This is a genomic window from Streptomyces sp. NPDC030021, assembly GCF_055574035.1.
Genome location: NZ_JBVIAH010000003.1, coordinates 1 through 223885, shown reverse-complemented (window position 1 = coordinate 223885; position 223885 = coordinate 1). Strand labels below are relative to the sequence as shown.

The 223885-nt window shown below is 71.6% G+C and carries 207 protein-coding genes, 3 tRNA genes, 3 pseudogenes and 1 riboswitch (1 of these 214 cut by a window edge); of the genes and pseudogenes, 80 read left to right on the top strand and 133 right to left on the bottom strand.

Going from position 1 to position 223885, the window contains the following annotated elements; translation table 11 throughout:
* The 3 genes from ACZ4YL_RS07120 to ACZ4YL_RS07110 all read left to right on the top strand — a co-directional run.
* Positions 1-161, top strand: the end of a protein-coding gene (locus ACZ4YL_RS07120; protein WP_468114828.1) for a sensor histidine kinase. It extends 1036 nt beyond the left edge of the window; 161 of the gene's 1197 nt are visible here — the last part of the coding sequence; the start codon falls outside the window, past its left edge; its stop codon occupies positions 159-161.
* The gene (locus tag ACZ4YL_RS07115; protein WP_314244069.1) at positions 158-811 is read left to right on the top strand and encodes a response regulator transcription factor; all 654 of its coding nucleotides are present in this window, start codon (positions 158-160) and stop codon (positions 809-811) included. The genes ACZ4YL_RS07120 and ACZ4YL_RS07115 overlap by 4 nt, the downstream gene beginning before the upstream one ends.
* Positions 812-985: 174 nt before the next feature.
* Positions 986-2839: a glycosyl hydrolase family 18 protein gene (locus ACZ4YL_RS07110; protein ID WP_468114380.1), complete on the top strand. Its 1854-nt coding sequence runs from the start codon at positions 986-988 to the stop codon at positions 2837-2839.
* A 116-nt stretch (positions 2840-2955) separates the two neighbouring features.
* Here the strand turns inward: ACZ4YL_RS07110 and ACZ4YL_RS07105 are convergent, their stop codons facing one another.
* From ACZ4YL_RS07105 to ACZ4YL_RS06985, 25 genes are all read right to left on the bottom strand, one after another.
* Positions 2956-3402: a DUF2550 domain-containing protein gene (locus ACZ4YL_RS07105; RefSeq protein WP_468114378.1), complete on the bottom strand. Its 447-nt coding sequence runs from the start codon at positions 3400-3402 to the stop codon at positions 2956-2958.
* 164 nt (positions 3403-3566) lie between these two features.
* A complete protein-coding gene (locus tag ACZ4YL_RS07100) occupies positions 3567-3938 on the bottom strand; it encodes a F0F1 ATP synthase subunit epsilon (RefSeq protein WP_030008701.1) in 372 nt (123 codons plus the stop codon).
* A gap of 141 nt (positions 3939-4079) precedes the next feature.
* A complete protein-coding gene (gene atpD, locus ACZ4YL_RS07095; protein ID WP_468114375.1) occupies positions 4080-5522 on the bottom strand; it encodes a F0F1 ATP synthase subunit beta in 1443 nt (480 codons plus the stop codon).
* Positions 5522-6439 carry a F0F1 ATP synthase subunit gamma gene (locus ACZ4YL_RS07090; protein ID WP_314244062.1) on the bottom strand — a complete coding sequence of 306 codons (918 nt, stop codon included), beginning with the start codon at positions 6437-6439 and terminating at the stop codon, positions 5522-5524. The genes atpD and ACZ4YL_RS07090 overlap by 1 nt, the downstream gene beginning before the upstream one ends.
* A 20-nt stretch (positions 6440-6459) precedes the next feature.
* Positions 6460-8055: a F0F1 ATP synthase subunit alpha gene (gene atpA, locus ACZ4YL_RS07085; protein WP_468114373.1), complete on the bottom strand. Its 1596-nt coding sequence runs from the start codon at positions 8053-8055 to the stop codon at positions 6460-6462.
* 130 nt (positions 8056-8185) lie between these two features.
* Entirely contained in the window at positions 8186-9001 is an 816-nt protein-coding gene (locus tag ACZ4YL_RS07080; RefSeq protein WP_373041104.1) for a F0F1 ATP synthase subunit delta, read from the bottom strand.
* Complete coding sequence (locus ACZ4YL_RS07075) at positions 8998-9543, bottom strand: F0F1 ATP synthase subunit B (RefSeq protein ID WP_150259371.1); 546 nt, start codon at positions 9541-9543, stop codon at positions 8998-9000. Before ACZ4YL_RS07075 ends, ACZ4YL_RS07080 begins: the two co-directional genes overlap by 4 nt.
* A gap of 40 nt (positions 9544-9583) precedes the next feature.
* Positions 9584-9832 (bottom strand): ATP synthase subunit c family protein, encoded by a 249-nt coding sequence (locus ACZ4YL_RS07070; RefSeq protein ID WP_030008695.1) that lies wholly within the window; start codon positions 9830-9832, stop codon positions 9584-9586.
* 74 nt (positions 9833-9906) lie between these two features.
* A complete protein-coding gene (gene atpB, locus ACZ4YL_RS07065) occupies positions 9907-10743 on the bottom strand; it encodes a F0F1 ATP synthase subunit A (protein ID WP_189743241.1) in 837 nt (278 codons plus the stop codon).
* Positions 10744-10953: 210 nt separating this feature from the next.
* Positions 10954-11403 (bottom strand): hypothetical protein, encoded by a 450-nt coding sequence (locus ACZ4YL_RS07060; RefSeq protein WP_468114371.1) that lies wholly within the window; start codon positions 11401-11403, stop codon positions 10954-10956.
* A gap of 275 nt (positions 11404-11678) precedes the next feature.
* A complete protein-coding gene (locus tag ACZ4YL_RS07055) occupies positions 11679-13013 on the bottom strand; it encodes an MraY family glycosyltransferase (RefSeq protein WP_468114370.1) in 1335 nt (444 codons plus the stop codon).
* A gap of 116 nt (positions 13014-13129) precedes the next feature.
* Positions 13130-14359, bottom strand: a complete 1230-nt coding sequence (locus ACZ4YL_RS07050; protein ID WP_468114368.1) for a serine hydroxymethyltransferase — start codon at positions 14357-14359, stop codon at positions 13130-13132.
* Between the two features lie 209 nt (positions 14360-14568).
* Entirely contained in the window at positions 14569-15225 is a 657-nt protein-coding gene (locus ACZ4YL_RS07045) for an arsenate reductase/protein-tyrosine-phosphatase family protein (RefSeq protein WP_030720923.1), read from the bottom strand.
* Entirely contained in the window at positions 15222-15869 is a 648-nt protein-coding gene (locus ACZ4YL_RS07040; RefSeq protein ID WP_030720925.1) for an L-threonylcarbamoyladenylate synthase, read from the bottom strand. The genes ACZ4YL_RS07045 and ACZ4YL_RS07040 overlap by 4 nt, the downstream gene beginning before the upstream one ends.
* 49 nt (positions 15870-15918) lie before the next feature.
* Complete coding sequence (gene prmC / locus ACZ4YL_RS07035) at positions 15919-16764, bottom strand: peptide chain release factor N(5)-glutamine methyltransferase (protein WP_030008688.1); 846 nt, start codon at positions 16762-16764, stop codon at positions 15919-15921.
* Positions 16765-16814: 50 nt separating this feature from the next.
* Positions 16815-17894, bottom strand: coding sequence for a peptide chain release factor 1 (gene prfA, locus ACZ4YL_RS07030; RefSeq protein WP_468114366.1), 1080 nt, complete (start codon positions 17892-17894; stop codon positions 16815-16817).
* Positions 17895-18022: 128 nt separating this feature from the next.
* On the bottom strand, positions 18023-18241 hold the full coding sequence (rpmE, locus tag ACZ4YL_RS07025) for a 50S ribosomal protein L31 (RefSeq protein ID WP_030708126.1): 219 nt from the start codon (positions 18239-18241) through the stop codon (positions 18023-18025).
* Between the two features lie 183 nt (positions 18242-18424).
* Positions 18425-19528 (bottom strand): LCP family protein, encoded by a 1104-nt coding sequence (locus ACZ4YL_RS07020; RefSeq protein WP_468114364.1) that lies wholly within the window; start codon positions 19526-19528, stop codon positions 18425-18427.
* 231 nt (positions 19529-19759) lie between these two features.
* Complete coding sequence (gene rho, locus ACZ4YL_RS07015; RefSeq protein WP_468114362.1) at positions 19760-21868, bottom strand: transcription termination factor Rho; 2109 nt, start codon at positions 21866-21868, stop codon at positions 19760-19762.
* A 432-nt stretch (positions 21869-22300) separates the two neighbouring features.
* A complete protein-coding gene (thrB, locus tag ACZ4YL_RS07010) occupies positions 22301-23227 on the bottom strand; it encodes a homoserine kinase (RefSeq protein ID WP_301366449.1) in 927 nt (308 codons plus the stop codon).
* Between the two features lie 398 nt (positions 23228-23625).
* Positions 23626-24696 carry a threonine synthase gene (thrC, locus tag ACZ4YL_RS07005; protein ID WP_390170418.1) on the bottom strand — a complete coding sequence of 357 codons (1071 nt, stop codon included), beginning with the start codon at positions 24694-24696 and terminating at the stop codon, positions 23626-23628.
* 6 nt (positions 24697-24702) lie between these two features.
* Positions 24703-26007, bottom strand: coding sequence for a homoserine dehydrogenase (locus ACZ4YL_RS07000; protein WP_468114360.1), 1305 nt, complete (start codon positions 26005-26007; stop codon positions 24703-24705).
* A gap of 123 nt (positions 26008-26130) precedes the next feature.
* On the bottom strand, positions 26131-27522 hold the full coding sequence (lysA, locus tag ACZ4YL_RS06995; protein ID WP_301366450.1) for a diaminopimelate decarboxylase: 1392 nt from the start codon (positions 27520-27522) through the stop codon (positions 26131-26133).
* 19 nt (positions 27523-27541) lie between these two features.
* The gene (nrtL, locus tag ACZ4YL_RS06990) at positions 27542-28474 is read right to left on the bottom strand and encodes an ArgS-related anticodon-binding protein NrtL (protein WP_468114358.1); all 933 of its coding nucleotides are present in this window, start codon (positions 28472-28474) and stop codon (positions 27542-27544) included.
* Positions 28475-28568: 94 nt separating this feature from the next.
* Entirely contained in the window at positions 28569-29054 is a 486-nt protein-coding gene (locus ACZ4YL_RS06985) for a response regulator (RefSeq protein ID WP_468114827.1), read from the bottom strand.
* A gap of 106 nt (positions 29055-29160) precedes the next feature.
* Here ACZ4YL_RS06985 and ACZ4YL_RS06980 point away from each other — a divergent pair.
* The 3 genes from ACZ4YL_RS06980 to ACZ4YL_RS06970 all read left to right on the top strand — a co-directional run bounded on the left by ACZ4YL_RS06980 (position 29161) and on the right by ACZ4YL_RS06970 (position 31704).
* Positions 29161-29232, top strand: a tRNA-Arg gene (locus ACZ4YL_RS06980).
* A gap of 285 nt (positions 29233-29517) precedes the next feature.
* Positions 29518-30315, top strand: coding sequence for a hypothetical protein (locus ACZ4YL_RS06975; RefSeq protein ID WP_468114356.1), 798 nt, complete (start codon positions 29518-29520; stop codon positions 30313-30315).
* Between the two features lie 630 nt (positions 30316-30945).
* Positions 30946-31704 (top strand): hypothetical protein, encoded by a 759-nt coding sequence (locus ACZ4YL_RS06970; RefSeq protein ID WP_468114354.1) that lies wholly within the window; start codon positions 30946-30948, stop codon positions 31702-31704.
* Positions 31705-32120: 416 nt separating this feature from the next.
* Here the strand turns inward: ACZ4YL_RS06970 and ACZ4YL_RS06965 are convergent, their stop codons facing one another.
* From ACZ4YL_RS06965 to ACZ4YL_RS06955, 3 genes are read right to left on the bottom strand one after another with little or no spacing between them, the layout of a single operon-like run.
* The gene (locus ACZ4YL_RS06965) at positions 32121-32735 is read right to left on the bottom strand and encodes a hypothetical protein (protein WP_468114353.1); all 615 of its coding nucleotides are present in this window, start codon (positions 32733-32735) and stop codon (positions 32121-32123) included.
* Complete coding sequence (locus tag ACZ4YL_RS06960) at positions 32732-34216, bottom strand: hypothetical protein (protein ID WP_468114351.1); 1485 nt, start codon at positions 34214-34216, stop codon at positions 32732-32734. Before ACZ4YL_RS06960 ends, ACZ4YL_RS06965 begins: the two co-directional genes overlap by 4 nt.
* Positions 34213-34623 (bottom strand): hypothetical protein, encoded by a 411-nt coding sequence (locus ACZ4YL_RS06955; RefSeq protein ID WP_468114350.1) that lies wholly within the window; start codon positions 34621-34623, stop codon positions 34213-34215. The genes ACZ4YL_RS06960 and ACZ4YL_RS06955 overlap by 4 nt, the downstream gene beginning before the upstream one ends.
* 305 nt (positions 34624-34928) lie before the next feature.
* Between ACZ4YL_RS06955 and ACZ4YL_RS06950 the strand changes: the two genes are divergently transcribed.
* The gene (locus tag ACZ4YL_RS06950; RefSeq protein ID WP_468114348.1) at positions 34929-35915 is read left to right on the top strand and encodes an XdhC family protein; all 987 of its coding nucleotides are present in this window, start codon (positions 34929-34931) and stop codon (positions 35913-35915) included.
* 15 nt (positions 35916-35930) lie between these two features.
* On the opposite strand, the gene ACZ4YL_RS06945 is transcribed toward ACZ4YL_RS06950, so the two are convergent.
* Entirely contained in the window at positions 35931-36254 is a 324-nt protein-coding gene (locus ACZ4YL_RS06945; RefSeq protein ID WP_390797608.1) for a plasmid stabilization protein, read from the bottom strand.
* A gap of 114 nt (positions 36255-36368) precedes the next feature.
* On the opposite strand from ACZ4YL_RS06945, the gene ACZ4YL_RS06940 reads away from it, so the two are divergent.
* Positions 36369-36764, top strand: a complete 396-nt coding sequence (locus tag ACZ4YL_RS06940) for a DUF6479 family protein (RefSeq protein ID WP_468114346.1) — start codon at positions 36369-36371, stop codon at positions 36762-36764.
* 45 nt (positions 36765-36809) lie between these two features.
* Here ACZ4YL_RS06940 and ACZ4YL_RS06935 read toward each other — a convergent pair whose 3' ends face one another.
* Positions 36810-37655: an ATP-dependent DNA ligase gene (locus ACZ4YL_RS06935; protein ID WP_468114344.1), complete on the bottom strand. Its 846-nt coding sequence runs from the start codon at positions 37653-37655 to the stop codon at positions 36810-36812.
* 266 nt (positions 37656-37921) lie between these two features.
* Between ACZ4YL_RS06935 and ACZ4YL_RS06930 the strand changes: the two genes are divergently transcribed.
* The 3 genes from ACZ4YL_RS06930 (at position 37922) to ACZ4YL_RS06920 (ending at position 44177) form a co-directional block, all read left to right on the top strand.
* The gene (locus ACZ4YL_RS06930) at positions 37922-38539 is read left to right on the top strand and encodes a hypothetical protein (protein ID WP_468114342.1); all 618 of its coding nucleotides are present in this window, start codon (positions 37922-37924) and stop codon (positions 38537-38539) included.
* On the top strand, positions 38536-43092 hold the full coding sequence (locus ACZ4YL_RS06925) for a putative T7SS-secreted protein (protein ID WP_468114340.1): 4557 nt from the start codon (positions 38536-38538) through the stop codon (positions 43090-43092). The genes ACZ4YL_RS06930 and ACZ4YL_RS06925 overlap by 4 nt, the downstream gene beginning before the upstream one ends.
* A gap of 644 nt (positions 43093-43736) precedes the next feature.
* Positions 43737-44177, top strand: a complete 441-nt coding sequence (locus ACZ4YL_RS06920; RefSeq protein ID WP_468114338.1) for a barstar family protein — start codon at positions 43737-43739, stop codon at positions 44175-44177.
* 314 nt (positions 44178-44491) lie between these two features.
* On the opposite strand, the gene ACZ4YL_RS06915 is transcribed toward ACZ4YL_RS06920, so the two are convergent.
* The 5 genes from ACZ4YL_RS06915 to ligD form a co-directional block, all read right to left on the bottom strand.
* Positions 44492-45394 carry an ATP-dependent DNA ligase gene (locus ACZ4YL_RS06915; protein ID WP_468114336.1) on the bottom strand — a complete coding sequence of 301 codons (903 nt, stop codon included), beginning with the start codon at positions 45392-45394 and terminating at the stop codon, positions 44492-44494.
* 96 nt (positions 45395-45490) lie between these two features.
* A complete protein-coding gene (locus ACZ4YL_RS06910) occupies positions 45491-45901 on the bottom strand; it encodes a hypothetical protein (protein WP_468114335.1) in 411 nt (136 codons plus the stop codon).
* Entirely contained in the window at positions 45898-46161 is a 264-nt protein-coding gene (locus tag ACZ4YL_RS06905; RefSeq protein WP_468114334.1) for a hypothetical protein, read from the bottom strand. The genes ACZ4YL_RS06910 and ACZ4YL_RS06905 overlap by 4 nt, the downstream gene beginning before the upstream one ends.
* Before the next feature lie 11 nt (positions 46162-46172).
* Positions 46173-46874, bottom strand: a complete 702-nt coding sequence (locus ACZ4YL_RS06900) for a site-specific integrase (RefSeq protein WP_468114332.1) — start codon at positions 46872-46874, stop codon at positions 46173-46175.
* Between the two features lie 204 nt (positions 46875-47078).
* Positions 47079-48041: a non-homologous end-joining DNA ligase gene (gene ligD / locus ACZ4YL_RS06895; protein ID WP_468114331.1), complete on the bottom strand. Its 963-nt coding sequence runs from the start codon at positions 48039-48041 to the stop codon at positions 47079-47081.
* A 31-nt stretch (positions 48042-48072) separates the two neighbouring features.
* Between ligD and ku the strand changes: the two genes are divergently transcribed.
* Entirely contained in the window at positions 48073-49176 is a 1104-nt protein-coding gene (ku, locus tag ACZ4YL_RS06890) for a non-homologous end joining protein Ku (protein ID WP_468114329.1), read from the top strand.
* A 157-nt stretch (positions 49177-49333) separates the two neighbouring features.
* Here ku and ACZ4YL_RS06885 read toward each other — a convergent pair whose 3' ends face one another.
* Positions 49334-50176, bottom strand: a complete 843-nt coding sequence (locus tag ACZ4YL_RS06885) for a nuclease-related domain-containing protein (protein ID WP_468114327.1) — start codon at positions 50174-50176, stop codon at positions 49334-49336.
* A gap of 186 nt (positions 50177-50362) precedes the next feature.
* Between ACZ4YL_RS06885 and ACZ4YL_RS06880 the strand changes: the two genes are divergently transcribed.
* The 3 genes from ACZ4YL_RS06880 to ACZ4YL_RS06870 all read left to right on the top strand — a co-directional run bounded on the left by ACZ4YL_RS06880 (position 50363) and on the right by ACZ4YL_RS06870 (position 53098).
* Positions 50363-51007, top strand: a complete 645-nt coding sequence (locus ACZ4YL_RS06880; protein WP_468114325.1) for a hypothetical protein — start codon at positions 50363-50365, stop codon at positions 51005-51007.
* 103 nt (positions 51008-51110) lie between these two features.
* A complete protein-coding gene (locus ACZ4YL_RS06875; protein ID WP_468114323.1) occupies positions 51111-51857 on the top strand; it encodes a hypothetical protein in 747 nt (248 codons plus the stop codon).
* Positions 51854-53098: a histidine kinase dimerization/phospho-acceptor domain-containing protein gene (locus ACZ4YL_RS06870; protein WP_468114322.1), complete on the top strand. Its 1245-nt coding sequence runs from the start codon at positions 51854-51856 to the stop codon at positions 53096-53098. The genes ACZ4YL_RS06875 and ACZ4YL_RS06870 overlap by 4 nt, the downstream gene beginning before the upstream one ends.
* An 886-nt stretch (positions 53099-53984) precedes the next feature.
* On the opposite strand, the gene ACZ4YL_RS06865 is transcribed toward ACZ4YL_RS06870, so the two are convergent.
* The 3 genes from ACZ4YL_RS06865 to ACZ4YL_RS06855 all read right to left on the bottom strand — a co-directional run bounded on the left by ACZ4YL_RS06865 (position 53985) and on the right by ACZ4YL_RS06855 (position 55986).
* Positions 53985-54254, bottom strand: coding sequence for a hypothetical protein (locus tag ACZ4YL_RS06865; RefSeq protein ID WP_468114320.1), 270 nt, complete (start codon positions 54252-54254; stop codon positions 53985-53987).
* A 10-nt stretch (positions 54255-54264) separates the two neighbouring features.
* On the bottom strand, positions 54265-54978 hold the full coding sequence (locus ACZ4YL_RS06860) for a TetR/AcrR family transcriptional regulator (protein WP_314244005.1): 714 nt from the start codon (positions 54976-54978) through the stop codon (positions 54265-54267).
* A gap of 78 nt (positions 54979-55056) precedes the next feature.
* The gene (locus ACZ4YL_RS06855; protein ID WP_468114318.1) at positions 55057-55986 is read right to left on the bottom strand and encodes an AurF N-oxygenase family protein; all 930 of its coding nucleotides are present in this window, start codon (positions 55984-55986) and stop codon (positions 55057-55059) included.
* A gap of 168 nt (positions 55987-56154) precedes the next feature.
* Here ACZ4YL_RS06855 and ACZ4YL_RS06850 point away from each other — a divergent pair, with 168 nt between their 5' ends.
* Positions 56155-57264 carry a ferritin-like domain-containing protein gene (locus ACZ4YL_RS06850; protein ID WP_468114316.1) on the top strand — a complete coding sequence of 370 codons (1110 nt, stop codon included), beginning with the start codon at positions 56155-56157 and terminating at the stop codon, positions 57262-57264.
* A 109-nt stretch (positions 57265-57373) separates the two neighbouring features.
* On the opposite strand, the gene ACZ4YL_RS06845 is transcribed toward ACZ4YL_RS06850, so the two are convergent.
* The gene (locus ACZ4YL_RS06845) at positions 57374-58834 is read right to left on the bottom strand and encodes a penicillin-binding transpeptidase domain-containing protein (RefSeq protein WP_468114314.1); all 1461 of its coding nucleotides are present in this window, start codon (positions 58832-58834) and stop codon (positions 57374-57376) included.
* Complete coding sequence (locus ACZ4YL_RS06840) at positions 58831-60201, bottom strand: FtsW/RodA/SpoVE family cell cycle protein (protein WP_468114313.1); 1371 nt, start codon at positions 60199-60201, stop codon at positions 58831-58833. The genes ACZ4YL_RS06845 and ACZ4YL_RS06840 overlap by 4 nt, the downstream gene beginning before the upstream one ends.
* A 106-nt stretch (positions 60202-60307) precedes the next feature.
* Between ACZ4YL_RS06840 and ACZ4YL_RS06835 the strand changes: the two genes are divergently transcribed.
* The 3 genes from ACZ4YL_RS06835 to ACZ4YL_RS06825 all read left to right on the top strand — a co-directional run bounded on the left by ACZ4YL_RS06835 (position 60308) and on the right by ACZ4YL_RS06825 (position 62222).
* On the top strand, positions 60308-60715 hold the full coding sequence (locus tag ACZ4YL_RS06835) for a DUF6325 family protein (RefSeq protein ID WP_468114311.1): 408 nt from the start codon (positions 60308-60310) through the stop codon (positions 60713-60715).
* On the top strand, positions 60715-61083 hold the full coding sequence (locus ACZ4YL_RS06830) for an SHOCT domain-containing protein (RefSeq protein WP_468114309.1): 369 nt from the start codon (positions 60715-60717) through the stop codon (positions 61081-61083). The genes ACZ4YL_RS06835 and ACZ4YL_RS06830 overlap by 1 nt, the downstream gene beginning before the upstream one ends.
* A 122-nt stretch (positions 61084-61205) precedes the next feature.
* Complete coding sequence (locus ACZ4YL_RS06825) at positions 61206-62222, top strand: alpha/beta hydrolase (RefSeq protein ID WP_468114307.1); 1017 nt, start codon at positions 61206-61208, stop codon at positions 62220-62222.
* Between the two features lie 522 nt (positions 62223-62744).
* On the opposite strand, the gene ACZ4YL_RS06820 is transcribed toward ACZ4YL_RS06825, so the two are convergent.
* The 6 genes and pseudogenes from ACZ4YL_RS06820 to ACZ4YL_RS06795 form a co-directional block, all read right to left on the bottom strand.
* Positions 62745-63197, bottom strand: a complete 453-nt coding sequence (locus ACZ4YL_RS06820) for a hypothetical protein (RefSeq protein WP_468114305.1) — start codon at positions 63195-63197, stop codon at positions 62745-62747.
* Complete coding sequence (locus ACZ4YL_RS06815) at positions 63194-63706, bottom strand: RNA polymerase sigma factor (protein WP_468114303.1); 513 nt, start codon at positions 63704-63706, stop codon at positions 63194-63196. Before ACZ4YL_RS06815 ends, ACZ4YL_RS06820 begins: the two co-directional genes overlap by 4 nt.
* On the bottom strand, positions 63699-64142 hold the full coding sequence (locus ACZ4YL_RS06810; RefSeq protein WP_468114301.1) for a DUF3995 domain-containing protein: 444 nt from the start codon (positions 64140-64142) through the stop codon (positions 63699-63701). Before ACZ4YL_RS06810 ends, ACZ4YL_RS06815 begins: the two co-directional genes overlap by 8 nt.
* Before the next feature lie 167 nt (positions 64143-64309).
* Positions 64310-64858, bottom strand: a complete 549-nt coding sequence (locus tag ACZ4YL_RS06805; protein WP_468114299.1) for a DUF1062 domain-containing protein — start codon at positions 64856-64858, stop codon at positions 64310-64312.
* A 214-nt stretch (positions 64859-65072) separates the two neighbouring features.
* Positions 65073-65568: pseudogene (locus ACZ4YL_RS06800) on the bottom strand (transposase).
* Between the two features lie 19 nt (positions 65569-65587).
* Positions 65588-65941 carry a DUF1330 domain-containing protein gene (locus tag ACZ4YL_RS06795; protein ID WP_468114825.1) on the bottom strand — a complete coding sequence of 118 codons (354 nt, stop codon included), beginning with the start codon at positions 65939-65941 and terminating at the stop codon, positions 65588-65590.
* 770 nt (positions 65942-66711) lie between these two features.
* Between ACZ4YL_RS06795 and ACZ4YL_RS06790 the strand changes: the two genes are divergently transcribed.
* The gene (locus ACZ4YL_RS06790; RefSeq protein WP_468114297.1) at positions 66712-67923 is read left to right on the top strand and encodes a C40 family peptidase; all 1212 of its coding nucleotides are present in this window, start codon (positions 66712-66714) and stop codon (positions 67921-67923) included.
* On the opposite strand, the gene ACZ4YL_RS06785 is transcribed toward ACZ4YL_RS06790, so the two are convergent.
* The 5 genes from ACZ4YL_RS06785 to ACZ4YL_RS06765 are packed head-to-tail and all read right to left on the bottom strand — an operon-like array spanning position 67860 to position 73575.
* Positions 67860-69134, bottom strand: a complete 1275-nt coding sequence (locus ACZ4YL_RS06785) for a styrene monooxygenase/indole monooxygenase family protein (protein WP_468114295.1) — start codon at positions 69132-69134, stop codon at positions 67860-67862. The genes ACZ4YL_RS06790 and ACZ4YL_RS06785 overlap by 64 nt on opposite strands.
* 26 nt (positions 69135-69160) lie before the next feature.
* Positions 69161-69793, bottom strand: a complete 633-nt coding sequence (locus ACZ4YL_RS06780) for a GTP-binding protein (RefSeq protein WP_468114293.1) — start codon at positions 69791-69793, stop codon at positions 69161-69163.
* Positions 69774-70163 carry a DUF742 domain-containing protein gene (locus ACZ4YL_RS06775; protein WP_109781348.1) on the bottom strand — a complete coding sequence of 130 codons (390 nt, stop codon included), beginning with the start codon at positions 70161-70163 and terminating at the stop codon, positions 69774-69776. Before ACZ4YL_RS06775 ends, ACZ4YL_RS06780 begins: the two co-directional genes overlap by 20 nt.
* Positions 70160-70645, bottom strand: coding sequence for a roadblock/LC7 domain-containing protein (locus tag ACZ4YL_RS06770; protein ID WP_468114292.1), 486 nt, complete (start codon positions 70643-70645; stop codon positions 70160-70162). Before ACZ4YL_RS06770 ends, ACZ4YL_RS06775 begins: the two co-directional genes overlap by 4 nt.
* The gene (locus ACZ4YL_RS06765; protein WP_468114290.1) at positions 70642-73575 is read right to left on the bottom strand and encodes a sensor histidine kinase; all 2934 of its coding nucleotides are present in this window, start codon (positions 73573-73575) and stop codon (positions 70642-70644) included. The genes ACZ4YL_RS06770 and ACZ4YL_RS06765 overlap by 4 nt, the downstream gene beginning before the upstream one ends.
* Before the next feature lie 397 nt (positions 73576-73972).
* Here ACZ4YL_RS06765 and ACZ4YL_RS06760 point away from each other — a divergent pair, with 397 nt between their 5' ends.
* Positions 73973-74746: a protein phosphatase 2C domain-containing protein gene (locus tag ACZ4YL_RS06760; RefSeq protein WP_468114288.1), complete on the top strand. Its 774-nt coding sequence runs from the start codon at positions 73973-73975 to the stop codon at positions 74744-74746.
* Positions 74747-74767: 21 nt separating this feature from the next.
* On the opposite strand, the gene ACZ4YL_RS06755 is transcribed toward ACZ4YL_RS06760, so the two are convergent.
* The 5 genes from ACZ4YL_RS06755 to ACZ4YL_RS06735 form a co-directional block, all read right to left on the bottom strand.
* Positions 74768-75208 carry a MarR family winged helix-turn-helix transcriptional regulator gene (locus ACZ4YL_RS06755; protein WP_030013696.1) on the bottom strand — a complete coding sequence of 147 codons (441 nt, stop codon included), beginning with the start codon at positions 75206-75208 and terminating at the stop codon, positions 74768-74770.
* A gap of 115 nt (positions 75209-75323) precedes the next feature.
* Complete coding sequence (gene lon, locus ACZ4YL_RS06750) at positions 75324-77729, bottom strand: endopeptidase La (protein WP_468114285.1); 2406 nt, start codon at positions 77727-77729, stop codon at positions 75324-75326.
* A 94-nt stretch (positions 77730-77823) separates the two neighbouring features.
* Positions 77824-78591, bottom strand: coding sequence for a DUF4097 family beta strand repeat-containing protein (locus tag ACZ4YL_RS06745; RefSeq protein WP_468114284.1), 768 nt, complete (start codon positions 78589-78591; stop codon positions 77824-77826).
* An 86-nt stretch (positions 78592-78677) separates the two neighbouring features.
* Positions 78678-79655, bottom strand: a complete 978-nt coding sequence (locus ACZ4YL_RS06740; protein WP_468114282.1) for a sulfurtransferase — start codon at positions 79653-79655, stop codon at positions 78678-78680.
* A gap of 73 nt (positions 79656-79728) precedes the next feature.
* Positions 79729-81105 carry a glycosyltransferase family 39 protein gene (locus ACZ4YL_RS06735; protein ID WP_468114280.1) on the bottom strand — a complete coding sequence of 459 codons (1377 nt, stop codon included), beginning with the start codon at positions 81103-81105 and terminating at the stop codon, positions 79729-79731.
* Between the two features lie 78 nt (positions 81106-81183).
* Here ACZ4YL_RS06735 and ACZ4YL_RS06730 point away from each other — a divergent pair, with 78 nt between their 5' ends.
* Entirely contained in the window at positions 81184-81741 is a 558-nt protein-coding gene (locus ACZ4YL_RS06730) for a hypothetical protein (protein ID WP_468114278.1), read from the top strand.
* A 27-nt stretch (positions 81742-81768) separates the two neighbouring features.
* Here the strand turns inward: ACZ4YL_RS06730 and ACZ4YL_RS06725 are convergent, their stop codons facing one another.
* Positions 81769-82443, bottom strand: coding sequence for a TetR/AcrR family transcriptional regulator (locus ACZ4YL_RS06725; RefSeq protein ID WP_468114277.1), 675 nt, complete (start codon positions 82441-82443; stop codon positions 81769-81771).
* 142 nt (positions 82444-82585) lie between these two features.
* On the opposite strand from ACZ4YL_RS06725, the gene ACZ4YL_RS06720 reads away from it, so the two are divergent.
* The 7 genes from ACZ4YL_RS06720 (at position 82586) to ACZ4YL_RS06690 (ending at position 93057) form a co-directional block, all read left to right on the top strand.
* Positions 82586-84352, top strand: coding sequence for a glycoside hydrolase family 3 protein (locus ACZ4YL_RS06720; protein WP_468114275.1), 1767 nt, complete (start codon positions 82586-82588; stop codon positions 84350-84352).
* 248 nt (positions 84353-84600) lie between these two features.
* The gene (locus tag ACZ4YL_RS06715) at positions 84601-85341 is read left to right on the top strand and encodes a response regulator transcription factor (RefSeq protein ID WP_301366489.1); all 741 of its coding nucleotides are present in this window, start codon (positions 84601-84603) and stop codon (positions 85339-85341) included.
* Positions 85338-86429 carry a HAMP domain-containing sensor histidine kinase gene (locus tag ACZ4YL_RS06710; protein WP_468114273.1) on the top strand — a complete coding sequence of 364 codons (1092 nt, stop codon included), beginning with the start codon at positions 85338-85340 and terminating at the stop codon, positions 86427-86429. The genes ACZ4YL_RS06715 and ACZ4YL_RS06710 overlap by 4 nt, the downstream gene beginning before the upstream one ends.
* Positions 86430-86700: 271 nt before the next feature.
* Positions 86701-90612, top strand: coding sequence for a multifunctional oxoglutarate decarboxylase/oxoglutarate dehydrogenase thiamine pyrophosphate-binding subunit/dihydrolipoyllysine-residue succinyltransferase subunit (locus ACZ4YL_RS06705; RefSeq protein WP_468114271.1), 3912 nt, complete (start codon positions 86701-86703; stop codon positions 90610-90612).
* A gap of 243 nt (positions 90613-90855) precedes the next feature.
* A complete protein-coding gene (locus tag ACZ4YL_RS06700) occupies positions 90856-91572 on the top strand; it encodes a hypothetical protein (protein WP_468114270.1) in 717 nt (238 codons plus the stop codon).
* Between the two features lie 417 nt (positions 91573-91989).
* Positions 91990-92292 (top strand): hypothetical protein, encoded by a 303-nt coding sequence (locus ACZ4YL_RS06695; RefSeq protein ID WP_468114268.1) that lies wholly within the window; start codon positions 91990-91992, stop codon positions 92290-92292.
* Between the two features lie 123 nt (positions 92293-92415).
* Positions 92416-93057: an HAD family hydrolase gene (locus ACZ4YL_RS06690; protein ID WP_468114266.1), complete on the top strand. Its 642-nt coding sequence runs from the start codon at positions 92416-92418 to the stop codon at positions 93055-93057.
* A 43-nt stretch (positions 93058-93100) separates the two neighbouring features.
* On the opposite strand, the pseudogene ACZ4YL_RS06685 reads toward ACZ4YL_RS06690, so the two are convergent.
* The 3 genes and pseudogenes from ACZ4YL_RS06685 to ACZ4YL_RS06675 form a co-directional block, all read right to left on the bottom strand.
* Positions 93101-93547: pseudogene (locus ACZ4YL_RS06685) on the bottom strand (YdcF family protein); the annotation flags it as partial.
* A gap of 237 nt (positions 93548-93784) precedes the next feature.
* Positions 93785-94384, bottom strand: a complete 600-nt coding sequence (gene cyaB / locus ACZ4YL_RS06680; RefSeq protein ID WP_468114264.1) for a class IV adenylate cyclase — start codon at positions 94382-94384, stop codon at positions 93785-93787.
* Positions 94385-94439: 55 nt separating this feature from the next.
* The gene (locus tag ACZ4YL_RS06675) at positions 94440-94907 is read right to left on the bottom strand and encodes an NUDIX hydrolase (RefSeq protein WP_468114262.1); all 468 of its coding nucleotides are present in this window, start codon (positions 94905-94907) and stop codon (positions 94440-94442) included.
* Positions 94908-94925: 18 nt separating this feature from the next.
* On the opposite strand from ACZ4YL_RS06675, the gene ACZ4YL_RS06670 reads away from it, so the two are divergent.
* Both ACZ4YL_RS06670 and ACZ4YL_RS06665 read left to right on the top strand, forming a co-directional pair.
* Positions 94926-95705, top strand: a complete 780-nt coding sequence (locus tag ACZ4YL_RS06670) for a GntR family transcriptional regulator (protein WP_468114260.1) — start codon at positions 94926-94928, stop codon at positions 95703-95705.
* A 302-nt stretch (positions 95706-96007) separates the two neighbouring features.
* Entirely contained in the window at positions 96008-96217 is a 210-nt protein-coding gene (locus ACZ4YL_RS06665; RefSeq protein ID WP_468114258.1) for a hypothetical protein, read from the top strand.
* Positions 96218-96863: 646 nt separating this feature from the next.
* Here ACZ4YL_RS06665 and fxsT read toward each other — a convergent pair.
* The 7 genes from fxsT to ACZ4YL_RS06630 form a co-directional block, all read right to left on the bottom strand.
* Positions 96864-99878 carry an FxSxx-COOH system tetratricopeptide repeat protein gene (gene fxsT, locus ACZ4YL_RS06660; protein ID WP_468114257.1) on the bottom strand — a complete coding sequence of 1005 codons (3015 nt, stop codon included), beginning with the start codon at positions 99876-99878 and terminating at the stop codon, positions 96864-96866.
* Positions 99879-99941: 63 nt separating this feature from the next.
* Positions 99942-101198 carry an HEXXH motif domain-containing protein gene (locus ACZ4YL_RS06655; RefSeq protein ID WP_468114255.1) on the bottom strand — a complete coding sequence of 419 codons (1257 nt, stop codon included), beginning with the start codon at positions 101196-101198 and terminating at the stop codon, positions 99942-99944.
* Complete coding sequence (locus ACZ4YL_RS06650; RefSeq protein ID WP_468114254.1) at positions 101195-102697, bottom strand: FxsB family cyclophane-forming radical SAM/SPASM peptide maturase; 1503 nt, start codon at positions 102695-102697, stop codon at positions 101195-101197. Before ACZ4YL_RS06650 ends, ACZ4YL_RS06655 begins: the two co-directional genes overlap by 4 nt.
* Before the next feature lie 143 nt (positions 102698-102840).
* Positions 102841-103035: an FxSxx-COOH cyclophane-containing RiPP peptide gene (gene fxsA / locus ACZ4YL_RS06645; RefSeq protein ID WP_382541979.1), complete on the bottom strand. Its 195-nt coding sequence runs from the start codon at positions 103033-103035 to the stop codon at positions 102841-102843.
* A 111-nt stretch (positions 103036-103146) separates the two neighbouring features.
* The gene (locus tag ACZ4YL_RS06640; protein ID WP_468114252.1) at positions 103147-106425 is read right to left on the bottom strand and encodes an SAV_2336 N-terminal domain-related protein; all 3279 of its coding nucleotides are present in this window, start codon (positions 106423-106425) and stop codon (positions 103147-103149) included.
* A gap of 6 nt (positions 106426-106431) precedes the next feature.
* Positions 106432-107460 (bottom strand): AAA family ATPase, encoded by a 1029-nt coding sequence (locus ACZ4YL_RS06635; RefSeq protein ID WP_468114250.1) that lies wholly within the window; start codon positions 107458-107460, stop codon positions 106432-106434.
* A 43-nt stretch (positions 107461-107503) separates the two neighbouring features.
* Positions 107504-109687: a VMAP-C domain-containing protein gene (locus ACZ4YL_RS06630; protein ID WP_468114248.1), complete on the bottom strand. Its 2184-nt coding sequence runs from the start codon at positions 109685-109687 to the stop codon at positions 107504-107506.
* A 105-nt stretch (positions 109688-109792) separates the two neighbouring features.
* On the opposite strand from ACZ4YL_RS06630, the gene ACZ4YL_RS06625 reads away from it, so the two are divergent.
* A complete protein-coding gene (locus tag ACZ4YL_RS06625; RefSeq protein ID WP_030009408.1) occupies positions 109793-109981 on the top strand; it encodes a DUF6104 family protein in 189 nt (62 codons plus the stop codon).
* A 121-nt stretch (positions 109982-110102) separates the two neighbouring features.
* Positions 110103-110471, top strand: coding sequence for a hypothetical protein (locus tag ACZ4YL_RS06620; protein ID WP_468114246.1), 369 nt, complete (start codon positions 110103-110105; stop codon positions 110469-110471).
* A gap of 5 nt (positions 110472-110476) precedes the next feature.
* On the opposite strand, the gene ACZ4YL_RS06615 is transcribed toward ACZ4YL_RS06620, so the two are convergent.
* The 3 genes and pseudogenes from ACZ4YL_RS06615 to ACZ4YL_RS06605 form a co-directional block, all read right to left on the bottom strand.
* Positions 110477-110680, bottom strand: a complete 204-nt coding sequence (locus tag ACZ4YL_RS06615) for a hypothetical protein (protein WP_468114244.1) — start codon at positions 110678-110680, stop codon at positions 110477-110479.
* A gap of 92 nt (positions 110681-110772) precedes the next feature.
* Positions 110773-111162 (bottom strand): hypothetical protein, encoded by a 390-nt coding sequence (locus ACZ4YL_RS06610; RefSeq protein WP_468114853.1) that lies wholly within the window; start codon positions 111160-111162, stop codon positions 110773-110775.
* A gap of 239 nt (positions 111163-111401) precedes the next feature.
* Positions 111402-111536, bottom strand: a pseudogene (locus ACZ4YL_RS06605) (helix-turn-helix domain-containing protein); the annotation flags it as partial.
* A gap of 101 nt (positions 111537-111637) precedes the next feature.
* Here ACZ4YL_RS06605 and ACZ4YL_RS06600 point away from each other — a divergent pair.
* On the top strand, positions 111638-112195 hold the full coding sequence (locus ACZ4YL_RS06600) for a flavoprotein (RefSeq protein ID WP_406085051.1): 558 nt from the start codon (positions 111638-111640) through the stop codon (positions 112193-112195).
* Between the two features lie 99 nt (positions 112196-112294).
* Here ACZ4YL_RS06600 and sodN read toward each other — a convergent pair whose 3' ends face one another.
* Positions 112295-112690: a superoxide dismutase, Ni gene (sodN, locus tag ACZ4YL_RS06595; RefSeq protein ID WP_030009413.1), complete on the bottom strand. Its 396-nt coding sequence runs from the start codon at positions 112688-112690 to the stop codon at positions 112295-112297.
* Positions 112691-112861: 171 nt separating this feature from the next.
* Between sodN and sodX the strand changes: the two genes are divergently transcribed.
* Complete coding sequence (gene sodX, locus ACZ4YL_RS06590) at positions 112862-113284, top strand: nickel-type superoxide dismutase maturation protease (protein ID WP_468114242.1); 423 nt, start codon at positions 112862-112864, stop codon at positions 113282-113284.
* On the opposite strand, the gene ACZ4YL_RS06585 is transcribed toward sodX, so the two are convergent.
* A complete protein-coding gene (locus ACZ4YL_RS06585) occupies positions 113188-113817 on the bottom strand; it encodes a CGNR zinc finger domain-containing protein (RefSeq protein WP_314243938.1) in 630 nt (209 codons plus the stop codon). The genes sodX and ACZ4YL_RS06585 overlap by 97 nt on opposite strands.
* 82 nt (positions 113818-113899) lie before the next feature.
* Between ACZ4YL_RS06585 and ACZ4YL_RS06580 the strand changes: the two genes are divergently transcribed.
* Positions 113900-114688: a class I SAM-dependent methyltransferase gene (locus tag ACZ4YL_RS06580; RefSeq protein WP_468114240.1), complete on the top strand. Its 789-nt coding sequence runs from the start codon at positions 113900-113902 to the stop codon at positions 114686-114688.
* Between the two features lie 86 nt (positions 114689-114774).
* On the opposite strand, the gene ACZ4YL_RS06575 is transcribed toward ACZ4YL_RS06580, so the two are convergent.
* Genes ACZ4YL_RS06575 through ACZ4YL_RS06565 form a run of 3 tightly spaced genes read right to left on the bottom strand, consistent with a single transcriptional unit; the run spans position 114775 to position 117482 of the window.
* Complete coding sequence (locus ACZ4YL_RS06575; protein WP_052873797.1) at positions 114775-115539, bottom strand: amino acid ABC transporter ATP-binding protein; 765 nt, start codon at positions 115537-115539, stop codon at positions 114775-114777.
* Positions 115539-116480 (bottom strand): amino acid ABC transporter permease, encoded by a 942-nt coding sequence (locus ACZ4YL_RS06570; RefSeq protein ID WP_468114238.1) that lies wholly within the window; start codon positions 116478-116480, stop codon positions 115539-115541. The genes ACZ4YL_RS06575 and ACZ4YL_RS06570 overlap by 1 nt, the downstream gene beginning before the upstream one ends.
* A 39-nt stretch (positions 116481-116519) precedes the next feature.
* On the bottom strand, positions 116520-117482 hold the full coding sequence (locus tag ACZ4YL_RS06565) for an ABC transporter substrate-binding protein (RefSeq protein ID WP_468114236.1): 963 nt from the start codon (positions 117480-117482) through the stop codon (positions 116520-116522).
* 526 nt (positions 117483-118008) lie between these two features.
* On the opposite strand from ACZ4YL_RS06565, the gene ACZ4YL_RS06560 reads away from it, so the two are divergent.
* The 4 genes from ACZ4YL_RS06560 (at position 118009) to ACZ4YL_RS06545 (ending at position 121323) form a co-directional block, all read left to right on the top strand.
* Positions 118009-119211 carry an NAD(P)-dependent malic enzyme gene (locus ACZ4YL_RS06560; RefSeq protein ID WP_373041019.1) on the top strand — a complete coding sequence of 401 codons (1203 nt, stop codon included), beginning with the start codon at positions 118009-118011 and terminating at the stop codon, positions 119209-119211.
* A 309-nt stretch (positions 119212-119520) separates the two neighbouring features.
* The gene (locus ACZ4YL_RS06555) at positions 119521-120483 is read left to right on the top strand and encodes a zinc-binding dehydrogenase (protein ID WP_468114234.1); all 963 of its coding nucleotides are present in this window, start codon (positions 119521-119523) and stop codon (positions 120481-120483) included.
* Positions 120484-120541: 58 nt separating this feature from the next.
* Positions 120542-120751, top strand: a complete 210-nt coding sequence (locus tag ACZ4YL_RS06550; protein WP_030013034.1) for a helix-turn-helix domain-containing protein — start codon at positions 120542-120544, stop codon at positions 120749-120751.
* Positions 120751-121323, top strand: a complete 573-nt coding sequence (locus ACZ4YL_RS06545; RefSeq protein WP_468114232.1) for a Clp protease N-terminal domain-containing protein — start codon at positions 120751-120753, stop codon at positions 121321-121323. Before ACZ4YL_RS06550 ends, ACZ4YL_RS06545 begins: the two co-directional genes overlap by 1 nt.
* Before the next feature lie 134 nt (positions 121324-121457).
* Here ACZ4YL_RS06545 and ACZ4YL_RS06540 read toward each other — a convergent pair whose 3' ends face one another.
* Both ACZ4YL_RS06540 and ACZ4YL_RS06535 read right to left on the bottom strand, forming a co-directional pair.
* Positions 121458-122384, bottom strand: a complete 927-nt coding sequence (locus ACZ4YL_RS06540; RefSeq protein WP_468114230.1) for a PadR family transcriptional regulator — start codon at positions 122382-122384, stop codon at positions 121458-121460.
* Between the two features lies 1 nt (position 122385).
* Positions 122386-123330: a DUF4097 family beta strand repeat-containing protein gene (locus ACZ4YL_RS06535; protein ID WP_468114228.1), complete on the bottom strand. Its 945-nt coding sequence runs from the start codon at positions 123328-123330 to the stop codon at positions 122386-122388.
* Positions 123331-123483: 153 nt separating this feature from the next.
* On the opposite strand from ACZ4YL_RS06535, the gene ACZ4YL_RS06530 reads away from it, so the two are divergent.
* The gene (locus ACZ4YL_RS06530; RefSeq protein ID WP_468114824.1) at positions 123484-124293 is read left to right on the top strand and encodes a hypothetical protein; all 810 of its coding nucleotides are present in this window, start codon (positions 123484-123486) and stop codon (positions 124291-124293) included.
* Positions 124294-124326: 33 nt separating this feature from the next.
* On the opposite strand, the gene ACZ4YL_RS06525 is transcribed toward ACZ4YL_RS06530, so the two are convergent.
* From ACZ4YL_RS06525 to ACZ4YL_RS06515, 3 genes are all read right to left on the bottom strand, one after another.
* Positions 124327-125478, bottom strand: a complete 1152-nt coding sequence (locus ACZ4YL_RS06525; protein ID WP_468114227.1) for a CU044_5270 family protein — start codon at positions 125476-125478, stop codon at positions 124327-124329.
* Positions 125475-126101, bottom strand: coding sequence for an RNA polymerase sigma factor (locus ACZ4YL_RS06520; protein WP_468114225.1), 627 nt, complete (start codon positions 126099-126101; stop codon positions 125475-125477). Before ACZ4YL_RS06520 ends, ACZ4YL_RS06525 begins: the two co-directional genes overlap by 4 nt.
* A gap of 144 nt (positions 126102-126245) precedes the next feature.
* Positions 126246-127181: a LysR family transcriptional regulator gene (locus ACZ4YL_RS06515; RefSeq protein WP_468114223.1), complete on the bottom strand. Its 936-nt coding sequence runs from the start codon at positions 127179-127181 to the stop codon at positions 126246-126248.
* A gap of 209 nt (positions 127182-127390) precedes the next feature.
* Here ACZ4YL_RS06515 and snpA point away from each other — a divergent pair, with 209 nt between their 5' ends.
* The gene (gene snpA / locus ACZ4YL_RS06510) at positions 127391-128059 is read left to right on the top strand and encodes a snapalysin (protein WP_468114222.1); all 669 of its coding nucleotides are present in this window, start codon (positions 127391-127393) and stop codon (positions 128057-128059) included.
* Between the two features lies 1 nt (position 128060).
* On the opposite strand, the gene ACZ4YL_RS06505 is transcribed toward snpA, so the two are convergent.
* The 5 genes from ACZ4YL_RS06505 to ACZ4YL_RS06485 all read right to left on the bottom strand — a co-directional run bounded on the left by ACZ4YL_RS06505 (position 128061) and on the right by ACZ4YL_RS06485 (position 132205).
* Positions 128061-128264: a hypothetical protein gene (locus ACZ4YL_RS06505; protein WP_468114220.1), complete on the bottom strand. Its 204-nt coding sequence runs from the start codon at positions 128262-128264 to the stop codon at positions 128061-128063.
* 36 nt (positions 128265-128300) lie between these two features.
* Positions 128301-128882, bottom strand: a complete 582-nt coding sequence (locus ACZ4YL_RS06500) for a dihydrofolate reductase family protein (RefSeq protein ID WP_468114218.1) — start codon at positions 128880-128882, stop codon at positions 128301-128303.
* A 111-nt stretch (positions 128883-128993) separates the two neighbouring features.
* Entirely contained in the window at positions 128994-129587 is a 594-nt protein-coding gene (locus tag ACZ4YL_RS06495; RefSeq protein WP_468114216.1) for a GNAT family N-acetyltransferase, read from the bottom strand.
* 162 nt (positions 129588-129749) lie between these two features.
* The gene (locus ACZ4YL_RS06490) at positions 129750-130793 is read right to left on the bottom strand and encodes a family 2 encapsulin nanocompartment cargo protein polyprenyl transferase (RefSeq protein ID WP_468114215.1); all 1044 of its coding nucleotides are present in this window, start codon (positions 130791-130793) and stop codon (positions 129750-129752) included.
* Positions 130794-130798: 5 nt separating this feature from the next.
* Complete coding sequence (locus ACZ4YL_RS06485) at positions 130799-132205, bottom strand: family 2B encapsulin nanocompartment shell protein (protein WP_468114214.1); 1407 nt, start codon at positions 132203-132205, stop codon at positions 130799-130801.
* Between the two features lie 236 nt (positions 132206-132441).
* Here ACZ4YL_RS06485 and ACZ4YL_RS06480 point away from each other — a divergent pair, with 236 nt between their 5' ends.
* The 6 genes from ACZ4YL_RS06480 (at position 132442) to ACZ4YL_RS06455 (ending at position 137381) form a co-directional block, all read left to right on the top strand.
* Positions 132442-132897 (top strand): RrF2 family transcriptional regulator, encoded by a 456-nt coding sequence (locus ACZ4YL_RS06480; RefSeq protein ID WP_468114212.1) that lies wholly within the window; start codon positions 132442-132444, stop codon positions 132895-132897.
* 155 nt (positions 132898-133052) lie between these two features.
* Complete coding sequence (locus ACZ4YL_RS06475; RefSeq protein ID WP_468114210.1) at positions 133053-134249, top strand: globin domain-containing protein; 1197 nt, start codon at positions 133053-133055, stop codon at positions 134247-134249.
* Between the two features lie 128 nt (positions 134250-134377).
* Positions 134378-134968 (top strand): N-acetylmuramoyl-L-alanine amidase, encoded by a 591-nt coding sequence (locus ACZ4YL_RS06470; protein WP_468114208.1) that lies wholly within the window; start codon positions 134378-134380, stop codon positions 134966-134968.
* A 164-nt stretch (positions 134969-135132) separates the two neighbouring features.
* On the top strand, positions 135133-136056 hold the full coding sequence (locus ACZ4YL_RS06465) for a MerR family transcriptional regulator (RefSeq protein ID WP_468114206.1): 924 nt from the start codon (positions 135133-135135) through the stop codon (positions 136054-136056).
* A complete protein-coding gene (locus tag ACZ4YL_RS06460; protein ID WP_468114204.1) occupies positions 136053-136409 on the top strand; it encodes a PH domain-containing protein in 357 nt (118 codons plus the stop codon). Before ACZ4YL_RS06465 ends, ACZ4YL_RS06460 begins: the two co-directional genes overlap by 4 nt.
* A 63-nt stretch (positions 136410-136472) precedes the next feature.
* Complete coding sequence (locus ACZ4YL_RS06455) at positions 136473-137381, top strand: 1-aminocyclopropane-1-carboxylate deaminase/D-cysteine desulfhydrase (RefSeq protein WP_468114203.1); 909 nt, start codon at positions 136473-136475, stop codon at positions 137379-137381.
* Positions 137382-137559: 178 nt separating this feature from the next.
* On the opposite strand, the gene ACZ4YL_RS06450 is transcribed toward ACZ4YL_RS06455, so the two are convergent.
* Complete coding sequence (locus ACZ4YL_RS06450; RefSeq protein WP_468114201.1) at positions 137560-139140, bottom strand: Na+/H+ antiporter; 1581 nt, start codon at positions 139138-139140, stop codon at positions 137560-137562.
* A 212-nt stretch (positions 139141-139352) separates the two neighbouring features.
* On the opposite strand from ACZ4YL_RS06450, the gene ACZ4YL_RS06445 reads away from it, so the two are divergent.
* From ACZ4YL_RS06445 to ACZ4YL_RS06435, 3 genes are all read left to right on the top strand, one after another.
* Positions 139353-139613 (top strand): UBP-type zinc finger domain-containing protein, encoded by a 261-nt coding sequence (locus ACZ4YL_RS06445; protein WP_468114199.1) that lies wholly within the window; start codon positions 139353-139355, stop codon positions 139611-139613.
* 205 nt (positions 139614-139818) lie between these two features.
* Entirely contained in the window at positions 139819-140232 is a 414-nt protein-coding gene (locus ACZ4YL_RS06440) for an ATP-binding protein (protein ID WP_030012703.1), read from the top strand.
* Complete coding sequence (locus tag ACZ4YL_RS06435; protein WP_468114197.1) at positions 140229-141278, top strand: RNA polymerase sigma factor SigF; 1050 nt, start codon at positions 140229-140231, stop codon at positions 141276-141278. The genes ACZ4YL_RS06440 and ACZ4YL_RS06435 overlap by 4 nt, the downstream gene beginning before the upstream one ends.
* A gap of 28 nt (positions 141279-141306) precedes the next feature.
* Here ACZ4YL_RS06435 and ACZ4YL_RS06430 read toward each other — a convergent pair whose 3' ends face one another.
* Positions 141307-141762, bottom strand: a complete 456-nt coding sequence (locus tag ACZ4YL_RS06430; protein ID WP_468114195.1) for a hypothetical protein — start codon at positions 141760-141762, stop codon at positions 141307-141309.
* 84 nt (positions 141763-141846) lie between these two features.
* On the opposite strand from ACZ4YL_RS06430, the gene ACZ4YL_RS06425 reads away from it, so the two are divergent.
* Entirely contained in the window at positions 141847-142812 is a 966-nt protein-coding gene (locus ACZ4YL_RS06425) for a diacylglycerol/lipid kinase family protein (protein WP_030385973.1), read from the top strand.
* A gap of 324 nt (positions 142813-143136) precedes the next feature.
* Positions 143137-143394, top strand: a complete 258-nt coding sequence (locus ACZ4YL_RS06420) for a WhiB family transcriptional regulator (RefSeq protein WP_003953983.1) — start codon at positions 143137-143139, stop codon at positions 143392-143394.
* A gap of 150 nt (positions 143395-143544) precedes the next feature.
* On the opposite strand, the gene ACZ4YL_RS06415 is transcribed toward ACZ4YL_RS06420, so the two are convergent.
* Positions 143545-145014, bottom strand: a complete 1470-nt coding sequence (locus ACZ4YL_RS06415) for a sensor histidine kinase (RefSeq protein WP_468114192.1) — start codon at positions 145012-145014, stop codon at positions 143545-143547.
* Positions 145015-145417: 403 nt separating this feature from the next.
* Entirely contained in the window at positions 145418-146014 is a 597-nt protein-coding gene (locus ACZ4YL_RS06410) for a TetR/AcrR family transcriptional regulator (protein WP_468114190.1), read from the bottom strand.
* 84 nt (positions 146015-146098) lie between these two features.
* Here ACZ4YL_RS06410 and ACZ4YL_RS06405 point away from each other — a divergent pair, with 84 nt between their 5' ends.
* Entirely contained in the window at positions 146099-146860 is a 762-nt protein-coding gene (locus ACZ4YL_RS06405) for an SDR family oxidoreductase (protein WP_468114188.1), read from the top strand.
* A gap of 64 nt (positions 146861-146924) precedes the next feature.
* On the opposite strand, the gene ACZ4YL_RS06400 is transcribed toward ACZ4YL_RS06405, so the two are convergent.
* Positions 146925-147818 (bottom strand): leishmanolysin-related zinc metalloendopeptidase, encoded by an 894-nt coding sequence (locus ACZ4YL_RS06400; protein ID WP_468114186.1) that lies wholly within the window; start codon positions 147816-147818, stop codon positions 146925-146927.
* 238 nt (positions 147819-148056) lie between these two features.
* Between ACZ4YL_RS06400 and nagB the strand changes: the two genes are divergently transcribed.
* Complete coding sequence (gene nagB, locus ACZ4YL_RS06395) at positions 148057-148842, top strand: glucosamine-6-phosphate deaminase (protein WP_468114184.1); 786 nt, start codon at positions 148057-148059, stop codon at positions 148840-148842.
* Positions 148843-148919: 77 nt separating this feature from the next.
* Here the strand turns inward: nagB and ACZ4YL_RS06390 are convergent, their stop codons facing one another.
* The 4 genes from ACZ4YL_RS06390 to ACZ4YL_RS06375 form a co-directional block, all read right to left on the bottom strand.
* A complete protein-coding gene (locus ACZ4YL_RS06390; RefSeq protein WP_468114182.1) occupies positions 148920-150401 on the bottom strand; it encodes a glycoside hydrolase family 3 protein in 1482 nt (493 codons plus the stop codon).
* A 7-nt stretch (positions 150402-150408) separates the two neighbouring features.
* Positions 150409-151227 carry a carbohydrate ABC transporter permease gene (locus ACZ4YL_RS06385; RefSeq protein WP_468114822.1) on the bottom strand — a complete coding sequence of 273 codons (819 nt, stop codon included), beginning with the start codon at positions 151225-151227 and terminating at the stop codon, positions 150409-150411.
* A gap of 68 nt (positions 151228-151295) precedes the next feature.
* Positions 151296-152315, bottom strand: coding sequence for a carbohydrate ABC transporter permease (locus ACZ4YL_RS06380; protein ID WP_468114180.1), 1020 nt, complete (start codon positions 152313-152315; stop codon positions 151296-151298).
* A 127-nt stretch (positions 152316-152442) separates the two neighbouring features.
* The gene (locus tag ACZ4YL_RS06375) at positions 152443-153723 is read right to left on the bottom strand and encodes an extracellular solute-binding protein (RefSeq protein WP_468114178.1); all 1281 of its coding nucleotides are present in this window, start codon (positions 153721-153723) and stop codon (positions 152443-152445) included.
* Positions 153724-154012: 289 nt separating this feature from the next.
* On the opposite strand from ACZ4YL_RS06375, the gene ACZ4YL_RS06370 reads away from it, so the two are divergent.
* The 6 genes from ACZ4YL_RS06370 (at position 154013) to ACZ4YL_RS06345 (ending at position 161623) form a co-directional block, all read left to right on the top strand.
* Positions 154013-154777 (top strand): GntR family transcriptional regulator, encoded by a 765-nt coding sequence (locus tag ACZ4YL_RS06370; protein ID WP_030016685.1) that lies wholly within the window; start codon positions 154013-154015, stop codon positions 154775-154777.
* A gap of 125 nt (positions 154778-154902) precedes the next feature.
* A complete protein-coding gene (locus ACZ4YL_RS06365) occupies positions 154903-157122 on the top strand; it encodes a carbon starvation CstA family protein (RefSeq protein ID WP_468114176.1) in 2220 nt (739 codons plus the stop codon).
* On the top strand, positions 157119-157316 hold the full coding sequence (locus ACZ4YL_RS06360) for a CstA-like transporter-associated (seleno)protein (RefSeq protein ID WP_030016682.1): 198 nt from the start codon (positions 157119-157121) through the stop codon (positions 157314-157316). The genes ACZ4YL_RS06365 and ACZ4YL_RS06360 overlap by 4 nt, the downstream gene beginning before the upstream one ends.
* A 98-nt stretch (positions 157317-157414) precedes the next feature.
* Positions 157415-157912 carry a GNAT family N-acetyltransferase gene (locus ACZ4YL_RS06355; protein ID WP_468114174.1) on the top strand — a complete coding sequence of 166 codons (498 nt, stop codon included), beginning with the start codon at positions 157415-157417 and terminating at the stop codon, positions 157910-157912.
* 51 nt (positions 157913-157963) lie between these two features.
* Positions 157964-158085, top strand: a riboswitch (cobalamin riboswitch).
* Positions 158086-158228: 143 nt separating this feature from the next.
* Complete coding sequence (locus tag ACZ4YL_RS06350; RefSeq protein WP_468114173.1) at positions 158229-160607, top strand: ribonucleoside-diphosphate reductase subunit alpha; 2379 nt, start codon at positions 158229-158231, stop codon at positions 160605-160607.
* Positions 160607-161623, top strand: coding sequence for a ribonucleotide-diphosphate reductase subunit beta (locus ACZ4YL_RS06345; protein ID WP_389115646.1), 1017 nt, complete (start codon positions 160607-160609; stop codon positions 161621-161623). Before ACZ4YL_RS06350 ends, ACZ4YL_RS06345 begins: the two co-directional genes overlap by 1 nt.
* A gap of 138 nt (positions 161624-161761) precedes the next feature.
* On the opposite strand, the gene ACZ4YL_RS06340 is transcribed toward ACZ4YL_RS06345, so the two are convergent.
* Positions 161762-161989: a hypothetical protein gene (locus ACZ4YL_RS06340; RefSeq protein WP_468114172.1), complete on the bottom strand. Its 228-nt coding sequence runs from the start codon at positions 161987-161989 to the stop codon at positions 161762-161764.
* Between the two features lie 81 nt (positions 161990-162070).
* Here ACZ4YL_RS06340 and ACZ4YL_RS06335 point away from each other — a divergent pair, with 81 nt between their 5' ends.
* Complete coding sequence (locus ACZ4YL_RS06335; RefSeq protein ID WP_468114170.1) at positions 162071-163036, top strand: helix-turn-helix domain-containing protein; 966 nt, start codon at positions 162071-162073, stop codon at positions 163034-163036.
* A gap of 11 nt (positions 163037-163047) precedes the next feature.
* On the opposite strand, the gene def is transcribed toward ACZ4YL_RS06335, so the two are convergent.
* The 8 genes from def to ACZ4YL_RS06295 form a co-directional block, all read right to left on the bottom strand.
* Positions 163048-163683: a peptide deformylase gene (gene def, locus ACZ4YL_RS06330; protein WP_468114169.1), complete on the bottom strand. Its 636-nt coding sequence runs from the start codon at positions 163681-163683 to the stop codon at positions 163048-163050.
* An 82-nt stretch (positions 163684-163765) separates the two neighbouring features.
* Complete coding sequence (locus tag ACZ4YL_RS06325; protein WP_030011692.1) at positions 163766-164755, bottom strand: tetratricopeptide repeat protein; 990 nt, start codon at positions 164753-164755, stop codon at positions 163766-163768.
* A gap of 131 nt (positions 164756-164886) precedes the next feature.
* Entirely contained in the window at positions 164887-166146 is a 1260-nt protein-coding gene (locus ACZ4YL_RS06320) for an HD-GYP domain-containing protein (protein ID WP_468114167.1), read from the bottom strand.
* Positions 166143-167651, bottom strand: a complete 1509-nt coding sequence (locus ACZ4YL_RS06315) for an HD-GYP domain-containing protein (protein WP_468114165.1) — start codon at positions 167649-167651, stop codon at positions 166143-166145. The genes ACZ4YL_RS06320 and ACZ4YL_RS06315 overlap by 4 nt, the downstream gene beginning before the upstream one ends.
* A 200-nt stretch (positions 167652-167851) precedes the next feature.
* Positions 167852-168157, bottom strand: a complete 306-nt coding sequence (gene rsrA, locus ACZ4YL_RS06310; RefSeq protein WP_030012982.1) for a mycothiol system anti-sigma-R factor — start codon at positions 168155-168157, stop codon at positions 167852-167854.
* Entirely contained in the window at positions 168154-168798 is a 645-nt protein-coding gene (locus ACZ4YL_RS06305; RefSeq protein WP_327388486.1) for a sigma-70 family RNA polymerase sigma factor, read from the bottom strand. The genes rsrA and ACZ4YL_RS06305 overlap by 4 nt, the downstream gene beginning before the upstream one ends.
* A 288-nt stretch (positions 168799-169086) precedes the next feature.
* The gene (locus tag ACZ4YL_RS06300) at positions 169087-169737 is read right to left on the bottom strand and encodes an alpha/beta hydrolase family protein (RefSeq protein WP_468114163.1); all 651 of its coding nucleotides are present in this window, start codon (positions 169735-169737) and stop codon (positions 169087-169089) included.
* Positions 169738-169756: 19 nt separating this feature from the next.
* Positions 169757-170575: an SOS response-associated peptidase gene (locus tag ACZ4YL_RS06295; RefSeq protein WP_468114162.1), complete on the bottom strand. Its 819-nt coding sequence runs from the start codon at positions 170573-170575 to the stop codon at positions 169757-169759.
* Between the two features lie 53 nt (positions 170576-170628).
* Here ACZ4YL_RS06295 and ACZ4YL_RS06290 point away from each other — a divergent pair, with 53 nt between their 5' ends.
* The 4 genes from ACZ4YL_RS06290 (at position 170629) to ACZ4YL_RS06275 (ending at position 174226) form a co-directional block, all read left to right on the top strand.
* Positions 170629-171342 (top strand): M50 family metallopeptidase, encoded by a 714-nt coding sequence (locus tag ACZ4YL_RS06290; protein ID WP_468114160.1) that lies wholly within the window; start codon positions 170629-170631, stop codon positions 171340-171342.
* A gap of 64 nt (positions 171343-171406) precedes the next feature.
* Entirely contained in the window at positions 171407-172780 is a 1374-nt protein-coding gene (gene aroA / locus ACZ4YL_RS06285; RefSeq protein WP_468114159.1) for a 3-phosphoshikimate 1-carboxyvinyltransferase, read from the top strand.
* Positions 172781-172788: 8 nt separating this feature from the next.
* On the top strand, positions 172789-173799 hold the full coding sequence (gene rsgA, locus ACZ4YL_RS06280; RefSeq protein WP_468114157.1) for a ribosome small subunit-dependent GTPase A: 1011 nt from the start codon (positions 172789-172791) through the stop codon (positions 173797-173799).
* 103 nt (positions 173800-173902) lie between these two features.
* On the top strand, positions 173903-174226 hold the full coding sequence (locus ACZ4YL_RS06275; protein ID WP_030711657.1) for a DMT family transporter: 324 nt from the start codon (positions 173903-173905) through the stop codon (positions 174224-174226).
* Here ACZ4YL_RS06275 and ACZ4YL_RS06270 read toward each other — a convergent pair.
* Entirely contained in the window at positions 174192-174734 is a 543-nt protein-coding gene (locus ACZ4YL_RS06270) for a TetR/AcrR family transcriptional regulator (RefSeq protein ID WP_468114155.1), read from the bottom strand. The genes ACZ4YL_RS06275 and ACZ4YL_RS06270 overlap by 35 nt on opposite strands.
* 125 nt (positions 174735-174859) lie before the next feature.
* Here ACZ4YL_RS06270 and hisN point away from each other — a divergent pair, with 125 nt between their 5' ends.
* Together hisN and ACZ4YL_RS06260 are read left to right on the top strand one after the other, a co-directional pair.
* Positions 174860-175663, top strand: a complete 804-nt coding sequence (gene hisN / locus ACZ4YL_RS06265; protein WP_468114153.1) for a histidinol-phosphatase — start codon at positions 174860-174862, stop codon at positions 175661-175663.
* Positions 175664-175833: 170 nt separating this feature from the next.
* On the top strand, positions 175834-176226 hold the full coding sequence (locus ACZ4YL_RS06260) for a CBS domain-containing protein (RefSeq protein WP_030385946.1): 393 nt from the start codon (positions 175834-175836) through the stop codon (positions 176224-176226).
* 69 nt (positions 176227-176295) lie between these two features.
* Here ACZ4YL_RS06260 and ACZ4YL_RS06255 read toward each other — a convergent pair whose 3' ends face one another.
* Positions 176296-177765 carry a catalase gene (locus tag ACZ4YL_RS06255; RefSeq protein ID WP_468114151.1) on the bottom strand — a complete coding sequence of 490 codons (1470 nt, stop codon included), beginning with the start codon at positions 177763-177765 and terminating at the stop codon, positions 176296-176298.
* A 130-nt stretch (positions 177766-177895) separates the two neighbouring features.
* Between ACZ4YL_RS06255 and ACZ4YL_RS06250 the strand changes: the two genes are divergently transcribed.
* On the top strand, positions 177896-178312 hold the full coding sequence (locus ACZ4YL_RS06250; protein WP_266380203.1) for a Fur family transcriptional regulator: 417 nt from the start codon (positions 177896-177898) through the stop codon (positions 178310-178312).
* Between the two features lie 129 nt (positions 178313-178441).
* Here ACZ4YL_RS06250 and ACZ4YL_RS06245 read toward each other — a convergent pair.
* A tRNA-Met gene (locus ACZ4YL_RS06245) sits at positions 178442-178515 on the bottom strand.
* 47 nt (positions 178516-178562) lie between these two features.
* Entirely contained in the window at positions 178563-179159 is a 597-nt protein-coding gene (locus ACZ4YL_RS06240; RefSeq protein ID WP_468114149.1) for a TetR/AcrR family transcriptional regulator, read from the bottom strand.
* Positions 179160-179266: 107 nt separating this feature from the next.
* On the opposite strand from ACZ4YL_RS06240, the gene ACZ4YL_RS06235 reads away from it, so the two are divergent.
* The gene (locus ACZ4YL_RS06235; protein ID WP_468114147.1) at positions 179267-180343 is read left to right on the top strand and encodes an FAD-dependent oxidoreductase; all 1077 of its coding nucleotides are present in this window, start codon (positions 179267-179269) and stop codon (positions 180341-180343) included.
* A gap of 31 nt (positions 180344-180374) precedes the next feature.
* Here the strand turns inward: ACZ4YL_RS06235 and ACZ4YL_RS06230 are convergent, their stop codons facing one another.
* The 3 genes from ACZ4YL_RS06230 to ACZ4YL_RS06220 all read right to left on the bottom strand — a co-directional run bounded on the left by ACZ4YL_RS06230 (position 180375) and on the right by ACZ4YL_RS06220 (position 185426).
* Positions 180375-182231 (bottom strand): tetratricopeptide repeat protein, encoded by a 1857-nt coding sequence (locus ACZ4YL_RS06230; protein ID WP_468114146.1) that lies wholly within the window; start codon positions 182229-182231, stop codon positions 180375-180377.
* Positions 182232-182423: 192 nt separating this feature from the next.
* Positions 182424-182497 (bottom strand) — tRNA-Met (locus tag ACZ4YL_RS06225).
* 49 nt (positions 182498-182546) lie between these two features.
* Positions 182547-185426 carry a UPF0182 family membrane protein gene (locus ACZ4YL_RS06220; protein ID WP_468114820.1) on the bottom strand — a complete coding sequence of 960 codons (2880 nt, stop codon included), beginning with the start codon at positions 185424-185426 and terminating at the stop codon, positions 182547-182549.
* Positions 185427-185556: 130 nt separating this feature from the next.
* On the opposite strand from ACZ4YL_RS06220, the gene ACZ4YL_RS06215 reads away from it, so the two are divergent.
* Positions 185557-186126, top strand: a complete 570-nt coding sequence (locus ACZ4YL_RS06215; protein ID WP_030764569.1) for a PPA1309 family protein — start codon at positions 185557-185559, stop codon at positions 186124-186126.
* 33 nt (positions 186127-186159) lie between these two features.
* Here the strand turns inward: ACZ4YL_RS06215 and ACZ4YL_RS06210 are convergent, their stop codons facing one another.
* From ACZ4YL_RS06210 to ACZ4YL_RS06195, 4 genes are all read right to left on the bottom strand, one after another.
* Positions 186160-187245 carry a YlbL family protein gene (locus tag ACZ4YL_RS06210; RefSeq protein ID WP_468114144.1) on the bottom strand — a complete coding sequence of 362 codons (1086 nt, stop codon included), beginning with the start codon at positions 187243-187245 and terminating at the stop codon, positions 186160-186162.
* 145 nt (positions 187246-187390) lie between these two features.
* Complete coding sequence (locus ACZ4YL_RS06205) at positions 187391-187606, bottom strand: hypothetical protein (RefSeq protein WP_351153860.1); 216 nt, start codon at positions 187604-187606, stop codon at positions 187391-187393.
* A gap of 290 nt (positions 187607-187896) precedes the next feature.
* Entirely contained in the window at positions 187897-188358 is a 462-nt protein-coding gene (locus ACZ4YL_RS06200; protein ID WP_030010759.1) for a molybdenum cofactor biosynthesis protein MoaE, read from the bottom strand.
* A 190-nt stretch (positions 188359-188548) separates the two neighbouring features.
* A complete protein-coding gene (locus ACZ4YL_RS06195) occupies positions 188549-189715 on the bottom strand; it encodes an SDR family oxidoreductase (RefSeq protein ID WP_301366578.1) in 1167 nt (388 codons plus the stop codon).
* A 192-nt stretch (positions 189716-189907) separates the two neighbouring features.
* On the opposite strand from ACZ4YL_RS06195, the gene ACZ4YL_RS06190 reads away from it, so the two are divergent.
* Both ACZ4YL_RS06190 and ACZ4YL_RS06185 read left to right on the top strand, forming a co-directional pair.
* Complete coding sequence (locus ACZ4YL_RS06190) at positions 189908-191314, top strand: zinc-dependent metalloprotease (protein ID WP_266604695.1); 1407 nt, start codon at positions 189908-189910, stop codon at positions 191312-191314.
* Positions 191311-191841, top strand: coding sequence for an NUDIX hydrolase (locus tag ACZ4YL_RS06185; RefSeq protein ID WP_468114142.1), 531 nt, complete (start codon positions 191311-191313; stop codon positions 191839-191841). The genes ACZ4YL_RS06190 and ACZ4YL_RS06185 overlap by 4 nt, the downstream gene beginning before the upstream one ends.
* Before the next feature lie 75 nt (positions 191842-191916).
* Here ACZ4YL_RS06185 and ACZ4YL_RS06180 read toward each other — a convergent pair whose 3' ends face one another.
* The 4 genes from ACZ4YL_RS06180 to ACZ4YL_RS06165 all read right to left on the bottom strand — a co-directional run bounded on the left by ACZ4YL_RS06180 (position 191917) and on the right by ACZ4YL_RS06165 (position 195804).
* Positions 191917-192672 (bottom strand): AIM24 family protein, encoded by a 756-nt coding sequence (locus ACZ4YL_RS06180; RefSeq protein WP_202199820.1) that lies wholly within the window; start codon positions 192670-192672, stop codon positions 191917-191919.
* Between the two features lie 17 nt (positions 192673-192689).
* Complete coding sequence (locus ACZ4YL_RS06175; RefSeq protein WP_030011152.1) at positions 192690-193370, bottom strand: AIM24 family protein; 681 nt, start codon at positions 193368-193370, stop codon at positions 192690-192692.
* Between the two features lie 20 nt (positions 193371-193390).
* Complete coding sequence (locus ACZ4YL_RS06170; protein ID WP_468114140.1) at positions 193391-195016, bottom strand: TerD family protein; 1626 nt, start codon at positions 195014-195016, stop codon at positions 193391-193393.
* A 149-nt stretch (positions 195017-195165) separates the two neighbouring features.
* Positions 195166-195804 carry a M48 metallopeptidase family protein gene (locus ACZ4YL_RS06165; protein WP_468114138.1) on the bottom strand — a complete coding sequence of 213 codons (639 nt, stop codon included), beginning with the start codon at positions 195802-195804 and terminating at the stop codon, positions 195166-195168.
* 125 nt (positions 195805-195929) lie between these two features.
* Between ACZ4YL_RS06165 and ACZ4YL_RS06160 the strand changes: the two genes are divergently transcribed.
* Together ACZ4YL_RS06160 and ACZ4YL_RS06155 are read left to right on the top strand one after the other, a co-directional pair.
* Positions 195930-197063: a ThiF family adenylyltransferase gene (locus ACZ4YL_RS06160; protein WP_468114136.1), complete on the top strand. Its 1134-nt coding sequence runs from the start codon at positions 195930-195932 to the stop codon at positions 197061-197063.
* A 71-nt stretch (positions 197064-197134) separates the two neighbouring features.
* Positions 197135-198463: an ABC1 kinase family protein gene (locus tag ACZ4YL_RS06155; RefSeq protein ID WP_468114134.1), complete on the top strand. Its 1329-nt coding sequence runs from the start codon at positions 197135-197137 to the stop codon at positions 198461-198463.
* Positions 198464-198476: 13 nt separating this feature from the next.
* On the opposite strand, the gene ACZ4YL_RS06150 is transcribed toward ACZ4YL_RS06155, so the two are convergent.
* The 5 genes from ACZ4YL_RS06150 to ACZ4YL_RS06130 form a co-directional block, all read right to left on the bottom strand.
* Complete coding sequence (locus tag ACZ4YL_RS06150; RefSeq protein WP_468114132.1) at positions 198477-198683, bottom strand: hypothetical protein; 207 nt, start codon at positions 198681-198683, stop codon at positions 198477-198479.
* A gap of 100 nt (positions 198684-198783) precedes the next feature.
* Positions 198784-199113 (bottom strand): hypothetical protein, encoded by a 330-nt coding sequence (locus ACZ4YL_RS06145; RefSeq protein WP_382550554.1) that lies wholly within the window; start codon positions 199111-199113, stop codon positions 198784-198786.
* On the bottom strand, positions 199110-199481 hold the full coding sequence (locus ACZ4YL_RS06140; RefSeq protein WP_202199827.1) for a WhiB family transcriptional regulator: 372 nt from the start codon (positions 199479-199481) through the stop codon (positions 199110-199112). The genes ACZ4YL_RS06145 and ACZ4YL_RS06140 overlap by 4 nt, the downstream gene beginning before the upstream one ends.
* Positions 199482-199661: 180 nt before the next feature.
* Complete coding sequence (locus ACZ4YL_RS06135) at positions 199662-199973, bottom strand: hypothetical protein (RefSeq protein WP_468114818.1); 312 nt, start codon at positions 199971-199973, stop codon at positions 199662-199664.
* Positions 199974-200152: 179 nt separating this feature from the next.
* A complete protein-coding gene (locus ACZ4YL_RS06130; protein WP_468114816.1) occupies positions 200153-202387 on the bottom strand; it encodes an ATP-dependent DNA helicase UvrD2 in 2235 nt (744 codons plus the stop codon).
* Between the two features lie 110 nt (positions 202388-202497).
* Between ACZ4YL_RS06130 and ACZ4YL_RS06125 the strand changes: the two genes are divergently transcribed.
* Complete coding sequence (locus tag ACZ4YL_RS06125) at positions 202498-202758, top strand: mycoredoxin (RefSeq protein ID WP_468114131.1); 261 nt, start codon at positions 202498-202500, stop codon at positions 202756-202758.
* 94 nt (positions 202759-202852) lie between these two features.
* Here the strand turns inward: ACZ4YL_RS06125 and nudC are convergent, their stop codons facing one another.
* The 5 genes from nudC to ACZ4YL_RS06100 all read right to left on the bottom strand — a co-directional run bounded on the left by nudC (position 202853) and on the right by ACZ4YL_RS06100 (position 213490).
* Positions 202853-203809, bottom strand: a complete 957-nt coding sequence (gene nudC, locus ACZ4YL_RS06120; RefSeq protein WP_189732695.1) for an NAD(+) diphosphatase — start codon at positions 203807-203809, stop codon at positions 202853-202855.
* A 54-nt stretch (positions 203810-203863) separates the two neighbouring features.
* A complete protein-coding gene (locus ACZ4YL_RS06115) occupies positions 203864-205270 on the bottom strand; it encodes a dipeptidase (protein ID WP_468114130.1) in 1407 nt (468 codons plus the stop codon).
* A gap of 10 nt (positions 205271-205280) precedes the next feature.
* The gene (locus ACZ4YL_RS06110) at positions 205281-209126 is read right to left on the bottom strand and encodes a UvrD-helicase domain-containing protein (protein WP_468114129.1); all 3846 of its coding nucleotides are present in this window, start codon (positions 209124-209126) and stop codon (positions 205281-205283) included.
* Between the two features lie 233 nt (positions 209127-209359).
* Positions 209360-212935 (bottom strand): ATP-dependent helicase, encoded by a 3576-nt coding sequence (locus ACZ4YL_RS06105; protein WP_468114128.1) that lies wholly within the window; start codon positions 212933-212935, stop codon positions 209360-209362.
* Positions 212936-213127: 192 nt separating this feature from the next.
* On the bottom strand, positions 213128-213490 hold the full coding sequence (locus tag ACZ4YL_RS06100) for an MGMT family protein (RefSeq protein WP_468114126.1): 363 nt from the start codon (positions 213488-213490) through the stop codon (positions 213128-213130).
* Between the two features lie 167 nt (positions 213491-213657).
* On the opposite strand from ACZ4YL_RS06100, the gene ACZ4YL_RS06095 reads away from it, so the two are divergent.
* The 3 genes from ACZ4YL_RS06095 (at position 213658) to ACZ4YL_RS06085 (ending at position 219567) form a co-directional block, all read left to right on the top strand.
* Positions 213658-216516 (top strand): lysylphosphatidylglycerol synthase transmembrane domain-containing protein, encoded by a 2859-nt coding sequence (locus ACZ4YL_RS06095; protein WP_468114124.1) that lies wholly within the window; start codon positions 213658-213660, stop codon positions 216514-216516.
* 121 nt (positions 216517-216637) lie between these two features.
* Positions 216638-217897 carry an SUKH-4 family immunity protein gene (locus tag ACZ4YL_RS06090; protein ID WP_468114122.1) on the top strand — a complete coding sequence of 420 codons (1260 nt, stop codon included), beginning with the start codon at positions 216638-216640 and terminating at the stop codon, positions 217895-217897.
* Between the two features lie 77 nt (positions 217898-217974).
* A complete protein-coding gene (locus ACZ4YL_RS06085; RefSeq protein ID WP_468114120.1) occupies positions 217975-219567 on the top strand; it encodes an alpha/beta hydrolase in 1593 nt (530 codons plus the stop codon).
* Positions 219568-219650: 83 nt separating this feature from the next.
* Here the strand turns inward: ACZ4YL_RS06085 and moeZ are convergent, their stop codons facing one another.
* The 4 genes from moeZ to ACZ4YL_RS06065 all read right to left on the bottom strand — a co-directional run bounded on the left by moeZ (position 219651) and on the right by ACZ4YL_RS06065 (position 223583).
* Positions 219651-220829, bottom strand: coding sequence for an adenylyltransferase/sulfurtransferase MoeZ (gene moeZ / locus ACZ4YL_RS06080; RefSeq protein ID WP_468114119.1), 1179 nt, complete (start codon positions 220827-220829; stop codon positions 219651-219653).
* Positions 220830-220913: 84 nt separating this feature from the next.
* The gene (locus tag ACZ4YL_RS06075) at positions 220914-221669 is read right to left on the bottom strand and encodes a spherulation-specific family 4 protein (protein ID WP_468114117.1); all 756 of its coding nucleotides are present in this window, start codon (positions 221667-221669) and stop codon (positions 220914-220916) included.
* Positions 221657-222667 carry an NAD-dependent epimerase/dehydratase gene (locus tag ACZ4YL_RS06070; RefSeq protein WP_468114116.1) on the bottom strand — a complete coding sequence of 337 codons (1011 nt, stop codon included), beginning with the start codon at positions 222665-222667 and terminating at the stop codon, positions 221657-221659. The genes ACZ4YL_RS06075 and ACZ4YL_RS06070 overlap by 13 nt, the downstream gene beginning before the upstream one ends.
* A gap of 136 nt (positions 222668-222803) precedes the next feature.
* A complete protein-coding gene (locus tag ACZ4YL_RS06065; RefSeq protein WP_468114114.1) occupies positions 222804-223583 on the bottom strand; it encodes a hypothetical protein in 780 nt (259 codons plus the stop codon).
* Here ACZ4YL_RS06065 and ACZ4YL_RS06060 point away from each other — a divergent pair.
* A complete protein-coding gene (locus tag ACZ4YL_RS06060; protein ID WP_468114112.1) occupies positions 223545-223811 on the top strand; it encodes a hypothetical protein in 267 nt (88 codons plus the stop codon). The two genes, ACZ4YL_RS06065 and ACZ4YL_RS06060, sit on opposite strands and share 39 nt — an antisense overlap.
* Positions 223812-223885: the final 74 nt, after the last annotated feature.

The following is a 223885-nucleotide window of genomic DNA, read 5'->3' as shown; positions in this document are numbered from 1 at the left end:
GGGACCGGCCGGGACCCCGCGCCCCGGGCTCGGGGGCCGGGCTGATCGGCATGCGGGAGCGGACGGAGCTGCTGGGCGGGGAGTTCACGGCGGGGCGGTCCGGTGCGGTGTGGCAGGTACGGGCGACACTGCCCGCGGAGGAGAAGGCGGTGGAGGCATGACCATTCGGGTGGTGGTGGCGGAGGATCAGGGCGCGGTCCGGGCCGGGCTGGTGCTCATCCTGCGCAGCGCGGGCGACGTGGAGGTCGTGGGCGAGGCGGGCGACGGGGAGGAAGCGGTGCGCCTGGCCCGGGAGCTACGGCCGGATCTCGTCCTCATGGATGTGCAGATGCCCCGGCTCGACGGGGTGTCCGCGACCCGTCAGGTGGTCTCGGAGGGCTTGGCCGACGTCCTGGTGCTGACCACCTTCGACCTCGACGAGTACGTCTTCGGGGCGCTGCGGGCGGGGGCCGCGGGCTTCCTGCTGAAGAACGCGGACGCCGCGGAGCTGATCGAGGCGGTACGGACCGTCGCGCGCGGGGAGGGCCTGATCGCCCCGGCGGTGACCAGGCGGCTGATCGCGGAGTTCGCGGCGCCCCGCCCGGCGCGGCCCGCCCCGGCGCCGGAGCGGGCCGCCGCGGTCGCCTCCCTCACGCGGCGGGAGCGGGAGGTGCTGAGCGCGCTGGGCGAGGGCCTGTCGAACGCGGAGATCGCCGTGCGCCTGGAGATGGCGGAGGCGACGGCCAAGACGCACGTCAGCAGGCTGCTCGGCAAGCTGGAGCTGCGCAGCAGGCTCCAAGCGGCGGTGCTGGCCCAGGAGTTGGGGATATAGGCGAGCAGGGCGCGCACCGGTCTGGACCTCTTGACGGTTGGTCCAGACCTTTCTACGCTCGCCGCAACACTGTGGTGAGCGTGCCATGACAAAGCGTGCTCACGGGCGGCGCAGGTCCCACCCCCATGTCGCAGTCGGCCCCCACGACCGCGACGGACCTACGGAGGATCACCCTTGAGCACAGCATCCCCACCCCGTACCAGGCGCACCCGGTTCTTCAGCCGAGTCGCGGCGATCGTGGCCGCGCTCGCCCTGCCCGTCAGCGGACTCGTCGCCCTGGCCGGCCCGGCCCAGGCGGCCGCCTCGGCGACGGCGACGTACACCAAGGTCTCCGACTGGGGCTCCGGCTTCGAGGGCAAGTGGGTGGTGAAGAACACCGGCACCACCACCCTCAGCAGCTGGACCGTGGAGTGGGACTACCCGGCGGGCACCTCGGTCACTTCGGCCTGGGACGCCACCGTCACCAGCTCGGGCACCCACTGGACCGCCAAGAACCTCGGCTGGAACGGCACCCTCGCCCCCGGCGCCACCGCCTCCTTCGGCTTCAACGGCGCCGGCGGCGGCGCCCCGAGCGGCTGCAAGATCAACGGCGCCTCCTGCGACGGCGGCACCCAGCCCGGCGACACTCCCCCCACCGCTCCCGGCACCCCCACCGCGAGCAACGTCGCCGACACCTCGCTCACCCTGACCTGGACCCCGGCCACGGACGACAAGGGCGTCAAGAACTACGACGTCTTCCGGGGCTCCGCCAGGATCGCCACGGTCACCGGGACCAGCTACGCCGACTCCGGCCTGACCAAGGGCACGACGTACACGTACAGCGTCACCGCCCGCGACACCATCGACCAGACCGGCCCCTCCTCCGGCTCGGCCACGGCGACGACGACCGGCGGGGTCATCCCCCCGGACCCGGGCGGCAAGGTCAAGCTCGGCTACTTCACCAACTGGGGCGTCTACGGCCGCAACTACCACGTGAAGAACCTGGTCACCTCCGGCACCGCAGGCAAGATCACCCACATCAACTACGCCTTCGGCAACGTCCAGAACGGCCAGTGCACCATCGGTGACGCCTACGCCGACTACGACAAGGCCTACACCGCCGACCAGAGCGTCGACGGCGTCGCCGACACCTGGGACCAGCCGCTGCGCGGCAGCTTCAACCAGCTGCGCAAGCTGAAGAAGGCCTACCCGAACATCAAGATCCTGTGGTCATTCGGCGGCTGGACCTGGTCCGGCGGATTCCCGCAGGCCGCCGCCAACCCGACCGCCTTCGCCCAGTCCTGCTACAACCTGGTCGAGGACCCGCGCTGGGCCGACGTCTTCGACGGCATCGACCTGGACTGGGAGTACCCGAACGCCTGCGGCCTGTCCTGCGACACCAGCGGAGCGGCCGCCTTCAAGAACCTGATGCAGGCGACCCGGGCCAAGTTCGGCGCGAACAACCTGGTCACCGCGGCCATCACCGCCGACGCCTCCAGCGGCGGCAAGATCGACGCGGCCGACTACGGCGGCGCCGCGCAGTACGTCGACTTCTACAACGTCATGACGTACGACTTCTTCGGCGCCTGGGCGGCCCAGGGCCCGACGGCCCCGCACTCCCCGCTCACCTCCTACGCGGGCATCCCGCAGGCGGGCTTCAACTCGGCCGACGCCATCGCCAAGCTCAAGGCCAAGGGCGTCGCGGGCGCCAAGCTCAACCTCGGCATCGGCTTCTACGGCCGCGGCTGGACCGGAGTGACCCAGGCGGCCCCCGGCGGCACCGCCACCGGACCCGCGCCGGGCACGTACGAGCAGGGCATCGAGGACTACAAGGTGCTCAAGACCAGCTGCCCGGCCACCGGCACCGTCGCCGGCACGGCCTACGCCAAGTGCGGCAGCAACTGGTGGAGCTACGACACCCCCGCCACGATCGCCGGGAAGATGACCTGGGCCAAGCAGCAGGGCCTCAGGGGAGCCTTCTTCTGGGAGTTCAGCGGCGACACCACGAACGGTGAGCTCGCGAACGCGGTCCACACCGGGCTGCAGTAAAGACCGAAGCCGGGGAAACGGGTCCGCCCCCGTCTCCCCGGCTTCTCGTTGTCCGAGCCACATTCACCCTCCCCCAGACTTCGTCCGGGGGGACCCCCAGTCAACGGGAAGGGAATTTAGGCCACATTCACCCGTTGGCCGGGAGGCGCCGCCTCCAGCCACGCCAGGAAGCCGGTCAGCGCGTCGTCGCTCATCGCCAGCTCCAGGCGGGTCCCCCGGTGGAGACAGCCGAGCACGACGGCGTCGGAGAGCAGGGCCAGCTCCTCCTCACCCTCCGGGGCACGGCGGGCGACGACCTCGATGGAGGACCGCTCCAGCAGCCGGCGCGGGCGCGGGGAGTACGAGAACACCCGGAACCACTCGATCCGGTCACCGCTGTAGCGCGCGACCCCGTACACCCAGCCCTTGCCGGAGATGTCGGGCTCCTCGGACACACCCCAGCGCATGCTGCAGTCGAAGGTGCCGCCGGACCGCTGGATGAGTCTGCGGCGCAGCCCGAAGACAAACAGCCCGATCACCACCAGGGTTACGACCAGGCCGCTCACAAGCAGAGCGAGGAGCATCTTCACCGACCTCCTCGCTCATCGAATACACATGAGAAAAAAACGGACCTGCATCGCCTCAGCCGCGACCCGGTCTGGAAAATTCCAGCACGGACCGCGGCTGAGGTCTGCCGAGTCCCGGCGGTCGCCCCCCGGGACTCAAACGATCAAACTCCGACGGGCGTTCAGCCCGTTACGGCGCGCAGCCGGACATCAGCGCGACGCTCGGCGGCCGCATCGGCCTCCGCCTTCGCGCGCTCCAGTGCCCGCTCCGCACGCTGGACGTCAATCTCGTCCGCGAGCTCGGCGATCTCGGCCAGCAGGGACAGCTTGTTGTCCGCGAACGAGATGAAACCGCCGTGCACCGCGGCGACGACGGTGTTGCCGTCGCTGGTACGGATGGTCACCGGGCCCGATTCCAGCACACCGAGAAGCGGCTGGTGACCGGGCATGACGCCGATGTCGCCGGACGTGGTGCGGGCGACAACAAGGGTGGCCTCGCCGGACCAGACATTGCGGTCCGCCGCGACCAGCTCGACGTGCAGCTCAGCAGCCAAGGTGGCTCCTCGGGTCACCACCCGGCGGGTCGGCCGGGTGTTGGGTCAAATTCTAATGGGCGTGGGGAGAGGGACGGGACACACCCACCCCTCTCCCGGAAAACCTGCGAACCGGATGCGCTCCGTGAGGAGCGCGCCGGATCAGGAGACGCCCAGCTCCTTGGCGTTGGCCTTCAGGTCCTCGATGCCACCGCACAGGAAGAACGCCTGCTCGGGGAAGTGGTCATAGTCGCCGTCGCAGATCGCGTTGAACGCGACGATCGACTCGTCGAGCGGAACGTCCGAACCGTCCACGCCGGTGAACTGCTTCGCCACGTGGGTGTTCTGCGACAGGAAGCGCTCGACGCGACGGGCACGGTGGACAACGAGCTTGTCCTCCTCGCCCAGCTCGTCGATACCGAGGATCGCGATGATGTCCTGGAGGTCCTTGTACTTCTGCAGGATCCCCTTGACGCGCATCGCCGTGGCGTAGTGGTCCGCCGCGATGTACCGCGGGTCGAGGATGCGGGACGTCGAGTCCAGCGGGTCCACGGCCGGGTAGATGCCCTTCTCGGAGATCGGACGGGAAAGAACCGTCGTCGCGTCGAGGTGGGCGAAGGTGGTCGCCGGCGCCGGGTCGGTCAGGTCGTCCGCGGGGACGTAGATCGCCTGCATCGAGGTGATCGAGTGACCACGGGTCGAGGTGATGCGCTCCTGGAGGAGACCCATCTCGTCGGCCAGGTTCGGCTGGTAACCCACCGCGGAGGGCATACGGCCGAGCAGGGTCGACACCTCGGAACCCGCCTGGGTGTACCGGAAGATGTTGTCGATGAAGAACAGCACGTCCTGCTTCTGCACATCGCGGAAGTACTCCGCCATGGTCAGACCGGCAAGGGCGACGCGCAGACGGGTGCCCGGGGGCTCGTCCATCTGGCCGAAGACAAGCGCCGTCTTGTCGATGACGCCGGAGTCGGCCATTTCCTCGATGAGGTCGTTGCCCTCACGGGTACGCTCACCGACGCCCGCGAACACCGACACACCGTCGTGGTTGTTGGCGACGCGGTAGATCATTTCCTGGATCAGAACGGTCTTGCCGACACCGGCACCACCGAACAGACCGATCTTTCCACCCTTGACGTACGGGGTGAGAAGGTCGATGACCTTGACGCCGGTCTCGAACATCTCGGTCTTCGACTCAAGCTCGTCGAAGCGGGGCGCCTTGCGGTGGATCGGCCAGCGCTCGGTGACGTTGGCGTTCTCCTCCGGGTAGTTCAGCACCTCACCGAGGGTGTTGAACACCTTGCCCTTGGTGAAGTCACCGACGGGGACGGTGATGCCCTCGCCCGTGTCGGTCACCGGGGCCTGGCGGACCAGACCGTCGGTCGGCTGCATCGAGATGGTACGGACGAGGCCGTCACCCAGGTGCTGCGCGACCTCGAGGGTCAGGGTCTTGAGCGCGCCGTCCTCGGCCGGGTCGGCGACCTGGACCTTCAGCGCGTTGTAGATCTCGGGCATGGCGTCGACGGGGAACTCCACGTCGACGACCGGGCCGATGACCCGGGCGACGCGGCCCGTGGCGGCGGCCGTCTCAACAGTGGTCGTCATTACTTGTCACTCCCCGCGGTCGCGTCAGCCATGGCGCTCGCGCCACCGACGATCTCGCTGATTTCCTGGGTGATTTCGGCCTGGCGGGCCGCGTTGGCAAGCCGGGAGAGGCTCTTGATGAGGTCTCCGGCGTTGTCGGTCGCCGCCTTCATCGCGCGGCGGCGGGCGGCGTGCTCGGAAGCGGCCGACTGCAGCAGTGCGTTGTAGATACGGCTCTCGACGTAGCGCGGCAGCAGGGCGTCGAGGACGTCCTCCGCCGACGGCTCGAAGTCGAACAGCGGAAGGATCTCGCCCTTCGCGCCGGTCTCCTCCGGAGCCTGGTCAAGGCTGAGCGGCAGCATCCGGCCGTCGACCGGGTTCTGCGTCATCATCGACACGAATTCCGTGTAGACGATGTGCAGCTCGTCGACGCCGCCCTCGGCCGTCTCCGTCTGGATGGCCTCGATCAGCGGCCCCGCGACGCGCTTGGCGTCGGCGTAGGCCGGACTGTCGGTGAAGCCGGTCCACGAATCCGTGACCTTGCGCTCACGGAAGCCGTAGTAGGCCAGACCCTTGCGGCCGACGATGTAGGTGTCGACGTCCTTGCCCTCGGCGCGCAGCCGCTCGGTGAGCCGCTCCGCCTGCTTGATGGCGTTCGAGGAGTAGCCGCCGGCCAGACCGCGGTCGCTCGTGATGAGCAGGATCGCGGCACGGGTCGGCGTCTCGACCTCGGTGGTCAGGGCGTGCTTGGTGTTCGAGCCGGTCGCCACCGCGGTCACCGCACGGGTGAGCTCGGTCGCGTACGGCATCGATGCCGCCACCTTGCGCTGCGCCTTGACGATGCGCGAGGCGGCGATCATCTCCATCGCCTTGGTGATCTTCTTGGTCGCCGTGATGGCACGGATGCGACGCTTGTAGACCCGGAGCTGCGCTCCCATGAGTCAGGTCCCTTCCGTCGTCACTTGGAGACGTTGACGGCCGGTGCGTCCTCGCCCAGGAGCTTGCCGTCCGAGGTCTCGAACTGGCGCTTGAAGCCGGCGATGGCGTCAGCGATCGACGTCAGCGTGTCGTCCGACATCTTGCCGCCCTCGGCGATGGAGGTGAGGAGGTCCTTGCGCTCGCGGCGCAGGTGCTCCAGCAGCTCCGACTCGAAGCGACGGACGTCGACGACCGGAACGTCGTCCATCTTGCCGGTGGTGCCGGCCCAGACGGAGACGACCTGCTCCTCGACGGGCATCGGCTGGTACTGGCCCTGCTTCAGCAGCTCGACCAGACGCTTGCCGCGCTCCAGCGAAGCCTTCGACGCGGCGTCCAGGTCGGAACCGAAGGCGGCGAACGCCTCCAGCTCGCGGTACTGGGCCAGGTCCAGACGCAGACGGCCGGAAACCTGCTTCATGGCCTTGTGCTGGGCGGAGCCACCGACGCGGGAGACCGAGATACCGACGTTCAGCGCCGGGCGCTGGCCCGCGTTGAACAGGTCGGACTCCAGGAAGCACTGGCCGTCGGTGATGGAGATGACGTTGGTCGGGATGAACGCCGACACGTCGTTCGCCTTGGTCTCGACGATCGGCAGACCGGTCATCGAACCGGCACCCATGTCGTCGGACAGCTTCGCGCAGCGCTCCAGCAGACGGGAGTGCAGGTAGAAGACGTCACCCGGGTAGGCCTCGCGGCCCGGCGGGCGGCGCAGCAGCAGCGACACGGCGCGGTAGGCGTCGGCCTGCTTCGACAGGTCGTCGAAGATGATCAGGACGTGCTTGCCGGCGTACATCCAGTGCTGGCCGATGGCGGAACCGGTGTACGGCGCCAGGTACTTGAAGCCGGCCGGGTCGGACGCCGGGGCGGCGACGATCGTCGTGTACTCGAGCGCACCGGCGTCTTCCAGGGCGCCGCGAACGGACGCGATGGTCGAGCCCTTCTGGCCGATGGCGACGTAGATGCAGCGAACCTGCTTGTTCACGTCGCCGGAGCGCCAGTTGTCGCGCTGGTTGATGATCGTGTCGACGGCCAGAGCGGTCTTACCCGTCTGACGGTCACCGATGATCAGCTGACGCTGGCCACGGCCGACGGGCACCATGGCGTCGATGGCCTTGTAGCCGGTCTGCATCGGCTCGTGGACCGACTTACGGACCATGACGCCCGGAGCCTGCAGCTCCAGGGCGCGACGGCCTTCGGTCGCGATCTCGCCGAGACCGTCGATCGGGTTGCCGAGCGGGTCGACGACGCGGCCGAGGTAACCCTCGCCGACGCCGACCGAGAGCACCTCACCAGTGCGCTGCACCGGCTGGCCCTCCTCGATACCGCTGAACTCGCCGAGGACGACCGCACCGATCTCGCGCTCCTCGAGGTTGAGGGCGAGACCGAGGGTGCCATCCTCGAACTTCAGCAGCTCGTTCGCCATGGCGGAGGGCAGACCCTCCACCTTCGCGATGCCGTCGCCGGCAACGCTGACCGTTCCGACCTCCTCGCGCGAGGCCGCGTCCGGCTGGTACGACTGGACAAAGTTCTCCAGTGCGTCCCGGATCTCCTCCGGCCGGATCGTGAGCTCCGCCATCTGGGTTCCCTGCTCTCCTTGTTGGGCCTGAAGCTTCTTAGGGGTCTGGGGGCGACCCCCAGGAATCTTCTGCAAGTTCTGCACGGCCCAACCGGGCCGCTAGGAATGCTTCTGTTCTATTGGTGGCTGGTCAGCCGGCCATGCGGCGCGACGCCTCGGCGAGGCGGTCCGCGATGGTGCCGTCGATGACCTCGTCGCCGACTCGCACCGAGATCCCGCCGAGGACCTCGGGGTCCACGTCGAGGTTCAGGTGCATCTGTCGGCCGTACAGCTTGGCCAGCACCGCGCCGAGACGCGCCCGCTGCACGTCGCTGAGCGGAACCGCGCTGGTCACGGTGGCGACCATGCGGTTGCGGCGCTCGGCGGCGAGCGTGGAAAGGGACTCCAGTCCCGCTTCCAGGCTACGTCCACGCGGCTGCGTGACAAGACGGATCACCAGGCGCTCGGTGACGGCGTTCGCCTTGCCGCCGAGCAGGCTGCGCAGCAGCTCGCTCTTGGCGGAGGCGGTGGCCGCACGGTCGGTCAGCGCGGAACGCAGCTCGGTGTTCGAGGAGACGATCCGGCCGAAGCGGAAGATCTCGTCCTCGACGTTGTCGAGCGCGCCACCCTGCTGGGCCGCCGTGAGGTCGGCGGTGGCCGCCAGCTCCTCCAGCGCGTCCACCAGGTCGCGGGACTGCGACCAGCGGGACCGGACCATGCCGGACACCAGGTCGAGGGTTTCCCCGCCGACCTGGCCGCCGAGCAGGCGACCGGCCAGCTCGGCCTTGGCCTCGCCGGACTGCGCCGGGTCCGTGACGACCCGACGCAGCGAGACCTCACGGTCGAGCAGCGCGGTGACGGCAGCCAGCTCACCGGCGAGCTTCGCCGCGTCGACGGACGTGTTGTCCGTCAGCGCGTCGAGACGCTCACGCGCGGAGGCCAGCGCCTCGCGGCTCGCTCCGTTCATCGGGCCGCCTCGGCCTTCTCCTCAAGCTCGCTGAGGAAGCGGTCGATGGTGCGGCTCTGCCGGGCGTGGTCCTCAAGGGACTCGCCGACGAGCTTTCCGGCCAGGTCGGTGGCGAGCTTGCCAACGTCCTGACGCAGCGCCTGAGAGGCGGCCTTACGGTCCGCCGCGATCTGGGCGTGGCCGGCAGCGATGATCTCCTCACGCTGCCGCTGGCCCTCTGCGCGCAGTTCTTCCTTGAGCGCAGTGCCCTGCTCCAGCGCTTCCTGGCGCAGGCGCGCGGCCTCGTGCCGGGCTTCGGCGAGCTGGGCCTTGTACTGCTCCAGCACGCTCTGGGCCTCGGTCTGAGCGGCCTCAGCCTTCTCGATACCGCCCTCGATGGCCTCGCGACGCTCTTCCAGAACCTTGTTGATGTTCGGGAGGAGCTTCTTCGCGAGGAAACCGAAGACGATGACGAAGGCGATCAGACCGATGACGAGCTCGGGGATCGGCGGGATGAGGGGGTTTTCCGCCTCTTCGGCCGCGAGCTGAACCAGAGGGTTCACATCAGTGCCTTCCGACTAAAGGGTCTGTTCGCTACCGGGATCAGGAGGTCGGGTAGACGAACGGCATGACCAGACCGATGAGGGCGAGCGCCTCACAGAAGGCGAAGCCGAGGATCTGGTTGGCGCGGATCAGGCCGGCGGCCTCGGGCTGGCGGGCCAGGGCCTGGGTGCCGTTACCGAAGATGATGCCGACGCCGACGCCGGGGCCGATGGCCGCGAGGCCGTAACCGATGGAGCCGAGGTTGCCCTTGATTTCGACGCCAGCAGCGAGGGTCTGGAGAGCGGACATGCCGGTTCTTCCTTCTCTTTCATGGACCGGTGGGGGTTGGCCACCGGACGACTGGTGGTTTGGGGGTGGGGCGGTCAGTGGTGCTCGGCGACGGCGCCCTGGAGGAAGCTGCAGGCCAGCAGCACGAAGACGTAGGCCTGGACAGCCTGGATGAAGAGCTCGAAGGCGGTCATCACGATGACCATCACGAAGGACACGCCCGCGTAGGCGATGCCGATGCCGTTCAGCAGGTACCAGCTGGCGATCGTGAAGAGCAGCAGCAGCGTGTGACCGGCGAACATGTTCGCGAAGAGACGGACCGCGTGGGTGAAGGGGCGGACGATCACGTTCGAGAAGAACTCGATCAGCATGACCAGCGGCAGGATGCCACCGAGCGACTTGTCGTAGCCCGTGAGGTTCTTCAGGCCGCCGACGAAGCCGTGGCGCTTGAAGGTGACCGACATCCACATGAAGTAGATGACCAGGGCCATACCGGCCGGGTATGCGATGACCGCGGTCACCGGGAACTGGGCGACCGGAATGATCGACCAGAGGTTCAGGATCCAGACGAAGAAGAACGTCGCGACCATGAAGGGGACGTACTTCTCGCCCTCCTTCTTGCCCATCGTTTCGTAGACGATGCCCCGGCGCACGAAGTCGTAGCCGGCTTCGGCAACCATCTGGAGCTTCCCCGGAACCAGCTTCGGCTTGGCGAAGGCGGCCCAGAAGAATCCGACGATGATGACGGACCCGAGCAGGGCCAGGAGCATCGTCTTGTTGAAGTAGACGGCTCCGTCCATGTCGCCGAAGATCGGCTCGAACAGGAACGAGTGCAGGCCAGGAGCCGGGAAACCACAGCCGTCGAAGATGTGGCAATCGGTCTCGAAGGCGAGCACCTGCGTCGGGTCAGCACTCACCGCGGGCTCCTTCAGCGTGGCGCATAGGTACGGCAACCTCGTTGTGTCGGCGCGGCGCACAGCCGCGGTTCGGCACGGGACTGGTCTTACGGATGTGGGGGCGGCTTGCAGGCAGTGAGCCTCGCGATTGAGCAGGCGTCAGCTCAGCTGCCTGCGCCCGCGATGCCGCATATGGCACCGGACGATAGCAGCATCTCGAACGCGCACTTATTCCACCCCTACCGTTCACGACGAGGGCCCCGTGTTTTCAGGCTTGTCACCCTTGCCACCACGCTTGGTGGACTCGGGCTCGACGTAAAGGATCTTGGCCTTCATGTGCGCGCGCGTCTGCGCGGCGATCCAAGCAAGGGTCGCCGCGACGATGGTGATCGCGAATGCCCTGGGATTGAACAGCGTCGTGTTCTTGAACACGGCGACGAAGACGAAGAGCAGCAGGATCTGGGTCGTGTAGAGCGCCAGACCCATCATCTGGAACAGATGCGGCAGCGATCGTGCCGTCCGCTGCAGGATGACGAATCCGATACCCATGAACAGAATCACGACGACCGTGGCCGCGATCGCCCCGATCGCCCCCTTACCGCCCGCGACCACGCCACCGACGATGGCGGCAACGACGCCGACGGCAGCGGTGGGTACGGCGGTGTGCAACAGGGTTCGGGCGTCATCGGACAGCATGGCGCATGGCTCCGCGTGATGGTGGGGGTAACGGGACTCGTACGGGACGAGCGTAAGCCCGGTCCGAGAGAGGACCTCGGGCCAAGGGACCGTCGCACTACGGTCCTTCGGCTCTGTCGCCGGGTTTAGTGAACGGTATCACAAACTATTTGATGAGAGCTTTACCTGTCAGGTGTGCCGACTGTCACACATGAGAGTGACCCTGCCCGTGTGTGCGCGACAGGGGTGCGGCTTGTCTGGTAAAGGGCATTCATGTCCGACATGCGAATCGACCGTCAGCGGGTGGATTCAGCCTTACGCCGGTCGGGAAAGCGCGAACGGGGGCCCACGGCGGTCGCTCCGTTGACGCCGGACACACCCGCGGCGATGGGCTTCGCGGGCTCCGGCTCCGCGCCCGAGGCATCGCGTGCGGCCGCCTCCGCGGCGGCTTCGGCCGCACGTTCGGCATGGCGGTAACGCGGCGGAACCAGACCCTCCGCCCAACGCGGGGCGCGCGGGGTGAAGCGCGGCAGAAGCAGCAGGAACAGGCCCACCGCACTCAGCGCGGCGATCGCCAGCACGATCCACATCGTGGCGGAATGCACCGAATACGCCACGGTGCCGAAGGCGATCAGGCCTGACCAGAAGTACATGATCATGACCGCGCGACTGTGGGAATGCCCGAGTTCCAGCAGCCGGTGGTGGAGGTGCCCGCGGTCCGCGGCGAAGGGCGACTGGCCCTTCCAGGTGCGCCGCACGATGGCCAGGATCAGGTCCGCCACCGGGATCGCGATGACCGTCAGCGGCAGGATCAGCGGGATGTAGGCGGGGAGCATCGCGTGCGTCGCGTTGCGCTCGCCGCCCGCGAACAGGGCCAGGGCGTCCGGGTCCACCTGCCCGGTGAGGGAGATGGCGGAGGCGGCCAGCACCAGGCCGATGAGCATCGAGCCGGAGTCGCCCATGAAGATCCGGGCGGGGTGCATGTTGTGCGGCAGGAAGCCCAGGCACATGCCCATCAGGATCGCGGCGAAGAGGGTCGCGGGCGCGGCCGACTCGATGCCGTAGCCGAACCAGATCCGGTACGCGTAGAGGAACAGTGCGGTGGCGGCGATGCAGACCATGCCGGCGGCCAGCCCGTCCAGGCCGTCGACGAAGTTCACGGCGTTGATGGTGATGACGACGAGTGCGACCGTGAGCAGGTTGCCCTGCCACTGGGTGAGCGGGACCGTGCCGATTCCCGGGACGGGGATCCACAGGATGGTCAGACCCTGCATGACCATCACACCGGCGGAAATCATCTGCGCGCCGAGCTTGATCAGGGCGTCGAGCTCGAACTTGTCGTCGAGGACGCCGACCAGCCAGATCAGCGCCGCTCCGGAGAGCAGCGCCCGCGGTTCGTTCGACAGCTCGAAGACGCCGTTGAGGTTCCGCAGGTGGTCCGCGACCAGTAGGCCCGCGCACAGACCGCCGAACATGGCGATGCCGCCCAGTCGCGGTGTGGGCTCGCGGTGCACGTCGCGGGCACGGATCTCCGGCATGGCCCCGGCCGCGATCGCGAACTTCCGCACGGGCCCGGTCAGCAGGTAGGTCACCGCGACCGTGACGCAAAGCGTCAGCAGATATTCACGCACGGGCTGCCCCAGATGTATCGCCGGCCATCTCAGCCCCACACATTAGCTGCGATGTCACCTCCACCGAGGACGCGAGGGGGCTGTATCCCGGTTCCTGTACGCCCTGCTTGTCCTGTTTACTCCCCGTAAGGGGGAAATCCGGTCGTGAGCTCGCCGACCTCCGTACGTGTTTTCACGCCGTCTCCGTCCAGCGCCGCGGCGAACAGCGCCGCGATCCGGACCATCTCGGCCTCCCCCATCCCCTGGGTGGTCACGGCGGCCGTTCCCAGCCGGATGCCGCGCTGGTCCCCGTACGGGAGGGCGCAGGTGTCCAGCACGATCCCGGCGGCGGCCAGCCGGCCGCGGGCGGTCGGGCCGTCCACGCCCAGCGGCGCCGGATCGGCGGTGATCAGATGGGTGTCGGTGCCGCCGGTGGTGAGGGTGAACCCGTGCTCCTGGAGCGCGCCCGCCAGCACCCGGGCATTGGCGACGACCCGGTGCGCGTACGTGGTGAAGGCCGGCCGGGCCGCCTCGCCGAAGGCCACGGCCTTGGCGGCGATGGTGTGCATCTGGGCCCCGCCCTGCGTGAAGGGGAACACCGCCCGGTCGACGCGCTCCGCGTACTCGGCGCCGCACAGCACCATGCCGCCGCGCGGGCCGCGCAGCACCTTGTGCGTCGTCGCGCAGACGATGTCGGCGTACGGGACGGGGCTGGGCGCGGCCCCGCCGGCCACCAGGCCGATCGGATGGGCGGCGTCCACGATGAGGTAGGCCCCGACCTCGTCGGCGATCTCCCGGAAGGCCGAGTACTCCGGATGGCGGGGGTAGGAGATGGAGCCGCACACGATCGCCTTGGGACGGTGCGCGTGGGCGAGGCGCTGGACCTGCCCGTAGTCGATGAGGCCCGTCCCGGCGTCGACGCCGTAGCCGACGAAGTCGAACCACCGCCCCGAGAAGTTGGCGGGCGACCCGTGGGTGAGGTGCCCGCCGTACGGAAGCCCCATCGCCAGCACGGTGTCCCCCGGCCGCAGCAGGGCGGCGTACGCGGCCAGGACGGCGGAGGAGCCGGAGTGCGGCTGCACGTTCGCGTGCTCGGCCCCGAAGAGCGCCTTGGCCCGCTCCACGGCGGTCCGCTCGGCCAGATCGGCGTACTCGCACCCGCCGTGGTGCCGGGCGCCGGGGTACCCCTCGGCGTACTTGTTGGCGAGCGCGGACCCGAGCGCGGCGAGGACGGCGGTCGAGGTGAAGTTCTCCGCGGCGATCAGCTGCAACGTGGCGGCCTGCCGCTGCCGCTCCCCGGCCAGGACGTCGGCCATCTGCGGGTCCTGCGCGCGCAGCAGGTCCGTGGGCTGGGTGATGACGCTCATGGCGGCGCTCCAGGGGTACCGGGTACCAGCCACTGTAGGCCCGCGGACCCCACCATGCCCTGTCAGCGCGCGGCGGTCACACCCGTCAGGGCGGTCACGACCGGATCCAGCGCCTGGTTGAGCCCCTCCTCGACGCGGCACTCGCGCCGCTCGGCCCCGGGGGCCTCCCGGGCTTCATACCGCTGCGCCGGCCTCCGGCCGACGAACACTCAGCGCGCGGCGGTCACACCCGTCAGGGCGGTCACGACCGGATCCAGCGCCTGGTTGATCTCGTCGCCGATCGAGCGGAAGAAGGTGATCGGGGCCCCGTACGGGTCGTACACCTCGTCCGCGTCGGGCGACGGCGCCAGCAGCCAGCCGCGCAGGGCCGCGGCGGCCCGGACGAGCGCTCGCGCCCGCTCCGCCATGCCGTCGTCCAGCGGCGGCAGCGTGGCCGGATCTATCGCCCGCACCAGCCGGGTGAACTCCTTCAGCGTGAAGGTGCGCAGCCCCGCCGAGTGGCCCATCGAGATGACCTGGGCCCGGTGGTCACGGGTGGCGGTCAGCACCAGGTCGGCGCGTATGACGTGCTCGTCCAGCAGCTCCCGCCCGGTGAACCCGGACGCGTCGGCGCCGAAGTCCGCCAGCACGGCGGCCGCGTTCGCCTCCATCGGTGCGCCCTCGTGGCCCCAGGTGCCGGCGCTCTCCACGATGAGGTCGCCGGTGACGAGGCCGCCGAGGCGGTGCGAGAGGGCATGCCGCGTCAGCCGCTCGGTGATGGGCGAGCGGCATACGTTCCCGGTGCTGACGTGGAGTATGCGGAAAGTGTTTCCCCCGGCTACCGCCGGGCGGTACCCCCCTGCTATGCCACGCCCCTCAGGGCTCACGGGGCGACCTCGAGGTCGGGTACGACCTCCCGCAGCTGGTCTGCGGTGAGTGCCCCCTCGCGCAGCAGGACGGGAACCTTCCCGGTGACGTCGACGATCGACGACGGCTGGATGCCGGGCGTCGGGCCGCCGTCCAGGTACACGGACACGGAGTCCCCGAGCATCTCGCGCGCGGCGTCGCAGTCCTCGGGCGCCGGGTGACCGGACAGGTTGGCCGAGGACACCGCCATCGGGCCGACCTCGGTCAGCAGCTCGATCGCCACGGGGTGCAGGGGCATGCGTACGGCGACGGTGCCCTGGGTGTCCCCGAGGTCCCACGCCAGCGAGGGCTGGTGCTTGGCGACGAGCGTCAGCGCGCCCGGCCAGAAGGCGTCGACGAGCTCCCAGGCCTGCTCGGAGAAGTCCGTGACGAGGCCGTGGAGCGTGTTCGGGGAGCCGATGAGCACCGGGGTGGGCATACCGCGGCCCCGGCCCTTGGCGGCGAGCAGGTCGTGGACGGCCTCCGGGCTGAAGGCGTCCGCGCCGATCCCGTACAGGGTGTCGGTGGGCAGCACGACGAGCTCGCCGCGGCGCACGGCGGATGCGGCTTCACGCAGACCCGTCTTACGGTCCGTCGCGTCGTTGCAGTCGTATCGCCGGGCCATCAGCGGGCCTCCTCGTGCAGCAGGGGGGTGGCGGGAATCGTCGCGCCGGTCACGGCAGGGCCTTGCGGGCCGTGGCGAAGCGCGGGCGGTTGTTGAGGTCCGGGTGGTCGGCCGCGTCGGCCCAGCCCCGCTCCTCGGCGAAGATCCACGGAACCTGGCCGCCCTGGGTGTCGGCGTGCTCGATGACGACGATGCCGCCGGGTCGCAGCAGCCGGTGGGCGGTCCGCTCGATGCCGCGGATGGTGTCGAGGCCGTCCTCGCCGGAGAAGAGCGCCATCTCCGGATCGTGGTCACGGGCCTCGGGGGCGACGTACTCCCACTCGGTGAGCGGGATGTACGGCGGGTTGGAGATGACCAGGTCGACCTGGCCGTCGAGCTCGGGCAGCGCGCTCAGGGCGTCGCCCTGGTGGACGGTGACCCGGGAGCCCTCGGCGTTCTTACGGGTCCACCGCAGGGCGTCCTCGGACAGCTCGACCGCGTGCACGCGCGAGCGCGGCACCTCCTGGGCCATGGCCAGGGCGATGGCGCCGGAGCCGGTGCACAGGTCCACGATCAGCGGCTCGACGACGTCCATGGCGCGCACGGCGTGTATGGCCCAGTCCACGACCGACTCGGTCTCGGGCCGGGGCACGAAGACCCCGGGCCCGACCTGGAGCTCCAGGTACCGGAAGAAGGCGCGGCCGGTGATGTGCTGGAGCGGCTCGCGCGCTTCGCGGCGGGCGACGGCCTCCCAGTAGCGGGCGTCGAAGTCCGCGTCCTTGACGTGGTGCAGTTCCCCCCGTTTGACGCCGTGCACGAAGGCGGCGAGCTCCTCCGCGTCGAAGCGCGGTGAGGGCACGCCGGCGGCGGCCAGCCGCTGGGTGGCCTGGGCCACCTCGGCAAGCAGCAAGTTCACGCTGGTCCTCCGGGCTGCTGTCGTACGGGGGGGGTGGTGCGGGGGTCGGGTCAGTGCGCGGCCGCGAGCTTGGCCGCGGAGTCCGTGTCGACACAGGCCTGGATGACCGCGTCGAGGTCACCGTCGAGCACCTGGTCCAAGTTGTACGCCTTGAAACCGGTCCGGTGGTCCGAGATCCGGTTTTCCGGGTAGTTGTACGTACGGATCTTCTCGGAGCGGTCCACGGAGCGCACCTGGCTGCGGCGCACGTCCGAGGCCTCCTGCTCGGCGGCCTCCTGGGCCGCGGCCAGGAGCCGCGAGCGCAGGATGCGCATGGCCTGCTCCTTGTTCTGGAGCTGGCTCTTCTCGTTCTGGCAGGAGGCGACCACACCGGTCGGGATGTGCGTGATGCGCACGGCCGAGTCGGTGGTGTTGACGGACTGGCCGCCGGGGCCGGACGAGCGGTACACGTCGATGCGGAGGTCGTTCATGTTGACCTCGACCTCGACCTCCTCGGCCTCCGGGGTGACGAGCACGCCGGCGGCGGAGGTGTGGATGCGGCCCTGGGACTCGGTGGCCGGAACGCGCTGGACGCGGTGCACGCCGCCCTCGTACTTCAGGCGGGCCCACACGCCCTGGCCGGGCTCGGTGGCGCCGTTGCCGCCCTTGGTGCGGACGGAGACCTGGACGTCCTTGTAACCGCCGAGCTCGGACTCGGTGGCGTCGATGATCTCGGTCTTCCAGCCCACGCGCTCGGCGTAGCGCAGGTACATGCGCAGCAGGTCGCCGGCGAACAGCGCCGACTCGTCGCCTCCCGCGCCCGCCTTGACCTCCAGGAGGACGTCCTTGTCGTCGCTGGGGTCGCGCGGAACGAGCAGCAGGCGGAGCTTCTCGGTGAGCTCTTCGCGCTGTGCGGTCAGTTCCTTGGCCTCGGCGGCGAAGTCCGGGTCGTCGGCCGCGAACTCCTTGGCCGTCGCGATGTCCTCGGCGGACTGCTTCCAGGCACGGAAGGTCGCGACGATCGGGGTCAGTTCCGCGTAGCGCTTGTTCAGCTTGCGCGCGTTGGCCTGATCCGAGTGGACCGAAGGGTCGGCGAGCTTCTTCTCAAGATCGGCGTGTTCGCCGACCAATTCCTCGACCGCTTCGAACATCGGGGGACTCCTGGGGTGAAAAGTGCGAAGGACTGCAGGGGGGGGACGTGCCGGAACGACGACAAAGGCGCCGGTCCGGCCGCCCCCGAGTGGACAGGGGGCGGCCGGAGACCGGCGCCTGGGTCGCGCTACTTCTTGGCCGCACCCTTGCCGAAGCGCGCCTCGAAGCGGGCCACGCGGCCGCCGGTGTCGAGGATCTTCTGCTTGCCCGTGTAGAACGGGTGGCACTCGGAGCAGACCTCGGCTCGGATGGAGCCCTCGGTCAGGGTGCTACGGGTGGTGAACGACGCGCCACAGGTGCAGCTGACCTGGGTCTCGACGTACTCGGGGTGAACATCGCGCTTCAAGGTGTCTCCTAGATTCGGGAGGGCGCCGGGTCGCAGGAGCCGAATTGCGCACTGCGTGAACCGGGGCCGACAGACCAGTCTGCCAGGACCGGGCCGCCTGTCAAAATTCTGAGGACGCCTCCCTCAACGGCATGGGGTCGCCGTCTATTCCGCACCGCCCCGCGGACCCTGCCGGGAAGGGCCCTACTGGACGATCGACCCGGCGGCGCTCTTGTCCCCGGAGGAGTTCACGGTGGCCTCGGCCGGGATCGGCCGGTCCGCCAGCAGGGCGTCCCAGACCATCTTCGTCTCCTTGGTGAGCGGGGCCACGCGGTTCGGGTCGCGGGGGTCCGTGGTCACCGGCAGCGTGATCATCTGCATGTCCTGGGCGTCGATGCCCTGGAGCCCCTGTGCGAAGCCCATGAGGGACTTCACATCACCGAGCGCCTTGTCGGTGGTGATCGCCTTGGTCGCGGAGTCGGCGATGCCGAGCAGCTTCTTGGGGTTGTCGAACACCCCGATGCCCTTCACCTGCTTGATGAGCGCCTTGATGAAGGCCTGCTGGAGCTGTATTCGGCCCAGGTCGCTGCCGTCGCCGACGCTCTTGCGGGTGCGTACGAGGCCGAGGGCCTGCTCCCCGTCGAGCCTGTTGGTGCCGGCGGCGAGGTCGAGGTGGCTGGACCCGTCCTTGATCGGCTTGGTGGTGGTCACCTCGACGCCGCCGAGGTTGTCGATGATCTTCTTGAAGCCGGTGAAGTCGACCTCTATGTAGTGATCCATACGGATCCCCGACATCTTCTCGACGGTCTTGACCGCGCAGGCGGCCCCGCCGACGGTGAACGCCTCGTTGAACTGGGTGCGCTGGCCACCGGGGTCGGTCTTCCCGCCCGCGGTCGGGCAGGAGGGCCGGGAGATCATGGTGTCGCGCGGTATCGACACGACGCTGGCCTTCTCGTGGCCCTCGTACAGGTGGATGATCATCGCCGTGTCGGAGCGGGCGGAGCCGCCGTCGTCCTGGCCGTACTCGCCGTTGGCGCCGCCGCGGGAGTCGGAGCCGAGGACGAGGATGTCCATCGAGCCGTTGTCGACGTTCTGCGGGCGGTCGGTACCGAGGGCCTGGTCGATGTCGACGGTCTTCAGGTTGCCGTTGAACTTGAAGTAGAAGTAGCCGAGGCCCGCTCCCCCCAGCAGGACCACCCCCGCGGCGCTCCAGGCGGCGACGGCGACGGCCTTGCGGCGCTTCGCCGGTTTGCGGCGGGCGCGCCGGGCCGCGGCACGTCCGCCGTGGTCCTTGCTCTCCTCGGTCATGCTCTCCTCAGTCCTGTGTCCGGTCCCCTGGTCGTTCCGGCCCGCCGTCCACCCCGCGGTTCCTCTGACACAGACGGGCGTACGCCGCGCAGGGTTCCATTCCGCCCCGAACCGCCCAGCCGGGGCGCAGCCGCCCCACCGGGGCGCCCGTACCCCGAAAAGCCGCCCGTACGCGCGACAGCCCCCGCCGCGGGTGCGGCGGGGGCTGTCGCGTGATGCGCGTGCCGGACGTCAGTCGTCGTTCTTGCCCGACGGGGTCGTCTTCGCGATCTGCATCAGGAACTCGGCGTTCGACTTCGTCTGCTTCATCTTGTCGAGCAGCAGCTCGATCGCCTGCTGCGAGTCGAGCGCGTGGAGCACCCGACGCAGCTTCCAGACGATGGCGAGCTCCTCCGCGTTGAGGAGGATCTCCTCCTTGCGGGTGCCCGACGGGTCGACGTCGACGGCCGGGAAGATGCGCTTGTCGGCGAGCTTCCGGTCGAGCTTGAGCTCCATGTTGCCGGTGCCCTTGAACTCCTCGAAGATCACCTCGTCCATGCGCGAGCCGGTGTCGACGAGCGCGGTGGCCAGGATGGTCAGCGAGCCGCCGTCCTCGATGTTGCGCGCGGCACCGAAGAAGCGCTTCGGCGGGTACAGCGCGGTCGAGTCGACACCACCGGACAGGATGCGGCCGGAGGCGGGAGCCGAGAGGTTGTACGCGCGGCCCAGACGGGTGATGGAGTCCAGCAGGACGACCACGTCGTGACCCAGCTCGACGAGACGCTTGGCGCGCTCGATGGCCAGCTCGGCGACGGTGGTGTGGTCCTCGGCCGGGCGGTCGAAGGTCGAGGAGATGACCTCGCCCTTGACCGACCGCTGCATGTCGGTGACCTCTTCCGGACGCTCGTCGACCAGGACGACCATCAGGTGGCACTCGGGGTTGTTGACGGTGATCGCGTTGGCGATCGCCTGCATGATCATGGTCTTACCGGTCTTCGGCGGGGCCACGATCAGGCCTCGCTGACCCTTACCGATCGGCGACACGAGGTCGATGATGCGGGTGGTCAGCACGCCCGGGTCGGTCTCCAGGCGGAGCCGGTCCTGCGGGTAGAGCGGGGTGAGCTTCTGGAACTCCGGGCGGCCACGGCCGGATTCGGGCGCCATGCCGTTCACCGAGTCCAGACGCACGAGGGCGTTGAACTTCTCGCGGCGCTCGCCGTCCTTGGGCTGGCGCACGGCACCGGTGGTGTGGTCACCCTTGCGCAGACCGGCCTTGCGGACCTGGGCGAGGGAGACGTACACGTCGTTGGGGCCGGGCAGGTAGCCCGAGGTCCGGATGAACGCGTAGTTGTCGAGGATGTCCAGGATGCCCGCGACGGGGATCAGGACGTCGTCGTCGGCGACCGTCGGCTCGCTCGGACCCGCGAACTCGTCGCGGCCACGCCGGCCACGGCGGTCGCGGTAGCGGCCGCGCCGGCCACGACGGCCGTCCTCACCGTCGAAGTCGTCCTGGGGACCGTTGTCCTGGCGGTCCTGACGGCCCTGCTGACCCTGGCCCTGGCCCTGGCCCTGGCCCTGGCCGCGGCCGCCCTGCTGCTGACGGTCGACGCGCTCCTGACGGCCGCCGCCCTGTCCGCCCTGCGCGCCCTGGCCCTGACCCTGGCCGCCCTGGCCCTGGTCGTCGGCCTTGGCTCCGCGGTCACGGCGGTCACGCTGACGGTCGGTGCGGTCGGTGCGGTCGGTGCGGTCGCCGCGGTCACGGCGGTCGCGACGGCCACGGCCTTCGCCGTCCTGACCCTGCGCCTGGCCGGCGGAGACCGCGGTGGCGGCTTCGGCCTTGGCCTCGGACGGGGCGGTGGCGGCGGGCGCGGTCTCGGTCTTCTGCTCGACCTGTACGGCGACGGGGGCCGAGGCCTCCGGGCTGCCGGAGGGGGCCGTGGCCCGACGCCGGCGGCGCTCGCCGACCGGGGCGTCCTCGCTGGCCGGCTGGCCCGGGATCTCGATCTGCGCCTGCGCGGCGGGCTTCTCGGCGGGCGCCTCGGCGGCGGCCTCACCCGTGCGGGCCTTGCTGGTGGCGCGGCGCTTCGGCTTGGCCTCGGCGGTGTCTGCGGCAGCGGAGGCGGCGGCCTTGGGGGCACCGCTGCCCGCCTGCGCCTCCTTGATGACCTCGATCAGCTGGCTCTTGCGCATCCGCGCGGTGCCCCTGATCCCGAGGCCCGACGCGACCTGCTGCAGCTCGGCCAGGACCATGCCGTCAAGGCCGGTGCCGGTGCGTCGACGCTTGGGTGCGGCGCCCGCGGCGGGGGCACTGGCGTCGACAGAGGTGTCGGCAGCGCCCATCAGATCGGTGGTGTCGCTCACGAAGGGTCCTTCCCTGGAGCGGACGTCGGCCTGTCTGGCTCGGCGACCGGTTGTGCTGTCCGACAGCAGTCCTAGGTGTGGACCGTGCCGGGGCGGTGGTCCGCCGGTAGAAATACGGCGGAAGAAACGTGCATGGCTGGTTCCGGCGAGAAGCCCCCGAGCTGAAAGCGTGGGAATGTCACGCCGATTCCGGAGCGTGCTCGAAACTGCTGGAAGTGATCAAAGCAGTCGGGGAGGCTCCCGGAAGAAATGTGGTCCCGAATGGGGACGCTGAGCACCGAGCCGTGGCGGCTTCCGATGCGCACTTGAGACTAACACTACCGGATCCAATAGATATTCCCCCTCTCAATCACCGGCAATCGCGCCCTTCCGTGCGGGCGGCCTGCCCTGGCCGCCCGCCCCTGACCGGCTGTGCACTCCGGGAAAGCGGGTCTAGCCGCCCTGGGTGCCCAGCGGAAGTACGCTCGCGCCCGCGGCGTCGAGTGCGAGCCGGTTGGCCGCCCACCCGTCGCCCGCGAGCTGCGCGACCTTGTCGGCCGCGCCGTTGTCGACCAGCGCGAGGACCGTGGGGCCCGCGCCGGAGATGACCGCGGGGATCCCGTCCGCCCGCAGCCTGTTGACGAGTGCCACGCTCTCGGGCATCGCCGGGGACCGGTACTCCTGGTGGAGCCGGTCTTCGGTGGCCGGCAGGAGCAGCTCGGGACGCCTGGTCAGGGCTTCCACGAGCAGGCCCGCGCGGCCCGCGTTGACAGCCGCGTCCACGTGCGGGACGGAGCGCGGCAGCAGGCCGCGCGCCGTCTCCGTGAGGACCGGCCTGGAGGGTACGAAGACCACCGGAACGATGGATTCGGCGGGCTCCATCCGGATCGCCTTGGCGCTGCCGCCGTCCATCCAGGCGAGGGTGAATCCGCCGAGCAGACAGGCGGCGACGTTGTCGGGGTGACCCTCGATCTCGGTGGCGAGCTCCAGCAGCGCCGCGTCGTCGAGCTTGGCCTCGCCGCCTATGGTCACGGCGCGGGCGGCGACGATGCCGGCGCAGATCGCGGCGGAGGAGGAGCCGAGGCCGCGGCCGTGCGGGATGCGGTTGGCGCAGACGACCTCCAGGCCGCGCGGCTGGCCGCCCAGCAGGTCGAAGGCGGTGCGCATGGAGCGTACGAGCAGGTGGCTCTCGTCCCGCGGGAGGGTGTCGGCGCCCTCACCCGCGATGTCGATGTTCAGGCCGGAGTCGGCCACCCGGACGACTACGTCGTCGTAGAGCCCCAGGGCCAGGCCCAGGGCGTCGAAGCCCGGGCCGAGGTTGGCACTGCTGGCGGGGACGCGCACCCGTACGGCGGCGGCGCGGAACGCTGGACCGGCCATCGTCCGATGACACTCCTTGTGACTGTGCGAGATCTTCGCTCTTCGCTGGCTCGCTGCGAATGTACTGGAGAACGTACGACACCCGAAGGCCCTCGGGGCAGCACCGCAGTCATATGCGCGGTGGCGGATGTAGGTACAGCGTATCGAAGGAAGGTTCTCTCGCGACATAGGGCGCACAGGAGGCGCACGATGCGTGTCGCGGACTTCGACCGACTTCGACCGACTTCAGCCGCATTTTTGTTGTCGTACGGGGTGAGTTGCCGGGTTCCGAAGGGTCTCGGGAAGGCCTCTGCAGGCCCTCACGCGCCCTCCGGAACCCGGCTCACACTGTGCTGCGTACTGCGTACTGCGGTACTGCTGCGGCGCCGAGGTGGTGCCGCGGTGCTGCGGTGCTGCGGTCAGACCAGGCCGAGGCGCACGGCGGCGGCTTCGGCGTCCACCGGAACGGTGACCGGCTGCGGAGCTCCGGCGACCGCCCAGTCGGGATCCTTCAGGCCGTTGCCGGTGACCGTGCACACGATCTTCTGACCGGGGTCCACCAGGCCCAGCTCGGCGGCCTTGAGCAGACCGGCCACCGAGGCGGCCGAGGCGGGCTCGACGAAGACGCCCTCCTGCGCGGCCAACAGCCGGTAGGCGGCGAGGATCTGGCGGTCCGTCACCTCGTCGATGAAGCCGCCCGACTCGTCACGCGCGGCCAGCGCGTAGTCCCAGGAGGCCGGGTTGCCGATCCGGATCGCGGTGGCGATGGTGTGCGGCTCCTTGACGATCTCGCCGCGCACGATGGGCGCCGAACCGGAGGCCTGGAAACCCCACACACGGGGCGTACGGGTGGACAGGCCGTCGGCCTTGTACTCCTTGAAGCCCTTCCAGTACGCGGTGATGTTGCCCGCGTTGCCGACTGGCAGCACGTGGATGTCGGGCGCGTCACCGAGCGCGTCGACGATCTCGAACGCGGCCGTCTTCTGACCCTCGATGCGCACCGGGTTGACCGAATTGACCAGCGCGACCGGGTAGTTGTCGGAGAGCGCGCGGGCCAGGTTCAGGCAGTCGTCGAAGTTGCCGTCCACCTGCAGGATCTTGGCTCCGTGCACCAGGGCCTGGCCCATCTTGCCGAGCGCGATCTTGCCGCGGGGCACGAGCACCGCGCAGACCATCCCGGCGCGCACCGCGTACGCGGCGGCGGAGGCGGAAGTGTTGCCGGTGGAGGCGCAGATGACCGCCTTCGCACCCTCTTCCTTGGCCTTGGTGATCGCCATGGTCATGCCGCGGTCCTTGAAGGACCCGGTGGGGTTCGCTCCCTCGACCTTCAGGTGCACCTCGCAGCCGGTGCGCTCGGAGAGCACCTGGGCGGGGACGAGGGGAGTGCCGCCCTCGCGGAGCGTCACCACGGGAGTCGTGTCCGTCACCGGCAGGCGGTCCCGGTACTCCTCGATGATGCCGCGCCACTGGTGGGTGCGATTGCTGCTCATGGGTCCTTACTCCCCTTCAACACGCATGATGCTGGCGACACCGCGGACGGTGTCCAGCTTCCGCAGCGCCTCGACGGTCCCGGAGAGGGCGGCGTCGGGTGCGCGGTGAGTGACGACGACGAGGGAGGCCTCTTTGCCGACCCCGTCCGGACGTCCTTGCTGTCGAACCGTGTCGATCGACACGCCGTGCTCCGCGAAGGTGGTCGCCACCTGGGCGAGGACGCCCGGCTTGTCCGCCACATCGAGGCTGATGTGGTAGCGGGTGACGACGTCCCCCATGGGGCTGACCGGCAGCTGGGTGTACGCCGACTCGCCGGGCCCCGTTGCCTCGGCGAGCTTGTTGCGGGCGACGGCGACGAGGTCGCCGAGGACCGCGGACGCGGTGGGCGCGCCGCCCGCGCCGGGCCCGTAGAACATGAGCTGCCCGGCGGCCTCCGCCTCGACGAAGACCGCGTTGTACGCCTCGCGGACGGAGGCGAGCGGGTGGGTGAGCGGGATCATCGCCGGGTGGACGCGGGCGGTGACGGACTCGCCGTCGGCGGCGCGCTCCAGGATGGCGAGGAGCTTGATGGTGCAGCCCATCCGCTTGGCGGAGGCGAAGTCGGCCGCGCTGACCTCGGTCATGCCCTCGCGGTACACGTCGTCCAGGCGGACGCGGGTGTGGAAGGCGATGCCGGCCAGGATCGCGGCCTTGGCGGCGGCGTCGTAGCCCTCGACGTCGGCGGTCGGGTCGGCCTCGGCGTACCCGAGGGCCGTGGCCTCGTCGAGCGCCTCCTGGTAACCGGCGCCGGTGGAGTCCATCTTGTCGAGGATGAAGTTCGTCGTGCCGTTGACGATGCCCATCACGCGGTTGATCTTGTCGCCCGCGAGGGACTCGCGCATCGGGCGGACCAGCGGGATGGCGCCGGCGACGGCGGCCTCGTAGTAGAGGTCCAGACCGTGCCGCTCCGCCGCGGCGTGCAGCGCGGCGCCGTCCTGGGCGAGCAGCGCCTTGTTCGCGGAGACCACGGAGATGCCGTGCTCGAAGGCGGTGGTGATGAGGGTGCGGGCGGGCTCGATGCCGCCGATGACCTCGATGGCGATGTCGATGTCACCGCGTTTGAGGAGGGCGGTCGCATCGGTGGTGACCAGCGCGGGGTCGATGCCCTCGCGGACCTTGGAGGGGCGGCGCACGGCCACGCCGGCGAGCTCGACGGGCGCGCCGATCCTCTGCGTGAGGTCGTCGGCGTGCGTCGTCATGATGCGAGCCACCTCTGAGCCGACCACTCCACAGCCCAGCAGCGCCACCTTCAGCGGACGCGTACGCATCATTCGACCTACGCCTTTCGATCTTCCATCAGTACCCCGCGGGCGGTTTGCCCGCCGGGTGGAACCAGTCTCACTCAATGGACAGCAGTTTCCATCCTCGGTCCATTGAGTGAGACACCTATTTCATCATCCGAGGTCGAGACGCAGGAGATCTTCCTCCGTCTCGCGGCGGACGATCACTCGGGCCTGTCCGTCGCGCACGGCGACGACGGGCGGGCGCAGAGCGTGGTTGTAGTTACTGGCCATGGAGCGGCAGTACGCGCCGGTGGCCGGGACGGCCAGGAGGTCGCCGGGCGCGAGGTCGGCGGGCAGGAACGCGTCCTTCACGACGATGTCGCCGCTCTCGCAGTGCTTGCCGACGACGCGTACGAGCATGGGCTCGGCGTCGGAGGTGCGGGAGACCAGGGAAATGGAGTACTCGGCGTCGTACAGGGCGGTGCGGATGTTGTCGGACATCCCGCCGTCGACGCTCACGTAGGTCCGCAGGCCTTCCAGCGGCTTAATCGTCCCCACCTCGTACAACGTGAAGGCGGTCGGGCCGACGATGGCGCGGCCGGGCTCGACCGAGATCCGGGGGGCGCGCAGTCCGGCGCTCTCGCACTCCCGGGCCACGATCTCGTGCAGGGCCTTGGCGATCTCGTGGGGCTCGCGCGGGTCGTCGTTCGAGGTGTACGCGATACCGAGGCCGCCGCCGAGGTCGATCTCGGGCAGCTCCACCCCGTGCTCGTCCCGTACGGCGGCCAGCAGCCGCACGACGCGCTTGGCGGAGACCTCGAAGCCGGCCATGTCGAAGATCTGCGAACCGATGTGGGAGTGGACGCCGAGCAGCTCCAGCGAGTCGTGCCCGAGCGCCCGGCGCACCGCCTCGGCGGCGGACCCGTCGGCCACCGCGATGCCGAACTTCTGATCCTCGTGCGCGGTGGCGATGAACTCGTGGGTGTGCGCCTCGACGCCGACCGTCACGCGGATCTGGACGGGCTGACGTACGCCCAGCTCACGGGCGATGTGCGCGACGCGGGCGATCTCCTGGAAGGAGTCGAGGACGATGCGCCCGACCCCGGCCTCGACGGCCCGGCGGATCTCGCCCTCGGACTTGTTGTTGCCGTGGAAGGCGATCCGCGAGGCGGGCATCCCGGCGGCGAGCGCGGTGGTCAGCTCCCCGCCGGAACACACGTCGACGTTCAGCCCCTCCTCCTTCAGCCACTTCACGACGGCCTTGGAGAGGAACGCCTTGCCGGCGTAGAACACGTCGGCGTCGGGACCGAAGGCGTGCGCCCAGGCCCGGCACCGGGACCGGAAGTCCTCCTCGTCGAGGAAGTAGGCGGGGGTCCCGAACTCCTCGGCGAGCTTGGTGACTTCGATGCCGCCCACGGCGACGACCCCGTCAGCCGTACGCTCGACGGTCCGGGCCCAGACCTTCTCGTCGAGCGCGTTCAGGTCGGCGGGCGGCGGGGAGTAGTGCCCCTCGGGCAGGACGTCGGCGTGGCGGGGCCCGGCGGGGTGCGCGGAACGGCTCATCGGTATCTCTCTTCGCGGGTCACAAGCGTGTCGGTGCGTCTATGCCGAGCAGGGCCAGGCCGCCGGCCAGCACCGTCCCGGCGGCTTCGGCAAGAGCCAGCCGGGCACGGTGGGCGGCCGAGGGTTTCTCGTCGCCCTTGGGCAGGACGCGGTACTGGAAGTCGAGCAGCGCGTCGGCCAGCTCGACGAGGTGGCGGGCGAGCCGCTCGGGCGCACGGTGGTGCGCGGCGGATTCGAGGACGAGGGGGTGGTCGGCGAGGACGCGCAGCAGGGCGGGCGCGTCGACGTCGTCGCCGGCTTCGGGGCGGAACCCGAGCTGCTCGGCATTGCGTACGAGCGCGTGGGCGCGGGCATGGGCGTACCGCACCCGGAAGAGCTCGTTGCCCTCCCCCTGTACGAGCAGCGCGTCACAGAACTCGGGGGTCTCGCGGGCCGGGGTGGTGAGCACGGCCCAGGCGACGGCGTCGGCCCCGTACCGCGCGAGCACGTCCCCGTCGCGCCGGGCGACGGGCGCGACGGCGAGCTCCGGCCCGGGCCGGACGCCCTGCAGGGCCTCGATCCGTGCGACGGCGGCCCGTACGAGGCGCTCGCGCAGCTCCCGGGACGGCGCGTCCGGGACCTCGATCACCGCTACGGGTCGCACGTCACGCACCAGCCGGGCGGCGGAAACGGTACTCAGCGAGAAATTCAGGAACCCGGCCCCGGTGACCTCGACACGCTCGATCCCGGCCACGCCGCCCAACCGGCGGGCGAGCACCTCGGCGACCTCGGCCGGCCGTGCCCCGGCACCCTTCGCGATCTGGAAGGCGACGGGAGTGGCGTACTCCCCTACCCCTCCGGGCCGGGTCCGCTCGACCACCACCCGCGCAGGCACCGCCCCGCCCAGCTCACCGTCCTCGACGGCGCGGCGCACGGCGCTCACGACGCAACGGGAGAGGTCGGCGGGGATCACGGGACCCAGCCTAGGGGAGACGCACCGTCATCAGTCGAAGGGTTTCGCCATGTGAACAGAGCACTGGACAACCGGCACCGGCGGGGAGGGCGCTCTACTGGAGGGGACCGCCCCTCCCCCTCCCGGCGGGCGCCCCTTTCCTGCCGTCGCTCCGGTCCTTGCGCTCGACCAGCCGGCGCACGACGCGTACCAGCTCGGTGGGCTCGAACGGCTTCGCGAGGAAGGCATCCACCCCGGCCGCGATCCCGGCCTCTACCTCTTGCTGCGTACAGGCGCTGACGATGGCGACGGGCACATCCCGGGTCCGCGGATCGGCCCGCAACTGCGCGGCCGCCCCGAACCCGTCCAGCCGCGGCATGACCACATCAAGGGTGATCGCATCGGGGCACACCCGATGCACGACGTCCAGACACTCGGCACCATCGTTCGCGGTCACGACCTCGAAGCCCTCCAGCTCGAGATTGACCTTGATCAGCTGCCGGATGACCTTGTTGTCGTCGACAACAAGCACCCGGCCCGAGACGCCTGGCACAACTCGAGAGTAGGTCCGCCCGGGCCCCCGCGTCCGGGTTTTCGCCACTTCCACCCCCTGCGGGCGAACCACTCCCTCCTCCCCCGCAAACCCGTTCCTGATCACCCCACGGAAGCTGGTAGTGTTCAACCCGTCGCCGCAACACCAACGACGCGCCCCCGTAGCTCAGGGGATAGAGCAACGGCCTCCGGAGCCGTGTGCGCAGGTTCGAATCCTGCCGGGGGCACTTCGCAAGAAGTGCCCAAAGACCCCGCCATCAGCGCCTTCGCTGAGACGGGGTCTTCGCGTATGCGCAGCCAACTGCCACCGTAGGCAGCCCTGTGTCAGGACCTGCGGACTACGCATGGACAGGGCCTTGCAGCGTTTGCGCAGGTGAACTCCTCAAAGTCGCGTCGGCTGCTCGTCATTCCCGGACCCCGGTCTTGGAAGATGCGCCAAGGGCAGGGCCGTGACGCCATCCCCCGTGACGCGCCGCTCTCGGATGGAACGAACGGATGACCTGGGGGGTCTCGTGGACGTGAACACGCTTGCCGTCGCACTCATAGGCGTCGGAGGAACGCTGGGCGGCACGCTGGGCGGGGCGGTCCTCAGCCAGCGCGCCGGACGAGCCCAAGCGGCGGAACAGGACCGGCGCGCCGACCGTGAACGCGAGGAGGAGCGCGCCGGGCGAGCGCTGCAGGCCAAGCGTGACCTCTATGCCCACTTGAACACCACAGCCCGCGCTTACCGGGTCGCCGCCCGAGACGCCGTCGAAGCTGCCGAACGCGGTGAGAACGTCGACGCGGCCCTACTCGACACTGCCAAGGAAGCCTGGGCCGAGCAGTACTCCCAAGCGCAAATGGCATTGCCGAATGAGGTCCTGCAAGTGGCCTCAGCCGTCAACAGGTCACTCGGAGTCGGGTATTCGGTCGTCAAGCAGCTGCCGAGCAGTCCGCAGCTCGACGAGGCATACCCGCGAGCCAGGGGATGGTTCAGCGGCCCGCTGTCCGACGGCGTGTACCTCCTGCGGGTCACGCTGCGGCATGACCTCGGCGTCGAGGTCGATCCGCACTTCGAGCTGGCCCGGCTGCAGAGCTCGCCGCACTCGGCAGTGCGCGTGACAGCCTCGCGCGCGCACCGGCTGCGGAGCGAGCCCGGTCCGCCTGAGGAGCTATCCGGGCTACCGGACGGGCACGGACAAACGTGTGGGTCGACGGCAGACGGGATGGGAGCCGGAGTGAGTGGTGGATTGAAGGGGGACGTACACCGAGCCGTCGTGCGGATCGAGTCCGGGGACCCTACAGCGAACTGGGCGCCGATCAGCGGCTAGCGAGGCGTTCCCTTTCCGTGCCCGATCGAGCGGGAGAGCGCGGGGAGCGACGGGGAGTGACGGCCCCTCGCAGGCAGAGACCGCAGCAACGGCCCCTGACCGATCTACCTGGTCAGGGGACATTCACCTGTGGTCGATGTGGGATGTGAGCCCACGGTGACTTGTGCCACGACGGTTTTCAAGATCGCCATTGGTCGGCCAGGCCATGGAAGCTTCATCGATTCTCACGCACGGAGCCTCTCACCCCATGTGACAATTCTGTTACAAAGAGCGCGTTGGCTTGAATGAGCGAGGGGGAAGAACCCAGTCCTGCGGTCCTGGGGGCGGGGCTCCGTGTGGACGGAATGGGGGTTCCGTGACCGAACCCGCAGGCAGTACGCCGGAGGCGGGCGGTGGAAGTAGGAGGCGGCAGCATCGATATGACCGTGGCTGACCCATCGGCCGGAGCCACGGATGAGAAGGGCCGGGAGATTCCGTGAGCTTCGAGCACTTCGGTGTAGCCCTGAAGCCTCTCGGATCTTCCTCCGGGTCGTCGGCGGCACACACCTCGACGAGCTCGGCCACGTCCCCTTGGAGAGCCCGAGGGTGTCCGCTACCGCACCATCTCCTTCCGGATTGGAGTAGCCCTGGATGAGCAGCCTCCATGACCTTGCTGTGAATCTGCTCGCCGCAGCCCTCGCCTTCGTCTTCGGTAGGTCCTACGAGCGGGTGCGGGCCCTGTGGCGTTTCCGGAGCATTCGGGCCTTCTGGAAGCCGTTCGTCACGAGCGACCTCAAGGTGATCACCTCAATCTTCATCCAGCAGGAGCACTACATATGGGAACGGTCCGGACTGGTCGGAGTAGGCGATGTGATGGCGCTGAACGAGCTACGGCAACAGCTTCAGCAAGCGGGGGTGAACCAACTACCCCTGACCCCCAGCCACCAGCTCACCGGGCCGGAGCGTCGCGGCAACCTCGTGCTGGTCGGTGGACCGCACTCCAACCAAGTGACGGCCGAAGTCATGCAGCGGCTACCGCTCACCTTCCACTTCGGCTCGCCTGAAGTCCACGACGCAAATATCTATGACACCACTACGGGCGACACCATGCAGTGCGTCGTCGACGACACGGACCAACTCCTCGTCGACCAGGGCATCCTGATTCGAGCAGCCAATCCGTTCAACCCTGCAAGGAACGTCATAATCCTGGCCGGCAGCTTCGGGTTCGGCACCAGTGCGGCCGCTCAACTCCTGGTCGGCCCAGAGCTGCTCGCACACCCCATTGCCGCAGCCGGGCATCCCTTTGAAGCTGTCTTTTCCGTCGAGATAGCCGGCGGCACACCCCAGCGCATCGAGCTGAGAGCTTTACGACTTCTCGACTCCCGAGTACTTCGGACAGGACAGCCGTAGGAGAACCCTCTCCTGTCCCCCGCACGTTCGGTCTCCTGCGAGCCATCTGCGATACAGGAGCGCACCCCACAGCCCTCTCGATCGAAGAACTCGCCGACCAAAGCCCATCTGCAAGCTGAACTCTGATTGTGCTCCGGAGCCGTGTGCACAGGTTCGAATCCTGCCGGGGGCACTTCGCAGGAAGTGCCCAAAGACCCCGCCATCAGCGCCTTCGCTGAGACGGGGTCTTCGCGTATGCGCAGCCAACTGCCGCCAGTGGGCCAGGACAAGAGCTCCAAGGCCAAGGGGCAGGGCCAGCACCCAGACGAGCGTCCAGAACGGGCATCAGAGCCAGAAGGCAACGGAAGCTCCGCCGAAGCTGATCAAAGCAGCATGGGGGCGAAGTCGGGCCGCCGGGGCCGTGTCAGATCCCTCGGTCAGGCCGGCGGCTTTGGGATCGGGGCGTCGCTGCCTGCCCAGAGGTAGATGCGGGTGGTGCCGGGCTGGAACTCGTGTGCGTAGATATCCGTACAGAGCCTGACGGCCTGGCCTTCCGGCGTCTTGGTGTCGCCGTGGCAGAGGCCGCCGATGCGCATGCCCTCGACAAAGGTCTCGGGCTCAGGCAGGCCGAGGTGGGTGAAGCCGTCGCTTCGGGTGTACCCCTGCTCCTTGGGATGGGTGTTGCGGACCAGTTGCGTGCCCTCCGGCTGCAGCGGCCCGAGGAAGCGGTCCGCCTCTGCGGTCGTCACGGTGAAGGCGAGCAGCGCGACGTCGTACTGGGCGTTGGTGTGGAGCCCGGCCCGCCGGTCGGTGGCCGTCTCCGGTACCTGGAAGCCCATCGTCTTCGCCGTCCACTCGGGCGTGGCGTTCTGCTCCCAGCAGCACTTCTTCTGGCCCTCGGTGGGGTTCCCCAACCCGTACATGATCATCAGGAGCGTGCCGAGGACGCCGAGAATGCACAGGCCCGAGAAGACCACGGCGCCGACGGCGAGCCTTCGCCGCCAGGACCCCTTTCGCACACCGGCACCGGCCGGAACCTCAGGGTGGCTCATCGGTCGATGTCCCCTCCGCCGTCCCGGGCATGGCGGCCGGGATCGCTGCGTTCGCCGGCGCGCCCGGGATCGTCCGGGGTGGGCACTGCCGCTCCGCTGCCCAGTTCGTAGTGCTGCACCGAACTGCTTCCCGCCATGTTGAACTCCTGGGCCAGGCCGACCTTGTGCTGTTGGCCCATTTCGCCGTCGGGTATCTCGAACTTCCCGATGTGCACTCCCTTGCCCTCGTCCCAGTTGTACCGGTCCCAGACGTTGACCTGGTAGTCGAGGCCGACCACCGGTTTGCCGTCCGCGCCCGGCACTACGGTCACCACCCCCGTCACGTTCGATCGGGCGCTGCCGACCGCGTAGTACCAGTTGCGGTCCGCCTCGGTGAAGGAGTAGTCCGCGTTGGGTGTCTCGACCGGTATCACGACGGCTCGACCACCGTTCCTCTCGTACTCCGCCAGCGCCTGCTCGCGCCATGCCGCCTCGCGGTTGAGGAGGTGACGACGGTCCACATGGCTCTGGAAGCCGTCATCGTCGGTGAGCATCTTGTCGACCGGGAGCTCCATCGGGGTGCCGGTGTTGTCCAGATAGTGCTTCATGTGGCGTGAGGCGTCGTTCAGGTCACCCCCGTCGGCACCGACGACGAGCGCCTGCATCTTCGTCCTGGTGACCCAGTCGCCCCACTCGATTCCCTCCGCCCCGTGCTTGCCGGATCCCCGGTCGGGCGCCACCTGCTTGACCGACGGGCTGAAGAGTCCGGCGGCGAGCAGGTCGTCCCTGTGGGCGGTCCACAGCTGGGCACGCGCGTCGGGGCTGAGCGACTGCCAGAGCCTTCGCAGTTCGGCCCGCTGAGCGGGCTTGGCGTCCTCGCCCAGGGCGGCCAGCTTCAGGGCCCGCGGCAGCTGGTCCTGGTCGAGCGAGGTGTATTCGGTGTGGCCGGCGTTGTACGGATCGGCGCCGTGGGAGGCGCGCAAGGCCCGGGTGACCGCGGCGTCGACCTCGGCCGCGTGGCTCACGAGGCCGGTGAGCGTCTCGGCGTACCAGCGGATCATGTCCTGGGTGCGCTGGTTGGGGCCCTTCGCATCGCAGATGGATGACTCCACTCGGACCTTGCCACCGCCGCCGTCGGACACCAGCAGTCCCGGGTCCGGCTCCGGGGTGTGGGCCGGGTCACCCTGCCTCGCCTCGTCGGCCAGAGCCTTCGCCTGCTTCTGGATCCGCGTCAGCTCCTCATGGGCGTCGGCGAGGACCGCGTGGATGCTCTTGGCCTCGCGCTGGAGGTCATCCACCTCCTTCGCGGCGCTGCGGACGAATTCCCGGGTGACGGTGGCGTTGACCCCCTCCCAGCGGGCCGCCTCCGACTTCTTCACCAGGCCGTCCCGGACGGTGCCGTGCAGCTTCGCGAGCTCCTCCGCGGCCGTCTTCCATTCCGTGGCGGCTTCGTTCACCTTGCCGAGGTCGAGCGTGATGAGGCCGGTCCAGGTGAGAGTCACTTCACGTACCTCTGGATCTCGGATACGGACATCGCGGAACCGTCGCGGTGGCGCAGGCTCGCCGCGATGGCCTCGTCGTCGTTGGCGTGGGCCTTCTTGGAGTAGTCGAGGTGGTTGGAGATGTGCGCGTACATCTGCAGCACCGTCTTGACCTGCGAGTCCCAGGTGGAGAGGGTCACCGACAGCTCCGACCCCATGGCCAGGTTCTTGGCGGAGCACTCGGCAGCGGCCCGGCCGGTCGCCCCGGTGCCGGCGATGTCCGACTTCTTGCGCAGTTCACCGTGGACGACGAACGCCTCGTGTCCGACGGCACCCAGGTCGTCCTGAGTGACGACCAGATCGTGCGACGAACCGCCTGCCGCGGCAGTGCTCTGCTTGGCGGCCGCCCACTCCTCGTCGAACGTCACCGACGCCTCCCCCTGGCATACGAATCGGACATGATCACAGTAACAACCGACATTCGAGCGGCTGTTCGGTGCCGCAGATCCGAGTGTGGCTTCCCGGCGTCTGCGGGTGGCTCCGGGCGCCGGCTCCGGGATTTGTCTCGGGGCGACCGGTTCCGGTGGTCCGTACGAGGGAGGTGGGGTGGGGTCTGTGGGATCTGGGGGGTGGGTAGGTGTGGGGTGCGTGCGTACGTTGGGGGTGAGGCTGCATGGCGCCGCTGGCCAGGCGCCTTGTGGCGGGCTCTGACGATCGAGAAGGGGCGGCGCGGATGCGTGAGCTGGTGGAGACGGCGCGGCAGTGGGCGGCCGAGGGGCGGGCCGGGTATCTGGCCCGGCCCGTGACCGAGCAGGGGTTCGGGCCACGGGATCCGGCCGGGGCCGTGCTCATCGATACGCGGGGGGAGTGTGTCGGCACGCTCTACCGCGGGGTCTTCGACGCCGAGCTCGCCGCCGAGGTCGCGGCCCTGCCGGCCGGGGTCACGGCCCGGGTGTGCGAGGTGTCCGTACGGGCCGCCGAGGCCGTGGCCGCGAGGCTGACCTGCGGCGGGCAGGCCGAGGTGCTGCTGCAGCCGCTCTCGGCGATCCCGGCCCAGTGGTGGGAGCTGCTCGGCGACGGGGTCGGGGTGGCGTTGGTGACCCGGCTGAACGAGGCCGCGGACCAGGCCGCCAGTGAGGTCGTACGGGCCACGGACGCGCCCGGTGACGATGCCGGGCGGCGGGCGGGCGAGCTGCTGGCGACCCGGCGGGCCGGGCGGGACGCGCTGTACGCGGAGTCGGGGCTGGTGCTGGTCGAGGCGTTCCCGTCGGCCCCGTACGTGGTCATCGGAGGCGGCGGTGAACTCGCCGAGATCATCGAGCGGCAGGCGCTGCTGCTGGGCTGGGAGGCCGTGCTGGTCACCGGCCCGGAGGAGGCCGCCAAGGTGCTGGAGGCGCGCCGGGACGCCGCGTGCCTGGTCATGCTGAGCCACGAGGAGTCGTTCGACGTGCCGACGCTGCGGGTGGCCCTGACCCAGGAGGTGCCGTACGTCGGCGCGCTGGGCTCCCGCAAGACCACGGCCCGGCGGCGGGAGGGGCTCCTCGCGGCCGGGGTCACCGAGGCCCGGCTGGCGCGGGTGCACGGACCGATCGGCCTGGACCTCGGCGCCCGCACCCCGGCGGAGACCGCGCTGGCGATCTGCGCCGAGATCCTGGGGGCGCTCGGGGAGCGCAAGGCCGCCGGGACCCTGCGGGATGCCGACGGCCCCATCAACTCCTAGCGACCGGAAGGACTTTCACTTCCCCAGGGCCCGCTTGAGCTGTGTCTTGTTCATCTCCGAGCGGCCGTGGACGTTGCGGCGCCGGGCCTCGGCGTAGAGCTGTTCGTACGTGGGGCCCTGCGCGCCCGAGTGGGAGTGCAGGCCCCCGCGCCGCGACGAGGAGATGTCCTCGACGGATTCCCTGCTCGCGGTCCGGGATTCGCCGGCCCGGGCGCGTTCCTTGTTCACCGTCCGGGCGGCGATCTCCTGCGCCTTCTCCTCGGGCTCGCCGCGCCGCTCCAGGCCTTCCTTGATGTGCTCGTACTGCCGTTCGCGCTTCGGGGAAGATCCGCGGGGCATGGCCGGCCTCCTTCTCGTTCGGTGTGTACGCACACCGGGCGTGTACCCCGGATGGCCCAAGGCATCCAGGGCATAGCGAAGCATTTCGGACCTGAGTACGGGAACATGGTCGCTATGGACACGACTCTGAGCGTGGACGCGACCCTCGCCGACATCGCATGGTTCCTGGTCGTCGGCATCCTCGTCGCCGGTTTCCTGCTGGGCGGCTTCCTGCTGGGCAAGAAGGTACGGGCCAAGGAGCCACCCCCGCCCACCCCCGAGAGTCAGCCGCATCTGCCCGAGGGCGGCGCGGTCTACGAGGTCCGCGAGGAGCGGGACCAGGTGGAGATCCCGGAGGGTGGCCTGCGGCCGCACGAGATGCAGGGCTACGGGAACTTCGGCTCCACCACCTCCAGCCATCCCGAAGAGGTCCGGGCGGAGCGGGAGTCCGGCTACAAACTCCCGGAGGGGCCGGGACCGCATCCACAGCCGGGGGCTCCGCCGGACGCAGGGCGTGGCGCCCACGCCTGACCCGCCTGCGCCGTCACACCCTCTGACCCGCGCCTCCCGCGCGGGTCAGAGGTCCGTCCGCAGCCGCAGCACCTCCGGCGGCGGGTGCCGGGTCGAGGTGTGCCGCACCTCCGCCGTGAGCGGTGGGTCGAGCGCCCGGAACGGGACCTCCCCGAGCCCGATCGCGGTGACCGTGGCCAGGGACGGCGAGGCCGCCCCGCGGGCGGCCACCTCGGCCGCCACCTCCGAACGCAGCGCCGCGCTCAGCGGGCTCGACACCAGGGGGGTCTCGTCCCCGACCGGCAGGACGAGCACCAGGGCGAGCGGGCGGCGCGGGGTGCCGGTGTAGCCGACCACCGCCGCGTCCCGGACGTCGGTGTGCCGCAGCTTCTGCCAGCCGCGCCGCCCGGCCGGGTAGGCCTGGTCCAGCCGCTTCACGACGAGGCCCTCGATCCCGCTGGCCGGCAGGGTCTCGTACCAGGTTGCGGCCAGTTCCGGATCGGTCGTCATCGGCACCGGCTGCAGCGGTGGCCCGAGCGGCAGCAGCAGGTCGACGAGGAGGGCCCGGCGGCGCTCGTACGGGCGTGCGCGCAGGTCCAGCCCGGCCAGTTCCAGTACGTCGAAGGCGGCGTACGAGGCGGGCAGGCGCTGCGCGAGTACGGCGGCCCGTGCGGCGGTGGCCGCCGCCCGCCGCTGCACCAGGGCGAAGTCCGTACGTCCGGCGTGCCAGACCACCACCTCGCCGTCGAGGACCGTGTCGGCGGGCAGCAGCAGCGCGGCCGCTGCCAGGTCGGGGAAGGCACTGGTCACGATCCGGCCGGAGCGCGCCTGGAGCGTCACGTCGGTCGCCGAGCGCAGCACGACGAGCCGGTGACCGTCGTTCTCCAGACTTCGATGTGTCTCATGAGACACATCGAAGTCTGGCGGCTGCCTCGCCGACAGCCCTACTGGGCCTCTACGCGACCCAGCGCTACACCCAGTCGCTACAAGTAACTCGGCGCGACATGGCCTTCCGTGCAAGCGACGAGGCGCTTGTCGTGGGCGTAGCACTGGGGCCTGCGGCACTGGCCGGGACATACCGCGTTGGTGCGCTGACCTGGCCGAACGTCGACGCTCGGTACCGGAGTTGTCGGTCTTCTCGTGTAGCGTCTCCGGCAGCCTTGGGGGGGGGATGGATCATGAGTGGTGGCAGCCCGGACCTGGATATGGATCCGGTCGCGGTACGGAACATTCAGGACGGTCTGCGTTCCGCGGTCGGGGAGTTGCGTGAGTTCGCGATGGGCACCTCGGCCGTGGCGGGTGGTGGTATGAGCCAGCTGGCACTGACGGGTATGGAGGCCGGTCATCCGGCGGTCGCTGCGGGGTTGGAGGGGTTCTGCGAACGCTGGGACATGGGCGTGGCCAGTCTCTTCGTCGTCACCAGTGGGCTCGCGGAGCGCCTGGGTATCGGGGCCGGTTCGGTGTGGGAGCAGGACCAGTACCTGAAGGGCACGTTCAAGGTTCTGGTCAACGCCGGTATCGGCAACCCCCATGCGTCGAACGACGAGGTCGAGAAGAAGTCCTTGGAAGCGGTCCTCTCCGATCACGCGTTCAAGCGGGAGACGCCGGAGCAGGCGCGTCAGGCCAGGGAGGACTTCGACCGTACGTGGGCGGACACCAAGAAGGGCCTGCTCAACGAGGGGCTCGTCGGCGGCATGTTGGAGGACGTGGCCGAAGCGCAGGGCATGGACCGCGAGACCCTCGATCGTGTCCGCAACCCGCAGGGCCCAGATCAGCAGGGGGGCGGTTCCCGATGAGCGGCGGCAACTGGCTGGAGAAGGGCGCGGCGCTCACGGGCGACGCGGTCGAGTGGCTCGGCGACAAGACGGCCGACACGCTGGAGGAGGTCGGCTGGCAGGGCGGCGCCAACGCGGTCCGGAGCACGGCGAACTCCGCGGCGAACCGTCTGGGCGCCGACGTCGCGGAGGTCGAGCTCGGCCAGAGCGACGATCCCAAGCAACTGGTCCACGGCAGCGCAAGCACCCTGCGGACGACCGCCGGGCACCTGAACGACTTCCACGCGGCCTTCACCCGTACCGGGGAGGGCCTGAAGAAGTTGGGCACGGACGGCATCAAAGGCGCCGCTGCCGACGCCTTTCGGGACTCCGTCCAGGAGAAGGCACCCCGCTGGTTCGCGGCCGCGGCCGCCTTCGAGACGGCGGCCGGCGCCGTCGGCCGGTTCGCCGACACGGTGACCTGGGCGCAGGGGCAGGCCAAGGAGGCGATCGACGAGTACAAGGCCGCCGTCAAGCTGTCGGAGAACGCCCACGCCGCCTATGACAGGTGGGTCAAGGACTACGAGTCGGCTGTCAAAGCTCAGCAGAATCCGCTGCCGGCCCGCCCCACGGGTTTCACCGACCCGGGTACGGACGGCATCAAAGCCGCCCGGCAGAAGCTGGCCGAGGCGCGACGCCAGCGCGACGACGTCGCCCACTCGGTGGCGCAGGCCCTGGAGAAGGCTCGGGACGCGGCGCCGAAGGTGTCGGCCGCCGACGCCGCGCTGGTCGAGATCGTCCGCAAGGGCGCAGAGGTCGAACACTTCGTCGGCGGAATCGCCAAGGGTACGGCCGGCCTGGTCAACTTCGCCCGCGGGCTCGACTCCCACGACCCGTACAACATGAACCACCCGACCGTGGCCCAGATGGGCCTCAACAGCATGAGCGCCGGCTTCCTCACGACGGCCAACGACCCTGCCGCAGCGGCCAAGGCCATGCTGGACAGCGCATTGAAGGATCCCTTCGAGTTCGGCGGCACACTCGTCCCGGAAGCCATCGGCCCCAAGGGGGGTGGCCTGCTATCCGGCGCTAGCCGCAGAGCCGCCGCAGCCGCCCGCCTCGCCGACGACCTGGCACATACGCCCAAGGGGCCGAACGCCCCGAGGGGACCGAAGGAGCCGGACGCGCCCTCCGCCGGTGACGAGCTGCGCCACGACCCGCACGACAGGTCCCGAGAATCCGACTGCAAAACCTGCCGGGAAGATCCGGTCGACGTCGCCACGGGCCGGATGACGCTCCCCCAGACCGACCTGGTCCTCCCCGGCTCCTTGCCGCTGATGTTCAGCCGGACGTTCGAGTCGTCGTACCGTCTGGGCCGCTGGTTCGGCCCCACCTGGGCCTGCACCGTCGACCAGCGGCTGGAGTTCGACGACGAGGGCGTGGTCCTGGTCAGCGAGGACGGCAGCCTGCTCGGCTACCCCCACCCCTCGCCCGACGCCCCCGTACTGCCACGCCTGGGCCGCAGCTGGCCGCTGGAACAGCAGGAAGACGGCGGCTACACGGTCACCGACCCCAACACCGGCCAGGTCCGACACTTCGCCGAGGACGGTCTGCTCACTCAGATCGACGACCGCAACGGCGCCTGGATCACCTACACGTACGACGAAGCAGGCGCCCCTGCCGCCATCTCCCACAGCGGCGGCTACGAGGTCCGTCTTACGACCTCCGATGGCCGAATAACCGGCCTCGCCCTGGCCGACGGCACCCAGGTCCTGCGCTACGTCTACACCGACGGCCACCTCACCCAGGTCACCAATTCCTCCGGTCTTCCACTCCGTTTCGGCTACGACGAGCTCGGCCGGATCACCTCCTGGACCGACACCAACGACCGCCACTTCGACTACGTCTACGACGACCAGCACCGGTGCATCGCCCAGTCCGGCACCAACGGCCACCTCAACGTCCGCTTCACCTACGAGCCGGGCCGCACCACCCTCACCGACTCCCTCGGCCACACCACACAGTTCCTTGTCAACGACCGCGCCCAGATCACCGCGGAGATCGATCCCACCGGCGCGACGAACCGCTTCGAGCACGACCGCCGCAACCGGCTCCTGGTACGCACCGACCCACTGGGCCACACCACCCGCTTCACATACGACGAGGCGGGCCGGGTGACCGGCGTGACCCGCCCAGACGGCCGCGCATCGCGGGCGGAATACAACGCGCTCGGCCTGCCTGTGAAGCTGACCACCCCGGACGGCAGAGTAGTCCGCCACACCTACGACGACCACGGCAACCGCACCTCGGTCACCGACACGTCCGGCGCCACGACCCACTTCGGGTACGACACCCGCGGCCACCTCGCGTCCGTGACCGATGCCCTGGGACACACCACGACGGTCCGAAGCGACCCGACGGGCCAGGTCGCCTCAGCGACCGACCCCCTGGGCGGGACAACGGCGTATGTCCGCGATGCCTTCGGCCGCCCCATCGCCATCACGGACCCGCTGGGCCACACCACGCACCTCACCTGGAGCATCGAGGGCCGCCTCCTGCACCGCGTGAACGCCGACGGCACCAAGGAGTCATGGACCTACGACGGCGAGGGCAACTGCCTGACCCACACGGACGCGATCGGCGGAGACACGGACTTCGAGTACGGCGACTTCGACCTCCTCACCACCCGCACCGGCCCCGACGACACGCGCTACACGTTCACGCACGACATGCAACTCCGCCTGACGGGTGTCACCAACCCGCAAGGGCTCACCTGGAACTATGCCTACGACGAGGCGGGACGGCTGGCTTCGGAGACGGACTTCGACGACCGAACCCTCACCTACGGGTACGACGCTTCGGGGCGCCTGACCTCGCGCACCAACGCCGTAGGCGAGACCACGGCGTACGAGCACAACACACTCGGGCAGGTCGTCCGCAAGGACGCGGCCGACCTGGTCACCACCTACGAGTACGACGTCTTCGACGCCCTTGCGACGGCATCCTCGCAGGAGACCACGGTCACCTGGCTCCGCGACGCCAGGGGCCAGCTCCTGTCGGAGACGGTGAACGGCCGCACCCTCACGTACGACTACGATGCCCTGGGCCGCCGCACCAGCCGCATCACCCCCACGGGCGCCGAGTCCCACTGGACGTACGACGAAGCAGGCCGGCGGACCTCCCTCACCACGGCCGGCCGCACGCTGACGTTCGAGCGGGACGCGGCAGGCCAAGAGCTGACCCGGACACTCGGCCCGTCGCTCACCCTCACCCACGAGTACGACGGGTTGGGCCGCCGCAACGCCCAGTCCGTCGTCGGCCAGGACGGCCGCACCCTCCAGCGGCGCGGTTACAGCTACCGCGCCGACGGCTACCTGACCGGCATCGACGACATCGTCACCGGCCCGCGCAGCTTCACCCTGGACGCGGCGGCCCGCGTGACGGCGGTGGATGCCGCGTCCTGGTCGGAGCGCTACGCCTACGACGAAGCCGGCAACCAGACCAGTACCTCCTGGCCGCCCCAGCACCCGAACGGAGAGGCGCAAGGCGCCCGCACCTACGCAGGCACTCGCATCATCCGGGCGGGATCGATCCGCTACGAGCACGACGCGCTGGGGCGCGTCACCCTCCGTCAGAAGAGCCGTCTCTCCCGTAAGCCGGACAGCTGGCGCTACGAGTGGAACGCGGAAGATCAGCTCACCGGTGTCACGACCCCGGACGGCACCCGCTGGCTCTACCAGTACGACCCCCTCGGCCGCCGCACAGCTAAGCAGCGCCTTGCACAGACCGGTGAGGTCGCCGAGGAAACCCTGTTCACCTGGGACGGAACCACCCTCTGCGAGGAGACCAGCGGCGCGGTCACCCTGACCTGGACCCATCAAGGCCTGCACCCCCTGACCCAGGCAGAGCGCATCGACCAGTCCGAGGTCGACGACCGCTTCTTCGTGATCGTCACCGACTTGATCGGCACCCCCTCCCACCTTCTGGCGGAGGACGGCACCACGGCGTGGCACACCCGCAGCACCTTGTGGGGCAGCACAACCTGGAACCGCGACGCAACGGCCTACACCCCGCTCCGCTTCCCAGGCCAGTATTACGATCCGGAATCCGGACTTCACCACAACTACTTCCGCACCTACGACCCGGAAACCGCCCGCTATCTCACCCCAGACCCCCTGGGCCTCACCCCGTCCCCGAACCCGGCCGCCTATGTCCACAACCCCCTCACCTGGTCCGACCGCCTGGGCCTCGCACCCGACGGTTGCCCGGATCTAGGCGAGGCTTGGAAACCTCTTGATATTAAGGACCCGAAGAACTGGAACGGATGCGAAGATGTCGCAGTAAAGATCCAGGAACAGTTGGGTGGTGGAGTGAGGTATCGCATCAGTAATGCCATTCCTACCCCGCTCGCCGAAGCTTACTCAATGGGTCCCTACCGTGGCACGGATCCCATTTGGTTCCACCACGATGTCGTCGTCTACGGTGATCGGGTCTACGACGGATTCACTGGCCGACACGGACTGCCGAGAGCCGAATACGATGCACTCTGGAGTCCAGACTACCTTGACATACTTCATTGGAGGCCACTCGATTGAGACTCTCAGAAGTCATTCCGCATTTGCGAACCAGGCCTGGAATGTTTGGACTGGGTGAACAGTTCTCCAACTATACCGCCTTTCTGTACGGATTCTCGGCCGCCGATCAACGTGGCGACCTTTCAAGGTATCGCAATTGGCTCGCGGAGCGACTCGCGTTGGATGGCAGCCTTGGATGGGTTGGGCTTGTGTTGCGCGAAGCGTTCCCTCTCGACAGCGGCAGGTGGGACTTTCATGCAGCCCGCTCGACAGAAGAGGAAAGGGTCGCGATCACGACCTTGATTCGCACTCTCGAAGAATTCACGGAAGCAGGGACCTGAAGTAATAGAGCCGTCGGTGTGCCCGACGTCAACTCAACCGGCATCGCCCACAGCTTATTCGACTTCGACTAGGCGCCGTTCTCGTTCTGCCGCCGGACGACATGAACGTGGGCGACGTCACCGGGGAACTGGACCCCCTGGCTGCGGCGCAGGCGCAGGGATGCCGATTCCGCTCACTGGTGGTGGCACCGCAAGCCGAAGGCCGCTCCGTGGTGACGGGCAAATCTGCCGTGGTGGTCGAGTTCTCGGTATGGGGTCGGCGATGACCCGAGCGGTTCGACCTGAGGTACATGGTGTGGGCAGAAGCCCTCGATGGGTAGATTGATGAAGGAAGAGATTTCGGCGATCCATATCGCCCCGTGGATGCATGTCATCACGCCAGGCGGTGGCGTACCTCTCGATGAACTCCTGCCCGCGTCGGGCAGCGTGTACGTGGCGCGTCTCAACGGCCAGGAAATGCCCACCGAGGTGTCGGCGTTCCAACACCTCTCGGAAGTACTCAAGTTCCCTGAGTACTTTGGGTGGAACTGGAAGGCCTTCTACGATTGCGTGCGCGACCTTAATTGGCTTTCGGCGGACAATCGCATCCTGATCATCGAATCCGCCGAGAGGACCCTTTCCCAGGACGGCGATGGCCGCAAGAAATTCTTCGGATGTCTGTGGCGCGCTGGTCAGCGGTGGTCCTACACCAAGCGACCTGAAGGCGTGACGCTCACAAAACTCTCCGTTGTCCTGTCATGCGACAAGCCTCGCGAAACGGCTTGAAGAATGGCAGGAACAGCCGAATTGGTGAGCTGACCCAGTCCGCTGCCTACAGCCAGTAGTCCAGCATCAGCGATGCTGGACAGCAGCTGTCAATTTGGCAGCAGAGCAGTCGGGTCGCCCGCAGGGAATGCATGGGCCGAGTTGAAGCGCAGGGGACTCTTCACCTAAGGAGTGGCTGCGGCGCGGCTGGAACGCGATCTGGGCCAGTCTGCGTTGCAAGCGCGATATGCGCGAGCCCACGGAAACTCTTCTCTCGTCCCCCACAACCCGTAGCGCTCCCCGTGGGCATGGGGTCGGGCCGGGAATCCAGCACCTCACCCCTCGAACCTGACACGCACGAACTTGACTGTCTCGTGGCGACCGGCAGTCTCGCGCACTTCAACCAGGACAGGCTCGATGACCGGGGTCACGAGGCCGTGGTCGGGACGTTCGGTCCGCTCGCCCAGTCGGCCGCGTACCGATTCGCCGACCCGCCGAGCCTGCATTCCCGTCAGGCGCGGCGAGGTCTTCACGGTTCGGCCGTCGGGAAGCTCCACGAGAAGAGCATGCGGTCGCTGTTCCGGACCGAAGACGCCGAGGAGTCTGCCGTCTCGGGTGTCGGAGTGCCTGATCTTCCTCCAGGCCCACGTTTCCCCCGGCTGATAGGTCGAGCTGAGCGACTTCGCCACGATCCCTTCGACACCCACGGCCCTCATCTCCCGAAACCAGAGGTACGCAATCCCCTCGTCCAGCGTGGCCAGCACACGCTGAAGGGGCGGCTCGGCATCACCCAAAGCCGCACCGAGGAGCTCCCACCGCTCCCATAGCGGCAGGCCCCTGACGTCCATGCCTGGGATGGCGAGGATGTCGAAGGCGATGTAGTAGACCGGAATTCCTGACCGCTCACGATCGGCGCGGGATCGAAGCAGATCAGTGAAGTTCAGCCGCCCGTCACGGTAGGCGCAGAGCTCGCCGTCCAGGACGATTCCGGGCGGTAGATTCTCGTGCAGATATTCGGCAACCTGCGGGAACTCCCTGGTGAGGTCCCTCCCGGATCTTGACTGCAAGAACACTCTTCCGCCCTCCAGGATGAAGGCGAGTACGCGGAACCCATCCAGCTTGAGGGAGTACTGAAGACCCCCAGGCATGCTGTCCTGCTCGGGGATCTCATCGGCCGGGCGCGGACGCATGACATCGAGGGGCGGTTGGAGGACCACCTTCGGCGAACTCTCATCCATTCGGCCAGGGTCTGCTGGCCAGGTCTTCGGCACGGTGGGGCTCGCTGGTCCGGCTGGTCTGTCACCGGAACAGCCTCACCCGCGCGGGCTCGAAGGTCATTCACGGATGGTGTGAGCGCGGTCGAGTGGGATGGCGAGGGCTGATCGCTTGGCCAGTTGTTCGCGGAATGCCGCGTTCTCGGCCAGCAGGGCCGCGATGACGGTGGCAGCGGCATCGACCTGCTCCTGGAGCTGTCGGCATTCCTGTCGGCTCTTGCGGAGCTCGCCGCGAACTTCGCTGAGCTCCTCGCGGCGCCGGCGATCCAGGGCGGTAGCCGGACTCTCGTCGACTCGGCTGTCCCATTCGGCGAGGACTGAGGTTGCGCGATTCATGGTGGCTCGGCTGACGCCGGCCTTGCGCCAGAGGTTGTTCTTGGTGAGTGCGCCGTCGGTTCGGTTCGGATTGCCCGACAGGAGGCGTTCCATGGCTTCCTGGAACGCTTGCTCGGCCTTGGGTGACACGGTCACTGGTCCGCCCTCTTGATCATGAGCTCGACATCCTGCAGTTGCGCGTCGAGCAGGGCCCTCCGGTTCTTGGGGATCTTGGGTGTGTCCAGCAAATTGATCAAGGAGGAGCGTTCGGCCTGCCAGATGGGCAGGTGCTCTGGGCCGAGGACGCTGTTGGCGCACCGGGACGGCTGGCAGCGGTCGAGAAGCGGGCCCCGGTGGCCTTGGGGGACGACAGCCTCTTCCAGGCATTTCGCGCCGACGGGGTCGGTGTCGTTCATCGTGCAGTGATTCAACTTGCCGAAACGGATGGAGATCCGGGTACGTGTCTCGAACCGCTGGACCACAAAGAGATCCCGGTGCTGCCGACGCAGACTGGACTGGGCTTTCGCGACGATCTCCGGGCGCTCGATGTGCAGGTAGGGGTCCAGTCCAGTTGCGCGTCCGGTGCCAGCCCACCGAAACCCACGTCCCGGCAGTAGAGATACTGCTCCAGCTCCATGTGCCGAACCCGCAGGTCACGGCTGGTCCCGCTGCGCAGTGCTGCTCTGCGTCCCGTCGCCCGCCAGGGGCGGACCTCGACAAAGCCGTCCTGGAGCAGGAAGTCGTAGAGCCCGCTGATGGCTGCCGAATCACGGTCCCAGGTCGCCTCCCCGACGGTCTCCTCCGCGTCCTGGCGCCGCCACTGCCGGAACTCCTGGATGTCCGACTCGGTGGCCGAGCGCAGATCCAGCCCCCGCGCTGCCAGGAAGTTCAGCAGCATCAGGACGGTGTACGCGTACGACCGCATCGTCTTCGCGTCCAGGCCGCTCAAGGAAATCTTCCGGAACCACGTCGAGACCGGTTCCACCGGGCGCATCGCCTCGTCGAGCAGGATCGGTGTACCTGCGGGTATGCGACGTCGCTCGAAAAGATCCGTGAGCTGGACGTGACTCAGGCCGGCGACCTCACCGACCTTCCAGACCTTCCGCTTGTTGGTGAAGAACAGCTGCACAGAATCCTCCGAGGGACGCTGCCGTTGTTCCGAAGAACCGGACAGTCACCCCAACGGACGATCACGTGACCGGCTACGGGAAGGCTCGGAGAGTCACCCGGATGAGACATTCCAAAGTGTCTGGAGAACCGTCGAACTTCGGCTCGTACGCCAGTCCCGCCCCGCGCGGCAGGGTGCGTACGGCTGCGGCCAGCGCGACGCGGATCACGGCCCGGTCCCGGTCCCGGTCCTGGTCCCGGTCCCGGTCCCGGTTCCGGTTCCGGTTCCGGTTCCGGTTCCGGTCCCGGGGAGCGGGCGGGCCTGCGCGGGGTCGGTCAGCGGGCCGAAGAGGTCCCCGTCGCGGGCGAGCCTCGGTGCGATGTCGTCGGCGAGGAAGACGAGCCCGGCGGCGGTCCGGCAGGCCTCGACCTCCGCCCAGGACACGGGCGCGGAGACGGTGGGCTGGGCCCGCGCCCGCAGGGTGTAGGGGGCCGCGGTGGTCTTGGCTGCGGCGTTCTGGCTGTGGTCGACGAAGACCTTGCCGGGGCGCAGCGCCTTGGCCATGCGGTGGACGACCAGGTCGGGGAGCTCGCGCTCGGCTTCCTGGGCGAGCTGCTTGGCGTACGCGGACACCCGCTCGGACGGGGTCGGCTCCAGCGGCACGGCCAGGTGCATGCCCTTGGAGCCGGAGGTCTTGGCGTAGGCGTGCAGGCCGTCGGCGGCGAGCCGCTCGCGCAGCCAGAGCGCGGCGGCGCAGCACTCGACGACGGTGGCGGGCGGGCCGGGGTCGAGGTCGAGGACCATCCGGTCGGCGAGGGCGGGGTGGCCGGCGGTCCACTGAGGGGTGTGGAACTCCACGACGAGGTTGGCGGACCACATGAGGGTGGCCATGTCGGCGACGACCACTTGGGCGGCGGAGAGGTCCTCGGAGCGCGGCACGGGGGTGGTGCTCACCCAGTCGGGCGTGCCGGGCGGCGGATTCTTGGTGAAGAAGAGCTGCCCGTCCGGTCCGTCGGGGTAGCGCAGGAAGGACACCGGCCGGTCGTGGATGTGGGCGAGCAGCGGTCCCGCGACGGTGGCGTAGTAGTGCAGCACCTCACCCTTGGTGAAGCCGGTCTCCGGGTAGAGGACCTTGTCGAGATTGCTGAGCGCGATGCGACGGCCCTCCACCAATGTGATCGGCGTCATACGATGAGACTGCCACGAAACAGGAGGAACCGTGCGATCCATATGGAACGGGGCGATTTCCTTCGGCCTGGTCAGCATCCCGATCAAGCTCGTGAACGCCACCGAGAGCCACTCGATCTCCTTCCGCCAGATCCATGTGAGTGACGGCGGGCGCGTCCGGTACCGCAAGGTGTGCGAGCTGGACGGGGAGGAGGTGCCGAGCGCCGAGATCGGCAAGGGGTACGAGGAGGCCGACGGGTCGATCGTCCCGATCACGGACGAGGACCTGGCGCAGCTGCCGCTGGCGACCGCGAAGACGATCGAGATCATGTCGTTCGTGCCGGCGGAGGAGATCGATCCGCTGCAGATGGACGCGGCGTACTACCTCGCGGCGAACGGCGCGACGGCGGCGAAGCCGTACACGCTGCTCCGGGAGGCGCTCAAGCGGAGCCGGAAGGTCGCGATCGCCAAGTACGCACTGCGGGGGCGGGAGCGGCTGGGCATGCTTCGGGTCGTGGACGATGTGATCGCGATGCACGGGCTGTTGTGGCCGGACGAGATCCGGGCGCCGGAGGGGGTGGCTCCGGAGGCCACGGTGTCCGTACGGGAAGCCGAACTCGACCTGGCGGACGCGCTGATGGCGACGCTGGGCGAGGTGGAGATGGCCTCGCTGCACGACGACTACCGGGAGGCCGTGGAGGCGCTGATCGTGGCGAAGTCGGGTGGGGCGTTCGAGCCGACGGAGGCCTTGGTGGAGCCGGCCGGCGGGCAGGTGATCGACCTGATGGCCGCGTTGGAGAAGAGCGTGCGGGCCGCGAAGGCTTCCCGGGGGGAGGCGGATGGGGAGAGCGAGGCGGAGGCCGAGGTCACGCCGATTCGCCGGAAGGCCGGTACGGGTACGGGTACGGGTACGGCTGCCCCGAAGGCCGTCGGTGGGAAGAAGTCGACGTCGACGGCGGCTTCGGCCAAGAAGACGGCGGCTTCGGCCGCGACGAAGAAGAAGACGACGACGACCGGCAAGTCGGCTGCGGGCAAGTCGACTTCGGGCGCGGCGGCGGCCAAGAGCACGGCCAAGACGGCCAAGACCGCAGCGGCGAAGAAGACCGGCGCGGCGGCGAAGAAGGCCGCGACGCCGCGGAAGCGGACCTCCGCCTGAGTGGTGGCGGAGGCGGTGGGGCTGGGCGGGGCCTGCGGCGCATTCCCCTGCCCGCCCCTTCCCGAAACTGGGGCTCCGCCCCAGACCCCGCGCCTCAAACGCCGGCGAGGCTGGAGTGTGCGGCAGGGGGACAGGGTGGTGGACAGGGTGGGGCGCCTCAAACGCCGGCGGGACTGGAGTGTGCGGCAGGGGGGCCGGGGTGTGCGCCGAGCCAGGTGGTGGTGTCGCGGGCGCGGGCGAAGAGGGTGTCGACCTCCGGGGGTTTCAGCGTCGTGGGGGATGCCGCGAGGCCCGGGGTCGCCGTCGGGGGCTGGAGGATGCGGATGTCGCGGACCGTGGGGGCCGTCTCGACCCGCGAGGCGTCGACCAGCGCCAGCGCCGGGGTGACCTCGGTGGCCAGGGCCGCCGCGGCGAAGGCCGCCGCGCGGCGGATCCAGCGGGGGTCCGGGCGGGGTTCCGTGCGGCCCACCGTCAGCAGGAGGTCGCCGATCACCGCGCGCTGGCGGCGGCCCGGGATCGTACGCACGCAGAAGATCCCCGCCGGGCCGATGAGCAGGTGGTCGATGCGGCCCAGCCCCGGGAGCGGGACGCAGTGCAGGGTCCGCCAGCCCTCGGGTTCCAGGGCGTCGAAGGCGTCGCCCATCCGCTGCTGCGCGGTCAGGTCCTGGCGCAGGCGGTGCCGGGCTCTGGTGCCCGCTGGGCCGTGTTCCAGTTCGCCCAGCAGGGTCTCCCCCGGACGGTTCGGGGCCAGGTCCGCGTCCGGCGGTAGCGCGAGACGTCGCAGGTCGGAGGCCGTGGGGACCGGGGGCGGGCCGATCGAGACCGTCCCGCTCAGGTAGGGGCGGAGCACCGCCAGGATCGCCTCGCGGTGGTCGTCCGCGAGGACGCTGATCCGGTTGGCCTGCCGGTCGTACCAGGCCACCGCCTGCCCGTCGGGCAGATTGACGTACAGCCGGCCGCGGCCGGGCCGGCCGCTCGGCAGTACCTTGAGTCCGCGCATCGCCCTCACCCCCGCCGTCCATGGGAGCAGCCGGGGCGCCGCAGGGCAATCCCTCGGATGTGTAACGACTCCGACGGAACCTTGCGACTCCGCTGTTACACGAACGGGGCGCTGCCGCAACGGCCCGGCCCTAGGTTTGACCCACCTGGATGGCCCAGGCCCTGACCGGCACCGAAGGATTTCCCCGTGAGCACCGTCAGCCGCCGCACTCTCGTTCGCGCCGCCGCCGTGACCGCATGTGCCGGAAGTCTGCTGGCGCTGCCCACCGCCGCCGCCCTGGCCGAGGGGGTGCCCGCGGCCTCGTCCGCGCACTCCGCGGCCCCGCGGTCGATCCTCGTCAAGAGCCTCTCGCTCGCGGACGGGGTCTCCACGGCGAAGATCTACCGCACGGCCGACGGCGCGTACCAGGCCGAGATCCTGGCGGCCGACGGCACCAAGGCGACCACCCTGACCAGCCGTGACGGGGTCACCGCCGTCGGCGGCTCCGGGGACCTGCACGCGGCGCTGGACCCCGCCGGGCGGCTGACCTCCTGGCTGGGCGGCGTCCCGGCCCAGGGCGGCGACCACACCGTGGCGGGCGACGGACACAAGACCGGGACCCGCAACGAGGCCCGCGGCGGGCAGGTCGTTCCGGCCTCAGTTCCCCGGAAGGCGGCCACCGGGGACACCCACGTCGTCGCCGACGGTTCCGGCAGTGGGCGGCGGCTGCGTACGCTGGCGGACGGTCCGGGCGACGGTGTGCTGCTGCTCGCCGCCGCCGGCGGGATCGCGGCCGTCGGCGCGGCCGGGCTGGGCTTCGCGATGCTGCGCCGAGGACGCACGGACAGCTGAGACCGCAGGGTAAATCGGATGTACCTCCGCATATGGTTGACGTGGTCGACGTTGTCGACGTGATCGGCCGTCGGCGTATCGCGGGCAGAAGGGCACAGGAGCTGTGAACAGGTTGCGCTTGCGTGTGTCCGCGCGCTCGCTGCTCCCCCTCCTCGCACTGGTCCCGCTGCTGGCGGGCTGCGGGGACAGCGGCGGGCTGGTGAGCGCCGGTTCCACGCCGACCGCGAGCGGGCCCGTACACCTGTGGCCCGACCGCCGCGGGGCGTCCGTACCGCCCGCCGACCCGGGTGGGGCCCCGCCCGAGTACGTCAAGGGGATCCCGCCGGTCCGCGACCAGGACGTGCACGCCGTCGACCCGGTGGCCCTCGTCCAGGCCGAGCTGCGCGCCCATCCGGACACCGAGGTCGGCGCGGACGGGATGCCGTCCCGGACGGCGGCCGCGATCCAGGAGTGCGCGAAGGCCGAGGACGCGGACGAACAGGATCCGGAGGCGTGCCCGGTGCTGAAGCCGTACTACCGGGACCTCACGGGCAACGGCGAGGACGAGCTGATCGTCGGCATCGAGTTCCCGGACAAGATGATGTCCGTACGGGTGTACACGGCCGACGCGGACGGGCGGCTCAACCGGATCATGGCGACGACGGAGACCGTCATCACGGTGGAACTGGCCGGGCGTGACGTGATCCTTCGGGTGCCCAGCGGCAACCACGGCTACGAGCTGATCACGGCCTGGTCCTGGGACGAGAAGCAGCTCACCATGCTGCCGACGCGCGAGCAGATCGTACGGGTGCCCGGCAATCCGCAGGCCCCTGGGAGCCGGGAACCCGCTCCCGTACCGGGCCGGCCGTGACGCCCGTGCGGCTGCCCGCCTGGACGGCCACGCTGACCTGGAAGTCGGCGTGCTTCATCGTGGTGATGTGCTGCTCCCTGGCTGCCGTGCTGGGCGCCCTCGTGCACGTGGAGGTGACCCGGCAGACGGTGGCCACGGCACGGGAGAAGGCACTCGGCAGACTGCTGGAGGTCTCGCGCGCGTACGAGGAGGGCGAGCCCCTTCCGCGCGGTTCCTGGCTGGATCCCGTCGGGCTGCCGCCCGAGCTGCGGGCGCTCGCCGTCAGCGGGCGCCGGGGCACTCTGGTGGCGGACCACCGGGGCCGTCCGACCATGTGGGCGGCGGGCCCGGCGGACGGCCGTGCCCTCGCGACGACCGTCGACTACGGGCAGAGCGCCCGCACGATCAGCGGGCTGGACAACGCGATCATCGGGTCCTCGCTGCTGGCGATCGGCGGCACGCTGCTGGTGGGCGCCTTCGCGGTGACCCGCGTGACCCGGCGCCTGCACCTGACGGCGGCCGTGGCCCGGCGGATCACCCAGGGCGACCTCGACGCGCGGGTGGACGACCCGCGGACGAGGACCCCCTCGCGGCACCAGGACGAGGTGGCGACGGTGGCGGCGGCGCTGGACACCATGGCCGGGAGCCTGCAGTCGAAGCTGGAGAGCGAGCGGCGGTTCACGGCGGACGTGGCGCACGAGCTGCGCACACCGCTGACGGGCCTGCAGGCGGCGTCGGAGCTGTTGCCGGAAGGGCGGCCGACGGAGCTGGTGCGCGAGCGGGTACGGACGATGCGGCAGCTGACGGAGGACCTGCTGGAGATCTCCCGGCTGGACTCGGGCAGCGAGGTGGTGGAGAGCGATCTGCACCAGCTGGGGCGGCTGGTACGCCGGGTGGTGCGGGCGTCCGGGACGGACTGCGAGGTGGTGGTCGTCCGGGATGCGCACGTGGAGACGGACCGGCGGAGGCTGGAACGGGTGCTCGGGAACCTGGTGGCCAACGCCCACAAGCACGGGCGGCCGCCGGTGGTGCTGACGGTGGACGGGCCGGTGGTGACCGTACGGGACCACGGGGACGGCTTCCCCGAGTACCTGGCGGCGCACGGCCCGCAGCGCTTCCGCAGCGGGGGCGGCAAGGGGCACGGGCTGGGGCTGACCATCGCCGTGGGGCAGGCGGGGGTGATCGGGGCGCGGCTGGAGTTCCGCGCGGCGGAGGACGGTGAGGGCGGCGGCCTGGCGGTCCTCAGACTCCCGGGGCACTAGCCGGTCTGCCGGCCGGAGGCGCGGGGGCTGCGGTGCGATGCGCTGCGCGGGCCGACGGGCGGGGCCAGCTGGGCGCACGCGTGGCCGCGGGCTCGGCGTTGCCGGCCGGAGACAGCGGGGCGGCGATGCGGGCCGCAGGTTCGGCGTTGCCGTCCGGAGACAGCGGGGCGGCCGTGCGGGGCGCGGGCACGGCGTTGGCGGCCGGAGATGGCGGGGCAGTGGTGTTCTGCGCGGGCCGACGGCCGGGGCTGGGCGCGCGCCGGGGCGTCTCCTCGGGCGCCGAACGTGACGAGGGGTCGGAATGCCGGGCGGCAGTGCGTTCGGCGCCCTGCGGGGAGCGCCCCGACACACACCCAGCCCCGGCCTCCGCACCCTGCCGGTTCCTGGCCGGAGGCTCGACGGGCAGGGCGGCTCCGCCGCAGGTTCCCGGCCGGAAGCCCTGCGGGGCCTGGGCACGTGGCTCGGAGGGATACTGGGCCCGGGGCTCCCCCGTCGCAGGACTGGGCGGAGGGCGGGGCCGGGTGTGTGTCGGGGTGTCCCCGCAGGGCGCCGAACGCCTTGCCGCCGCGCCTTCCGACGCCTCGTCACGTTCGGCGCCCGAGGAGACATCCCGGCGCGCGCCCGGCCCCGGCCGGAGCCCCCGCCCCGGCGTACCCCGACCCGGCCGGAGCCCTGCCACGGCGCACCCGGCCCCGCCCCCGCGGACTCGGACCCCGCCGGAGCCCGACGCGACGCTCGCGGACCCGGAAACGGCCCCGGCGTACCCCGACCCGGCCGGAGCCCTGGCACGGCGCGCCCGGCCCCGCCCCCGCGTACTCGGACCCCGCCGGAGCCCGACGCGACGCTCGCGGACCCGGAAACGGCCCCGGTACGCGGCCCGGCGGGCTCAGGTCCGCGGGGTCTTCGTCCAGGGCCAGCGGATCTTGGGCTTGGTGCCCGGGGGGCGGAAGTCGTACTTCCAGCCCTTCTGCAGGCCGAGCCGCTTGGAGTACCCCGCCGGGACGCGTTCGTACAGCAGTACCGTCGGCGGGCCGCCGTCCGGTGCCGGGACGGGGATCTCGTACCACTTCGGGGGGTGTCCGGTCGGGCCGAGGAGGACGGGGAGGACCCGGCCGTCCATCGGGCCGCCCTCGAACGGGGTCGGTTGGCTTCTCACCCCACCAGTGTCACAGCAGGTGGGCGGCCTCGGACACCACCGGGATCACGCGGCGGGCCAGGACCCCGACCGGGCCGTCCGCCGATTCCAGGGCAAGGGCGGCCCGGGCGGCCGCGGCCGTTTCCGGGTCGGTGGCGGCGGTGGCCGTCAGGAGGGCGATGAACTGGTCCAGCAGCCAGTCCCGGAGGCGCTCGACCTCGGGCTGCTTGCCCTCGTCGATCCATATGAGGGAGGCCGCCTCGACGGCCGTGATCCACGTACGGACCATCATGCGCAGCCGGGGGCCGGGGGCCGGGACGCCCAGGTGGAAGAGGATCTGCTCGGCGGCGGCCCGCCGGATGCCGTCGACCGTCGCCGTCGTGCGGGAGGTCTCCACGACGCTGCCGCCCTGCAGGAGGGCGGCGAAGCCCGCGTCGTGTTCGTCGACGAAGGCGAGGTAGCGGTCCAGGACCCGGGACAGACGCCGGGTCAGGGGCCCCTGCTGCGGTTCGGCGAAGCACAGTTCGAGGAGGTCGGCGGCCGAGCGGAGGGCGGCCTCGTAGAGCTGCTGCTTGCCGCCCGGGAAGTAGCGGTAGACGAGCGGGCGGGACACCCCGGCGGCCTCGGCGACGTCGTCGAGCGAGACCTCTTCCGGTGCCCGGTGCGCGAACAGCGAGAGGGCGGCGTCGAGGAGTTGGGCTCGCCGCTCCTCGACGCTCAGCCTGCGGTACGCGCGTACGGTCATGTCCGCAGGGTAGCCCCGCGGGCGCCGGACGAGTGGGTGTCCTGTGGATCAGGACCAGCGGCTCGCCCCCGTCCTCCCCTACGCCAGCAGCCCCGAGCTCTGCCAGAGCCTGCGGCCGACCCCGCGCAGCACACCGATGTCGTCGAGGAAGTCGGTGAGCCGCTTCGCACCGCTCTGCATGACCTCGCGGCGGTGGCCGCTCGCCTTCACCTGGGCTACGGCCTCGCGGCGGTCCAGGCCGATGTTGTCGTAGACGGCCGGGTTCACGAAGGCCAGCGAGAAGACGCGGGCGGCCTCGCCGCAGCTGATCCGGGTGAGTTCCTGCTCCCAGCGCGGGGCGGTCAGCATCTGGCGGCGCAGTTCCTCGCGGGCGTACCGGACGTGCCGGGCCTCCTCGATGACGTGGATCCGGGTGACGCCGCGGACCAGCGGCTGGACGCGCTCGTCCGGGAAGGTCAGGCGCTGCATCCAGTCGAGGATCTCCTCGCCGAGGAGGGTGCAGGCGAAGGAGCCGGGGGTGGTGGAGACGGTCTTCAGGATCCGCGCGAGGTTGTGGTTGAGGCGGGAGACCGGGTACTCGGGGGCGCCGGCCTTCTGGATCATGCGGGCGAACATCATCGAGTGGCGGCACTCGTCGGCGATCTCGGTGAGCGCGTAGCGGACGTGCTTGCTGGTCAGGGACTTGTCGTAGATGTGCCGGACCATGAGCTGCATGAGGATGATCTCGAACCAGATGCCGAGCGAGCCGAGCGCCGCCGCCTCGTGGCGGGAGAGGTCGATGCGCTGCTCCTCCCCCATCTTCTTCCACAGCGGGGTGTCGTAGAGGGAGAGCAGTTCCGGCGGCCAGTAGTACTTGCCCTCGATCGCCGGGGCGTCCCAGTCGAGTTCCCTGTCGGGGTCGAAGGAGTGCTTGGCCGAGGATTCGAGCAGTCGCTCGGCTATCTGCTCGCGGTCCTTGAGCAGGCCGAGGGCGTCCTGGAGCGCGGCTCGTTCGGTCACGGTCGTCATGGGTTCGGACACCTCGTCGTCGAGTTACCGGCGGTCACTTCTTATGAGACTGCCTGTCAGCAAGGTCGTCAATCCCTCGCGCACGACTTGTTGACCCCGTGTCTACCAACGTGTGACGCTGCCAACTGTCCGGTCCCACAAGGCAGTACGTGAGACGAGGGGGCGTCAGTGTCGACGCACGAGCTCTACACCGAGAACCCGGGCGAGCCGGTCTGGCAGGTTCCCGCCGCCGGCTCCGCCCGCTTCAGCTGGGAGTACGCCGACGGCCGCGAGCGGCTCCTGGCGCTCTACCAGAAGGGCAAGGACAAGCAGTGGGACGGCGGCAAGCGCATCGACTGGGACATCGAGGTGGACCCGTTCAATCCGCTGGGCACTCCCGAAGAGGCCCTGCCGCTGTACGGGACGCGGCACTGGGCCAAGCTCACCGCAAAGGACAAGGGCGAGCTGCGCCGGCACTACGCCTCCTGGAACTTCAGCCAGTTCCTGCACGGCGAACAGGGCGCGATGGTGTGCGCGGCGCGCATCGTGGAGTCGGTGCCGGACCTGGACGCGAAGTTCTACTCCGCCACGCAGACCATGGACGAGGCCCGGCACGCCGAGATCTTCGGGCGCTTCCTGCACGAGAAGGTCGGGATGCTGTACCCGATCAACGACAGCCTCCAGGGGCTGCTGGGCGACACCCTGCGCGACTCCCGCTGGGACATGCCGTACCTGGGCATGCAGGTGCTCATCGAGGGGCTGGCGCTGGCCGCCTTCGGCCTGATCCGCGACACGACGACCAAGCCGCTGCCGAAGCAGCTCCTGGCGTACGTGATGCAGGACGAGGCCCGGCACGTGGCCTTCGGGCGGATGGCGCTGCGCGACTACTACAAGCAGCTCACCGACGCCGAGCTGCGCGAGCGCGAGGAGTTCGTGATCGAGGGCTGCTACCTGATGCGGGACCGGCTGCTCGGGGTGGAGGTGCTGGAGAACTTCGGGATCGCGGCCAAGGAGGCGGCGCTGATCAGTGAGCAGTCGGAGTTCCTGCACCTGTTCCGCAAACTGCTGTTCAGCAGGATCGTGCCGTGCGTGAAGGACATCGGGCTGTGGGGCGAGCGGCTGCAGCGGGCCTACCTGGACCTCGGCGTCTTCGACATGGGCGACTCGAACCTGGACCTGCTGATGAGTCAGGACGAGGAGATCGCCGAGGCCCTCGACCGCGAGCGGTTCGCGGCCGAGGAGTCGGCGCGGGTGGCGGAGGTCGAGGCCGCCATCGCCGACGGGGCGGATGCCCCCTGAGGATTGTCCTGCCGGTCGGGCCCGGCCCGGTCGGCCGGACGCCCCCTGAGGCGCGTCCGGGCGGTCCCCTGCGGTCGGGCCGGGCGGTCCTCTGCGGTCGGGCCGGGCGTCAGCCGGTGGCCAGCGCCGCCTCCATCACCGCCCGCGCGATCGGCGCCGCCGCGCCGTTGCCGCTGATGTCGCCCCGGTCCGCCGACGCGTCCTCGACCACCACCGCGACCGCGACCTGCGGCAGCGCGGTGCCCTCGGCCCTGGCCCAGGAGATGAACCAGGCGTACGGGGTCCCCGCGTTGCCGACCCCGTGCTGCGCGGTGCCCGTCTTGCCGCCGACCACCGCGCCCGGGATCGCGGCGTTGCGGCCCGTCCCGTTCTCCACCACCTTGACCATCAGCTCCTGCAGCCGGACGGCGGTGGCCGGGTTCATCGCCCGTCCCAGGCTGCGCTGGTCGCCGCGCCGGACCTGGGAACCGTCGTCCTGGGTCGTCCGTTCCACCAGGTAGGGGTACCTGAGCTCGCCGCCGTTCGCGACGGCCGCGGCCACCATCGCCATCTGCAGCGGTGTGGCCGTGGTGTTGAACTGCCCGATCGAGGAAAGGGCCAGCTGGTCCTGGCTCATGTCGGTGTCGAAGTTCGACCGGGACACCCATGAGGGCACCCGGAGCCCCTCACCGTTGAAGCCGAAGCGCCGCGCCGCCTCCACCATCCCGCGCAGCCCGACCTGCACCCCGATCTTCGCCATCACCGTGTTGCAGGACCACTGCACCGCGTCCGCCATCGAGGCGTCCTCGCAGCCGGTGCCCGCGTTCGGCAGCAGGGTGCTGGTCCCGGGCAGCGGATAGGGGTCGGGGGTCCGGGTCGGCGCGTCCACATCGGTGACCACGCCCGCGTCGAGGGCGGCCGCAGCCGTCACGATCTTGAAGGTGGAGCCGGGCGGGTACGTCTCGCGCAGCGCCCGGTTGAGCATCGGCCGGGCGGGGTCCGCGTTCAGGGTGGACCAGGCCTCCTTGACCTTCGTACCCGTACCGGAGAGCACGGCCGGGTCGTACGAGGGGCTGCTGACCAGCGCGAGGATCCTCCCGGTGGCCGGCTCGACGGCGGCCACCGCGCCGCGCTTGCCCGCGAGCCCGGCGTACGCGGCGAGCTGCATTCCGGAGCGGACGGTGGTGGCGGCGTTCCCGCCGGCGGGGCGGCCGCGGGCCAGTTCGTACCAGAGCGGGAAGGCCGAAAGCCCCGGGTCGGTGCCCGACAGGATCGCGTCCTCCGCGCGCTCGACGAAGCTGGTCCCGTAGGTCTGGGAGGAGAAGCCGGTGACGGGCGCGTACAGCGGACCGTTCGTGTACGTCCGCTCGTAGCGCAGCAGTTGGCCGCTGTCGCGGGAGCCGGTGACGGGACGCCCGTCGACCAGGACGTCCCCCCGGGGTTCGGCATAGCGCTCGATGGCGGGGCGTTTGTTGGCCGGGTTCGCGCCGTAGGCGGCGGACTCCCAGACCTGCACGCGGGCGATGTTGACCAGCAGGGCGACCAGCAGGAGGGCGCAGAAGTACGCACACCAGCGGATGTAGCGGATCACTCGGCCGGCTCCTTCGCGGGGCGGGGTCTGCGGGCGCTGTCGCTGAGCCGGACCAGCAGGGCGACGATGATCCAGTTGGTGACGACGGAGGAGCCGCCCTGCGCGAGGAAGGGCATGGCCATGCCGGTGAGCGGGATCAGGCCGCTGACACCGCCCGCGATGACGAACACCTGGAGCGCGACGATCGAGGCGAGCCCGGTGGCGAGCAGCCGCCCGAAGGGGTCGCGCAGGGCGAGCGCGGCGCGGAAGCCGCGAGCGACGAGGAGCCCGTAGAGGACCAGGATCGCGGCGAGGCCGGCGAGCCCGAGCTCCTCGCCGGCGGTGGCGAGGATGAAGTCCGACTTGGCGGCGAAGCCGATGAGGAAGGACTGGCCGTGGCCGAGGCCCGCGCCGAGGAGGCCGCCGGCGGCGAAGGCGAAGAGGGACTGGGCGAGCTGGCCGGGGCCCTCGCCGCGCTCGATGGAGGCGAAGGGATTCAGCCAGTCGTCCACCCGGCTGTGCACGTGCGGTTCGAAGGTTCCTACGGCGTACGCGCCGAGGGCGGCGAGGAGCAGTCCGATCGCGATCCAGCCGATCCGCCCGGTGGCGGTGAACAGCATGATCACGAACAGTCCGAAGAACAGCAGCGAGGTCCCCAGATCCCGCTCCAGGACCAGCACACCGACGCTGAGCAGCCAGATCGCGAGGATCGGGCCGAGGACGCGGCCGGGGAGGAGCCGGAGCTTCCAGAAGAGCCGGCGGCCGGTGAGGGCGAGCGCGGTGCGGTTCGCGGCGAGGTAGGCGGCGAAGAAGACCGCGAGCAGGATCTTGGCGAACTCCCCCGGCTGGAAGGAGAGCCCGGCGAACCGGATCCAGATGTGGGCGCCGTTGACCGCCGGGAAGAAGACGGGGATCAGCATCAGGACCAGGGCCACCGCGACGGAGAGGTACGCGTACCGCTGGAGCACCCGGTGGTCGCCGAGCAGCGCGACGGCCAGCACGAAGAGCGCCACGCCCAGCGCGGACCACAGGAGCTGGTCCCCGGCGGTGAGGTGCCCGGGGGTGGTCACGTCGAGGCGCTGGATGAGGACGAGGCCGAGGCCGTTGAGGAGGACGGCGATGGGGAGCAGGAGGGGGTCGGCGTACGGGGCCCGCAGGCGGACGGCGAGGTGGGCGAGCAGGGCGGCGACGCACAGACCGGTGGTGTAGCGGGCGGCGGGGCCGGGGATGTGGCCGGTGGTCGCGAGGCCGACGTAGAGGTGACCGAGGACGGAGATCAGGACGGCTCCGGCGAGGAGCGTCAGCTCGACGCCGCGCCGTCTGGGGGCGCCGGCGCCGGGGGGCGGGGGCGGGGCGGGCTCCGTCACCTTTGCCGTCAGAGCGGTCATGCACCGAAACGTAGCAAGCAGGCGGATGATATGTCCGCTTATGCCATAGTGTGCCGAAGAGTCGTCACAAACGGTCGGAAGTATCGAAGGTGAGGAGCCGAGGCGCATGGGACCTGTGGAATTCATCGTCCTCGCCTTCCCGGAGGAACAGCTGCGTGCTCCGGCGGTCGAGGCCGTGATGGGGCTGCGCAAGACCGGGGTGGTCCGGCTGATCGACGGGATCGTGGCGACGAGGACGGCCTCGGGGGACGTACTGGCGGCCGAGTTCGACGAGTTCGTAGAGCTGCACGGCCTGCTGACGGGCCGGGACGTGGCGCGGCTGATCGGGCCGGAGGACATCGAGGAGGCGGCGGGGCTGCTGGAACGCGGGAGCTGCGCCCTGCTGCTCGTGGTCGAACACCTGTGGGCCGAGGACGCGGCGATCGCCGTACGGACCGCGGGCGGCCGGATCGTCGGCTCGGTCCGCATCCCGCCGGACCGGGTACCGGCGGATCCACGGGCGGGGGTGGCCTGATGTTCATCCGCCCGATGGGAGTAACGGTCCGCCCGGCGAACCGCCCGGCGGGGCACCCGCTGCTGCGGGGCCTGCTGGCGCGGGCGTCGGGAGCGACGGAGCCGACGGCGGGCTCGGTGGCGACCGCGGCACCGGCGGCCACGGACCCGGTGGGCCTGGTCGGCCCGGCCGAACCGCCGCCGGAACCCCCGCAGCCGGCCGATCCGGAGCCGGCGGCGGCGATCCCGCCGGACCACACCGCGGCGGCCGGGCCGACCCCCGCGACCGGCCTGGTGGCGGAGCTCACCCAGCTGGCCGGCCTGGCCCGCGAGGGCCTGCTGACCCCCCAGGAGTTCACGACGGCCAAGGCCCGCCTGCTGCGCGACTGAGGGAGAAGGCGTCGCGGCGCACGGAGAAGGTGCTCGCCCATCCCCGGACGGCATCCCCGGACGGCATCCCCTGCACAAAACCCCAGATCGAACGGATATCCGCCTGTGGTTGACTGCCCCGCATGGACCTCGCACAGGGGGACACACCCCCTTTCGACCCCGAACTGAGTCTCGTACTGGCGGCTTTGGGGGACGCGGTACGCGACCCCCTCACCCCGGAGAACCTCGCGGCCCAGCAGGAACGGGACATCGCGACCCGGCCCCGGCCGACGGTCCGGGAGCTCCGGGCCGACGGACTCTTCGAGGTGGACGAGGTGCGCGTACCGGGACGGGACGTCACGCTCGTGAGCGCCCGCCCCGCCGGGGCCACCGGTCCGCTCCCCCTGCTGTACTACATGCACGGCGGCGGAATGGTCATGGGCAACGCCCCGTCCGTACTCCCGCAGCTGCTGCGCGAATGGGCCCTCCCCCTCGGCCTGGCCGTCATCTCCGTCGAATACGGCCTGGCGCCCCGGGCGCAGTACCCCGAACCGGTGGAGGACTGCTACGCCGGCCTCGTCTGGGCGGCCGGGCACGCGGCCGAACTCGGCATCGACGCCGGCCGCATCGTCATCGGCGGCAAGAGCGCGGGTGGCGGCCTCGCCGCGGCACTCGCCCTGCTCACCCGCGACCGGGGCGGCCCCGCGCCGATCGGCCAGCTGCTCCTGTGCCCGATGCTCGACGACCGCAACACCACCTTCTCCAGCCACCAGATGGCCGGCGTCGACATCTGGGACCGCACCTCCAACACCACCGCGTGGCAGGCACTCCTCGGCGAGCGGTCCGGAGCCGCGGACCTGCCGCCCTACGCCGCCCCCGCCCGCGCCACGGACCTGTCCGGGCTCCCCCCGGCCTACATCGACGTCGGTTCGGCCGAGACCTTCCGGGACGAGGACGTGGCCTACGCCGACGCGATCTGGCGTGCCGGCGGGCAGGCCGAACTGCACGTATGGCCGGGCGCCTTCCACGGCTTCGACAGCCTCGCCCCCGAGGCGGCCCTCAGCCAGGACGCACGCAACGCCCGCACCCGCTGGCTCCGCCGCATCCTCACGCAGCGGACGAACGGGGGCGGGAGCGGGAGCGGGGACGGGGAGGCGTAGGTCACGCGCACCCGTGTCACGGGGAGTCGGGAGCCTCCCGGGCGGTATCAGGGATGTGTATGGGGGTTTCCCGTCAGTCCCATCGTCCCTCCGTGTCGGGCCGGTCCCTCAAGGGCGCTCCTTCGTCGCGTCGCTACACGATGGCCTTCGGCCACCCTTGACCGACCGTCCCGCCCCGGACATACGAAGACTGCCGGGAACCCCCCAAAGGAACGGACCGGGCGTTCAAGGATCAGGACGGGGCGGCCAGGGATGCGCGAGGAGATCCCCGAGAGCGCGACCGAGAGGCGGGGCCCATCACAGACCAGGGCCCGGGTTGGGGGAAGCGCGCCAAATCGCTACGCGCTCCTCATCTCTCAGCGTCTCCACCCCGTCCTGGGCTGGGCATAAGCCGCCCACGACCCCGATCCCACGCTCGCTATGCGTCCGACGGCCGCCTGTGGCAGGTCGCAGGCCGGATCGCTAAGGGGGGCCAGCGAAGTGGGTGTTGGCGGTCGCCTCGCGTGCGGTGCGGCCGGCCAGTCACAGCAAGGCCGTCAGACGCTGAACGCTGCGGCTGCCCTCGCGGCGTACGCCCAGGGGGATCAGAGCGGCGTGGGCCGGCAGGCGCACTCCGCCGGTAAACGCCACCCGAGTTCCTGGGCCTTCCGGCGCCGCCGCCACGCCGAGCAGGAGGAATCGGCTCTGCAACCAGCACCAGCCGGGCTGCTGCACCCCGCGCAGTCGCGCCCGCATTCCGTACCTGCTGCGCGCCAGCGCCTCTACATGCTTGCCTTGCCGACGGACGACCCGCAGCCGCTCCATGTCGGGCACGACCTGCCCGAAGGCGCCTTCCAGGTCGCCCAGCAGGGACCAGACCCGTTCGAAGGGGGCGTCGATGTACGCCTCGGTCACGTAGGCACCGCGAATGCCTCCGGCCAAGGCGTACAGGCGGCGTACGGGGTCAAGGTCCGTGACGGGCCAGGGCTCGTTCATGACGTCCACGCCTTCCGGAAGATGTTGCGGGCGCGGTGCAGCCGCGACTTGAGGGTGCCCGTGCGCAAGCCGAGCAGGGCGGCGGCGGTGCGCTCGTCCAGGCCTTCGATGTCCCGCAGCATCAATACCGCGCGGTGCTCGGGGGAGAGACGGCCCAGTACGTCCTTGATGTCGGCGGAGAGTTGCGGGTCGCCTCGGGCGGGGAGCGCGCTGAGATCGGCCGGCACGGTGCGGGCGGCGCGGTGCGCGATGCGAATCGCCTCCCGTACCGCGATGGCACGGACCCAGCCGTGCAGTGCGGCCGGCTCCTTCAGCGTGCGCAGCGACTTGAAGACCGCCACCAGGGCTTCCTGCGCAGCGTCCGGGCCCTGGCCCAGGGCTATGGGCGCGCAGACGCGGCTCACGTACGGGGCGAGGACGTCCAGGAGTTCGGCCATGGCGAGAGTGTCGCCACGCTGGGCGGCTCGCACGAGCCGGACCGTCCGGTCTTGGGGGCGTTCATCAGACACGGGCCGTTTCCTTCCACCGCGCCACGCGCAGAGCGGCGACGGCCAGGACGGCACACAGTGGGGTGTAGAGAATGAGGTTGAGCCAGTAGAAGGCGGTGCCGGTCTCCTTGGCGAACAACCAGTAGATGCCCGCCAAGGCGCGCAGCGAGAGGCCCGCGGCCACGGCCAGGGTGCCGACCCGGAGTATCAGAAGGCGGGGCCGGCGCAAGCGGGCGAGGACGATGGCGGCGGCGGTGAGGAGCAGGGCGACAAGAGGAAGCAGGACCGGCGGTGTGAACGGCACGTCCGTCCCGAGAACTGCGTGGGACAGGCTCTTGTCGTCGGCCGCGGGCCATGTGGCTCCCGTCGCCCAGTACAGGTGGAGCACGGCGTCCACGGTGAGCACCGAGGCGACCAGCGCGGCAGCGCGGGTCGGGGCGGCGGGCCGGTACGGCATGGGTTCTCCTACGTCGGCGAGAGGATTCCGTCGCCCTGGTGAGGAGCCATCCCAGCAAAACGTTCCCTCGGAGTAAGCAAATTCTTCCGTGAGGGTTCTGCTTACTGCGGCTGCTGGACTAGGGCCCGTCCGGCGGATCTTGCCGGACAGGCCCTAGTCCAGGGGGCTCAGCGCTTGAGCATGAAGGTGAAGTCGCCGGAGAGCTTGCCGCCCAGCCGGACTGCCGACACGAGTTTCCCGTCCGCGATCAGTCTTTCGACCTCGGCCCGGGAAAGACCGCAACCTTCAGCGATCACCCGCACCGGCCGGACGGGGATCTGCGCCGCGAAGCGGACCGAGACGTCGATCACCTCCCGACCCAGGTGATCCGATCCGCCGGTGTCGAGCCGCCAGGCGTCGTCCCAGTCGAGGGCGATGCGATTGCGCCGCCGTATGACCGGATCCTGGAGCACCTCGGCCGCCAGGCCGGGGTCGTTGTCATGCATGCGGTCCAGGAGCTCAGGTCGTACGGAGCGCACGTTCATCCGCTCCAGGACCGTGAGCTTCGCGGTGTCCCCGCAAGCGGTACAGAGCACGAGCAGCCAGGCGTCGAGGAGCTTGTGGTTCGCGTTGACACGAAATTTGCCGTTCGCCCGGAAACGCTCGGACGCGCACGCATGGCAACGGCGGCGAACGAGCGGCAGGCAGGTGGGCACGACCGCCCAGTTATTGAGCACAGAAGTACACCGGTTTCAGTGAGAAGTCCGCAGCAAAAAGCAGCACGGCGCACATGTGCGACGCGCGACCGATCAGCGCTTGGGGGGTCTCACAGGGTGTACAACGGCATGTCCTTGCCTGGACGACTCGGTTCGACGGCACGGTAGTGGCGGACAGCGACACGTTTCCACTGGTTTTCGGGCGCCTCACCGCCAGGGCCGGTCCGGCGGATCATCAGCGGAGCCATAGTCGGATCGCAGCGGTGGTGACGGTGCCGTGGAAGACGTAGGCGCGTTTGTCGTAACGAGTGGCGACGGCCCGGTGGTTCTTGAGCCGGTGGGCCGACCGCCCTTACTACCACGCCGCTTGCAGTTTGCCCGCTGGTCCCTCGGCTCGGGACCGTCCGCGCCCCTCGTCGGGGCGGTGGTTTTTCGGGGCGCCGACCTGTTTTCGGAACGCGTGGCGCCTTCCTGCGTACTCCTGCTGCGTGTTGGTGGGCACGACAGGAGGTGGAGTCGACGCTGACCATGCTCCAGTCAAGCCGGCCAGGTCGGCGTCTGCCTGGACAGTACGCAGGATCCGGTCCTACCGTACGCCGACCAGCGGCGATGGCGTTCGTAGACGGTCTTCCAACTGCCGAAACGCTCGGGAAGAACACGCCAGGTATGCCGGTCCACACCCGGAAGAGGATCCCGTTGCTCCAACGGCCACCGCGTCGCCCGACAGCCACATGATCCGCCGGACGGAACCTAACTGGTCGACCGGCCGGCTTCTTCCTGCAGCTTGCGAGCTCGTTCGGCCGGGTGGTAGTTCGGCCCGACACCTTCGATCAGCAGTAGGTCGCCTTCGATGTGGTCGGTACGCAGGTGAAGGATGCTCCGGTAGGCGGGAGAGTCGTACCAGGCACGGGCTTCGGTCAGACTGGGGAACTCGATCAGCACCATGCTGCCAGGCCAACTGCCCTCTACGACTTCGGCCGGCGGACCGTGGATGACGAAGCGGCCTGCAAAGGGGTCGAGGGTCGCCTGGATGCGCTCCAGGTACTCGATGACGTCGGAGTGATTCCGGCGGCTGCGGAGATGAGCGAAGCCGTAAGCAGGCACCACGGGGCTCCTCGTTCCTTGGGTGAGTGATGACCGAGAACGTAGCCGAGAGCCCTTGGGCGGTGCGATTACCCCGGAGGTAATTGAGCTACTCCTCTTGGGAGGCGTCTGACGGGTGACCTGGGCGAAGAAGCATGAGACAGCGGCTATTTCGTCGTGGATGCGGGTCAGCGCACGTGGGCGGCCAGAAAGGCCGACCGCTTGCCCCAATTACCCCTGTTCGGGCACGAGGTTATGAGGTGATGCTCGCGCTGACCCGGCTCCACGACGGAATAGCGAGCGCTCAGCCCCGGACGGCCGTCGGACGCCGAGAGATGAGAAGCGCGTAGCGATCGGGCGCGCTCCCCCGACATTGGCCCTGGTCTGTGATCGGCCCCGCCTCTCGGTCGTGCTCGCCAGGATCTCCTCGCGCATCTCTGGCCGCCCCGTCCTGATCCTTGAACGCCCGGCCCGTTCCTTTGGGGGTTTCCCGGCAGTCTTTCGTTTCTCCGGGGCGGGACGGTCGGTCAAGGGTGGCCAAAGGCCATCGCGAAGCGACGCGACGAAGGAGCGCCCTTGAGGGACCGGCCCGACACGGAGGGACGATGGGACTGACGGGAAACCCCCATACACATCCCTGATACCGCCCGAGCCGCTCCCGCCCACCGAAGCCCCCGCCCCACCGAAGCCCCACCCCACCCCCAACCGGGTGAGGCTCCGCGACCGGCCGACTCCGCTGGGGGATTTGTCATACCGGGCGTGGCAGCATCGGCCGCCTCGGAGGTGATCCCATGTCACATCGGCTGTCATATCGGCCGCTTCGCGCCGCCTGCATCGCCGCAGTGCTCGTCGTCGCCGCGCCGGCCCCTGGTGCCGGGGCCGAGCCGGGGCTCCCCGAAGGGGAGTCCGTCGGGGTGCTGCTCACCCGCCTGCAGGGCCTGTACCAGAAGGCCGAGGAGGCCGCCGAGGCCTACAACGCCACCGACGTGGCCCTCCGGGCCGGCCAGGCCGAGGAGCGGCTGCGCGCCGCCGAACTCGGCAAGGCCCGTACGGCGCTCGACTCGGAGAGAGCCCTCGCCGGGCGGATCGCCCGGGAGCAGTACCAGGGCGGCCAGGGGCTGTCCGCGTACGCGCGGATGCTGCTCGCCGGGAACCCGCAGGCCGCCCTGGACCAGCGTCGGCTCGCCGCCCGCGAGGGTGCCCGGCGGGCGGGCGTACTGGCCCGGCTCGCCCGGGGCGAGAAGGAGGCCGACACGCTCGCCGCCCGGGCCCACGAGGCCCTGGACGCCCGGCAGGCCCTTGCCGCGCAGCAGAAGCTCCACAAGGACGAGGTCGCGGCGCAGCTCAAGGAGGTCGAGCGGGTACTCGCCGCCCTGACCCCGGACCAGCTCACGCGGCTCGGCGCGCAGGAGGCCGAGAACACCGCCTCCGCGCAGCGGGACCTGGTCGATTCGGGTCGCCTCCCCGCCCGTACGGGCACCCCCACGGCGGCCGGTGGTGCCGCCCTCACCTACGCGGCGGCCCAGATCGGCAAGCCGTACGTCTGGGGCGCGGAGGGGCCGGGGTCCTTCGACTGCTCCGGGCTGACCTCGCAGGCCTGGGCGCACGCCGGGCGCACCATCCCGCGGACGAGTCAGGAGCAGTGGGCCCAGCTGCCGAAGGTGCCGCTGGACCAGCTGCGCCCCGGGGACCTGGTGGTCTATTTCCCCAAGGCCACCCATGTGGGCCTGTACGTCGGCGACGGCAAGGTGATCCAGGCGCCGCGGCCGGGGGCCCTGGTCAAGGTCTCGCCGATCGCCGCGAACCCGCTGCTGGGAGCCGTCCGGCCGGACCCGGACGGCGCCCCGCTGGCGGAGTTCACCCCGCCCGAACTGCCCGAGGCCGCGGCGGCCGCGGCGGGCGAGGCAGGTAAGGCAGCGGAGACGGGTGACGACACCGGCTACTCCGCCGAGGAGGCCCCGGACGCCACGGCCGCCGACGCCGAGGCGACCTCCGCCAGGTAGTCGGCGGTGTCCTCGGGGTCGTAGAAGTACGAGTCGAAGTCGGCCGGGTTGTCGAAGCCGTTGGCGAATCGATTCGCCACCGGCTGGAACTGCCCGGCCGCGCCGATCAGGTTCAGTACGTGCTCCGGCGGGACGCCCAGCATCGCGTTCGTCCACTGGGTGACCGGCTTGCCGGTGGTGAACCAGTACTTGTCGAAGGTGGCCTTCATCCACGCCTCGTCGAACGGCTTGTCCCCGTGCATCAGGATCGACGACAGGTACGAGGCGGCGCACTTCGCGGCGGAGTTCGAGCCCTGCCCGGTGATCGGGTCGTTCGCGACGACCACGTCCGCGACGCCCAGCACCAGGCCGCCGCCCGGGAGGCGCCCGATCGGGTTGCGGACGACCGGCGCGTAGCGCCCGGCGAGCGTGGCGCCCGCGTCCGTCAGCTCCGCCTTCGTCGCCCGGGAGTACTCCCACGGCACGAACTTCTCCATCAGCTCCAGCGTGAGCGCCAGGTGCTCCGCCGGGGCCTTGACGCCGTTGAAGACGTCCAGCGGACCGCCGGGGATGCCCTCCCAGAACAGGATGTCCGCCCGGCCCGAGGTGGTCAGGGTCGGCATGACGAACAGCTCGCCGACGCCCGGGACCAGGTTGCAGCGGACCGCTTCCGTCTCCGGGTGCTCCGGGCGCGGGTCCAGGCCGTGCACGTAGGCGACGGCGAGCGCGCGCTGGGGGGCGTCGTACGGGGAACGCGCCGCGTCCCGCCCGAACATCGAGACCAGTTCGCCCTTGCCGGCGGCGACCAGCACCAGGTCGTACGTACGGGAGAAGAAGTCGAGGTCGGCGACCGAGGCGCCGTGGATGACCAGCTGCCCGCCGCGCTGCACGAAGGTGTCGAGCCAGCCGGCCATCTTCACGCGCTGGTCGACGGACTGGGCGTACCCCTTGAGCCTGCCGAGCCAGTCGATGGCGCGGCCGGCGTCGGGGGTGGCGACGGAGACGCCGAGGCCCTCGATCTTCGGGGCCTGCTGCTCCCAGAAGTTGATCTGGAGATCACGCTCGTGCTGCAGGGCCGTGTCGAACATGCACTGCGTGGACATCACCCGCCCGGTGCGGATCTCGTCCGCCGTCCGGTTGGACATGAGGGTGACCTCGTACCCCTTCGACTGGAGTCCGAGGGCGAGCTGGAGACCGGACTGGCCGGCTCCCACGACAAGTATCTTGCGCATCTCTCACGCTCTCTGTTCGGGGTGCTCTATTCGGGGGTGGTGTCGAGGGCGTGGCCCACCAGGGCGAGCAGTGATTCGACCACCGTGTCGCGGCGCCGCGCGTCCATGATCACGACGGGCACGTGGGGCGGGACGCTGAGCGCCTCGCGCACGTCGTCGGGCTCGTAGGACTGCGAGCCGTCGAAGTGGTTGACGGCGACGGCGTACGGGAGCCCGCAGGTCTCGAAGTAGTCGAGGGCCGGGAAGCAGTCGCGCAGGCGGCGGGTGTCGGCCAGGACGAGACCGCCGATGGCGCCGCGCACCAGGTCGTCCCACATGAACCAGAACCGCTTCTGGCCGGGGGTCCCGTACACGTAGAGGACGAGGTCGTCGTCGAGGGTGACGCGGCCGAAGTCCATGGCGACGGTGGTGGTGTTCTTGTCGGGGGTGCCGGACAGGTCGTCGGTCGGGGCGCTCGCCTGGGTCATCACCGCTTCGGTACGCAGCGGGGTGATCTCGGAGACGGAGGAGACCAATGTGGTCTTGCCGACGCCGAAACCGCCCGCGACCAGCACCTTGACGGCGACGGGTGCGCGGGAGCGGTCGTACTGCCAGGGCTGGGCCGGGTCGTCGTCCGACTGCGGCAGGGACACCGGGTTGTCAGAGACGGCGAAGACCACTGAGCACCCTTTCCAGCAGCGCGCGTTCGGGACGGCCGCTGCCGTGGCCCGTCGCGTAGACGCGGATCCGTCCCTGGTCGGCGAGGTCGCTGACCAGGACCCGGACCACGCCGAGCGGGAGCTTCAGCAGCGCGGCTATCTCGGCGATCGTCCGCATGCGGCGGCAGACCTCGACGATGGCGGGCATCTCGGGCATGCGGTCGGGCTTCTGCGGCTCCGAGACCTTCGTGTCCAGGGCGGCGACGAAGGTCTCGACGTGCAGGACCTGCGTGAAGCGGGTGCGGCCGCCCGTGAGGGAGTACGGGCGGACGCGGGCGGGGCGGCGGTCGGCGCCGCGTATCGGCAGCCGATCGGAGGCCGTACTCCTCACGGGGTGTTCTCCATCGACTGGCGCAGCTCACTGCGGACTTCGGGGGTCAGGACGTGGCCGGCGCGGCCGACGAACAGGGCCATGTGGTAGGCGACGACGCTCATGTCGCAGTCGGGGGTGGCGTGCACGCCCAGCAGTGAGCCGTCACTGATGGCCATGACGAAGACGGAGCCGTGCTCCATCGCCACCATGGTCTGCTTGACCGAGCCGGTCTCCATGAGGGCCGCGGCGCCGGTGGTGAGGCTGCCGAGGCCGGAGACGATGGTGGCGAGGTCGGCGGAGGCGCCGCGCGGGCCCCTGGTCTTGGGCCGTTCGGCCGGTTCGGCCGTGCCCGCTCCCGGGTCGGAGGACAGGAGCAGCAGCCCGTCCGAGGAGACGACGGCGACGGAGTTGACGCCGGGTACCTCCTCGACCAGGTCGGTCAGCAGCCACTGCAGGTTGCGGGCCTGGGTGCTCAGTCCGTACGTACTGGGCGCGGTCATGTGCGTGCCTCCTGTGCGGTGTCCCCCCGGTCGGTCTTGCTCTGGCCCTGCCGCTGCGTCGGTTCTTGGTCGAGGGCCTGGTCGAGCGCCTGGTCAGGGGCTTGGTCGGGCCCCTGCTCCTGGGCGAGTTCGGCGGCGACGACGCGCCGTCCGTCCTGGGCTCCCTGGTAGAAGCCTCCGAGCCGGCGCCGCAACTCCTCGGCGTCGACGCGGCGTGGCGGCTCGGGCCGTACGTCGTCACGGGCCGCGCGCTTGGCGGGGACGGCACGCGGGGTCCGCTTGGGCAGGCCCTTGTCGGTGACGGCGCCTTCGCCCTCGGCCTGGTCGGCCGGGTGGCTGCCCTGGCGGGGGAGCCAGTTGCCCTCGGCCGGGGCGTGGGTGTGCGGCTCCGCCTCCGGTTCGGCTTCCGGTACGTCGGCCACGGGTGGGGTGGTGTCCGCCACGCCTGAGGCGGCCGGCTCCGCGTCGGGGACGACCCGTGCGAGCAGCTGTTCCTCAGGGGTGGGCTCGGCTGCGCGGGGCGCGGCGACGAACACCTGGTCGGCGGGCACCGGCTCCGCCTCGGCGGGCGCGGACTCCGGCTCCGCCGGGGTCTCGGCGACGACGGCGGGGCCGGCCAGCGCCTCGGCCAGGGTGATCGGGACCGCCGCGACGGCGGGCTCCGGGGCCGACTCAGGCTCCGGCTCCGGCTCCGGCTCGACGGCAACCGGGACGGCCGGCTCCTCGGCGACGATCTCGGCAGCAGGCACCGCCTCGGCCTCGGCCTCGGCTTCGACCTCGGCCTCGGCTTCCGCGTCCGGAGCGGCATGCGTCCCCCGCCGCCGCTTCGGCAGCGTGTTCTCGTTCGCCTCCGCTATCACTCCCGGCAGCAGCAGCGCGGGCGCGCCCGGCATGGCCAGGGCGTGCACCGGGGAGACCACCGGGGTGGTGGGCAGCAGCGCCGCCGGGACGACCACCAGGGCCTCGGTCCCGCCGTGCCGCGGGGTGCGCAGCTCGGCGGTGACCCCGTGCCGGGCCGCGAGCCGTCCCGCCACGTACAGGCCGAGGCCGAGGCCGTGTTCCGCCTCGGGTTCCTCGTCGTAGGCCTCGGGCGTGGACAGCCGGGCGTTCAGCGATTCCAGGCGGTCCTCGGTGACGCCGATGCCCTCGTCCACGACGGACAGCACCACGTCACCGGAGCCCTGCAGCCAGCCGGAGACCTTCACCTTGACGTCCGGCGGGGAGAACGTGGTCGCGTTCTCCAGCAGTTCGGCCAGCACGTGCGAGATGTCGTCGGCGGCGTGGCCCGCGATCTGGGTGTACGAGGGGAGCGCGGCGAGGTCGACGCGCTCGTAGCGCTCGATCTCGCTGACGGCGGCCCGCATCACGTCGACGAGCGGCACGGGCAGGCCCTGCCCGTGTCCGTGTTCCTGCCCGGCGAGGACCAGCAGGTTCTCGTTGTGGCGGCGCATCACGGTCGCCAGGTGGTCCAGCTTGAAGAGGGTCGCCAGCCGGTCGGGGTCCTGTTCCCTGGACTCCAGCTCCTCGATGACCGCGAGCTGGCGCTCCACCAGGCCCAGGGTCCGCAGCGACAGCGAGACGGAGGTCGTCGACATGACGCGCCGGTGCTCCTCCAGCCCCGCCCGCAGCTTCGTCAGTTCTTCCTCCAGCACGTCCCGGCCGGCGGCCAGCGCCTCGCTGCGGCCGATGATCCGGCGCCGGTCGGCGTCGAGCCCGGCGATCCGGGTGTGCAGGGAGACCGTCTGGTCGCGCACCGCGTTCAGGTGGCGCACGACCTCGGCGAACTCGTCGTTGCGGCCCGTGAACCGGACCGGTTCCACCGAGCCCTCCGGCGTGGCCAGCCGCTCCGCGCCGCGGCGCAGGACCGACAGCGGCCGGGTCAGCGACCGCGCCACGGCGGTCGAGACGCCGACGGCGAACAGGAACAGCACGCCCAGCAGCGCGATCGCGATTTCGAGCCGGGTCACGTCGTCGTCGCGCAGCGCGGCCAGGGCGGAGGCCCGTTCACTCGCGAGGGTGGCCTCCACGGTGCGCATGCGGTCGATGCGGGCGGTCAGCGCGGTGCCGACGGTGGCGCCGTCGGTCTTGCGGTCGGCGGGCGTGAGGGTGGGCCGGTCGGTGAGCCGCTTGAGGAAGTCGTCGGCCGTCTTGACCTCGGGGCCGGTGACGGTGGCGGCCAGGGTCTGGCGTACGTCGGGCCGCGCGGCCCGCGCGAAGTCGTCGAGGGCGGCCTGTTCGCGTACGCGCGTCCGCTGGGCGGCGGTGGTGAGTTCGTCGACCACGGCCGAGCCCGGGGCCTGGTCGCCGCGGGGGACGGCCAGCGCGGCGAGCAGCAGTCCGCGGGTGGCCGAGGCCTGTTCCACGGCCTGGCCCAGCGTGGCCAGTGGACGGGTGGTGGTGAGGGCGGCTTCGGCGCGCGGCGGGGTCAGCTCGGCGAGCCGGTCGCCCGGGGCGAGGAGTTCCGCGATGACCGAGGCGTAGGCCTGGTGGGCGGCGAGGGCGGTGCCCTTGCCGTCGACGGCCTCGGCGCGGACGGTCCGTACGCGGGCGAGGGCCTGGGCGGTCGCCTCGTCGGCCTCGGCCTGGACCTCGGCGAGCTGCCGGTCGGTCCCGGCGATGCGCTCCTGGACGGGCCCCTTGGCCGCGCCGGGCCGGCCCTTGGCGGCGTACTCGACGACCGCGTCACGCTCGTCACCGAGGAGGTGCGTGAGGGTGAGGGTCTGCCGGGTCTGTTCCGCGAGGGTGACCAGGTGCTGGGAGTCGTTCAGTTCCGTCGAGGCGGAGACGACGGCGGGCGCGCCTGCCGCGAGGACGGTGAGGCCGGCGACGGCCACGCCGACGACCAGCCTGCGGCGCACGCGGACGCGGCGTCCTGCGGGGGCCGGGCCGTCGGCGGCGGTGCCGTTCTTCCGAGACCGCTTCTTCTGCACCGGTGCTCGCAATCCTGTACGTGTGCTCTTGCTCGTCTACTCGTGTGGCCGAGGTAACGGCCGGTCAACAAGTAAACGCCCCCTGCTCCCTCGTACCGCCTCAGACCTTTGCAGCGTGCTGGGGAGAGAGCCGCACATCACCCAACCGGCCACTCGAACGAGTGAACATCACGGATGAGTTGCCGACCAACTCGGGCACCCTGTGCCGGAGCACTTCCGTGGACAGGTGGTTGAAAGATCGATACGGGCTTTGGCAGGATGCCCGCCCACACGACCGCCCCGCCGTCCCGGCCCTCGCGGCCCGTCCCGGACGGCCGGTGTGCGGGGCCGCCCCGGCGCGCCCGATTTGGTACGGACCTACCCGCGCCGGCCGCCTTCCGCGCGGCAGAATGCGGGTATGCGCATCGACCTCGCCTCGGCCCCCGGCCACCAGGAACGCCCCAATGAGGACTGGGTGTCGGCCGCGATCCCCGCTTCGGGCGGCGGCGTCCTGGTGCTCCTGGACGGGGTCACCCCGCCGCGCGGCGACGACGGATGCGTGCACGGAGTGCCCTGGTTCGCGGCGCGCCTCGGCGGCCGATTGACCGAACTGTCCGGATCGCGACGGGACATGCCGCTCGATCAGGTTCTGGCCGAGTCCGTCCGCGCCACGGCCGATGCCCACCGCGACACCTGTGACCTTTCTCACGTGCGGACCCCGCAGGCGACGGTCGTCGTGGTCCGCTGGGACGCGGAGTACGTGGAACACCTCGTCCTCTCGGACTCCGTACTGCTCCTGCAGGCACCCGACGGCGGGGTGACGGCGGTCCTCGACGACCGGCTGGACCGGATCCCGCGGGAGGTGCTGGGCTCGGTGGCCGCGACGGACGCCCTGCGCAACGCGGAGGGCGGCTTCTTCACGGCGGCCGCGGACCCGGCGGTGGCGGCCCGGGCCGTGACGGGGCGCACCCCGCGCGGGCGGGTGCGGGCGGTGGCCGCGCTCACGGACGGGGCGAGCCGGTGGACCGACACCTTCGGGCAGGGCGACTGGGCCGACTGCCTGGCGGTACTGCGGAAGGAGGGTGCGCAGGGCCTGATCGGCCGGGTGCGCGCCATCGAGTCCGACGCGGCCTTCCCGCCGGCCCGGTACAAGCGGCACGATGACGCGTCGGCCGTCTACGCGGAGCTGTGAGCGGCCCCCGGTCCGAGCGGTCTACTCCGCGCCCGCGTTCAACTGGTTCAGCAGCCGGGCCAGTTCCGCCACCTCGCCGCGGTCCCAGTCGGCGAGCTTTCGCATGTACTGCTCGCGCCGCGCTCCGCGGACCCGCAGGAACCGTTCCCGGCCCTCCTCCGTGAGGCCGACCAGGGAGGCCCGGCCGTCGGCGGGGTCCGGCTCGCGGGCCACCAGGCCGAGGACCTCCAGGGCCCGCAGCTGCCGGCTCATGGTGGCCTTGCCGACCCCGAAGTAGGCGGCGAGCTCGGTGGCCCGCTGCCGGCCGGCCGCCTCCAGGCGTACGAGGAGCCCGTACGCGGCGGGCTCCAGCTCGGGGTGGAGCTCGCGGGCCATCTCGCCCGAGGAGGCGCGGGCCCGCCGGAGGAAGACGGACAGCTCCCGCTCCAGGGCAAGGAACTCCTGGTCTTCACTCCCGTGCACGTCCCGCTCCTTCGATGATGTGTGGCACCCGGATGGTGCGGGGCCAGTATTTCGCAGCGGGTGCGCCGACGGCCCGGTACCCCGCCGGAGCGGGACACCGGGCCGTGTGCACGCGTCAGGCCGCTGCGACGACCGAAGCCTCCGCCCGGGCCAGGGCGAGCTCCAGGACCTGGCGCACATCCGTCACCGGGTGCACCTCCAGCCTCTCCAGCACCTCCGCCGGGACGTCGTCCAGGTCGGCCTCGTTGCGCTTGGGGATGATGACGGTGGTCAGTCCGGCCCGGTGCGCGGCGAGCAGCTTCTGCTTCACCCCGCCGATGGGCAGGACGCGCCCGGTCAGCGAGACCTCGCCGGTCATGGCCACGTCCGTGCGCACCTGCCGCCCGGAGAGCAGCGAGGCGAGGGCGGTGGTCATGGTGATGCCCGCGCTCGGGCCGTCCTTGGGCACGGAGCCCGCCGGGAAGTGGATGTGCACGCCCCGGTCCTTCAGGTCGGCGACCGGGAGCTCCAGTTCCGCGCCGTGGGAGCGCAGGAAGCTCAGGGCGATCTGCGCCGACTCCTTCATGACGTCGCCGAGCTGGCCGGTGAGGGTCAGGCCGGCCGCGCCCGTCTCCGGGTCGGCCAGCGAGGCCTCCACGAACAGCACGTCGCCGCCCGCGCCGGTCACCGCGAGGCCGGTGGCCACGCCGGGGACGGCGGTGCGCCGCTCGGCCGGGTCCTGGGCGGACTCCGGTACGTGGTGCGGGCGCCCGATCAGGGCCCGCAGGTCGTCGGCGCCGATGCTCAGGGGCAGCTCGCGCTCCCCCAGTTCGTGCTGCGAGGCGACCTTGCGCAGCAGGCGGGCGAGGGACCGCTCCAGGGTGCGTACGCCCGCCTCGCGTGTGTACTCCCCGGCCAGCTTGCGCAGGGCGTCCTCCCCCAGGACCACCTCGTCGGAGCCGAGTCCGGCGCGCTCCAGCTGGCGCGGCAGCAGGTGGTCGCGGGCGATGACGACCTTCTCGTCCTCGGTGTAGCCGTCGAGCCGGACGAGCTCCATCCGGTCGGCCAGGGCCTCGGGGATGGCTTCCAGGACGTTAGCGGTGGCCAGGAAGACGACATCGCTGAGGTCCAGTTCCACCTCCAGGTAGTGGTCGCGGAAGGTGTGGTTCTGCGCCGGGTCGAGGACCTCCAGCAGGGCGGCCGCCGGGTCGCCCCGGAAGTCGGAGCCCACCTTGTCGATCTCGTCGAGGAGGACCACCGGGTTCATCGACCCGGCCTCCTTGATCGCCCGGACGATCCGGCCGGGCAGGGCGCCGACGTAGGTCCTGCGGTGGCCGCGGATCTCGGCCTCGTCGCGGACGCCGCCGAGGGCGACGCGGACGAACTTGCGGCCCATGGCGTGGGCCACGGACTCGCCCAGCGAGGTCTTGCCGACGCCGGGCGGCCCGACGAGGGCCAGCACGGCGCCGCCGCGGCGGCCGCCGATGACGCCCATGCCGCGCTCGCCGCGCCGCTTGCGGACGGCGAGGTATTCGGTGATGCGGTCCTTCACGTCGCTGAGGCCCGCGTGCTCGGCGTCGAGGACGGCCCTGGCGCCCCGGATGTCGTACTCGTCCTCGGTGCGCTCGTTCCAGGGCAGTTCCAGCACGGTGTCCAGCCAGGTCCGGATCCAGGACCCCTCCGGGCTCTGGTCGCTGGCCCGCTCCAGCTTCTCGACCTCCTTGAGCGCGGCCTCCCGTACCTTTTCGGGGAGGTCGGCGGCCTCGACGCGGGTGCGGTAGTCGTCGGACTCCTCGCCGTCCTTCTCGCCGTTCAGCTCGCGCAGTTCCTTGCGTACGGCCTCCAGCTGCCGCCGGAGCAGGAACTCGCGCTGCTGCTTGTCGACGCCGTCCTGGACGTCCTTGGCGATGGACTCGGCCACGTCCTGCTCGGCGAGGTGGTCGCTGAGCGCCTTGACGGCGAGCTTGAGGCGGGCGACCGGGTCGGCGGTCTCCAGCAGTTCGACCTTCTGCTCGACCGTCAGGAAGGGCGAGTACCCCGAGTTGTCCGCGAGCGCGGAGACGCCTTCGATCTGCTGGACCCGGTCCACGACCTGCCAGGCGCCGCGCTTCTTGAGCCAGCTGGTGGCGAGTGCCTTGTACTCCTTGACGAGCTCGGTGACCGCCCCGGGCAGCGGATCGGGCACCGTCTCGTCGACGGTCTCGCCCTCGACCCAGAGCGCGGCCCCGGGGCCGGTGGTCCCGGCCCCGATGCGGACCCGGCCGAGGCCGCGGATGAGGGCCCCGGGGTCCCCGCCGGAGAGCCGGCCGACCTGCTCGACGGTGCCGAGCACACCGGTCCCGGCGTACGTACCGTCGATGCGTGGCACGAGCAGGACCCGGGGTTTGCCGCTGCCGCTCTTCCCGGCGGCGGCCTGCGCCGCCTCCACTGCGGCGCGCACCTCGGCGTCGGACAGGTCCAGCGGTACGACCATTCCGGGCAGCACGACCTCGTCGTCGAGCGGCAGCACGGGCAGGGTGAGTGTGACGGACGTCGAAGCCATGATCTTCCCTCCGGCAGTGAAGTTGAGCTCTGCCGACTCAATGCATGTGCGCCTCCCGATGTTCCCCAACGCCCGTTCGCCCGGGGCGAACGCGTCAGACGGCGGAGATGCGGATGTCGCCCGAGCTGGTCTCCACCGAGATGCGGGAGGAGGCGGAGGCGTCGTCGGGGAGGGTGATGTCGCGGGCGCCGGAGTCGGTGGAGACCTTGATCCGGTACGGGGCCTGCGGGACCTCCAGGGTGACGTCGCCCGAGCTGGTCTCGGCGAGCACCGAGGACGGGGCCTTCGCGAAGTCCAGGCGGGCGTTGCCCGAGGCCGAGCGGATCTCGGCGCTCGGGCCGGACAGCTCGGTGGCGGTGATCTCGCCCGAGGAGGTACGGACCTTCAGCGGGCCGCCGATCCGGCCGGCCGTGACCGTGCCGGAGTCGGCCTCCACCTCGGCCCCCGCCACACCCGTCACCGAGATGTCGCCGCTGGTGCTCTCCAGCTCGACCGTGGCCGCGGCCGGAACCTCCAGCCGGTAGTCGATGTAGCAGTTCCCGGAGCAGCTGTCGCTGAAGTTCAGTACGCCCGCGGTGACCTTCTGGCCGGTCGCCGGAACGGTGTCCCCGCGGTAGTGGACGGTGCGGTGGACCGTGACTCCGGGGCCGGTCCCGGGGGTGACGTCGATCGAGCCGGACCGGGCCCCCGTCACCTTCACCGCCGTGACCGCCTCGGTGACGGTGGCGTCGGCGGCCGCCGTCTTGTAGGCGTCGTCCGCGAAGGCGCCGCCCGGGAAGGAGCAGCCGGCCAGGAGGAGGCCGGCGCCGAGGGCGGCGATCGCGGTGCGGGCCGTGCGGGCGGCGGCGGTGTGAGAGGTCATGACCCGATTCTGGAGCGGGAGCGTGCCCCGGGCCGATGGGGCTCGTACCCGGATCCCCGGTGGGGCTAGCCCCCGTCCTCCGTCCGCTAGCGACCGGTGGTCACGGGGAGTTCCGAGGGCATGCCCCACTCGCTCCAGGAGCCGTCGTACACCGCTATCTCCCCGTACCCGGCGAGGTCGGCGCCGAGGGCCAGTACGCAGGCGGTCACCCCGGAGCCGCAGCTGAGGTAGAGCCGTTCCCGTCCCCCCGTCAGCGCCCGGAAGACGGAACGCAGTTCCCCAGGCGGCCGCATCAGACCGTTCGCGTCCTGGAGTGCGGCGAACGGCAGGTTGACCGCGCCCGGCATGTGGCCGCCGCGCAGGCCCGGGCGGGGTTCGGGGGCGGTGCCGGCGAAGCGTTCGCGCGTGCGGGCGTCGAGGACGGCCGCGGCCGGGTCGGTCAGGGCCCGCGCGACGGCGGCGCTGCCGACCAGCAGCCCGGCCCGGGGCCGGGCGGTGAAGGAGCCGCGCGGGCCCTGGTACGCCGGGCCGGTGGCCGAGGTCGGCAGGCCGGCGGCGGTCCAGGCGGGCAGTCCCCCGTCGAGGACGGCGGCCCGGTCGAAGCCCATGGCGCGCAGCATCCACCAGGCGCGGGCGCTGGAGTAGACGCCGGCGCCGTCGTAGACGACGACGGTGTCCGAGTCGTCGACGCCGAGGGCGCGCATCGCCTCGGTGAACTCCGGGGCCCCGGGCATGGTGTGCGGGGCGGGGGCGGTGTGGTCGGACAGGGGCCCGTCGAGGTCGAAGGGGCGGGCGCCCGGGATCCGGTGGGCCGCGGCGCGGTGGGCGCCGACGGAGGCGTCGAAGAGGACCAGGCCGGGCGCGCCCAGCCGCCCGGCGAGCCAGTCGACCCCGACGAGCGGTCCGGGAAGGGGCCCGGTAAGCGATCCGGCCGACGTTCCGGGCAGTGCTTCAGGCTGTGCTCCGGGCAGCGCCTCGGGCAATGCTCCGGGCTGGGCCCCGGGCTGTGCTCCCGGCCCTGCTCCGGGCTGCGCTTCGGACACGGCGTCCTGGGGCGGGATCATGCGGCACCTCCGGCTGTACGACATGGGTCGCCCCATCCTCCGACGCGGCCCGCACCGGCCCCCCGTGCGGGGGTCAGCCGCAGCCGCCCGGCCGGGCGTAGACCGCCACCCGGGCGCCGCGCACCCCGGTCACCGAGCACAGCTCGAAGCGGGCGGCCAGCTCCTCCCGCTTGACCGCCTCCCGCGGGTACGGGTCCAGCGGCTGACCGGCCGGGTCCAGCAGGGCGATCACCCGGGGCGAGGCCAGCAGCGCCGAACGGATCCGGTCCGGGGACAGCTCGGTGCCCTGGAGGCTGTGCGAGGCCGCCGGGGTGCGGTCCAGGGCCACGTCGCGCAGCTCCCCGTAGAGCTCGGGCGAGGACAGCAGCCACTCGCGCCGGCGCGAGGGCATGAACAGCACCGCGTCCCCCGGCCGGGCCCGCTCCCGGACCGCGGCGGCCACCGCGAGCACGTCGTCCTTGCGGCTCTCCGGCGTACGCAGCCACACCGACCAGACGGCGAACGGCACCAGGAGCACGCCCGCCAGCAGCCACGGCCACCACCCGCGGGCCTGTGCGAGCCGGACCCCCGCCAGCAGGGCGAGCCCGGCCAGCGCGTAGATCACGTACCGGTCGACGTACCAGGGGTTGACCAGCGAGATCACCATCAGCACCCCGGGCGGCAGCAGGACGAGCGGGAGCGCCACCCGTACGAGGTCGGGCGCAGCGCCCCGCGCGAGCAGCAGGGCCGCGGCGCCCACCACCCCGTACGCCACCCAGTCCTGCCAGCTCGGCCGCCCGAGCCAGCCGAGCTGCTGCTCGGCCTGCAGGGCGCTCACCACGGCGAGCGGCAGCAGCAGGACCAGCACGACGGCGGCGCTCCGGCGCCAGCCGCGCGAGTGCCATGCGGTGAAGGCGTGGGCGAGCAGGGCGAGCGCGGCGAACTCGTGCAGCCAGCAGCCGAGCAGCAGCACCACCGTGTAGGCCGGCCACCGCTCGCGCAGCATCAGGTACGTCGCCCACACCACGGCGGCCGCGACCAGGGCGTAGGAGCGCCCCTCCTGGGCGTACATCTGTACGGGGGGCAGTACGGCGTACACGCAGCCCGCGAGCAGCGCGGCCCGCTCCCCCGCGAGCCGGTGGGCGACGGCGGCCACCCCGGCGGCCGCGAGGGCGGTGGCGGCGACGGAGGGCAGCCGCAGCGCCCACAGGTCGCCCTCCCACAGCTGGAACACCCCGTGCATGAGCACGTAGTGCAGGCCGTGGACGGCGTCGACCCGGCCCAGCAGCTCCACGATCCCGCCGAGCGGACGGTGGGCCACCTGCCAGGTGACGGACTCGTCGCGCCACATGCTGCCGCCCCGCTCCAGGCCCCAGACGCCGAGGAGCACGGCCAGCAGCGGCGGGAGCAGGCGCCAGGGGGCGATCCGGCTGATGTCGGCCTCCGCGTGCGGTCGGGACGGGTGTCGCAACGGGTGTGCGGACTCCATACTCGGGGGTGGACACGAGTCCCTGCGGAGGTGGGTGTGCACGCGTTACGAGCGGTTGCGGTGGCAGTGCTGAGCACGGTGGTCCTGGCGGGCTGCGGGCCCTCGGGCGCCGAGGGCGGCGACGACCCGGCCCCGAAGTCCTCCACCGGGCCGGGCACGAGCACGAGCGCGAGCGCGTCCGCGGACCCGGGCACGGGCGCCAGTACGAGCACAGGTGCGAGCCCGGGCGCGACGGCCGGCCCGACCACGAGCCCCGCGGCCGGCCAGGTCCCCGCCCCCGGCGAGACCCTGGTCCGGGTCACCCGGACCGGCGGCTTCGCCGGGCAGACCCACACCCTCGTCGTCAAGGGCGACGGCTCCTTCACCCGGCTGGACGCCAGGGCGAATCCGACGGGCACCGGAAAGCTGTCCGGGGCGGAGCTCGCCGCCCTGGGAACCGCCCTGCGGGAGGCCGACTTCGCCCGGCTGCCCCGGATCGCCACCGGCGGCCCGACGATCTACGACGGGTACTTCTACGCCTTCGTCCACGACGGCCACGAGGTGGCCGGCGACCAGGGGTCCCTGCCGGAGGCCCTGACGAAGGTGCTGGCCGCGCTGCCCCCGTTCACCGCCGGCTAGCCCCTCTCTTTCGGATCTCGGGGTCACTCAGGGCGTGGCCGAGATGTCCCGCAGCAGCCGGTCCAGGAATCCGCGCAGCCGGGCCGGCATGTCCACGCTTCCGGGCGCCAGCACCCACTGGATCTGCAGGCCGTCCATGACGGCGAGGATCTCCCGGCCGACGGCCCCGCAGTCGGTGTCCGGGCGCAGTTCGCCGCGTCCGACGCCCGCTTCCAGCAGGTCGACGGTGTAGCCGAGCACCCGGTCGTAGCGCTGGGTGAAGTACGCGTGTGCCGGGTGCTCCGGGTTGCCGGACTCGCCGACCAGGGTGTTGAACATCCGGACGATGCCGGGCCGCCGCTCGTTGTCGGCGGCGAGTTCCACGACGGTGGCGAAGTGGGCGGCGACCGACCCGGCGGGCTCGCTGAAGAGCCGCTCCACGTCGTGCCGCTCGCTCTGGGCGAGGACCGAGAGCAGCAGGTCCTCCTTGCCGCGGAAGTGGTGCAGCAGTCCGCCCTGGGTGATCCCGCAGTCGGCGGCGATGCGGGCCAGCGAGGACGCGTTGAAGCCCCACTGCGCGAAGTGCTCGACGGCGGTGTCGAGGATCTTCTGCCGCCGGGCGTCGCCCACCGCGTAGGTCCCCCGGGCCGAGCCCTTCGAGGCCTTGCGCTCCGTCCGCTCCGCCCGCTCGGTCCGCTCGGTCCGCCCCGTGTCCTGTGCCATGCGGACAGCCTAAGGCGCGGCGTTTTCCGGCCGTCCGGTCCGCGTGACCCAGCTCACTTTTCAAAAACCTAGCAGATACACGGTTTTCGGCTCTACCTTGACCGTGCCGATCCGCCCGGTCACGTGCTCCAGGAGCCCCGCCATGAACGCGACGCCCGATTACCGAGACGCTGCACTGCCCGTCGACCGCCGCGTGGAGGACCTGCTCGCCCGGATGACCCTGGAGGAGAAGGCCGGCCAGCTCTTCCACTCGATGCTGATGATGAACGCGGACGGCACCCCGGTCACCGAGACCGACGGCTCGATGCTCCCCTTCACCACGCCCGAGCTGATCGAGGACCGTCACCTCACCCACTTCAACCTGCTCGGCACCTACGGGCCCCGCGAGATGGCCCGGTGGCAGAACGCCGTGCAGGAGATGGCCGCGGCCACCCGCCTCGGCATCCCGGTCACCCTCTCCACCGACCCCCGCCACACCTTCACCGACAACATCGGGGCGTCCTTCAACTCCGGCGCCTTCTCCGCCTGGCCGGAGGCCCTGGGCCTGGCCGCCATCGGCGACCCCGAGCTCGTCCACCGGTTCGCCGACACCGTCCGCCGCGAGTACCTCGCCGTCGGCTTCCGCGTCGCCCTGCACCCGCAGATCGACCTGGCCAGCGAACCCCGCTGGGCCCGCCAGTCCGGCACCTTCGGCTCCGACGCCCGGCTGACGGGCGAGCTCGTGGCGGCGTACGTACGCGGCCTGCAGGGCCCGGCCCTCGGACCCGGGTCGGTGTCCGCGATGGTCAAGCACTTCCCCGGCGGCGGCCCGCAGAAGGACGGCGAGGACCCGCACTTCGCGCACGGCAAGGAGCAGGTCTACCCGGGCGGCATGCGCGAGCACCACCTGGAGCCGTTCAGGGCGGCGATCGCCGCCGGGTGCGCGCAGATGATGCCGTACTACGGCCAGCCGGTCGGCACGGACTGGGAGGAGGTCGGCTTCGGCTTCAACAAGGGCGTGGTCACCGGCCTGCTCCGCGAGGAGCTCGGCTTCGAGGGCATCGTCTGCAGCGACTGGGGGCTGCTCAACGACGCGACGATCTTCGGGCAGGTGCATCCGGCGCGCGCCTGGGGCCTGGAGCACCTGAGCGTGGCCGAGCGGGCGGCGCGCGGTCTGGAGGCCGGCTGCGACCAGTTCGGCGGCGAGCAGTGCCCCGAGGTGATCGTGGAGCTGGTCCGCTCGGGCCGCGTCGCGGAGTCCCGGATCGACGACTCGGTACGCCGGCTGCTGCGGGAGAAGTTCACGCTCGGCCTGTTCGAGGACCCGTACGTGGACCCGGACGCGGCGGCCGAGATCGTCGGCCGGTCCGACTTCACGGCCCTGGGTGCCGCGGCCCAGCGCCGCTCCCTCACCGTCCTGACCAACCGGGACGGCCTGCTCCCGCTCGCCACGGGGCCGAAGCTGTACGTGCGCAACGTGGATGCGGCCGTCGCCGCCGGGTACGGCGAGGTCGTCGCCGACCCTGCCGACGCCGATCTCGCCGTGCTGCGGCTGCGGACCCCGTACGAGCCGCGCGAGAACGTCTTCGAGTCCTACTTCCACTCGGGTTCACTGGCCTTCCCCGAGCCTGAGCTGGCGCAGATCCTGGCCCTCCTGGACCAGGTCCCGACCCTGGTCTGCATCAACCTGGAGCGGGCCGCCGTCATCCCGGAGATCGCCGAGCGCGCGGCGGCCCTGATCGCCGACTACGGGGCCGGCGACGCCGCCCTGCTGGACGTGGCCTTCGGCCGCGCCACCGCCGGGGGCCACCTCCCCTTCGAGCTCCCGCGCTCGATGAAGGCCGTCGAGGCCTCCCGCCCCGATGTGCCGAACGACACCCTCGACCCGGTCTTCCCGCACGGCCACGGGCTGACCCTCCAGGGCTCGTAGCCACCCCCCGGACGCCCCTAGGAGGTGTCTTGCCGATCAGGCCGGACACCCCCTCGGAGGGCAAGGACGGCGAGGCACCTGACCGGTCTCGCCCGCCGGGTGCCGGTCCCGTGGGGGGACCGGCACCCGGTACCACATATTCCGCTTACTGTGGTCCAGCACATATGCCATGTCCGAACCCCACGTAGCCGCAGGCCGACGCCTCCTCTACGCTGCACCCCATTCACGCGGGATCTTCAGGGGCGGACATGGAACAGACACACACCACCCATCAGAGCGCCGCGGCGACACCCGGCGCCCAGCGGCGTGTGCTGGTCGTCGAGGACGACCACACCATCGCCGAGGCCATCGCGGCCCGTCTGCGCGCCGAGGGCTTCCAGGTGCAGACCGCGGGCGACGGCCCCTCGGCCGTCACGGCGGCCGAGACCTGGCTGCCCGAGCTGCTGGTCCTCGACATCATGCTGCCCGGCTTCGACGGCCTGGAGGTCTGCCGCCGGGTCCAGGCCCAGCGGCCCGTGCCGGTCCTCATGCTCACCGCGCGTGACGACGAGACCGACCTGCTGGTCGGCCTCGGGGTCGGCGCGGACGACTACATGACCAAGCCGTTCTCGATGCGCGAGCTGGCCGCCCGGGTCCACGTCCTGCTGCGGCGCGTGGAGCGGGCCACCATGGCCGCGCACACCCCGCGCGGGGCCACCCTGCGCCTGGGCGATCTGGAGATCGACCACGCCCAGCGCCGGGTCCGGGTGCACACCGAGGACGTGCACCTGACCCCCACCGAGTTCGACCTGCTGGTGTGCCTGGCCGGGACCCCGCGGGCGGTGCTCTCCCGGGAGCAGCTGCTGGCCGAGGTGTGGGACTGGGCCGACGCGTCCGGGACCCGTACCGTCGACAGCCACATCAAGGCCCTGCGCCGCAAGATCGGCGCGGAGCGGATCCGTACGGTCCACGGCGTCGGGTACGCCTTGGAGACCCCGGCCCAGGCATGAGCGGCCCGCCGAACCGGCAGCGGCTGCGGCAACGGCCTCCTGCGGGGCTGCGGCCCTTCTCGCCGTTCTCGATCAAGACCAAGCTGGGCACGCTCGTGGTGGTCTCGGTCTTCATCACGACGGGCCTGCTGCTGGTGGCCCTGCGTACCGACACCGAGCTGCGCTTCATCACGGTCTTCTCGGTGATCGCCTCGATGCTGATCACCCAGTTCGTGGCGCACAGCCTGACGGCGCCGCTGGACGACATGACGACGGTGGCCCGCGCGATATCCCACGGCGATTTCACCCGGCGGGTCCGCGGGGCGGGGCGCCGCGACGAGCTGGGCGACCTGGCCGCCACCATCAATCTGATGGCGGACGACCTGGAGGCCGTGGACCGGCACCGCAAGGAGCTCGTCGCCAACGTCTCGCACGAGCTGCGCACGCCCATCGCGGCACTGCGGGCCGTGCTGGAGAACGTGGTGGACGGGGTCTCGTCCGCCGATCCGGAGACCATGCGCACGATGCTCAAGCAGACCGAGCGGCTCGGCGGGCTCGTGGAGACCCTGCTGGACCTGTCCCGGGTGGACAACGGCGTGGTCCCGCTGCGCGCCCGCCGCTTCGAGGTGTGGCCGTACCTGTCGGGCGTGCTGAAGGAATCGCGGCTGGCGGCCGCCGGCCGGCCCGGGCTCCTCTCCGGTTCGGGCGGGCACGCCCGCAACGACGTGCACCTGCACCTGGACGTCTTCCCGCCCGAGCTGTGGGCGCACGCGGACGCCGAGCGGCTGCACCAGGTGGTCGCAAATCTGATCGACAACGCGGTCAAGCACAGCCCTCCGCACGGCCGGGTCACGGTCCGCGCCCGGACCGGCGACGCGCCCGGAAGCCTGGTGCTGGAGGTACGGGACGAGGGCCCGGGCATCCCCGAGGCGGAGCGCCACCGCGTCTTCGAGCGGTTCAACCGGGGCAGCGCGCGCGGCGGCGACGGAGGCACCGGACTGGGCCTGGCGATCGCCCGCTGGGCCGTGGAACTGCACGGAGGCCGGATCGGAGTGGCCGAATCGTCACGCGGCTGCCGCATCCTCGTCACGCTTCCGGGCAGCTCGTAGGTGCCGTGTTGACGTAGGGTTCGAGTGGGAAGGACATGATCTCGGCCACACGTACCCGGGGTCCGTCAGGGGTGCGAAGCCAAGGGGGCCGCAACCTCGGTGCCGCCTACCCGAACCAGGCTCGTTTCCCGCCATTCCACGTCCCGAAACCCGCCGTTCGATGTGACCTGCGCGACGTAAGTCCCGCCCGGCCTGCATGCAGCGCCCGAGGAGGCGTAGCCTTTATTCCCGCTGTCCATACCTTGTGAAGCGGAAGAGGGCGGTTGCCGCCGTGTCGCCACAGTCCCCCAGTAACTCGAGCACCACGACCGAAGCAGCAGAGGGCGGGAAGAACCCTGCCTCAGGCTTCGGCGCCAATGAGTGGCTCGTCGACGAGATCTATCAGCAGTACCTCCAGGACCCGAATTCGGTCGACCGGGCCTGGTGGGACTTCTTCGCCGACTACAAGCCGGGTGGCGCTGTCGCTCCGGTGAAGTCGGACGGTCCCCAGAAGCCCGCGACGACGGACGGCGCCTCCGCACAGGCCGCCACCACCGTCACCGCGGCGCCGCAGGCCACCGACGCCGCCGCCACGGGGGCGGCGCGCGCCGCAGCCCCTGCTCCGACTCCCGGTGCGAGCACCGGCTCCGCTGGAGCGGCTGCCGCCGCGCCAGCTTCTGCGCCTGTGTCAGCTCCTGCCCCTGCTCCTGCCACCCCCTCTGGTGCCCCTGCTGTGACTGTCACCTCCCAGGCCCCGGCCGCCGCACCGGCCGCGCCCGCCCCCTCCTCCGTAGCCCCCCAGAAGGCCGCGCCCGCCACCGAGGCCCCCGCGGGCCCCGAGCTGGTGACGCTCCGCGGCCCGGCGGCTGCCGTCGCCAAGAACATGAACGCCTCCCTCGACGTGCCGACGGCCACCTCCGTCCGCGCCGTCCCGGTGAAGCTGCTGTTCGACAACCGCATCGTCATCAACAACCACCTCAAGCGCGCCCGGGGCGGGAAGATTTCCTTCACGCACCTGATCGGCTACGCGATGGTGCAGGCGATCAAGGCCATGCCGGCCATGAACTACTCCTTCGCGGAGAAGGACGGCAAGCCGACCCTGGTCAAGCCGGAGCACATCAACTTCGGTCTCGCGATCGACCTGGTGAAGCCCAACGGTGACCGCCAGCTCGTCGTCGCCGGCATCAAGAAGGCCGAGACCCTCAACTTCTTCGAGTTCTGGCAGGCCTACGAGGACATCGTCCGCCGCGCCCGTGTCGGCAAGCTGACGATGGACGACTTCACCGGCGTCACCGTCTCGCTGACCAACCCCGGCGGCCTGGGCACCGTGCACTCCGTGCCCCGCCTGATGCCCGGACAGTCGGTCATCATGGGCGTCGGCTCCATGGACTACCCCGCCGAGTTCCAGGGCACCTCGCAGGACACCCTGAACAAGCTGGGCATCTCCAAGGTCATGACCCTGACCTCGACCTACGACCACCGGGTCATCCAGGGTGCGGCCTCCGGCGAGTTCCTGCGCATCGTCGCGAACCTGCTGCTCGGCGAGGAAGGCTTCTACGACGCCGTCTTCGAGTCGCTGCGCATCCCGTACGAGCCCGTCCGCTGGAACCGGGACATCGACGCCTCGCACGACGACGACGTCACGAAGGCCGCCCGCGTCTTCGAGCTGATCCACTCCTACCGGGTCCGCGGCCACGTCATGGCCGACACCGACCCGCTGGAGTACAAGCAGCGCAAGCACCCCGACCTCGACATCACCGAGCACGGCCTCACCCTGTGGGACCTGGAGCGCGAGTTCGCGGTCGGCGGCTTCTCCGGCAAGTCGATGATGAAGCTCCGCGACATCCTCGGCGTGCTGCGCGACTCGTACTGCCGCACCACCGGCGTCGAGTTCATGCACATCCAGGACCCGAAGCAGCGCCGCTGGATCCAGGACCGCATCGAGCGCCCGCACTCCAAGCCGGAGCGCGAGGAGCAGTTGCGCATCCTGCGCCGGCTGAACGCGGCGGAGGCCTTCGAGACCTTCCTGCAGACGAAGTACGTCGGCCAGAAGCGCTTCTCCCTGGAGGGCGGCGAGTCCGTCATCCCGCTGCTCGACGCCGTCATCGACTCGGCCGCCGAGGCCCGCCTCGAAGAGGTCGTCATCGGCATGGCCCACCGCGGCCGCCTGAACGTCCTGGCGAACATCGTCGGCAAGTCGTACGCGCAGATCTTCCGCGAGTTCGAGGGCAACCTCGACCCGAAGTCCATGCACGGCTCCGGCGACGTCAAGTACCACCTGGGCGCCGAGGGCACCTTCACGGGCCTGGACGGCGAGCAGATCAAGGTCTCGCTCGTCGCGAACCCCTCGCACCTGGAGGCGGTGGACCCGGTCCTGGAGGGTGTCGCCCGCGCCAAGCAGGACGTCATCAACAAGGGCGGCACGGACTTCACGGTCCTGCCCCTCGCGCTCCACGGCGACGCGGCCTTCGCCGGCCAGGGCGTCGTCGCCGAGACGCTGAACATGTCGCAGCTGCGCGGCTACCGCACCGGCGGCACCGTGCACGTGGTCATCAACAACCAGGTCGGCTTCACCGCCGCCCCGGAGTCCTCGCGTTCGTCCATGTACGCGACCGACGTGGCCCGCATGATCGAGGCGCCGATCTTCCACGTGAACGGCGACGACCCGGAAGCGGTCGTCCGTGTCGCGCGGCTGGCCTTCGAGTTCCGCCAGGCGTTCAACAAGGACGTGGTCATCGACCTCATCTGCTACCGCCGCCGCGGCCACAACGAGTCCGACAACCCGGCCTTCACGCAGCCGCTGATGTACGACCTGATCGACAAGAAGCGCTCGGTGCGCAAGCTCTACACCGAGTCCCTCATCGGTCGTGGCGACATCACGCTGGAAGAGGCCGAGCAGGCGCTCCAGGACTTCCAGGGCCAGCTGGAGAAGGTCTTCGCGGAGGTCCGCGAGGCCGCCACGCAGCCCGCGGTCGCCGCGCCGGCCGCCCCGGCCCCGTCCGCCGACTTCCCGGTCGCCGTGAACACCGCGATCTCCCAGGACGTCGTCAAGCGGATCGCCGAGTCCCAGGTCACCATCCCGGAGGGCGTCACCGTCCACCCGCGTCTGCTGCCGCAGCTGCAGCGCCGCGCGGCAATGATCGACGAGGGCACCATCGACTGGGGCATGGGCGAGACCCTCGCCTTCGGCTCGCTGCTGATGGAGGGCACCCCGGTCCGGCTGTCCGGCCAGGACTCCCGCCGCGGCACCTTCGGTCAGCGCCACGCGGTCCTCATCGACCGGGAGACGGGCGAGGACTACACCCCGCTCCTGTACCTCTCGGACGACCAGGCCCGCTACAACGTCTACGACTCGCTGCTCTCCGAGTACGCGGCCATGGGCTTCGAGTACGGCTACTCGCTGGCCCGTCCGGACGCGCTGGTCCTCTGGGAGGCCCAGTTCGGTGACTTCGTCAACGGCGCGCAGACCGTCGTCGACGAGTTCATCTCCTCGGCCGAGCAGAAGTGGGGCCAGACCTCCGGCGTCACGCTGCTCCTCCCGCACGGCTACGAGGGCCAGGGCCCGGACCACTCGTCCGCGCGTCCCGAGCGCTTCCTCCAGATGTGCGCGCAGGACAACATGACGGTGGCCATGCCCACCCTTCCGTCGAACTACTTCCACCTGCTGCGCTGGCAGGTCCACAACCCGCACCACAAGCCGCTGATCGTCTTCACCCCGAAGTCGATGCTGCGTCTGAAGGCGGCGGCGTCGAAGGCGGAGGAGTTCACGACCGGTTCGTTCCGTCCGGTCATCGGTGACACGACGGTGGACGCGAACGCGGTCCGCAAGGTCGTCTTCTGCGCGGGCAAGGTCTACTACGACCTGGAGGCCGAGCGCGAGAAGCGCGGCATCACGGACACCGCGATCATCCGCATCGAGCGGCTGTACCCGCTGGCCGGCGCGGAGATCCAGGCCGAGATCGCCAAGTTCCCGAACGCGGCGAAGTACATCTGGGCCCAGGAGGAGCCGGCGAACCAGGGTGCGTGGCCGTTCATCGCGCTGAACCTGATCGACCACCTCGACCTGGCGGTCGGCGCGGACGTCCCGGCGGGCGAGCGCCTGCGGCGCATCTCGCGCCCGCACGGCTCGTCCCCGGCGGTGGGCTCCGCGAAGCGCCACCAGGCGGAGCAGCAGCTCCTGCTGAACGAGGTCTTCGAGGCGTAACCCCGCCCCGATCCCAGCGGTACGGAAGGCCCGGCCCCCCACGGGGGGCCGGGCCTTCCGGCTGTCCTGGCCCCGGGACGACCGATGATCTTACCAAAATCTGACGCCCCCTCCGGAAACGCCCACAACTCCCCTTCTGCCTCTAGCGTGTTCGTACCTCCCCGAGTGCGACCGGCCGGCGCGATCCGCGCCCGCTGCCGGTTCGACCCCGACGAACCCGAAATATCATGAGAAGGCGGAACAATGACGGTCGAGACGCTTCCCCTCTGCGCCTACCCCGAGTGCGCCAACCACCCCGAGGCGCCGACGCCCGGCAACCCCGAGCCCCGGTACTGCGCCCACCCGGACCACAACGCACTGTCGGCGTTCCGCACGTTCCGGGCGAAGCGGCAGCAGCGCAAGGACGAGAAGCGCCAGGCGGCCGAAGCCAAGAAGGCCGCGAAGGCGGCCGACGCCCCCGTGGACCGGACGACGGAAGCCGCCATGTGGACCGCCATGGAAGCCGCGCCAGAGGGCAAGGACGCATCAGGCGCTCGCGACGACCTTGTGGCGCTCATCTCCCAGCTGTCCACGGACCTGCCGGGCTACATCGAGGAACTGGCCATCATCACGGACTCGGCCGCCGCCGAGGAGCGCATCCGCACCGTGACCAAGGCCGCGGCCCAGCGGACCCTGGACGCCGAACGGCGCACCGCGCTGGCGGAGGAGGCCGCGGACCTGGCCATCGCCCAACTGGACGTGGGCAAGCACCGGTTCGCGGAGGAGACGGAGAAGATCCGCCAGGAGACCGCGCAGCAGGTGGCCGATGTGGAGTTCGTACGGGCTGAGCTGGAGCGCTACCGCGAGCGGGTCGCACAGCTGGAGGAGCGTCTCGACAAGGTGCGCGAGGAGGCGGACGCGGCCCGCCGGGAGCGCGGCGAGCTCGCCCGGCAGGCCGAACAGCACCGGTGCGAGGTCTGACGACCGACCACGAACCACCAAGATCAAGACAACGGCCGCGGCGAGTCAGGGCCTGACTCCGCGTAGCGCACTGAATCCCGACCCCGTTTCCACGTCCGAAAACTCCGGCCGGGACGAGCCGAGCGCCAGAAGATTGAAGGCTTTGCCGCCGCCATTACAACGGGCATATCGGAGCGATCGCAGAATGCGAATCGCATGAGGCGGTGTCCGAAATCGAGCGCGGTCACCCGGGGCATTGACGCATCGATGCGACGATTCGCCAGAGCTCCACCGATTCACCTGTCACCACGCACGGGCCGATCAATTCCTATATTGCAGCACAGAATTACTACAACTGGAGGCACCATGTCCCGAACCGTCAAGAGGAGCACCCGGCTGGCTACGGTCGCTGGACTGGTGACAGCCGTCGGAGCTGGGATGATCGTGACCGCACCGGCGAGTCAGGCGGCACCGGTCGCGGCCTTCCGCCTCAGCAATTTCTCGGCGACCATCGCGAACATCTGCGTCCACACGGACATCGCAACGCAATGCTCCGGAAACATGGCGGCAGGAAAGAGCGAGGTTTGGAAGGTGGCCTACAAGGGGCCGCGCAAGTGGTACTGCACTGCGACCGCGAAGGGACTGAGCGGCACCGCCAGCACCCCTTACTTCAGCCGCGATGACGTCAAGGAATGCGCGGAGGTCGGCAACATATTCGGAGCCAGCATCCAACTCAAGTAACAAATAGCCGGGGGCGCCGGCCCCGCCCAGGTGGGTCCCTCACCGGGATCCCGGGCCCGCAACCCCTGAGGGTTGTTCCCGTCCACCCGACGGGAACAACCCCTCCACCCGTACGCTGGCGGAATGATTCAGACCGTCGTTCTGGACATCGGTGAGACCCTCACCCGAGACGATCGCTACTGGGCCGCATGGGCGGACTGGCTCGGCGTGCCCAGGCACACCCTCTCCGCGCTGGTGGGTGCCGTGGTCGTGGACGGCCGGGACAACGCGGACGCGATCCGCCTCCTGCGCCCGGGCATCGACATCGCCGCCGAATACGCCGCCCGGGACGCGGCGGGACGCGGCGAGCGGCTCGACGAGAGCGACCTCTACGAGGACGTCCGTCCGGCCCTGACAGCACTCCGAGCCGCTGGGGTACGGGTGATCGTCGCGGGCAATCAGAGCCCCCGCGCCGGTGATCTGCTGCGCGCGCTGGACCTTCCCGCAGACCTCGTCGTCACGTCGGGCGAGTGGCGCGTGTCCAAGCCGGCGCGCGCCTTCTTCGAACAGGTGCTGGCGGTGTCCGGCAGCCCCGCCGACGAAACCCTGTACGTGGGCGACCACCCGGCCAACGACATCCACCCGGCGCGAGCCGCAGGCCTGCGCACCGCCCACATCCGGCGTGGCCCCTGGGGGCACTGGTGGGCGGACACCCCCGAGGTCCGGGCCGCCGCAGACTGGTCGATCGATTCCCTCACCGAACTGCCGGACATCGTCAGGCAGTAGGAACGGGCACCCGTTCCCCGCGGCGGACGCTTGGTCCAAGGGATCAGGGTCGGATGACTCGGCTGGTGAACCCGTCGCGCATGAGGGACTCGTACGCGTCGTACACGTCCTCCGGAACGTCCTGGGCGATGGCGAACCCGAGCATCGGATACTCGATCACCCGCTGGAGGTCACCCACGAGCATGTCCAGGACGAGCTTCTCGTCACCGATGCTCTTGAGGTAGTCGTCCAGCTCAAGCGGCTCCGAGGCACAGAGCACCTCTACCTCGGGCCAAAGCTTGCGCGCAGTGGCGAAGGATCGCCTCTCCATATAGGGCTTGGAGATGAGCAGCACGGTCTTCGGCGTGATGCCGTTCGCGGCCAGGAGGTTGCGAGTGAGGGTGATGTTCTGGCCGGTGTTGGCGGCGTTCGGCTCGACGAGAATCGCGGAGTCAGGAACCCCGAGGTCCAGAGCATGCTCGCGAAAGTGGACAGCCTCCCTCGGGGGAAGCGAGCCCGAGTGGTGGGGCTGTTGCCTCCGGTGAACACGAGTACCGGGAACAGCCCGGCCCGGTAGAGATCGGCAGAGGCAGCGGCAACTCCGAGGTCGTGGCTACCCAGCCCGATCGCGACGTCCACAGGCACCAGGTCGTGGCGCATCTGGTGGTAGTCCCAGATCAGCTCGGCCCGACGCCACTGGTCCTCGGTGATCCCCTGCTGGATGTCCGTCACGCGATCTTCTCCCTCATCACCGTCGCCGGAGACTCGACGCTCCCTCGCTCATGGAGCCTCCGCTGCTGCGACGGGCCTGCACCGCCGCGGTGTACTGGTCGCGCGTCAGGTCGTCCGCGCCGATGCCCAGCTCGACAAGAACCTCGCGGACATCATCAAGGGCCCCTGCTACGTCCTTCTCCTCAACCAGCGTCTCCAACTCCAGGAACGTCCCGTCGAGCTCGGGGACCCGGACCAAGGTGGCGAGCATCTGCCGGCCCCGCGCCTCGAAGGTGTAGTTCCTGCACCTCTTCTCGAACGCGACGGCCGGCACGTACCCCAGGCCGCGCAGCATGGCATGCACAGCCTGGGCGTCCTCCACGCGCGTCCCATGCTCCGGCTTCGACCCGGACTCTTCGTCCACCGGGGCACCCTTGTACGTGAGGACCGTGCGTGTCTCGTCCGCCCCGCGCACCGTCCTGACCCGAAGCTCTTCGTCCCTGGCCTCCAAAGCCCCCTCCGCCGTGTCGTAGTAGGTGTCCTGATACACCTCGGCCCGGCCCACGCCTCGCTCATCGAGTCGGCGCAGCATCTCTTCCGGCGCGTGCACAAACGCCTTGAGCTCCGCTTCGATCATCCGTCGGTCCCCCTCTCAAGCCGTTACCTCGATGCCCCCACAAGGAGGGGATCCCTCAACTCAAGGCGAGCAGCCGGTACCCGTCATGGCTTCGCACATGAGGCCCGGAACCGTCGAGGGCATCCAGCAGCCGGATCGCGTAGACCTCGGACATCCGCTCAGACACTTCCTCGGGCGTGAGCCACTGAACTGCCGTGGTCTCGTCGGAGACGCGTTCCGCACCGCCCGAGAGCTTGCACCGGAACACCAAGGCCACTACGCCCGCGGCAGTGTTCTTGTACACGCCGGTGAGTCCGCCCACCTCGACGTGTATTCCGGTTTCCTCCAGGACCTCGCGCCGCACGCCGTCCTCCGGAACCTCCGTCAGCTCCAGCACCCCGCCCGGCAGCTCCCACGTCCCGTTGTCCGCGCGCAGGATCGCCAACATCCGGCCGTCGTCCCGCACCACCACACCGGCCACCGATACGGAGTGGCGCGGCATTGACCGGGTCGACGGGGCGCTGTTACTCATGTACATGAGCATAGGAGGAAGAGAAGGACCATGGGAACAGCTGTAGGAGGTAGCAAGGCTGTACCTCGGTATTTGCAGATCGCCGAGGACATCGTCCAGCAGATCCGCGCCGACGTCCTCAAGCCGGGCGATCAGGTGCCGAGTGAAGCCGAGATGGTCGAGCGCTACGGCGTCTCAGGCGGGACCATCCGCAAAGCCATGTTGGAGGTCCGAGCCAGCGGTCTCGTAGACACACGGCACGGCAAGGGTTCGTACGTGAAGGCCCGCCCGCCGGTACGCCACCGGTCTTCTGATCGCTTCCGCCGATCGCTTCGCCGAGGCGGCAGAGCCGCCTACCTCGCCGAGTCCGAACAGTCAGGCGCAACGGCAAAGGTCAGCGTGACCTACATCGGGCCGGCGAAGGCTCCGGACGGGATCGCTCAGCGGCTCGGCGTGGACGTCGGTACCCAAGTACTCGCCCGCCGTCGCTTGTACTTCCGCAACGGCACGCCCGTCGAGACGGCGACGTCGTATCTGCCGTGGGACGTGGTGCGCGACATCCCGGAACTCTTCGCAGAGAACCCTGGCGGCGGAGGCATCTACGCCCGGCTGGAGGACCACGGGCACGTCTTCGCGGAATTCGTGGAGACGTTGCAGGCGCGGCCGGCAGCCAAGGCCGAGGCGTCCGAGCTGGCGTTGAGTCCTGGCGCTGCGGTGGTGCACCTGCTGAGGGATGCCGTAACGACGGATGGTCGGGTGGTGGAGGTCTGCGACACCCTGATGGCCGCTGACCAATTCGTCTTCGAGTTCCGGATCCCGGCGACTGACTGACGCTCAACTCCACACAACCCGCTGCGAGTTTCCCTCGCAGCGGGTTGACTCCTACACAGGAGTCAGGCACTCTTCTACACATCACTCCTATACATGAGTGATAGAGCTCAACACCTGCAGAGGAGTGGCGCACATGAGTCAGGACTCAGCCCAAGCGTCGGCTGCACGCGATGCGCTTGGATCCGACACCGCAGACACCCCCGCGATGCGAGTGGCTTCACCGGCCGAGCCCAGCGCTGACCTGCTCGACCGGGCACTCGTCGGGTGGAAGCGTTTCGTTGCCTCAATCGAAGGGCCATCCGGTGACTGAACGGTACGAATACGTCCCTCATCGCCTGCTGCGCCGCCGTGTACGCGATGTCGCGTCCGGCACCGAAGGAGTGCTGATGGCCGTGATCAACGAGGACGTTTCGGACTCCGTCCACCCACACTGGATGGAGCTGGCCTACATCCGAGTCGCGTCCGGCCGCGAGTTCACCACCGCACTCGGCAACGTCGAGTCAGCCGAATGACCAACCCCGTCCAGCCACAAACGGCCGTTCGCCGCCGTCATCGCGGAGCGCGTAGCGATCTGTGCGACCTACGACCAGCCACGAACGGGCGCCTGACGCCGATCCCCCCGAAGCGCGTAGCGATCTGAGGCGTCCAGGCCTGCCGACACGCCGCCGGCTCGTCCGCCGCCGCGTGACGGAGCTTCGGCCGCCCCGGACCCGGGATCCGGTGCGGATGGGCCTCGCCTGGGGATCCGCCCCCTTGGGCACCTGCCCGGGCATCCCTGACGGCCCCGGTGGTCTCTTGTCCCCCGGCCCGTTCCTTCGGGGGCTTCCCGGCAGTCTTCGACTTTCCGGGGCGGGTCGGTCGGTCAAGGGTGGCCGAAGGCCATCACGCAGTGACGCGAGGAACGAGCGCCCTTGAGGGACCGGCCCGAACCGGAGAGACGATGGGACTGACGGGAAACCCCCAGGACATCCCTGATGCCGTCTGCTCAGCTCCCGCTCGGCGAAGCCCCGGCCTCGCAGGACAGCCCGGCCGGGCCGGAACTCGCCGCCGCCCGACCCCGCCCGGCAGGCGATCGGCCCCGCCCCGCCGCCGAGGGGGGTGATGGGGCCGAGGGGGTGAAGGCCCCGCGCGCGTGGCTCCGTACCGCCCCGCACCCCCCTACGGCTGGGGTTCGAAGTCCCAGTACGGCCTCGTCTGTTGCTTCGCCGAGATCGTGTGGACGTGTTGTGGGCCGAGCGTGCGGGTGAGGCCCTTGATGCCCGCGTCCTCGTGTTTCGCCGCCTCCTCGTACTCCCGTACCGACCGGAGGTCCGCCGCCAGGGCGATCTGGGCGCTCAGGGCCATCGGGTGGTCCGGGCCCAAGACCCGCTCGGCCCCGCGCAGCGTCTCCCGGCTCAGGTCCAGCGCGTCCTCCAGCCGCCCGGTGATGTTCCGGTGCCCGGTGGCGTTCAGGGCGCAGCCCAGCGTCCAGGGGTGCCGGTCGCCGAGGGCGCCGCGCATGCCCACCAGTGCCTGCTCGGCGAGGGAGAGGGCCGCCGTGCGTTCGCCCTGGGCCCGCAGGACGAGGCCGAGGTTGCCGACCGTGCCGATGCTGTACGGGTGGGCGAGGCCGAGCTGGGACTGGTAGCCGCGGACGACGTCCTCGGAGATCCGGCGGGCCTCGCCGATGTCCCCGTACTCCCTGAGGTAGGTGGCGTAGTCGGAGGCGACCATCAGGGTCCACGGGTAGTCGACCCCGAAGACCCGGGTGGCCCGTTCCCACACGGTCCGCAGCCGCAGGCCCGCGCCGGGGATGTCCCCGGAGCGGCGCAGGCACATCCCGAGGTTGTGCTCGGCGCGCAGGGTCTGGGGGTGTTCCAGGCCCAGCACCTGCGTGTTGATCTTCACGCCCTGTTCCTGCCGGGTCTGGGCCTCGTGGTAGCGGCCCATCAGCCGCAGCCCCATGGCGCAGGCGATCCCGGAGGAGAGGGTGGAGATGTGATGGGTCCGCAGGACCCGTTCGCGGCGGCGCAGGGTGTCCAGGTCGAGGTCGTAGGCGTCCTGGTAGCGGCCGAGCAGGCGGTAGGTGGCGGCCAGGTTGTTCTGGGCGGCGAGGGTGGTGGAGTCGTCCTCGCCGAGCAGTTCGCGGTAGGTGGCCAGGCAGTGCTCGAAGATCTCCCGGGCCGGTTCGAAGCGGGCGATGCACAGCAGGACCCCGCCGTACGAGCTGGTGGCGCGCAGGGTTTCCAGGTCGCGGTCGCCGCGTTCCCCGGCGAGCCGGTCGGCGCGGGCGCGGGTGACGGTCTCGGCGCGCCGGAACAGGCCGAGGTTGCGCAGGGCTTCGCCGTACTGGTAGCTGAGTTCGCGGACCTTGGGGTGGTCCTCGCCCAGCAGGGCCCGCCAGATCAGGTCGGTCTCCTCGGACAGGCGCAGGCAGGTGCGGTACTCCCCGGCGAGGATCAGGTAGCGCAGGCAGTGCAGCAGGAAGTTCTGGATGCGCGGGTTGCTGCTGGTGAGCACGCCGGAGGTGGCCAGGTGCGGGATGAGTTCGGCGTACCGGGGCCACAGGCGGGCGTCCGAGGGGCGGCCCGGGTCGGCGGCGGCGAGGACCTGGCGTACGGCGCGGGCCAGGGGCTCGGCCTCCGCCTCGGAGAGGTCCTCGCGGACGATGCCGTGGACCATGCGGTGCAGCTGTACGGTTTCCAGCCCGCCGCCGCCTTCCTCCACGGCCAGGTCGGAGTACTCCAGCCGGACGACGGAGAACTGGACGAGTTTGTTGAGGGCGGCGTTCCACCGGATCTGGTCGTTGATCAGCCCGGCGAGCTGTTCGGGCACGTCGTCGGCGGGGAATTCGCGCAGCAGCCGCAGAGGCACCGGGCCGGGGGCGAAGAAGACGAACAGCCGGAGCAGGGCGAGGGCGTCGGGGAAGTTCTCCCGGACGTTGTTGAGCAGTATGGCGAGGGCGGTGGGGAAGGGCAGGGGGTAGTCCTCGGAGACCGTGACGGCCTCGTGGGAGTCCATCCGGTGCTGGAGCAGGACGAGGTAGTCGCCCACCGGCAGCGGGGAGTCGGCGAGCCAGCCGGCGGTCTGGTCGAGGGCGAGCGGGTAGTCCTCCAGGGCCTCGGCGAGCTGGTCGGCCTCGTCGGCGGTCAGGCGCAGGGCCCGGCGGCGGATGAAGGTGATCGACTCGGGGCGGGCGTAGAGCGGGACTTCGACGAGGCTGGTGTGCCGGGCGGCCCACTCGCGGTTGCGCGAGGTGATGATCACGTCGCCCGCACCGGAGGGCAACAGGTCGATCAGGTCGTCCGGGTTGTCGCAGCCGTCGAAGACCATCAGCCAGCGGCCGTACGGGTTCCCGCGCCGCAGCGCTTCGAGGACGGCCCGGATCTGCTCGCCGTAGCTGCCCGCGCCGCGCGGCAGCCCGAGCGCGGGGGCCAGGTCGGCGAGGCGTTCGCGCAGGGTGGGCCGGTCCTCGGCGGGGACCCACCACACCACGTCGTACTCGGAGGCGAAGCGGTAGGCGTACTCGGTGGCGACCTGGGTCTTGCCGACGCCGGAGAGCCCGAGGAGGGTGACGGTGGAGGCGCCGGGCGGGGCTTCGGTGAGCGCCTCGCGCAGGTTGCCGATGACGTCGTTGCGGCCGGTGAAGCGCGGGTTGCGGCGCGGGACGCGGCCCCAGATCTCCGGCGGGTCGTTGGGGAAGCGGGGGCCGCGGCGGCCGCTCTCGGTGCCGATCCGGTCGGTGGGCAGCTCCAGGCGGCGCAGCACGCGGTACTCGGCCTCGTACGCGTCCAGGCCCCACAGGTCGGTCTTCTCCAGTACGGCGACGGCGCTGGGCAGCGGGGCGTCGGTGAGGCAGACCGCCGCGAACCGGTCGGGGTGGCGGTCGGTGACGGCGCGCAGGGCGGTGTTCCACTGCTCGTCGGTGTGGGTGCCGGCGGAGAAGTAGCGTTCGCTGAGGACGAGGAGGACCCGGCTGCCGGAGCGGGCCAGGTCGTCGAGGGCCTGGTCGATGCCGGGGCTGTTCTGCGGGTCCCAGCGCTGGAGGGCGACGCGGTGGCCGTGCTCCTCCAGGCGGTGCGCGATCCACACCGCCCAGGGGCGGTTGAATCCCGCGAAGCTGATGACGAATCGCTGCGGCTGGGGCGGCTGCTGCGCCGCCGGTTCACGGTCCTGGCGACTACCGGTGGTCATCGGGCCGTCTCCCTGGAATCCGGGCGGTGGACGGGCTTGAAAGGTACCGCAGCGGACGGTCCGTCAGCCGTGTGCGAACGGCGCGAGTTCGGGGTGTGCCTCGCACCATGCGCGGCGTTCGCGGTCGACGGCGCGGCGGGCCGCGGTGTGCTGGTCGCCGGGGGGCGGCAGGTCGTCCATGGCGCGTTCGGCGACCCCCATCGCGTCGGTGAACTCCCGTCCCGCCGTGGTCAGTTCTTCGTGCGCCCGCAGGGTGGGCAGGACGGCGGCCACCTGTGCGCGGATCCGGGCGTGCTGGGCCCAGGCGCCGCGGGCCCCGTAGAGGGCGGCGCGCTGCCAGTACCCGGCGAGGGCCAGGTGGGCGTAGGCGCCGTGCAGCAGGCCCTCCAGGGGGCGGGGGTCGCTGCGCCAGGGGGCCCAGTGGCGGGGCGTGTGGTCGGCGGTGTGCAGGGTCAGTACGTCGGTGAGTGCGGTCAGTTTGCCGTGCTGGACCTCGTGGACGAGGGTCGCGGCGAGCGCGGGCGGGGCCTGGGCGCGGGCGAGTACGGAGCCTGCGGCCGCGGGGAGGGTGGCACCGCTGGAGCGGGACCCGCCGGCCAGCGGTACGACGGAGCGCAGCAGCTGGACGGTCTCCTCGGCGCGGATGGTGTCGTAGCGCTGGAGCAGGGTGAGCGCGCCGGACCACTGGGTGTCCCACCGCTTGTGACCCTTGGGGGTGAGCCGCCGGGCGGGGCGGACCGGGGTCGGCTGCGCGGGTCCGGGTGCCCGGTAGGGGTCGAGGTCGTCGAGGGCGGTCCGGCCGCCGGGCAGGGCGTGCAGGGGCACGGTGGCGGGGTCGTCGGGGTCCCAGGAGCGTTCGGAGAGGGCGAGCGGGCCGGGGCGGTCCGGGCGCAGCAGTCCGAGGGTGGGCAGGACGAGCCGGCCGTGCAGGGGCCGCAGGGTGTGGCTGAAGGGGATCCCGGCGCGCAGGGCGGCCGCGACGGCGAGGGCCCCGAGATGTCCGAGGTCGGGCGGGGGGCCGCAGGGGGCGTGCAGCCGGCGCAGGGTCTCCTCGGCCCACACCCCGGTGGCCGGGTAGTGCAGCACGTCGCGCACGGTGGCCGCGTCACGGCGCTCGGCCTCCTCCAGCAGGGCCCAGTGGTCGGCGGTCTCCCCGGACCGGCCGCCGGGGGCGGCGTCGAGGACCGCGCGCAGCAGGAGCAGGCGCTTGGAGCGGCGTACGTCGCGGACCAGGCGGGTGCCCTCCATGGAGGGTTCGGTGGAGGCGAGGGCGCGCAGGGTGGGCGAGGAGACGGTGAAGGTGGTGAGGGCGTCGGTCATGAGGCGACCGCCGGGGGGTGGACGGCGGGGGCTTCGGTCGCGCGGGCTCCGGTCGCGGGGGCTTCGGCGGCGGGGACGACGGGTGCGGGGGCCTCGGCGGCGGGCCGGGCGGTCTGCGCGGCCCGCTGGACGGCGGCGGCGATGTGCCGGATCAGGGGCTGGAGGTCGGCGCAGTACACGGACGGCTGGCGGAAGCCCTCGCCGGCGCGGTAGCGGTGCGGGTAGTGCCCTCCGCCGCACACGTCGACCAGCTCACAGGCGCGGCACCGGGCGGCGAGCGCGTCCCGGCCGAGCTGGCGGGCGGCGAGTCCGGGGTGGTCGAGGAGCTGGTCGAAGCTGTGGGTGTCGAGGGTCATCCCGGTCGCGGCGGCCCCCTCGTACGCGGATTTCAGCGAGTCGGCCTGTTCGATGGAGCCGTCGGTCTCGATCACGGCGGTGGCGGCGGGCGTGAGCCCGAGGGTCTCGGTGGTGGTGGGCAGGCCGAGCAGCAGGGCGATGATCTCCTCGAAGAGCCGGATCCGGGTGCGCCGTACGCCGTCGTGCCACCAGCGCTCGAAGACGGCGAGAAGCCAGTCCGCGTACGGGGTCCGGCCCGGCTGGTGGCCGGGGGGCGGATCGCTCCAGTTCGCGAGCGGCAGGAGCAGCCCGATGCTGGGCGGGGCGAAGGCGAGCAGGGACTCGTAGGTCTCCACCGGGTCGTGGTCGAGATCGACGACGCAGAGCACCCCGGCGTAGCTCTGCGGATGGCGGGCCAGCAGCCGCAGGCCGCGGGCGGCGGACGCGAAGCCGGGCCGTCCGGCGTGGTCCACCCGGCGGGTGTTGTGCACGGGCAGCCCGCCGTCGAGGCTGACGCCGACGCGGATCCCGGCGGCGGCCAGGGCCGCGAGGCGGCCGCGGGTGAGCAGGGTGCCGTTGGTCTGGACGGTGGCGGTGACCCGGGTGCGCGGGGCCGCCGCGGCCACGGCGGCCCGGACGGCATCGACGGGCGCGGCCAGTTGGGTGGGGGCGGTGAGCAGCGGTTCGCCGCCGTGCAGGACGAGGTCGATCCGGGGCAGGTCGTGGGCGGCGGCGTGCTCGGCGATCCGCTGGGCGGCGCGGGCGGTGGTGGCGGGGTTCATGGCGGGCGGCTGGTCGCGCCAGCCCTGGTCTGCCATCTCGTAGACGTAGCAGTAGGTGCAGGCGAGGTTGCAGCGGCTGCGGGTCTTGAGGACGAACTGGCGTATCGGGTGGGGCCGGCGGCCGGCGGCCCGCGCGGCGGCCACGTCGAGCCGGGTGTAGGGCCAGGGCGCGTACCGGGCGTGGCGCAGCCGCTGGCCGGCCGCCTCGTCGGCGTGCGGGGCGGGACGCGCACCGGCGTGCGGGGCGGGACGCGCGTCGGCGAGCTGGGCGGGGTCGGCGTGCGGGGCGGGGTCGGCGTGCGCGGTGCGGTCAGGGGGCGCGGTGGGGTCGGGGCCGCCGGGTGCGGGCAGCGGAGTTCCGCTCGTGACCGCTCGCCGCATCGCCGCACCTCCCTCCCCCGGCAACAGCCGCCCGGGGACACCCCGGCGGACGGTCCATCCCTGCCCTGGGGACGGTCCCGGCTAACGGCGGAAAGTGGTCAACTCGGTTTCAAGGTAGGACGGATCAGGCATGGTGCCTGCGATCAGGCCACGCTGGAGTCGAAGGCGTTGAGGATCTCCGCGGGATGGGTCACCCGCTCGACCATGCCCTCGATCACCCTGGCCAGCACGGGATGGTCGATCCCGCGCAGCGCCGCCAGGTCCAGCCCGGAGAGATCCGGCAGCCGCCCCGGACATCCCGGGGTCGCCGCCGCCACTTCCTGCTGCTTCGTCGCCATGTGCCGCCGGGCCCCCTGTCGCGTCGCACACCGGATGGTCAACTTCCCTTTCCCGTCGGCCGGTCCGTGGAAACGGCGGTCCCCGGCCCGGCCTCGCCCCGGGCCCGGGCGTCAGAGCCCGGCCTCCAGGGCCAGGATCCGCGCGCGGACCGCCTCCGAGCGCCCTGCGGCGCCCTCGCGGGTCCGCGTCCACAGCTCCAGCGCCGAGCGGTACGCGTCCAGGGCCGCGCGGGGCCGGGCGAGGCGTTCCAGCACGTCCCCGCGCAGCTGCTGTACGCGGGCGGCCAGCTGGACGGCGGTGTCCTCGCGCTCCTCCACGTCGGCCTCCAGGGCGGCCCGCCAGGCCCGCCGGTAGGAGTCCGCCGCCCGGTCGAGGCGCTCCAGCGCCCGGGTGTGGCCGTGGATCTCCTGCTGGACGTCGCCGTGGTCCCGCCAGATGCGGGCCTGTTCCAGCGGGTTGCGGCTGTGCCGGACGGCCAGCTCCAGCAGGTACTCGGCCTCCCGCAGGTCCACCGGGTCGCCCTCGTACGTGTGCCGCAGCCGCAGCCCGGTGGCCAGCCGCAGGAGCCGGTGGGCCGCACCGGGGTCGGACTGCGGGACCGCGGCCCGGCTCTCGCGCAGGACGCGTACGGCGGCCCCGGTGAACCGCCGGCCGTCGGTGGCCCGGGCCCGGTCCAGGAGTACGTCGCCCCACTCGGGCAGCAGTTCCCCGAAGGCCTCCGCGTCGCGGGGGATCAGCCGGCGGGCCCGGGCGTACGCCTCGGCCGCGTCCTCCAGTGCCGTCGGGTCGGCGTCCCGCGCGTACCGCTCCCGGTGCACACGCGCCAGGCACACCAGGGCGGCCACCCGCAGTTCCGGGTCCCCGCCCGCCTCGGCCAGGGCCGCGGCCAGCTGCCCGGCGGCCTCCTCCAGCCGGCCGGGGAGGTGGCGCAGCGCGTCGGCGAGCTCCACCCGTACCTGGGCGGTGCCCGGGCCGGTGCGGCCGTGGGCACCGGGCGTGGCGGTCAGGGCCGCGGCCAGGCGGGCCGCGGCCTGTGCGGCCAGGGCCGTGCGCTCGGCCGGGTCCGGGGTGCGGGGCAGCAGGGCCAGCAGGACGCGGCCCAGGGCCAGGTGGAGCTCGGGGTACGGGGCCGGGCCGCCGTCCGTGGCGCCGTCCGGGCCGCCGTCCCCGCCGCCGTCCCCGCCGCCGTCCGTGCCGGGTGCCGCGGCAGGGTCTGCGCCCGGTGCCCCGCCCGCCAGGGGTTCGAGGGCCGCCCGGGCCTCGCGCAGCGCGCCCGCCTCGTCCCGGAGCCCGCTCAGCCGGATCAGGGTCTCCGCGCGCCGCACCGCGCAGTCCCGGCGCAGTTCCGGGTCGGCCGCGGCTCCGGCCGCCGCGAACTCCATGTCCGCCGCCGCCAGCAGCTCCGCGTCCGGTCCGGCGGCCAGCGCCCGCTCGTACAGCACCCGGCCGAGCACCGCCCCCGCCCGCGCCGTCCGCAGCCCGGTCACGGCCCGTTCCGCCTCGGCCAGGAGCTCCGGGTCCCGCTGGGCCGCCCACAGCCGCAGCAGCGCCCCCGCCAGCTCGGTCTCCGCCTCCTCCGGGGGATCGCCGGGTCCCGCCGGGGCCGTCACCGCCCGCCGGAGCACCGCCACGGCCTCGTACAGCGCCCGCGCGCCGCCGTCCCCGTCGGCGTCGGCGTCCGCGAGCCGGTCCCGGGCGGCGCGCACCGCCCCGGCCCGGGTGGGCACCGGGGCCGCGGCGGGCCGGCGTACCGCGGGGCCCTGCTGCGGCATCCCGGGCAGGTAGCGCCGTACGACTTTGGCCGAAACCTGTGCGAAGGCCTGCGGGAGCCGCCCCTCGGGCGCCCGCTCGTCCTCCTCGGGTCCGGGGTCGGCGACCGCCGGCGGGGTCCCGGTCAGCTGGGAGACGGCGAGCGCGGGGAAGTTCCGTACGCCCCGGCCGAAGTGCGCCAGCACGTACTCCGAGCAGTGCTTGAGCACCAGCGCGGCCTCGTCCCGCCCCAGCGGCCCCAGCAGTACGTCCTGCACCCCGGGGACGAATTCGTACCAGTGCCCCGGCCCCGGCCCGCTGCGCCGCAGCAGCCCGCTCAGCAGCACCTCCGCCAGGTCGGAGGGTTCGGAGTCCGGCAGCATCGTGCGCTGCACCAGCCGCATCACGGGCAGCGTCAGCGGCGCCGCCGACAGGTACACCGCGAGCTGTACGGCCCGGGGCGCGGCCGAGGAGCGGAACCGCGCCACCAGTTCGCGCGGCGGCCGCACCGCACGCGGCGGCGGCACGGGCGCGGCCGGATGGTCGGCCAGTACCCGGCCCACCTCGGCCGGTACGGGCCCGGCCGTCAGCCCGGCCAGCAGCCGGGCCCACGCCCCGAGGGCGGTCGCGCTCGGCGGCAGCACCGGCACCGTCAGCCCGCCCGTGGGCCGCCCGGGCAGCGGCGGCCGGTCCGGCCGGAACGTGAGCTTCTGCCCGCCGCCCTCCGGCCGGGTGAGCGTGCCCCGCTCGGTGGGCAGCCAGCTGCGCCCCCACAGCCGCTGCGGGAGCGGCTGGACGACCATGCACGGGGTGCACTCGGCCCACCGGTGCAGCAGCCGCTGCGCCGTGCCCTCGCGCCACAGCGGCCCGGCGCAGTCGGAGACCAGCATGGTCAGGGCCCGGCCGGTCGGGTCCCGCAACTGGTCACCGGAGCGCAGGCCGGAGGCGCGTACGCAGCCGGGTGCGGGGCTGCGGCCGAGCGCGGCCGTGCCGTCGGTGAGGCGGTGCAGATAGTGCACCTGGACGTCCCGGAAGGCACCCAACCGCTCGCACACGGACCGCAGTTCCTCGAACATGTCCTGCCAGACGGCCATCGACGGGGACGCGTCCATCACCAGCCGTACGGTCGCCTCGCGCCGGCTCGCCGGCCGGAGCACCGGGATGACCAGTCCGAGGGCGCGGGCGCTGGCCTCGGCGGTGGCCGCCTCGTCGATCACCAGCCGGGTGGGCGGGCCGGGCGGGCGGTGCCGCTGGAGGGCGCGCAGGGCCCGCTGGATGTCCAGGATGCGGGGCAGCGCGGCGGCCCCGGGCACCCGTACGGGCACTCCGTACTCCTCGGGCGACTCCTGCGGCCGTTCCCCGTCGGCGCCGTCGGCCCGGGCCGCCCCGGGGGCGTAGAGCCCGACCGGAGCATCGGCCTCCGCATCTGCGCGTACGGGCTCGGCGGGCTCCCCGCCCGGATCCTCGGGCACGGTCTGCGGGCCGCCCGGCGCCGGCCCGCCCGGGGCGGCCTGCGCGGGCCCGCCGATGTGCCCGGCCAGCCACAGCGCGTCGGCGATCTCCCCGGCGGACGGGTCGAGCCCGGCGGCGCGCAGCAGCGCGGCCAGTTCACGGACGCCGGGCGCGCCGGCGGATGCCACGGCCGATCACCTCGGACGGTCGAGGCGCTGGATGAGCAGGTCCGCGAGGTCCTCCCGGGTGGGCGGGGCGGCGTAGTGGGTCAGGTAGACGGCGTTGAGCAGCTGGTCGGCGGCGACCAGCTCGGACTGGGAGCGGCTGAGGAACTCCCGGATCAGGTCGGCCCCGAGGCGGGCGGCCTCCTCGCCGAGATGGGCGCGGACCATGGTGGCGAGCCGTTTCTCGCCGGGCTGCCCGAGCTTCAGCTGGATGCAGCGGCGCAACAGGGCGGCGGGGAAGTCCCGTTCCCCGTTGCTGGTCAGGATGATGAACGGGAAGGCCCGGCAGCGCACGCGGCCGCCGCGGACGGTGACCTTGGTCCCGTCGTCGGTGAGCACCTGGACCTCGGGTTCGCTGTCGGCGACCCGTTCCAGCTCGGGGAGGGCGAACTCCCCTTCCTCCAGCACGTTCAGCAGGTCGTTGGGGAGGTCGATGTCGCTCTTGTCGAGCTCGTCGATGAGCAGGACGCGGGGCCGGGCGGTCGGCAGCAGGGCGGTGCCGAGGGGCCCGAGCCGGATGTACTTCCCGATGCCGGGGGCCCCGGTGTCCGCGGCGGCGGCCGGGCCGCCTCCGCCGCTCGCGGCGATCTGGACGTCCTGCAGCCGGGCCAGCGCGTCGTACCGGTACAGGCCGTCCTGGAGCACGGTGCGGGACACCACCGGCCACCGGAGCACGCGCCCCAGCTTCAGCTCGTGGGCGACGGCGTGCGCGAGGGTGGACTTCCCGGTGCCGGGGAAGCCGGTCACGAGCAGCGGCCGCCGCAGGTAGAGGGCCGCGTTGATGGCCTCCAGCTCCTCCGGTTCCGGCCGGTGCAGCTCGGCGGCCTGCCGGTGCGCCCCGAGCCGGCGGGCCACGTTGCCGTCGGCGGCCTGGGCCGGACCGCCCGGCTCCGCCACGGGGCCGCCGTCGAAGTCCCGCCAGGGCGGCGGGTCGGGCAGGGCGTCGATCCCGTCGTGGGGCTCGCCCACCCCGCGGTATATGAGCCACTCGTCATTCATGGTGCTCCTGCTCCCTCCCTCGCGTCGTCCGTGCCGGCCTCCGTCACAGGTCGCCCTGGAGGGGCTCCTCGTCCGGCAGCGGCCGCGCCGGGTCCTCCCACACCAGCCCCGTCCCGGCCGCCCAGTAGGCGTCGGGATCCGCCCCGTAGGCCCGCCCCCGCAGGTTCTGCAGGCGTACCGGGAGCACCTCCGCCCGCCCGGCGTCGGCCAGTTCCTCGCGCAGCCCTCGGTGGAAGGGCGCGCACGAGGCCCCCGGGTCCGGCGGTGGCCGCCGGGTCACCACCACCCCGTACCCGGCGTCCCGTACCGCGTGCAGCGACCCGAGCGTGGGCTCCTGGTCGGCCGCCCGGCAGTGCACCGGCACGGTGTTGTCGGGGAGTCCGGTCAGCCATTCGGTGGCGGGGCTGCGCGGGCGCCCCCGTATGCAGTCGGCGCGTTCGTCCTGCAGCGGTCCCGCCTGGACCCGCGCCCAGCGGGTGGACGCGTCGGTGCCCTCGCGGTCGGCGGGGTGCTCCCTGGCCCCGCCCGGGCCGACGCCGCCCGGGCTCGCGGCGACCGGGCTCGCGGCAGCCGGGTTCGCGGCAGCCGGGTTCGCGCCGGCGGGGTGCCGCAGGACCACCGGCCGCTGCACGCCGAGCGGCAGGCCGCCCGCCACCACCCATTCGTCCACCGCTAGCCCGAACAGCGCGGGGGCCACGGCCACTTCGAGCAGGGCCGCCGCCTCGTGGGTGTCGCAGCGCCGGAAGCCCTCGGCGAGCGGGGCCCGTAAGGCCTCCGGCAGGCTCGCCAGGGTGGCCCGTACGCCCGAGTCCACGGGTGTCACCCGCCCGGTGTGCGCGGGACCGGCCAGCACCGAGACCCGCCAGTCGTAGACGTCCTCCCAGCCGTGCGCCCAGACCTCCAGCAGCACCGAGGCTCCGGGCGGCAGCCCGCCGGACCGCCGGGCCGGGCCGTGCGCCGTCCGCCCGGCCGAGGCCCGGCGGCGCCGCTCGCGCTCGGCGAGGCCCCGCTCGTGGCGCTCGCCGAGCTCGCGCCGCAGCGGCCGCCACAGCCGCTCGGCCGTGGCCCGTACCCAGTCCCACAGCTCCTCGTCCGCGCCCGGCGTGGCCGGCTCCCGGTACTCGGCCACGCTCACGTCCGTCGCGTACCGGAGCATCGCTGCGGCCTCGCCCGTCCCGCCCGGCGGGTCGTGCAGCAGCCCCAGCCCGTCGCGCCAGCTCAGCGGGGCCGGCGGCAGCGGGTCCGGCTCCTCGCCGCGCGCCTCCTCGACCAGGGCGCGTACGACCTCGGAGGAGCCGGGCGGGGGCAGTTCGGCCAGCAGCCCGTACAGGGTGGTGCGCTCGCCGGGGGTGAGCCGGCCCCGGCCGGCGTACGGGTCGCCCTCCTCCGGCGGGAGCTCGCCGTGCACGTCCGTCCAGGTCCGGCGGTTGTCGAGATCGCTGAGGTGCTGGTCGTAGTGGTACAGGTCGTGGGCCTGCATGATCCGGCGGTAGAGCCCGACCTGGCCCCGCGCGGCCATCGGCAGGGTGCGCAGCTGCACGACGGAGACGGCGAGCCCGCCACCCCCCGTCTGCCGCCGGGCCTTGAGCACGCCGACGACCTCGCCGCGGGCGAGGTCCACCACGGGCCCGCCGGACATGCCGGGCTCGATCTCGTCGTCGTCGCCGAGCCGGATGGCCGCGCCGTTCCCGGCGGTGCCGCGCAGCCGGGTGGTGCGGCCGGTGATCTCGGGGGTGCCGAGGTCCTCGGTGCAGCCGAAGTAGGCGACCTCGTCGAAACGCGGTCTGGAGCGGTCGGTCAGCCACACGCAGGCGTGCGAGACGGGAGCCAGCACCCTGACCAGCGCGAGGTCGGGCAGGTCCCACAGTGCCTGCCGGCCGGGCCGCCGCTCTTCCAGCCGCTCGGGCAGGACGCACTCCACGCGCCCGGTGACCGTGCCGGTGATGCTCCCGGCGGAAAAGGTGATGCCGACCTCGCGTCCCGTCAGACGCACCGCAGCACCCCCTTCGCCGACCACGTGCGCGCACGTCAGGACCCAGCCGGGGGCGATGAAGAAGCCGCTCCCCCACGTGGGACCGGTCCGATGACTGCGAGGGTTGTCATACCCGCCCGGCGGGGCGTGGACGCGTACGGTCGCCGCCTGGACGAGGGGCTCCAGAAGCTCGAAGGCGCGCGCGGACCCGGTCGTGCGCCCGTCCGTCATCCGCACCCCCCGCTCGTTGGGCATCCAGGCTAGACCCGGGGAGGGCGCAGGCGGGAGGTCTCGCCTTAAGGCGGATTATCCTGGCGGGAAACACCCCCTGCACACCCCCATCACGGCACGGAGCCCGACTTGTACTTCACCGATCGCGGCATCGAGGAGCTGGAGAAGCGGCGCGGCGAGGAGGAGGTCACCTTCGAGTGGCTCGCCGAGCAGCTGCGCACCTTCGTCGACCTGAACCCGGACTTCGAGGTCCCGGTGGAACGCCTGGCCACGTGGCTGGCCCGGCTGGACGACGACGAGGACGCGGACGACGAGTGACCCCCGGGGGTCCGGGCACCGGCCTTCGGGCCCGGCCCGGACCCCGCTCGTACTGGCCGGTTCTGTCCGCCGCCACCGAATTCCGTCGGCTCCGGCGCCGCCGCCGGGCACCATGGGTCCGGTGAAGGACCTCCCGCCCGGCCTGCCGCCGGCCCACTCGCGCAAGTGGCACAACCGCCGCTGGTGGGACCAGCTGGGCTACCTGCGCGTGCGCTCCTTGGGGAACCCGCAGTGGCCCCGGGACATGCCGTGGCTGATCACGTGGCTGCGACGCGAACGCTCGACGGCCCTCCCCGCGGATCAGGGCCTCTACGACGAGGCGATCGCCGCAGCCCAGAGCTACGCACGCGTCCCCCGGCGTTCACCGGAGGCCGAACGCGCATGGGACCGGCTCCTGGAGCCGGTGGACGAGCTGCTGACGAGACGCCAGACCAGACACCTGGCCACGACCCACGCAGCCCGGACCGGGCAGTCCGACGCAGGCTCCTGACCGGCTCAGAGGCCGCCGACGACGACGTCGAGCACGGCGCGGGCGGAGACGAGGAGCGGCGCCACCTCGCGGATCCGGGCGATCAGGCCCTCCTCCGTACGGGTGCGCTGCCAGCAGCTCACCGGGTCGTGGTGGACGCTCCACGCGTAGTGGCAGAAGCGGCAGTGGGCCATGGGACCGCCGTACTTGATCGCGATCGGGGCCGGCAAGCCGCATCCGGTGCAGGGCGCGTGCGCCCTCGTGCACTCCCTGTCGGGGTGCGCGTCGGACACCTCGGCCTCCGGGCGATCCGGGCGGCCCGTCACCTCTCCACCACCTCGGCGAGCCGTGCCGCGCCCACGCGGACGAGCAGCCGGACGGCGGCGACCCTGCAGAAGTACGCCCCCGGGCCGGGGGCCGAGGCCCAGTAGAGGGTCCGGCCGGGCCCGACCCGGTCCCGGCCGATGTCGGGCACCCCGAGGTGGGTGCCGTGGCCGAGGCACTCGACGGCGCTCCGGGGCTGCCAGCCCTCCCCCGTGCCCGGCTCGACGAGTGCGTAGCGGTTGCGGCCGCGCGCGTCGCGGATCACGGGTCCCTCCAGGGCCAGGGTGAGCGCGAGGTCCACGACACGGTCCGCGGAGCTCTCGACGGCCGCGTGCGCGAGGGCGTCGGGGATGCGCACGGCTTCGAAGCGGGCCCCGAACGGCAGCACGGCGCACGAACGGTGGCACACAACCGGTCGGCTGCAGTCACGAGATCGTCCAGTGGGCGGGCTGTGACGTCCGGGTCATGGCCGAGGTCGTACAGGGCGAGCGCATCGCGAATCGGCCGCACGAGCGCCTCTCGGCGATCCTGTTGGATGGTGCTGACGTGAGGCTGTCCCGTCAGCACCGAAGGAGCGATCCGCAGGGCTTTGGCAACCGCGGCGAGGAAAGCTTCGGTGGCGGGCCTGGCGCCGCACTCAACCTGATTCAGCAGGCTGTAGGAGTATGGGATCAGCTCGGCCAGTTGCTTCTGCGTGAGGTGAGCCAGCCGCCGCTGTGCGCGGATGCGGGATCCTGGGTGGTCATCACCGAAAGTGCGCATACCGGACGCTCCCGTTTCTGGCTTGTCGCCAGGAAACCGTACCCCGATCCACCCCCGGACCACCTGCGATCGGGTGCGGGCCCTGTGGTCAACTGGGAGCCATGACGCGCACCTTGTACCTCTTCGGGTCGGCCGCTCCGCCCGTGTTCGACGTCGCCCGCGTGATCGAGGAGGCACAGTCTCGGGGGTGGGACGTGTGCCTCGGCCTGACGCCGACGGCCGCCGACTGGCTCGCAGAAGGGCTCGACGGCCTGGCCGCGCTCACCGGGCATCCTGTCCGCAGTCGCTACAAGCGGCCGGGAGAGGCGGACGTATGGCCGACGGCCGACGCAATCCTCGTTGCCCCGGCCACGTTCAACACGATCAACGGTTGGGCGCTAGGACTCACGGACCGGTTCGTCGTCGGCGTGGTAGCCGAAGGTATCGGCAAAGGGATCCCGCTGGCCGTCATGCCGTGCGTGAACGCCGCCTACGTCCAGCACCCCCAGTTCGACCAGAGCATCGCGACGCTGCGTAACGCCGGCGTGCGGGTGCTCTACGGCGAGGGCGGCTTCGTGCCCAACCTGCCCGGGCAGGGGCGCGCGGCGGCATACCCGTGGGATTTGGCGCTGGACGCCGTGGACGGACTGAGTCGGCCCGGTCGGCAGGACGCCCCGTAGGGGCCGCGCATGACACCGGCCCGGCCGCTCTGAGCGGTCGGGCCGGTGTCATGTGCGCTCCGGTACAGGAGCGCGGGGAGGTGCCTCGGGCGCCCAGGATCAGGCGGCCTTGGTCTCCCAGAAGATGCGGTCGATCTCGGCGATGAGCTCAAGAGCCTTCGCGCCGGTCGCCGGGTCGTTCGACGCCTTGGCGGCCGAGAGGGCCTTCAGGGTGTCGTTGACCAGGGTGTGCAGCTGCGGGTACTTCTCGAAGTGCGGGGGCTTGAAGTAGTCGCTCCACAGCACCGAGACGTGGTGCTTGGCGAGCTCGGCGCGCTGCTCCTTGATGGTGATGGCGCGCGCGCGGAAGTCGGCGTCTTCGTTGGCCTGGTACTTCTCCTGCACGGCCTTGACGGACTCGGCCTCGATGCGGGCCTGGGCAGGGTCGTACACGCCGCACGGAAGATCGCAGTGGGCGGAGACCTTCGCCTTGGGGGCGAAGAGGCGGGAAAGCATGGAGTGTGTCCTCCTCGTGATCGTCTTCTCAAGGGGGAGATTACTCGCTGAACAACCGGATTTCGCGGGCGCCCCCATGGGCTTAGGACAAAAGTCCAGGGGCGCGGCCGGACCGGTGAGCGAATGTACGGACCCGTGCGGCAGCATGCGGGGGTGACGAGGAGGACACGCATGGTGGAGATCGGGCGCCCGCGGAAGCGGTTCGAGGTGGTGGAGGTGACGGGGGCGTCGATGGTGCCCACGCTGCTGAACGGGGACCGGCTGGTGGTCCGGTACGGGGCTGCCGTACGGCCGGGCGACGTGGTCGTGCTGCGGCATCCGCTCCAGCAGGACCTGCTGGTGGTCAAGCGCGCGGTGGAGCGGCGGCCGGGCGGCAGCTGGTGGGTGCTCGGCGACAACCCGTACAACGAGACCGGTGACAGCACCGTCTACGGCGCGGTGCCGGCGGAGCTGGTGCTGGCGACGGCGGTGCTGCGTTTCCGGCCGCGCGAGGAGGATCAGCGTTCGCTGAGGGCCCGGCTGTCCTGGGCGGTCTCGGCGCTGCGCCCGCTGCGGGCGGACTCCTCGGCCTCCAGCCGCTTGCGGGCGCGGTAGGCGGCTACGTTCGCCCGGGTGGCGCATCGGTCGGAGCAGTAGCGCCGGGAGCGGTTGGTGGAGGTGTCGAGGTAGGCGTTGCGGCAGGGCGCGGCCTGGCACAGGCCAAGGCGGTCGGGGCCGTGCTCGGTGAGGGCGAAGGCCAGGCCCATGGCGGCCATGGCGGCGTAGCCCGCGGAGGCGTTCGAGGGGTGCTCGGCGAGGTGGATGTGCCAGTCGGGGCGGCCGTCGTCGGCGAGGGTCTCGTGGCCGGACACCTGGGGGCTGACGGGGAACTCCATGAGCAGCGAGTTCAGCAGGTCGACCGCGAGGACCTCGTCGCCGCCGTCGGCTGCCTCGAAGACGGAGCGCAGGCGGCCGCGGACGTTGCGGAAGCGGGTGACGTCACCGTCGGTGACGCGGCGCGCCATCTGCTGACTTGCGCCGAACAGGGCGCGGACGGCGTCCACCGAGGTGAGCGCGTCCTTGTTGCGGGCCGGCTCCTCGGTGTTGACCAGGCGCACGGCGAAGTCCGAGTAATGGGCCAGTTCCACTTGTAGTCCTTACGGCTGCGGATTAATGTCTCCGGTAACGGCTGAGACGTCTTCGAGGGTATTACGTATGGAGGGGTTCGGGATGACGGATACGGCGGATACGGCGGATACGACCGAAGCGACGGGCACGACCGACTGGCAGGCCTGGCAGGACAGCTGGGACCGGCAGCAGGAGTGGTACATGCCCGACCGCGAGGAGCGGTTCCGCGTGATGCTGGACATGGTCGGGGCACTGGTGGGACCCGCCCCCCGGGTGCTGGATCTCGCATGCGGTACGGGAAGTATTACGGACCGCGTCCTCAGGCGGTTCCCGCAAGCCACCAGTACGGGCGTCGATCTCGACCCCGCCCTGTTGACCATCGCCGAGGGCCACTTCGCGGGGGACGCGCGGGTCACCTTGGTGACCGCCGACCTCAAGGACCCCGACTGGCGCGCCGCCCTCCCCCACGACAGCTACGACGCCGTCCTGACGGCCACCGCCCTGCACTGGCTGCCGAGCAAGGAGCTGGCCGTCCTGTACGGGCAGCTCGCACCGCTCCTGGCCCCGGGCGGGGTGTTCATGAACGCCGACCACATGCCCGACCCGGCCACCCCGCGCATCGACGCCGCCGAGCACGCCCACCGGCACGCCGGCATGGACCGGGCCAAGGCGGCCGGAGCGGTGGACTGGCGCGAGTGGTGGGCGCTGGCGGGCGCCGAACCGGCCCTGGCCGAGCAGGTGAAGCAGCGCTTCGAGATCTACGGGGAGCACGCGGACGGCGACACCCCCTCCGAGGCCTGGCACGCCGAGACCCTGCGCGCCGCGGGCTTCGCGGAGGCCCGTACGGTCTGGCGCTCCCCCTCGGACGCGCTGGTCCTAGGTCTGAAGTAGGGACCTTGGAACGGCTGAGGGGCGGTACGGGGATCCCGTACCGCCCCTCATCCGTCCGCGGATGCGGACCACAGCACCTGTCGGAGCTACAGCACCTTCGAGAGGAAGGCCTTCGTGCGGTCGTGCTGGGGGTTGCCCAGGACGTCGCGGGGGTGGCCGGACTCGACGACCACGCCGCCGTCCATGAAGACGAGGTTGTCGCCGACCTCGCGGGCGAAGCCCATCTCGTGCGTGACCACGATCATGGTCATGCCCGATTCGGCGAGGTCCCGCATGACGTCCAGGACGTCACCGACCAGCTCCGGGTCGAGCGCCGAGGTCGGCTCGTCGAAGAGCATCAGCTTCGGCTCCATGGCCAGCGCGCGGGCGATCGCCACGCGCTGCTGCTGACCGCCGGAGAGCTGGGTGGGATAGTTCCCGCCCTTGTCCCCGAGACCCACCCGGTCCAGGAGCTTGGCGGCACGCTCACGCGCCACCGCCTTCGACTCGCCCTTGACCATGACCGGGGCTTCCATCACGTTCTCGATGGCCGTCATGTGCGGGAACAGGTTGAACCGCTGGAAGACCATGCCGATGTCCCGGCGCTGCGCCGCGACCTCGCTGTCCTTCAGCTCGTAGAGCTTGTCGCCCTTCTGGCGGTAGCCCACCAGCTGCCCGTCCACGTACAGGCGTCCCGCGTTGACCTGCTCCAGGTGGTTGATGCACCGCAGGAAGGTCGACTTGCCGGAGCCGGACGGGCCGACCAGGCAGAACACCTCACGCGGAGCGACCTCCAGGTCGATGCCCTTGAGGATGTGCGCCGCACCGTAGGACTTGTGGACGCCCTCGGCCTTCACCATGGCAGTCGTCATCAGGCCACCGCCTTGCGGTTCGAGAAGCTGGACAGTTTCGCCTTGATCTTCTGCAGCGGCGTCGGCGGCAGCGAGCGGAGCGCACCACGGGCGTAGCGGCGCTCCAGGTAGTACTGGCCGACGCTGAACACGCTGGTCAGGGCGAGGTACCAGATCGACGCGACGAAGAACATCTCCATCACCGCGAACGAGGTCGAGGCGATGTCCTGGGCCGCGCGCAGCAGGTCGAAGTACTGCACGGCGACCACCAGCGAGGAGGTCTTGAGCATGTTGATGAACTCGTTGCCCGACGGCGGCACGATCACCCGCATGGCCTGCGGCAGCACGACCCGGCGCATCGTCTGCGTCCGCGTCATGCCCAGCGCGTGCGAGGCCTCGGTCTGGCCCTCGTCGACCGACTGGATGCCGGCCCGGACGATCTCCGCCATGTACGCGCCCTCGTTCAGACCCAGACCCAGCAGGGCCGCCAGGAACGGGGTCATGACCTGCGTCATCTCGTCCTTGTAGAACCCGAGGTTCAGGATCGGGAAGATCAGGGCGAGGTTGAACCAGATCAGCAGCTGCACGTACACCGGAGTGCCGCGGAACAGCCAGATGTAGAACCAGGCGATGGTGCTGGTGACCGGGTTCTTCGAGAGCCGCATGACCGCGAAGAGGACACCGAGCACCAGGCCCAGGGCCATCGAGGTGATGCTGATCCAGATCGTGTTGACGACACCGCGGAGGATCGTCGGGTCGAACAGCTTCTCCGGCACGGTCGCCCAGCGGACGTTGCCCTGCGAGAAGGCGACGGCGAGCGCCACGACCAGGCCGATGACGACCACGGCGCTGATCCAGCGGCCGTAGTGGCGGACCGGAATGGCGCGGATCGCCTCGGGGGGGACGGCCCCGGCCGGCGGGGTGTCCGCCGGGTCCGGGACCTTGTCGAGCTTGTCAGTCACAGTGACTGCCCTTCAGTGTGCTGCGGTGGTACGCGGAGATCAGGAACCGGAGTTGATCTTGGCCTCGGTCACGGCGCCGGAGCCCGCGTTCCACTTGTCCAGGGCGGCCTTGTACGTGCCGTCCTTGATGACCGCGTCGAGGGCTTCCTTGAGCGCGTCGCGCAGCTCGGTGTTCTTCTTGTCCACCGCGATGCCGAAGAGGCCGGCGTCGGTCGGGTTGGCGATGGCCTCGAAGTCGTTGCCGCCACCGGCGGTCTGCGCGATGTACGCGGCGACCGGGGAGTCGTTCAGGTCGGCGGCGGCGCCACCGGCCTTCACACGGGTCTGGGCCTCGGCGTCGGTCGGGAAGGACTCGATCTTGAGCTCGCCCTTGCCGTCCGTCTTGCACTTCTCGGCCTGGGTCTTGGCCGAGTCCTCGTACGTGGTGCCACGCTGCACGGCGACCGTCTTGCCGCACAGGTCGTCGAGGGTCTTGATGCCCTGGGGGTTGCCCTTCTTGACCAGGATGCCGGTCGAGGCGGAGAAGTAGTCGACGAAGTCGACACCGGCACCGGTCTTGGCGCCCTTGTCGTCCAGGCCCTCCTGACGGGCCTTGGTGTCGGTGAGCGAGGACATGACCAGGTCGCTGCGGCCCGTCTGCATGCTGCCGATCAGCGTGTCGAAGGTGCCCGACTCGAACTTGAACTGCACGCCGAGCTGCTTGGCCATGGCCGCCGCCACGTCGGGGTCGACGCCGACGATCTTGCCGCCCTCGGTGAACTCCATCGGCGCGTAGGTGGCGTCCGTGCCGACCTTGATGACACCCGCGTCCTGGATCTTCTTCGGGAGCTTGGAGAAGAGCGGGGCGCTGCTGTTGTTCGCCGCGCCCGACGGGGTGCCGGAGGCCTTGTCGGTCTGGTCACCACAGCCGGTGAGGATCAGGGCGCCCGCGACCGCGATCGCGCCGACCGCGGCGATCCGGGACCGTGCGGCGGTCGTACGACGGGTGGTGCTAGCGGTCATGGCTTGGTTCCTCCGGCGCTGGTGGAAAAGCAACGAAAAACGGTCGAACACGCACCATCGAGTGTCGCGACCTTGTGTGATTACGGCATCTTGCCATTCGGACTGAGACATTCAGGGTGCCCGTCAGGTCAAAATCGCATAACGGGCGCCCGGGGTAGCCCAACAGGACTGCGGAGAAGGGGGTTCGAGGCCGCAGATACTGCTGTGACCTGCTGGTTTTGCCGAAGTTTCTCCGGGGCGTCTCGCCCACTGGACGGCAAGGTTTGGACTTTTCGCCAAAAGCCGGGCAAGGGGCCTACAGTTGAGCGGGAATCGACTCGTCTGGGCGAGCGTTCTTCGGGTAGAACAGATCCTTACACCCCTCATCCGGGGCTCAGGGCGCGCGTGCGGCGCGCCCGCGCGTACGAACCTCCCCTTCGCGGAGACGGGCCAACCGTTGACGCGGAGTACGGACGCGGTGCCCGCCCACCCCTTAACCAGGAGTGGCCACCCTCAACGATTCAAAGGACTTAAGGGGTCACACGAAGTGGCAGCGGAAATCTTCAACCCTCGCAGTGACAGCGTCACGGACAACAACCCGGACGCGGTGTTCGCGCTGCACCGGGGCGGCAAGATGGCCATCCAGGCCACAGTGCCGGTCACCAACAAGGATGACCTTTCCCTCGCGTACACGCCCGGCGTGGCGAAGGTGTGCAGCGCCATCGCCGAGCAGCCGGAGCTGGTGAACGAGTACACCTGGAAGTCCAACGTGGTCGCCGTCGTCACCGACGGTACGGCCGTGCTCGGACTCGGTGACATCGGTCCCGAGGCCTCCCTCCCCGTGATGGAGGGCAAGGCGATCCTCTTCAAGCAGTTCGGTGGGGTGGACGCGGTTCCGATCGCGCTCGCCACCAAGGACACGGACGAGATCATCGAGACGGTCATCCGTCTCGCCCCGTCCTTCGGCGGGGTGAACCTGGAGGACATCTCCGCGCCCCGCTGCTTCGAGATCGAGCGCCGCCTCCAGGAGGCGCTGGACATCCCGATCTTCCACGACGACCAGCACGGCACCGCCATCGTGACGCTCGCCGCGCTGCGCAACGCCGCGAAGCTGACGGGTCGCACCCTCGGCGACCTGCGCGCCGTGATCTCGGGTGCGGGCGCGGCCGGTATCGCCATCGCCAAGATCCTGGTGGACGCGGGCATCGGCGACGTCTGCGTCACCGACCGCAAGGGCGTCGTGTCCGCGGACCGCTCCGACCTGACGGACGTCAAGGCGGAGATCGCGGGCCTGACCAACAAGACCGGCCAGACGGGCTCCCTGGAGACCGCGCTGAACGGCGCGGACGTCTTCATCGGCGTCTCCGGCGGTACGGTCCCGGAGGAGGCGGTGGCCTCGATGGCGAAGGACGCGTTCGTCTTCGCCATGGCCAACCCGAACCCGGAGGTCCACCCGGACGTCGCGCACAAGTACGCGGCGGTCGTGGCCACGGGCCGTTCGGACTTCCCGAACCAGATCAACAACGTGCTGGCGTTCCCGGGCATCTTCGCGGGCGCCCTCAAGGTGCGCGCCACCCGGATCACCGAGGGCATGAAGATCGCCGCCGCCGACGCCATCGCCGGTGTCGTGGGTGACGAGCTCGCCGCCGACTACGTGATCCCGTCGCCGTTCGACGAGCGCGTGGCCGAGGCCGTCGCCAACGCCGTGGCCGCCGCGGCCAAGGCCGACGGAGTGGCCCGTCTGGTCTGAGACCGGACCTGAGCAGTACGAGAAAAGGCCCGACCGGATCCCCTCCGGCCGGGCCTTTCCGTTCACCCGCCTCAGCGGACGAGGGCCGCCAGGAAGATCGCGGCCACGGAGGGCCTGACCGCGTACGCGGCCCCCACGCCGCCTTCGGGCGCCTTTCTCGTTGTTGTGCACGGCACCAAGATCGCGCCCGGCGGATCATTCTCGTCCCTCACCGGAGGCCGGGGTGACCGGGGCGGCTGAGACGAAGGCCTCAGGCGGGCGGTCCCCGAGGGACTGGAACCCGCCCCTACCGAGCGGTAGCGTCGCCGCATGTTCGCTGCCTACGCCGCCCGAATCGACCGTGACCAGCCGCTGAACGGCCTTGAGCTGGGCGACCGCCCGGCGCCCGAGGCCCGGCCGGGCTGGGTGACCGTGAACGTCAAGGCCGCCTCCCTCAACCACCACGACCTCTGGTCGCTGCGCGGGGTCGGCCTCGGCGAGGAAAGACTCCCGATGATCCTCGGCTGCGACGCCGCCGGGATCGACCAGGACGGCAACGAGGTCGTCCTGCACTCCGTGATCGGCCAGAGCGGCCACGGGGTCGGCCCGGACGAGCCGCGCTCGATCCTGACCGAGCGCTACCAGGGGACCTTCGCCGAGCAGGTGACCGTCCCCGCCTGGAACGTGCTGCGCAAGCCCGCCGGGCTGACCTTCGAGGAGGCCGCCTGCCTTCCGACGGCCTGGCTGACGGCGTACCGGATGCTGTTCACCAACGCCGGGGTACGCCCCGGGGACTCCGTCCTGGTGCAGGGCGCCGGCGGCGGTGTCGCGACCGCCGCGATCGCCCTCGGCAAGGCGGCCGGCCTGCGGGTGTTCGCCACGAGCCGGGACGAGGCCAAGCGCAAGCGGGCCGTGGAGCTGGGCGCGGTGGAGGCGTTCGAGCCGGGTGCGCGGCTGCCGCAGCGGGTGGACGCGGTGATCGAGACGGTGGGCGCCGCCACCTGGTCGCACTCCGTGAAGTCCCTGCGCCCGGGGGGCACCCTGGTGATCTCCGGCGCCACGAGCGGCGACCGCCCCGCGCACGCCGAGCTGACCCGGATCTTCTTCCTGGAGCTGAAGGTGGTCGGCTCGACGATGGGCTCGAAGGACGAGCTGGAGGACCTGCTCGCCTTCTGCGCGAACACCGGGCTGCGGCCGGTCATCGACGAGGTGCTGCCGCTGGACCGGGCCCGCGAGGGATTCGAGAAGCTCGCGTCGGGCGACCTCTTCGGCAAGATCGTCCTCACTCCCTGACCACCCCGGATGTCAACTGGGGTTGACGAACCTCCCGCGTCAACCTACATTGACATCCATGACCGAAGCCACTGATCTCGCCGAGCGGGCCGGTGACCGTGACCCGCGCGTGGGCCTGCGTGCCGTGGCCGCCCTCCGGAGGCTGCTGGAGCAGCTGGAGGCCGTACAGGTACGCAGTGCCCGCGCGCAGGGGTGGTCCTGGCAGGAGATCGCGGCCGAGCTGGGCGTCAGCCGGCAGGCCGTGCACAAGAAATACGGGAGGCTCTGATGTTCGAACGCTTCACCCGCGACGCCCGGTCGACCGTGACCGGGGCGGTGACCGAGGCCCGGCAGACCGGGGCCCCCACCGTCACCGAGGAACACCTGCTGCTCTCCCTGCTGGCCCTGGGCGTCCTGGACCCGCTCGGCGTGGACCGCGCGGCGGTGGCCACCGGCCTCACGGCGGCCCGCCGCCGGGGCGGCATGTCCAGGGCGGACGAGGAGGCGCTGGCCGGACTCGGCATCGACCTCACCGAGATCGTCTCCCGCATCGAGGAGACCCACGGCGAGGGCGTCCTCGCGACCCCGGCACCCCGCAGGCGGACCCTGGGCGCATCGCTCCGCTCCGCCCTCGGCCGAGCGGACATGGACGACCGCACGGGCAGCTACCACGTCCCCTTCACCAAGGGGTCGAAGAAGGTGCTGGAGCAGTCCCTACGGATCGCCCTGGGCCGCAAGGACAACCACATCGGCACCCTGCACCTGCTCCTGGCCCTGCTCTCCCGCCCCGGCACCGTCGCCGAGGTCCTGTCGGACCACGGCGTCACCTACGACACGGCCGAAACAACCCTGGCCGCCTGACCACCCGCGCCCCACCCTCCAGCCTCGCCGGCGCTTGAGGCGCGGGGTCCGGGACGGCGCCCCACCTTCCAGCCTCGCCGGCGTTTGAGGCGCGGGGTCCGGGGCGGCGCCCCGGCGGCGGTGCCGCGGGTGGGCTACGACCTGACCCCGAACGTGGTTCCCAGTCGGCCACGTGCGGCTTCGAGGTGCCGGCGGGCCTCGGCCACCTGGGCCGAGGTCACCCCCCGGTCCCGGGCCGCGTCGCGCACCTCGTCGCGGAAACGGTCGAGCAGCCGGTCGAGGTCACGGGCCGGATCGCCGGTGGCCGTCAGATCCGCGGCCCACTCCGAAGCCCGGCCCGCGCCCGCGTCCGCCGCCGCGTCCGCCGCCGCCGAGGCGTCGCCCCCCGCACCCCCCGCCGAGCCCGCGGCAGGCGCACCGCCGAGCCAGGCTCCGGCCAGACTGCCCAGGACGCCGCCGGACCTGGCGAACTGCTCCTGAAGCTGGCCCGCGATGCGCTGGACCTCCTCGCGGGCCCGCTCCTGGGCCTCCTTGGCCTGGCGGCGGGCCTGCTGCGCCTCCTCGCGGGCGCGGCGGCTCTCGTCCTTCGCCCGGCGCGCCTGTTCCTTCCACTCCTGCCGCGCCTTGCGCAGGTCCTCCTTGGCCGCCTTCCAGGACTCGTCCTCGACCTGGGTCGCCGACGCCGAGGCCGCGGCCCGCATCTCGCGGCGCAGGTCACCCGCCGCACCCCGGACGTCGTCGCGGATCTCGGCGGCGAGCTCGGTGACCGAATCGCGGATCTCCAGCTCCAGGTCGGCAAGTTCGCCGCCGCGGTCGGCCAGTTCGGCCCGGCCGGCATCGGTGATCGAGTACACCTTGCGCCCGCCCTCGGTGGCGTGCGTGACCAGGCCCTCGGCCTCCAGCTTCGCCAGCCGCGGGTACACCGTGCCCGCGGAGGGCGCGTACAGGCCCTGGAAGCGCTCCTCCAGCAGGCGGATCACCTCGTACCCGTGGCGCGGAGCCTCGTCCAGCAGCTTGAGGAGGTACAGGCGGAGTCGGCCGTGGGCGAAGACGGGCGGCATGTCAGAGCACCTTCTTGTCGAGCTTGAGGGGGGCGGCGGGGCGGTCCGCGTCGGCCTGCGGGCGGCGCAGCAGGGCGATCGAGCCGGAGACCGTGGTCGCCCGCAGGGTGCCGGCGCCGGAGCCGAGGGTTCCGGTGATCCGCTTGGCGCCCATCTGACCGGAGACCCGCAGGTCCTCGAAGGCGTTGGAGACGCGGCCGGTGGCGGTGTTGGCCTCGACCTTGGCGTCGGCGGGGTGCGGGAGGCGGATCGCGACCTGCCCGGAGACGGAGTTGAGGAAGATGTCCACCGGCTCGGGGTGGGCGGGGTCCGCGGCGAGGTCGATGAGCATGTCGCCGCTGACCGAGTCCGCCCGCACGTTGCCGCCCGAGCCGTCGACCACCGTCAGGCCGCCGGAGACGGAGTGGAAGCCGAACTCGCCGGAGACGGACTGGGCCTCGACGCTGCCGGAGACGGTGTGCGCCTTGACCCGGCCGGACAGCCCGACCAGCGTGGCGTCGCCGGAGACCCCGTTGACATCGGTACCGCCGGAGATGCCGGACACGAAGACAGCGGCGCCGACCGCGGCCACGTGGACCTGGGTGGCGGCGGGCACGGTGAGGGTGATCGCGACGCTGCGCTCCCAGGCCTTGCGGCCGGAGGCGGAACCGGCCCAGGCCTTCCAGGGCTTGGTCTCGAACCACTGCTTGAGACCCTGGGAACCGTTCCAGGGCAGGTCCTCGTAGGAGACGGTGAGCGTGCCGCCGTCCTGCACGACGTACAGCGGCGGGCCGTCCACCTCGGTCACCTCCAGGCGGGCCGGGCCCTCCTCGGCGGCGACCACGTTCACCGTGCCGCTCACGAGGCGGACGCGGAGCTCGGTCACCGGCTCCTCGAAGGTGAGCTTCTGCGGTTCGTCGAAGTGCCACGTCGACGGCGACGACGACTCGGGCGACTGCTCTGCCATGGTGCTGATCCTCCTCGTGCGTTCACGGACCGGGCTCGACGCACGCAACATATCGCGTCTTCTGCTAACACGATATATCGCGGCTGGGGGAAGTCAAGCGCCTCCCGAAACCCCACGGTTCGGGGTGTTTTGCACTATTGTGTGGGCATGTCAATATCCAGGGCCGCGACCGGCGGAATGCTGCTCTGCCGCGCCGAACCCCTTGCCGTCCGGCCCCCGGCACACCTGTTGCGCGTACGCCTGCTGCTCGCCCCCGCGGGCGCGTGGAGCGTGCTCGTTCCCGACGTCAAGCCGTGGCGGGACGGCCCCGAGTCCGTGACCGAGGTCCTCTCCGGCTGGGGCTCGGCAATCGCGATCGGCACCGACCGGCCGGTGCTGAGCCTGTGGTGGGAGGACGGCCGGACCGGATTCGCCCTGGCCGGCGGGTTCCGGCGGACCGTCGCCTACGCGTGGGACGCGGCGGGGCGCCCGGCCGGCGAGCCCGACGCCATGCGGGCCCTGTCGGCGCGGCTCGGCCTGGACCCCGTGCTCGACCTGGAGGAACTGGAGCGCCTCACCCGTGCCGACGCCGACCCCGCCGTGGACGGGGAGGCCCGGCTGCTCGCGCTGGTCGCCCTGCTCGCCCGTGCCGGACTGGCCCTGCCGCCCGGGCTCGCCCCGGGCGAATCGGCCGACCGGCTGCGGGGGGCGGTCCGGGTGGCTCCCGGTGTGGAGACGCTGGAGTGGTCCGGCTGGCGCGACGCGGTACGGGCCGAGCTCGACGCGGTGGAGCAGGGCCCGCTCGGCCCGTGGGTCCGCGGCCCGAGGGCCCGGCTGCTGGGCGCGGTCCAAGTGGCGGCCGGCGCGCCCCTGCTGGCCTGGGCGGCCCGCCGCCGCAGCCCGGGCTGGGCGGCGGCGGGTGCGCTCCTGCTGGCGCACGGGACCGCGTCCCTGGCGTACGACCGGGCCCGGGCGCAGCGCTAAGGGCTGTCCCGGGCCCGGACGCCGGGTGGGTGGTCAGCGGGCCGTGGGCGGCAGCTCCTTGATCCGGTCGACGACCGTCCGGGTCGTGACGGCGCTGGTGAACACGACCGTGCCGGGCTTGATCAGGCCCTTCTCGCCGGACTCGCCCTGCACCTGGACGCTGCGTTCGCCGAGGAACGCGAGGGTCTGGCGGTCGAAGATCCACTCCTCGCGCCGGCCGGAGTACTCGTCGAGCCGGGCGACCGCGATGCCGCTGCGGCCCGCGGCGTCGACCGCGCCGTCGACCGTCACCACGCCGGGGATCTTCGCCGCCGCATGGTAGAGCGCGGCCGTGAGCTCGGCCGGCGGGTAGCTGGCGTGCAGCAGGTCGCCGATCGTGGTGAAGGCCTCCTGGTCGGGGCCGTTGCCCTTGCCCTCGGTCTCCTGGTAGATCCGCCGGAGCAGCGCGTCGGGGTCGGTGGGCAGCGTGGCGAGGTAGTTGTGGGTGGGCGCGTTCAGGTGCGGCGTCGGGGTGTTGCCCTGTTCGTCGGGGCCCGCCAGGGTCACGCCCTCCGGTCCGGTGTTGCCGGGCTCGATCAGCCAGCCCTTGGTGCCGTCCGGGGAGTTCCACTGGTGGCGCATGTGCAGCTGCTCGCTGACCAGGGTGCTCTTGTCGCCGACGGTCTTCACGTAGGTGTTGGCCGTCTTGCTGCCGATGTAGATGAACTGGTCCGCGCGCACGGCCGGGCCGGAGGCCGAGGCGGAGGCCGAGGCCAGCGAGATCCGGTCCAGGAGCTGCGGCGCCCCCTTGGGGTCGGCGGTGCCGATCCGGGTGGTCAGCGCCGGGCCCGTGGCAATGGTGGAACCGGGTCCGTCCGCGGCGCCCCGGTTCACGTAGGAGAGGAAGCCGACGGCGAGCACTCCGGCCAGCGCGAAGGCCGCGGCGGGCACGAGGACCGCCCGGCGCAGGAACGGGTTGCGCGCCCCGGTGCCACGGGCGGGGGCGGGGGCGGCCGCGGCGGCGGCGGTGGTGGTGGTGGCCGGGGTGGCTACCTCGGCGGCTCGGAGGTCTTCGTGGATCTGGGCCATCAGGCGCTCCTTGTGGAACTGGTGGCGGCCCGCGGGCAGTTCCCGTTCGGCGAACGGCAGGAGGAGCGGGTGCTCCTCTCCGCCGGCCGGGCGGGGCCGGGAGAGGTCGGGGTTCATCGGGTTCCTTCCTGTGCGGACCGGGCCGTGTTCGTGCGGTCGCCATATGTCTGTCGGGGCCGGGCCGCGAGTTCCCGCTTTTTCTTCTTCAGTTCTGTTTCAGCGAGTTTGCGCAGCTTCGTACGGGCCCGGGACAGCCTGGAACGGACGGTTCCGACCGGGATGCCGAGGACTCGGGCGGCTTCCGCGTACTCCAGGCCCTCGCCCAGGCACAGCAGGAGGACTTCGCGTTCGGGTCCGCGCAGCGCACTCAACTGCCCGAGCGTGGCCGCGATCTGCCGCCGGTCGTCCAGTCGGCCGGCCACCTCCTCGGCGTGGTCGGGCACGGATACGGCACCGGCCGCCGCCGTGGCGGCGGCAGCGGCCCGATAGCGCCGGTTGCTGCGGCAGTGGTTGCGGGCGAGGTTGGTGGCGATGCCCAGCAGCCAGGGCCGCAGCGAGCCGCCCTCGGGGTCGATCGTGCCGCGCAGCCGCCATGCCTCCAGGAAGGCGGCCGACATGACGTCCTCCGCGGCGGCCCAGTCGCCGGTCATCCGGAAGGCGTGGTTGTAGAGGGTGCGGGCGTAGCTGTCGAACAGCTCCGCATAGGCGTCCGGATCCCCGGACCGCACCCGGGTTCGCATCTCTGTCGTCACTCCTGTCGGCTGTCCGGCACCCGGGGCGGAGTTCCCGTGACCTGCGTCACGTCCGCCGCGGAGCGGCCGGCCGCCGGTGTGGCGTCGCCCGGCCCGGAGGCCACAGCCTAGGAGAGAGCCCGGGGTGCGGGGCTACGCCACCTCCAGCAGCGGGCTCGCGTGGTGGTGGAGCCAGGCCCGGTACGGGGGCGTGCGCAGGGCGGCCTCGCGGTAGGCGGCGCGCAGGTCCTCGTAGACCTCCGCGTGCGCGCCCGGTCTGGTGGCCAGCAGCAGGCGTACGGCGAGGGGGTCCCCGTGGAGCGGCCGGATCGCCATGTCCTCGCGCGGCCCGGAGGTCGGCTGGCACGGGGCGACCGCCTCGCCGGAGATGATCAGCGAGGTCGCCGTGTGGTAATCGGCGTGCAGCACCGGCGGATCGAGTCCGGCCCCGGCGAAGACCCGGCGCAGGCCGTCCCACTCGCCGTCGACCGAGGGGTCGACCATCCAGCGGTCGGCGGCCAGGTCCCGTAAGGAGACCACCGCCTGCCCGGCGGCCGGATGGTCCCGGGACATCGACACGAACTGCGGTTCCCGTTCCATCAGTACGTGCATCTGCAGCTCGGGCGGCACCCGCAGCGGGCTGCCCTCCACCTCGTGCACGAACGCCACGTCCAGCTGTCCCGCGGCGACCATCCTGAGCAGCGCGTTGGCGGAGACGTCGACCACGAGCGAGGTCTCGGTGTCCGGAAGCCGCCGGTGGATCCGCCGCAGCCAGCCCGGCAGCGCGCTGCTGGCGGTGGAGCCGATGCGCAGCCGTGAGGCGTGGGCCAGTTCGCGGGCCTCCGCCACCAGCGCGGCCATCTCGGCGAGCAGCGGGCGGGCCCGGCCCAGCACGGTCCGGCCGAAGGGGGTGGGCCGGCAGCCGGTCCGCTCGCGCAGGAACAGCTCGCCGTCGAGGGCCCGTTCGATGCGGCGCAGCTGGGTCGTCAGGGAGGGCTGGCTCACGCCGAGTTGCCGGGCGGCCTTGTGCAGGCTTCCGGCGTCGGCGATGGCGCACAGCGCGCGCAGGTGCCTGACCTCAAGCTCCATGCCCCGAGGGTAGGCCGGTCACTGCTGACCGCACCAGCCACCGATAGCCCCCCGAATCCCGCCATTCTCACGCTAGTTGGTCTGCCGAAATCTCCCCGATAGGCCCGCGTTATCGGGGAGTGACATCATCCGCCGGGCACTTCCCCTCCCGCAGACTCCGGTTCGAAAGACCACCCCCCACCGCACCGGACGAGTAGGAGCTCCCCCACATGCGCCACTCCCGTAAGGCCATGCTGGCCACGACCGTCGGCCTCGGCCTCGCCGCCGCCCTTGGTGTCGTCCCCACCGCCACCGCCGCGCCCGCCCCCGTCGGAAACGCCGTGAGCTACGCCGCGTACGAGCGTTCGCCGGAGAACGACGCCGCGAACCGCGCCTTCTTCGAGGCCGTGCAGCGTTCGGTCGCCGAGCAGCGGGCCGCGAACCCGGGCGCCCTGGCCGTGACCGTCACGTACAACACCCGCAGTGCCCCGAGCTTCCGCAGCCAGATAGCCCGCTCCACGCAGATCTGGAACAGCTCGGTGTCCAACGTCAAGCTGCAGGAGGTGTCCTCGGGCGGGAACTTCTCGTACCGCGAGGGCAACGACTCACGTGGCTCGTACGCGAGCACGGACGGGCACGGCCGGGGTTACATCTTCCTGGACTACCGGCAGAACCAGCAGTACAACTCCACCCGGGTGACGGCGCACGAGACCGGCCACGTGCTGGGTCTGCCGGACCACTACTCGGGCCCCTGCAGCGAGCTGATGTCGGGTGGCGGCCCGGGCACCTCGTGCACGAACGCCAACCCGAACTCCGCCGAGCGGGCACGGGTCAACCAGCTCTGGGCCAACGGCTTCGCCTCCGGTCTCGGTGCGAAGGATCTCGCCGCCAAGGGCTGAGTCACCGCTCCTCGGGATCCGCGTGATCGGGGCAGTCGGGGTTCCGGCAGGGACCCCGGCCCCACACCGGGATGAAGATCCCGAGGGACTTGCGCCGCCTGACCACCCTGTCGACGCGGCGCCCGCACGCCGGGCACGTCTGCTGTTCGTGCCCGGCCTGCGGGGCCACCGTCTCGTGCGCGTGGTGCTGCTGTTCACCGGCCATACCTCCACGGTAGGCCGGTTCCGTGCGTTCGGCGGGTCAGCGCTTGCGCGCGTAGGTGGTCACGACCTGCCCGCCGCCGAAGGTCCTGACCCCGGTCAGCTCCAGCTCGCGCCGGGCGAAGCCGGCCCGCGTGAGGGGGATCCCGGTCCCGGTGAGGACCGGGTAGGTCTTGATCACGAACTCGTCGATCTCTTCGACCACCTGGGCGGCGAGGTCCGCGCCTCCGCAGAGGTAGATGCCGAGCCCGTCCTGGGCCTTCAGCTCGCGTACCCGGGCCGCCACGTCCCCGCTGATCAGCTCGACCGCCGGGTCGAGGGTGACCGCGATCGAGCGCGTGGCCACGTACTGCTTCAGGTGGGCGTACGGGCTCGTGACACCCATCTTGAGGGCCGGGTCGTAGGCGCCGCGCCCCATGACGACCGCGTCGAAGTGCCGGGCCGTCGAGATGTCGACGCCCAGCATCTCGTGGGCGTGGGTCGGCAGGGTCTCCGGGTATTCGGCCGTGAGGTATCCGAGGTACTCGGGGTCCAGGTAGTCGTTGAAGAAGTCGCCGTCCCCGTCCGGGTCCGCCATGAACCCGTCGATGGAGGTGGCGATGAGGTACGTGAGCTTGCGCAAGCGATTCTCTTTCACTGGGGAGTGCCACCGCATCGGAGCACGTCGCATAAAGTACTTCGCTTGCAGTGATTACGCAAGGGGACACCTCCCCCGGGACCGGGCCCGCGGCTCTCAGCCGCGCGGCTTGCGCCACATCGGCCACATCAGCGGCCCGTCCGGAAGCCGCACCGCCTCCCCCGTGAACTCCCAGCCGAGCCGCTCGTACAGCCCCTTGCTGCGCTCGCTGCTCGCCTCCAGGTACGCCGGCACGCCCTCGCGGTCGCAGCGTTCCAGCACCGGCCGGATCAGCTCGCTCCCCAGCCCCTGCCCCTGCCGGCCCGGGGCGACCGCGATCATCAGCAGGTACTCGTGCTCCTCCGCCGTCGGGTGCACCGCGCCCGTGAGGCGCCCGACCAGCTCGCACCGCTCGTTGTCCGGGTCCGCCACGGCCCGCATCCTCGCCGGGACCTCGTCCTCACCCTCGGGAACGCCCGCCGGGATCCGCAGCCACAGCGCGGCCGCCGAGCCGTCCACGGCGTAGTCGATCCGGCCCTCCTCCAGCGCCACGTCCACGAAGACGCCCAGGAACTTCCCGTGCACCGCGGCCCGGTGTTCCGGGTCCGGGAAGACCCAGCCGCTCACCGGGTCGGTACGGAAGGCCTCGTCGAGCAGCCGCGCCACCGCGTCCCGGTCCGACTGATCCGCCTGACGTATCTCCAGCACCACTGGTCACACCCTTCACTCAAGCGTCAACAACCGTGAGTGATCCTAGAGTTGACACAGACATGTGGTAAGGCCCGTTCCGGCACCGTGCGGTACCGGAACGGGCCTGGGGGGTGTCTTGCCGATCAGGCCGGGCTCCCCGGATCTGCTCGCGCCCCCGCGCGCTCATCTCGTACGGCGCGTCACGAACTCCGCGAGTGCCAGCAGCCCGCCCGCCGCCCCGAGGTCCGGAACGGCCCGGGACAGCTGCTGGACCGCCCGCCCCATCCGGTCCGCGGCCTGGGCCTGCGCCCAGTCGCGCCCGCCGGCCCGGTCCACCGCGTCGGCGGCCCGGCGTACGTCGTCCCCGGCCATGGGGCCGGCGTAGAGCGCGGCCAGCTCCGCCCCCGCCGCGGTGTCCGAGGTCAGGGCGGCCACGACCGGCAGGGACTTCTTGCGGGCGATCAGGTCGGCCCCGGCGGGCTTGCCGGTGTGCCCCGGATCCCCCCAGATGCCGATCAGGTCGTCGATCAGCTGGAAGGCCAGCCCGGCCTCCCTCCCGAAGGCGTCCATGGCGTCGACCCCGTCCGGCCCGGCCCCCGCGTACAGGGCGCCCAGCGCGCACGCGCAGCCCAGCAGCGCCCCGGTCTTGGCCGTGGCCATGGCCAGGCACTCGTCGAGCGTGACCTGCGGACGCTGCTCGAAAGCACAGTCCGCCTGCTGGCCCGCGCACAGCTCGATGACACAGGCCGCGAGCCGGGCCGAGGCCGCCGCGGCGGCCGGATGCGGGTCCTCCGCGAGCAGCCGCAGCGCGAGCGCCATCATCGCGTCGCCCGTGATGATGGCGTCCGGCGTCCCGAAGACGGTCCAGGCCGTGGGCCGGCCCCGGCGCCGGACGTCCTTGTCGATGATGTCGTCGTGCAGCAGCGTGAAGTTGTGCGCCAGCTCCACGGCCGCCGCCGCCCGTACGGCCTCTTCGGCCGGACCGGCCCCGGGACCGCGCAGGGCCTGGGCGGCGGCCAGCACCAGAGCCGGCCGGATGGCCTTCCCGGCCCCGCCCGAGGCGGGGCTGCCGTCCTCGTGCTCCCAGCCGAAGTGGTACATCGCCACGCGCCGCATCGAACCCGGCAGGCTCTCGACCGTGCGGCGCAGCTGCGGGTCGACCGCTTCTCTCGTTCGTTCCAGCAGGGCCGCGGCGTCCTGGCCCTCACCGGTCGCGATGGCGTTCACCGCGGTCAGCGCCAGCGGCCGATCTCGACGTTCTCCAGCACGCCGAGCGCGTCCGGCACCAGCACCGCGGCCGAGAAGTAGGCGGTGACCAGGTAGGAGATGATCGCCTGCTCGCTGATCCCCATGAAGCGGACCGACAGGCTCGGCTCGATCTCGTCCGGGATGCCCGGCTGGTGGAGCCCGATCACGCCCTGCTCGTCCTCGCCGGTGCGCATGCACAGGATGGACGTGGTGCGGGCGTCGCTGATCGGGATCTTGTTGCTGGGGAAGATCGGCACCCCGCGCCAGGCCGGCACCCGGTTGCCGCCGATGTCCACCGACTCCGGGTAGATGCCGCGCTTGTTGCACTCGCGGCCGAAGGCGGCGATCGCCTTGGGGTGCGCCAGGAACAGCTTGGAGCCGCGCCGCATGCTGAGCAGCTGGTCCATGTCGTCGGGGCTGGGCGCGCCGTCGTGCGGCTGGATGCGCTGGTCGTAGTCGGCGTTGTGGAGCAGGCCGAAGTCGCGGTTGTTGAGCATCTCGTGCTCCTGGCGCTCGCGCAGCGCCTCGACCGTGAGCCGCAACTGCTGCTCGGTCTGGTTCATGGGGTGGTTGTAGAGGTCGGCGACGCGGCTGTGCACCCGCAGGACCGTTTGTGCAATGGAGAGTTCGTACTCGCGCGGCCGGGCCTCGTAGTCCACGAAGGTGCCGGGGAGGACGGCCTCGCCCTGGTGACCGGCGGAGAGCTCGATCGCGGCCTCGCCGTACTTGTTGGTCTCCCGGTCGGGCCGGGTCCGTACGTCCTCCACGTGCTCGCGCAGCGACTCGACCCGGTCGGCGAGGAGCTGGAAGTCCTGCCGGGACAGGGCGAGCACGGTGCCGGAGGTGGCGGCGCGGGCGGTGTACTCCCAAATCGATTCTTCATCGACGAGGGACTCGTCGCCGAAGTACGCGCCGTCGGCGACGGTCCGGAGGACGGCGTCCTCCCCGTAGGGGCCGGGGCCGATCTGGTCGATGCGGCCGTGGGCGAGCAGGAAGACCTGGTCGGCGGGGCTGCCGAAGGAGGTCAGCTCCTGGCCGGCCTCGAAGTCGACCTGCCGGCACCGCTGGGCGAGTTCACCGAGGACGTCGAGGTCCTCGTAGTCGCGCAGCAGCGGGAGCTCGCCGAGCTCGGCCGGGATCACCTGGACCTGGGTGCCGGTCTTGACGAACTCCACGACGCCGTTGCCGACCGAGTAGCTCAGCCTGCGGTTGACGCGGTACGTGCCGCCCTGCACCGACACCCACGGCAGCATCTTCAGGAGCCACCGCGAGGTGATCTCCTGCATCTGAGGCGCGGACTTGGTCGTGGTTGCCAAGTTCCGTGCGGCCGTCGTCCCAAGACTGCGCTGCGGTGTCTGGGCCTCGGACTCGGAACCTGCCTGGACCGACATGTCTTTCCCTTTCGATCACTCCATGGATCTGCGGATGCAGCCTGTCAGCACGGAACGTGGTCGGACCATTACACAAAAGGGTGGGACTACTCCGTCCGGGCGCGGGGCACCCTTTGGGGTCCCCCATCTCCCCCACGAGCCTCTTCCACCCCACGCACCCCATCGATTTCAGCCAAGCGCAAGCCTCACGAAGGTCTAACTTGCATCATGGATGCAAGTTTCCCTACGGTGGCCCCATGCGGCTGACCCGATTCACCGACCTGGCACTGCGCGTCCTGATGCGCCTGGCCGTCGAGGAAACGGACCTCCCGACCACCCGTGACGTGGCGGCGACCATGGAGGTCCCCTACACGCACACCGCCAAGGTGGTCGCCAGGCTGCAGCACCTCGGCCTGGTCGAGGCCCGGCGCGGCCGTGGCGGCGGGCTCACCCTGACCGCCGCCGGGCGCGCCGCACAGGTCGGCGCGGTGGTGCGCGAACTGGAGGGCGAGGGGGACGTCGTGGACTGCGAAGGCACCACCCCCTGCCCGCTGCGCGGGGCCTGCGTCCTGCGCGGCGCGCTGCGCCGGGCCCAGGAGGCCTTCTACGCCGCACTGGACCCGCTCACGGTGAACGACCTGGTGGCGTCGCCCACCGGACCGCTCCTGCTGGGGATTTCGAGCAGGGCGCCGACCGGATCCGGGAGCCCCTGACCCGTCCGGGCCGAATGGCCGATTACCGCCGCCCGCCGAACCGGTCCGGCGGGAGTCCGAACAGAAGTCCGCACCACGACGGTCCTTCTGCGATCAAAAATAAGCATCTTAGATGCAAATTCACACCGTCACGTCCCTCACGCGAGGAGTTCCCCATGCTGTCCGAGAAGTCGAGCGCGACCGTACGAGCCACCCTGCCCGCCGTCGGGGCGGCGATCGGCGACATAGCCGAGCTCTTCTACACCAAGCTCTTCGCGGCCCACCCGGCACTGATCCGCGACCTCTTCAACCGGGGCAACCAGAAGGCCGGCCTCCAGCAGCAGGCCCTCGCGGGCTCCGTCGCCGCCTTCGCCACCCACCTCCTCGCCCACCCGGGCACCCGGCCCGACGCGATGCTCGGCCGCATCGCCCACAGGCACGCCAGCCTCGGCGTCACCCGCGAGCAGTACGCGGTTGTCCACCAGTACCTCTTCGAGGCGATCGCCGAGGTCCTCGGCGAAGCCGTCACCCCCGAGGTCGCCCAGGCCTGGGACGAGGTCTACTGGCTGATGGCGAACGCCCTGATCGCCCTGGAGGAGCGCCTCTACGCCGAGCAGCGGGTCGTCGCCGGTGACGTGTGGCGCGAGTGGACCGTCACCGACCGGGTGGCGGAGACGGCGGACTGCACCACCTTCCGGATCGCCCCCGCCGACGGCGCCCCGGCGCCCGCCCACCGGCCCGGCCAGTACGTCTCGGTCCAGGTCGAACTCCCGGACGGCGCCCGCCAGATCCGCCAGTACAGCCTCACCACCTCCCCGGGCTCCGCAGTCCGCGCGATCACCGTCAAGCGGGTCCACGGCCCGGCCGCCGCGGGCCCCGACGGCGAGGTCTCCAACCACCTGCACGCCCGGGTCCGCACCGGCGACACCCTGCGCGTCTCGGCCCCGTACGGCGACCTGGTCCTGACGGACCCGGCCGCCCCGGTGCTGCTCGCCTCGGCCGGCATCGGCTGCACCCCGATGCTCTCGATGCTGGAGCACCTGGCCGACACCGGGCACACCGCCCCGGTGACCGTGCTGCACGCCGACCGCTCCCCCGCCGACCACCCGCTGCGGGGCGATCACCGGGCACTGACGCACAAGCTCCCCGACGCCTCGGCCCGGTTCTGGTACGAGGAGTCGGCGGAGCCGGGCGACGGCGAGGGCCGCATGGACCTCTCGGCCGTCCCCCTCGCCCCGGGCACCAGGGCCTTCCTGTGCGGACCGCTTCCCTTCATGCGGGCCGTGCGCGAGCAGCTGATCACCAAGGGGCTGCCGGCCGCCGACATCCACTACGAGGCGTTCGGCCCGGACCTGTGGCTCGCATCGGCCTGATCCCTGGCCGGATCGGCTCGCTCACCGTACGAATGCACTAGCCGCGGAAGGGCCGCCTCCACTAAACCGGAGGGTGACGAGACGGGCACAGAGGGTGCCCGCCGCGCACCGCAACGAAGGAGGCGGCCATGGCCGCACCCATGTCCGCGGACCGTTTCATCAACGCACTGCGCAACGAGGGCCTGACCGTCGTCGAAGTCGGCGCCTGGCGCACCCACAACCGCAACCACAAGGGCCCCTGGGGGCCCGTGCACGGGGTGATGATCCACCACACCGTCACCCGCGGCACCCCGTACACGGTCGAGCTCTGCCGGGAGGGCCACAGCGCCCTGCCCGGCCCGCTCTGCCACGGAGTGATCGCCAAGGACGGCCGCGTCCACCTCGTGGGCTACGGCCGCGCCAACCACGCGGGCGCCGGCGACTCCGACGTCCTGGCCGCGGTGATCGCGGAGAAGCGGCTGCCGCCGGACAACGAGACGGACACCGACGGCAACCGCCACTTCTACGGCTTCGAGTGCGAGAACCTCGGCGACGGCGAGGACCCCTGGCCGGCGGTCCAGCTCGACGCCATCGCCCGCGCCTCGGCGGCCGTCTGCCGGATCCACCGCTGGACGGCCCGCTCGGTGATCGGCCACCGCGAATGGCAGCCCGGCAAGGTCGACCCCAGGGGCTTCACGATGGACTCCATGCGCAACCGCATCGCCGAGCGCCTGAAGTAGCCCGCTCACCGCGCGCGGCCCGTCCCCGGAGGACCTCAGGAGGCGGGCCCCGCACCCCAGGGGGCGTCTTGCCGATCAGGCCGCGCCCGGCAGCGGAAATCCCGTGGCCCGAGGGCGCTGCCCCTGGTTGAGTCTCCCGTGGGGGGAGACATGAAGGTGGGGGCATGGACAGCGACACGCTCTACTCCATCGGAGAGCTATCCCGCCGGACGGGCCTGTCGGTGAAGACCGTCCGGTTCTACTCCGACAAGGGCATCGTCCCGCCGGCCGGCCGGAGCCCGGCGGGCTACCGGCTCTACGGCCCCGACGCGCTCGCACGCCTGGACCTGGCCCGCACGCTGCGCGACCTCGGGCTCGATCTGGCGACCGTACGCAAGGTGCTGGACCGGGAGGCATCCGTACCGGACGCCGCGGAAGCCCACGCGAACGCCCTGGACGTGCAGATCCACACGCTCCGCCTGCGCCGGGCAGTGCTCCGCGCGATCGCCGGACGCGGCCCCACCCCCATGGAGATGAACCTCATGCACCGACTCGCCACGCTTTCCCGGGCCGAACAGCACCGCCTGGTGTCCGGCTTCATCGACAGCACCTTCGAAGGCCTCGACACCAACCCCGAGTTCGTGGGCCTGATGCGCTCCGCCGTACCCGAGCTCCCCGACGACCCCACGCCCGAACAGATCGAGGCCTGGGTGGAACTCGCCGGGCTCTTCCAGGACCCGGACTTCCGTGCGGCACTGCGCCGCACGGCCGAGGAGCAGGCGCAGGAGCCTTCCGGGCAGGACGAGGTCGGCGCCCTGCACGAGGCCGTCGACCGGGCGATGCGCGAACGGGTCGGCGAAGCCGTGTCCGCCGGCCTCCTGCCGGCCTCCGCCACCGACGCGCTGGGCGGCTTCTACGTCGACGCCTTCGGGCGGGCCGGCGAAGGCGGCCTGCGCCGCTGGCTCCTCGCCCGTCTGCATGCCACCGCGGACCCGCACACCGAGCGCTACTGGCAGCTCCTGGCCACGGTCGACGGCCGGCCCGCCTCACCCACGCTCGCGCCCGTGCACTCCTGGTTCACCACCGCCTTCGAAGGCGGGTCGCGATGAGGACACGCGAGCTGAGGTTCGGCCTGTACGCGGACGAGCAGGGGCTGGCCTGGGTCGGGCGGCTCGTCGAGGACGCCGTGGGTCCCCGGAGCGCCCGCATCGTCGGCGAGACGGTCATGGACACCTTCCCCGGGAGCGGGCTGTCGACCGCCGACATGTACGACTTCCTCGCGGAACAGTGGGACGTGGAACATCCCGGCCGCAGCAGCGGCGCGCGCCGCCCGGTCGAGCTGCGCGTCCGTCTGGCGTGCTCCCTGCGCACCTGGCGGGCGATCCGCCGGACAGTGATCGCAACCCTCTGCCCGGAGGGCTCGGCCCCGCACAGCTGCCGCGTCCCCTGGATGGCTCGCTGAGGCGGGGACCGGCACCGGGCGTGGACGTGCGGCGGCCCGGGGCGGGCGGTTCACAATGGACGGGTGAACCGCCCCCCGAACGTTGACGTGCTCCTGCAGCCGCGCCCGCCGTCGCCCCTGCAGGAGATCCGCGACGACAGGTTCGGCCGGCACGGCGTACGGCTCCTGCTCAAGCGGGACGACCTCGTGCATCCGGAGCTGCCCGGCAACAAGTGGCGCAAGCTCGCGCCCAACCTGCGCGCGGCCCTGGCCGGCGGCCACGACGGCCTGGTTACCTTCGGCGGGGCGTACTCCAACCACCTGCGGGCCACCGCCGCCGCCGGGCGGCTGCTCGGGCTGCGGACGGTCGGCATCGTGCGCGGGGACGAGCTGGCCGGGCGGCCCTTGAACGACTCGCTCGCGCGGTGCGCCGCCGACGGGATGCGGCTGCACTTCGTGTCCCGGTCGGAGTACCGCCGCAAGGCCGACCCGCAGGAGCTGCCCCGGCTGGTGGAATCGGCGGGCGCGGGCGGAGCGTACGTGGTCCCCGAGGGCGGCAGCAACGCCCTCGCCCTGCACGGCTGCGCCGAACTCGGCCGTGAACTGCGGGGCGCCGCCGACGTGGTGGCGGTGGCCTGCGGTACCGGCGGGACGCTGGCGGGCCTCGCGGCCGGGCTGGCCCCCGGGCAGCGTGCGCTCGGGGTTCCGGTCCTGGCGGGCGGTTTCCTGGCTGCGGAGATACGTTCCCTCCAGGCGGCCGCCTTCGGGGGCCCGGCCGGCGCGTGGACCCTGGCCGAGGACTTCCACCACGGCGGCTACGCCCGGGTCCCGGCCGTGCTGGAGGCCTTCGCCGCCGACTTCGGCTCCCGCCACGGCCTCCCGGTGGAGCGGATCTACGTGGCCAAGCTGCTCTGGGCCCTGACGGAGCTCACCGCGGCCGGCGCCTTCCCGCACGGCACGGTCCTGGCCGCGGTGATCACCGGCCGGCCGTGACCCGCCGAGCGCGCGGGCAGCCCACCCGGGCCACCTCCTGCAGGGCCCGCGAAGCCCCGCGCGCAGCGCCGCACCCGGCACCCCCGCCGCTGCGCGGAGCCGGTCCCTGCCCCGCCCTTGCACCGTTTCCCGGAGCTCCGCCCCGGACCCCGCGCCTCGAACGCCGGCAAGACACCCCTCAGGTCTCCTCGCGGTAGGCCGCGGCCTCCTCCAGGTCCAGCCTGCGCAGCAGCGCCCGCAGCATCTCGTCGTCGATCCGCCGCTGGTCCCGCAGCGTCACGAAGACCTCCCGTTCGGCCGCGATCATCTCCCGCGCGAGCCGCCGGTAGACATCGTCCGCCGACTCGCCCGTCTCCGGGTTGACCTCGCCCAGCCGCTCCCACACCGCGTTGCGCCGGCGTTCCAAGACCGTCCGCAGCCGGTCCGCCAGCGGCGGCGGCAGCGTGCTGTTCTCCGGTTCCTCCAGCAGCTCCGCCAGCCGCTCCTCGGCCGCCCGCGAGGCCTCGCTCTGCGCCTGCGCCTCCGCCAGGGTCTCGGCCTGCACGTCCTTCGGCGGCAGCTTCAGCGCCCGGATCAGCGGCGGCAGCGTCAGCCCCTGCACCACCAGGGTCCCGATGACCGTGGTGAAGGTCAGGAAGAGGATCAGGTTCCGGTGCGGCACCGACATCGGCACGGAGAACGCGATGGCCAGCGAGACCACGCCCCGCATCCCGGCCCATCCCACGATCACCGGGGCCTTCCAGTCGGTCTCCGGCTCCCGGTCCCGGATCCGCGGCGACATCCAGCGGGGCACGAAGGTCGCCGGGAACACCCACAGGAACCGGGCCGCCACCACCGCGAGGAACACGGCGATCGCGTACCAGGCCGCGTGCGCGCCGTCGTACTCGCCCAGCCCCTTGAGGACCACCGGCAGCTGGAGCCCGATCAGTGCGAAGACCACCGACTCCAGCACGAAGGCGACCACCCTCCACACCGCCTCCTCCTGGAGCCGGGTGGCGAAGTCGACCTGCCAGTTCCGGTGCCCGAGGTACAGCGCGACCACGACCACCGCCAGCACCCCGGAGGCGTGCACCCGCTCGGCGGCCGCGTACGCCACGAAGGGGATCAGCAGCGACAGGGTGTTCTGGAGCAGGGGTTCCCTCAGCCGCGTGCGCAGGTGGTGGATCGGCACCATCAGCAGCAGGCCCACGGCGATGCCGCCGACCGAGGCCAGCAGGAACTCCTCGATCCCGCCCGCCCAGCCGGCGCTCACCCCGACCGCCGCCGCCAGCGCCACCTTGTAGGCGGTGATCGCGGTGGCGTCGTTGACCAGGGACTCGCCCTGCAGGATGGTCGTGATCCGGTTCGGCAGCCGGAGCTTGCGGGCGATCGCGGTGGCGGCGACGGCGTCGGGAGGTGCGATCACCGCGCCCAGCACCAGCGCCACCGGCACGGTGAGCCCCGGCACCAGCAGGTACGCCGCGTACCCGACGGCGAGCGTCGCGAAGAGCACGTAGCCCACCGAGAGCATCGCGATGGGCCGGATGTTCGCGCGCAGGTCCAGGTACGAGCTGTCCACGGCGGCCGTGTACAGCAGCGGCGGGAGCAGCAACGGCAGCACGATGTGCGGGTCGAGCGTGTAGGCGGGCACCCCCGGCACGTAGCCGGCCAGCAGACCGGCGGCGACCAGCAGCAGCGGCGCCGGCACCGGGGTCCGGCGGGCCACCCCCGCGACGGCCGCGCTGCCGGCGATCAGCGCCACCAGCGGCAATACCTCCATCGAAGATCCACCTCAATCGTCGGCCGCTCGCCCCGAACGCGCGGGCTTGGCCGAGGAGATCCCCATGACTCGCACGGCGGGAACGTATTCTGTACGAGATCAAGCTCCGGTCAAAGCGTGACGCATCGACACTCCGCTGCATCTCAGCTCCGGCCCGTGCGCGCGGTTCGCCCCGAGACTGAAGGCCGGGGTTCCGGTACAAGGAGAATGCGATGAGCGAGTGCACCCACGTTGCCGAACTGCCGCGTCCCGAACCGGTGCCCTCCCACGACACCTGCCCCGAATGCCTGGCCCTCGGCAGCCACCCCGTGCAGCTGCGGATGTGCCTGGTGTGCGGGCAGGTGGCCTGCTGTGATTCCTCGCCCCACCGGCACGCCACGGCGCACCACCAGGAGACCGGGCATCCGGTGATGCGGAGCTTCGAACCGGGTGAGACCTGGCGCTGGTGTTTTGTCGACGGTTCGATCGTCTGAAGCGGGGTAGTTCAACCCTCCGCCGGTTCCCCTGATTTGGGCCCCGCAGACCCCTAGCCACTGTGCGTACCCATGGGCTTACCATCAGTCACTGGCTCGCAGGCGGGGTGCTCGAAGCGGGCACCAAGAGGGGTGCCGCGACACGATCGCCCGGATCGCGATAGCGTCACCGGCGAACAGAGCTCGTACCACCTTGGAGGTGAGGGTGTCCCAGATCGCAGGCGAGCCCGGGACTCAGGACTTCGTGGAAGTCCGGCTGCCCGCTGCGGGTGCCTACCTGTCGGTGCTGCGGACGGCCACGGCCGGTCTCGCGGCACGCTTGGACTTCACCCTCGACGAGATCGAGGACCTCCGCATCGCGGTGGACGAGGCCTGCGCGATCCTGCTCCAGCAGGCCGTGCCGGGCTCCGTCCTCAGTTGCGTGTTCCGGCTGATCGACGATTCGCTGGAGGTGACCGTCTCGGCGCCGACCACCGACGGGCGCGCACCGGAGCGTGACACGTTCGCGTGGACGGTCCTGTCGGCGCTGGCCGGCAAGGTCGAGGCCACGGTCGAGGAGAACCGGACGGTGAGCATCAGCCTCTACAAACAGCGCGGCGCGGGACCAGGCCCGGCGTGAGCGGCGGGGAGATCCCGGTGCGGGGCGGGGATCGGCCCCGGGTACGGCACGAGGTCGACGGCGGCATCCCGGAGCAGCAGCACGCCCGGCCGCACCCGGCTGACGCGGATGCGGAAGACGGCTTTTTGGACTCGGCGGAGCGACGGGCGGGCCCTATGAGCGAGAACCAGCAGGAACAACCACAACCATCCCAGCCGGCCGGCACGGGAGCCGAGGCCGAGGCCACGGCCCCCGTGGTGCCCCCGGTAGCGCCGGTGCCGGTGTTCCCGGTGACCCCGGCGCTGCCGGATCCGCGCGACCGCAGCGGCGCGCGGGCCCTGTTCATCGAGCTGCGGGCGCTGCCCGACGGGTCGGTGGAGAAGGCCGAGCTGCGCAACCGGCTGGTACGGATGCACCTGCCGCTGGTGGAACACCTGGCGCGGCGCTTCCGCAACCGCGGTGAGCCGCTCGACGACCTGACCCAGGTCGCGACGATCGGCCTCATCAAATCCGTGGACCGGTTCGACCCGGACCGCGGGGTCGAGTTCTCCACGTACGCCACGCCCACGGTGGTCGGCGAGATCAAGCGCCACTTCCGTGACAAGGGCTGGGCGGTGCGGGTGCCGCGTCGCCTGCAGGAGCTGCGGCTCTCGCTGACGACGGCCACGGCCGAACTGTCCCAGCAGCACGGCCGCTCCCCGACGGTGCACGAACTGGCCGAGCGGCTGGGGATCTCCGAGGAGGAGGTGCTGGAGGGGCTGGAATCGGCCAATGCCTACAGCACGCTCTCCCTCGACGTTCCGGACACCGACGACGAGTCGCCGGCGGTCGCGGACACCCTGGGCGCGGAGGACGAGGCCCTGGAGGGCGTCGAGTACCGCGAGTCCCTCAAGCCGCTGCTGGAGGGCCTGCCGCCGCGGGAGAAGCGGATCCTGCTGCTTCGTTTCTTCGGCAACATGACCCAGTCGCAGATCGCCCAGGAGGTCGGCATCTCCCAGATGCACGTCTCCCGGCTGCTGGCCCGCACGCTGGCCCAGCTCCGCGAGAAGCTCCTCGTCGAGGAGTAGGCGGGCGGAGGAAGAACCGGACGACCGGTTATCGGGCCTGTTCCCCGGGCCCGATACCCAGCGCCTCGGTCGCCGTCGGATTCACCAGGAGCGCCACGACGGCCACCGCGGCCACGGCCAGCGCGACGGCGGCGGCGATCATCGCGCCGCCGGTGCTGTAGAGGGTCCAGGCCACCGGCAGTGCCATCAGCTGGGTGATCAGGGCCGGGCCGCGGCTCCAGCGGCGGCCCAGGCGCAGCCCGCGGGCCGCGACCAGCGGCAGCGCGGCGAGCGCGAGCAGGGTGATCCCGCCCGTCTCGGCCTGCTGCGGGGAGTCGGGGTCACCGGCGATCCCCACGAACAGCATGTAGAGCCCGAGGCCGGCCAGCGCCAGGCCCTCCAGGGCGGTGAGCGCGGCGGCCGCGGTCAGCCGGCCGGGCAGCGCGGCGGTCGGGACGGCGGCGGGGGCGGGGGCGGGGGCGTTCGCGGGCTGCTTCTTACTCACTCCAGCAGGGTAGCGGCGCGCTCCGGACCCCGGAGGGGACGGGCAGTAGGGTCCGCCTGTGCAGGGGTGGGTAGTCTGGCGCTCATGCGTGCACTTCTCGTGGCCAACCCAGCAGCGACGACCACCAGTGCGCGCACGCGCGATGTCCTGACCCACGCCCTGGCCAGCGAGATGAAGCTGGAGGCGGTCACCACCGAGTACCGCGGGCACGCCCGGGACCTGGGGCGCAAGGCCGCGCACGAGGGGCTCGACCTCGTCGTCGCCCTCGGTGGCGACGGCACGGTCAACGAGGTGGTCAACGGGCTCCTGCACAACGGGCCCGATCCTGAGCGGCTGCCGCGGCTGGCGGTGGTTCCCGGCGGCTCCACCAATGTGTTCGCGCGCGCCCTGGGACTGCCCAACGACGCGGTCGAGGCGACCGGCGCCCTGCTGGACGCGCTGCGGGAGCAGCGCGAGCGGACGGTGGGTCTGGGCCTGGCGGCCGGCACCCCGGGCACGGAGGACGAGTCGGTCCCGGCCCGCTGGTTCACGTTCTGTGCGGGTTTCGGCTTCGACGCGGGCGTGGTGGGCCGGGTGGAGCAGCAGCGCGAGCGCGGCAAGCGTTCGACGCACGCCCTGTATGTGCGACAGCTGATGCGCCAGTTCTGGGAGGAACCGAACCGGCGTCACGGCACGGTCACGCTGGAGCGCCCCGGCGCGGACCCGGTGACCGATCTGGTGCTGTCGATAGTGTGCAATACGTCACCGTGGACGTATCTGGGGAATCGTCCGCTTTACGCCTCCCCCGAAGCCTCGTTCGATACTGCGCTTGACGTATTGGCACTGAACCGTTTGTCAACTCCGGCGGTCGCGCGGTACGCGACACAGCTCCTGACCTCCACTCCTGAGCGGGGTCCGCACGGCAAGCACGCGGTGTCTCTGCACGATCTGACCGACTTCACCTTGCATTCGAAGGTTCCGCTTCCCTTCCAGATGGACGGCGATCACCTCGGACTGCGGACCAGCGTTCGGTTCACAGGCGTACGCCGTGCACTGCGTGTGATTGTGTGAGTGGAAGGGCCCGGAGGCCTTTCACTCGAACGTTTACACGTCGGTCCACCCTCACGATGTAGGGCTGTGACCTAGTAGACACCGACGAATCAAAAAAAACTTTCCGGAAGGGGTTGTATCCCCGTCCGAGGTTTGCGAATCTCTTCATGGCGATCGGGACAGCCCGCAACACCCGGCACCCACACAGACCGCCAGAACCCCTCCACGAATCTCTGACTGATCACCCGCGTGAAACCGGGTGGTCGCGCTTCCCTCACGGGGGGATTCGTGAAAGCGTTCACATTCACAAGCAACTTGCCCGCAATACAAGGAGATGGAGCAGCCATGGACTGGCGTCACAACGCCGTTTGTCGTGAGGAAGACCCGGAACTCTTCTTCCCCATCGGCAACACCGGTCCTGCGCTGCTGCAGATCGAGGAAGCCAAGGCCGTCTGCCGCCGTTGCCCCGTCATGGAGCAGTGCCTGCAGTGGGCGCTCGAGTCCGGTCAGGACTCCGGCGTCTGGGGCGGTCTCAGCGAGGACGAGCGCCGCGCCATGAAGCGCCGCGCCGCTCGCAACCGGGCGCGCAACGCCAGCGCCTGACAACGACTTTCGAGCCTCGACGCGCAGCGCGTAGTAACCGAACAAGCGCTCAGCACCGTGCTCTTGAGCCCCGGACCGAATCATTCGGTCCGGGGCTCAGTGCTGTGCGGGGCGCGACGCAGGGCGTCACGCTGAGTCACAACTCGGCTGCTACTTCTGCGGGCTGGACGGGATGTCGAGGACGACCTTGGTGCCGCGCGGCTCGGCCCGGAGCATGTCGAACGTGCCGCCGAGCTCCCCCTCCACGAGGGTCCGTACGATCTGCAGCCCGAGGTTGCCGGCCCGCTGGGGGTCGAACCCCTCGGGCAGGCCGCTGCCGTCGTCGAGCACGGTGATCAGCAGCCGGCCGTCGGTGCGACCGGTTCCGGTGCGGATCGCGGCCACTTCCACGGTGCCCCGCTCCCCCTGGGTGAAGGCGTGCTCCAGGGCGTTCTGCAGGATCTCGGTCAGCACCATCGACAGCGGTGTGGCGACCTCCGCGTCCAGGATCCCGAACCTGCCGGTGCGTCGGCAGTCGACCTTGCCGGGTGAGATCTCCGAGACCATCGCGATGACGCGGTCGGCGATCTCGTCGAACTCGACCCGCTCGTCGAGGTTCTGAGACAGCGTCTCGTGCACGATCGCGATCGATCCGACACGGCGCACGGCCTCGTTCAGCGCCTCGCGGCCCTGTGGGGAATCCATCCGGCGGGACTGGAGCCGCAACAGTGCGGCCACGGTCTGGAGGTTGTTCTTCACCCGGTGGTGGATCTCCCGGATGGTCGCGTCCTTGGTGATCAATTCACGTTCGCGACGACGCAGTTCCGTCACGTCGCGGCACAGCACCAGGGAGCCGATCCGGGTGCCCTTCGGCTTGAGCGGGATGGCGCGCAGCTGGATGACCCCGCTGCTGCCCTCGACCTCGGTCTCCCGGGGGGCCCAGCCACTGGCGAGTTTGACCAGGGCCTCGTCCACCGGTCCGCGGGAGGGTGCGAGTTCGGCGGTGGTGTTGCCCAGGTGCTGGCCGACGAGGTCGGAGGCGAGGCCGAGCCGGTGGTAGGCGGAGAGCGCATTCGGCGAGGCGTAGGTGACCACGCCCTCGGCGTCGAGCCGGATGAGGCCGTCCCCGACGCGCGGGGAGGCGTCCATGTCGACCTGCTGGCCGGGGTACGGGAAGGAGCCCGCCGCGATCATCTGGGCGAGGTCGGAGGCGGACTGGAGGTAGGTCAGCTCCAGCCGGCTCGGTGTACGCACAGTGAGCAGATTGGTGTTGCGCGCGATCACGCCCAGGACCCGGCCCTCGCGGCGGACGGGGATCGACTCGACGCGGACCGGCACCTCCTCGCGCCACTCGGGGTCGCCCTCGCGCACGATCCGGCCCTCGTCGAGCGCGGCGTCCAGCAGCGGGCGGCGGCCGCGCGGCACCAGGTGGCCGACCATGTCGTCCTGGTACGAGGTGGGGCCGGTGTTCGGGCGCATCTGGGCGACCGAGACGTACCGCGTGCCGTCGAGGGTGGGCACCCACAGCACGAGGTCGGCGAAGGACAGGTCGGAGAGCAGCTGCCACTCCGAGACCAGCAGGTGGAGCCACTCCAGGTCGGTTTCTCCGAGAGCGGTGTGCTGGCGTACGAGGTCGTTCATGGAGGGCACCTTGCGAGCGTACCCCGGGTACGTGCCATGACTTTCCCCACGGCGGTACTCAGGAGTATCCAAGCGGGGCGCGGGCCGCGTACTGTTGGAGGAAGTGACGGGTTTCCAGGCCCTGTCATTGGATGGACAGAACAGAATGGTCTAGTCCACAATTGATTTCAGAACCTCCGCCCTCCCCGCACAGGAGGACGGATCGAGGTAAGCCGCGCGCTCTGCCCTGACCGCGCAGGCACCTCCACCGGCCGTCGGGAACCGCACACCTGTCGGCCGTAAGTACTCCGGGCTACGGTGCCGGGCGGGTCGAGGGTCCCGTCCTGCACCGTGGCCCAGAGGAACTCCTCCGCGTGGACGCGCAGGGTGCACTCCGGGCGGACGCCCCGGACCCCCCGGCCGGTCAGGCCGCGGGCCAGGCCAGCAGGGCCCGCTCGGCCACCGCCTCCAGCTCTTCCCGGCTCGCCCCGTCGCGCGACTGCTGGGACATCCCCTGAAGCACCGCTCCGGCGTACCGCGCCAGCGCCCGCGCGTCCGTGTCCGCGGGCAGCACGCCCGCGGCCATGTCGGCCCGGATCCGGCTCTCGAACATCACCAGGTTGGCGTTGCGGCGCTCGCGCAGCGCCTGCGCCACCTCGTCCGAGGTGGTGTTGATCGCGGCGCTGATCACCATGCAGCCCGGCGGATGGGCCGGGTCGGTGTAGACGTCGGCGGCCTCGCGCAGGATGCGGGCGACGGCCGCCCGGGCGGTGGGCTCCTCGGCGAGCGCCACGCTCGCGAAGTCCCCGTACCGGCCGCCGTACACCACCACGACCTCGTCGAAGAGCTTGCGCTTGTCGCCGAAGGCCGCGTAGAGGCTGGGCGCGCTGATGCCGAGCGAGGCGGTCAGGTCGGCGATGGAGGTCGCCTCGTAGCCGCGCTCCCAGAAGGCGAGCATCGCCTTGTCGAGGGCGGCGTCGCGGTCGAAGGAACGGGGCCTGCCGCGCTGTCCGGTCACCATGCCCGCATTCTATAGCGGTCGCTAGGAAATCTGGTACGTTCATTTCTGTAGCGACCACTAGCGATTACCGGAGGGGGGCGCGTCATGGGCGTGCTCAAGGGGAAGACGGCATTGGTCACCGGCGGCAGCCGGGGCATCGGACGGGCCGTGGCCGAGCGGCTGGCGCGGGACGGGGCACTTGTCGCGGTGCACTACGGACGCGACCGGGCGGCGGCGAAGGAGACGGTCGAGGCGATCGGGGCGGCCGGCGGACGGGCCTTCGCCATCGGGGCCGAGCTGGGCATCCCCGGCGACGCGCAGGCCCTGTGGGCCGCCTACGCGGCCTATCCCGACCACACCGAGGGCGTGGACATCCTGGTCAACAACGCCGGGGCGGCGGCCTTCGCGGGGATCGGGGACACGGACGAGGAGATGTACGACCGGGCGCACGCGCTCAACGCCAAGGCGCCGTTCTTCGTGATCAAGTACGGGCTGGAGCGGCTGCGCGACGGGGGCCGGATCGTGAACGTGACCGGCACCCCGGACATCGCCCTGCCCGCCATCCTGGCCACGGTCATGGCCAAGGGCGCCGCGAACGCGCTGACCCGGTCGCTGGCCGCCGAGCTGGCTCCGCGCGGGATCACCGTGAACTCGGTCGGCCCCGGCATCACCGAGACCGACCTCAACGCGGACCTCCTCGCGGACGGGGCGACCCGGGCCCACCTGGCCGCCCGCTCCGTCTTCCACCGGGTGGGCACGGCCCAGGAGGTCGCCGACGTGGTGGCCTTCCTGGCCTCGCCGGACTCCCGTTGGGTGACGGGCCAGCACCTGGACGCGACGGGCGGCCTGCAGCTCGCGCTGATCTAGAGGGGTGTCGTGGCGATCAGGCCGGGCTCGCGGGGGCCGGCCCGATCGACAGGACACGCACGCCCTAGGGCCGGTCGGCGGGGATGCCGCTGGGGACGGTCGGGAGCATGACGCCCCTCGGAGCCGCGGCCTCCGCGCCGCCGGCCATCGCGATGACGAAGGGGTCGGGGAGTTCATAGGGCTCCGCGGCATCGAGGTCGACCTGGTAGCCGAGGTCCCCGAGGCTCGCCGCGGTCAGCCTGCTCAGGGGGTTGCCGGGGCCCCCGATGGTCGGCGACATCAACTCGTTGCCGAAGACCCGCTCCCGCCAGTGGCCGCCCGCGCTTCCCGCGCCGCCGACGTTCGCAACCGGTACGGGGGTGGGCTGCCCGACCCCGATGAGCTCGCCGAACTCCTTCATGGCGCCGGGACCGACGAAGGTGGGGTTGGGGCCGGGGAAGTCCTTCAGCAGACCGAAGACGCCCCAGATCGTCCCGATCCCCAGCACATGGCCCATCTCGTGCGTGATGACGTCGAGCAGCGAGCCGTCGTCCTCCATCTGCCCCAGGTCTGCCTTGTCGAACCGCATGATGCCCGTGGCGGGGAGGCGCGCTCCGGTGACCGCCGTCTCACGCCGGAAGCGGATCGGCCCCGCCTCCCCGAGCGTGCCGAAGACCCCGTCGATCGCCACGCCTTCGGCGTCGATCAAGAGGTCGTCGATGACGACGTCGCCGGTGAAGTCGCGAAGGATCGCGGTCTCCAGGTCGCCGACGATGACCTTGGCCCAGCGTTCGGCGGCCTGCGCGAAGACGTCCCGCTGGCCACTCGTCAGCCCCCCGATGAACCGCACCTCGATCTGGAACGGGGAGGTGGTCGCGGCGAGCAGCTCGGCGCGACCGGCATCCGCGACAGCTCTATAGGTCTCGAAGGCGTAGCTGGTGTGCCTGCCCATGACGACCACTCCAATCGCATATACCATGATTTACCTATATAAACCACCGTAGAGGAGAATGGAGTTGTAGACAGGACAACCAAGAAGTTGAAGGTTCTCCCGACCCTTCAGCCCCTCCGACCCCTCCCGACCCTCCCGACCGCAGGGGAGGCCGGGACCCCGGAATCCTCATCGCGACGGATGGCGGCAAGACCCCCGCCGCGCGTGACGACCTCTGCTAGATTGGTCTATACCACCCTACCCACTCCAGATCGGCAGGCCCCGCGTGGAAGTTGTCATCGTCCCGGACGCCAAGGCAGGCGGCGAGCTCATCGCGGAGGCCATGGCCGCCCTGGTGCGGCGCAAGCCCGACGCCCTGCTCGGCGTGGCGACCGGCTCTACCCCGCTGCCCATCTACGAAGCCCTCGCCGCCAAGGTCAAGGCCGGACAGGTCGACGCCTCCCGGGCCCGGATCTGCCAGCTCGACGAGTACGTCGGACTGCCGGCCGGGCACCCCGAGTCCTACCGCGCGGTCGTGCTCCGCGAGGTCGTCGAGCCCCTGGGCCTGTCCGAGGCCTCCTTCATGGGCCCCGACGGTTCGGCCGAGGACATCGTCGGCGCGTGCGAGGCCTACGACCGCGCCCTGGCCGAGGCCGGCGGCGTCGACCTGCAGCTGCTCGGCATCGGCACGGACGGCCACATCGGCTTCAACGAGCCCTGCTCCTCACTCGCCTCCCGCACCCGCATCAAGACGCTGACGGAGCAGACCCGCGTGGACAACGCGCGCTTCTTCGACAACGACCTGGAGCAGGTGCCGCACCACGTCATCACCCAGGGCATCGGCACCATCCTCGACGCCCGCCACCTGGTCCTCCTGGCCACCGGCGAGGGCAAGGCCGAGGCCGTCGCGCAGACCGTCGAGGGCCCGCTGTCCGCGCTGGTCCCGGCCTCCGCGCTGCAGCTGCACCGGCACGCCACCGTGATCGTGGACGAGGCCGCCGCGTCGAAGCTGAAGCTGGCGGACTACTTCCGGCACACGTACGCCAACAAGCCCGCCTGGCAGGGCCTGTAGCCGCACGGGCACGACACGAAGGGCCGGACTCCCGCCGCTGGGGTCCGGCCCTTCTCCGCGCAGCCGCAACAGCAGGGCTACGCCCCCGCGATGACCTCCGCCGCGGCTCGGCCGCAGACCCGGGACGCGCCGTGCGTCGCGATGTAGAGGGCTCCGCGAGGCTCCGTCCGGGGGAGGCCCATCTCGACCACGACCGTGTCCGGCCGGGCCGCGACCAGCGCGTCGAGGACCTCGGTCATCCAGGGGTGCCGGTGCGCGTCCCGGACCACCGCGACGACGGTACGGTCCCCCGCCGCCGCCAGGACGTCCCCGGCGGACGAGCCCTCGGGATAGACGCCCGCCCCGGTGCCCGGGAGCAGCTCGGCGAGTTCCGCCGCCACGCCCCACGGGGTCTCGTCCCCCACCGCGATGTTCGCGACGGGCGCGAGCGTGGCCACGTAGGGCTCGGTGAGCGGCTTCGCCGAGCCGGTGACGAGCACGGCGCGGCGGGCGGCCGTCAGCCCGATGCCGGACGCGCGGCTCCCCTCCGGCTGCGCGTCCGGCCGGGCTCCGCGGGTCCATGCGGCGAGTGCGCGGACGCGGGCGGCGGCGTCGGCGAGGCGCTCCTCGGGCAGTGCCCCCTCGCGGACGGCCGCGACCAGCGCGTCGCGCAGCCGCAGGACGGTGGCTTCGTCGGCGAGTCCGCCGCCGACGCAGATGGCGTCGGCGCCGGCCGCGATGGCCAGGACCGAGCCGCGCTCGATCCCGTACGTCCCGGCGATGGCGTTCATCTCCATGCCGTCGGTGACGATGAGGCCCTCGTAGCCGAGCTCCCCCCGCAGCAGGCCGGTCAGGATCTGCGGGCTGAGGGTGGCCGGGCGGGTCGGGTCGAGGGCGGGCACCAGGATGTGCGCGCTCATCACGGCCTTGGTACCGGCCTCGATCGCCGCCTTGAACGGGACGAGTTCGCGGGCCTGGAGGGTGTCCAGGTCCACGTCGATGCGCGGCAGGGCGTGGTGCGAGTCGACGTTGGTGTCGCCGTGGCCCGGGAAGTGCTTGGTGCACGCGGCCACGCCGGCGGCCTGGAGGCCCTGGACGTAGGCGGCGGTGTGCCGGGCGGCGAGGTGGGTGTCGGCGCCGAAGGACCGTACGCCGATCACCGGGTTGTCCGGGTTGGAGTTGACGTCGGCGGACGGGGCCCAGTTGAGGTTGACCCCGCACTCGGCGAGGCGGCGGCCCAGCTCGCGGGCCACGTCCCGGGTGAGGCCGGTGTCGTCGACGGCGCCGAGGGCCAGGTTGCCGGGGAAGGACGAGCCGCCGCGGACCTCCAGGCGGGTGACGTCGCCGCCCTCCTCGTCGATGGCGACCAGGACGTCGTCGCGCTCGGTACGCAGCTGCGCGGTCAGCGCGGCGAGCTGCTCGGGCGAGGCGATGTTGCGGCCGAACAGGCCGACGGCGGTGAGGCCTTCGCCGACCTGGCGGAGCAGCCAGGCGGGGGCGGTGGTGCCCTCGAAGCCGGGCTGGAGGACGGCGAGGGCGTCGCGGGTGACCGTATCGGTGCGGTGCGCAAGAACAGTCATGACGGCGTCATCCCTTCACGGCGCCGGCGGTCATGCCGCCGACGGCCTTGCGCTGGAGGAAGATGAAGATCAGCAGGACCGGGACCGCGAAGAGCGAGGAAGCGGCCATGGTGGCGCCCCAGTCGTTGCCGAAGGCGGACATGAACTCGGTCAGCCACAGCGGCAGGGTCTGCGCGCTCTTGTCCTTGTTCAGGATCAGGACCATGGCGAACTCGTTCCAGGCCGTGATGAAGCCGAAGAGCGAGGTGGACATCAGGCCGGGGGCCAGCAGCGGGAAGATCACCTTGCGGAAGGCCTGGCCGCGGGTGCAGCCGTCGATCTGGGCCGCCTCCTCCAGGGTCACCGGGACGGCGGCGATGAAGCCGCGCAGGGTCCAGATGGTGAAGGGGAGGATCATCACGAAGTAGATCGCGGTGAGCAGCGGGAGGCTGTTCAGCATCTCGCCGTCGCGGGCGATCATGTACATCGCGATGACCATGACCTCCCAAGGGGCCATCTGGGCCATCATCACGGTCAGGACCAGGCCCTTGCGGCCCTTGAACCTCATCCGGGCGATGGCGAAGCTCGCGGCGAGGGCGACGAGGAGGGCCAGCAGGACGGCGCCGACGGTGACCAGGACGCTGTTGGTGACGTACGTCCAGAAGTTCTCGACCCCGGTGGCCTTGGCGAAGTTGGCCGTCGTCGGCGTGAAGACGAAGACGGGGTCCTTCGTGAGCATCTGGTCGGCCGGCTTGAGGGCCGAGGAGAACATCCAGTACACGGGGAAGACGAAGACCAGGGCCAGCAGGAGTGCGCCGAGGTTCTTGGCCACGGCTCCGGGGCGCACCGGGCGGCGGGTCCGGAGCTGCTGTGCGGGCCTCTCGGGAGCCGCGGGCTTCGGGGCGGTGGTGGTGCTCACTGCTCCTCCTCCTGCTTCAGGATCAGGCGGAAGTAGAAGGACATGACGATCACGAGGATCACGATCGTCAGGACGGAGATCGCGGCGGCGAGGCCGTAGTGGGCCTGGCTCTGGCCTTCGACGTAGGCGAAGACCGGCAGGATCTCGGAGGCGCGGTCCGGGCCGCCCTTGTTCATCGCGTAGACCTGGGTGAAGGCCTTGAACACCCAGATCACCTCCAGGAAGGTGGTGATGAGGAAGAAGGGCTTCAGGTTCGGGAAGACGATCTTCCAGAAGGTCTGCCAGCCGTTGGCCCCGTCCATGCGGGCGGCCTCGTACAGCTCGGCGCCGACGGTGGTGAGGCCGGCGTACATGTTGAGGGCGACGAACGGGATGGAACCCCAGACCACCAGGATCGTGACGATCACCATGGTGGAGAGGCCGGTCTCCATCCAGTTGTGCTGCTCGTAGCCGGAGAAGCCGGCGGTGCGCATGACCCAGTTCATGACGCCGAACTGCTCGTCGAACAGCCAGCGGAAGACCTGTACCGAGGCGACGATGGGCATGGCCCAGGCCATCACCAGGGCCATCGAGAGGACCAGTCGCATCTTCTTGCCGAGCTTGTTCAGCAGGATGCCGATGAGGCTTCCCAGCACCATGATCAGCGCGACGTTGGCCAGGGTGAAGCCGAAGCTGCGGACGACGACGGTCCAGAAGTTCGTGTCACCGAGCAGCTCGGTGTAGTTGTCGAGTCCCGCGAAGGGGTACTTCCGCTGGATGAACTCGATCTTGTTGATGTCCTGGAGGGACAGGATCACGTTCTTGATCAGCGGGTACAGCAGGAGCGTCGCGAGGGCGAGCACCGCGGGCGCGACCAGCAGGTAGGGCAGCCACCCCGTGGGGAGCGACTTCCCGCCCCCGCGAGGCGGCGTGGGGCCGGGGCCGGCTGCTGGGGCCGGCGTCTCGGGCAGTCCGTCGGACTTCGGTGGTGCGTCCTGTGGAGCGCTGGTCACCGCTCCCTGGGAGTGCACGGTCATGGCTTGGCTTCCTCGCGGTTGACTGTGGAGTCAAATGCGCGACCGGGGGCGCGGCGGGTGTCCGGGCACCTGCCGCACTCCCCGGTGCGTTCACACTGCTGGGTCGTGCGGGTACTGCGGGGTGGGACTACTTGTTGATGCGCTTCGCGATCTCCGCGTCCGCGTCCGCGCCCGCCTTGGCGGCGTCCTCACCCTTCAGGACCTTGGTCATGAACTCCTTGACGGGGTTCGGCTCGGTCTCGACGTTCGCCCAGCCCGGGGTGACCGGGGTGATCTTGCCGTTGGCGCCGGCCTTGCCCATGGCCTCGGCGAAGGAGCCTGCGGCGGGGGTGAAGTTCGCACCGGCCTGGTTCGGGAGCAGCGCGCCCTTGGTCTCGGCGGCGTACTTGGTCATCTGCTCCTTGCCGGCGGCGAGGGCCAGCCACTCCTTGGCGAGCTCCTTGTTCTTGGAGCGCTCGGCGACGGCGAGGTTCGAGCCGCCGAGGAAGACGGTGCCGCTCTTGTCGGCGGTCTTGCCCGGGATCGGGAAGTAGCCGAAGTCGGCTTCCTTGCCCGCGTCCTTCAGGGCCTTCTCGGCGCCGCCGGCCTCCCAGCCGAGACCGATCCAGGAGGCGACGCCGCCCTTGGGAACGATGTCGGTGGACTGCTGCGGGGTGGCCTCGTCCTTGTCCTTGGGGGCGGTGGAGAAGGACTGGAGCTTCTTGTAGAACTCCATCGCGGAGGCGGCCTGCGGGGTGGCCAGTCCGCCCTTCCACTTGGCGCCGTCCTTGACGGCGAGGTCGCCGCCCTCGTCCCAGATCAGGCCCGCGAGGACGTACCAGCTCTGACCGGGCAGGTAGATCGGCTGCGAGGCCGGGTCGGCCGCCTTCAGCTTCTCCAGGCCGGCGATCCACTCGTCGCGGGTGGTGGGCGGGGTGACGCCGGCCTTGGTGAAGGCCTTCTTGTCGTAGATGACGACGCGGTTGGCGGCGTACCACGGGGCGGAGTAGAGCTTGCCTTCGACCTCGGCCGAGGCGAGCATGCTCTTCTGCCAGGCGTCGGCGCCGAGCTGGGCCTTGTCCTTCGTCAGGTCGGCGAGACCGCCGGTGACCGCGTAGCCCGCGGTCTGGGTGTTGCCGAGCTCAAGAACGTCCGGAGGGTTGCTCTCGGAGAGTGCCGTGGTGACCTTCTCCTGGATGCCGGTCCACTTCTGCTCCTCGACCTTGACCGTCACACCGGGGTGCTTGGCCGAGAACTCCTTGTTGACCTCTTCGATCCAGGCCTTCGGCGCGGAGCCGTCCATGACCCAGACGGTGATCTCCTTGGGGCCCGCGTCGGCCTTGGCCTTGTCGTCGTCCCCGTTGCCACAAGCCGCGAGGCCGACAACCATGCCCGCGACTCCAACCGCCGCGATGAGCTTGCGCTTCACGCCACCCTCCTCAGGGATGCCTGCCTGCACTTCCCTTGCCCGCCGCGGTGACATACGCGAAGTACTGCCGTGGGGCCGGGATCTGATCCATATTGGTTTAGACCAGTAGCTGAACCTTGGCCTAGACCTTTAGGGGTGTCAAGGGTCTAATGAGCGGGTGCCAGGTCCGTTATCGGACCGACACCTGGGGAGAGAGAAGGCCTGTCCCCCCTTACGTGTCACGATGTGACCGCACATATCGGAGGAGCCGGTGACGGCAGCGAAACTGGAGTCGGGAAGGCGGGCGGCGATGGCCACCGAAGGGGCGACCACGGAGCCGGAAGGCGGGGCAGCCACTCGCACGGCGCGTGTGCCCAAGTACTACCGACTCAAGCGGCACTTGCTCGACATGACCGAGACGCTGCCGCCCGGCACGCCGGTGCCGCCCGAGCGCACGCTCGCGGCCGAGTTCGACACCTCGCGGACCACCGTCCGGCAGGCCCTCCAGGAACTGGTCGTAGAGGGGCGACTGGAACGAATCCAGGGCAAAGGCACCTTCGTCGCCAAGCCCAAGGTCTCCCAGGCCCTGCAACTGACCTCGTACACGGAGGACATGCGGGCCCAGGGCCTGGAACCGACGTCCCAGCTCCTCGACATCGGATACGTGACGGCCGACGACACCCTCGCCGGACTGCTCAAGATCACCACCGGCGGACGGGTGCTGCGCATCGAGCGCCTGCGCCTGGCCAGCGGCGAGCCGATGGCCATCGAGACCACCCACCTCTCGGCCAAGCGCTTCCCCGCACTGCGCCGGTCGCTGGCCAAGTACACCTCCCTCTACACCGCCCTCGCCGAGGTGTACGACGTGCACCTCGCCGAGGCCGAGGAGACCATCGAGACCTCACTGGCCACCCCGCGCGAGGCAGGCCTGCTCGGCACCGACGTCGGGCTGCCGATGCTGATGCTCTCCCGGCACTCCCTGGACGCCGACGGCGAACCGGTGGAGTGGGTGCGGTCGGTGTACCGCGGCGACCGGTACAAGTTCGTCGCCAGGCTCAAGCGCCCCGCCGTCTGACGCCCGTCCCCCCGAGCCGCGTACCGGAATTCCACGACCGGAATGCGGACGGGGTCTTACGTTCACCAGGCAATCCCCCGTAGATTCCGCCTGCTTACGCAGATGATCGACGAGGGGACGAGGTCATGCCTGAACCGGAAGCAACAGGGACAGAACGGGACGCGGCGAGTCCGGGCAGCACTCCGGGCTCGCCTTCTCCCAGGTCCATCGCCGCGTGGGTGCTCGTCGGACTCGTCGGCGCCATCGGCTGGGGCGTGCTGGCACTCTCGCGCGGCGAGGAGATCTCCGCCGCCTGGCTGCTCGCCGCCGCACTGGGCTCGTACGCGATCGCCTACCGCTTCTACTCACGATTCATCGCGGACCGCGTGCTGAAGGTGGACGCCACCCGGGCCACCCCCGCCGAACGCCTTGACAACGGTGTCGACTTCCACCCCACCGACCGCCGGGTCCTTTTCGGCCACCACTTCGCGGCCGTGGCCGGCGCCGGCCCGCTCGTCGGACCCGTGCTCGCCGCGCAGATGGGCTATCTGCCGGGCACCATCTGGATCGTCGCCGGCGTCATCTTCGCCGGGGCCGTCCAGGACATGGTCACGCTGTTCTTCTCCACCCGCCGCGACGGGCGTTCGCTCGGCCAGATGGCCCGGGACGAGATCGGCCCCGTCGGCGGGGCCGCCGCCCTGATCGCCGTGTTCGCCATCATGATCATCCTGCTGGCGGTACTGGCCCTGGTCATCGTCAACGCCCTGGCGCACTCGCCCTGGGGCGTCTTCTCCATCGGCATGACCATCCCGATCGCCATCTTCATGGGCTTCTATCTGCGCGTCCTGCGGCCGGGCCGGGTCACCGAGGTCTCCGTCATCGGCGTCGCGCTGCTGCTGCTCGCCATCGTCGCGGGCGGCTGGGTCGCCGAGTCCTCCTTCGCGGGCACCTTCACCCTGGAGAAGGAGACGCTGGTCATTTGGATGGTGGTGTACGGCTTCCTGGCATCGGTGCTGCCGGTGTGGATGCTGCTCGCCCCCCGCGACTACCTCTCCACCTTCATGAAGGTCGGCACCATCGCGCTCCTCGCCATCGGCGTGGTCATCGCGATGCCCACCCTGAAGATGCCCTCGGTCACCGACTTCGCGGCGAGCGGCGACGGACCGGTCTTCGCCGGGTCGATGTTCCCCTTCGTCTTCATCACCATCGCCTGTGGCGCGCTCTCCGGCTTCCACGCCCTGGTCTCCTCGGGAACCACCCCGAAGATGATCCAGAAGGAGACCCAGGTCCGCATGATCGGCTACGGCGCCATGCTGACCGAGTCCTTCGTCGCCGTCATGGCGATCATCGCGGCCTGCATCATCGAGCCCGGGCTCTTCTTCGCGGTCAACTCCCCCGGCGGGGTCATCGGCACCACGGTCGAATCCGCCTCCCAGGCGGTGACCAACTTCGGCTTCGCCATCTCCCCCGAGGCGCTCGCCCAGGCCGCGAAGGACGTCGAGGAAGCCAGTCTGCTCTCGCGCACGGGTGGCGCGCCGACCTTCGCACTCGGAATGTCGGAGATCTTCTCCGCCGTGGTCGGCGGCGCCGGCATGAAGGCCTTCTGGTATCACTTCGCCATCATGTTCGAGGCGCTCTTCATCCTGACGACGCTCGACGCGGGCACCCGCGTGGGCCGGTTCATGCTCCAGGACACCCTCGGCAACGTGCACAAGTCCTTCAAGGACGTCAGCTGGAAGCCCGGCGTGTGGTTCGCGAGCGCGATCGTCGTCGGCGGCTGGGGCTACTTCCTGTGGGTCGGCATCAAGGACCCGCTCGGCGGGATCAACCAGCTCTTCCCGCTCTTCGGCATCGCCAACCAGCTGCTCGCCGCGGTCGCACTGGCCGTCTGCACCACGCTGCTGATCAAGTCCGGCCGGCTCAAGTGGGCCTGGGTGACGGGCGTTCCGCTGGTCTGGGACGCCACGGTGACCCTCACCGCGAGCTACCAGAAGATCTTCTCCGAGGACGTGAAGGTCGGCTTCTTCGCCCAGCGCGACAAGTACCAGGCCGGCATCGACGCCGACAAGGTCCTGCCGCCCGCCAAGAACATGGACGACATGCACACCGTGGTCACCAACGCCACAGTCGACGGCGTCCTGTGCGCCCTCTTCGCGGTCCTGATCATCGTGGTCCTCGCGGACGCGGCCCGGACCTGCCTCAAGGCCGTCCGCGACCCGGGGTCGGCGACCCTCTCCGAGACCCCGTGGACCGAGTCGAAGATCGTCGCTCCGGCCGGACTGATCGCGACCGCCGAGGAGCGGGCGGAGCTCGCCGCGGCGGGCCCGGACGCGGGCGGCGGACACGTCAAGGAGCCGGTGGCGTGAGCACCGTACGGAGCGTGCTGGCCAGGGCCCGGTTCTACGTACGGGAGTTCTCGGGGGAGGCCGCGTACGACCGCTACGTGGCCCACGCCCGCTCCCACGACCCGGACGCGGAGGTCCTGACCCGCCGCGCCTTCGAACGCGCCCGTACGGACGCCCGCGAGGCGGACCCCCGCGAGGGCTTCCGCTGCTGCTGAGCCCCGCCCCGCACACCGAAGGCCCCGCCGCTCCCCGCGGCGGGGCCTTCGTACGGTCGGCGCCCGCCCGTCGGCACCCGTCCTGCACACTCGACCGCATGGACATGGTGATCAGGGCGGTGCTGCCCGCCGAGTACGCGGAGCTGGGTGAGATCACGGCGCAGGCCTACCTCGCCGACGGGCATCTGGACTTCAACGAGGACGACCACTACCTGAACGTGCTGCGCGACGTGGCCGGCCGGGCCGCCCAGGCCGAGGTGCTCGTCGCCGAGCGGGACGGGCGGGTGCTGGGCGGTGTGACCTTCGCCGCTCCGGGCAGTCCGCTCGCCGACATCGCGGCCCCCGACGAGGCGGAGTTCCGGATGCTCGCGGTGGCCCACGAGGCGCGCGGCCAGGGCGCCGGCGAGGCTCTGGTGCGCGCCTGCGTCGAGCGGGCGCGGGCCCTGGAGGGCGTGACGGGCCTGGTTCTCTCCACCCAGCGCAGCATGGCCGGCGCCCACCGGATCTACGCGCGCCTGGGCTTCGTACGCACTCCGGAGCGGGACTGGGCGCCGATCGAGGGCCTGACACTCCTCACTTACCGGCTCAAGCTGTAGCCACGCCGACACTACATGTGGGGGTTACCGCACAGGGCCGCCCCCACATGTATGCTCATGCCTGCTGTCGCTGCAGGGGAATCCGGTGCGAATCCGGAACTGTCCCGCAACGGTATGAAGTGTCCGGCTACCGGACGCCAAGTCCGATGACCTGCCGACAGCGCGCCCGGCTCGACCGAACCGGGTGCCGATTCGTCCGGGCCTCGCGGTTGGGCCGGTGGACGCCATGCGGGGTACGCGTTCTCGTCGCGCCCGCATGCGCCCGCTCGCGCCCCGCTCCGCCGATGACCGGGCCGAGCGAGGGAGAGCTCCCGCCGTGACCATCGCGCCTTCCGCACCGCGCGCCGAGTCCACTTCTGGCGACAACACCGAGGGCCCGGGGGCCACGCTGCTGCGTACCCTCACCGAACTTACGGCGGACCTCCCCGACACCGACCCCGGCCGGGTCGCGGCCTCCGCGCTGCGCGGCCGCAGCTCCGCCGCCGACGACGCCGAACTGCGCGGGCTGGCCACGGAGGCCGCCGCCGGTCTGATCTCCGAGGACCCGGCCTACTCCCGGCTCGCCGCCCGCCTGCTGACGCTGGCCGTGCGCGACGAGGCCGCGAGCCAGGGCTCCACGTCCTTCTCGGCCTCCGTCGAGGTCGGCCACCGCGAGGGCCTCATCGCCGACCGCACGGCCGAGTTCGTCCGCACCCACGCGGGCCGGCTCGACTCGCTCGTCGAACTGACCCTCGCCGAGGGCGCCGACGACCGCTTCGGCTTCTTCGGCCTGCGCACCCTGCACAGCCGCTACCTGCTGCGCCACCCGATCACCCGTCAGGTCATCGAGACCCCGCAGTACTTCATGCTGCGCGTGGCCTGCGGTCTGGCCGCCGACGACAGCGTCCAGGCCGTGGAGGAAGTGGCCTCGCTGTACCGGCTGATGAGCCGCCTGGACTACCTGCCGTCCTCCCCCACGCTCTTCAACTCCGGTACCCGGCACCCGCAGATGTCCTCCTGCTACCTGCTGGACTCCCCGCTGGACGAGCTCGACTCGATCTACGACCGCTACCACCAGGTCGCCCGCCTCTCCAAGCACGCCGGCGGCATCGGCCTCTCGTACTCCCGTATCCGCGCCCGCGGTTCGCTGATCCGTGGCACCAACGGCCACTCCAACGGCATCGTGCCGTTCCTGAAGACCCTCGACGCCTCCGTCGCCGCCGTGAACCAGGGTGGCCGCCGCAAGGGCGCCGCCGCCGTCTACCTGGAGACCTGGCACGCGGACATCGAGGAGTTCCTGGAGCTCCGCGACAACACCGGTGAGGACCAGCGCCGTACGCACAACCTGAACCTCGCCCACTGGGTGCCGGACGAGTTCATGCGCCGCGTGAACGCCGACGCCGACTGGTCGCTGTTCTCCCCGGCCGACGTGCCCGAGCTGGTCGACCTGTGGGGCGACGCGTTCGACGCCGCCTACCGCAAGGCCGAGGCGGACGGCCTGGCCCGCAAGACCATGCCCGCCCGCGACCTGTACGGCCGGATGATGCGCACCCTCGCGCAGACCGGCCAGGGCTGGATGACCTTCAAGGACGCCTCCAACCGCACGGCGAACCAGACCGCCGAGCCGGGCACGGTCGTGCACTCCTCGAACCTGTGCACCGAGATCATCGAGGTCACCAACGACGGCGAGACGGCCGTCTGCAACCTCGGCTCGGTCAACCTGGGCGCCTTCGTCGTGGACGGCGAGATCGACTGGGAGCGGATCGACGAGACCGTCCGCACCGCCGTCACCTTCCTCGACCGCGTGGTGGACATCAACTTCTACCCGACCGAGCAGGCCGGCCGCTCCAACGCCCGCTGGCGCCCGGTGGGTCTGGGCGCGATGGGCCTCCAGGACGTCTTCTTCAAGCTGAAGCTGCCCTTCGACTCCCCCGAGGCGAAGGCTCTGTCCACCAAGCTCTCCGAGCGCATCATGCTGGCCGCGTACGAGGCCTCCTGCGACCTCGCCGAGCGCAGCGGCCCGCTGCCGGCCTGGGAGCAGACCCGTACCGCCCGTGGTGTCCTGCACCCGGACCACTACGACGTCGAGCTGAACTGGCCGGAGCGCTGGGACGCGCTGCGCACCCGCGTCGCCGAGACCGGCATGCGCAACTCCCTGCTCCTCGCCATCGCCCCGACCGCCACGATCGCCTCGATCGCCGGCGTGTACGAGTGCATCGAGCCGCAGGTGTCCAACCTCTTCAAGCGCGAGACGCTCAGCGGTGAGTTCCTCCAGGTGAACGGCTACCTGGTGGAGGAGCTGAAGCAGCTCGGCGTGTGGGACGCCCAGACCCGCGAGGCGCTGCGCGACTCCTCCGGGTCGGTCCAGGGGTTCAGCTGGATCCCGGCCGAGGTCCGCGAGCTGTACCGCACGGCGTGGGAGATCCCGCAGCGCGGTCTGATCGACATGGCGGCGGCCCGTACGCCGTTCCTGGACCAGTCGCAGTCGCTGAACCTGTTCCTGGAGACGCCCACCATCGGCAAGCTCAGCTCGATGTACGCGTACGCCTGGAAGCAGGGCCTGAAGACCACCTACTACCTGCGCTCTCGCCCGGCGACGAAGATCGCCCGCGCCGCGCAGGCGGCCACCCCCGTCGAGCTGCCGCAGGCGGTCGCCGACGCCGAGGCGCTGGCCTGCTCCCTTGAGAACCCCGAGTCCTGCGAGGCCTGCCAGTAATGAGCTCCAACGACCAGAAGAACCTCCTGGACCCGGGCTTCGAGCTCACGCTCCGCCCGATGCGCTACCCGGACTTCTACGAGCGCTACCGGGACGCGATCAAGAACACCTGGACCGTCGAGGAGGTCGACCTCCACTCGGACGTCGCCGACCTGGCGAAGCTGACGCCCTCCGAGCAGCACATGATCGGCCGGCTGGTCGCGTTCTTCGCGACGGGCGACTCGATCGTCTCGAACAACCTGGTGCTGACGCTCTACAAGCACATCAACTCCCCGGAGGCGCGCCTGTACCTGTCGCGCCAGCTGTTCGAGGAGGCCGTGCACGTCCAGTTCTATCTGACGCTGCTCGACACCTACCTGCCCAACCCGGACGACCGGGCGGCGGCCTTCGACGCGGTCGAGGAGATCCCCTCCATCCGCGAGAAGGCGCAGTTCTGCTTCAAGTGGATGGACTCGGTCGAGAAGATCGACCGGCTGGAGACGGCCGCCGACCGCCGCCGCTTCCTGCTGAACCTGATCTGCTTCGCGGCGTGCATCGAGGGCCTGTTCTTCTACGGCGCCTTCGCGTACGTGTACTGGTTCCGCTCGCGCGGTCTGCTGCACGGCCTGGCCACCGGCACCAACTGGGTCTTCCGCGACGAGACCATGCACATGAACTTCGCCTTCGAGGTCGTGGACACGGTCCGCAAGGAGGAGCCGGAGCTCTTCGACGACGCCCTCCAGCAGCAGGTCACCGACATGCTCAAGGAGGCCGTGGAGGCGGAGCTGCAGTTCGGCCGCGACCTGTGCGGTGACGGCCTGCCGGGGATGAACACCGAGTCGATGCGCGAGTACCTGGAGTGCGTCGCGGACCAGCGCCTGGTCCGTCTGGGCTTCCCGCCGGTGTACGGCTCGCAGAACCCGTTCTCCTTCATGGAGCTGCAGGGTGTGCAGGAGCTGACGAACTTCTTCGAGCGCCGCCCGTCGGCCTACCAGGTCGCGGTCGAGGGCACGGTCGACCTGGACGAGGACTTCTAAGACCTTCCAGGCTCTGCAGGACTTGCAGGACTTGCAGGACTTGCAGGACTGCAGGACTGCAGGACTTGCAGGCAGGACGTGACCGGGGAGCCGGGATGCGGAGACTTCCGTGTCCCGGCTTCCTGCGTTCCCCGGTGTTCAGTGGGCGATCGGGCCCCAGTACCGCCGGGCGGCGGGCCGGAAGGCGCGCCGCCGCGGGGTGGGCGGGAGGCCGCCCGCGCGCTGGCGGGGGAGCCACACCAGCCGGGTCGCGACGGCCCGGATCTGCTGGTCGGTCCGCCGGTCGCGCAGGATCCCGTAGAGGCTGGGCGCGAGCACGAGGGCGGCGATGGCGAGGACGGCGAGGTAACTCACGAAGGTGGTCATAGCTCTACTGTCCGCCTGATCGCCCATGATCGACAGTGGCAGTACTGTCATAGAAGACCGAATTACTGCCACACTGGGGTCATGCTGACCAACGTGGCCGTGGCCCTCGTCGACGGAGTCGCCCCCTTCGAGCTGGGGATCTTCTGCGAGGTGTTCGGAATCGATCGCAGTGACATGGGCGTACCGGTGTACGACTTCGCCGTCTGCGCGGCGGAGGAGGGGCCGCTGACCGTGGGCGGGGGCGCCTTCGGCATCACCCCCGCCCACGGGCTGGAGCGGCTGGAGGAGGCCGATCTGATCTGCCTGCCCGCCGCCAGTGACGCGGGCGTACGCATCTACCCCGAGCCCCTGCTCGCGGCCCTGCGCCGGGCCGTGGACCGCGGTGCGCGGGTCCTCAGCGTGTGCAGCGGGGCCTACATCCTCGGCGCCGCCGGGCTGCTGGACGGCCGCCGGTGCACCACGCACTGGATGCACGCCGCGGCCCTGACCCGCCGCTTCCCGCGGGCCGTCGTCGACCCGGACGTGCTCTACGTCGACGAGGGCTCGGTGATCACCGCCGCCGGCACGGCCTCGGGCATCGACGCGTGCCTGCACGTGGTCCGCCAGGAGCACGGGGCCGAGGTGGCCAACATCATCGCGCGCAGGATGGTCGTCCCGCCGCACCGGGACGGCGGGCAGGCCCAGTTCATCCAGCGGCCGTTGCCGCGCACGGCCTGTGACACGGTGGGCGAGGTGATCGAGTGGATGGCCCGCCACCTGGGCGAGGAGATCACCGTCGAGCAGCTCGCGGAGCGCGCGCACATGTCCCCGCGGACCTTCGCCCGCCGCTTCCTCCAGGAGACCGGCACCACCCCGTACAAGTGGGTGCTGCGCCAGCGGGTCCTGCTGGCGCAGGAGCTGCTGGAGTCGACCGGCGAGACGGTGGACGCGATCGCCGGCCGCTGCGGCTTCGGCAACGCGGCTGCCCTGCGCCACCACTTCCTGCGGACCCTGGGCACCACGCCGAACTCCTTCCGGCGCGCCTTCCGGGGCCCGCAGGCCGCCTAGTGCCGCTCGACTCAGGCGTTGGGGACGGTCTCGTAGCGCGGGGTGCCCTCTTCCATCTGGCGCAGGGCGTCCTTGCGGTCCCGCTTCGAGAGGCGGTCGATGTAGAGGTAGCCGTACAGGTGGTCGGTCTCGTGCTGCAGGCAGCGGGCGAAGTAGCCGGTGCCGCGCACCTTGATCGGGTTGCCCTGCGCGTCCTGGCCCTCGACCTCGGCGTAGTCCGGGCGGGCCAGCGAGGCGTACGCCGTCGGGACCGACAGGCAGCCCTCGTTCGAGTCGTCCAGCACCCGCGCGGCGGCCGGCAGCTCGATCAGCTTCGGGTTGACCACGACACCGGTGTGCCGCTTGCCGTCGTCGTCCGGGCAGTCGTAGACGAAGACCTTGGCGTCCACGCCGATCTGGTTCGCGGCCAGGCCCACGCCCTCGGCGGCCTTCTGGCTGGCGAACATGTCGTCGATCAGCTGCGCCAGCTCGTCGCCGAACTCGGTGACGTCCTTGCACTCCCGGTGCAGGACCGGGTTGCCGACCACGGTGATCGGACGGGCCGTGCCGCGCTGACGGTGGGCGAGCTCGCGCGCCTCACAGTCCTCGGTGTCCACGACGTACCCGTCGTTCACGCTCTCGACAACCTCGTTCTCCTGCTGCGCCATGTCCGCCGTACGCCTTCCGTAAGTCCCGGTCACCGATGGCCGTGGTGGCCACCGATGTGCCGGTACAGCCTACGGCCCCGGGTCAGCAGACTTCTTCGAGATCCCGCCACTCCCTGGTACCCGGGCTGTCCGCGACCCAGCCGTCGAGCAGTCCGCGCACCAGACCGGCCGGTGCCGCGATCCCGCATTCGCGCTCGGGGACCCACAGGGAGCCCGAGCCGGCCGTACGGTGCCCGAGCGGTCCGGGGTGGCCCGGCTCGCTGTGGTCGTGCGGATCGAGGTGCTGCTCGCCGTCGCCCTCGTCGCTCGGCATCTCGCTCTCCGAGCAGGTCCGGCACAGCAGCCGCACCGACGAGGACCAGTCCTCGGCGGCGAATCCGGCGTCGGAGGCCAGCTGCTCCAGCGCGTCGCGGTCCGCCTCGGTGGCCGCCTCCAGCAGCACCACCCAGGTCGGCACCGGGGACGGCGCCCACAGCTCGATCTCGTCGAACACGGGGTACGAGGGCCCGGCCGCGGTCACCCGCTCGCCGTGCGGGACGCCGTCGTGGAGGACGACCTCGCCCCAGCGCCGCCCCGACGAGGGCAGCGGGATCGACAGGACCTCCAGCCGGGCCGGGTCCAGCCGGCGGCCCCAGACCACCTCGGCCTCGCCCTCGGGCGAGAGCCGCACGGCGGCGCTGCCGAGTTCCATCCCGACCGGCTCGCCCGCCCCGGCGGCGTCCCCGGGCACCTTCAGCCCGTACGCCTGCCAGGCCCGCCGGGCCAGCGGCCAGTCCTGCAGCGCGGTGGCGGCGATCCCCACGTTCCACCAGTCCGGGGCACCCGTCTCACGGTCCAGCAGGGCCACGGCGCGCAGCCCGGCGGCCCGCGCCTGCTCCCAGTCGTGCCGGAACTTGTGCAGCAGAGCCAGATTGAACCAGGACTCGGACAGCCAGGGCTCCAGGTCCGCCGCTCTGGTCAGGAGCGCGCCCGCGTCCTCGTACCGCCCGTCGCCGATCAGCGTGAACGCGCGGTCGGTGGCCTGCCGCCACGAGGCGGAGGGCCGATGCCGTACCTTCCCGAAGATCCTCACGATTCCCGCCTGCCTGGGGGCACCTCCCAGCGGTCGCTGGGGGACAACGGTGCAGCCTTGCGGACACTCCTACGGTCCCTCTTACTGGCATCCAACCATGCCCACTCGGACGGCCGCTCATTACCCATGGGTTACCCAGGTGGGACGGGCACCACTCTGTGACGTCCGCCCCTGGCCAGAACCCTTGCCAGGCACTCCACGACCTCCGGCTGGTAATCATGCCCGGTGCCCAGGCGGAGCCGCTCCAGAGCGGCCAGTGAGCCACCCGGGTGACGGCTCCCGCCGACCAGATCGTCGTACGCATTCACCGTACGCACGATCCGGGCCGCCGTGGGCTGCTCGCGGTACGGATCCGCCTGCCGCTCCACCACCACGGCGACCTCGGCGGGCACCCCGGTCTGCCGGGCCACCTCCCCGCCCAGCTCGGCGATCCGGCGGGCCTCGCCGTCGGGCAGTCCGGCCGTGGCCCCGTCCGGGACCGGGTCGACGAGGGAGAGCTGGCCGATGTCGTGCATCAGGGCGGCGTACTCCAGCACCGTGAGCTCCCGCTCCGACAGGCCCAGCTCCCGGCCGACGGCGCAGCTCAGGGCGGCCACCCGGCGGGAGTGGCCCGGCCGCGTGCAGCCGGCGATCTCGGTGGCGCGGGCCAGGGAGGTGATGGTCTGGCGGTAGGTGGTGCGGATCGCGGTGATCCGGTGGAAGGACAGCTGGGTCAGCAGCAGGGGCACGCTGAAGACGGGCAGGGCCCACAGGCCGGCGACGGCGGCGCCGAGCGCCATCACGACCCCGGTGGCGCAGATCGCCGAGCCGATGCCGAGCTGGGCGCGCAGTTCGTCGTGCAGCAGCGGACCGTACGGACGGCCGGTCCGGGCCCCGGCGAGCGCGGCGGCGAGCACGGCGTCGCACAGGGCGGTGAGGCCGAGGAGGAAGAGCAGGTAGCCGACGAGGTACGGGCCCTGGCCCACCCATTGCTCCAGCCGGCCCGAGTTGTAGAGCGGCTGGAAACAGGCGGCGGCGAAGGCGACCGTGAGCACCCGGCGGGACAGGTGGTCGAGGGCGGGGCCGCGGCCGCGGGCGATGTGCGGGACGATCCCGGCGAGGACGGCCGCGACGACGACCGCGACGGTCTGGAGCACCCCGTGGTGGGTGGGCTGCCCGGCGTTCTGGCCGAGCAGGGCGTAGGCGAGGGCTCCGGCGGAGCCGAGCGGTGCGGGGCGGCGGCCGAGGGGGTCCTGGCGGTCCCGGTGGGCGAGCTCCCCGACGGTGATCAGGGTGGCGAAGGCCAGGGCGGCGCCGGGCTCGGCGACGCCGTTCCACAGGGTGTGGCCGAGCGCGGCGCCGGTGAGCACCCCGGCGGCCCCCCGCACGGTCCACGCGGCCGGGGCCCTCATCCGCCCGCCCCGGAGCCGTCCGCGTCCGGGCCGGACCCGCCGGCCGGGCCGGGAACCGCGGGGACCCTGCCCGGTGGCGGCGGGACCGGTGCGAGGGGACGGGAGCCCTGGTCCGGCATCCCGGCCAGGGCCGCGGGGCCCGGCTTCGGCCCCGGCCCCGGCGCGGCAGCACTCGCCGGGATCACCTGGAGGTCCTCGTCGGAGGTCACCACCGGGTGCCAGCCGGTCCGGCCGATCGCGTCGACCAGCGCCCGCACCATCGACGGGTCGAACTGCGCCCCCGCACACCGTTCCAGCTCCGCCAGGGCGACCGGCACCGGCCGGGCCCGGCTGTACGAGCGGGTCGAGGTCATCGCGTCGAAGGCGTCGGCCACCGCCACCACCCGGGCCAGTACCGGGATCTGCTCGCCGGTCAGCCCGTACGGATAGCCGGAGCCGTCGACCCGCTCGTGGTGGTGCAGGATCGCGGCCCGGGCCTCGCCGAGGAAGCCGATGCCGCGCACCATCTCGTGCCCGTACTCGGGGTGCAGCTCGATGATCCGGCGCTCGTGCGGGGTGAGCGGCCCGTCCTTGCGCAGCAGCCGCGTGGGGACGCCGAGTTTGCCCACGTCGTGCAGGATCCCGGCGATGCGCACCGTCTCCAGCCGGTCCTCGGTCATGCCCAGCTCCCGGGCGATCATCGCGGAGGCCTGGCCGACCCGTTCGCTGTGGCCGCGCGTGTAGCGGTCCTTGATGTCGACGGCCTGGACGAGGGCGCGGATGGTCGCCTGGTGTGCGGTGCGCTCGCGGTGGTACTGGGCGAAGACCCAGCAGGAGATGTACATCGGCAGCAGGACGAGCAGTGCGGCCGGGGGCCCGTAGGGGCTGCGCCACATGACGGCCATCATCAGGCCGGCGAGGCCGTGGACGCAGTGCGGGGCGAGGGAGGAGGCCGCCAGCCCACGCCAGGCGGTGGCGGCCGGGCGGCGTTCGGCAGTGGCCAGGATGCCGCCGTCGAGGGCGGTGAGCACCAGGCAGAAGGCGACGGCCGCGGCCGTCGCGGGCAGCAGCACGCAGGGGAAGTCGGCCGGCCCTCCGGGGGGCCCGGAGCCGGCGGAGGGAGCGCCGCCGAGGGTGTCCGGGCCGTGCAGCAGCCCGTAGGTCCGGCCCGCGACCCAGGCGGCTGTCGCCTGCTGCGCGCCGTGCCACACGCGGCGCACCCGGGCGGGCCGCTCGGCGACGGTGCCCGCGAGTCCCCCGGGCAGCGCCACGAGCGCGGCGGCGGCGGGCGGCAGCAGGAAGACGGCGGCGAGCACCACGGGGAAGAAGGGGCCGATGCCCTCGGGCACGCGGCTGCCCGGCGGTGGGCAGACCTTGACGAGTTCGCAGCCGAGGTAGAGCGCGGCGAGCAGGGCCACGGCCGTCCAGGGCGTAGCGGAATCCGTGAGGGCGGGGGTGATGCACGCGACGGCCACGAGGACGGCGCACAGGATGTATCCGCGCGCCCCCGGCGGAAGTGCCCGCATGGCGCTCTCCTCCCCTGTGCCGTGCACACCGGGTGCTGAATCGAACCAGCACCGAATGGGGAGAATAGGTGGGGCCCGGAGCGAGGTGGGCCACATTTCCGCATTGGGCCATGCGGACGCCCCCGGATTAGCACATTCGGGTGAAGGAAGTGCTCTTCCGGGGGCGGCTGTTCAATCGTCCGGCCGGTGAACGGCGCGGGTCAGCCGGGCGCGGGATTGTCGGCGGTGACATCGTGGTCGGGCACCGCCTGACCGGACCTGATCAGTTCGATCCGGCCCATCACCTTCGACCGCAGGTCGGTCGGCACGTCGTCCGACCCGCAGCAGCGTTTCACCAGCTTCTTCACGGCCTGTTCCAGGCCGTACTTCTCCAGGCAGGGATTGCACTCGCCGAAATGCGTCTCGAACTTCGTGCAGTCACTGTCCGGCATCTCCTGGTCAAGGAACTCGTACAGGTGGTCCAGGACCTCAGAGCACTCTGTCTCGTGCGGCTCTCCGCAACTCATGAGTCCGAGCCTTTCCGGTCGTTCGGCTCTCCCGCGCCCGCGGGAACCAGCCCGCGCTCACGGGCATAGTCCTCCAGCATTCCGCGGAGTTGACGGCGGCCACGGTGCAGTCGGGACATGACCGTACCGATGGGTGTACCCATGATGTCCGCGATCTCCTTGTACGCAAAGCCCTCTACGTCGGCAAGGTAGACCGCGATGCGGAACTCCTCCGGAATGGCCTGCAGGGCTTCCTTCACGTCCGAATCCGGCAGGTGGTCGAGCGCCTGCGACTCGGCCGAACGCAGTCCGGTCGACATGTGCGACTCGGCGCGCGCCAGCTGCCAGTCCTCGATCTCCTCCGCGGCGCTGCGCTGCGGCTCACGCTGCTTCTTGCGGTAGGAGTTGATGAACGTGTTCGTCAGAATGCGGTAGAGCCACGCCTTCAGGTTGGTGCCCTCGCGGAACTGGTGGAAGGACGCGTACGCCTTCGCGTACGTCTCCTGGACCAGGTCCTCGGCGTCGGCCGGATTGCGCGTCATGCGCAGCGCGGCCGAGTACATCTGGTCGAGGTAGCCGAGGGCGTCCCGTTCGAAGCGCGCATTGCGCTCCAGGGTCGTCTCCTCCGCGTGGCCTTCGTCGGTCCCAGCGACAGGACCCACCTCCTCCGACAGCGTGGCGGCTCCGAAAGCGGATCCGCTCGAATCGGAGAATAGTCGACCTTCCCGGCCCTCCGCCGCCCGAAGCGGGCTGCGCTTGGGCGCGGGCAGCACGGTCCAGTCCAGGTCAGCGGCCTGCCGACGGTTCTGGCTGATGACCTGGGTCATGCGCTCCCTCTCCTCCGACGAGTTCCCCTACGTTCCGACATCCGAGACAACAGAAGGGGCGGGCGGCGCATTCCCGGGCGCCCGGGGGGTTTCCGGCTTTCGCCGGGACGCGGCCGGCGGGGCTCACACGGGGAGCCGCGCGAGCCACTCCCCCACCGCTTCGGTGATCGTCGAGAGCGCTTCCTCCTGGGTGGTGTCCGCCTTCTTCGGCACCGCGAAGCCGTGATCGGCGTACGCCACCTCCACGAGCTCGTACGGGTCCTGCCCGCCCGGCGGCGGGAACTCCTCGGGCCGCCCGAAGGGGTCCCGGCCGCCCTGGACCACGAGGGCGGGCCGGCCGGCCCCGGTGAGCTCCCCGGCGCGGGACTTCTCCGGCCTGCCCGGCGGGTGCAGCGGGAAGGCCAGTGCCAGCACCCCGGCGGCCCCCAGCCCGGCGGCGGTCCGGCAGGCCACCCGGGCCCCGGCGCTGCGCCCGCCCGCGACCACCGGCAGCCCGGGCTCCACGAGCGCCGGCCACAGCCCGCGCCACCCCTCGTCCAGCACCCTGGGCGCGGCGGCGACCTTCTTCCCGGCGACCCGCCAGGGCTGTTCGACCAGGGCCACCGTGATCCCGCGGGCGGGCAGGGCGGCGGCCAGCGCCTGGAGGTCCCGGGCCTCGATGCCGCCGCCGGCGCCGTGGCTCACGGCGAGCACGAGCCTGGGCTCCGGCGCCCGGTGCCAGGTGATGCGGGCCTCGCCCGCCGGGGTGTCGACACTCTCGGTACGCGTGGTCATGCGTCCCATCCTGCCCGGGTCAGAAGAGGGTGCCCTCCTCCGGCGCGGCCAGCTCCGTCAGCAGCTCCGGGCCGTTGTTGCGCACGCTGCTCACCGCCGTCGAGACCGGGTAGGCCCGCATCAGCCCGCCGGGCGGCGGGGCCAGCAGCTCCCGCAGCGAGCCCTCGGTGTCGGTGTTCGCCGGGTCCAGCCAGGCGTCCCAGCGGTCCGGGGTCAGCATCAGCGGCATCCGCGGGTGGATGTCGGCGAGCGAGCGCGGTCCTTCGGCGGGGGCCACGCCCAGGGGGCCGGTCTCGGCCTCCGTGGTGATCACCGAGCAGGTGACCCACCAGGAGAGCGGGTGCTCGTCGGGCAGGGTCCGGTCGCGCCAGAACTCGTATATCCCGGCCATGGCGAAGACGGAGCCGTCGGAGGGGAGCACGAAGTAAGGCTGCTTGCGGGCCCGCTTCTTCTTGCCCTCCACCTCCAGCTGCCGCTCGTCGTGGGCGGTGACCCACTCGTAGTAGCCGTCGGCGGGGACGATGCAGCGGCGCTGCGCGAAGGGCCGGCGGAAGGAGGGCTTCTCGTGCAGGGTCTCGGACCGGGCGTTGATCATCCGGGCGGCGCCGTCGGGGTTCTGGGCCCAGGAGGGGACCAGCCCCCATTTCAGGACCCGCAGCTGGCGAACCGGACGCGGGTGCAAGGCGTCTTTGAGGGGACGGTCGAGGACCACGTGGACCTCTTTCGTCGGCGCGACGTTGAAATCGGGGACCAGGGCCTCCTCCGGGTCCCACCTCTCGATGCCGAAGGCCTCCACGAGGTCCTCGGGCCTACGACTCGCCGCATACCGTCCGCACATGGCTGTCACACTGCCATGTCTCCCGTACCCCACCGCAAGGAGTCCGCCACCTTATGGACAGCAGCACGACGGCCGGTCTCTGGGACCGGCTCACGGGCATACAGACCGCGCCGGAGCAGTGGCTGGTGATCGCGACCGGCGTGGTCGCGCTGGCAGCCGTGGGGCCCCGCCCGCTGTGGCGGCTGTCGCGCAACGCCATCACCATCGCGCACGAGGGCGGGCACGGCCTGCTGGCGCTGCTCACCGGGCGCCGGCTGAGCGGGATACGGCTGCACTCCGACACCAGCGGGGTCACCGTCAGCCGGGGCAAGCCGACGGGGCTGGGGATGATCCTGACCGCGGCCGGCGGCTACACCGCGCCCTCGCTGCTCGGTCTCGGCGGGGCGGCCCTGCTGTCGGCACACCGGATCACGCTGCTCCTGTGGGCCGCCACCGCCCTGCTGGTGGCCATGCTCGTGATGATCCGCAACGCGTACGGGGCCCTGACGGTGGTCCTGACCGGCGGAACCTTCCTGCTGGTGTCCTGGCTGACCCCGGCCGGGGTGCAGGCCGGTTTCGCGTACCTGGTGGTGTGGTTCCTGCTGCTCGGCGGGGTCCGGCCGGTCTTCGAACTGGGGGCCAAGCGCCGGGGCGGCGGGGCACCCGATTCCGACGCCGACCAGCTCGGCCGGCTCACGCACCTGCACCCGGTGGTGTGGCTGCTCTTCTTCCATGTGGTCGCGCTGTGTTCGCTGATCGGCGGCGCCCGCTGGCTGCTCGCCCTGTGACCGCTCCCTGAGACGGGGCCGGGATCAAGATCTGGCATCGGGGGAAGCCACTAAAGTGGGGGCCATGACCGAGACCCCCGCGCTCCCTGCCCTCTGGCCCGCTCCGCTCGCCGATGGGACCGTCCACGCCACCGTCACGGTGCCGGGATCCAAATCGGTCACCAACCGGGCCCTCGTGCTCGCCGCGCTCGCCGCCGAGCCCGGCTGGGTGCGCCGCCCGCTGCGCTCGCGCGACTCCCAGCTGATGGCCGACGCGCTGCGCGCGATGGGCGTCGGCATCGAGGAGACCGTCTCGTCCAGCTCCGCCGGTGACGGCGCGGGCGGTGAGGCCTGGCGGGTCATCCCGGCGGCCCTGCACGGCCCGACGACCGTGGACGTCGGCAACGCGGGCACGGTCATGCGCTTCCTGCCGCCGGTCGCCACCCTCGCCGACGGCGACATCCGCTTCGACGGCGACCCGCGCTCCTACGAGCGCCCGCTGGGCCAGGTCATCAGCGCCCTGCGCACCCTCGGCGCCCGCATCGACGACGACGGCCGGGGCGCGCTGCCCATGACCGTCCTGGGCGGCGGGGCGCTGGAGGGCGGCACGGTCGAGATCGACGCCAGCAACTCCTCGCAGTTCGTCTCCGCGCTGCTGCTCTCCGCCCCGCGCTTCAACCAGGGCGTCGAGGTCCGGCACGTGGGCGGCAACCTGCCGTCGATGCCGCACATCCGGATGACCGTGGAGATGCTGCGCGCGGCGGGCGCCCAGGTCGACACCCCCGAGGCCGGGGGCGAGAAGGACGTGTGGCGGGTCACCCCCGGCGCGCTGCTGGGCCGCGACATGGTCGTGGAGCCGGACCTCTCCAACGCGCAGCCCTTCCTGGCCGCCGCCCTGATCACCGGTGGCACGGTGACCGTCCCGGACTGGCCGCGCCGCACCACCCAGCCGGGCGACGCGCTGCGCCGGATCTTCACCGAGATGGGCGGCTCCTGCGAGCTGACCGACGCGGGCCTGGTCTTCACCGGCACCGGCAAGATCCACGGCATCGACGTGGACCTGAGCGAGGTCGGCGAGCTCACCCCGGGCATCGCGGCCGTGGCCGCGCTGGCCGACTCCGAGTCGGTGCTGCGCGGTGTCGCGCACCTGCGGCTGCACGAGACGGACCGGCTGGCCGCGCTGACCAAGGAGATCAACGCGCTCGGCGGCGATGTCACCGAGACCGCCGACGGCCTGCGCATCCGGCCGCGCCGGATGCACGGCGGCGTGTTCCACACGTACGACGACCACCGGATGGCCACCGCGGGCGCGGTGATCGGCCTGGCGGTGGAGGGCGTACAGATCGAGAACGTGGCGACGACCGCGAAGACCCTGCCGGACTTCCCGCAGATGTGGGCGGACATGCTCGCCGGGGACACAGGTGGTTCCGGGACGCCCGGAGCGGGTGCGGGAGCGTAGGGCCCGTCATGCGCAGGTACGGCAAGAACACCGACGAGGACGACATCCGCCAGCGCCCGAACCCCAAGGGCAACCGGCCGCGGACCAGCATCCGGCCCAAGCACGAGGACGCGGCCGAGGGCTTCGTCCTGACCGTCGACCGCGGCCGGCTGACCTGCCTGGTCGAGGGCCGTTCCGTACACGCGATGAAGGCCCGCGAGCTCGGCCGCAAGGCCGCGGTGGTCGGCGACCGGGTCTGGATCGTCGGTGACCTGACCGGCAAGAAGGACACCCTGGCCCGCATCGTGCGGATCGAGGAGCGCAAGTCCGTCCTGCGGCGCACCGCCGACGACGACGACCCGTACGAGCGGGTGGTCGTCGCCAACGCCGACCAGCTGGCCATCGTCACGGCCCTGGCCGACCCGGAGCCGCGGCCCCGGATGATCGACCGCTGCCTGGTCGCGGCGTACGACGCGGGGCTGGAGCCGCTGCTGGTGCTCACCAAGTCCGACCTGACCTCCGCGGACAAGATCCTGGAGATCTACTCGACCTTCGGCCTGAAGTACGTGGTGACCAACCGCGAGGAGCTCGCGGCGGGCGACGCGGCCGACCGGGTGCGCGAGCACCTCAACGGCCGGATCACCGCCTTCGTCGGCCACTCGGGCGTCGGCAAGACCACGCTGGTGAACTCGCTGGTCGCCGAGGGCCGCCAGCGCGCCACCGGAGTGGTCAACGCGGTGACCGGCCGCGGCCGGCACACCACCACCTCGGCGCTCGCGCTGCCGCTGCCGGGCGGCGACGGCTGGGTCATCGACACCCCGGGCGTGCGCTCCTTCGGACTGCACCACGTGGACCCGTCCCGGGTGATCCTGGCCTTCCCCGAGCTGGTTCCGGGCACCGAGGAGTGCCCGCGCGCATGCAGCCACGACGAGCCGGACTGCGCGCTCGACAAGTGGGTGGAGGACGGCCACGCGGACCCGGCCCGGCTGTATTCGCTGCGGCGGCTGCTGGAGACGCGCGAGCGGCGCGAGGGCGACTGACCGTCCGGCGGTGGGTCGGCCGCGTTTGTCGAGGGCCCTGTCTGGATAAATGCATAATCGCACCAAGTGACGCGATGTCACCTGACGCGGGGAGGCATTCGACATGGCGTGGCTGCTGGTCGTGGTCGCGGGACTCCTGGAGACCGGTTTCGCGGTCTGCCTCAAGCTCTCCCACGGATTCACCCGGCTGGGGCCGACCATCGCCTTCGCCTGCTTCGCGCTCGGCAGCTTCGGTCTGCTGACCCTGGCACTCAAGAAGCTGGACGTGGGGCCGGCGTACGCGGTGTGGACGGGCATCGGCGCGGCCGGGACGGCGATCTACGGCATGGTCTTCCTCGGCGACCTGGTCTCCACCCTCAAACTCGTCTCGATCTCGCTGGTCATCCTGGGCGTCATCGGGCTCCAGCTGTCCGGGTCGGCGCACTGAGCAGCCTGCGCAGCTCACCCGGCCCCGGCTCCTCCCCCGGGGCGATCACGTAGGAGAGGGCGAGGCGTACGGCGAGTTCGCAGCGCTGTGGGCCCTCCCCCGGCGTCAGCGCGGCGGCCGCCCGGTCCCGGACGGCCCGGGCCAGCTCACCGGGCCCGGGTGCCCGGCCGCCCGCCGCGGGCAGACCCGCGTCCCAGGCGCCGGTGAGCAGGGCCCGTACGAGGGGCTGGGCGCGGGCCGCCCGTACGGTCCACTCCGCGACGGCGGCGAGCCGCTCGGCGGCCTGGGCCGGGGCGGACAGGGCCCGGTCGACCCCGTCGAGGTAGCGGTCGGCCTCGCGGCGGACCAGCGCGCGGCCCAGGCCCGCCTTGCCGCCGAACTCGTTGTAGAGGGTCTGCCGGGACACCCCGGCGGCCGCGGCCACGTCGACCATCCGCACGTCCGGCCAGGGGCGCGCCGAGAGCGCCGCTCCCGCCGCCTCCAGCAAGGACTCCCGGGCTGCCGGCATCCGCGCCTCCCCGTTCGGCTCTCTCCGGTCAGAGTTGACGGGCCGCCAGATCCTGTCAAGGGCGCACCGGGGCCGCACTGTGGACAGCGTTGGTCGGGCTCCGGGAGTCTCGATACTGTTCGGACATGCCCGAGTATGACGATGACCTGCGCCTTGCCCTCGAACTCGCCGACGCGGCGGACGCCGCCACGATGGAGCGCTTCCGCGCCCTCGACCTGCAGGTCGAGACGAAGCCGGACATGACCCCGGTGAGCGAGGCGGACAAGGCGGCCGAGGAGATCATCCGGGCCGGTATCGCGGCCGCGCGGCCGGACGACGCCATCCTGGGCGAGGAGTACGGGCTCAAGGGCAGCGGTCCGCGCCGCTGGGTGGTGGACCCGATCGACGGCACGAAGAACTACGTGCGCGGGGTCCCCGTCTGGGCGACCCTGATCTCCCTGATGACCGAGGACACCGACGGCGAGTTCCGCCCGGTGGTCGGCGTGGTGTCCGCGCCGGCGCTGGGCCGCCGCTGGTGGGCGACCAGGGGCGGGGGCGCGTACGCGGGCGGCGCGCTCGGCGAGACCGGCGCGATCGGCGTGTCGAAGGTGGGCGGGCTGGGCGACGCCTCGTTCGCGTACTCCTCGCTGAGCGGCTGGGAGGAGCAGGGCCGGCTGGCCGGGTTCCTGGACCTGACCCGGGCGTGCTGGCGGACCCGCGGCTACGGGGACTTCTGGCCGTACATGATGGTCGCGGAGGGCTCGCTGGACCTGTGCGCCGAGCCCGAACTCAACCTCTGGGACATGGCGGCCATCGCGGTCGTGGTCCAGGAGGCGGGCGGCCGCTTCACCAGCCTGGACGGCGTGGACGGGGTGCACGGCGGGAACGCCGCGGCCTCGAACGGACTGCTCCACGAGGAGATGCTGAACCTGCTGCGCCCGCGCGCCTGAGCCCGTCGCGCGCTGTCCGCGCTCCGTTGCGCGCCTTCTTGTCGGCCCTGCGGGTCCATGGGAATCTGATACTCCCCACGCTTGTGCGCTTGTGAACCGTTTCTCTTGAGGCGGCTCCCCGGGCGCACCCACCCAGGCGGGGGGACTCACCCCAGGAGGTGGCTCTCTTCATGCTCGTCCGCGACGCCATGAGCACCGTGATCCTCACCCTCGGACCCGCACACACCCTCCGGCAGGCGGCCTGCCTGATGTCCGGCCGGCGCGTCGGCGCGGCCGTCGTCCTCGACCCCGACCACAGCGGAATCGGCATCCTGACCGAGCGTGACATCCTCAACTCGATCGGCGCGGGCCATGACCCGGACCGGGAGTCCGTGGGCGCGCACACCACCAACAACGTCGTGTTCTGCACCCCGGAGGCCACGGTGCAGGAAGCCGCCGAGGCGATGGCCCACGGCGGCTTCCGGCACCTGATCGTGCTGGAGCACGGCGGACCCGTCGGCATCGTGTCCGTGCGCGACGTCATCCGCTGCTGGGTCCCGGCGCGGCGCACGGTCCCCGCGTGAAACGACGCCGGGCCGCAGTCCTCCGAGGAGGGCTGCGGCCCGGCGTCCTGCTACGGCAAGCGCTCCGTGTCAGCCGCGGAGGGCCTGGACCGCGGCTTCGAGCCGCTTGCCGAAGTCACCGTCCGCCTGGCGGAAGTTGTTGATCGCGCGCTCGGCTATGTCGTCGCGGGAGACCTTGGCGATGAAGCCGGACAGGTTCTCGATCAGACGGGACTTCTCGTCCTCCGAGTACAGGCGGTAGAGGTTGCCCGCCTGGACGAAGTCGTTGTCCTCGCTGTGGACGGCGGCGGCGTGGTTGCCCGTGCCACCGGTCACGTCGATGGGCTGCCACAGCGGGCGGTCCGTCTGGTGCGGGCCGCCGAAGCTGTTCGGCTCGTAGTTCTTCGCGCCCTTGTGGCGGCCGTCGTACAGGTAGCCGTCGCGGGAGTTGGTGCGCGCCTCGGTGGCGTGCGGGCGGTTCACCGGCAGGTGGTCGGCGTTGATGCCGACGCGGTAGCGGTGGGCGTCGCCGTAGCCGAAGAGGCGGCCCTGGAGCATCTTGTCCGGGGACGGACCGATGCCGGGGACGAAGTGCGCCGGGCTGAAGATGCTCTGCTCGACCTCGGCGAAGACGTTCTCCGGGTTGCGGTTGAGCTCCAGCTTGCCGATCTCGATCGGCGGGTAGTCCTCGTGCGGCCACACCTTGGTGAGGTCGAACGGGTTGAAGCGGTACTGGGCGGCCTCGGCCGCGGGCATGATCTGGGCCTGCACGGTCCAGGTCGGGAAGTCGCCGCGCTCGATGGACTCGCGCAGGTCGCGCTGGTGCGAGTCGGGGTCCTCACCGGCGAGCCGGTTGGCCTCGGCCTGGGTGAGGTTCTTGATGCCCTGGTCGGTCTTGAAGTGGTACTTGACCCAGAAGACCTCGCCGGCCTCGTTGTTCCACTGGAACGTGTGCGAGCCGTAGCCGTTCATGTGGCGGTAGGACGCCGGGATGCCGCGGTCACCGAACAGCCAGGTCACCTGGTGGGTCGACTCGGGCGACAGACCCCAGAAGTCCCAGACGTTGTCCGCCTCCTGCGAGCCCGTGTACGGGTCGCGCTTCTGGGTGTGGATGAAGTCGGGGAACTTGATGGCGTCCTTGATGAAGAACACCGGGGTGTTGTTGCCGACGAGGTCGTAGTTGCCCTCTTCGGTGTAGAACTTCAGCGCCCAGCCGCGGGGGTCGCGGACCGCGTCGGCGCTGCCGAGGTTGCCGGCGACGGTGGAGAAGCGCAGGAAGGTCTCGGTCTCCTTGCCGACCTCGGACAGGAACTTGGCCCGGGTCCACTGCGAGACGTCGCGGGTCAGCGTGAAGGTGCCGTACGCACCGGCGCCGCGGGCGTGCACCACGCGCTCCGGGATGCGCTCGCGGTTGAAGTGCGCGAGCTTCTCCAGCAGCAGCTGGTCCTGGACCAGAACGGGGCCGCCGACGCCGGCGGTCTCGCTGTTCTGGTTATCGGCGACCGGCGCTCCGGCCTCCGTGGTGAGCGGTCCCTGCGTCACGTGCGCCTCCTGCGTCATCCCTGCATGTCCTGTCCTTGGCGTTTGCCGTAACCGATCCTACGATGGACTTTGTCTAAGTCAAGTAAGCATCCAAGTCCACATCGGTTCGGGAGTTACACCGAATCCCCTCACTGTTAGGCTGATGTCTATGAGTGACCTGCTGGATCGACTTCGCGGACGCGGCTGGCGCATGACGGCGCAGCGGCGTGTCGTGGCCGAGGTGCTCGACGGTGACCACGTGCACCTGACGGCCGACGAGGTGCACGCGCTCGCGGTGGCCAAGCTGCCCGAGATCTCCCGTGCGACCGTCTACAACACCCTGGGCGAACTCGTCACCCTCGGCGAGGTACTGGAGGTCTCCACGGACCGCCGCGCCAAGCGGTACGACCCGAACGCGCACCGGCCCCACCAGCACCTGGTCTGCGCGCAGTGCGGCGCGATCCGCGACGTGCACCCGGCCGGCAACCCGCTGGCCGACCTGCCGGACACGGAACGCTTCGGCTTCGTCGTGTCGGCGGTCGAGGTGACGTACCGCGGCGTCTGCCCGAACTGCGCGGCCGCCTGAGCACACGCACACGAAAGGGCCCGGACCCCTCAGGGGGCCGGGCCCTTCGCGTTCACCTTCTTGCAGGCGGAAACGGATCGGGAACGACTCAGGGCCCGGATCCATTGGATCCGGGCCCTGAGTCTTCAGTAGCGGGGACAGGATTTGAACCTGCGACCTCTGGGTTATGAGCCCAGCGAGCTACCGAGCTGCTCCACCCCGCGTCGGTAAACCCAACGTTACGTGAAGGCCCACGGCAGATGCAAATCGGTTAACCGGCCAGCCCCCGGTGCAGGAGCGCGGTCAGCGTCTCCACCACCTCGTCGTCGTCGAGTCCGGTCTCGCCGGTCATGGCGGCGTACCCCAGCATCGAGATCATCGCCCCCATCGCCGCGGCGACCAGTTCGGGGTCCCCGGGCAGCTCACGGCCCCGTTCGCGCATGTACGCGAGGTGCTCACGAAGCGGCGCGGTGTCCCCGAGGAGACGCCCCCAGACCTGCCCCGAGCCGGGCGGTTCGGCCATGGACTTCTGGAAGAGGGCGACCACGACGGGCAGATGGTCCCGGAAGACGCGCCAGGTGACCGCCACATGCGTCCGCAGCTGCGCCCGGTCGGCGAGGTCGTGTTCGCGGGGGTGATCGTGGGCGCCGACCTCCACGTCCACCTGGGCCCCCATGTCCGCGAGCAGCGCGTCCAGCAGTTCGTCCTTGCCCGCGAAGTGCTCGTAGAAGGACCCGGTGGACCGGCCGGCGGCCTTGGTGATGTCGGTGATCTTCGTCTGCGCGTAGCCGCGCTCCAGGAAGAGCGCCCGCGCCGCCTCCTTGAGCGCTGCCTCCGTGCCGGCCGCCCGCTCCTTGCGCACTCCCACCGCGATCTCCGTTCCCACTTGACGCCGTCTTCCCGGCCTCATCATACTGAACCGAGTTTCACCGAATCAGAATTCAGTGAATGCAGATTCAGCGAGAGGGGTCGGACATGCGTGTGTCAGTCATCGGGGGCGGCGTCGCCGGAGCTGCGAGCGCGATCGCTCTGCGCCGCGCGACCGGCGCAGAGGTCACGGTCCACGAGGCGTACGAGGACCCGGCCGGGCAGGTGGGCTCGTTCCTCAGCCTCGCCGTCAACGGGCTGCGGGGGCTGGACGAGCTGGGCTGCCTCGCCGAGGTCCAGGCCGCCGGGTTCCCGGTCGCCCTGCAGCGGATGTGGTCCGCCTCGGGCAAGCTCCTCGGGGAGGTGCCGCGCGGCCGGCGCGCCTCGGACAGCCTGCACAGCACGACGCTGCTGCGCGGGCGGCTGGTGGAGGTGCTGCGCGCCGAGGCGGTCCGGGCCGGGGCCCGGATCGAGACGGGGCGGCGGGTGGACCCGGCGGACCTGGACGCGGACCTGGTGGTGGCGGCCGACGGCATCTGGTCCGCCACCCGCCCGGCGCTGGACCCGGCGGCGCCGCAGGTGCGGTACGCGGGGCTCTACAGCGTGTCGGGGGTCTCCCAAGGCGTGCACCTCACGCCCGGCACCTACCACTTCGTCTTCGGCCGCCGGGGGGCGTTCCTCTGCGTCCCGGCGGCGGACGGCACGGTCTGGTGGTCGGCCCAGGTGCCCGCCCCGGAGCCCCCGGACCCGGCGGAGGTCACCCAGGCCCTGCTGGCGGAGCTGTACGGCAAGGAGGACCTGCCGCTGTCCCTGATCCGGGCGGCCACCCGCGTCGACCGCCCGATGCCGATGCACCGGCTGGCGGACGTGCCCGTCTGGCACGACGGACGCACCGTCCTGATCGGCGACGCCGCCCACCCGGTCGGGGCCGGGCAGGGCGCGTCGATGGCGATCGAGGACGCGGTGACCCTGGCGCGGTGCGTGGCATCGGTCCCGGGCGTGGACGCGGCCCTGGCCGAGTACACCCGGCTGCGCCGCCCCCGGGTGGCCCGGATGACCCGGGCCGCGGCGACGAACCGCGATTCGAAGACCCCGGGCACGGTGCAGCGCCGGGTCAACGACCTGCTGATGCCGCTCGCCTTCCGGCACGTCTACGCCCGCTCCACCTCCTGGCTCTACCGCTAGGGGGTGTCCGCAGGGGGTGTCTTGCCGGGGCTCAGGCCGAGAGTTCCTCGGCCAGGGCCTCGCGGAGCCGGGCCGCGCGTTCCGAGACCTCGGCCGGGCCCAGTTCCATGGCCCGCACGCACCACTTCTGGCCCTCCGCGAGGTCCCCGTGGCGGGCCGCGAGCAGGCCGAGGCGCAGGGCGGCGCGGCCGTGGCCCGCCACCGCCGCGCGGGTCCACCACAGGGCGGCCTCCGGCTCGCTCCCCTCGCGGGCCAGCAGCAGCCCGAGGTTGAAGGCGCCGTTGCGGGAGCCGGCCTCGGCCGCCTCCCGGTACCAGCGCGCGGCCACGGCCAGGTCGCCGCGGGCGGCGGCCAGCATGCCGACCCGCACCTGGGCCCGGCGGTGCCCCAGCTCGGCGGCCCGCTCGTACCACTCCTCGCTCTCGGTGCGCGGGGCGCCGCCCACGGGCTCGCCCAGCGCAACCGGCTCCGGCGGCGGGGCCAGTGACTCCAGCAGCGCGGCCAGGCGGAACGCCGCCTCCGCGCTGCCGCCGCCCGCCGCGCAGCGCAGGTGCCGCTCGGCCGCCCGGTCCTCGCCGTCGCGCACCAGCGCGATGCCGACCTGCAGCGCCGCGTCGGTGTGACCGGCCGACGCGGCCCGCTCGTACCACTTCAACGCCGTCCGGTCCTCGTCGCGGCTGGCGAACAGGATCCCGAGGTTGAACGCGGCGTCGACGCTGCCCGCCTCGGCCGCCTTCGAGAACCAGGGCTCGGCGCCCGCCGCGTCCCCGACCTGGAGCAGCATGATCGCCAGCGCGTTGGCCGCCTCGCGGTGCCCGGCGTAGGCGGCCCTCCGGTACCACTGCTCGGCCTGCGCGGTCCGGTCCTGTGCGACGCACAGCAGAGCAAGGTTGTACGCCCCGTTTTGGTCGCCCGCGTCCATGGCGGTCCGGTACCAGCGCTCCGCAGTCTGGGTCTCGCCGCGTGCGGCGTGCAGCGCGCCCAGCGCGTTGGCGGCGTTGCCGTCGCCGTCCTGCGCCGCCCGGTGCCACCACACGGCGGCGCTCTCCTCGTCGCCGGCGTCGCGCAGCAGGAAGCCGAGCGCGCACGCCGCCCGGGCCTCCCCCTGCTTGGCGGAGGTCAGGTACCAGCGCCCGGCCTCCTTGAGCTCGCCGCGTGCCTCCAGCAGGGCGCCCAGGTGCAGGGCGGCGCGCCGGTGCCCGCGCGCGGCCGCCTGCCGGTACCACTGCTCGGCCTCGGTGGGGTCGCCCTTGCGCAGGTGCCTCGCCAGCCGGTACGCGGCTTCGCGGTGCCCCTGTTCGGCGGCGGCGCGGAACCACCGCTCGACGCCCTTGTCCCCGCGGTGCTCCAGCAGGTCGGCCAGCCCGTACGCGCCCAGCGCGTGGCCGGACTCGGCCGCCTGCCGCATCCAGTACTCGGCGGCGGGCTCGTCCCCGCGCTCACGGAAGTAGCGGCCGAGGGCGTGCGCGGCGGGGGCGGATCCGGCGACGGCAGCGACCCGCCACCAGTCGGCCGCGTCCTCGGGGTAGCCCCGCTGGTGGAGCAGCACGCCGAGGTTGTTCGCGGCGGCGCGGTCCCCCGCGCCGGTGGCTCCCCGCAGGTACGGTTCGGCGCCGTCGAGGTCGCCGCGGCGCAGCAGGAGCGCGCCGAGCACGCTCATGGCTCCGGGGTCGCCCTTGTCTGCGGCCACCCGGTGCCGTGCTTCCAGCTCGGCGTCGCTCGCCGCGTCGGTCTCGGCGAACATCTCCTGCGCGAAATCCGCATCGGTCAGTGCCGTCTGCGCGTCGGCGACCGGAGCCGCCCCCTCGGCCTCTGTGTCCGTCCCGGACTCCGCCCTCACAAACCGCCCTGTCTCCAGCAGAGTTGACCTGTCCCCCATAAATCCCATCGTCGCATCACCTGCTACCCGCGTACACCTGGTATGTCGCAGCCAGTGAGGTCACTACAGCGTTTTGTCGACATGCCCACAGTGAGGCAAGTCAAACACGCTCCACCCACAAGTCACCCTCCCCGGCTACCGCGTGTCCGTCCCGGACATGACGAAGGCCCGGATCCCATGGATCCGGGCCTTCATCTTCAGTAGCGGGGACAGGATTTGAACCTGCGACCTCTGGGTTATGAGCCCAGCGAGCTACCGAGCTGCTCCACCCCGCGTCGGTGAAACCACAGTATCACGACGCGGGGTGGAACCATTACCCATTGATCACTGGCCGGCCGGGGCGGGCGCCGTCAGCTTCGCCTCGGCCTCGATCGCCCGCTTCAGCGCGGCCTTGATCTCGTCCTGGGCCTTGCCGAAGGCCGTCCAGTCACCGGCCTGCCGGGCCTTCTCGGCATCCTCGATGGCCTTCTGCGCGTCGGCGAGCGCGGCCTTGACCGTCGGGTCCTGGGCGGTCGGCGGCGTGACGGTGCCCTCGCCCGGCGGCTGCTCCGGGGGCACCGGAACGGTCGGCGCCTCGGCCCCGAAGACCACGTTCAGCGCCTTCTCCAGGGTGTCCTCGAAGGCCGTCTGGTTGCCGTAGGTCACGAGCACCTTGCGAAGCAGCGGGTACTTCAGGCCGGAGCTGCGGACGTAGACCGGCTCGACGTAGAGCATCCCGCCGTCGAGCGGCACCGCGAGCAGGTTGCCGTACTCGATCTCCGAGTCGCCACCGCGCAGCAGGCGGATGGACTCGGCGATCTTCGGTTCCGACTGGAACTTGCTCTGCACCTGACCGGGGCCGTCCGGCGGCTTGCTGGTCGGCATCTTCAGAATGCGGATCTTGCCGTAGTCCGGGGTGCCCGGATCGGCGTTGACCGCCATGAAGGCACTCAGGTTGGGCCGCTCGTTCGGCGTGAACGTCGTGGTGAGCGAGAAGACCTGGTCCTTCTCCTTCTGGCCCGGCATCTTCATCGACAGGTAGTACGGCGGAACGGCCGTACCGGCCTTGGTCGTCGGGTCGTCCGGGACCGCCCACGCCTCACTGCCGCTGAGGAAGGTCTGCGGGTCGGTGACGTGGTACCGGGTCAGCAGTTCGCGCTGGACCTTGAAGAGGTCCTGCGGGTACCGCAGGTGCTCCATGAGCGGCTTGGCGATGTCGGCCTTGGGCTTCACCGTGCCCGGGAACGCCTTCATCCAGGTCTTCAGGACCGGGTCCTCGGTGTCCCACTGGTACAGGTCGACCGAGCCGTCGTACGCGTCGACGGTGGCCTTCACCGAGTTGCGGATGTAGTTGACCTGGTTCTCCTGGGCGACCACCGCGCGCTGGCTGTTGGTCAGCGAGTCCGCGGTGCTCTGGCCCAGCGTGGTGCGCGAGGCGTACGGGTAGCCGTTGGTGGTCGTGTACGCGTCGACGATCCACTTGATCCGGCCGTCGATCACGGCCGGGTAGGGCGCACCGTCGATGGTCAGCCACGGGGCGACGGCCTCGACGCGCTGCTTGGGCGTGCGGTTGTACAGGATCCGCGAGCCGTCGCCGATGGCGCCCGAGTAGAGGATCTGCGGCTCGTTGAAGGTGAGCGCGTAGGCGGCCCGGTTGACCGGGTTGTCGAGATTGACGCCGGAGTCGCCCTTGTAGCTCGTCTCCTTCTCGCCCTTGTCGTCCGAGTAGTCGAGCTCCTTCTGCGGACCACCGACGATCGAGTACTGCTTCGTCTGCTCGCCGTAGTAGATGCGCTGCTCGAAGTCCGTGCCGAACACGCCCTTGGAGGGCAGGTCGGACTGGGTGAAGTCGGGAGCGCCCTCCTTCACGGTGGTGCCCTTGGCCGCGACCACGCCGTAACCGTGCGTGTACTTGAAGTGGTCGTTGATCCAGTTGTTCTTCGGGATGCCGCCGATGTTCAGCTCGCGCAGCCCGATGACCGTGTCCTGGCCGCTGTACCGGTCCACGGCGAGCGTGGACGGGAAGGCGTAGTAGCCCTTGACCTGCTGGAGCTGCTGGAAGGCCGGCGAGACGATGTTCGGGTCGAGGATGCGGATGCTGGCCGTGGTGTCGGCCTGCGGCCGCAGCTTGCCCCGGTCCTCCGTCTGCGGGACGCCCGGGTAGTCCGTGACCTCCGAGCCGGCGATGCCGTAGGCGTCGCGCGTGGCCTTGATGTTCTTCTGGACGTACGGGGATTCCTTGGCCTGCTCGTTCGGCTGGACCTGGAACTTCTGCACGATCGCCGGGTAGAGCCCGCCGATCAGGATCGCCGAGAGCACCATCAGACCGAAGCCGATGACCGGCAGCTGCCAGGTGCGGCGCCACAGCGTCGCGAAGAACAGCACGGCGCAGATCGCGGCGATGGCGACGAGGATCGTCTTCGCCGGGAGGTAGGCGTTCGCGTCGACGTAGCGCAGGCCCGTCCAGTTGTCGGCGGCCTTGAAGTCGCTGGACTTCACGGCGAGCCCGTACCGGTCGAGCCAGTAGGCGACCGCCTTGAGCGTGACGAACAGGCCGAGCAGCACCGACAGGTGGCCGGTGGCGGCGGCGGTGGCCCGCGCGCCCGGGCTGGTCACGCGCAGTCCGCCGTACAGGTAGTGCACGACGGCCGCGGCGATCACCGAAAGGACGACCGCGGCGAAGCCGAAGCCGAGCAGGAAGCGGTACCAGGGCAGGTCGAAGGTGTAGAAGGACACGTCCATGTGGAACTGCGGGTCCTTCGAACCGAAGGGCACCCCGTTCACGTACATGAGCCAGGTCTTCCACTGGCCGGCCGCCGAGGCGCCCGCGATCAGGCCGACGAGCACCGCGATGCCCAGGAGCAGCCACTTCTTGTACGGGGCGATGCTCATTCGGTAGCGGTCGAGGCTCTGCTGTTCCATCGACATCGCGCTGAGCGGCGGCCGCAGCCGGTGGGCCAGCCAGATGTTGAAACCGACGGCACCCGCCATCAGCAGACCGAAGACGGCGAAGAGGCCGATCTTGGTCCACAGGGTGGTGGTGAAGACGGTGGAGTACTTCACGGAGCGGAACCAGAGCCAGTCAGTCCAGAAGCCCGCGAACATGATGAAGAGCATGGCCAGGACGGCCAGCACGCCCAAGGTCATCAGGAGAGTTCGGGCCCGCCGGGAGGGGCGGCCGACTCTCATCCGTGGCCCGGAAGGGCCTCCGCCGCGGTCCGGCATCTGGAAAGCCAAGGTGCGCACCTCGAAAGTCGCTAAGTCTGGTAATGAACGGGCCCCCGATCGTAGAGCCCACTCATGCAACTTACTGAGGCTTTGGTCAGTTCCCGGTAATCGATGGAAAGGAGGCAGGATGTTGCCCATGTCCAACCTTTCGCCTTCCCCCGGCACCCCCATGGCGGCCAGTCCGCTGACCCGCGCCTGCCTCGAGATCGACGAGTACGCGGCCGGCCTCGGCTGGGACAAGCCCGCGCGGCTCTTCGCCCTCGTCGACACCGCCCGGCTCAAGAAGCAGGAGCCGCGGCTGGCGAGCCAGCTCGGTCTCGACCAGGACGACGCCGGCAAGTCCTCCCTCACCCCCATCGAGCAGGACGAGGTCCCGAAGGGGACGCCGCTCGACAAGTTCCTCGGCACCATCGCCTGGCCCGACGCCGTCGTCGGCTGCGCGCTGACGGTGGAGCGCCTGATGCTGCCGCCGTCCGCGGAGGCCTCCGTACCGGAGGGACTGAACGACAAGCAGCTGTCGAAGTGGGTCGCCGGGCACCCGGAGCGGCAGGAGGTGCGCCTCACCGTGGCCGTGCTGCGCGACGGATCGCGCGAGTCTGCCGTACGGCTGCGCGACAAGGACTCCTCGACGGAGGTCCTCACCGGTGCGGGCCTGGTCCCCGGCCTGGCGGAGGCCCTGGCGGCGACCTTCTCGTAGGTCCTGCCCGTCAGGGGGACGGAACGGCCGGGGCTAGCGCGTGCACTGCGGCAGCCCGGCCGTGTCCCCCTTGCTGATCTTCTCCAGTGCCTTGGCGGCGTCGTCGATCGTGGACACCTTGATCAGGGTCAGCCCGTCGGGGACGTGGGAGGCCGCGGAGGCGCAGTTCTCGGCGGGCGTCAGGAAGTACTCCGCGCCGGCCTTGCGGGCGCCGATGGTCTTCATCTGGATGCCGCCGATGGGGCCGACCTTGCCCGCGTCGTCGATGGTGCCGGTGCCCGCGACGAACTTCCCGCCGGTCAGGTCCTCCGGGGTGAGCTTGTCGACGATGCCGAGGGCGAACATCAGCCCGGCGCTCGGGCCGCCGACGTCGGCGAGCTTGATGTCGATCGTGAACGGGAAGGCGTGGTCGGTGCCCGCCCGGATGCCGACGATGGCGTGACCGTCGCCCTCCGCCTTGCCCGCGGTGATCGTCAGCTTCGAGGGGGCGGGGTCGTTGTTGCCCGCCTTCGCCGCCTCGGCCGCCTCCTTGGCGGGCACGATCGTGAACTCCACCGGCTCACCCGGCTTGTGCTTGGTGACGAGCTTGGCCACGTCCTCGGGGGCGGTGACGGCGGCGCCGTCCACGGCCTTGATCACGTCCCCGGCGTGCAGCCGGCCCTCGGAGGGGCTGTCCTTGACCACGGTGGAGACGATCACCCGGGCGGTGACCGGGATGCCGAGCTGCTTCAGGGCCGCCACCTTGGCGCTCTGCTGCGACTGGCTGAACTCCTCGGCGTTCTCCTGGGTGGACTCCGCCTCCGTCTTCCCGTTCGGGTAGAGGTTCTCGTGCGGGACGACGATGTTGTCGCCGGCCAGCCACCCGTAGACCGCTTCCACCAGGCTCATGTCGTAGTCCGCACCCGTGACGCGGACCGTGGTCATGTTGAGGTGACCGCTGGTCGGGTACGTCTTGCGCCCCGCGATGTTGAGGACGGGCGCGCCGTGCGAGTTCCCGAGCGTGTTCACGGTCGGGCCGGGGCTCATCTCGGAGTACGGGACCTTGATGAACACCCCTGCGCAGAGCAGCGCGAACAGCACCAGGGTGGAAGCGAGCATCGTCGCGGTGCGGCGTGGCATGGATCCGACAGTACGGGACGGCCCTGACGGGCGGCCCTCGGGGCCGGTCCGTACGGGGTCCGTACGCGAAACTCTCAGCGGAATCTCACCGACGGCGGCGGACCGGAGCGGGACGGTCGCGGAGCGTCGAGCGGCGGCGGGCGTCTCAGACGGCGTCGGAGGCGGCGGGGGCGGACGGGGAGGAATGGGCGTCGGCCTTCACCCTGGCCTGATCGGCATTGGCCATGGCTTCCCGGAATCGCGCGTATCCCGCGAGCTCGGATATGTCACCCTGTGTGCGGTCGCGTGCCGCCCAGCTGCCCCATATCGCCGCTCCGATCGCGGCGAACAGCGGAATCAGCAACCACGCCAAAGACGCCATGGGCGTGCCTCCCTACCCCGAAGAACGTTTCGTTGGTGGCTTCAACGCTCGTGCCCGTGGGGGGGTTACGCAAATCGAGGGCGTGTTGCGCGGCCGAACGGGTGCGAGGCTACCGCCTTCCGGGTGGCGCTCCGTGACCGGGGGTTCAGCAGGCGCCGAACCACTCCTCGGTGCCGTCGCCGAACGTCGCCCTCCTTGAAGGCCGGACTCGCACCGCTCGGCGCCGGAGCGCCTCACGGGCTTCGCCCGGCCGTGCCGGACTCCGTCCGGCGGCCTGCGCGGCCCGGGCCTCAGCAGGCGCCGACCCACTCCTCGGTGCCGTCGCTGAACGTCTGGTGCTTCCAGATCGGGACCTCGTGCTTGAGGTCGTCGATCAGCATCCGGGCGGCTTCGAAGGCCTCGCCGCGGTGCGGGCAGGACACGGCGACGACGACGGCCAGGTCGCCCACGGCCAGGTCACCGACCCGGTGCACGGCCGCGAGGGCGCGGACCGGGAACTTGGCCACGACGCGCTCGGCCACGCGGCGCATCTCGGCCTCGGCGGTCGGATGGCAGGAGTAGCCGAGCGAGTCGACGTCCGCCCCGCTGTCGTGGTTGCGCACTGTGCCGACGAAGAGCGTCGTACCGCCCGACGCGTCGTCGCCGACGGCCTGGAAGACCTCGTCGATCGACAGGGCGGTCTCGCGGATCTGGAGCAGCCGGATCGGGTCCGAAGCGGCCTGCTCACCGGGGTGGTCGAAGTGCGGTGCCATGCCTTCATCGTGCCTTAGCCGCTGACACGGCGAAATAGCAGATTCGCCCGGGGCGGGAACGCCGCCTTGGGAGCCTCCTACCAATCCGGGCACCGGCACGGTCCGGCCTCGCCGGCGTTTGAGGCGCGGGGGTGCAAGGGCGGCGCCCCGGCGGCTGCGCCGCACCGGGCAGGCGGCCCGGCCCGCAGGGTCAGATCCCGCGCCGCTTGCGCGCCAGGCGGACCGCGGCGGCCGCGCCCAGCAGGGCCACCGTCGCGCCGGCCGCCCCGGCGGCCGTGGCGGCGTCCCTGCGGCCCAGCCGGCGGCCCGCGACCGTGTGGCGGCCCGAGACCTCCTGGAGGAGCTCGGCGAGCACCTCCTCGTTGGTCCAGCGCGGCCGCCAGCCCGCCGCGTGCAGCCCGCTGACGCTGACCACCCACGGGTGCATCGTGTAGGCGAGGTCCCCGGCCGGGGACGGGGTCAGGCCGATCCGGTGCAGCCGGGCCGCCGCTCCCAGGGCGACCGCGGAGGGGAGCTCCATGCGGCGGATGCCGCTCAGCTCCTCGACCTCCTCCTGCTCCAGCCACCCCTCGCAGCCGACGGCCAGCTCGCCCTCTACCTTCTCCAGAGCCGCGTACTCCAGGGCGCTGACCAGGTCGTCCACGTGGCAGAACTGCCAGGTGGGGCGGGATCCCGCCACCACGAGCAGCCGCGGGGACTCGAAGTACCGGGTCAGGGCGGTGTCCGTGCCGCCGACCAGGACGGCCGGGCGGATCACGGTGACGTTCAGTCCGGGGTGCGCGCGGGGGGCCCGGCGGCCGAGGCGCTCGATCTCCAGCAGGTCGCCGACGCCGGTCGCCTCGGCGGTGGCCCGCAGCTCGGAGTCCTCGGACAGCGGGATGTCGTTGTCCGGCAGGGCCCCGTAGACCATCGCCGAGGTGCAGAGCACGACCCGGTGCACGCCGGCCGCGGCGGCGGCCGTCAGGACGGTCTGGGTGCCGCGCACGTTGTACGCCGTACGGGCGGCCGGGTCGGTCTCCAGGTCGAGGTCCAGCGCGAGGTGGACCACGACGTCCGCGCCGCGCAGCTTCTCGGCGATCGCGGGGTCCCGTACGTCGAGGATGTGCCACTGCGCGGCGGCGCAGTCCCCCCGTCGCTCGTCGATGGCGACGACCTGCTTGACCTCGTCGGAGGCGGCCAGGCGGCTCACCAGGGCCGCGCCGACGCCCGAGGCGGCGCCGGTCACGGCGATCACCGGGCTGCGCCGGCGGATTCCCTCCGGGTTTCGCGGCTGGCGAACGCCGGGGGCGCTGTCACCGTGCTCGGAGCTGTTTTCGTCGTCGTGCATCGCGCGAAACTGCGGATCTGGGGAACTCACCGGGCGTCTCCAGCGGTTGTCTTCAGTAGGGACGCGTCGTGACGCGTACCCACCAGGTGATGTCCATCCTGCCGCAGCCCAGGAGTCGGCGGAGCACCGAGCCCGGATGCGGCCGCGGTGTCTACGCTGGGTGGTGTTGTCGGACCATTGCCCGTCGGCTCCCGCCGGCGGCCCTACGAGCCGAGGAAACCCGTGAGCGACACCCCATTCGGATTCGGCCTTCCGCCGGAGGAGCCGGAGAACGGCGACGATGGCAAGAAGAAGGGCAACCAGGGCGGTCAGGGCGGCCCGGCGAATCCCTTCGGGTTCCCCGGCATGGGTCTGCCGGGCGGGGCGGGCGCTCCCGGAGCGGACAACCCGTTCGCCGCGATGTTCGGTTCGATGAACCCGAACGACCTCGGTGCCGCCTTCCAGCAGCTCGGCCAGATGCTGAGCTACGAGGGAGGTCCCGTGAACTGGGACATGGCCAAGGACATCGCCCGCCAGACCGTCGCGCAGGGCACTGCGGACGGTGTGAAGGACACGAGCGTCGGCGTCGCCGAGAAGTCCGCCGTCGAGGAGGCCGTGCGCCTCGCCGACCACTGGCTGGACGGTGTGACCTCGCTGCCCTCGGGCGCCACCACGGCCGTGGCCTGGAGCCGCGCCGAGTGGGTCGAGGCGACCCTCCCCGTGTGGAAGGAGCTCGTGGACCCGGTCGCGGAGCGGGTGGGCGCGGCCATGGGCGGTGTGCTGCCCGAGGAGATGCAGGCCATGGCGGGCCCGCTGCTCGGCATGATGCGCTCCATGGGCGGTGCCATGTTCGGCCAGCAGATCGGCCAGGCCGTCGGCACCCTCGCGGGCGAGGTCGTCGGCTCGACGGACATCGGCCTGCCGCTGGGCCCGGCCGGGAAGGCCGCGCTGCTGCCGCTGAACATCGAGAGCTTCGGCAAGGACCTGGGCGTGCCCTCGGATGAGGTGCGGCTCTACCTGGCCCTGCGCGAGGCGGCCCACGCCCGGCTCTTCGCGCACGTGCCGTGGCTGCGCTCGCACCTGTTCGGTGCGGTCGAGGGCTACGCCCGCGGCATCAAGGTCGACACCTCGAAGCTGGAGGACGTGGTCGGCCAGCTCGACCCGTCCAACCCGGAGCAGCTGCAGGAGGCGCTCCAGGGCGGCATGTTCCAGCCGCAGGACACCCCCGAGCAGAAGGCCGCCCTGGCCCGCCTGGAGACGGCGCTCGCGCTGGTCGAGGGCTGGGTCGACGCGGTGGTGCACGAGGCCGCCAAGCCCCGGCTGACCTCGGCGGACGCGATGCGCGAGACCATGCGGCGGCGGCGCGCCTCGGGCGGCCCGGCGGAGCAGACCTTCGCGACGCTGATCGGCCTGGAGCTGCGCCCGCGCCGGCTGCGGGACGCCTCGCGGCTGTGGGCCTCGCTCACCGACGCCCGGGGCGTCGACGGCCGTGACGGCCTGTGGGAGCACCCGGACATGCTGCCGACGGCCTCGGACCTGGACGACCCGGACGGGTTCGTGCACCGCGAGCAGCTGGACTTCTCCGAGATCGACAAGATGCTCGGCGAGGCCGCCGAGAAGCGCGAGCAGGACGGCGACGAGAAGAAGTGAGCCTGCACGAAGACGCGGTCCTCGTCCTGAAGGCGTACGAGGACCAGAGCGAGCTGCGCGATCTGTACCTGGAGCACCTGGCGGCCCACCCGGACGGGGTCTACAAGCCCTGCGGGGCCGGGCACGTCACGGGCAGCGCGCTGGTGATCGACCCGGTGCGGGGGCGCGTCCTGCTGACCCTGCACAAGAAGCTCGGCATGTGGCTCCAGATGGGCGGCCACTGCGAGCCCGGTGACGCGACCCTGGCCGACGTGGCGCTGCGCGAGGCCCGTGAGGAGTCGGGCATCGCGTCGGGGCTGACCCTGCTCGAAGGCGGGCCGGTGCGCCTGGACCGGCATCCGATCCCGGCTCCGTGCAACTGGCACCTGGACGTGCAGTACGCCGCGCTGGCTCCGGCCGGCGCGGTGGCGGAGATCAGCGAGGAGTCCCTGGACCTGCGCTGGTTCCCGTACGAGGAGGTGGCGGCGGTGGCCGACACGTCCGTCGTACGGCTGCTGGAGGCGACCTTGGCCCGGCTCGGCGGCTGAGCACACGGCGCCGCGCGTGGACGCGGCGAAGGGGCGGACCCCGGTGGGTCCGCCCCTTCGCCGTGCCGGGAACCGTCAGTTCCAGGCGTTGTTCTGGTTCTGCGCGTGGGAACCGTGCTGGCCCATGCCGAACTGCGCTGCGACGCCCTGGCCGAGCTGGGCGTTCTGCGGCGGCAGCACCTCGCTGGGCTGCACCAGCGCGAAGCCGGTGCCGAGGAAGCTCAGCTCCCAGCCCTCGCCGGTGTTGCCGCGCCGCCGCCACACCCCGCTGGAGTGCGTCTGGGCCTGCATCTGGACCCGCAGCGAGGTGGACCAGGCCACGATCGCGTCCGCGTCGGCATTGACGTACTTGTCGGGCGTGACCTGCATCATCAGCGGCTGGCCGGAGGTCATCAGCGCGACCTTGCCGCGGCCGGAGATGTTGAGCTGGTACTTGCCCGAGCCGGAGATCCCGTACTGGCTGTCCACCGCGATGACCTCGGTGTGCAGGGTGGAGTCCAGGGCCAGCACATAGCTGCTGTCGACCGTGAGGCCGTCCTGGTCCACGTCCACGACGTGCACGTACTGGGCCAGGTTGGCCAGGTAGACCGTGCCCTGCCCGGAGCAGCGCATGAGGTCCAAGCCCTCGCCGGTGCGGCGGCGGGCGTTGCGCTGGCTGGTGGTCTGGTACTCGCCGTCGAAGTCGATGAGTCCCTGGTAGGCGACCATCGCGCCCTTACGGGCGAGTACGTCGTCGGAGCCCGTCAGCGAGACCCGCAGCAGCTGCGGGTTCTGGATGGCGTACCGCTCCTGGGACTGCGCCTCGGCGTGGGCGAAAAGTGCGCTCTGCATGATGTGTCCGCTCCCCCTCAGCCCCGGGCCCGGAGCCGGTCGGTGCTGTCCTCGCTGGGCTGTACGACGACGATGCCCTGGCCGGAGAAGGCCATCTGGTAGGCCTCCCCGCTGCCCCGGCCGATCATCGACGAGGCCTTGAAGCTGCGCTTGCCCTTGACCTTGAGATTCGGCGACCAGGCGACGAGCGCGTCGGGGTCGACGTACGTCTCGTCCTCGCCGCGGCCGCAGTCGACCACGATCGGGGTGCCCCGCGAGGTCAGGGCGACCCACCCGGTGCCCGCGATCTGCACGTTGAACAGGCCCTGGCCGGCGAACTTGGCGAGACCCTTGACCCGCTCGACGCCCCACTGGAGGTGCGCGTCGAAGGCGAGCAGGTTGGTGCCGTTGACCGAGAGCGAGTCGTTGTTGAGGTTGATGACGACCACGTCGGCGCCGTAGTCGGCCAGGTAGAGCAGGCCGTCGCCGGTGCACTTCATCAGCGGCGCGCCTTCGCCGGTGATCCACTGCGAGGCCATCTGACGGACGGCCGGCGGGTTGGGCTCGTACTGGACGAAGCCCTCGTAGGCGACCATCGAGCCGGTACGGGCGAAGAGGTCCTGGCCGCTCTGCATGGCGACCTTGAGCATGGCCCGGCCGTGGTTCTCCATGCGGGCCGTGACGGGGGTCGGGGCGAAGCCCGCGAGTTGCTGGTTCATTGCGTTCATGTCGGGCTCCCTCAGACCTCGTACGGCTGGACGACGATGAAGTTGCCGGGAGCGCCGCGGAACTGGAGGTTCACGGTCTCCCCGCTGTGGCCGGGGTAGGCGTTGCGCCGCAGCCGGACCTGGCTGGAGATGATCACCTGCGAGGCGGAGGACCACGCGACGATGGCGTTGCTGTCCGCGAAGGTGGTCGGGGTGACGGGCAGGACCACCGGGACGCCGTGCGTCTTGACGATGACCGTGCCGGTGCCCTGGAACTGCATGGTGAACAGGGCGCCGCCGGGGATGCCGTGGCCCTCGATACGGCGGACCTCGTGCTGGAGCGACTCGTCGAAGGCGAGGACGGCCTCGGCGGAGACGCAGATCCCGTCGCCCTGGAGCTCGATGGCGTGCAGGTGGGCGCCGTTCTCCGCGAGGAAGACCTGGCCGCGGCCGGTGCAGCGCATGAGCTGCATCTCCTGGCCGGTGGCGTTGCCGACGATGCGGCCGGCGAAGCCCGCGCCCTTGTAGCTGAAGTCGACCTTGCCCTGGTACAGGACCATGCTGCCCTGGCGGGCGAGGACGGCCTGGCCGCCCATCGCGAGGTCGACGCGCATGAGCTGCTGGTTCTGCGGCGTCCAGCGGGTGCCGGTGGGGGCTTCCTTGTACGGCTGGAGCGCGGCGGCGAGTCCGGCGCCGGCGGCGGGTACGCCCTGCGGGGCGTAGCCGGGCTGCTGGCCCGGGAACTGGCCGGGCACCTGGCCGGGGACCTGGCCGTAGGAGGGCTGCTGCGGCGGCTGCCCGTAGGGCGCGGGGGCCGGCGCGGGCGGCGGCACCTGTCCGTAGGACGGCTGCGGCGGCTGCGGCTGGCCGTACGGAGCGGGGGCCGGCGGGGCGAGCGGCGCGGCCATGGTGGGCGCGGCGTGCACCGGGGCCGGGGCCGGGGGCTGCTGGTACTGCGGCTGCGGGACGGCGCCGGGCGCGGGCACGGGCGCGCCGAAGGACGGCGCGGGGGCCGGGGCCTGCGGGGCGGGGGCCGGGGCGCCGAAGGCCGGGGCCGGGGCGGCCGCCTGCGGCGGCGGGGCGAATCCGGGCGAGGCCGCGGCCGGGGCCTGCTGCGCCGGCTGCGCGTCCTCGGCGACCTCGCCGCCGAAGTTCCGCAGCAGCGCGTCGAGCCCGCCGTCGAAGCCCTGGCCGACGGCGGCGAAGCGCCACACGTCCTTCAGGTAGAAGTCGCCGAGCATCACGGCCCGCTCGGTGGTGAACTCCGCGCCGGTGAACGCGTACCGGACGACCTCTTCGCCGCCGGCCACGATCCGGATGTGGCCGGGGCCGATCTGCGACATCTGTCCGGCACCGTCGATGGTGGCGGTGAAGGACAGTTTGTGGATGGACGCCGGAATGCGGTCCAGCGTCACCCGGAAGGATTCGGTGTCGCCCGACTGCGCACCGAGTTGCTGAATGGACTCTTCCGGCGACTTCGGCTGATTGAAGAAGACGAAGTAACGGTCGTCCGACAGCTGCTCGTTGGCGTCGAGGCCGAAACAGCTGATGTCGAAGGCGAGTCCGGATCCGGCGATCTGGACGCCTACGTACAGATCGGTGCCCGCCGTGAGATCACTGATCTTGGCCTTGTGGCCGCGTTGGAATTCCCTGGCCATACGTACGACCGTCCCCCATCCCGACTGTGAATGCGTGGCGCTCAGGCTAACGGCAATTGCCGACATCCGGCCAAGCCGGTACCGACCCGGTACAAAACACTGCGTGCGGCACGTGGGGCGGCGGGCGGGCCGCGGACGGGCCGGCGGGCTCATTCCTCGCGGGCGGCGGGGACCTTCGGCAGCCGCTCGGCGGCGACCACGCCTTCCAGGTAGCCGCGGGCCCGCTCGGTGCGCGGGTAGGCCTCCAGCAGCTCCCAGAAGCGGGGTCCGTGGCCGGGCACGAGGAGGTGGGCCAGCTCGTGCAGGAGCACGTAGTCGACGACGTACTCGGGCATCCCCTGGAGCCGGTGCGAGAGCCGGATGCTGCCTTCGGCGGGGGTGCAGGAGCCCCAGCGGGTGTTCTGGTTGGTGACCCAGCGGACCGTGCGGGGGCGGGCGCGGCCGTCGAAGTACTGGTCGGACAGCTGCGCGGCCCGCTCGGTGAGTTCCGCGTCCCCGAAGGTGCGCTTGCTCTCCTGGGCGGCCAGCTTGTCGAGCATGACCCCCACCCAGCGCTGCTCCTCCGCCTCGGACATCCGGGCAGGGATGAGCACGACCGTACGGTCACCCTCGCGATAGGCGGATACGGTCCTGCGGCGGCGCGCGCTCCGGCGGACTTCGACGGCGCGCTGCGGTGGGTCGGCGGACACGCCACGACGGTACCCGGTCGTGGTGGCGGAAGTCCCGCCCGTCCGCGGTTCGAACACGAGGGATTCGGGGCCGATTTCCGGAACCCCATTTCCCTTCATCTCATATGCCTAATACCTCGCACCTGTGGACAAATTCCTGCATGGATTCCGGTGGGCGGGCACTGTTGCGGAAGAGCGGGAATCGGGTGGTGCGCATGCGCACGGGATATCGAGGGGGACGGGACATGTATCCGAAGGTGAAGCCGGCGCTGGCGCGGGCGTGGCGGGATCTGCAGACGGTTCAGTTCGGGGTGACGCCCGCCCATGCGGTGGTGCTCGGCCCCGTGGACACGGCGACCGGCACGCTGATCGACCGGATCGACGGCACCCGGGGAATGGAGTTGTTGCGGGTCGAGGCCTCGGGGATGGGGCTGCCGGACGGCCGGGCCGACGAGGTGGTCAGGACGCTGGCGGGGGCCGGCCTGCTCGACGACGTCACGGCGGGCGGTCCGCGGGCCCAGGCCCTGCGGGGACATCCGGAGACCGTGGAGCGGCTGGGGCCCGACCTCGGTTCGCTGTCCCTGGTCCACCGCGAGCCCGGCGGGGACTTACGGGGGATCGCCGCCCGCCGGTCGATACGGGTCCGGGTGCGCGGGAGCGGGCGGGTGGGGGCCGTGATCGCCGCGGTCCTGGCGGGAGCCGGCGTGGGCCGGGTGGAGGTGCTCGACGGGGGCCGGGTGGAGCCGGCGGACGTGGCGCCGGGCGGGCTGGACCCCGGGAGCGTGGGCCGGCCGCGGGCCGAGTCCGCGGGCAGGCTGGTGCGCGGGTCGGCCCCGGGGCGCACCCCGCGGGCCGGGGAGGACGAGGGGGCGGAGCCGGGGCTGGCCCTGGTGGTGGTCGCACCCCGGGACGGGCTGCACGCCTGGGCCCCGGATCCGGACACCGCGGCCGACTGGATCGCCGCGGGCATCCCGCACCTGTACGCGGGGGTGTTGGAGGGGACGGGGCTGGTGGGGCCGCTGGTGCTGCCGGGGTCGACAGCCTGCGCGGGGTGCATGGAGCGCGACCGCGTGGACCGGGACGCGGCCTGGCCGAGGATGCTCGTGCAGTGGCGTTCGGCCCACCGCCGCCGCACGGGTGCCGCCTGCGACCTGGGCCTGTCCACGGCGGTGGCGGGGCTGGCCGCGGCCCATGCGCTGGCCTTCCTCGACGGACAGTTGCCCGCGTCCACGGCCTCTCGCTGGGAAGCCGCCCTCCCCGCCCTGCACTGGGAATCCACGCCGGTTCACCCGCATCCCGACTGCCCCTGCGGGGCGGGCGGGTCACCGGAGGAGGATCGGGCGGGGTGCGGCCGGGAGGGCCATGACAGGATGCGCTGAGGCTGTCGGGTCGGCGGAGCCCTTCCTGAATCCGCCGTTCGCGGCGCAGCTGTCTGGGACTTGGAGGGGCTATGTCTGATCTTCCCCGGAAGGCGGTCACCCGTACCGTCAAGCTGGCCGCGCTGCCGCTCGGCATCGCGGGCCGGGCCACGTGGGGGCTGGGCAAGCGGATCGGGGGCAAGTCCGCGGAGATCGTGGCGCGCGAGCTCCAGCAGCGCACCGCCGAGCAGTTGTTCCGCACCCTCGGGGAGCTGAAGGGCGGTGCCATGAAGTTCGGGCAGGCCCTGTCGGTCTTCGAGTCGGCCCTGCCCGAGGAGGTCGCGGGGCCCTACCGGGCCGCGCTGACCAAGCTTCAGGAGGCGGCCCCGCCGCTGCCCGCGGCGACGGTGCACCAGGTCCTGACGGACCGTCTCGGCGCCGACTGGCGGGACCTGTTCGAGGAGTTCGAGGACAAGCCGGCCGCGGCGGCCTCCATCGGGCAGGTGCACCGGGCAGTGTGGCACGACGGGCGGCAGGTGGCCGTCAAGGTCCAGTACCCGGGGGCCGGTGAGGCGCTGCTGTCGGACCTGAAGCAGCTGGGCCGGTTCGCGGGCCTGCTGGGGCCGCTGATCCCCGGCATGGAGATCAAGCCGCTGATCAAGGAGTTGCGCGACCGGGTCGCGGAGGAGCTCGACTACGAGCTGGAGGCCGAGGCCCAGCGGACGCACGCGGACGCCTTCGTGGACGACCCGGACGTGGTCGTGCCGGACGTCGTGCACCAGGGCGACCAGGTGCTGGTGACCGAGTGGATGGAAGGGACCCCGCTGTCGGAGGTGATAGCCGACGGGACCCAGGAGGAGCGGGATCGGGCCGGACAGCTGCTGGCCGGGTTCCTGTTCGCCGGTCCGGCGCGCACCGGCCTGCTGCACGCGGACCCGCACCCGGGCAACTTCCGGCTGATAGCGGGGGCGGACGGCCGGACGCGGCTGGGCGTCCTGGACTTCGGCACGGTCGACCGGCTGCCCGGGGGCTGGCCCAAGCCCATCGGCAGGTCGCTGCGGATGACGCTGGACGGTGACGCCGAGGGGGTCTACGGGCACCTGCGAGCCGAGGGGTTCGTGAAGGAGTCCGTCGAGCTCGATCCCGACGCGGTGCTGGACTACCTGAAGCCGATCATCGAGCCCGCCGAGGCCGAGGAGTTCACCTTCACCCGGCCGTGGCTGCGCGGCCAGGCGGCGCGGATCGCCGATCCCCGCTCCCCCGCGCACCAGTTGGGCCGGCAGATCAATCTGCCGCCGTCCTACCTGCTGATCCACCGCGTGACGCTGAGCACCATCGGGGTGCTGTGCCAGCTGGGCGCGACGGTGCGGCTGCGGGACGAACTGGACACCTGGCTGCCGGGGTTCGCCCCCGCCGAGTGACCGCGTAGGCGCGTCACCACCAGGACGAGTCGAGCCTGCCCTCGATCGACCGGAGGTTGGCGCGCGCGCAGTCGACGCAGAAGTACTGTCTGGTCCCGTTCTCCACCGAGCAGGTCCAGGTGGGTGGGATCTCGCCCGGGGCCTCGGCGCCGCAGCCCGTGCAGACGACGGGCTGGGCCTCGGATCCCGACGGGCCGGGGTGGGGGGTCGGCTGGTCCACCTCCAGACGATATCCCCGTCGGGGGCGGACAGGCCCGCGCAACGCACCGGGGGGACCGGTCCGTGCGGACCGGTCCCCCCGGGGATGCTGCTGTCAGCTCTTACTGCATGACGGCCATGGCCAGCGCACGCCGGGCGCGCATGGAGACGCGCTCGGCACGCCGCTGCATGCGGCGGGCGGCGACCAGGCGCACGGCGTGGCGCTCGGCGTCCACCTCGCGCATGAGCTCGTCCATATGGGCACGAGCCAGGGCTTCTGGGATGAGTTGCATTTCGCGGGTCCTGTTCTGACGCGAGGTGATCGCGCCGGTGGTGATGAAGTCTGCGTGGGCGGCGCCGTGGGGCTGCTCGCTCGTGGTGTAGGAGGTCATGAGGGCCTGCTTCAAGGGGTCGTGCGTCAGGGGGCGGTCGATGGTTCCGATGGCGGTCATGCCGCGACAACCGGGTTCTTGCGCGGACGGCCACGGGGACGCTTGCGGGCTACGACGACACCCTGGACGAAGAGCTCGCCACCCCAGACACCCCAGGGCTCGCGGCGCTCGATCGCTCCGGCGAGGCAGGCCTCGACCAGCGGGCAGGTGCGGCAGAGGGACTTGGCGTACTCGACGTCGGCCGGGGACTCGGCGAAGAAGACCTCGGGGTCGAAGGTACGGCAGGGGACGGGCACGCCGAGGTTCTCGATGGCGTCGTCGAGCGCGGTCAGCGCGGTGAGCGGGGTCAAGGTGTGGTCCTCCGGGACTGCGGGCGGGGAGATCAGTTGGGTCTGCGGTACGGACGGGGCGTGCGCTTCGAGTTGCACGGTGGTTTCTTCCTCGTCTTGTTCGGCTAGTCGTTCCGGCCGGTCGGCCGGGTTCGGCTGGTACCTGGCTGCCAGTCCCGAGGCCCCTTCGCTGCGTCGTCCCTGTTCGGGACAAAACAGAAGGGCCGCGGATCCCGGGTGGGGTTCCGCGGCCCTGAAGGCGCCGGCCTGATCATGCGATCAGGCTGGATCACTCCAGGGTTCGAGCCCGCGGAAGGCCCACATCAGGTGGTGCTGCTGCTTCGTCTGCTTCTTCTGGGATCCGGCACCGGCTGCGGCAGCGAGTCCATAGGCGCCATGCGTCTGCGCTTCTGCTGCCAGTACTGCCACCGATGCCTTGGTCGGTCGCTCATTGCGCTCACTGACCGGACGGATCGCCAGCAGGGCGGGGCGGTCGGCGGAAATCGCGGACACACCGGTACCCAGGGTGGAGACGGAACCGAGCAGGCAGGAAGCGTCGACCGAGCGATCGGTCATTTTGGTGAAGGTCATGAAGCTGGTCACTGGTCTCGCCTCCTCTCGGCGTCTCGGGGACTCGGCCCGGGGGCCTGTCCCATACGTATTCGGATAAGTACAGCACGGATCCTGGGCTTCGGAGAAGCCACCGTTTCCGTTGCTAAGAACCTATGGGTCTTCGCTGGGCATGTGCAAACTATTTTTCCGACGAGTTTCTACGCGTCGTCAGGATGCCCGGCCCCAACCTCCTGACCTGCACAGATGGCCAGGACCTCAGCTCCGTACCGGTCAAGCTTACGGCCGCCGACTCCGGAGATCATCGAGAGCTCCCCCTCCTCGGACGGCGCGGCCTCCGCGATGGCCATCAGCGTCTTGTCCGTGAAGACGCAGTAGGCGGGCAGGCCTTGCTCCTTCGACTGGGCCGCGCGCCACTCCCGCAGCCGCTCGTAGAGGCCTTCGTCCATGTCGGACGGGCAGTCCTCACAGCGCATCAGCTTCAGCTCGCCGGCCTCGGTCAGGGTCTTGCCGCAGACCCGGCACAGCGCGGGACCGCGGCGCGGGCGCTTGCGCACCCCTCGCTCGGCCGCGGAGCCCGCGCCGGCGCCCCGGGCCGCGGAGCCCGGCCGCAGGCCGTTCAGGAAGCGGCTGGGGCGCCTGGAGGCCCGACCGCCGGGGGCGCGGGAGACCGCCCAGGACAGGCTCAGGTGGATCCGCGCCCGGGTGACGCCGACGTAGAGCAGCCGCCGTTCCTCCTCGACCTGCTCGTCGGTCTTCGCATAGGTGATCGGCATCATGCCGTCGGTGAGGCCGACGAGGAACACGGCGTCCCACTCCAGGCCCTTCGCCGCGTGCAGCGAGGCCAGGGTGACGCCCTGGACGGTCGGGGCGTGCTGGGCGGCCTTGCGCTCGTCCAGCTCGATCGTGAGATCCGCCAGGGTGGCCCCGGGCCGGGCGCGGGCGAAGTCCTCGGCGAGCCGGACCAGCGCGGCCAGTGATTCCCACTGGTCGCGCACGGCGCCGGAGCCGGCGGGCGGCTCGGTGCTCCAGCCGGTGGAGCTGAGCACCGCCCGGACCTGGGAGCCCAGTTCCACGACGTCGTCGAGCAGTGGGTCGTTCCCGCCGGAGCGGGCGGCTCCGCGCAGCGCGAGGATCGCCCTCTGGACCTCCTGGCGCTCGAAGAACCGCTCGGCTCCGCGCAGCTGGTAGGGGACCCCGGCGTCGGCGAGGGCCTGCTCGTAGACCTCGGACTGGGCGTTGATGCGGTAGAGCACGGCGATCTCGCCCGCGGGGACACCCGCGGCGATCAGGTCCCGGATCCGGTGGGCGACGCCCTCGGCCTCGGCCGGCTCGTCCGCGTACTCGGTGTGGACGGGTTCGGGGCCGGTCTCGCGCTGCGAGATCAGCTCCAGCCGGTGCTCGGCGGCCCGGCCCCTGGCCTGGTTCAGGAGCCCGTTGGCCAGATGGACCACCTGGGGGGTGGAGCGGTAGTCGCGGACCAGCTTGACCACCGTGGCCTGCGGGTAGCGGGTGCGAAAGTTCAGCAGGTGGTCGGGGGTGGCGCCGGTGAAGGAGTAGATGGTCTGGCTGGCGTCACCGACGACGCAGAGGCTGTCGCGCTCGCCGAGCCACAGATCCAGCAGCCGCTGCTGGAGCGGGCTGACGTCCTGGTACTCGTCGACGACGAAGTGCTGGTACTGGCTGCGGATCTGCTCGGCGATGTCGTGGCGGTCCTGGAGGATGCCGACGGTCAGGAGCAGCACGTCCTCGAAGTCGATCATGCCGCGGTCGCGCTTGAGCTGTTCGTACGTCCCGTAGATCTGGGCGATCTCGGCCAGGTCCCGGGGGGCCTCGCGGCCCGACTTGAGGGCGGCCACCGGGTAGTCGGCGGGCACGGTCTGGGTGACCTTCGCCCATTCGATCTCGCCCGTGACGTCGCGCAGCTCGTTGCGGTCGAGCCGGATGCGGCAGCGCGCACCGGCCTCGGCGACGAACTGGATCTTGCGCTCGAGCAGCCGGGGCACCTCGCCGCCGACCGCCTTGGGCCAGAAGTACTGGAGCTGGCGCAGGGCGGCGGAGTGGAAGGTGCGGGCCTGGACCCCGCCCGCGCCCAGGGTGCGCAGACGTCCGCGCATCTCGCCCGCGGCGCGGTTGGTGAAGGTGACGGCGAGCACACTGGCCGGCATGAGCTGCCCGGACCGGACGCCGTAGGCGATGCGGTGGGTGATCGCGCGGGTCTTGCCGGTACCGGCACCCGCCAGCACGCACACCGGCCCGCGCAGGGTCGTCGCGACCTCGCGCTGCTCCGGGTCGAGGCCCAGGAGCACCGCGTCGGCCGAGTCGGCGGAGGCGGGGCCACCCGGGAACGATGAGGAGTGCGTTGCTGCTGTCACCCCGCCATGCTGCCAGGTCTCGTGAGTCGGGCGGGAAAATTGTCCACAGGCGGCACGTATCAGTCGTATCAGTCACACCGGGAGCGCGGGGGCGACCGTACGGGAATGGCCGCCGGGTCCCGTACGTTCGAGTACTCGGACCACCGAGCCCTCACGAAGGAGAGCGCAGCATGCAGGACACGGGCACCGTCACGATGTACAGCACGACCTGGTGCGGCTACTGCCGTCGGCTGAAGAGCCAGCTGGACCGGGAAGGCATCGCGTACAACGAGATCAACATCGAGCTCGACCCGGAGTCCGCCGCGTTCGTGGAGAAGGCCAACGGCGGCAACCAGACGGTTCCGACCGTGCTCGTGAAGTCCGCCGCGGGCGGTGAGTCCGTCATGACGAACCCGAGCCTGGCCCAGGTCAAGCAGGCCCTCGCCGTCTGACCGGCCGCGAGGACCGGGCGAGACCGGAGCACAGCGGAGGGCCCCCGCCGAGGCGGGGGCCCTCCGCCGTCATGAGGCGGGGAAGTGACGAAGGTTACGCGGCCGCCTTCGGCAGCGGCTCGCCGTACCAGAGCTCGACCAGCCGGGCGGCGATGGAGATGCCCGACGGGGGCAGAACCTCGCCCGACGCGAACGCCGCGCGCAGCTCCTCGCGGGAGAACCAGCGGGCCTCCTCGATCTCCTCGCCGTCCACCGTGATCTCCGAGGTGGTGGCGCGGGCCGTGAAGCCCAGCATCAGGCTGTACGGGAAGGGCCACGGCTGGCTGGCCACGTACTCGACCTCGCCGACCCGGACGCCCGCCTCCTCCCACACCTCGCGGATGACGGACTGCTCTATGGACTCGCCCGGCTCCACGAACCCCGCCAGGGTGGAGAAGCGGCCCTCCGGCCAGTGCACCTGGCGGCCCAGCAGCGCACGGTCGTGCTCGTCCGTGACCAGCATGATCACGGCCGGGTCGGTGCGCGGGTAGTGCTCGGCGCCGCAGCCCGGGCAGCGGCGGATGTGCCCGGCGGCCGCGACCACCGTGCGCTCGCCGCAGCGCGAGCAGAAGCGGTGCATCCGCTGCCAGTTCTCCAGCGCCACCGCGTGGACCATCAGCCCGGCGTCGCGCGGGGACAGCAGCAGTCCGGCCTCGCGCAGGCCGGCCGGCCTGGCCGACTGGTCCATTCGGCCGGGCAGCGCGTCCTTCTGCAGCGCGAAGTACCGTACGCCGTCCTCGTCGGTGCCCAGGAAGTAGCGGTGGGTCTCGGTGACCGGGGCCTCGAAGGCCGGGGTCATCACGATGCCGGAACCGCCGTCGGGAGTGTCGTCGATCAGGACCTGGCCGCCGGAGACGACGAAGACGCGCGTCGTCGGGTGGCTCCAGGCCGCGGCCAGCCACGCCTCGTCGAGACGGTGGTGCGCGGCGCGGTCGATCCCGCTGGGCGCGGCGAGCGAAAGAGGGCGCTCGGTGAGAGGGCGCTCGGTATGGGTGCTCACAGGTACTTCCAACTCCCCCGGTGGTGGGACAGGCAGGCTCGGTACGGCAGGTGTGTGCGTCGGGTGTCAGGCGGTGGTTCGGTGGTGGGCGGCCAGGTCTCCCCAGAGGTACGCGGTCGTCTCGACACCCTTGAGCAGGAGGTCCAGCTCGACCTTCTCGTTCGGTGAGTGCCAGCCGTCGGACGGTACCGAGATGCCGAGGAAGACGACGGGCGCGTCCAGGACGTCCTGGAGGTCCGCCGCGGGGCCGGAGCCGCCCTCCCGCGTGAAGCGGATCTTCTCGCCGAAGGCACGGCCCATGGCCCGGACGACCGACTGCAGGGCCGGGTGGTCCAGCGGGGTCAGGCACGGGCGGGTCGGTGCGCCGAAGGTGATGGAGTGGCGGATCCCGTCCGGGATGCCGGCCGCGACCCAGTCCCTGACGGCCGCCTCGACCTCGTACGGGTCCTGCCCGGACACCAGGCGGAACGACAGCTTCAGGTGGGCGGAGGCGGGCACGATGGTCTTGCCGCCGGGGCCCTGGTAGCCGCCGCCGATGCCGTTGACCTCGGCCGTGGGGCGGGCCCAGACGCGTTCCAGGGTGGAGTACCCGGCCTCGCCCGCGGCCGCGTGGGACTTGGCCGTACGCAGCCACTCGGACTCGTCGAAGGGCAGCTCGGCGATGAGCGCGCGCTCCGCGTCCGTGAGCTCGGCGATGTTGTCGTAGAAGCCGGGGATCGTGACCCGCCCGTCGGCGTCGTGCAGGGCCGCGACCAGGCGGGCGGCGGCGGTGGCCGGATTGGGCACGGCCCCGCCGAAGGCGCCGGAGTGGATGTCCTGGTCCGGGCCGTGGAAGTCGATCTCGCAGTCGGCCACGCCACGCATGCCGGTGCAGACGGTGGGGGTGGTCTCGGACCACATGCCGGTGTCGGAGACGATCACGACGTCGGCGGCGAGCTCGGCGGCGCGGGCCTCGACGAGGGCGCGGAAGTTCGGGGAGCCGGACTCCTCCTCGCCCTCGATGAGGAGCTTGAGGTGCACGGCGGGAGCGGCGGCGCCGGTGGCCGCCAGGTGCGCCCGTACCCCGAGGGTGTGGAAGAACACCTGCCCCTTGTCGTCGGCGGCGCCGCGCCCGTACATGCGGCCGCCCTGGACCACCGGCTCGAACGGGTCGGTGTGCCAGCCGTCGGCGAGCGCGGCGGGCTGCACGTCGTGGTGCCCGTACACGAGGACGGTCGGGGCGTGCGGGTCCTCGCTCGGCCAGTGCGCGAAGACGGCGGGCGCGCCGGGAGTCTCCCACACCTCGGCGACCGGGAAGCCGGTCTCCTTGAGCTTGGCCGCGAGCCATTCGGCGCTGCGGCGTACGTCGCCCGCGTGCTCGGGCTGGGCCGAGACGGAGGGAATGCGGAGCCACTCGGCGAGGTCGTCGAGGAAGGCGGCGCGGTGGGTGTCGATGTACGTGCGGACGACGCTGTCCGGCGGGGTGTCGCTCATGCCCACGAGCCTAGCTGTCCGCCTGATGGTCACCGTCCGGGTCCGGTTCGCCTTGGAGGATCCGCTCAAGGCGGGCCCGGTCCGGGAGGTTGCGGGGGCGGATCACACGGCCGCTGCGGACGTGCAGGAAGGCGGCGGACACCCGGTCGAGCGGGGTGTTCGTGGCCTCGGCCCAGGCCACGCGGTAGACGGCGAGCTGGAGGGGGTCGGCCTCGGTGGTGCGGCCGGTCTTCCAGTCGACGATCTCGTACGAGCCGTCCGGGTTGCGGTAGACGGCGTCGATCCGGCCGCGCACGACCCGGCCGGCGAGGGTGAGCTGGACCGGGGCCTCCATGCGGTGGGGGGGCCGGTCCGCGTACGGGCTGCGTTCGAAGGCGGCCTTGAGGGAGTCGAGGTCGGCCTCGTCGGCGATCTCCTGGTCGGAGCCGGCGCCGGGGAGGTCGGCGACGGGGTCGAGGACGTCGAGGAACGGCAGCGGCAGCTCGTCGAACCGGGACTCGACCCAGGCGTGGAACCGGGTGCCCTGGCGGGCGGCGGGCTGCGGGGGCCGCGGCATGGGGCGGGCGAGGTCGCGTACGAAGCCCTGCTCGTCGGCGGCGAGCCGGAGCAGCTGGCTGGCGGACAGGGCGGACGGCAGCTCGACGTCACGGACGGCCGCGCGGGCACGGCGGAGCTCGCCCTCCAGGGCGTCGAGATCGCGGTCCCAGGAGGCGACGGCGCGGGCCTCCTCGGGAACGAGGTCGCCTCCGGCGGGGCGGGAGGACACGGCCGCGCCCGCGGCGGGCCCGGCCCCGTCGGCCCAGAGCTCGGCCTCCGGCCAGAGGTCCTCGCCCTCCGGGACGGGCCGCCGCCCGGCGGGAACGGCCCGGAGGTCGTCGTTCGGCGCGGCGGGGTCGGGTTCGTCCCCCGCCCCGCCCCTTCCCGGAAGCGGGGCGCTGCCCCGGGCCCCGTGGGGGGCACGCGCGGGCGGGGTGCCCGGTCCCGGGTGTGCCCAGGCTTCGCCGGACCAGAGGTCGCCGGAATCCGACGCGGTGGCGTCGGCCGCGTCGGCGGGGGGTCGGCCGGGGCCGGCTTCGCCGGACCGGGCTGCGGCTCCGGGCCGCGGCCCGGCCGGAGGCGCACCGGGACCGTCGGCCCGGCCAGACGGCCGGGTGACGGTCGGCAGGGCCGTGGGCTCGGCGGGCCGGGCACCGCCGGCGGAGGCGTGGACGCCCGACTCTGCGGGCCAGGGGTCGTCGGCCGGGGCCTCCGGGGGCCAGGTGCCGTCGGCGGGATCCGGTTCCCAGGGGTCTTCGTCCGGCCACGGCTCTTCGCAGTCCGGCGGCCAGAGGTACTCGTCCTCCTCCGGGGGCGGGGCCGCGAGGTAGGACTCCACCAGGGCGGCCGCCGCGCGGCGCAGGGTGAGGGAGTACGGGTCGAGCGGGAGGGGCCAGGAGTGGTCCGGGGTGGATTCGCCGGACAGCGCCGGGTTCTCGGCGGTGGGGTCGGGCTCGTCCGCCCAGGCCTCGATCTCGCCGAAGCCGGCCGCGCAGTGCTCGTACAGGGCTTCGAGGAACGGCGACGGGCCGCGGCGCTTCTTCTGGCTCGGGCCCCACCAGTGGCCCGAGGCCAGCAGCAGGGAGCGCGGCCGGGTGAAGGTCACGTAGCCGAGGCGGAGCTCCTCCACCGACTTGTGGTCCTTGAGCGCGGTCTTGAAGGCCTTCAGGCCCGCCGAGGTCCAGGCCGGGTCCCCGGGCAGGGTGGGGGCGTCGCCGCGCAGCGCGTACGGGAGCACCTTCGCGTACGAGGTCCAGGCCTCCGGTGGCTTCTCCTTCGGGAACGCGCCGGCGCACAGGTCCGGGACCACCACCACGTCCCACTCCAGGCCCTTGGACTTGTGGGCGGTGAGCACCTTGACCGTGTTCTCGCCGCCGGGCAGCGCGTGGTCCAGGCCCTTCTCGTACTGGGCGGCCGTGCGCAGGAACGCCAGGAAGGCCAGCAGCGTGGCCTCGCCGTCCAGGGCGGCGAAACCGGCCGCCACGTCCATGAAGTTCGACAGGGTCTCGCGGCGGCGGGCCGCCAGCGCGTGCGGGGAGGCCGACAGCTCCACCTCCAGCCCGGTGGCGGTCAGCACCCGGTGCAGGACGTCCATCAGCGGGTCGGCGAGGGAGCGCCGCAGGTCGCGCAGTTCCTGGGCGAGGTGCGCGAAGCGGATCCGGGCCTCCGCCGAGAAGGGGAGGTCGTCCGGGGCCTGTCCGGCGCCGTCGAGGAACGTCTCCAGGGCGTCGGCGAGCGACACGATCTCCGCCGGGTCCACGCCCTCCACGGCCGCCGCGAGCCGTTCGTCCGGGTCGGACCCGGCGGGTGCGCGGCTCACCAGGAGCCGCGCCCGGCGGCCCAGCAGGGCCAGGTCGCGCGCGCCGATCCGCCAGCGCGGGCCGATCAGGAGCCGGACCAGGGAGGCGTTGGCGCCGGGGTCCTGAAGGACCTCGCAGACGGCGACGAGGTCGGCGACCTCGGGCAGGTGCAGCAGCCCGGAGAGGCCGACGACCTCCACCGGGACGTCCCGGTCCACCAGCACGGCCTGGATCTGCGCGAAGTCCCCGGCGGAGCGGCACAGTACGGCGATCTCGCGCGGCTCCGTGCCGGTGCGGACCAGGTGGGCGACGGAGTCGGCGAGCCAGTCGAGCTCCTGCGCGTGGGTCTCCAGCAGGGCGCAGCGGACCTGCCCTGCGGCCTCCGCCCCCGGCGCCGGGCGCAGCGCCTCCACGCCCTCGTGCATGGCGCGCAGGGGGGCTGCGAGTCCGTTGGCCAGGTCCAGCAGGCGGCCACCGCTGCGCCGGTTCTCGCTGAGGGAGAGCCGGGTGGCGGGGCTTCCGTCGGCGTGCGGGAAGTGCTCCGGGAAGTCGTCGAGGTTGGCGACGGAGGCCCCGCGCCAGCCGTAGATGGCCTGGCAGGGGTCGCCTACGGCGGTCACGGCGTGGCCGGAGCCCGCGCCGAAGAGTCCGGACAGCAGCAGCCGCTGTGCGACGGAGGTGTCCTGGTACTCGTCGAGCAGGACCACCCGGAACTCCTCGCGCAGCAGCGCCCCCACCTCGGGCCGGGTGGTGGCGAGCTGCGCGGAGAGGGCTATCTGGTCGCTGAAGTCGAAGAGGTCGCGGGAGCGTTTGGCGGCGCGGTAGCGGACGACCAGTTCCAGCAGTTCGAGGCGGCCGCGCACGGCCTCCGGGACCTTGCGGAGGTCCTCGTTGGTGAGCTTGGTGCCGGCGAGCGCATCCAGCAGGCCGGTGTCGTACAGGCGCAGCCGCTCGGGCTCGACCAGGTGCTCGGAGAGTTCCCCGTCGAGGGCGAGGAGGTCACCGACCAGGCCGGGGACCGATTTGGTGAGCGCGGGGTACGGGCCGGGGGCCTCGCGCAGCACCTTCGCGGCGAGCTGGAAGCGGGTGGCGTCGGCGAGCAGCCGGGAGCTTGGCTCCAGGCCGATGCGCAGGCCGTGGTCCTTCAGGAGCTGTCCGGCGAAGGCGTGGTAGGTGGAGATGCGGGGCTCGCCGCCGGCCGCGTCCGCGTCGGCCGGGGAGGGGTCCGGGTCGGTGATGCCGGCCCGCGCGAGGGCCTTGCGTACGCGCTCGGACAGTTCACCGGCGGCCTTGTTGGTGAAGGTCAGGCCGAGCACCTGCTCGGGCGCGACCGCACCCGTACCGACGAGCCAGACGACGCGGGCGGCCATGACGGTGGTCTTGCCGGAGCCGGCGCCCGCGACGACGACCTGCGGGGCGGGCGGGGCGGTGACACAGGCCATCTGCTCGGGCGTGAAAGGGATCCCGAGGAGCTCCTTGAGCTGCTCGGGGTCGGAGAGGGCGGGCGGACGCGCGGGCACGTAAAAAGGCTAGCCGCCCCCACCGACAGCCCTGACCGGGCGAGCCCGGCCCAGGGGGTGTCTTGCCGGTCAGGGCGGATCAGGGAGCGGGGCCTGGTGCCGGGCATCGCAAGGCGGACGAGGGAGTCCATGCGGAGCATCGACGACCGAGGACAACGCGGCGAGTCGCGGCACCAGGCCCCGCGAGCCCGGCCTGACCGGCAAGACACCCCCTGGCGCTCCGGCTGCCGGGCTCACTCGACGGTCTGGCGGCCCTCCGGGCGGGCGCTGCACGAGCTGCGGAAGGAGCAGTGGTCGCAGTGGCGGCCCGCGGCGGGCGCGAACCGCTCGTCCAGGACCCGGCCCGCGGCGGTGGCCAGCAGGTCGCCGACCCACTCCCCGTCGAGCGGCTGCTGGGCCTGCACCTTGGGCACCGCGTCGCCGCCCTCGCGGATCGCGGCGCCCTGGCGGAGCTGGACGAGCTCGGCGCCGCCGGGCTCGGGGCGCAGGCCGTCGAAGACCTCGTCGACGGCTCCCTCGCGCACGGCGAGCTGGTAGACGGCGAGCTGGGGGTGGCGGGCCACCTCGTCGCGGGTGGGCGCCGACCTGCCGGTCTTGAAGTCGACGACGTACGCACGCCCCTGCGGGTCCGATTCGACCCGGTCCATGGAACCCCGGATGCGGACGGCGACCTCACCGGCTTCGAGTGTGACGTCGAACTCGTGCTCCGTGGCCACGGCCTCGCGGCCGCCGCGGTCGGTGGTGTGCCAGCGCAGGAAGCGCTCCAGGGCGGCGCGGGCGTTGTCCTTCTCCTGGCGGGACTTCCAGGGGGCGTCGAAGGCGAGGGCGTCCCACACCGAGTCGAGGCGTTCCATGAGGACGGCCAGGTCGGCGGGGGTACGGCCGGAGGCGACCTCGTCGGCGAGGACGTGGACGACGTTGCCGAAGCCCTGGGCGGCGGTCGAGGGGGTGTCGGCCTTGACCTCGCGGCCGAGGAACCACTGGAGGGAGCAGGTGTTGGCGAGCTGTTCCAGGGCGCTGCCGGACAGGGCGACGGGCCGGTCCCGGTCGCGGAGGGGGACGCTGCTGCGGGTGGGCTCGTACAGGCCCCACCAGCGCTGCGGGTGCGCGGCGGGGACCAGCGGGCGGTCCTCGTCGTCGGTGAGCGCGGCGAGCCGGGCGAGGCGGCGGGCGGCCGCGTCGCGCAGGGCGGGCGAGGCGTCGGGGTCGACGGTGGTGGCGCGCAGCTCGGCGACGAGCGCGGCGACGGCGAGGGGGCGGCGGGGGCGGCCGGTGACGTCGCGCGGGGGGACGCCGAGCTCGGTGAGGAAGCGGGAGGGCTGGTCGCCGTCGTCGGCGGGGGCCTTGACGGCGGTGACGACGAGGCGGTCGCGGGCGCGGGTGGCGGCGACGTAGAAGAGCCGGCGTTCCTCGGCGAGCAGGGCGCCGGGGGTGAGGGGCTCGGCGAGGCCGTCGCGGCCGATGCGGTCGGCCTCCAGGAGGGAGCCGCGGCGGCGGAGGTCGGGCCACAGGCCCTCCTGGACGCCGGCGACGACGACGAGGGACCACTCCAGTCCCTTGGAGCGGTGGGCGGTCATCAGCCGGACGGCGTCGGAGCGGGTGGCGCGGGCCGTCAACGTGTCGGCGGCGATGTCCTCCGCCTCCAGTTGTTCGAGGAAGTTGAGCGCGCCACGGCCGCCGGTGCGTTCCTCGGCGCGGGCGGCGGTGTCGAAGAGGGCGCAGACCGCGTCGAGGTCGCGGTCGGCGTTGCGGCCGGCCGCGCCGCCGCGGCGGGCGCTGCGCTCCAGTCGCTGCGGCCAGGGGGTGCCGTCCCAGAGGACCCAGAGGGCCTCCTCGGCGGTGCCGCCGCCCTGGAGCAGCTCACGGGCCTTGCGCAGGAGCAGGCCGAGGCGTTGTGCGCCGCGGGCGTAGGCGGGGTCGTGGGCGGTGAGCCGCTCGGGCTCGGCGAGGGCGCGGGCGAGCAGTACGTCGGAGGGCGCGGGCACCTTGACGCCGGCGGCGCGCTCCTCGTCACGCAGGGCGCGGCCGAGCCGCCGCAGGTCGGCGGCGTCCATCCCGCCGAGGGGGGAGGCGAGCAAGGTGAGGGCGGCCTCGACGGTGACGCCTCCGGCGGGGCCTGCGAAGTCCTCGGGGCCCGGCCCCGGGCCCGCTTCGACGGCGTCGGGCTCGCCTCCGGCGGGGGAAGCTTCCCGCCCACCCGCCCCGACAGCGCGAGCGAGCTCGCCGCCCTGTTCGCCTCCGGCGCGGTGGCCGGGGCCGGGCTCGGCTGCGCCGGCGGAGCCGGCGGGGGCCTCGGGGCTTCGCCCCACGTCCGGCTCGACCGCGGCGTCGGCCGGCGTCGGGACGTCGGAGTGCGCCTTATCGGCGGCAGGCGGCAGCGCCGGGTCCGCTCCGGTGGAGCCGGTCGGGGCGGCGGCGGCCGGCCGGTCCGGCTCGGCCGTGACGGGCTCGGCGGGGTCGGTGGTGGCCGAGGTGGCTGAGACGCGGAGGGCCGTCAGGAGGGGGGAGACCGCCGGTTCGTGGCGCAGGGGGGTGTCCGCGCCGTCCGTCTCGACCGGGACTCCCGCCGAGATCAGGGCGCGGCGCATCGCCGGGAGGGTGCGGCCGCCCGCGCGGACCAGGACGGCCATGTCCTGCCAGGGCACCCCGTCCTCCAGGTGGGCCCGCCGCAGGATGTCGGCGATGTTGTCCAGCTCGGCGCCCGCCGTCGGGTACGTGAAGACCTCCACCCGCCCGCCCTCCCGCACCGGCGCGAGATTCCGGTGGGCGCGGACCGCCTCGGCCGGCAGCCGCGGGACCGGCATCCGGGTGGTGAGCAGCCGGGTGGCCGCCAGCAGGGCCGCCCCGGAGCGGCGGCCGACGGTGAGGGCCTTGACCCGCGCGCCGGGGAAGGCCGACTCGAAGTCCAGGACGTTGTTGATGTCGGCGCCGCGGAAGGCGTAGATCGACTGGTCGGGATCGCCGAAGGCGACCAGCGTGCCGCCCGGGCCGGTCAGGGCGCGCAGCAGCCGCAGCTGCGAGGCGTCCGTGTCCTGGTACTCGTCGACGAAGATCGCGTCGTAGGCGGAGGCGAGGGACGGCGTGCGTTCCGCGAGGAGCACCGCCCGGTGCAGGAGTTCCGCGTAGTCCAGCGTGCCCTGCATGTCGAGGACGTCGAGGTACTCGGAGAGGAAGGCCGCCGCCGCCTTCCAGTCCGGGCGGCCGATGCGGTCGGCGAACGAGGAGAGGGCCTGCGGCCCGAGGCCCAGTTCGCGGGCGCGGGCGAGCACCGCCCGGACCTCGTCGGCGAACCCGCGCGTGGTCAGCGCGGCCCGCAGGTCGTCCGGCCAGCGGATGGAGCGGATCCGGCGCTGGCCCTCCAGGAGGGTGCGGACCATCACGTCCTGCTCGGGGCCGGACAGCAGCCGCAGCGGGTCGGCGAAGAGGTCGGTGTCCTGGTGGGCGCGGACGAGTCCGTAGCAGAAGGAGTGGAAGGTGGTGGCCTGCGGAGCGCGCGCGCCGCCGAGGCGCAGGGCGGCCCGGTCGCGCAGCTCCACCGCCGCCTTGCGGCTGAAGGTGAGGATGAGGATCCGGGCGGGGTCGGTGCCCGCTTCCACCCGGGCGGCGACGGCTTCGACCAGCGTGGTCGTCTTCCCGGTGCCCGGTCCGGCGAGGACCAGCAGTGGTCCTCCGGTGTGGTCAACCACCGACCGCTGCGCTGCGTCCAGCACAGGGGGATCCACCCGTTCCGGCCCGGTGCGCACGAGGCGGTACGCGTCGGGGGTCCGCGTACGCCGCCGTTCGGTGCGGTCGGAGGAAGAGGTGATCACGTGGGGTGCCGGTCCTGGTGGGTCTGCGGGGTGTGGCGGTGTTGCCGTGCCGGCTCGCGCGGAAGCCGCCGCGGAAGCCGAAGGGGCAACGCTACGGCAACCGGCCGACGCGGCGCAGTCCCCCCGGGTACCCCGGACGGACGTTCGGGCCGTCGCCCGATCGCCCGTCCGGGCCGCGCATGGCCGAAGCTGTCAGGTGTGAGCCTCGTCGCGTGTGCCGTCCTGTCCGCCATCCTGTCCGGGGGACCCGTCCCAGCGCGCCCGGCGCATGTCCAGCCGCGGCTCGCCGCCCGCCGTCAGGCGCAGCGGGGTGGCCTCGGTCCGGTAGTGCTCCAGGGCGCGCACCTCGTGGCCGGGCAGCGGCAGGCCGTCCGCCCGCACCACGCGCCACCAGGGCACGGCTCCCCCGTACAGGGCCATGACACGCCCGACTTGGCGCGGTCCTCCCTCGCCGAGCCACTCGGCGACGTCCCCGTATGTCATCACCCGGCCGGGCGGAATACGCTCGGCCACCTCCAGTACGCGCTCCGCGTACGCGGGCAGCTCCTCACTCATTCAGCACATGGTGCAGTACGTCGGCCGCGCTCCGGCGGAGGTCTCGCTTCCGCACCGGCGCGCACCCTGATGCCCCGCTGGCCCGTCGGTCCGTGCCACCATCTTCCGGGCGGTGACTGGTGATACGTGATCAAGAAGAGACGGATGTGACGACGAAGGAGCAGGGTGTGAGCCCTCCGGACGGCGCGGCGACCGACGACGGCGCACGCCCTGACGACGGCCGCGCCGCCCGCCCCGAACCCGTCCCCGAGCCCCGTCCGGAGCCCCCGCGCCCCGGCGGACGGACCGGCCGCACAGGCAAGGCCGAGGCAGCCGAGGCAGCCAACGCCAAGGCCGACGAGACCAAGGCCGGCGAAGCCGAGGCCGAGGGAGTCGATGCCAAGGCCGCCCGGGCCCGAGCCGGGGCCACCGCGGCCACCGCGGGCCCGCACGGTCACGCCGCCACGGACGCCGACCGGGTCGAGGTCGACGAACCGCTGCTCGCCGCCCGCGTGCACCGGCCGTCCGACCTCGTACGCCTGCTCGTCGGCATCCTCGGTATCGCCGTCCTCCTCGCCATCGCCGCCTTCGCCCACGGCACCACCGTGGGTCTGGAGGAGGACATCAGCAAGGGCACCGGCCAGGCGCCCGACCTGCTGATCAAGGTCGCCGCGCTGGTGTCCAGCATCGCGGTGCTGCTGCTGCCCGTCGCCTTCGCCATCGAGCGGCTGATCAAACGCGACGGGCTGCGCATCGCCGACGGCGTGCTCGCGGCCGTCCTCGCGCACGGCGTCACCCTCGCCACCGACCTGTGGGTCTCGCAGGCCGCCCCCGACACCATCCAGGACGCCCTGACCCGCCCCGCGGCCGGCGGGACCCTGACCGACCCGGTCCACGGCTACCTCGCGCCCGTCATCGCGTACATGACCGCGGTCGGGATGACCCGCAGACCCCACTGGCGGGTCGCCCTGTGGGTCGTCCTGCTGCTCAACGCCCTGACCATGCTGGTCAACGGGTACACCACCCCCTTCTCGATCATCCTCACCGTGCTGATCGGCTGGAGCGTCGCCTACGGCACCCTGTACGCCGTCGGCTCGCCCAACGTGCGCCCCACCGGGCAGCACCTCCTCGCCGGACTCCGCCGGGTCGGCTTCCAGCCGGTCAGCGCGATGCGCGCGGAGATGCCCGAGGGCCCCGAGCCCTCCGAGGCCAACGACCGGGGCCGCCGCTACCACGTGACCCTGGAGGACGGGCCGCCGCTGGACGTCACGATCGTGGACCGCGAGCAGCAGGCCCACGGCTTCTTCTACCGGGTCTGGCGCCGGCTCACCCTGCGCGGCATCACCACCGGGCGCAGCCTGCAGTCGCTGCGCCAGGCGCTGGAGCAGGAGGCGCTCCTCGCGTACGCGGCCATCGCGGCCGGGGCGAACGCGCCGAAGCTGATCGCCACCTCCGAGCTCGGTCCGGACGCGGTGATGCTCGTGTACGAGCACCTGGACGTCCGGGCCCTCGACGCGCTCGCCGACGAGGAGATCACCGACGAGCTGATCCACCACACGTGGAAGCAGGCACGGGCCCTCCAGTCGCGGCGGATCGCACACCGCAGGCTCACCGGCGACGCCCTTGTGGTGGATCGTTCCGGCAACGTCATCCTGACCGACCTGCGCGGCGGCGAGATCGCCGCCGGCGACCTGGTGCTCCGGATGGACATCGCCCAGCTGCTGACCACGCTCGGCCTGCGGGTCGGCGCCGAGCGCGCGGTGGCCTCGGCCGTGTCGGTGCTCGGCCCGGACGCCGTGGCGGACTGTCTGCCGCTGCTCCAGCCGATCGCGCTGAGCCGTTCCACCCGGGCGACGCTGCGCAAGCTGGCCCGGGAGCGGGCGGAGCGGCAGCGGGAGGCCGTACTGGAGTCCTCGCGGGCGGCGAAGGCGGCGCGCGAGGCGGAGTCCGCGGCCTCCGCGACCCCGGTCTCCGCCTCGGCAGCCGCCGACCGCAAGGCCGAGAAGAAGGCCCTGGAGGATGCGCTGGACGGGGCCCGCGAGGAGGATCTGCTGACCCAGATCCGCCACCAGGTGCTGCTGATCCGCCCGCAGGCGCCGGTGGAGCCGGCCCGGCTGGAGCGGATCCGGCCGCGCACGCTGGTCTCGTTCATCGCGGGTGCGTTCGGTGCGTACTTCCTGCTCACGCAGCTCGCCCACGTGGACTTCGCGACCATCATCGGCGAGGCGCAGTGGGGCTGGGTCGGGGCGGCGCTCGCCTTCTCGGCGCTGACGTACTTCGCGGCGGCGATGAGCCTGCTGGGCTTCGTCCCGGAGCGGGTGCCGTTCCTGCGGACGGTGGTCGCGCAGGTGGCCGGGTCGTTCGTGAAGCTGGTGGCCCCGGCGGCCGTCGGCGGTGTCGCGCTGAACACGCGGTTCCTGCAGCGGGCGGGGGTCCGGCCGGGTCTGGCGGTCGCGAGCGTGGGCGCCTCCCAGCTGTTCGGGCTGGCCAGCCACATCGTGCTGCTGCTGTCCTTCGGATATCTGACCGGGACCGAGAAGACCCCGGAGATGACCCCGTCCCGGGCGGTCATCGCGGGTCTGCTGACGGTGGCCGTCCTGGTGCTGGTGGTGACGGCCGTCCCGTTCATGCGGAAGTTCGTGGTGACGCGGGTCCGGGCGCTGTTCGCGGGCGTGGTGCCGCGCATGCTGGACGTGCTCCAGCGGCCGAAGAAGCTGGTGACCGGCATCGGCGGGATGCTGCTGCTGACGGGCTGCTTCGTGATGTGCCTGGACGCGTCGATCCGCGCGTTCGGGGGCGGCGAGGCCATCAGCTACGCGAGCATCGCGGTGGTGTTCCTGGCGGGCAACGCGCTGGGGTCTGCGGCGCCGACGCCGGGCGGTATGGGCGCGGTGGAGACCACGCTGACCCTCGGGCTGATCGCGGCGGGTCTGGAGAAGGAGGTCGCGATCTCGGCGGTGCTGCTGTTCCGCCTGATGACCTTCTGGCTGCCGGTGCTGCCGGGGTGGATCTCGTTCAACTTCCTGACCCGCAAGGAAGCCATCTAGCCTCCGGCCCGGCCGGCGGATTCGGCTCCGGCCGGCGGGAGCGCCCGCGCCTCGAACTCCGGCGTGGCTGGAGGTTCCGGCCGGCGGGGGCGATGTCCGAGGCGGGTGGCAGCATGCGTACATGAGTGAAGACCAGGACAGCCGTTGCCCGTTCGACGATCCGGCCGCGGTGCTGCGCGCTGACCGGGCGGCCCTGCGGGGCGGCGCCACCGGTGAAGGGGGCGTCGGGCGGGAGGTGTTCACGCAGGCCGAGGCCGTCTTCGGGCGGGCCGACGTGGGGCGGGCGGAGTTCGCCTCGTGGCTGCACTTCGCCGCGACCGTGCTCGGGCACCACGATTACGCCGCCCGCGTCGCCGAGGCCGAACCGGGGCTGCCCTGGCGGACGGTGTGGGCCTGGTGGCGGCCCGTCGGCGCCTACGTGGCGGAGCCGAACCTCAGCGGGGACCACACCGCCGAGGTGTACGACCTCGACGGGGGCGCGGCCGTGAAGGTGTGGGCCCTGTGGTGCGAGGACACCTGGTTCGACCTGGACACGGGACGCCGGCTGCCCGCACCGGCCGACGGTGCGGCCGTCGAGCGGGACGAGGAGGAGCCGGACGGCCCTTGGCTGTTCGACTCGGACAAGGAGGGCTGGGTGCTGAACTGCCCCGGCACCTGGGAGGAGCCGGTCCTGCTCGGCGGCGGCCGCTACCTGTACGCGGAGGCGCGCGGGGTCGTGGTGGTGGAGGGGAACGCCGCGGCGCTCGCCGACTGGCCCCGGGGCGGCGCCGACGCCTCCTCCTGGGACTCCGCCGAGGACACCCCGTGGTTCCGCCCGGGCACGCGCGGCTCCGGTCCGCTCACCGCGGCCGGACTCGCCCGGACCTTCGGCGACGCGTGGGTCACCCGCGTCCCCGGCGGCGAGCTCCCGGACGCGCTGGAGCACCCGGCCACCCGGGAGTTCCTGAGCGGGGTCGGGCTGCCGCGCCACTGGGCCGCGGGCGTCAGCTCGTTCGAGGTCGCCCCGGAGTTGCTGCGGCCGGTGACCGCGCGGGCCCCGGAGGCGGGCGACGAGGACCTCCTGCACCTCGGGACCTTCGACTTCGGGTACACGGCCCCGGGCCTGGTGGGCGTCCACCGCGTCACCGGAGCGGTCCACATGTACCAGGAGTCCGTCATCCCGCTGGCCCGGGACGTGGCGGCCTTCGTCGGGTTCCTCGACGGCGTGCGCCGGTACATGGGCGCCTGCTGGTCCGCGTACCCGGCCGAGGACGGCATCGGGGCCTTCATCGAGGCGATGGAGGCCCTGGATCCCGGGGCGCTGGCCGACGGCTCGCCCTCCGCCGAGACCTGGGGGCACCTGTTCGCCGCGATCACGGAGCTGAGCGTGTACGGCTACTGACGGGAGGGCGGGCGGGCACGCCCCCCGTTCGGGTCAGCGCACGGGCGGGGTCGGGACCGGGCACACAGGATGGGGGCATGCCGACACACGCCTGGCGGGTCACCGCCGCCGCCACGCTCGCCGCCGGGATGCTCGCCACGGCCGCCTGTTCCGGGGACGGCGACGAGAAGAAGACGACGGCCGACGGCTCCCCGGAGGTCAAGCCCCTGAAATGGGGCGACTGCGAGGCCCCGACCGCCGCCCAGGGCGGTGGTCAGGCTCCGCCCAAGGACTGGCAGTGCGCCACTCTCGACGTCCCGCTCGACTACGCGAAGCCCGAGGGCAAGACCATCCCGATCGCCCTGATCCGGGCCAAGGCGCGGGACCAGAAGAACCGGCTGGGCTCACTGGTGTTCAACTTCGGCGGCCCCGGCGGCTCCGGGATCAGCACGCTGCCGGGCTCCGCGAAGGAGTACGAGGCCCTGCGCGCCCGGTACGACCTGGTGAGCTTCGACCCGCGCGGGGTGGGCGGCAGCGATCCGGTCCTGTGCCAGAACGACAAGCAGCTGGACCAGTACTTCGGCGAGGACTCCTCCCCCGAGACCCCGGAGGAGGAGAAGGCCTTCATCGAGAACATCCGGAAGTACCAGGAGGCCTGCAAGAAGAACTCGGCCGAGCTGCTCCCCCACGTCGGTACGGAGAACGCCGCCCGCGACCTGGACCGCATCCGCCAGGCCCTCGGCGACGAGAAGCTGAACTACTTCGGCATCTCCTACGGCACCGAGCTCGGCGGGGTCTACGCCCACCTCTTCCCCAAGAACGTCGGCCGGGCCGTCTTCGACGCCGTCGTGGACCCGACCAAGACCGCCGAGGGGAGCGCCCTGGGCCAGGCCAAGGGCTTCCAGCTCGCGCTCGGCAACTTCGCCCAGGACTGCGTGGACCGCGGTGACGAGTGCCGGCTCCAGGGCAGCACGCCCAAGGAGATCGAGGCCAACATCATCAAGCTGCAGAAGGCGCTGGCCGCCAAGCCCATCCCGGGCATCGGGGGCCGGATGCTCACCGAGACCCAGGCGACCAACGGCATCGCGCAGGCCCTGTACTCGAAGGAGCTGTGGCCGCTGCTGGAACAGGGCCTCGACGAGGCGGAGGGCGGCCAGGGGCAACTGCTGATGGCCCTGTCCGACGCGCTCAACGGCCGTGACCAGCAAGGGCGTTACAGCAACATCGGCGCGGCCAACACCGCCATCAACTGTGTGGACGACAAGGAGCGCTACACCCTGGAGCAGACGAAGGCCAAGCTCGCGGAGTTCCGCGCCGCCTCGCCGGTCTTCGGGGACCTCCTCGGCTGGGCCATGATGTCGTGCACCGGCTGGCCGGTGGCCGGCACCTGGGAGACCCCCGACGTGTCGGCGCCGGGCTCCGACCCGATCCTGGTGATCGGCAACACCGGCGACCCGGCCACCCCTTACGAGGGCGCCCGCAACATGGTGGAGCGGCTCGGCCCGGGCGTGGGCGTGGAGCTCACCTACAAGGGCGAGGGGCACGGCGCGTACAACAGCGGCGACCAGTGCGTCCAGAAGGCGGTCGACACCTATCTGCTGGACGGGAAGGCGCCGGCCTCGGGCACCGTCTGCACCGCGGCCCCGGACCCGACGCCGCCGCCCGAGGCGCCGGAGTCGTCAGCCGCCTGATCCGGTCCGCAGGACGAGACGCCGGAGGGGCCGCACCCCGATCGCGAGGTACGGCCCCTCCGGGCCACTGCTGGTGGACCGGCCTAGTAGACCGGCTTCTCGGGCTCGATCTGGTGGACCCAGCCGATCACGCCGCCGCCGACGTGCACCGCGTCCGCGAAGCCCGCGGACTTCAGGACCGCGAGGACTTCCGCACTGCGGACACCCGTCTTGCAGTGCAGGACGATGCGCTTGTCCTGCGGCAGGTCCTGGAGGGCGGTGCCCATCAGGAACTCGCCCTTGGGGATCAGCTTCGCGCCGGGGATCGAGACGATCTCGTACTCGTTGATCTCACGGACGTCGATGATCTCGATGCGCTCGTCGGTGTCGATCCACTCCTTGAGCTGCTTGGGAGTGATCGTCGAACCGGCGGCCGCCTCCTGGGCCTCCTCCGACACGACGCCGCAGAAGGCCTCGTAGTCGATGAGCTCGGTGACGGTCGCGTTCGGACCGCAGACCGCGCAGTCGGGGTCCTTGCGGACCTTGACCTGGCGGTACTGCATCTCCAGGGCGTCGTAGATCATCAGGCGGCCGACCAGCGGCTCGCCGACACCCGTGAGGACCTTGATGGCCTCGGTGACCTGGATCGACCCGATGGACGCGCAGAGCACGCCCAGCACGCCGCCCTCGGCGCAGCTCGGGACCATGCCCGGCGGCGGGGGCTCCGGGTAGAGGCAGCGGTAGCACGGGCCGTGCTCGGACCAGAAGACCGAGGCCTGGCCGTCGAAGCGGTAGATCGAGCCCCACACGTACGGCTTGTTCAGCAGCACGCAGGCGTCGTTCACCAGGTAGCGGGTGGCGAAGTTGTCCGTGCCGTCGACGATGAGGTCGTACTGGCTGAAGATCTCCATCACGTTCTCGGCTTCGAGCCGCTCTTCGTGAAGGACCACGTTCACGTACGGGTTGATGCCCAGCACGCTGTCGCGGGCCGACTCGGCCTTGGAACGGCCGATGTCCGCCTGGCTGTGGATGATCTGGCGCTGCAGGTTCGACTCGTCGACCTCGTCGAACTCCACGATGCCCAGCGTGCCGACACCGGCCGCGGCGAGGTACATGAGGGCGGGCGAACCGAGACCGCCGGCGCCCACGGCCAGCACCTTGGCGTTCTTCAGGCGCTTCTGGCCGTCCATCCCGACATCCGGGATGATCAGGTGCCGCGAATACCGACGGACCTCGTCAACGGTGAGCTCAGCTGCTGGCTCGACCAGCGGTGGCAGCGACACGGGCACTCCGAAGATGGGAGCATCCCCGCAGGTGCAGGGAGCAAACTGATGGTTGTTCTCCCAGTAACACTGCCACGCCCGTCTTCATTCCAAGACACCTGTCCCGATCCTTGAGACGATTTCGTCCCAGTACGCGGGCATTGAGGCCCACGGGTCGCTGCCGCGCGTCCCGAGCCGGTCGGTGAACCAGATCGTGCCCGCCCCCTGCCAGCGGGCGATCCGCATCGCCTCCTCCAGATGCGCGCGCGGCACCCCGTGGACGAGGTGGCAGAACCGCTCCGCCGGATGGTCCGCGGTCCACTCGGCCACCTGCGACCAGCGGTAGTCGGACCAGGCGCCGGAGAAGGTGACCAGCTGGTCGGCGGCCTCCGCGTAGCCCTCGTACGGGTGCGTGCCGTGCCCGAGCACGATCCGCAGGTCCTCGCCGAGGCCCCGCAGCGAGTCCACGACCCGGCACACCGAGGCCAGTTCCGCCTTGCCGGCCGGGGCCCCGGCCAGGTAGAAACCGCCGACCCCGTACCAGTCGCGGAAGCGGTGGGCGTCGGAGATCAGCTCCCCGAAGGAGCGCGATCCGTCCCGCATCGCGAGATGACCGAGGATCATGCCGCCCGCGCGGCGCAGCTTCGCGGCCGCTTCCGTGCAGTGCGGATCGGGCCGCCCGCCGGGGCCGTCCGCGATGTTGAGCACGGCCCAGTGCAGCGGGGTGCCGGGGCGGGTCAGCTCGGCCCACTCGACGGGGGCGAGGAGCGGGTGCGCGTAGCCGGGGATGCCGAGGCCGAGGCGGCCGGCCTCGGTCGCGGCGGCGGTCACGGCCCCGGGCGGCGTCGTCAGATGCGGCACGCCGCCTCCATCCAGATGTCCGCGAGGGATTCCTCCAGGTTGATCCGGGGCCGCCAGCCGAGCCGGTCCCGGGCGGTACGGACATCCGCCTGCTGCCAGGCTCCGCAGCCGTCCGGGTAGGGGTACGGCTGGGGGGCCGCGGCGGCCATCTGCTCGGCGGTGGCCTCGGAGCGCGGGGAGCCGATGGTGGCCAGTCCGGCCGGGCGGCCGGGGTGCCCGTGCGTCTGCTGGGGTCCGCCGTGCGGGACGTCCAGCTCGTGCAGGGCGCCCGCGTACCCGGCGACCCGGGCCAGGACCGCGGCCGCGTCGCGCAGCCGGACCGCACGGCCGGTGCCGATGTTGACCACGCCCTGGGCGGCGGACAGCGAGGCGGCGTGCACGGCCCGCGCCACGTCCCGTACGTCGACGAAGTCGCGCTGCACGCCGAGCCCGCTGAGCTTCAGCTCGCCGTCGCCCGCCTGCATCGCGCGGCGCATGGCGTCGGCGAGCCGGCCGAGCGGGGATCCGGCGGGGGTGCCGGGGCCGACGGGCGAGAAGATCCGCAGCACGACGGCGTCCAGCCCGGAGCCCAGGACCAGCTCGGTGGCGGCCAGTTTGCTGACCCCGTACGGCCCACCCGGTCTCGGCACGGCGTCCTCGGCCGTGGACGATCCGGGCTGACTGGGCCCGTACTCGGCGGCGCAGCCGAGCTGCACCAGGCGTGCCCCGCAGCCGCTGCGGCGCAGCGACTCGCAGATCGTCGCGACGGCGACGGTGTTGTGCCGGGTGAGTTCCCGGGCCCCGCCCCGGGTCGCTCCGGCGCAGTTGATGACGACGCCCGGGTGGACGGCGTCGAGGAAGCGGGTGAGCGCGCCGGGGCTGCCGGTCGCGAGGTCGAAGCGGACGTCGGCGTCGTCGCCGCGGCCGAGCGCGGTGAGCTGGACGGCGGGGTCGGCGAGCAGCCGGTCGGCGACGTAGCGGCCGAGGTATCCGTTGGCTCCGATCAGCAGCACCCTCATCGCGTGACCCCTTGGTTGGTTGGCTGGCCGGTCATGTCGGTTTCTCCTTGCGGACGGATGGACGGATGGGTGGGGCGGGGTACGGGCAAAGCGCCTCGGCGTCGGCTCCGGAGGTCTGGGGACGTCCCGGGGGACGTCAGGGCCGCGCATGCGCGGAGGCGCGGGCCAGGGCGAGCACGGCGTGTACGAGGAGTCCGGCCGCGGCGGCGAGGGCCGCCGCCGGGACGGGGACCAGGGCGAGGGCGAGGGCCGCGCCGACGGGTGCGCGGTGGGCTCCGTGCCGCAGCAGGAGCCGGGTCAGGAAGAGCAGCAGCGCGAGGGGCACGGCCACCGGGAGCGGCGTTCCGGCGAGCACGGCGGCCGCGGCGGCGGCCCCGGTGAACAGGGCGACGGCCGCCAGCAGCAGCGGACGCGCCCGGTCCGCGAAGTCCTCCAGGGCGCGGCTCCCGTCGAGCCGGGCCCGCGCCCCGGCGGCGAAGGCGACGGCGGCCAGGTGCCCGGGGACGACGGCCAGCGCGAGGCCGACGGCGAGGGCGGTGCCGTGCCGGTACACGGCCCAGCCGGCGACGGCCGCGGCCAGCACGTGCGCGACGTAGGGGAACCGGCCCCCGGCGGCCCGGCCGGGCCACACCAGGGCGGCGGCGACGGCGGCCACGGCGGCGGCCCCGGCCCAGGCCTGCCCGGCGGACGCCGCGGCGCAGGCGAGGGCGCCGGGCAGCAGCGCGTAGCCGAAGCCGCGGAAGGCGGCGGGGCCGGCCGGAACCAGGGCGGGCGCGGCGGCGGTGACCTCCTCGTGGGGGCTGCGTGCGTACAGTTCCTCGGCGAGCGAGAAGACGTCCCGGTGCCGGAACCGTGCGGCGGTGCGGTCGGTGATGCCGTGGGCTTCCAGCCCGGCGGCGATCTCCAGCGGGTCCACGGCGCGTTCGCACAACTCCCGGTGCCGGTGCAGCAGTGCCTTGACGGGATCCCCACCGACCCGCCGCCGAGCCGGCCGCGCAGCCGTCCCGCCGCCCGCCGGTTCAGCCTCGCGCTGGGCCCGTTCCACCTCGCCGGGGGCACGTCCAGCCTCGCGCTGGGCAACTTCAGCCCCGCCGGGGCCAACTCCAGCCTCGCCGGGGGCACCTTCAGCCTCGCCGGCGTTTGAGGCGCGGGGGTCCGGGGGCAGCGCCCCCGGCAACGGCGCCGCGCCGGACCGTGCACCCGAGGGCGGCATCACAC

Excerpts from the sequence above, each read along its gene's own strand:
- ACZ4YL_RS06540 (WP_468114230.1), bottom strand. The coding sequence starts at position 122,384 with ATGCCGCCCGTCTTCGCCCACGGCCGACTCCGCCTGTACCTCCTCAAG.
- sodX (WP_468114242.1), top strand. The coding sequence starts at position 112,862 with ATGGTGGAGATCGGGCGCCCGCGGAAGCGGTTCGAGGTGGTGGAGGTG.
- ACZ4YL_RS07090 (WP_314244062.1), bottom strand. The coding sequence starts at position 6,439 with ATGGGAGCGCAGCTCCGGGTCTACAAGCGTCGCATCCGTGCCATCACG.
- ACZ4YL_RS06575 (WP_052873797.1), bottom strand. The coding sequence starts at position 115,539 with ATGACGACTGCCATGGTGAAGGCCGAGGGCGTCCACAAGTCCTACGGT.
- ACZ4YL_RS06520 (WP_468114225.1), bottom strand. The coding sequence starts at position 126,101 with ATGCGAACCCGGGTGCGGTCCGGGGATCCGGACGCCTATGCGGAGCTG.
- ACZ4YL_RS07080 (WP_373041104.1), bottom strand. The coding sequence starts at position 9,001 with ATGAACGGAGCGAGCCGCGAGGCGCTGGCCTCCGCGCGTGAGCGTCTC.
- ACZ4YL_RS06270 (WP_468114155.1), bottom strand. The coding sequence starts at position 174,734 with ATGCCGGCAGCCCGGGAGTCCTTGCTGGAGGCGGCGGGAGCGGCGCTC.
- ACZ4YL_RS06460 (WP_468114204.1), top strand. The coding sequence starts at position 136,053 with ATGAGGACACGCGAGCTGAGGTTCGGCCTGTACGCGGACGAGCAGGGG.
- ACZ4YL_RS06825 (WP_468114307.1), top strand. The coding sequence starts at position 61,206 with ATGGACCTCGCACAGGGGGACACACCCCCTTTCGACCCCGAACTGAGT.
- ACZ4YL_RS06145 (WP_382550554.1), bottom strand. The coding sequence starts at position 199,113 with ATGACCGCCATCGGAACCATCGACCGCCCCCTGACGCACGACCCCTTG.
- ACZ4YL_RS06830 (WP_468114309.1), top strand. The coding sequence starts at position 60,715 with ATGTTCATCCGCCCGATGGGAGTAACGGTCCGCCCGGCGAACCGCCCG.
- def (WP_468114169.1), bottom strand. The coding sequence starts at position 163,683 with ATGGCGCAGCAGGAGAACGAGGTTGTCGAGAGCGTGAACGACGGGTAC.
- ACZ4YL_RS06235 (WP_468114147.1), top strand. The coding sequence starts at position 179,267 with ATGCGTGTGTCAGTCATCGGGGGCGGCGTCGCCGGAGCTGCGAGCGCG.
- ACZ4YL_RS06790 (WP_468114297.1), top strand. The coding sequence starts at position 66,712 with ATGTCACATCGGCTGTCATATCGGCCGCTTCGCGCCGCCTGCATCGCC.
- ACZ4YL_RS06340 (WP_468114172.1), bottom strand. The coding sequence starts at position 161,989 with ATGACCACCTTCGTGAGTTACCTCGCCGTCCTCGCCATCGCCGCCCTC.
- ACZ4YL_RS06355 (WP_468114174.1), top strand. The coding sequence starts at position 157,415 with ATGGACATGGTGATCAGGGCGGTGCTGCCCGCCGAGTACGCGGAGCTG.
- lysA (WP_301366450.1), bottom strand. The coding sequence starts at position 27,522 with ATGAGCCGTTCCGCGCACCCCGCCGGGCCCCGCCACGCCGACGTCCTG.
- ACZ4YL_RS06725 (WP_468114277.1), bottom strand. The coding sequence starts at position 82,443 with ATGGCACAGGACACGGGGCGGACCGAGCGGACCGAGCGGGCGGAGCGG.
- ACZ4YL_RS06115 (WP_468114130.1), bottom strand. The coding sequence starts at position 205,270 with ATGAGCGACACCCCGCCGGACAGCGTCGTCCGCACGTACATCGACACC.
- ACZ4YL_RS07020 (WP_468114364.1), bottom strand. The coding sequence starts at position 19,528 with ATGACCGAGGAGAGCAAGGACCACGGCGGACGTGCCGCGGCCCGGCGC.
- ACZ4YL_RS06230 (WP_468114146.1), bottom strand. The coding sequence starts at position 182,231 with ATGGGATTTATGGGGGACAGGTCAACTCTGCTGGAGACAGGGCGGTTT.
- ACZ4YL_RS06515 (WP_468114223.1), bottom strand. The coding sequence starts at position 127,181 with ATGGAGCTTGAGGTCAGGCACCTGCGCGCGCTGTGCGCCATCGCCGAC.
- ACZ4YL_RS06600 (WP_406085051.1), top strand. The coding sequence starts at position 111,638 with ATGACGCGCACCTTGTACCTCTTCGGGTCGGCCGCTCCGCCCGTGTTC.
- ACZ4YL_RS06950 (WP_468114348.1), top strand. The coding sequence starts at position 34,929 with ATGCGTGAGCTGGTGGAGACGGCGCGGCAGTGGGCGGCCGAGGGGCGG.
- ACZ4YL_RS06930 (WP_468114342.1), top strand. The coding sequence starts at position 37,922 with ATGAGTGGTGGCAGCCCGGACCTGGATATGGATCCGGTCGCGGTACGG.
- ACZ4YL_RS06210 (WP_468114144.1), bottom strand. The coding sequence starts at position 187,245 with ATGCCACGCCGCACCGCGACGATGCTCGCTTCCACCCTGGTGCTGTTC.
- ACZ4YL_RS06380 (WP_468114180.1), bottom strand. The coding sequence starts at position 152,315 with ATGACCGTGCACTCCCAGGGAGCGGTGACCAGCGCTCCACAGGACGCA.
- ACZ4YL_RS07105 (WP_468114378.1), bottom strand. The coding sequence starts at position 3,402 with ATGCTCCTCGCTCTGCTTGTGAGCGGCCTGGTCGTAACCCTGGTGGTG.
- ACZ4YL_RS06835 (WP_468114311.1), top strand. The coding sequence starts at position 60,308 with ATGGGACCTGTGGAATTCATCGTCCTCGCCTTCCCGGAGGAACAGCTG.
- ACZ4YL_RS06855 (WP_468114318.1), bottom strand. The coding sequence starts at position 55,986 with ATGACGACCGTGACCGAACGAGCCGCGCTCCAGGACGCCCTCGGCCTG.
- ACZ4YL_RS06135 (WP_468114818.1), bottom strand. The coding sequence starts at position 199,973 with ATGACCTTCACCAAAATGACCGATCGCTCGGTCGACGCTTCCTGCCTG.
- ACZ4YL_RS06410 (WP_468114190.1), bottom strand. The coding sequence starts at position 146,014 with ATGGTGACCGGACAGCGCGGCAGGCCCCGTTCCTTCGACCGCGACGCC.
- ACZ4YL_RS06525 (WP_468114227.1), bottom strand. The coding sequence starts at position 125,478 with ATGAACCCCGACCTCTCCCGGCCCCGCCCGGCCGGCGGAGAGGAGCAC.
- ACZ4YL_RS06745 (WP_468114284.1), bottom strand. The coding sequence starts at position 78,591 with ATGACCTCTCACACCGCCGCCGCCCGCACGGCCCGCACCGCGATCGCC.
- ACZ4YL_RS06690 (WP_468114266.1), top strand. The coding sequence starts at position 92,416 with ATGATTCAGACCGTCGTTCTGGACATCGGTGAGACCCTCACCCGAGAC.
- ACZ4YL_RS06415 (WP_468114192.1), bottom strand. The coding sequence starts at position 145,014 with ATGAACGACCTCGTACGCCAGCACACCGCTCTCGGAGAAACCGACCTG.
- ACZ4YL_RS06100 (WP_468114126.1), bottom strand. The coding sequence starts at position 213,490 with ATGAGTGAGGAGCTGCCCGCGTACGCGGAGCGCGTACTGGAGGTGGCC.
- ACZ4YL_RS06295 (WP_468114162.1), bottom strand. The coding sequence starts at position 170,575 with ATGTGCGGACGGTATGCGGCGAGTCGTAGGCCCGAGGACCTCGTGGAG.
- ACZ4YL_RS06710 (WP_468114273.1), top strand. The coding sequence starts at position 85,338 with ATGAGCGGCCCGCCGAACCGGCAGCGGCTGCGGCAACGGCCTCCTGCG.
- ACZ4YL_RS06630 (WP_468114248.1), bottom strand. The coding sequence starts at position 109,687 with ATGCCCAACGAGCGGGGGGTGCGGATGACGGACGGGCGCACGACCGGG.
- ACZ4YL_RS06255 (WP_468114151.1), bottom strand. The coding sequence starts at position 177,765 with ATGACGCAGGAGGCGCACGTGACGCAGGGACCGCTCACCACGGAGGCC.
- ligD (WP_468114331.1), bottom strand. The coding sequence starts at position 48,041 with ATGACGCCGATCACATTGGTGGAGGGCCGTCGCATCGCGCTCAGCAAT.
- ACZ4YL_RS06920 (WP_468114338.1), top strand. The coding sequence starts at position 43,737 with ATGAAGGAAGAGATTTCGGCGATCCATATCGCCCCGTGGATGCATGTC.
- ACZ4YL_RS06250 (WP_266380203.1), top strand. The coding sequence starts at position 177,896 with ATGAGTGACCTGCTGGATCGACTTCGCGGACGCGGCTGGCGCATGACG.
- ACZ4YL_RS06885 (WP_468114327.1), bottom strand. The coding sequence starts at position 50,176 with ATGCGCGGACTCAAGGTACTGCCGAGCGGCCGGCCCGGCCGCGGCCGG.
- ACZ4YL_RS06155 (WP_468114134.1), top strand. The coding sequence starts at position 197,135 with ATGTCTGATCTTCCCCGGAAGGCGGTCACCCGTACCGTCAAGCTGGCC.
- ACZ4YL_RS06810 (WP_468114301.1), bottom strand. The coding sequence starts at position 64,142 with ATGCCGTACCGGCCCGCCGCCCCGACCCGCGCTGCCGCGCTGGTCGCC.
- ACZ4YL_RS06650 (WP_468114254.1), bottom strand. The coding sequence starts at position 102,697 with ATGCGGCGAGCGGTCACGAGCGGAACTCCGCTGCCCGCACCCGGCGGC.
- thrC (WP_390170418.1), bottom strand. The coding sequence starts at position 24,696 with ATGAGCAGCAATCGCACCCACCAGTGGCGCGGCATCATCGAGGAGTAC.
- ACZ4YL_RS07000 (WP_468114360.1), bottom strand. The coding sequence starts at position 26,007 with ATGATGCGTACGCGTCCGCTGAAGGTGGCGCTGCTGGGCTGTGGAGTG.
- fxsT (WP_468114257.1), bottom strand. The coding sequence starts at position 99,878 with ATGACCACCGGTAGTCGCCAGGACCGTGAACCGGCGGCGCAGCAGCCG.
- ACZ4YL_RS06275 (WP_030711657.1), top strand. The coding sequence starts at position 173,903 with ATGGCGTGGCTGCTGGTCGTGGTCGCGGGACTCCTGGAGACCGGTTTC.
- cyaB (WP_468114264.1), bottom strand. The coding sequence starts at position 94,384 with ATGATCGAAGCGGAGCTCAAGGCGTTTGTGCACGCGCCGGAAGAGATG.
- ACZ4YL_RS06200 (WP_030010759.1), bottom strand. The coding sequence starts at position 188,358 with ATGGCACCGCACTTCGACCACCCCGGTGAGCAGGCCGCTTCGGACCCG.
- ACZ4YL_RS06785 (WP_468114295.1), bottom strand. The coding sequence starts at position 69,134 with ATGCGCAAGATACTTGTCGTGGGAGCCGGCCAGTCCGGTCTCCAGCTC.
- ACZ4YL_RS06670 (WP_468114260.1), top strand. The coding sequence starts at position 94,926 with ATGGGAACAGCTGTAGGAGGTAGCAAGGCTGTACCTCGGTATTTGCAG.
- ACZ4YL_RS06400 (WP_468114186.1), bottom strand. The coding sequence starts at position 147,818 with ATGGTATATGCGATTGGAGTGGTCGTCATGGGCAGGCACACCAGCTAC.
- snpA (WP_468114222.1), top strand. The coding sequence starts at position 127,391 with ATGCGCCACTCCCGTAAGGCCATGCTGGCCACGACCGTCGGCCTCGGC.
- ACZ4YL_RS06840 (WP_468114313.1), bottom strand. The coding sequence starts at position 60,201 with ATGACCGCTCTGACGGCAAAGGTGACGGAGCCCGCCCCGCCCCCGCCC.
- ACZ4YL_RS06345 (WP_389115646.1), top strand. The coding sequence starts at position 160,607 with ATGAGCTCCAACGACCAGAAGAACCTCCTGGACCCGGGCTTCGAGCTC.
- ACZ4YL_RS06180 (WP_202199820.1), bottom strand. The coding sequence starts at position 192,672 with ATGCAGAGCGCACTTTTCGCCCACGCCGAGGCGCAGTCCCAGGAGCGG.
- ACZ4YL_RS06480 (WP_468114212.1), top strand. The coding sequence starts at position 132,442 with ATGCGGCTGACCCGATTCACCGACCTGGCACTGCGCGTCCTGATGCGC.
- ACZ4YL_RS06915 (WP_468114336.1), bottom strand. The coding sequence starts at position 45,394 with ATGGATGAGAGTTCGCCGAAGGTGGTCCTCCAACCGCCCCTCGATGTC.
- ACZ4YL_RS07070 (WP_030008695.1), bottom strand. The coding sequence starts at position 9,832 with ATGTCCGCTCTCCAGACCCTCGCTGCTGGCGTCGAAATCAAGGGCAAC.
- atpD (WP_468114375.1), bottom strand. The coding sequence starts at position 5,522 with ATGACGACCACTGTTGAGACGGCCGCCGCCACGGGCCGCGTCGCCCGG.
- ACZ4YL_RS06965 (WP_468114353.1), bottom strand. The coding sequence starts at position 32,735 with ATGAGCCACCCTGAGGTTCCGGCCGGTGCCGGTGTGCGAAAGGGGTCC.
- fxsA (WP_382541979.1), bottom strand. The coding sequence starts at position 103,035 with ATGGCGACGAAGCAGCAGGAAGTGGCGGCGGCGACCCCGGGATGTCCG.
- ACZ4YL_RS06545 (WP_468114232.1), top strand. The coding sequence starts at position 120,751 with ATGTTCGAACGCTTCACCCGCGACGCCCGGTCGACCGTGACCGGGGCG.
- ACZ4YL_RS06300 (WP_468114163.1), bottom strand. The coding sequence starts at position 169,737 with ATGACCACGCGTACCGAGAGTGTCGACACCCCGGCGGGCGAGGCCCGC.
- lon (WP_468114285.1), bottom strand. The coding sequence starts at position 77,729 with ATGGCTTCGACGTCCGTCACACTCACCCTGCCCGTGCTGCCGCTCGAC.
- ACZ4YL_RS06550 (WP_030013034.1), top strand. The coding sequence starts at position 120,542 with ATGACCGAAGCCACTGATCTCGCCGAGCGGGCCGGTGACCGTGACCCG.
- ACZ4YL_RS06820 (WP_468114305.1), bottom strand. The coding sequence starts at position 63,197 with ATGAACGAGCCCTGGCCCGTCACGGACCTTGACCCCGTACGCCGCCTG.
- ACZ4YL_RS06405 (WP_468114188.1), top strand. The coding sequence starts at position 146,099 with ATGGGCGTGCTCAAGGGGAAGACGGCATTGGTCACCGGCGGCAGCCGG.
- prfA (WP_468114366.1), bottom strand. The coding sequence starts at position 17,894 with ATGTTCGAAGCGGTCGAGGAATTGGTCGGCGAACACGCCGATCTTGAG.
- ACZ4YL_RS06945 (WP_390797608.1), bottom strand. The coding sequence starts at position 36,254 with ATGCCCCGCGGATCTTCCCCGAAGCGCGAACGGCAGTACGAGCACATC.
- ACZ4YL_RS06695 (WP_468114268.1), top strand. The coding sequence starts at position 91,990 with ATGATCGTGACCGCACCGGCGAGTCAGGCGGCACCGGTCGCGGCCTTC.
- thrB (WP_301366449.1), bottom strand. The coding sequence starts at position 23,227 with ATGGCCGGTCCAGCGTTCCGCGCCGCCGCCGTACGGGTGCGCGTCCCC.
- ACZ4YL_RS06675 (WP_468114262.1), bottom strand. The coding sequence starts at position 94,907 with ATGCTCATGTACATGAGTAACAGCGCCCCGTCGACCCGGTCAATGCCG.
- ACZ4YL_RS06905 (WP_468114334.1), bottom strand. The coding sequence starts at position 46,161 with ATGAACGACACCGACCCCGTCGGCGCGAAATGCCTGGAAGAGGCTGTC.
- ACZ4YL_RS06160 (WP_468114136.1), top strand. The coding sequence starts at position 195,930 with ATGTATCCGAAGGTGAAGCCGGCGCTGGCGCGGGCGTGGCGGGATCTG.
- rsrA (WP_030012982.1), bottom strand. The coding sequence starts at position 168,157 with ATGAGTTGCGGAGAGCCGCACGAGACAGAGTGCTCTGAGGTCCTGGAC.
- ACZ4YL_RS06365 (WP_468114176.1), top strand. The coding sequence starts at position 154,903 with ATGCCTGAACCGGAAGCAACAGGGACAGAACGGGACGCGGCGAGTCCG.
- ACZ4YL_RS06320 (WP_468114167.1), bottom strand. The coding sequence starts at position 166,146 with ATGAGGGCCCCGGCCGCGTGGACCGTGCGGGGGGCCGCCGGGGTGCTC.
- ACZ4YL_RS06125 (WP_468114131.1), top strand. The coding sequence starts at position 202,498 with ATGCAGGACACGGGCACCGTCACGATGTACAGCACGACCTGGTGCGGC.
- ACZ4YL_RS06220 (WP_468114820.1), bottom strand. The coding sequence starts at position 185,426 with ATGCCGGACCGCGGCGGAGGCCCTTCCGGGCCACGGATGAGAGTCGGC.
- aroA (WP_468114159.1), top strand. The coding sequence starts at position 171,407 with ATGACCGAGACCCCCGCGCTCCCTGCCCTCTGGCCCGCTCCGCTCGCC.
- ACZ4YL_RS06970 (WP_468114354.1), top strand. The coding sequence starts at position 30,946 with ATGAGCAGCCTCCATGACCTTGCTGTGAATCTGCTCGCCGCAGCCCTC.
- ACZ4YL_RS06635 (WP_468114250.1), bottom strand. The coding sequence starts at position 107,460 with ATGAATGACGAGTGGCTCATATACCGCGGGGTGGGCGAGCCCCACGAC.
- ACZ4YL_RS06770 (WP_468114292.1), bottom strand. The coding sequence starts at position 70,645 with ATGACCGCGCCCAGTACGTACGGACTGAGCACCCAGGCCCGCAACCTG.
- ACZ4YL_RS06655 (WP_468114255.1), bottom strand. The coding sequence starts at position 101,198 with ATGACCGACGCCCTCACCACCTTCACCGTCTCCTCGCCCACCCTGCGC.
- ACZ4YL_RS06165 (WP_468114138.1), bottom strand. The coding sequence starts at position 195,804 with ATGAAGGGAAATGGGGTTCCGGAAATCGGCCCCGAATCCCTCGTGTTC.
- ACZ4YL_RS06700 (WP_468114270.1), top strand. The coding sequence starts at position 90,856 with ATGACGGTCGAGACGCTTCCCCTCTGCGCCTACCCCGAGTGCGCCAAC.
- sodN (WP_030009413.1), bottom strand. The coding sequence starts at position 112,690 with ATGCTTTCCCGCCTCTTCGCCCCCAAGGCGAAGGTCTCCGCCCACTGC.
- ACZ4YL_RS06485 (WP_468114214.1), bottom strand. The coding sequence starts at position 132,205 with ATGTCGGTCCAGGCAGGTTCCGAGTCCGAGGCCCAGACACCGCAGCGC.
- ACZ4YL_RS06535 (WP_468114228.1), bottom strand. The coding sequence starts at position 123,330 with ATGGCAGAGCAGTCGCCCGAGTCGTCGTCGCCGTCGACGTGGCACTTC.
- ACZ4YL_RS06205 (WP_351153860.1), bottom strand. The coding sequence starts at position 187,606 with ATGGCGTCTTTGGCGTGGTTGCTGATTCCGCTGTTCGCCGCGATCGGA.
- ACZ4YL_RS06720 (WP_468114275.1), top strand. The coding sequence starts at position 82,586 with ATGAACGCGACGCCCGATTACCGAGACGCTGCACTGCCCGTCGACCGC.
- ACZ4YL_RS06565 (WP_468114236.1), bottom strand. The coding sequence starts at position 117,482 with ATGACCGCTAGCACCACCCGTCGTACGACCGCCGCACGGTCCCGGATC.
- ACZ4YL_RS06215 (WP_030764569.1), top strand. The coding sequence starts at position 185,557 with ATGTTGCCCATGTCCAACCTTTCGCCTTCCCCCGGCACCCCCATGGCG.
- ACZ4YL_RS06420 (WP_003953983.1), top strand. The coding sequence starts at position 143,137 with ATGGACTGGCGTCACAACGCCGTTTGTCGTGAGGAAGACCCGGAACTC.
- ACZ4YL_RS06175 (WP_030011152.1), bottom strand. The coding sequence starts at position 193,370 with ATGAACCAGCAACTCGCGGGCTTCGCCCCGACCCCCGTCACGGCCCGC.
- ACZ4YL_RS06085 (WP_468114120.1), top strand. The coding sequence starts at position 217,975 with ATGCCGACACACGCCTGGCGGGTCACCGCCGCCGCCACGCTCGCCGCC.
- atpA (WP_468114373.1), bottom strand. The coding sequence starts at position 8,055 with ATGGCGGAGCTCACGATCCGGCCGGAGGAGATCCGGGACGCACTGGAG.
- ACZ4YL_RS06425 (WP_030385973.1), top strand. The coding sequence starts at position 141,847 with ATGCGTGCACTTCTCGTGGCCAACCCAGCAGCGACGACCACCAGTGCG.
- ACZ4YL_RS06465 (WP_468114206.1), top strand. The coding sequence starts at position 135,133 with ATGGACAGCGACACGCTCTACTCCATCGGAGAGCTATCCCGCCGGACG.
- ACZ4YL_RS06090 (WP_468114122.1), top strand. The coding sequence starts at position 216,638 with ATGAGTGAAGACCAGGACAGCCGTTGCCCGTTCGACGATCCGGCCGCG.
- rsgA (WP_468114157.1), top strand. The coding sequence starts at position 172,789 with ATGCGCAGGTACGGCAAGAACACCGACGAGGACGACATCCGCCAGCGC.
- ACZ4YL_RS06170 (WP_468114140.1), bottom strand. The coding sequence starts at position 195,016 with ATGGCCAGGGAATTCCAACGCGGCCACAAGGCCAAGATCAGTGATCTC.
- ACZ4YL_RS06760 (WP_468114288.1), top strand. The coding sequence starts at position 73,973 with ATGCGCATCGACCTCGCCTCGGCCCCCGGCCACCAGGAACGCCCCAAT.
- ACZ4YL_RS06445 (WP_468114199.1), top strand. The coding sequence starts at position 139,353 with ATGAGCGAGTGCACCCACGTTGCCGAACTGCCGCGTCCCGAACCGGTG.
- ACZ4YL_RS06315 (WP_468114165.1), bottom strand. The coding sequence starts at position 167,651 with ATGCGGGCACTTCCGCCGGGGGCGCGCGGATACATCCTGTGCGCCGTC.
- ACZ4YL_RS06940 (WP_468114346.1), top strand. The coding sequence starts at position 36,369 with ATGGACACGACTCTGAGCGTGGACGCGACCCTCGCCGACATCGCATGG.
- hisN (WP_468114153.1), top strand. The coding sequence starts at position 174,860 with ATGCCCGAGTATGACGATGACCTGCGCCTTGCCCTCGAACTCGCCGAC.
- ACZ4YL_RS06860 (WP_314244005.1), bottom strand. The coding sequence starts at position 54,978 with ATGACCGTACGCGCGTACCGCAGGCTGAGCGTCGAGGAGCGGCGAGCC.
- ACZ4YL_RS06290 (WP_468114160.1), top strand. The coding sequence starts at position 170,629 with ATGGACAGCAGCACGACGGCCGGTCTCTGGGACCGGCTCACGGGCATA.
- ACZ4YL_RS06070 (WP_468114116.1), bottom strand. The coding sequence starts at position 222,667 with ATGAGGGTGCTGCTGATCGGAGCCAACGGATACCTCGGCCGCTACGTC.
- ACZ4YL_RS06580 (WP_468114240.1), top strand. The coding sequence starts at position 113,900 with ATGACGGATACGGCGGATACGGCGGATACGACCGAAGCGACGGGCACG.
- ACZ4YL_RS06260 (WP_030385946.1), top strand. The coding sequence starts at position 175,834 with ATGCTCGTCCGCGACGCCATGAGCACCGTGATCCTCACCCTCGGACCC.
- ACZ4YL_RS06475 (WP_468114210.1), top strand. The coding sequence starts at position 133,053 with ATGCTGTCCGAGAAGTCGAGCGCGACCGTACGAGCCACCCTGCCCGCC.
- ACZ4YL_RS06370 (WP_030016685.1), top strand. The coding sequence starts at position 154,013 with ATGGCCACCGAAGGGGCGACCACGGAGCCGGAAGGCGGGGCAGCCACT.
- ACZ4YL_RS06715 (WP_301366489.1), top strand. The coding sequence starts at position 84,601 with ATGGAACAGACACACACCACCCATCAGAGCGCCGCGGCGACACCCGGC.
- ACZ4YL_RS06740 (WP_468114282.1), bottom strand. The coding sequence starts at position 79,655 with ATGATCCCGCCCCAGGACGCCGTGTCCGAAGCGCAGCCCGGAGCAGGG.
- ACZ4YL_RS06335 (WP_468114170.1), top strand. The coding sequence starts at position 162,071 with ATGCTGACCAACGTGGCCGTGGCCCTCGTCGACGGAGTCGCCCCCTTC.
- ACZ4YL_RS06450 (WP_468114201.1), bottom strand. The coding sequence starts at position 139,140 with ATGGAGGTATTGCCGCTGGTGGCGCTGATCGCCGGCAGCGCGGCCGTC.
- ACZ4YL_RS07050 (WP_468114368.1), bottom strand. The coding sequence starts at position 14,359 with ATGAGCGTCATCACCCAGCCCACGGACCTGCTGCGCGCGCAGGACCCG.
- ACZ4YL_RS06925 (WP_468114340.1), top strand. The coding sequence starts at position 38,536 with ATGAGCGGCGGCAACTGGCTGGAGAAGGGCGCGGCGCTCACGGGCGAC.
- ACZ4YL_RS07115 (WP_314244069.1), top strand. The coding sequence starts at position 158 with ATGACCATTCGGGTGGTGGTGGCGGAGGATCAGGGCGCGGTCCGGGCC.
- ACZ4YL_RS06390 (WP_468114182.1), bottom strand. The coding sequence starts at position 150,401 with ATGACTGTTCTTGCGCACCGCACCGATACGGTCACCCGCGACGCCCTC.
- ACZ4YL_RS07040 (WP_030720925.1), bottom strand. The coding sequence starts at position 15,869 with ATGGCCCGGCGATACGACTGCAACGACGCGACGGACCGTAAGACGGGT.
- ACZ4YL_RS06505 (WP_468114220.1), bottom strand. The coding sequence starts at position 128,264 with ATGGCCGGTGAACAGCAGCACCACGCGCACGAGACGGTGGCCCCGCAG.
- ACZ4YL_RS06555 (WP_468114234.1), top strand. The coding sequence starts at position 119,521 with ATGTTCGCTGCCTACGCCGCCCGAATCGACCGTGACCAGCCGCTGAAC.
- ACZ4YL_RS07060 (WP_468114371.1), bottom strand. The coding sequence starts at position 11,403 with ATGCTGTCCGATGACGCCCGAACCCTGTTGCACACCGCCGTACCCACC.
- ACZ4YL_RS06470 (WP_468114208.1), top strand. The coding sequence starts at position 134,378 with ATGGCCGCACCCATGTCCGCGGACCGTTTCATCAACGCACTGCGCAAC.